A 223,545-nucleotide genomic window follows, 5' to 3' on the forward strand; every position below is an offset into this window, starting at 1 on the left:
CGCACGACGGCGGAGCTCAAGCGGGTAACGGGAAGGTCGTGCCATGACTCGATCCTTTCATGAAATCGAGTCTCCATTCGACACGGGGCGGTTCAGAGCGCCTTGACGGCCCGGCTGGTCCCCGTGTCAGGCATTGTCTGCGTGGTGGAGACTTCCCCAGCCTTCTTCTTGTCCTTCTTCCAGAACTTGATCCTCGGCGTGAAGGTGTCGCCCTTCTTGATGATGGTGACGTTGCACAGAGTCGCTACCTGCGGACGGTCGTCGAGGACGAAGTCGGTGACCATCCGGCTGGCGCGGGTGTCGTAGAGGTAGTGGAACGCGTTGTTGTCCTGCGACCCGCGGATCTCTAGGTCGGTGAAGTCCCTGCGGGTGACATCGAACTCGGTGGTGGAGAAGGAGAGTCGGAGTCCTCGAACGGTAGGGGTGGCGGGCGCTGCGGCTTGGGTCCGCCAATCCGGCGGGATGTTGGGTAGCGGTCGGATGTCGCCTTCGACCACGAGCTCCTGGACGTCGATGCGCCTGAGCTGGATGAGCACGGACTGCAGCGTCCGCCAGACCACCTCCTTCACCTCCGAGGTGCAGGTGGGCAGAAGCTCGCGCTCCACCGTCAGGACCGCCTCATAGGTGGCATCGGTCCAGTTGTCACCAGGTATGGGATTGAAGAAGCCGCCGTCACGGCGGAGCGTCAGGACCGCGGTGCGCAGCAGGTCGCGTGCGGACTCCTCGCCAGCGCAGTCCAAGAGGCTGAAGGTCTGGCCCAGGACCAGGTCGAGCTTGCCTGTGTCCTCATCCTCCAGCGGCAGCGGGACCAATGGGCCGCTAGACGGAACTCGTACCGGCGTATACAGAGGGCGGCCCGAGAGGAACTCGTACGGACGCAGACCCCACCCGTCCGGCCCCAGAAGCAGGTTCAGTTCCTCGACGTGCTTTATAGCTTCGCCGGAGTCGGCCGCCACTTCGGGATGCACCATCCGTGCCAGAAAGGTGAGCAGCACCTTGTCCGGACCGTGAGAGAGCTCCAGGCGGGGGTCCTCGAAGATCCAGTCGTCGGGCAAGTCTTCGTTGTTGAACCGGTGCTGCTGCATATCGGCGCGGACAGTCGGAAGCTGGCTGTCGCCGGCTGGAGGTTGGTCCAGGTCGTAGAGGCCCTCCAGGAACGTGACCTCGTCCATTTTGCCCCACCAGGGGCGCGATATCCCGCGCAGGTACGTGAAGATGTCACGTCGTGTCACCGCTGTGATCGTCTGCGGCTCGTCGGCTCTGGCGGGATCGGTAGAAGTCATGCGTCCAGGATGAACGGTGAGGCAGTAGAGCGTCGGACAATCGAGACTTTCACCTCGTCGACCACGCCGCTACCCACACTCGCTCCAACGGCACCAGATGCTGGAGGCGATGTGCAGCCGTGGGGAAGAGCCGCCGAGCGGGCATCACGGCGCTGGTCATTATCGTGCTGGCAGTTGCCCGGTGTCGATGCTTTGGGCTAGCTGGATCGCGTACTTGGTGAGGACCTTTCGCAGGTCGGCGTAGTGAGGGGCGGCGTCGGGGCGGGTCAGATGGCACCACGTTGTGTTGCGCGTGAGCCCCCACTTGCGCTGGACGTCCGGTGTCTGAGCGGCCTCAATCGGCCTCGGGGCGAAGACGTGCTCGCCTTGGGTCACTTGAGCCCAGACGAAGACGGAGGCTACTTGTCGCTTGCGATCGTCGAACGCTGGGGGGTGCCAGCTGGCCGGGGTCGGCGTCAGCTGCTTGATGATGTCCTCCCAGGCATCCTGATCGAGCGCCCAACCTCGCAGGGCACCTCGGCGCCGGCGATAGTCGACCGGAGACGACATCGAAGAGAGCTCATCGGCGATGCCTTCAAGCCCCATATGGAACTCAAGAGGATCGACCCGACTTACGGCCACTCCTGTATGGAATTTTGCTCCATGGCTGTGAATTCCCAGGTATGCCGCAGAATCTCCCATGGAACCGCCGAGCACCCACTGCACTAGACGAACCGCCGCTGTCCTGCGTAAGAGCTTGGGGGATGTCTCAGGAACATGTGGGAGATGGCGTGTGAACCAGTCATTCTCCAAGAATGCAGGGATCTGCTCAGGTTGGTAGTCATTGCGTGTGGCCGAGCGGACGTTGGCGATGTCTCTGGTCATCCGAAACGATCGTGTCAGTGGTTCAATGGTGGCTCGGAATTCCTGAGAGCAAGTTTTTTCGTTCCTGGATACAAGCCCGTTCCAAGACGCCCGTCCGGCTTTGTCTTTGAATCCTTCGCGAATGATAGGGGTCAGGCTTTCGCGAAGATCGTCGACATCAAGGAGTGAATGAGCTGCCGACAAGAGTGCCGCGCTTGCAGCAGCGTCCCGGGGAAGCGCATCAATAATCTGGTATCTGCGGGTTCCGCCCCGGCCTGTTCGCCGGTAATCGGTCTGGCCTGACATGTAGAGGTCAACGCGGTCTCTGTAATCAGGTTCAATAAGGTCACTGCTTTCCGGCCATGACGCGTTGAGGGCGGCGACGGCGAGCCGTAGGTGGGTGAAGAAGGCTGCGGCATCGTCATGCGAGGTTGTGAGGGTGAGAGCCTCAATGATCTTCCGTTGCAATGAAAGATGAGAATCCGTCGGTTCTAGCTCGGGTCTCGCAGTGGCGGGTTTGTCGAGTGGGTAGCCGCATGCCCTGCTCATTCGCTTCTGGACTCCGGGAGACTCAACAGTCCATCGGCACTGCGCGGGACGCAGAGTATGGTCGTTCGGCCGCGGCATCAATATGGCGCTATCTTGTGCCGGCTCGTCGCAGCGCGGGCAACTATCACGCAGGAATATGTTGTGTTCCGTGCAAGAAAAAATAACGGGGAGGTGCCACTCCTTTTTCCATGATCCTCCGCAGAGGATGCGGTCCTTTGTGCTGTCACCAGCGAGGCACTGCGGACAGAATCGTGGAGCAACGAGGAACCAACTGTCCGGTCGGAGGGGCTGTCTAGGCCCAGGAAGGGAACGAAGGATGGGAGGATAGCGGTACTTCCATGCTGACAAAGTGAGTGAGGTGACCTCTTCTCGGTTGAGTCGTGTCGCCTGAACGAAGGCCGTGGTGGTGCCAGTGTCAAGCTCCATCAATGCATGGCGGCCCATCCGATTGCGCTGGCGATCAGAGTTGTGCAGGCCCGTCAGGGTCGCCAGATGTACTGGAGAAATCCCGAGACGATATGAGAGCCTCCGCAGGTAACTCCCCATTGATTCATTTTGGCTCGGGCTTAAGCTCCGGGGCAATGGATGCATAGCTTGTTTCAACTCCCCGTTGCGCCAGCAGGACCATGGTCGTCGAAAACGGTGTTCCGAGGCCGTTTCGACCGTGAGGTCGTCTTCTTTGTTCTGGCCGGTGGGTCGGCCGCGACCACTGGCTCGTCAGGCGACTGTTCGGGCTCGTCTCGGCGGAGCACGATCTCGTCCAGCAGGGTCTCGTCGATCAGTTCTTTCCCGGACTCCATGGCCTCGTAGGCGCCGTCCTCCAGTAGACGTCCTAGCAGACCGACGACGCCACCGGTGCGACGCATCAAATACTCTGGCATAGCACCGTTGGTGAGCATGCCCTCCTTGGCGTTCAACAGTCGCAGGTGCCGCTCAATCCCCTTCAAATGATCGACGAACGCCTGGATCTGCTTCGGGGTGATGTAGCGAAAACGATCGATCTCGATGAGTTCGAATCGGTGCTCTGTCTGAGTGATCTCCAGGCCGTGGATGCGGGTCGATTCCAGCTCCGGCATCTCCCATTGGCGGGTCCTCTTGTTCCACTTGGCCTCGCGTAGCAGCCCAATACCGGAGATGTTCACGCCGATCAGGATCAAGGTGACGTCCAGGCTCATGAAGGCCCGAATCAGGTCAAGCACGTCCTGATCATCGGCTCTGTGCATCCGCAACCGACTGATGTCGTCCAGAATCAGCACTTTGACGCCATGGTCGTGGAGGGAGTCGGCGACCTGCCGTACCAGTTCTGGCAATCCGGCTGCCTTGCGGATCGGGGCACGGAAGAAGCCCAGGATTGACGCGCAAAGACTCTTCGGGGTCGCTGTCACTGGGGTCGAGACGTACACGACCGGCGCGTGGAGATCACGCGTGCCTGTCAGGGCCCCGGGGTTGAGACTGCCGTGCAGTTTCAACCACTGGTCTTCGAAGACGGCCCCGGCGGCACAAACGGACGCGGTCTTGCCGTAGTTGCCCCAACCACCCACCATGACGCCGGCGCGCGTTGGGTCATCCTTTTTCCTTGTGTTGCCACTCAACCGACGCCGGATCAGTTTGCCAACCTTGTCGTGCATAGAAGTGACCTGTAGCGGCAGGTTCGCATTCGTCAGCTCGCGGTAGAGGTCGTAGTCGTACTGCCGGCTGGCGGGGATGCCTGACCACTGTTGCGGTGAGATCGCGGGAGCTGGGACAAGCAGGCCGCAGTGTTTGCGATAGTGCTGCCAGCCGACGTAGGTGTCGCGGGGCGGGTGGTTGCTCAGGATCAACTCGGCAATCCTGGCCCGTGAAGGCAGACCCTCCAGAAGATCCTCGTGAGAGGAGGCTAGGGTCACGCGTCTTCCTCCTGGACAGTCGTGTCGGCTTCCGATCCGTCAGGGGGCGGAAGCCGGAACATGGGCCGTCGGTTTAGCGCCTCGTGCAGCGTCGGCGGGGCAACGGGGCTGATTCCAGCGAGTGCTTCTTCGCGTCGCCGACGGCGGTCGGCGTCGACCGCGCGGTCGATCGTGCGAGCGTGCTCTGCCCAGGCCGCAGGCATCTCAGTTGGAACGTGCTCGTCTGCTGGGACTGACGTAGCAGCGACGGACGGGCGGTCGGCCGCCGCGGCTTGGGCGCGGGTCATCTCGCGGGCCTGGGCGGCGCGCTGCTTCTTCCCGGCCTTTTTCTTGGCCTGGCTGGGCCATTGGTCGACGGGAGTGACCGAGCCGAGGATCTCCAACAAGTGTTCCAAGAGCTCGCTCTCGGAGTGGATCCTGATCTTGTTCGCCCTCACGTGTGTCAGAAGGGCGTCGGCGGTCTTCTCGGAGAAGGCGGGGATCTCGCCCTCGGGCGGTAGCCCTCGCCACCGCAGGATGTGCCAGGTCTCGTGGTCGGCCGGGTCCTGGAAGAACACCTGTCGGCGGTCTCTCCGATCACTGCGGACCACCCACTGGCCTGCGCGCTTGCCGCCTCGGGCGGAGGGTTGCAGGAAGCGCGACTCATCAAGGACCGGGTGGTGATACCAAAGCCCGAGGATTTTCACCCCGCGTCGTGGATGGATCTTCACGTGGTGCTGTCGCAGAACCTTGTAGTAGAAGCTCGGTTCGGGGAAGTCCAGGTCGAATCCGCCCTGTTCCATCGCCGCAGCGAACAGAGTGTTGGGGCTGTGGTCCTCACCTGGTGCCCAGCTTGGGCCGTATTCTCCTAGTTTGCGGTTCTGCCAGATCTGGACGATCCAGGTCGCGATGACGTGCTCGGCCTGCGTGAGTGTGAGGCTCGCATCGCGTTCCGGGTCGGCCCCGCGGTCCGCGACGTCACCGCCGGTGAAGCCCAGTAGGTGCTCGAAGAGCATGGTCTGGATGGTGAGGAACTGCCGCTCGACTGCGAACTTATCGGTCTGCCGCAGGACGCGGGCTGGCAGAATTCGGCAGCCGATCTCCCGCTCGGCCTCCACTAGGTCGTGGTTCTTGTAGGGGCCGCCGTGATCGGTGGTGACCGTCTCCGGGGCGAAGAACGGCAGAGCGGCGACCTGGTGCCCGGCGAACTCGGCGATCACGTCGGCCGGGACCCCGGCGTAGGGCCACTCCATGTCCTCGCCCCAGCCATCCCGCATCGGAAGCGGCAGCATCACGTCCCGCAGCAGCATCGCGACGTCGACCGAAGTGTCGGACTGCAACGTGAGCCGGAAGGCCGGCAGCCCGTGCGTGTAGAGATCGAGCGCGAGGGTCAGCGTCGCAGTCACCGCGTCGCCGAACACGGTCTCGCGCAGCTTCACCGGCATCGGCGTTGAGTCCAGCACCAGCACCTGGCCGGGCCGGTGAACCACCATCCTGCCTGAGACTCCGGCCTCCGCGGCGGCCTCGGCCGTCCGTTCGTAGCGCTGCCGTGCGCCGCCGGGCCCGAACCACTCCTTCTAAACTGCCGCGAGCGTCCAGCGGGAAGGGATCTTCTCGGTCGGAAACGCCGGGAAACGCTCGCGGATGTACTGGTGCATCAATCGGTGCTTGGCGGCCAGGCTCAGACTGGAGCGTTCTTTGCACTCGCCCTTGACTGCGAAGATGGCCTCACGGACCTCCTCGGTGACGCTGCGGTGCCCACTACGTCGCCGTGTCCAGCGCCCGTCCGCGCAGGCCATAAGCAGGCTGTCGCCCGAGAGCCCCGACAGGCCTTCCAGGGTCCGGTAGCCGAGGTGTTGCAGACCGAGTCGGACTGCCTCCGGACGGGGCATCGCCTTTGTCTCCGCCACCTTCGCGTGGCGGCGCTGGGTCAGCGTCGTGCGGTCCGGGTCGTAGGCCGGCCGGGGTTCACCCGGCAGGGCTCGAGCTCGGTGGCCCTCCCGGAACCCCGTTTCGGCTTCCAGCACATGTGCGGCCTTGAGCCGGGCCCGTTCCCGCTGGTCCTCGGTCAGGTCAGCCAGGGTCCTCGGCTGCCGGGAGACCGGCGCAGGCCGCCCCGTCGCTTCGGCTTTCGGTAGGAGCCGCAGGTCGGCATGGTTGATGAGCCAACGGAACGAGCGGGTCTCCGTGCGGCCGTCGGTATCCACGAGGACGAGATGACCGAGCTGGCCGTGGACATTTTCGATAGTCCACTCGACGCCGTTGAGTGCAACCTGCCTGCCCGGCGCGATCTGTAAGAACCCCCTTGTCCCCATTACGCCTCCCAGATCAGCGAGCTGTCGCGCAAGGGGCTGCCCAGATCAACACCAAGCTCGCGGTGCCAGAGCAGCCGGACGATGTTCGCCCGGCCAACGGAAGGCACGCTGGTCGCGTTCGCCAACTCGGAGAACGTCATCACGCGGCCCTCCTGTCCGCCGATGACGTTCAGCAACTGGGTCCGCATGTCCAGAAGATCCCTCACCGGCCGCCGACGCGACGACAAGTGATCAAGAACGCTCCAGACATGCGGGCGCCAACCCGCGACCACGGAGTACCGCCAACCGCATGCGGTCGCCACCTCCCTGGCCGCCGCGAACTTCAGTGCGTCCTCTTCCTTGACCAGTTCCATGGGGCGGACGTCCAACAGCCACATCCCGCTCCCGACCATGGCCAGGAAGTCCGGGATATGCCAGGACTGCCCATGTACGTGCTCGAAGTCCAGCCGGAACGGCTGCGACAGCACCTCCGATGCGCGCATGAAGTCCAGCGCGACCAGTAGGCGCATCTCCTCCAACGATTCGAAGCCGTGCGTCCTGCCCGTTGCGGCCATCACCTCAAGTCCGGGGCGATGCCGCTGCTTCGCTCGCCATGTGAACCCTCGCATCGGCCGGGACGCCAGCACTGGCACGTGAGCCATATCCCGGATCGGCCAGGATGCCTCGCCGGCCCCCACCCGCCACGTCGAGCTCCACCGTCGCGGCCAGCTGTCTCCGAGTCGCAGACCGTCCCGTAGCCCGGCATCGCCCTTGTACTCCATGATCAGCTGATCCAGGTGACTTGAGTCCGACGGGATCTTCGCTCTCGCTGCCTCGTCCACTCGCCAACCACAGCACCCCACGGCCGGCCACGGGGCCAGACTTCGGAACTGATCGCAACGCAGCGTTATGGGATTAAGATCCGCAAACTATCTATCTCGTCCGCAAACTAAAATCCTCGGTCACATTGGGGGCGGGCCGGCGGCATAGGGCGCGTTGCATAAACCTGCGGTGATACGTATAGTCATGCCATCGAGGAGGAGGGTCCGATGGTGGTACGTGTAGCGGTGGCCGGAGCCAGTGGGTATGCGGGCGGTGAAGTCCTGCGCCTGCTGCTCTCGCACCCCGAGGTGGAGATCGGCGCGCTGACCGCGAACTCCAACGCCGGGCAGCTGCTCGGCGGCCTGCAGCCGCACCTCGTGCCGCTCGCGGGGCGCACCCTGGAGGCGACCACGCCCGAGGTCCTGGCCGGCCACGACGTCGTGTTCCTCGCGCTGCCGCACGGGCAGTCCGCCGCTGTCGCCGCACAGCTCGGCGAGGACGTCCTCGTCGTCGACATGGGCGCCGACCACCGGCTCAAGGACTCCGCGGACTGGGACAAGTTCTACGGCGCCCCGCACGCCGGGACCTGGCCGTACGGGCTCCCCGAGCTGCCGGGCGGCCGCGCCGCGCTGGCGGGGTCCAAGCGCATCGCCGTCCCCGGCTGCTACCCGACCGCCGTCACGCTGGCGCTCTTCCCGGCGTACGCCGCGCAGCTCGCCGAGCCCGACGCGGTCATCGTCGCCGCCACCGGCACCTCCGGCGCGGGCAAGGCGCTCAAGCCGCACCTGCTCGGCTCCGAGGTCATGGGCTCCATGAGCCCGTACGGGGTCGGCGGTGGACACCGGCACATTCCCGAGATGATCCAAAACCTCAGCCCCGCGGCCGGGCAGCGGGTGACGGTGTCGTTCACGCCGACCCTCGCCCCCATGCCCCGCGGCATCCTCGCCACCTGCTCCGCCAAGGCCCTCCCCGGTACCACCGCCGACGCGGTCCGCGCCGCGTACGAGAAGGCGTACGCGGACGAGCCCTTCGTGCACCTGCTGCCCGAGGGCCAGTGGCCGGCGACGGCGTCCGTCTACGGTTCCAACGCCGTTCAGATCCAGGTCGCGTACGACGAGGCCGCGCAGCGGATCATCGCGATCAGCGCCATCGACAACCTCACCAAGGGCACTGCCGGCGGCGCGGTGCAGAGCATGAACATCGCCCTCGGCCTCCACGAGGGCCTGGGTCTTTCCACGATCGGAGTCGCACCGTGAGCGTCACGGCAGCACAGGGATTCACGGCCGCGGGCATCGCGGCCGGGATCAAGGCGAACGGCAACCCGGACCTCGCCCTCGTCGTCAACAACGGCCCCCGACTCGCCGCCGCCGGCGTCTTCACCTCCAACCGCGTCAAGGCCGCGCCCGTGCACTGGTCCGAGCAGGTCCTGCGGGGCGGCACCGTCAGCGCGGTCGTCCTGAACTCGGGCGGCGCCAACGCCTGCACCGGCCCCAAGGGCTTCCAGGACACCCACGCCACCGCCGAGAAGGTCGCCGCCGCACTGGGCGCCGAGCACAACGCCGGTGAGGTCGCCGTCGCGTCGACCGGGCTGATCGGCGTCCTGCTGCCCATGGACAAGCTGCTGCCGGGCGTCGACACCGCGGTCGCCGCGCTGAGCGAGGACGGCGGCGAGGCCGCGGCCATCGCCATCAAGACCACCGACACCGTGCACAAGACGGCCACCGCATCGCGGGGAGGCTGGACCGTCGGCGGCATGGCCAAGGGCGCGGGCATGCTCGCCCCGGGCCTGGCCACCATGCTCGTCGTCCTCACCACCGACGCCGACGTGGACGCCGCCACCCTCGACAAGGCGCTGCGCGGCGCCACCCGCACCACCTTCGACCGGGTGGACTCCGACGGCTGCATGTCCACCAACGACACGGTGCTGCTGCTCGCCTCGGGCGCGTCCGGTCAGGTGCCGGCGTACGAGGAGTTCGCGGACGCCGTACGCACGGTCTGCGACGACCTCGCCCGCCAGCTGATCGGCGACGCCGAGGGCGCCAGCAAGGACATCCGCATCGAGGTCATCGGTGCGGCCAGCGAGGACGACGCGGTCGAGGTCGGCCGGTCCATCGCCCGCAACAACCTGCTCAAGTGCGCCATCCACGGCGAGGACCCGAACTGGGGCCGGGTGCTCTCGGCCATCGGCACCACCAAGGCGGCCTTCGACCCCGACCGGCTCAACGTCGCCATCAACGGCGTCTGGGTCTGCAAGAACGGCTCGGTCGGCGACGACCGGGACCTGGTCTCCATGAAGGACCGGGAGGTCCGCATCACCGCGGACCTGTCCACCGGCGGCGAATCGGCCGTGATCTGGGCCAACGACCTGACCGCCGAGTACGTCCACGAGAACAGCGCGTACAGCTCGTGAGTACGGCGAGGAAGCACACCGCGCTGCCGAAGGCCGAGATCCTCATCGAGGCCCTGCCCTGGCTCACCCGGCACAACGGCAAGATCGTCGTCATCAAGTTCGGCGGCAACGCCATGATCGACGAGGACCTCAAGGCCGCCTTCGCCCAGGACGTCGTCTTCCTGCGCCAGGCGGGCCTCAAGCCCGTCGTGGTGCACGGCGGCGGCCCCCAGATCAACGCCCAGCTCGACAAGCAGGGCCTGGTCAGCGAGTTCAAGGCGGGCCTGCGGGTCACCACCCCGGAGGCCATGGACGTCGTACGGATGGTCCTGGCGGGCCAGGTCCAGCGCGAGCTGGTCGGGCTGCTCAACCAGCACGGGCCCCTCGCGGTCGGCATGACCGGCGAGGACGCCCACACCATCACCGCCACCAAGCACACCCCGGAGATCGAGGGCGAGCTCGTCGACATCGGGCGGGTCGGCGAGATCACCGCCATCGACACGGGCGCGATCGAGGCGCTGCTGGCGGACGGCCGGATCCCGGTCATCTCCTCCATCGCGCGCAGCGCCGACGACCACCACGTGTACAACGTGAACGCCGACACGGCCGCCGCCGCACTCGCCGCCGCGCTCGGCGCCGAGACGCTGATGGTCCTCACGGACGTCGAGGGCCTCTACGCGGACTGGCCCAACAGCGACGAGGTCATCAGCCGGCTCACCGTCAGCGAGCTGGAGAAGCTGCTGCCCGAGCTGTCCAGCGGCATGGTGCCCAAGATGGAGGGCTGCCTGCACGCCGTACGGGGCGGGGTGAGCACGGCCCGCGTGATCGACGGGCGGGTCCAGCACTCGATCCTGCTGGAGATCTTCACCGACGAGGGAATCGGCACGATGGTCGTGCCCGACGGACAGCAAGGGGGAGCACATTGAGCGAGTCGACAGGCAACCAGGGGTACGCCGCCCGCTGGCAGAACGCGCTGGCCAACAACTACGGCACCCCCGCGACGGCCCTGGTGCGCGGCGAGGGCGCCCAGGTCTGGGACGCGGACGGCAAGCAGTACACCGACTTCGTCGGCGGCATCGCGGTCAACGCCCTCGGCCACGCCCACCCGGCGATCGTCGAGGCGGTCTCCGCGCAGGTGCGGACCCTCGGACACGTCTCCAACCTCTACGCCTCCGAGCCGGTCGTCGCGCTCGGCGAGCGGCTGCTCCAGCTCTTCGGCCGCCCCGGCAAGGTTTTCTTCTGCAACTCCGGCGCCGAGGCCATCGAGGCCGCCTTCAAGATCGGCCGGCTGACCGGGCGGACCCGCATGGTGTCCACCGCCGGCGGTTTCCACGGCCGGACCATGGGCGCCCTCGCGCTCACCGGGCAGCCCGCGAAGCAGGGCCCCTTCCTGCCGCTGCCCGGCGACGTCACACACGTTCCGTACGGCGACGTCGAAGCGCTGCGGGCCGCCGTCACCGAGGAGACTGCCTTCGTCGTCATCGAGCCGATCCAGGGCGAGAACGGCGTGGTCGTCCCGCCGGCCGGCTACCTGACGGCCGCCCGGGAGATCACCCGCGCGACCGGCACCCTGCTCGTCCTCGACGAGGTGCAGACCGGCATCGGGCGCTGCGGCCAGTGGTTCGAGCACCAGGCGCACGAGGGTGTCGAGCCCGACCTGGTCGCACTCGCGAAGGGTCTGGGCGGCGGACTGCCGATCGGCGCCGTCGCCGCCTTCGGCCCGGCCGCGGACCTGCTCCAGCCCGGCCAGCACGGCACGACCTTCGGCGGCAATCCGGTCGCCTGCGCCGCAGGCCTCGCCGTGATCGACACCATCGCCGCCGAGGGCCTCCTTGAGCAGGTCAAGGCACGTGGCGAGCGGCTGCGGGCCGGAATCGAAGGTTCCGGGCATGCGCTCGTCTCCCATGTCCGTGGTGAGGGCCTTCTGCTGGGTATCGTGCTGACCGAGTCGCTCGCACCGCTGGTGCAGAAGGCCGCTCAGGACGCCGGCTTCCTGGTCAACGCGCCCGCCCCCGCCGTCGTACGGCTCATGCCCCCGTACGTGATTTCCGAGGCCGAGGTGGACGCGTTCCTCCAGGCGCTGCCCGGCATCCTCGACGCGGCCGGCGACGCAGCCCACGGGGACGGATCCGGAGAATGAGACGACGATGAGTCAGGCGCAGGACAACGAGCACGGCGGCCAGGCCGTCCCGCAGACCCGCACCGCCCGCCACCGCCGGATCGTGGACATCCTCAACCGGCAGCCGGTCCGCTCCCAGAGCCAGCTGGCCAAACTGCTCGCCGACGACGGGCTGAGCGTCACCCAGGCGACGCTCTCCCGCGACCTCGACGAGCTGGGCGCGGTGAAGATCCGCAACACCGGCGGCGAGCTGATCTACGCGGTCCCGAGCGAGGGCGGTTTCCGCACCCCGCAGGCACCGCTGGGCGAGTCGGCGAAGGAGGAGCGCATGCGGCGCCTCTCCGGCGAACTGCTGATCTCGGCGGAGGCCTCCGCGAACCTCGTCGTCCTGCGCACCCCGCCGGGCGCGGCCCAGTTCCTCGCCTCGGCGATCGACCAGGCCGAGCTCCAGGCCATCCTCGGGACGATCGCGGGCGACGACACGCTGATGCTGATCAGCCGCGACCCGGCGGGCGGCCAGGCCCTCGCCGACCACCTCCTGCGCCTGGCGCAGAAGGAAGGCTGAGGGCGGAAGGACAGCTGAGGGCGGAAGGAAGACTGGGCGGGGACCGCTCCTAGTAGCGGGTCACCGCAAGGGCCCCGGACTCGGTGCCGACCGCGATGTGCGGGCGGCGCCGGGGGTTCGCCCAGCGCAGGATCGCCCGCATGGCCCGCTCCGGGACCGAGACGCAGCCGGCCGTCGCGCCCCTGCCGTTCACGTGCAGGAAGATGCCCGCGCCCCGGCCGCGCACCGGGCGGTCGTAGTTGAAGCCGATGACCAGCGCGTGCGCGTACTGCTTCTCGTACGAGACCAGGTGCTCGGCCTCGCCCGGCGCGCAGTCCGCGGGCAGCGGCTCCACCCAGCGGTTGTAACTGCCCGAGGCGTTGTCCTGGCACCACCACGACGCGGGGCCCACCCGCCGGTAGCGGACCTCCGTCCCGGCAGGGGCGCGCGCGATGCCGAACGCGTACGGGAGGTCGTACAGGCCGGTCGGTGTGGTGTTCGTGCCCTGCGTGCGGGTCGCGCCCTCGGTCAGGCCGTTCGCACCGAAGCGGGCCGGCGCGCTGCCGGCCTCGAACCAGTGCCCCGCCCGCCGGTCCCACCAGGTCACCCGCCCGGTCGTGGACCCGGGTGCCGGGGCGACGGCCGTGATCAGCTGGCTGCCGCCGCCGGTGTCGGCGAGGCGGTCGGGCAGCGGCGAAGGGCCGTGGGGGAAGAGGCCGGTGACGACCAGTGAGCCGGCGAGCAGAGCGGTACGCAGCACCCGTCAGACGGTACGCGGCGGCAGGGGCAGCGGCAGCGCAGGCAGGCCGTCGATGCTCGTTTCGATGAATTCCTTCTTCTCGCAGTACGCCGCGAACTCCTCGTCCGTCTTGCGGCCGAAGTACTCCGCGTGGAGCGTGCGCTCGCCCTGGTACTCCATGAAGGGGACGGCGTAACCGCACACGTCCGTGATCCGGCGGGCGCGCACCACGATCACGGCCCGCGCGGAGGGTCCGTCGGCATCCCCGAACAGGGCGACCAGTTCACCCCAGCGAGGGTCGTCGCGGAAGACGGCCTCGCCCTCGCCGTGGACGCGCACGATGTTCGGCGGGCCGCTGAAGGCGCACCACATGAGCGTGATCCGGCCGTTCTCCCGGACGTGCGCGATGGTCTCGGCGCCGCTGCCGCCGAAGTCGAGGTAGGCGAGGGTCTGTTCGTCGATGACGACGAGCGTCCCGGCGCGGCCCTTGGGGGAGAGGTTGATGTGGCCGTCGCCGGCGAGCGGGGCGGTCGCGGTGAAGAACATCGGCTGCGCCTCGATGAACTCGCGCAGCCGGCCGTCTATGCGGTCGTGGAGTTTTCCCATGGTGATCAGTATCCGTCCGCCGTGGACGGCCCGGCGGGCAGCCCCAGCCTTGAGCGCATCTGCCGTATGACCCAGTCGCTGAACAGCCCCGTGCAGCGGTCCAGCAGGGCGCCGACCTCCGGGTCCCGCACCGGCAGGGCGAGCGGCCGGTACGGGGACCACAGGCTCTGGACGTGCTGTGCGGCGGTGCGCCGCAGGGTCGGGTCATCGTCCGCCAGCAGCTCCACCGCGGCGCGCAATCCGGCCACACCGCCCTGTTCGTGCAGCAGCCGGTACGCGGCCCGTCGGGTGTGCACCGGCCGGCCGGGCTCCATGCGGGCCCGCAGCCAGTCGGCGGGCAGCTGCCCGGCCGAGGCGCGCAGGCTCAGGGAGGCCTCGCGGGCCACGGCCGCCGACGGGTCGTCCAGCAGCGGGCGCAGCAGCGCGATGTCGGTGGTGTCCAGCAGCCGCAGCCCGCCCACGGCGGCGGCCCGCACCGCGTTGTCGGGGTGCGCCAGCAGCCCGCGCAGCAGCGGCGCGTCCCCGCGGCCGGCGCACTCGGCGAAGCCCGTCACGGCGTACGGGGTGATGCGGCCCGGGTCCTCGACCAGCTCGCGGTAGCGGCCGTACGGGTCGCCGCCGTCCTGGCGGACCGCCCACCGGGCGCAGGCCCGGACCAGCCCGGAGCGGTCGGTGAGGTGCTCCGCGGCCCGGGCGGCCCACCCGGCCCGGCGCAGGGCGGTGACCCCGGCGGCGCGGACCGCCGGGCTGTGGGAGCCGAGAAGGGAGGCGAAGGCCTCGTCGTCCGGCCCGTCGGCCGCCATGGACGCGAGCGCGGCGTCCGCCCACAGCTGGCCGGTCTGCGGATCCAGCTCGGCGGCGGCCAGCCGGGCGAGCTCCCGTACGCCGAACCGGCCGGTCTCCAGCGACAGCCGCGCGGCGTACCGCCGGGTCGGCAGGTCCGCGCTCGCGCGCAGCTCGGCCTGCACCTGCGTGCCGCGCAGCGCCAGGGGCAGCAGCTCCAGGACCCAGGCGCCGTGCTCGCGCCGGGCCAGCCGCAGGAGGAGCGGGGTCAGCCGGCGCAGGGTGCCCGCGGGGTCGGCGGCCATCGCCCCGAGCAGCACGCGCCGGGCCTGTTCGCGTACGGCCGGAACCCAGTCGGTGCAGCGGATCGCGAGGAGTTCGGGCACCGGATCCGCCCCCCGGAGCGCATCCTCGCGGACATGGCCGTCGGGGTGGCACAGCGCGACCACCGGATGGCCGTCGGGGGCGGTCCCGTGGTGCCGGCGTTGGATCTCGCGCACTGCCTGGTCGAAGGCGATCCACGTGTGCACCGAGCCCTCCGGGAGCGGCTCCGGCGTGTGACCGGATTCCCCGCCGTGCATCAGCCGCGACGCGCTCTCGCGCCCCGCCAGTACCGCCCGTTCCCGCCTCGCGCCCATGCGGCCTCCCCGCCCGTTGTCCTTGACCGCTGAGCGTAGGCAACCGGTCGGCCGTCGCGCCTCCGATATTCCCGCTGGTCAGGAGGCACGACAGGGCGGATTGACGAAACATACGGAGCAGTGCATAGTTATGCCTGTCGTTGAATGCACCGTAAGGAGAAACCCGTGGCCGAGCGCGTCGTACTCGCCTATTCGGGCGGCCTGGACACCTCCGTCGCCATCGGCTGGATCGCCGAGGAGACGGGCGCCGAGGTCATCGCCGTTGCCGTGGACGTCGGCCAGGGCGGCGAGGACCTGGACGTCATCCGCAAGCGCGCTCTCGCATGCGGTGCCGTCGAGGCCGAGGTCGCCGACGCCAAGGACGAGTTCGCCGACGAGTACTGCCTTCCGGCGATCAAGGCGAACGCCCTCTACATGGACCGCTACCCGCTTGTCTCGGCGCTCTCCCGGCCCACGATCGTCAAGCACCTGGTCGCCGCCGCCGCGAAGCACGGCGCCTCGACCGTCGCCCACGGCTGCACCGGCAAGGGCAACGACCAGGTCCGCTTCGAGGCCGGCATCGCCGCCCTCGGCCCCGACCTCAAGTGCATCGCCCCGGTCCGCGACTACGCGATGACCCGGGACAAGGCCATCGCCTTCGCCGAGAAGGCCGACCTCCCGATCGCGACCACCAAGAAGTCCCCGTACTCCATCGACCAGAACGTCTTCGGGCGTGCCGTCGAGACGGGCTTCCTGGAGGACATCTGGAACGCCCCGATCGAGGACATCTACGAGTACACCTCCAACCCGGCGCTCCCTCGCGAGGCCGACGAGGTCGTCATCTCCTTCGAGGCCGGCGTCCCGGTCGCCATCGACGGCAGGCCCGTCACCGTCCTGCAGGCCATCCAGCAGCTCAATGAGCGCGCCGGAGCCCAGGGCATCGGCCGGATCGACATCGTCGAGGACCGCCTGGTCGGCATCAAGTCCCGCGAGGTGTACGAGGCCCCGGGCGCGATCGCGCTGATCACCGCCCACCAGGAGCTGGAGAACGTCACCGTCGAGCGCGAGCTGGCCCGCTACAAGCGGCAGGTCGAGCAGCGCTGGGGCGAGATGGTCTACGACGGCCTGTGGTTCTCCCCGCTCAAGCGGGCGCTGGACGGCTTCATCAACGAGGCCAACCAGCACGTCACCGGTGACATCCGGATGACGCTGCACGGCGGCCGCGCCGTCGTCACCGGCCGCAGGTCCGAGGAGTCGCTCTACGACTTCAACCTGGCGACCTACGACTCGGGCGACACCTTCGACCAGTCCAAGGCCCAGGGGTTCATCGAGATCTTCGGCCTCTCCTCGAAGATCGCGGCCCGCCGCGACCTCGCCTGAGCCGTCGCCCGGCACGAAACACGCAGTACGCAGTACCAGGGCGGCCTCCCCGTTACCTCCGCGGCGGGGAGGCCGTTGCACACCCGAAGCCATGCAGTCTTGAGGAGCAGTAGCTGTGAGCAGCAACAACGGTGACGTCCGGCTCTGGGGCGGGCGCTTCGCCGACGGCCCCGCCGAGGCCCTCGCGAAGCTGTCCGCGTCGGTCCACTTCGACTGGCGCCTCGCGCCGTACGACATCGCCGGCTCGCGCGCCCACGCCCGCGTGCTCCACAAGGCGGGCCTGCTCACGGCCGAGGAACTGGACCGCATGATCGCGGGCCTGGACCAGCTGGAGACCGACGTAGCGAGCGGCTCCTTCGTCGGCACCATCGCCGACGAGGACGTGCACACGGCCCTGGAGCGGGGCCTCCTGGAGCGGCTCGGCGCCGACCTCGGCGGCAAGCTGCGGGCCGGCCGGTCCCGCAACGACCAGGTGGCCACCCTCTTCCGGATGTACCTGCGCGACCACGCCCGCACCATCGGCGGCCTGGTCGCCGAGCTCCAGGACGCGCTGGTCGGGCTGGCCGAGGCGCACGCCGACGTGGCCATGCCGGGCCGCACGCACCTCCAGCACGCACAGCCGGTGCTCTTCGCCCACCACGTACTGGCCCACGTGCAGTCCCTGTCCCGGGACGCGGAGCGGCTGCGGCAGTGGGACACCCGGACCGCGGTCTCCCCGTACGGCTCGGGCGCGCTGGCCGGCTCCTCGCTGGGCCTGGACCCGGAGGCGGTCGCTGCCGACCTGGGCTTCGAGCGCGGCTCGGTCGGCAACTCCATCGACGGGACGGCCTCGCGCGACTTCGTCGCCGAGTTCGCCTTCATCACCGCGATGATCGGGATCAACCTGTCCCGGATCGCGGAGGAGATCATCATCTGGAACACGAAGGAGTTCTCCTTCGTGACGCTGCACGACGCCTTCTCGACCGGGTCGTCGATCATGCCGCAGAAGAAGAACCCGGACATCGCCGAGCTGGCGCGCGGCAAGTCGGGCCGCCTCATCGGCAACCTGACCGGGCTCCTGGCCACGCTGAAGGCGCTGCCGCTCGCGTACAACCGCGACCTGCAGGAGGACAAGGAGCCGGTCTTCGACTCCTGCGACACCCTCGAAGTGCTGCTGCCGGCCTTCACCGGGATGATGGCGACCCTCACGGTCAACCGGGAGCGGATGGAGGAGCTGGCTCCGGCGGGCTTCTCGCTCGCCACCGACATCGCGGAGTGGCTGGTCAAGCAGGGCGTCCCGTTCCGGGTGGCGCACGAGGTCGCGGGCGAGTGCGTCAAGGAGTGCGAGGGGCTCGGCATCGAGCTCGACGAGCTCACGGACGAGCAGTTCGCGAAGATCTCGGAGCACCTGACCCCCGAGGTCCGCACCGTCCTCAACGTGCCCGGCGCGCTGGCCTCCCGCAACGGCCGCGGCGGAACCGCCCCGTCGGCGGTCGCGGTCCAGCTCACCGAGCTGAAGGCCGACCTGGTCATCCAGCACGCCTGGGCGACCCACAAGCAGTAGCAGCAGTCACGCCGGAAGGGGTGGTGCGGGCCGTGCGGCCCGCACCACCCCTTCCGCGTGTCCGGGCCCCGGGATCAGGCCGTCGTGCGGGCGGCCCATGCGGCCAGGGTGTCGAAGTCCTCGCGGAGCAGGCCGATCTGCTCGTCGATGCGCAGCAGCAGCGAGTGCGCCGGGTGGTGCTGGTCGACGTACTCGTGGTCCATGGCCGTGATGTCGTCGTCGATCCACGCGAAGGGGCGCGCCCCCGCGTACTCCAGGACGTACTGGGTCTTCCAGAACGTCCCGCGCGGTGCCCGGCCGTGCATCACCGGCCAGTCGATGTACGGCAGTCGCGGCAGCCCCAGGTGCGGGCCTATCCAGTCGTTGGCCTCGTCCTTCCAGGTGGTCGCCCACACCAGCTCGTACGAGTCCGCCAGCGCGAGCAGCTCCGCACCGTGGCCGTGGTTGAGCCAGACCCGCAGCGGACGGGGGCTCTCGGCCTCGGTCCAGCCCGTCGGGCGCATCCGGTGGGTGCTGTAGCCCTCGGGCCGGCGCTGGGGCTTGGCCGCGTACGGATTCAGCGGCCCGTCGACGTCGATCAGCAGCAGGGGCTTGGTGGCGGGCTTCATCTCGGCAGGATTCCTTCCGTGCTGCCTGTTCGCAGCTCAATTTTTGATCGAATGAGACGTGGACGTCTCATTCGGGGTATGGTTGTCTCATGGCCATGGATCGTGACCGGGTGCTCCGCGACGCGGCAGCCCTGTTCTCCCGCAAATCGACCGCCACGATGGACGAGGTCGCACGCGCCGCCGGAATCGGCCGCGCGACGCTCCACCGGCACTTCGCCGGGCGCGACGCCCTCGTACGGGCCCTCGAAGAACTCGGCATCCGGGAGTTCGAGGTGGCGTTCGACAACGCCCGCCTCCACGAGGGGACGGCGATCGACGCGCTCAGGCGGCTCGTGGCCGAGGCGGAGCCGAACGCCGAGCTCCTGGCCTTCCTCGTCACCGAGAACCAGCTCTTCGAGGGCGACCAGGTCAACGAGGGATGGGCCCGGCTCGACGCCCGCGTCGGAGCGCTCTTCCGGCGCGGCCAGGACGAGGGCGACATCCGCATCGACCTGAGCCCCGCCTGGCTCACCGAGGCCCTCTACGGCCTCATCGGCACCTGCGCCTGGGCCGTGATGGACGGCCGGGTCGCCGCCAAGGACTTTCAGTACATGATCATCGAGTTGCTGCTCGGTGGCGCAAGACGGAGTGTGGAGAAATGAGCCGTACCGTACAGCTGAGCCGGCAGAAGGGGGCGGAGGGGAAGAGCCCCGGGCGCTGGCTGGCGCTCTCCGTGCTCGTCCTGGCCGTCCTGCTGGTCGCGGTCGACGCCACCGTACTCGGTCTCGCCACCCCCTCCCTCAGCGAGGACCTCAAGCCGTCGGGCACCCAGCTCCTGTGGATCGGCGACATCTACTCCTTCGTCATCGCCGGCCTGCTCGTCTCCATGGGCTCCCTCGGCGACCGCATAGGCCGCAAGAAGCTGCTCCTGGTCGGCGCCACCGCCTTCGGCGCCGTCTCGGTCCTCAACGCCTACGCCACCACCCCCGAGATGATGATCGCCGCCCGGGCGCTGCTCGGCGTGGCCGGTGCGACCCTGATGCCGTCCACCCTGGCGCTGATCCGCAACATCTTCCACGACGCCAAGGAGCGCAGCCTCGCCATCGGCATCTGGGGTGCCACCGCCTCGGCCGGCGCGGCCGTCGGACCGGTCGTCGGCGGAGCCCTGCTCCAGCACTTCTGGTGGGGCTCGGTCTTCCTCATCAACCTCCCCGTGATGATCGCCCTGGTCCTCGTCGGCATCAAGCTGCTGCCCGAGTCCAAGAACCCGGTCGCCGGCCCCTGGGACCTGCTCAGCGTCGGGCTGTCCCTCGTCGGCGTCATCGGCGTCGTCTACGCCGTCAAGGAAGTCGCCACCCACGGCCCGACCTGGGGAGTCTGGGCCGCCGCCGTCCTCGGCGCGGGATGCCTGTACGCCTTCGTCCGCCGCCAGTTCTCGCTGCCGTCCCCGCTGCTCGACATGCGGCTCTTCAAGCACCGCGGCTTCTCCGGCGCGGTCCTCGCCGACCTGCTCACCGTCTTCGGACTGTCCGGACTGGTCTTCTTCCTCTCCCAGTTCCTCCAGCTGGTCCAGGGCCGCGACCCGCTGGAGGCCGGGCTCGCCGAGCTGCCCGCCGCCATCGGTGCGGTGGCCACCGGCCTCGTCGCCGGCAAGTACGCCCGCAAGTACTCGGTACGGTCCATCGTGACCGGCGGTCTCGCCGCCATCGGTCTGGCCCTGGCCGCGCTCACCGTGATCCACAAGGAGAGCGGCTACCCGCTGCTCGGTGCGGCTCTGCTCGTCGTCGGCCTCGGTGCGGGCTTCTCCTTCACCGTCACCGCCGACGTGATCCTCTCCAGCGTCCCCAAGGAGCAGGCCGGCTCGGCCTCCGCCGTCTCCGAGACGGCGTACGAACTCGGCGCCGCCCTCGGCATCGCCCTGCTCGGCTCCGTAGTCACCGGCGTCTACCAGGGCTTCAACGCCCCTGCCTCGGTCACCGGCCCGGTCGCCGACGCCGCGCACGAATCCCTCGGCGGCGCCGTCGAAGCGGCCAGGTCGCTGGACCCGCAGACCGCCCAGCAGATGGTCGGCGCGGCCCAGGAGGCCTTCGTGGACGGGCTCCGGCTGGCCTCGGGCGTCGGCGCGGCCGTGCTGCTGGCCACCGCCGCGGCCGCCTGGTTCCTGCTGAAGGGCCAGGAGCTCCAGGACGGCATCGAGCACTGACGCCACGCCAGCGGGCGGTGTCCCGCGCGGAGTTGACAGCCCGTCGGCCCGCGGGACACCATCCCGGCGATGGAGATCAACGACCTGACCCCGGCGGAGCGCCGCATATGGGACGCCTTCCCGCGCGGGGACGGCGTCGACTTCCGGGAGGACCCCGACGAGGACGCGGCCGACGGCGCCTCCTGGGGACCGGAGCGCACCGTACGCGCCGAAGTGCTCATGGCGCTCCTGCTGAGCGGCCCCAGCGTGGCCGGCCAAGTCCCCGGACTCAAGATCAAGGGCGCCAAGGTCACCGGGAAACTGGACCTCAAGTACGCCGCGATCGACGTCCCGATGCGGATGCGTGGCTGCTGGTTCGAGCGCAAACCGGGGCTCTACGGGGCACGGCTGCGCGCACTCGTCCTCACGGACTCGTCCCTGCCGGGCCTCACCGCGTCCACCGTCCGCGTCGAGGTCGTGCTGAGGCTGTCCTGCTGCCGGATCCGCGGCCCGGTGCGCCTCGCGGGGGCCCAGATCGAGGGCGGCCTCTTCCTCCAGGACGCCGTGATCGGCCCGGTCGAGGGCGACCTCGCCGGCGAAGCGGCGCTCCAGCTCAACCACGCCGCCATCGGCACCGACATCATCGCCTTCGGGCTGACCGTACACGGCCAGACGCGCGTCAACGGCGCGGTCGTCGGGGGCCAGATCAACCTCGACGACGCCCGTCTCCACGAGCCCGGCGGCACGGCCCTGCACGCGGAGACCGTGACCGTCGGCACCGACCTGCGGGCGATGCGCGCGCAGCTGCTGGGCCGGGTCAACCTCACCGGCTCCCGGATACCGGGCCAGCTCAACTTCGCGCACGCCCGGTTCGTCAATCCCGGCGGCGTGGCCCTGCGGGCGAGCAGCTGCACCGTCGGCGAGGTCTGGCTACGGGACTGCGGCACCATCCAGGGCTCGGTCAACCTGCGCCGTTCCCAGTTCGACCTGCTGCACGTGGAGCCCGAGACCTGGCCGGGTACGGTGCGCCTGGCCGGGCTCGGCTACAGGGCGATGAGCCCGCACCTGCCCGCCGAGCAGCGGCTGCCCGTCCTGGAGCGCGAGGAGTCGGGCTACCTGCCGTACATCTACGAACAGCTCGCCGCGGCCTACCGCACGGCGGGCGACGAGGCAGGCGCCCGGACCGTCCAGCTCGCCAAGCTGCGCAGGCACCGCCGCACCCTGCCCCGGCCCGCCCGGCTGTGGGGGCAGCTCCAGGACGTCACCGTCGGGTACGGATTCCGGCCGCTGCGGCCGGTGGGCTGGCTGCTGGCCCTGCTGCTGACCGGAGCGGTCGCATACGGGATCACTCCGCCGCGGCCCCTGAAGGCGGGCGAGGCTCCGGACTTCAACGCGGTGTTCTACACGATCGACCTGCTGGTGCCGATCATCAGCTTCGGGCAGGAGGCCGCCTACGCGCCGAGCGGCTGGCTCCAGTGGCTGTCCTACCTGCTGATCGTGACCGGGTGGATCCTCGCCACCACCACGGCGGCGGGCGTCAGCCGGTCACTGCAGAGGCAGTAGGGTCACGCGGCCTTCGCCTTGGTCGCGTACATGTCCACGTACTCCTGGCCCGAGAGCCGCATGACCTCGGCCATCACGGAGTCGGTGACGGCGCGCAGTACGTAGCGGTCGCGGTCCATGCCCTCGTAGCGGGAGAACTCCATCGGCTCGCCGAACCGGACGGTGACCCGGCCCGGGCGCGGCATGCCGGCGCCGCCGGGCTGGAGCTTGTCGGTGCCGATCATCGCGAACGGGACCACGGGGGCGCCGGTCATCAGGGTCAGGCGGGCGATCCCGGTGCGGCCGCGGTAGAGGCGCCCGTCGGGGGAGCGGGTGCCCTCGGGGTAGATGCCGAAGATCTTGCCCTCGTCGAGGATCCTGCGACCGGTCATCAAGGCCGCGACGCCGCCGTTGGCCCCGTCACGGTCGACGGGGATCATTCCGGCGCCGGTGAAGAACCACGCCATCAGGCGGCCCTTGATCCCCTTGCCCGTCACGTACTCGTCCTTGCCGATGAAGTGGACCGTGCGGTCGCACACCAGCGGAAGGATCATGGAGTCGATGAAGGTGAGGTGGTTGCCCGCCAGGATCACAGGTCCGGAGCCCGGGATGTTCTCGATGCCCTCCACGCGGGTGCGGAACATCATGCGCATGACCGGTCCGACAGTGGCTTTGATGAGCGCAGTACGGAACAACGTGGGCCCTCCGGCATCGAAAAGCGATTCGGCACTCGCCGTACGGCAGCAGTGCAGGTGAGGACGATACTCGCGGGTCAGCTCTGATCGCACATCGGGTTCACGAGGTGGATACGCAGTGTTGACGCACGTTTCCGCCATGTTCCCCGCAGTCCCACCTTCTCGCCATCGGCGTTTGCCTACCATCGGCGGGCCGATCCGGGCCGAGAAGAGGGAGCATTCATGACGCAGGGTGGGGCAGCGCGGCGCACGGTCCTGGGGGCGGCCGTCCTGGCAGCGGGCGGCAGTCTGGCCGGTCTCTCGGCGGGTCCCGCATCGGCGGCGGGCGCCGGCCACGGTGGCGGATACCGCGACCTCCCCGTCCCGACGGTCATCGGCCACCGGGGAGCCAGCGGCTACCGGCCCGAGCACACGATCGGCTCCTACCAGCTCGCCCTCGACCTCGGCGCCGACGTCGTCGAGCAGGACCTCGTCCCCACCCGGGACGGCCATCTCGTATGCCGGCACGAGAACGAGATCGGCGGCACCACCGACGTCGCCGACCACCCCGAGTTCGCGTCCCGGCGCACCACGAAGTCGATCGACGGGGTCTCCCTGACCGGCTGGTTCACCGAGGACTTCACCCTCGCCGAGCTGAAGACCCTGCGGGCGAAGGAACGTATCCCCGCCGTCCGGCAGCGCAACACCCCCTACGACGGCCGGTGGGCGGTGCCCACCTTCGAAGAGGTGCTCCGCTGGGCCGACCGCGAGGGCAAGCGGCGCGGCAAGCGGGTCTGGCTGCACGTCGAGACGAAGCACCCCAGCTACTTCCGCTCGCTCGGCCTCGGCCTGGAGGAGCCGCTCGCCAAGCTGCTGCGCCGCTACGGCCGCGACGGCCGGGGCGCGCCCCTCTTCCTCCAGTCCTTCGAGCCGTCCAGCATCCAGCGGCTCTCCCGGCTGGTCTCCGCGCCGCGCGTGGTCCTGCTCTCCGCCGCCGCCACCCGCCCGTGGGACTTCGAGCTGGCCAAGGACCCCCGTACGGTCGCGGACCTGGTCAAGCCCGAGGGCCTGAAGTGGATCGCCGGATTCGCCCAGGGCATCGGCCCGACCATGGACCTGATCCTGCCGCGCGACGCGGCCGGCAAGCTCACCTCCCCGACCACCCTGGTCAAGGACGCCCACGCGCAGGGGCTGATCCTGCACCCCTACACGGCGCGCAACGAGAACGCCTTCCTGCCCGCCGACTTCCGCAAGGGCACCGACCCGAACGCCTACGGCGACGCCTTCGCCGCCTTCCGGAAGTACTTCGATCAGGGCATCGACGGCATCTTCACCGACAACCCGGACACCGGGCTGCTCGCGGCGGAGGACTTCCGCCCTGGCCGGGGCGTCAACCGGTAGCCGGGGCTTCTCGTACGAGTGGGCCGAGCGCGGCGGGGAAACCGCCGGGCACGGCCTTCGCGTCCCGCCCGGCATGGACCTGCTGAAGGCTGACCTCTTTGAGAAGCTCGGCCCGCTGCTCTCCGCCGAGGCGGCCGCCGAGGCCGCGGGCACCGGAGTGGACGCGGCCGACCTGGAACAAGCCGTCTGGGTCAGGCTGCTCGAACGCGACCCGGGCCAGCGCACCCTCGCCGAGCCGGCGCGCTGGCTGCGCCGGGCGGTACGGGGCGAGGCGCGCCGGGCGCGCCGCCGGGCGCGGCGCGAAGTGCCGTACGGCCACCGCCGTCACCACGTGGACGGGGGACCCCTTACCAGTGCGGCCGCAGAACCGGAAGACGCCCTTCTGAACGGCGAGGAGAACCGGGCCCTCCGATCGGCGGTCGCCCGATTGCCCGGACGGTGTCCGGAGCTGATGGGAGCACTTCTTTCGCCCAGGGACCTCACCTACCGTGAAATCGCAGGAGAGTTGGGTATCTCACAAGGAAGTTTGGGGCCTGTCCGTTCCCGTTGCCTGGGATGTCTGCGCAGAATGCTGGCTGCAGAGGTTGCGGCTCCTGGCCTGCGGGGAAAGGAGCGGTAGACCAACGGGCCACCAGGTGAGCGGGAGGCATGCGCACATGGGCATGAGCGTGACCATTTCGGCAGCAACTGCCGAGGACGCCGAGCAGATCATCAAACTCCAGTACCTGGCGTTCCAGAGCGAGGCGGAGCTGTACGGCAACTACCGCATCCAGCCCCTCACCCAGTCCCTGGACTCCCTGAAGGCGGAGCTGGCGACGGACACCGTACTGGTGGCCCGGCTCGGCGACGAGATCGTCGGCGCCGTGCGCGGCAACGTCGACGAAGAGGGCACCGGCAAGATCCACAAGCTCTGCGTGCACCCGCGGCTCCAGGGCCACGGGCTCGGCGCCCGGCTGCTGCGCGCCGTCGAGGAGGCCCTCGCGGGCCACGACGGGACCGCCCGCTACCGGCTGCACACCGGACACAAGAGCGAGGGCAACCTGCGCCTCTACCGCAAGGCCGGCTACACCCAGGTCGGCGGCCGCACCGCCTCCGACGGCGTGCGGCTGGTGATCCTGGAGAAGGAGGCCAAGGAGGCCTCGGACTTCGCGGTCAGCGCCTGATCCAGCGCCTGAATTCAGCGCTTGCGCAGCCAGAGCATCCCGGTGATCGGCAGGATCACCGGGATGAACAGGTAGCCCATCCCGAAGTCCGACCACACGGTCGCGTCGGGGAAGGCCTCCGGGCGCGCCAGCGTCCAGGCGCCCACCGTCAGTACGCCGACCAGCTCGGCGGCGCAGCACAGCAGCGCCGCCTTGCGGGCGCGCTCCCCGCCGCGCACCAGCGAGTACGTGATGAAGGCGTAGACCAGCGCCGCCGCCGCGGACAGCGAGTACGCCAGCGGCGCCCGGTCGAACTCGGTGGAGATCTGGTACGCCGACCGCGAGACGGCGCCCACCACCATCACCCCGTACAGCCAGACCAGCAGCAGCCCCGGTCCGGAGACCAGCCGCCTGCGCGCGGCGGGAGTGTCAGTCGTCGTGTCAGGCACCGGTGGATCCCCAGATGTCGTAGAGCCGTACTTCGAGGACGGCGAGGACGACCGCGCCCGCGGCCACCGTCACCGAGCCCCACTTGGACCGCTCGGTCAGCGAGAGCAGCGCGGCGGCCGGAACGGCCGCGAGCGCGCCCAGCAGGTACGACACGAACAGCACCGTGCCCTGGCCCGGCTCCTCGCCGCGGGCGAGCTGGACCAGGCCGACCACCAGCTGGGCGAGGACCAGGACGGTCACCACGGCCATGCCGATGAAGTGCCAGTCCTTGGTCGGCTGGTCCCGCCAGGCGGCGAAACCGCACCAGGCGGCGAGGGCGAGTGCGGCCACGCCGATGGCGACCGTCAGGGCGTCGAGCATGCAGCGAGCGTATTACGGGCCGAAAGACCCAGTGCGCGCACCCCTGCTCCGGGGCTTTGCTGGAAGACATGAACCTGCATGCCGAAGCCCTGCTGTTCGACAACGACGGCACGCTCGTCTCCTCCATGGACTCCGTGCACCGCTGCTGGACCCGCTGGGCCCGCGAGCACGGGATCGCCGAGGAGGATTTCGCCCGGGTCGAGCTGCACGGCCGCCCCGCGGCGGAGATCATCGCCGAGCTGCTCCCCGCCGGAGCGCGGGCCGGGGCCCTGGCCCGCATCGAGGCCCTGGAGATCGACGACGTACCGGGCGGGGTCGTGCTGCTGCCCGGCACCAAGGAACTGCTGTCCGCGCTGCCGGCCGGCCGCTGGGCGGTGGTCACCTCCGCCACCCGGCCGCTGGCCGAGGCCCGGCTGCGCGAGGCGGGCATCGACTTCCCCGAGCTGGTCGCCGCCGAGGACATCACCCGGGGCAAGCCCGACCCCGAGCCCTTCCTGCTGGCGGCCGCCCGGCTCGGCGTGGACCCGGCCCGCTGCGCGGTCTTCGAGGACGCGCCGGCGGGGCTGGCGGCCGGCCGCGCGGCCGGGATGCGGACCGTGGCCTTGACCACAACGCACACCGCCGCGGAACTCGACGCGGACGTGGTCGTACGGGACCTTTCGGCGGTATCCGTGCAGGTCAGTGCCGCTGGTGTGGTGATCGGGACGGACCCCCGGCCGTGACCGGTGTTGTCCGCTATGCGGCCAGAATCCGTCCGCTATGCGGACATCATTGATCGGTCAAGGGATACGTCTGGTTTACTGGGGCCCATGACCACGACGAGCAGCCGCACCCTTGCGACCGAGGCGACGATGACGCCCGGTGCTCGTTGTATGTGTCGAATGTGCGCCTTCTGAGGGCCCCTTCCTGCAGTCTCGCGCCCCGAAGCGAGGCCGGCCGAGCCCGTCCGACACCACCGTGTGACCCCGGACCGCTACTGCCCCACGCACGCGTCACCACCAGCGTTTTCTGGCGGTTCGACCCGTATCGCGTCCCCAGATGTTTGCCCCGTGCCCGGCACCCCGCTGCGCCGTGCACTCGACAGCGACGGAAATCCTGTGATCACCACATCGGGCCTCACGAAGGTCTACCAGTCCCGTGGCCGTGAGGTCACAGCCCTGGACGGCGTCGATCTGCACGTCCGCGAGGGCGAGGTCTACGGAGTCATCGGCCAGAGCGGCGCCGGCAAGTCCTCCCTCATCCGCTGCGTGAACCTGCTGGAGCGCCCCACCACCGGCACCGTGACCGTGGACGGAGTCGACCTCACGGCGCTCGCCGGCCGCGGCCGGCGGGCCGGCAAGGAGCTCCGCGAGGCCCGCAGCCGCATCGGCATGGTCTTCCAGCACTTCAACCTGCTGTCCTCGCGCACGGTTCAGGGCAACATCGAGCTGCCCCTGGAGATCCTCGGCGTATCCGGCCGCGAGCGCTCCCGCAAGGCCGCCGAGCTCCTCGACCTCGTGGGCCTCGCCGACAAGGCCAAGGCCTACCCCGGCCAGCTCTCCGGCGGCCAGAAGCAGCGCGTCGGCATCGCCCGCGCCCTGGCCGGCGACCCCAAGGTGCTGCTGTCCGACGAGGCCACCAGCGCCCTGGACCCCGAGACCACCCGCTCGATCCTCCAGCTGCTGCGCGACCTCAACCGGCAGCTCGGCCTGACGGTCCTGCTCATCACGCACGAGATGGACGTGGTCAAGTCCGTCTGCGACTCGGCCGCGCTGATGAAGCAGGGGCGGGTCGTCGAGTCCGGCACCGTCTCCGAGCTGCTGGCCACCCCCGGCTCCCAGCTCGCCCACGAACTCTTCCCGCTGACCGGCTCGGCGACCACCATCGAGCACACGGTCATCGACGTCACCTTCCACGGAGAGACCGCCACCCAGCCGGTCATCTCCCAGCTGGCCCGCACCTACAACATCGACATATCGATCCTCGGTGCGGCCATGGACACCGTCGGCGGCAGGCAGATCGGCCGGATGCGCATCGAGCTCCCCGGCCGCTACGACGACAACGTCGTACCCATCGGCTTCCTGCGCGAGCAGGGCCTCCAGGTCGACGTCGTGGACGCCGACACCGAATTCGCCGAGCTGGTCAAGGACGGTGCCAAGTGACCTGGTCCGAGATGGAGCCCCTGCTCACCCAGGGCACCTTCGACACCCTCTACATGGTCCTGTGGTCCACCCTGGTGACCGTCCTCGGCGGACTGCCCATCGGCATCCTCCTCGTCCTCACCGACAAGGGCGGCCTCCTGCAGAACCGGCCGCTCAACAAGGTCCTCGGCGTGATCGTGAACATCGGCCGCTCGCTGCCGTTCATCATCCTGCTGATCTTCCTGATCCCGGTCACCACGGCCATCGTCGGCACCTTCATCGGCCCCACCGCCATGATCGTCCCGCTCGCCATCGGCGCCATCCCCTTCTTCGCCCGGCTCGTCGAGACCGCCGTCCGCGAGGTGGACCACGGCCTGGTCGAGGCCGTCGAATCCATGGGCGGCGGCATCCCCACCCTGGTCGGCAAGGTGCTCCTCCCGCAGGCACTGCCCTCCCTGGTCGCCGGCATCACCACCACCGTGATCACCCTGGTCGGCTACTCCGCCATGGCCGGCGCGGTCGGCGGCGAAGGACTCGGCTCCAAGGCCATCACCTACGGCTTCCAGCGCTTCGAGACCGGCTTCATGGTCGCCACCGTCGTGGTCCTGATCGCCATCGTCACGGTGATCCAGCTGCTCGGCGACGGCGTGGTACGCCTCCTGGCCCGCCGCGGCCGGACAGCCTGAGCGCACCCGCGCCGACAAGACTTCTTCCCCCGCAGAGCCCGCACTTGTCGTGCTTGGGCCACCACCCTGAAAAAGCAAGAAAGGCACTCTTCGTGCGTAAGAACATCAAGCTCACCGCCCTCGCCGCCACCGCGACCGCCCTCGCCCTGAGCCTCACCGCCTGCGGCAGCTCCTCGGACCCGTCCTCCACCAAGGCCGACGGCGGCAAGGTCGACGAGAGCAAGCCGCTCGTCATCGCGGCCTCCCCGAGCCCGCACGCCGACATCCTGAACTTCGTCAAGGACAAGCTCGCGGCGAAGGACGGCCTCAAGCTGGAGGTCAAGGAGTTCACGGACTACGTCCTGCCGAACACCGCCACCGAGCAGGGCCAGGTCGACGGCAACTTCTTCCAGCACAAGCCGTACCTCGACGACTTCAACAAGAAGAACGGCACGCACGTCGTGCCCGTCGTGAACGTGCACCTGGAGCCCCTCGGCCTCTACTCCAAGAAGGTCAAGGCCCTCAGCGACATCAAGGCCGGCCAGACCATCGCCGTCCCCAACGACACCACCAACGAGGGCCGCGCGCTCCAGCTGCTCGCCGCGAACAACCTGATCACCCTCAAGGAGGGTGTCGGCACCACCGCCAAGCTGTCCGACATCACCGACAAGAAGGGCCTGCAGTTCAAGGAGCTGGAGGCCGCCACGGTCCCGCGCGCCCTGAACGACGTGGACGCCGCCGTCATCAACGGCAACTACGCCATCGAGGCCAAGCTGAGCCCCGCCAAGGACGCGCTGGCCCTGGAGAAGGCCGAGGGCAACCCGTACGCCAACTTCCTGGCGGTCAAGGACGGCAACCAGAACGACCCGCGGATCCAGAAGCTCGCCAAGCTCCTGAACTCCGACGAGGTCAAGAAGTTCATCGAGGAGAAGTACCAGGGCTCGGTCATCCCGGCCTTCGGCGCCCCGAAGTCCTGACCCCGCAGCCAGGTCGCACGGCCCCGTACGCCCGGCGGCGTACGGGGCCGGCCGCTGCCCGCTTCCGGGCAACCCGGCCATGCACATCGCCGGGCCGATGCTGCATGCTGTGGCCTACGACCCGCACAAACGGTCCCGCACAACGGTCGCACCACGGTCTCAGGCATGGAGCTGCGCATGACTACCACCTTCCCGGACGTCACCATCAGCACGGACCGGCTGGTGCTGCGCCCCTTCGAGGAGGAGGACGTCACCGCGCTCGCCGAGATGATGAACGACGAGCCCGTCACCGCCTGGACCTCGGTCCCGCACCCCTACACCCACGCCGACGCGGTCGCCTGGGCCACCCGGGTCTCCCACGCCGAGCGCACCGAGGGCCGCGGCATCGTCTTCGCCGTCACCGAGTTCCTCACCCACCGCCTCGTCGGCATCGTCCACCTCCAGAACACCGACTGGCGCACCCGCGCCACGGAGGTCGGATACGTCACCGCCCCGTGGGCCAGGGGCGAGGGCTACGCCAGCGAGTCCGTGCTCGCCGTCGCCCGGTGGCTCTTCCGCGACCAGGCCTTCGAACGCCTCGAACTGCGCACCGCCGCCGACAACACCGCCTCCCAGCAGGTGGCCCAGAAGATCGGCTGCATCAGCGAAGGCGTCCTGCGCAACGCGTGGATAGTGCGCACCCAGACGGCCGACGGCACCTGGACCGACAGCCGCACCGACCTCATCGTCTGGAGCCTGCTCCCCGAGGACCTCGACGACGGCGACGGCTATGCGGACGGCTACGCGGACGGTTACTCCGACGGATACGACGTCGACCACCGGGCCGACGCGAACGGCCGCGCCGTCGGCGCCGACTGGAACTGACCGGATGACCGGGTAGTCTCACCGTGCCCGACCCCCCAGACGAAGTTTCGCCTGCCCCCACGACAGGAGACCGACGACGATGGCCGACCGGGTCACCGTGATCGGCTGGGACGGCTCGCCCCTGACCGCGGCCGCCCGGTCAGCGCTCTCCGCCGCCACCCTGGTGGCCGGCGCCGCCCACCACCTCGCGCTCCCCGAAGTCCCGCCCGGGGCCGAGCGCATCCGCCTCGGCAGCCTCGGGCTCGCCGCCCGCCGGATCGCCGGCCACCGCGGCACCGCCGTGGTCTTCGCCGACGGCGACCCCGGCTTCTTCGGCGCCGTACGCACCCTGCGCGCCCCCGAGCACGGCCTCGAAGTCGAGGTGGTCCCCGCGGTCTCCGCGGTCGCCGCCGCCTTCGCCCGCGCCGGGATGCCCTGGGACGACGCCCAGGTCGTCGTCGCACACCCCCGCACCCTGCGCCGCGCCGTCAACGTCTGCCGCGCCCACGCCAAGGTCGCCGTCCTCACCTCGCCCGGAGCCGGCCCCGCCGAACTCGCTTTGCTGCTCGACGGGGTCCACCGCACCTTCGTCATCTGCGAGGAACTCGGCACCGACAAGGAGCAGGTCACCGTCCTGACCTCCGACAAGGTCGCCGACCACAGCTGGCGGGACCCCAACGTCGTCATCGTCATCGGCGGCGGCGGACAGGCCCTCGGCTCCGACCCGGCGTGGCTGCTCGGCCAGAGCCCCGCCCGGACCACCGGCCGGGGCTGGGCCGGGCCGCGGCCCGACTTCGAGGAAGGCGGGGAAGGGGAGTCGGCGCACCTGCGCGCGATGCAGCTCGCCCGGCTCGGCCCGCGCACCGGCGACCTCGTCTGGGACATCGGCGCCGGCTCCGGAGCCCTCGCCGTGGACGCGGCCGCCCTCGGCGCGGCCGTCATCGCGGTCGACGCCGACCCGCACAACGGCGAACGCGCGACCGCCGCGGCCCGTGCGCGCGGAGTCCAGCTCCACGTCGTCACCGGACGCGCCCCCCACGTACTGGAAGACCTCCCCGAGCCGGACGTCGTACGCGTCGGAGGCGGCGGGGCGGAGGTCGTCGCGGCCGTCGCCGACCGGCGCCCCGAACGGATCGTCAGCCACGCCTCCACCCGCGACGAGGCCGAGGCCATCGGCCGCGCCCTCACCGAGGGCGGGTACGAAGTCGAGTGCGCGCTGCTCCAGTCCGTGGGCCTGGACACCCGTACTTGGACCGAACAGCAGCGCTCAGTCGTCTTCCTCCTGGCCGCACAGCGCCCCGTGAACCGCTGACGCAGCCCCCGGGGTAGGCTGGCCGATCGTCGTACCGCCCAGGACGATTCGGGCACTACGACACCGGAGGACGCGCGACGTGGCGCAGTCCACAGCGGACCCTGGCGGTTATGGCCGCCAGGCCCGCCGACGGGCGCGACAATGCTTACTGGTTGCCGTGAGGGCGTACGCGAGACGGACGCGCCGTACGGCGGACCCGCACCGCAACTCCGCTCGGCGGCCTCGTGGGCGACCGGGCGATCGAAGAGGCAACACCGATGGGCGAGGGGTACGCATGACTGACACCGGCCAGGTCCCGGGCGAGGGTCACCCGGACAACGCGGGCATGGTGGATCAGCCGGGCGTCCCCGCCCCGGTTCCCATGCCCGCCCCCCTGAGCGGCGGCTACGCCTTCCAGGACCTCGTGGACAACCCGGCCGAGCCGGAGGACGAGGAACTGCTGCTGATGCCGAGCGGCCAAGGCGCGTGGAGCGACCCGCAGGTGGTGCCGCCGATGCCGTCCTTCCCCGAGCCCGCCCTGTACTCGGACGCGCCCTACGCCGAGTACCAGCAGCCGGCCCCCGTCGCCGACGTGTCCGCCGCGTACGCGCAGCCCGCGCCGGTGGGCTACCCCGAACCCGGGTACCCGGAACAGCCGTTCCCCGACTCCTCCTACAGTGCGGGCGCGCACGAGGCCGGCGGCCGCGACTCCGGCGCGCTCGACCTCGGCGGCCTGGTGGCCCCGCAGGCCCCCCGGATGCAGGCGCCGGCGCAGAGCCCGGCCCCGGTCGCCCCGGTGCGGCGGCCGCTGCACATGGGTCCGCCCGTCCCCGAGGCCACCGGCGGAGTCGTACGGTCGCTCGCGGACCGCGGTCCGGCCGCGGCGCCGGCACCGGTTCCGGCGTTCCAGCCCGCCCCGGTCGTCGCCACGGGCCCCGAGTACCTGGACATCCCGCGCGCCGAGCCCGTCCCGCCGCAGTCGGCCGAGATCCCGCCGCAGGCCGGTACGCCGTGGGCGGCGGAGCCCGTCGCGGTGACGGCCGCCGCCGAGCCGCAGCCCCAGCCGGAGCCGCTGCCGCAGCCGCTGCCGCAGCCGCTGCCCGAGCCGGTGGTGGCCGAGACCGCCCCGGAGCCTGCGCCCGAGCCGCTGCCCGCCCCGGAGCCGGCCGTCGCCCCCGAGCCGGTCGTCGCGGTGGAGCCCGTACCCGTGCAGCCCGTACCCGTGCAGCCCGTACCCGTGCAGCCCGCGCCCGTGGAGCTCGCGCCCGTGGTGGCCGAGGCCGCGCCCGAGGTCGCGCCGGAGCCCGCCCCCGAGCCGCAGCCCCTGGTGGAGGCCGCTCCCGAGCCGGTGGCCGCCGAGGCGGTCGTCGCCCCGGCCGCGACCCCGGAGCCGGAGCCGCAGCCCGAGCCGCAGCCCGTCGAGGCGGTGGCCCCGGCCGCCGAACCCCAGCCCGCGCCGGCCACCGCCGAGCAGCCGCTCCCCGTAGCGGCCGAACCGGCGCCGCAGCCGGCGGCCGAGGCCGAGACCCCGGCGGAGCCCGCCCCGGCAGAGCCCGAGGCCGAAGCCGCGGCCGTCGAGCAGCCCGTACCGGCCGAGCCCGCCGCGGGCGACCCGGCGCCCGCGTACGACGACGCCGAGCGCGAGGCCGTCCTGCGCGTCATGCGCGAGCGCCGCGACATCCGCAAGGGCTTCCGTACCGACCCCATCCCGCACGAGGTGCTGCTGCGCGTCCTGGAGGCGGCCCACACCGCCCCCAGCGTCGGCCACTCCCAGCCCTGGGACTTCGTCGTCATCCGCTCCGCCGAGACCCGCCGGACGATGCACGAGCTCGCCCAGCGCCAGCGCGAGGCCTACGCGAACTCGCTGCCCAAGGCCCGGGCCAAGCAGTTCAAGGAACTCAAGATCGAGGCCATCCTCGACACCCCGGTGAACATCGTCGTCACCGCCGACCCCACCCGCGGCGGCCGCCACACCCTCGGCCGGCACACCCAGCCGCAGATGGCCCCGTACTCCTCGGCCCTCGCCGTCGAGAACCTCTGGCTCGCCGCGCGCGCCGAAGGCCTCGGCGTCGGCTGGGTCAGCTTCTTCGACGAGCGCGAGATGGTCCGCGAGCTCGGCCTGCCGGAGCACCTGGAGGTCGTCGCGTACCTGTGCGTCGGCTACGTCGACGAGTTCCCCGACGAGCCCGAGCTCGCCCAGGCCGGCTGGTCCCAGCGACGGCCGCTGTCCTGGGTCGTGCACGAGGAGACGTACGGGCGCCGCGCGCTGCCCGGCGAGGAGCCGCACGACCTGCTCACGGAGACGGTCGCCAGCATCCGCCCGCTCGACGCCAAGGCGCTGGGCGAGGCCTGGGAGCGGCAGAAGCGCATGACCAAGCCCGCCGGGGCCCTGGGCATGCTGGAGATCATCTCCGCCCAGCTGGCCGGCCTCTCGCGGGTCTGCCCGCCGCCGATCCCGGAGCCCGCGGCCGTCGCGATCTTCGCGGGCGACCACGGGGTGCACGCCCAGGGAGTCACCCCCTGGCCCCAGGAGGTCACCACCCAGATGGTGGCCAACTTCCTGGGCGGCGGCGCCGTCTGCAACGCCTTCGCCAACCAGGTGGGCGCCGAGGTCTGCGTGATCGACGTCGGCGTGGCCGGGGACCTCCCCGCCACCCCGGGCCTGCTCCCGCGCAAGGTCCGCCCGGGCACCGCCGACCTGTCCGTCGGCCCCGCGATGACCCGCGAGGAGGCCGTGGCGGCCATCGAGGTGGGCATCGAGACGGCCCGCGACCTGGTCGCGGCGGGCAACAAGGCCCTACTCACGGGCGAGATGGGCATCGCGAACACCACGGTCTCCGCAGCTCTCATCTCGGTCTTCACCGGGGTGGACCCGGCGGAGGTCACCGGCCGCGGCACGGGCATCAACGACGAGACGCACGCCCGCAAGGTCGAGGTCGTACGCCGCGCCCTGGAGCTCCACCAGCCCGACCCGGCGGACCCGCTCGGCGTCCTCACGGCCATCGGCGGCCTGGAGCACGCGGCGATCGTCGGCCTGATCCTCGGCGGTGCCTCGCTGCGCACGCCGGTCATCCTGGACGGCGTCAGCGCCGGCGCGGCCGCCCTGGTCGCGCGCGCCATCGCCCCGGAGGCCCTCTCGGCGTGCATCGCGGGCCACCGCAGTGCCGAGCCGGGCCACGTGGCGGCGCTGAACAAGCTCGGCCTGCGCCCGCTGGTGGACCTGGACCTCCGCCTCGGCGAGGGCACGGGCGCACTGCTCGCCCTCCCGCTGGTCCAGAGCGCGGCCCGCGCGATGCACGAGGTCGCCACCTTCGACTCCGCGGGCGTGACGGAGAAGTAGCCCGGCTGAAATTGCGCTCCGCGCAATCAGCCGGGGGAGTTCGCGGAGCGGGGTCCGGGGCGGAGCCCCGGTTTCGGGAAGGGGCGGGGTGGGGAAAGCCGCCCGCAGGGCCCGCCCCGCGCCACCGCTCCGGCCGGGCCGTATCGTGGACCCGCACGAGAAAACCGCACGTCAGCAAATCGCCGCTCCAACGCCGCAGCGGCACGCAAGAGACCGCCGCCACAGGAGCCGCACCGCCATGGCCGAACACCCCGCGTACCCCGTCGGTCTCCGACTCGCCGGCCGCCGCGTCGTCGTCATCGGCGGCGGCCAGGTCGCCCAGCGCCGCCTCCCCGCGCTCATCGCGTCCGGCGCCGACATCCTCCTGATCTCCCCCTCCGCCACCCCCTCCGTGGACGCCATGGCCGAGACCGGCGAGATCCGCTGGGAGCGCCGCCGCTACGAGGACGGCGACCTCGCCGGGGCCTGGTACGCCCTCATCGCCACCCGGGACCGCGCCGCCAACGACGCCGCCTCCGCCGAAGCCGAGCGCGAGCGGGTCTGGTGCGTGCGCGCCGACGACGCCGCGGCCGCCACCGCCTGGACCCCGGCCACCGGCCGCGTCGAAGGCGTCACCGTCGCCGTGCTGAGCGGCAACGACCCCCGCCGCTCCGCCGCCGTCCGCGACGCGGTCGTCGAGGGACTGCGCGACGGCTCCCTCACCGCGGCCCGCCCGCACACCCCCGGCGTCTCCCTCGTCGGCGGCGGCCCCGGCGACCCCGACCTGATCACCGTCCGCGGCCGCCGGCTGCTCGCCGAGGCCGACGTGGTCATCGCCGACCGGCTCGGCCCCCGCGACCTCCTCGACGAGCTCCCGCCGCACGTCGAGGTCATCGACGCCGCGAAGATCCCGTACGGCCGGTTCATGGCCCAGGAGGCCATCAACAACGCCCTGATCGAGCACGCCAAGGCCGGCAAGGCCGTGGTCCGGCTCAAGGGCGGGGACCCGTACGTCTTCGGCCGCGGCATGGAGGAGCTCCAGGCCCTCGCCGAGGCCGGCATCCAGTGCACCGTCGTGCCCGGCATCTCCAGCTCCATCTCGGTGCCGGGTGCGGCCGGCATCCCGGTCACCCACCGCGGCGTCGCCCACGAGTTCACGGTGGTCAGCGGCCACGTCGGCCCCGACGACCCGCGCTCGCTGGTGGACTGGGCCTCCCTCGCCAAGCTGACCGGCACCCTCGTCGTCCTCATGGGCGTCGACAAGATCGGCCTGATCGCCGAGGCGCTGGTCCGCGGTGGCCGTCCCGCCGACACCGCGGTCGCCGTCATCCAGGAAGGCACCACCGCCACCCAGCGGCGCGTGGACGCCACCCTCGCCACGGTCGGCGAGACCGTGCGCGCCGAGGGCGTGCGACCCCCCGCCGTCATCGTCATCGGCGACGTCGTGACGGTCAACACCCCGCCGCTGTCGTAGGACGACAGGACAACCGCACAACCGTGCCGAGCCGTTGGCACCGCACCCAGGACAAGGCAGTATCACCCTGTGGCTGATCTCATCACCGTCGAAGACCCCGACGACCCGCGTCTGCGCGACTACACGGGTCTGACCGACGTCGAACTCCGGCGTCGGCGCGAGCCCGCCGAAGGCCTCTTCATCGCCGAGGGCGAGAAGGTGATCAGACGGGCCAAGGACGCCGGGTACGAGATGCGCTCGATGCTGCTCTCGGCCAAGTGGGTCGACGTCATGCGCGACGTCATCGACGAACTCCCGGCACCGGTCTACGCCGTCAGCCCCGAGCTCGCCGAACGCGTCACGGGCTACCACGTGCACCGCGGGGCCCTGGCCTCCATGCAGCGCAAGCCGCTGCCCACGGCCGACGAGCTGCTGACGGGCGACGCGCCGGGCGGACCGGGACAGCGCATCGCGATCTTCGAGGGCTTCGTCGACCACGCCAACCTGGGCGCCGCGTTCCGCAGTGCCGCCGCGCTCGGCATCAGCGCGATACTCCTGTCCCCGGACTGCGCGGACCCCCTGTACCGGCGGGCCATCAAGGTCTCGATGGGGTCCGTCTTCTCCGTGCCGTACGCGCGCCTCGACAAGTGGCCCGCCGACCTGGAGAAGGTCCGGGAGGCCGGCTACCGGATCCTCGCCATGACGCCGAGCGAGAAGGCCACCTCCCTGGACCAGGTCCCGCCCGAGCGCTTCGCCCGGTCCGCGATCATGCTCGGCTCCGAGGGCCACGGCCTGTCCACCTACGCCCTGCGCGCCGCCGACGAGTGGGTCCGCATCCCCATGGCCGAGGGGATCGACTCCCTCAACGTGGCCGCGGCCTCGGCGGTGGCCTTCTACGCCACCCGCCCCCCGTCGCCGCAGGAGTCCTAGATCTTCTGCGCCGCCGCGATGCCCAGCGCGACGATCAGCGTCACCACGACGAACACGATCAGCCGCTGGCGCATCAGCTTCGGGTCCGGGCGCGAGGGGCGGCGGCCGGCTCCCGTCGTACGGGGACCCGGGCGGCCGCCCGTACGTCCAGGGGTCGGGCGGGAGGACGGGTTCCCGCCACCGCCCTGGCCGCCCGGGTTCCGGGAGGACGACGGCCGCGAGTGCGGTCCGCTGTGCGAGCCCTGGCCCTGGCCCTGACCTTGCCCCTGGCTCCGGGGGAGGGGCGTACCACCGGTGCTGCGCTCCGTGTGCAGTTCCGTGTGGCTGTCCGCCCGTTCGGCGAGGCGCCCCGCCGGCCGGTCGGTCCGGGCCCGCTGCGCCGGCGGGCGACCGTCCGACATCCCGTGCGCCTCACGGGCCGCGATCTCCTTGAGCCGCATCGACAGCTGGAGCGTGCTGGGCCGCTCCTCGGGGTCCTTGGCCAGACAGGCCCGTACGAGCGGCGCGAGCGCGTCCGGCACCCCTTGCAGGTGCGGCTCCTCGTGCACCACCCGGTACAGCATGACCTCGGAACTGCCGTGCCCGAAGGGGGAGTCCGCGGTAGCGGCGTACGCGAGCGTGGCGCCGAGCGCGAAGACGTCCGTGGCGGGCGTGACCGCGGCCCCGCGCACCTGCTCGGGCGCGAGGAAGCCGGGGGAGCCGACGGCGGTGCCGACGTGGGTGAGGGTGCTCGCGCCGGTGGCCCAGGCGATCCCGAAGTCGATGATGCGCGGGCCCTTGGGCGACAGCAGGATGTTCGAGGGCTTGAGGTCCCGGTGGACGACCCCCGCCTCGTGCACGGCGACCAGCCCCTCGGACAGCGCCGCGCCGATGGCGGCGATCTGCGCGGCCGTGAGCGAGCCCTCCTCGGCCACCTTGTCGTGCAGGGAGGGGCCGGGCACGTACTGGGTGGCGAACCAGGGCCGCTCGGCCTCCAGGTCCGCGGCCACCAGACGGGCGGTGCAGCCCCCGCGGATCCGCCGTGCGGCGGACACCTCGCGGGCGAAGCGCGAGCGGAACTCCTGGTCCTCGGCCAGATCCGGCCGGATGACCTTGAGCGCGACGCGCTGGCCGCGCCGGTCCGAGCCCAGGTAGACCACGCCCATGCCGCCGGCGCCGAGCCGTCGGTGCAGTCTGAACGAGCCGACGACACGCGGGTCCTCGCGCCGGAGCCGCATCATCGCCATGTCCACCCCGCTGACCGGTCGTCCTGTTGACGTGGCACAGCTTACGGACGTTCCGTCATGTCCGCTCAGAGGCCGCGCCCTCTCCGCGGTATTCGATTGTCAGTGCGCCGCAGTCCACTTGAGGGATGCTCAGGCGCGCGACCGCATGTACGTACGGGAGTTGTCGGTACGGCCAAACGGCCCTGGACCCAAGGGGATTGGCCGGTGGGGCGGCAGGGAGCGCGGCGGGGGCGCACCGCCCGCGCGGAGCGGACCGGGTGATTCCCGGGCAGACTCCGCGGCCGGACACGCGTGTGCAGGGAGTGACGGAAGTGAGGGAAGTCACTACCCTCCGGTCATCCCCTCCGGGAAGACCCCCAGAACGGGGGAGCCGTCTCCACCCAGGGGAGTAGGCGCGGGCAGCCTCCTCATCCTCCTGGAGGCCCGCCAATGGGTACGAGGGCATGAGGACCGGGCCCTTCCCCGCGCCTAGTGTTGAAGACAAGCGGCGGGTGGAGCACTCGTCCCCCGAGGTCACAAACCCGCCGCTGCCAAACGACAGGGAGAGGACCATGGCGGACATCGCACGGCAGGGACGCAAGGCTTTCGCGTTCAACAGCCATGAGTCCGGCCGACGCCATCCACTGGTGGCCGCGGCCATGGTGCTCCCCCTGGCCGCCCTCCTGCTCTTCGTCTTCGGAGGCTTCGATCAGGTGGCGGCGCAGGCGTCGTCCGTAGGCGTGATGCTGGGGCGCTGAGCGGCGCCCCGGGTCCGGGAGAGCGGCCCGGACCAGGACATCATCTCGTCGCACCCCGTGGGGACGGGGGCGCGACGACGGACGGCAGTGAAGGGTGTTGCCCGTACGGCTGGGGAGCCGGACGGGCAGCACCCTTTTCGACCTCCCCCTCCGCCCCGCCGGGCCCCCGCGTACCCTGCTCCCGACCGAAGGAACGGGGGCGCGGAACATGGCGATCCAGAACGGCACCGGGTCCGAGGGCGGGGCGGCGTGGTTCCGGTGGAGCGACGAGCCGTTCGAAGAGCCGGACGGCGAAACGGGGCGGGGTTGAGCGCCGGGGGAGGGCCCGGGGGGCCGTCGCTGCCCGCCGCGCTCGCCGCGTACGCGGGTGCCGGGCGCGGCGCGGCGCCGTACTCCCTCCTCGCCGAGCGGGACGACGGGACCGTCGTGCGCTGCGGGGAGGTCGTGGCCAAGGCGCACGCGGGGGACAGCGACCCCGACGGCCTGGCCGTGCGCATGCGGATCGCCGCGCACCCGGCGCTGGCGGGGGTGCTGCTGGCTCCGCTGCGGGCCGAGGCCGGGCGGCTGCGGGGGCGGCCCGTCTCCCTGTGGCCCTACGGTGCTCCGGTCGACCCGGAGCGCCCCGAGGACGCCCCCTGGGAGGCGGCCGCGGAACTGCTGGCGGCCCTCCACCGGGTCCCGCCGCACCACCTGCCGGGACCCGTCCCGCCCATGCGCGGCCCGGCCAAGGTGGCCCGCGCCCTGCACCGCCTGGCCGCGGCGACCGCGGCCCCCGCACCGGCCGGCCCCGCCGACGCCGTACGGGCCGCCGCCCGGACCCTGCCCGCGTGGGCCCGGGGTGCGGCTCCGGCCCCGGCCGGCGGCGCGCTCTGCCACGGGGACCTGCACCTCGGGCAGCTGGTCAGGGCCCCCGCCCCGGACGGGCCCTGGCGGCTCATCGACATCGACGACCTCGGCCTCGGCACCCCCGCCTGGGACCTCGCCCGGCCCGCGGCCTGGTACGCCGCCGGGGTGCTCGATCCCGGGACCTGGCTGCGCTTCCTCGACGCCTACCGCGCCGCCGGCGGCCCGGCGGCGGGTCCGCCCGGCTCGGACCCCTGGCCGGAACTCGACCTCGCCGCCCGCGCGCTCACCGTACAGACCGCGGCCCTGGCCCTGGCCAAATCCGCACAGGAGGGACGCCGACTCGACGACGTGGAGCGGCTGATGGCGGATTCCTGTGTCCGAATAGCTGCCCTCCCGCCCGACTTGGAGCCCGAGCCTCCGTCGTAGGGTGAGCCTCACGCCACCGGGCACGGGTCCGGTGTCGAGGTAAACGGCGAGGAGTTGACCCGGTCATGCAGTGTCCGAAGTGTCACGCGATGATGCACACCTACAACCGCAACGGTGTCCAGATCGAGCAGTGCAGCGGCTGCCGCGGCATCTTCCTCGACTACGGCGAGCTCGAAGCGCTGACCCGCCTCGAGTCCCAGTACACCGCCCAGTACGGCCAGGTCCCGCCGCCCGCCGCGCCGCCGGCCCCGTACCCGGTCCAGCACGCGGCCCCCGCCCCGGCCTGGGGCGCCCCGCACCACGGCGGCCACGGCCACCACGGCCACGGTCACCACAAGGGCGGCTTCGGGCGGATGCTCTTCTCCTCCTGACGCCGGGAGGAACGCGAAAGCCCCGGCCGTCGAGACGGCCGGGGCTTGTCGGACTGTGCGCGATACTGGGATTGAACCAGTGACCTCTTCCGTGTCAGGGAAGCGCTCTCCCGCTGAGCTAATCGCGCGGGACCACGGTGCGAAACCGCAGGTGAAGCAGGTAATGCCAGGTGCTGCGTGCGCGATACTGGGATTGAACCAGTGACCTCTTCCGTGTCAGGGAAGCGCTCTCCCGCTGAGCTAATCGCGCGGGGATCCTTGCGGATCAGTGGACGATACTGGGATTGAACCAGTGACCTCTTCCGTGTCAGGGAAGCGCTCTCCCGCTGAGCTAATCGTCCTTGGAGGTGGAGACGGGATTTGAACCCGTGTAGACGGCTTTGCAGGCCGTTGCCTCGCCTCTCGGCCACTCCACCATGGAGCAAGAGCAGGGTTTCTCGGGAAGATCCCCCACCTCAGAGCGGACGACGAGACTCGAACTCGCGACATCCACCTTGGCAAGGTGGTGCTCTACCAACTGAGCTACGTCCGCAGGTCACCGTGTTCGCTCCGGGGTTTTTCCCCTTCGCTCCCTGGCGACGTGTTGAACTCTAGCGGATTCCCGGGCCAGCTCAAAAACGCGTTTCCGCAGCGTGCTGCCGCTCGATCACCACCGGTCACCCGACCGTCACCTCACCGGCGCCGTCGCGTCACCGGTCATAGACTCGCAGCCGTGCACGACCTGCTTCCTCTGGCCCGCTTCGGCGGCCTTCTCGCGACCGACCTCCGAGACGTCACAAGCGACCCGGCGGCGCTGGACTCCTCCGGCTTCTGGGCGGTGACCGCCGACTTCGAAGGCCGGATGGTCTGCGCGCGCTTCGGGGACATACGCCCCGACCCGGTGCCCGCCCCCGTCCCCGGTGCCTGGCGCGGCCCCGACGCCGACCAGTGGACCTCCTCCCTCGACCGGGCCGCGTACGTCGCCGGCGTACGGCGCATCCGCGAGCACATCGCGGCCGGCGAGGTCTACCAGGCCAACCTCTGCCGCGTGATGTCCGCGCCGCTGCCGGATCCCGCCGGAGCCGATGTCGACGCCCTCAGCGCGCTGCTGGCGCGGGGCAACCCGGCCCCGTATGCAGGAACGATTCGGCTTCCGGCCCACGGCGTCGAGGTCGCCTCCGCCTCCCCGGAGCTGTACCTGCGCCGCTCCGGCAGCCGCGTCGAGTCCGGCCCCATCAAGGGCACCGGCCGCACCGTGGCCGACCTCCTGCCCAAGGACCACGCCGAGAACGTCATGATCGTGGACCTGGTGCGCAACGACCTCGGCCGGGTCTGCGCCACCGGCTCCGTCACCGTCCCCGAACTGTGCGCCGTCGAGGAGCACCCGGGTCTGGTCCACCTCGTCTCCACCGTCAGCGGGGAACTCGCCGACGGCGTCGGCTGGCCCGAGCTCTTCTCCGCGACCTTCCCGCCCGGCTCCGTCACCGGTGCCCCCAAGAGCTCCGCGCTGCGGATCATCGAGGCCCTGGAGACGGTCCCGCGCGGCCCGTACTGCGGCGGCATCGGCTGGGTGGACGCCGACCGGGGCACCGCCGAGCTCGCCGTCGGCATCCGCACCTTCTGGATCGACCGGACGGCCCCCGGCGGCCCCCGGCTGCTCTTCGGCACCGGCGCCGGGATCACCTGGGGCTCCGACCCGGACCGCGAGTGGGCGGAGACCGAGTTGAAGGCCGCCCGGCTGCTGCGGGTAGCGTCTGGCGCGGCAGAGGCCCATGAGGTGAACGGGAGGACCGTACGGTGAGGATCTGGCTCGACGGAGCGCTGCGGGACGCCGACGACGCGAAGGTGTCCGTGTTCGACCACGGGCTGACCGTGGGCGACGGGGTCTTCGAGACGCTCAAGGCCGAAGGCGGCACGACCTTCGCACTCACCCGCCACTTGGAGCGGCTGACGCGCTCGGCCCGCGGGCTCGGCCTGCCGGATCCCGACCTGGACGAGGTGCGGCGCGCCTGCGCGGCCGTCCTGGAGGCCAACCCGATACCGCTCGGCCGGCTCCGGGTGACCTACACCGGCGGAGTCTCCCCGCTCGGCTCCGACCGCGGCGACGCCGGCCCGACGCTGATCGTCGCCCTCGCCGGCGCCGTCCGCCGCCCGGACACCACCGCCGTCGTCACCGTCCCCTGGGTGCGCAACGAGCGCTCCGGCGTGACGGGCCTGAAGACCACCTCGTACGCCGAGAACGTCGTAGCCCTCGCCGCCGCCCACCGCGCGGGTGCCTCCGAGGCGCTGTTCGCCAACACCGTCGGACGGCTCTGCGAGGGCACCGGCTCCAACGTGTTCGTCGTCCTCGACGGGGAGCTGCACACCCCGCCCGTCGCCTCCGGCTGCCTCGACGGCATCACCCGCACCCTCGTCGCGGAGTGGACCGGGGCCAAGGAGACCGACCTGCCCTTCGAGGTGCTGGAACAGGCCGAGGAGGTCTTCCTGACCTCCTCACTGCGCGATGTGCAGGCCGTCCACCGGATCGACGGCCGCGAGCTCGCCGCCGCCCCCGGACCGGTCACGGCCGAGGCGATGAGGGTCTTCGAGGCCCGCTCCGCCGCCGACCGCGACCCCCAGGCCTGACACACCCTGTCAAAACGGCCGCGGGGCGGGTAGAACTCGACTGATGACCACCACCCTGCGGCCGGCCGGGCCGCTCCAGCAGAACGCCGACGGGGCACGCTCGCGCCCGTACGAGATCCGCGTCAACAGCAGGCGCGTCGGAGCCCTGCTGCTGGCCTCCGACACCCCCTTCGGGCCCACGGTCGGCGAGATCCGCGACCTGTCCGTCGAGGAGCCCGACCGCGGGCGCGGGCGCGCCACGGTCGCCGCGCTCGCCGCCGAGGAGGTGCTGCGCGGCTGGGGCTGCCGCCGGATCCGCGTCTCGGTACCGGCCGACTCGCCCGGCGGCCTGCGCCTGGCCGCGGCCCTCGGGTACGAGGAGTACAGCCGCAACATGGCCAAGGAGCTCCCGGCCGAGCCGCCCGCGCTCTCCGCCGGGGTCACCGGCCGCCCTATGACCCCCGCCGAGTACGAGGTCTGGGTCGCCCGGGCGCGCGAGGCGTACGCCGGTGTCTGGACCGCCCGCGGCATGTCCCCGGAGGCCGCACGGGCGAAGTCCGCTGCCGATCACGCCACCCGGCTGCCGCAGGGGCTGAACAGTCCCGGGGTCACCTTCGCCGTGCTGGAGGCGGCCGGCGAGAGCGTCGGCCACCTGTGGCTGGCGCCGCTCGACGAGGGCTCGTACGTCCTCGACGTCCTCGTCGCCGAGGGGCACCGCGGCCGCGGGTACGGGCGCGACCTGATGCTCCTCGCGGAGCGCACCGCCCTGGCCGAGGGCCATCGGACCCTCGGGCTCCACGTCTTCGCCGACAACACCCCGGCGCTGCGGCTCTACGAATCCCTCGGCTACCGGCCGACCAACTCCAACCAGGCCAAGGACCTGATCTGACCTAGGCCTCGCCGCCGGCCAGCAGCCGGTCCGCGATCTCCTCGATCCGGGCGCGCAGGCCCTCCTGGCTCTTGCCGCCGTCCAGCCGCTCGCCGTCGATCACGTAGGTCGGGGTGCCGGTGACGCCGATCGCCTTGCCCTCGGCCTGGTCGGCGTCCACGATCAGGATGTGCCGGCCGTCGATCAGCGCGGTGTCGAACTCCTCCGCGTCCAGGCCCAGTTCGCGTGCCACGTCCAGCAGGACCGGCTCGCCGCGCTCACCGAGCTCCGCGGTACGGGCGAGCACGGCCTCCACGTACGGCCACGCCTGTCCCTGCTCCAGGGCCTCCTCGGCGGCCTGCGCCGCGGCGAAGGCGTGCTTGTGCTTCTCCAGCGGGAAGTGGCGCAGCCGGATGTCCAGCCGGTCGCCGTAGCGGGCGCGCAGGGCCCGTACGTCGTCCAGGGCGCTGTGGCAGTCCGGGCACTGGAGTTCGCACCAGACGTCGAGGATCACGGAATCGGTCATACGGACAGTCTCCCAGCCCCCGCGCCCCCGCACCGACCGGGACCTGGGGATGAGGGCGGACCCCGAGATCTCCCGGAGATCGGCGCCGGGGCCGCCCGGGGCGTGGCCGGTACGGCGCCGTCCGGTGCAGGATGGAAGGGACAGACCGCCCGACCCCGAACAGCCGGAGGACCGCATGCTTGCCGAGACCATCTGCTCCGCGGTGTCCGCGGCGGGCCTGGGCATCGCCGCGCTGACCGCCTACCGCAAGCGCTTCCTCGCCGCCACCCGGATCACGGCGTACGCGCTGGTCCCCGTCGGCCTGGTGATGACCGGGGTCGTGAAGTGGCTGTCCGGGATCGTCTTCAAGCCGACCGTCTGGGTCGGCTTCGGGGTGCTCGCGCTGGCCTGGCTGCTCTTCATGACCACCCGCGCCGTCGAACGCCGGGGCCTGGGCAGGTCCGAGAAGGGCGACGGGGCGGACAAGCCGGTGCGGGCCGCCAAGGGCGGCGCAGGCCGCGAGGCCGTGGCCCCGACCGCCTCGGCCCCCTCGCTGGGCGCCGGCTCCCGCCCGCAGCCCGCCGCCCGGCAGAACGCCCCGGCGGCGCCGGCGGAGGACTTCTCCGACATCGAGGCGATTCTGAAGAAGCACGGCATCTGAAGAGAAGCACGGCATCCGAATCTCACGGAAACTGACGAAGTACCGCTCGGATCTTGGCGTGTTGAAGGGCGAACCGGGGTGCGCTGCGCCATCATCGCCCCGACATGCTCGAGACATCGCAGGGTGAGCCGACCGTTCCCGTGCCGGCCCCCGTCCCCGTCGCGCAGGAGCCGCGAGGCTGCCTCTTCGCGCTTTCCCAGCCGCCCCTGATGATCTTCCTAGGGGTGATCGGCACCCTGTTGCTGCTGGCCGCCGTGCACGACCTCTTCGTGCTCTGACTCGGCCTCCTTGCGACGGGCCCGGTACGCCGCCACGTGCAGCCGGTTCCCGCAGGTGCGGCTGTCGCAGTAGCGCCGCGAGCGGTTGCGGGACAGGTCGACGAAGGCGCGCCGGCAGTCGGGGGCCTCGCAGCGGCGCAGCCGCTCCTGCTCCCCGGAGACCACGATGAAGGCCAGCGCCATGCCGCCGTCGGCCGCCAGGTGGTCGCCCACCGAGGCGCCGGGCGCGAAGTAGTGCACGTGCCAGTCGTAGCCGTCGTGGTCGGTCAGCTGCGGCGTGGTGCCGGCCGTGGCGACCAGCTCGTTGATCAGTACGGCCGCCGCACGCGGATTGGGCGAGGCGAACACCTGGGCGAACTTCCCGCGCACCGTCCGCACGCCGGCGAGATCGCGGGCGCCGAGGTCGCCGACGTCGCTGATCGAGAACTCCTGGACGAAGCCGCGCAGCGCGCTCACGTCCGCCAGCTGGTCGGGCTGGTCCGTCTCGGCCGCGGTGTTCACCAGCGCGACGACGACGTCGAGCGCGCGACGGGTGTCGTGGGGGATCTGCACGGGGTCTCCCTCAGAGGCCGGGCCTGCGGCGACTGCCTGCTGCCGCCGCTGGGGGCCGACTCTAGCGGGTCCCTCCCCGGGGGGCCCGCGGCAAAGCGCACCGGCGCCGTCCCCGCGGGTGGCTTCCGCGGGAACAGCGCCGGCACTCGTATGTGGTTGTCCGTCCCGCACCGTCGCCCCGAGTCGGACGGTGTCGAGCGGCTGTGGGCCTGGCTCAGCTTTCGGCCAGGATGTGTGAGAGCTCCTTGTCGAGGTCGAAGTGCCGGTGTTCGGTCCCGGGTGGGACCGCGGCGTCCGTCCGCTTGAGGAACGACTCGAGTGCTCGGGCGGGTGCTTCGAGCAGTGCTTCTCCCTCCGGTGAGCTCAGGGCGATGCAGACGACGCCCTGACCGTGGCTGCGGGACGGCCAGACGCGGACGTCGCCGGTACCGGTGGGCCGGTGGAGGCCCTCAGCGAGGAGGTCGCGGGCGAATACCCACTCGACCGTCTCCTCGGCGCCGGTGTGGAAGGTGGCGTGCACGGCGTAGGGGTCGGCCGTGTCATACCGCAGGCCCGCGGGAACAGGCAGTGAGGACTCGCTCGACACAACGAGGCGCAGGTGCAGCTCGCAGCTGACCGTGGTGTTCATAAGCGCCAGGGCCTTTCGCTCAGTGTGCGCTCGGGGATTCGCACGTCGGCGAAATCGACATGCCACCTACGGTGCCGTTGTAAACCCCTCTGACCGTTTTGCGGACCTCTGGGTCCCTCGGACGGCGGATCCAAACGCCCATTCACGTGTGCTTCCGGCTCGGGTAGATTCGGGCTCATGAACACGGGGAGTGACCGCGAGACCAACGAGTCCGCGACCGAGGAGTCCACCGCGCAGACCGCCGGCGAGCAGCCGGCGCCGGAGGCTCAGCACGTATCGAAGGCGCCCGCCTTCATCCAGGCCCGCCGCACCCTGCACCTGAGCTGGCAGGTCGGCGTCTTCATCGTCGGCCTCGTCGTCATCGGCGCCGGCGTGGCCATGCTGGTCCTGCCGGGCCCGGGCTGGGTCGCGATCTTCGCGGGTCTGGCGATCTGGGCCACCGAGTTCGCCTGGGCGCACCTCGTGCTGCGCTGGACCAAGCGCAAGGTCACCGAGGCGGCGCAGAAGGCGCTCGACCCGAAGGTCCGTCGCCGCAACATCATCCTGACCAGCGTCGGACTCGTCATCGCGGGCGCGCTGATCGGCTTCTACCTGTGGAAGTACGGGCTCGTGCTGCCCTGGAACCTCAAGGACCAGTGACCGGCAGGTGGTCAAGGAGCACCGCTGACATGGGGTAATGTTTGCGGTGCGTCCGGGCGATTAGCTCAGCGGGAGAGCACTTCGTTCACACCGAAGGGGTCACTGGTTCGAACCCAGTATCGCCCACCCGGATCAAAGGCCCGGAGACTCGAAATCGAGTCTCCGGGCCTTTTCCGTTCCTCAGCCGAGCCGCCCCAGCGCCTCCCGCATCCGGCGGGCGTCGCGCAGCCGCTTCTCGTACGTCGCCCCCACCGCCAGCAGCAGCAGGCCCGCCAGCGCCGGCGGGAGCCAGCGGGGGAGGGCGTCGACCACCTGGACCACGTACGGGGTCAGCTCGTGCACGGCCACGGCCGCCAGCGTCGCGCCGCCCAGCACCAGCGGGGCCTGCAGCCGGCGCCGGGCGCCCTCCAGGGTCACCGCCAGCGCGGCCAGCCCCAGCAGCAGCGGGCGCGGCCAGTACGGGTCGCCCCACACCGCGAGCAGGCTCGGCAGCGCCGTCGCCGCCAGACCCGGGCCGTACGCCGTCCACGACGAGGCCGCGGCATCCTTGCGGCGCCGTACGAAGCCCACCGCCAGCGCCGCCGCGGTGACGGGCAGCGAGTACGCCTCCGGCACCCCGACCCCGGACGCGGCCAGCCGCACCCAGGTCGCCGCGAGGAACAGGACCCCGGCCGCCCAGCCCGCCGAGCGGCGCTCCGGCCGCACCGCCGCGCCCGCGCAGACCACCCCGGCCAGTGCCAGGACCAGCGCCAGCACCGGGGCGTCCGTGGCCGCCAGGGCCAGGGCGAGGCCCCCGGCCGCGGCCGCCGAGGCCTCCGCAGGGACCCGTACCGCACCCAGCCGGGGCCCCAGCGCCGCCACCGCGGCCGGAACCGCGAGGAGCGGCGGGGCCCACCACGCCACCGGCCACCCGAGCACCGCGCCCAGCGCCACCAGGAGCCCCGCCGCGCAGGCGACGGCGAGCGCCGCGGCGCCGGACCTGGCCCACGCCGCGCCGCGCCCGTACGCCGCTCCGGCGGCGGAGGCGGCCCCCAGGGACCCGAGCACCGCGAAGGTGGCCAGACGGCCGTCCAGGGCCGCCACGGACACGCTCACGGCCCCCAGCAGGGCGCACGCCCCCGCCACGATCCCCGCGGCCCGGCCCGCCGCCCCGGACCGCAGCGCGAGCGCCCCCGCCGCCACCGTCACCGCGAGCTGCGCCGCGAACGCCGCGCCCGCCGGGGCCCCGAGCAGCAGCGGGGCCGGGAACAGCCCCGCCCAGCCCAGGGCCACCGCCGCAGCACCCGGCTCCGGGCGCCCCGGCAGCACGCGGACCAGCGACCAGGCCGCCGCGGCCGTCAGCAGCAGCGCCACCGACGCCGCCGCCCCGAGCCGGTACGGGGCCGCGAACGGGGTCGTCGCCGCCCACACCTGCTCCAGCACCCGCAGCCGGGCCACCAGCACCGTCGCCACCCAGGCCAGGGCCCACACCGCCACCGGCACGGTCGCCCCCGCACCCGCCCGGGCCAGGCCGCGCCGCACCGCCTCCGGGAGCGCGGACGCCCGTACGGCCCCCAGCACCGCCAGCGCCACCAGCAGGTGCGCCACCACCGTCCAGCCCGTGTCCAGCGCGGGCCGCGCCAGGCCGCCCAGCGCAGCCACCGCCGCCAGACCGCCCGCCGTCGCGGCCGGCCAGGCCCCCGGGATCCGCCACGCCACCGCAACCCCGAGCGCGGCCACCGCGCCCAGCAGTGCCGAAGGGGCCAGGGCGTGCCCGGCGGAGGTCGCGATCACCGACTCCGAGAGCCCGACCAGGGCCGCACCCGAGCCGAGCACCGCCGCGGCCGCCCACGCCAGGCGCGCCCACGCCCGGCCTCCGGCGGCCAGAGCCGCATCCAGCGCGGCCGTCGCCAGCAGCGCCCAGCCGACCCACACCGGCCCCGCCGCCCCGGCCAGTACGGCCAGCGGGATCGGGAGCTGCGCCGTCAGCAGCGCCGCGGGCACCGGCAGCCGCAGCCCGGGCAGCGCCCGCCCGTACCCGGCCCACGCCGCGGCGAGCACGGCCGCCGCACCCGCCGCGTACGCCGTGCCGTCGGCGCCGGGCATGCCGACCGCGTACAGCGCGTACGCGTCCAGCACGGTCAGCAGCAGCCCGACGGCCGCCACCGCCTCGGCGGTCGAACGCAGCGTGCGGCGCAGCAGGAGCACCGGCGCGCCCAGCGCCGCCCCCGTCACCGCAGCGAGCACGGCCGAGCGCCCGGCGATGCCCATGGAGCCCCAGCTGACCAGCGTGAACGCCAGCGCGGCGACGGCCAGCAGCACCGCGCCCAGGGCCAGCAGCACGTTCTGCGCACTCGGCGCCGAGGCCTCCTTGGCCGGCCCGGGAGCGCCCGGGGGAGCCCAGAGCGGAGCGGGCCCGCTCAGCAGCCACTGCCGACGGCCGAGCAAATAGATCCGGCGGGCATCGAGTTGAGCCAGTTCGCGGTCGATGAGCGCCAGCTCCTCGGCCGGCGGCAGGGGCGTTTCCATGGTTCGGAGTGTGGCGCCCATCACGCCGTCGGAACATGGGTGCGCGTACTCATCTCGCGTACTCAGCCCGCGCTGAGTACCGCCGGGAAAAGGGGAGTCGGGGGTGCGCGGCCGCCCCGCGCGGCAGACTGGAGCCATGGACCGGACCCCCTGGGACCGCTGGACCCGCTACCGCTTCCGCAGCGTGTGGGACCTCGACGCCCCGGCGGCCCGGGTCTACGCCGTGCTGGAGCGCCCCGAGGAGTACCCCCGCTGGTGGCCCCAGATCCGCGGGGTGCTGCCCCCGTCCGCCGGCCGCGACGGCCCGGCGGATCCGGGCAGCGGCAGCGCGCTCATCCGCTCCGCCCTCCCCATCACCCTGCACGTGACGGCCACCGAGCTGCTGCGCGACCCCGCCCGGGGAGTCCTGGAAGTGGCCCTGCACGGGGATCTCGACGGCTGGGCGCGCTGGACCGTACGGCCGCGCGCCGGGCGCGCGGGGGCCGCCGCCTGGCCGCGCACGCGCGCGCTCTACGAGCAGGAGGTCGAGGTGCGCAGGCCCCTGATGCGGTGGCTCGCGCTGCCGGGGCGGCCGGTGTTCCGGCTCAACCACGCCCTGATGATGCGGGCCGGGCGGCGCGGACTCGCGGCCCGTCTGGGGGCCGGGCCGCAAGCGGTTTGAACGAGCACCGAGCCTTCTGTATTGTTCAGTCCGTTCCCGGGCGATTAGCTCAGCGGGAGAGCACTTCGTTCACACCGAAGGGGTCACTGGTTCGATCCCAGTATCGCCCACCGGGACAGGCCGGTCCGTCTGCTGACGGACCGGCCTTCCGCATTTCACGCCCCTCATGCAGTTCGCGCCGTTTCACGCCGCCGCCGTCAGCCCCGGCCGCAGCGGCCAGTGCGGATCCACCGGCTCCGGCGTGCCCTGCCGCGCGAACCAGGCCTGGAGCCCGCGCGCCTGGGCCGCGTGCCACACCGCCTGCAACGTGTGCAGCTCCCCGGGCGTCAGCCGCTCCAGCCGCGCCGCGAACCGCCGCCCCACCGCCCGTACCAGCTCCAGCGAGGCCAGCGCGTCCGCCGCGGCGTCGTGCGCGGCCTCCAGCTCTATCCCGTAGTGCGCGCACAGGTCCGTCAGCGTCCGGCGGCCCTTGCGGTACCGGTCCAGGTGCTTGTCGAGCACCCGCGGATCCAGCACCGTCAGCGGCCGGTTGTCCAGGTACCGGGCCAGCGACGACGCCCGGTGGCGGCGCAACTCCCGGTCCAGCAGGGTCAGGTCGAACGGCGCGTTCATCACCACCACCGGCCGGCCCGCGACCTGCTGCTCGCCGAGCGCGCGGGCTATCTCCTCCACCACCGGCGCGGGCCAACGCCCGTTGCGCTGGAGGTGCTCATCGGTCAGGCCGTGCACCTCGGTGGCCCCCGGGGGCACCGGGATGCCGGGATTGACCAGCCAGCGCGTGGCGCGGACCCGGCCGCCCGCGCACTCCTGCACGATGAGCGCGGCGGACACGATCCGGTCCTCCTCCACGTCCACCCCGGTCGTCTCCGTGTCGAATGCGGCCAGCGGGCCCTCGTACCAGCGTGTCATGGCGAACTCCTCGTCCCCGGTCGGCAGATGGGTGCACCCGGGCGCCGCCGCCTCGGAACGTGCCGCCCTGCCCGAATCCGTGATACCCGGGCTGTTTGCCCCGTACGCCGTTTGCGGGCACCCGGGTGCGGAGACAACTTCCCTGGGGGGCCGTACACATGACCGGTCATCACCCCGCCCACCACCCACGGCAGAGCCCGGAAGGCATGGGGAGCCGGCCATGGCGCTCGCGCAGCCCGAACCGGGCGGGGTGCCGGCGTTGCAGATCGATCCGCGGACCGCCGCGCGGACCGGACCGCTGCGCGGCACACTCGCCACCACCGCTTGCATGGAGACCCTCCAGGTGGGATACCTGCACGCCGTCGCGGCCGCGGCCGGCTGCTCGCTGTCCCAGCCCTTTCCGGACAACGGCATCGACTGGCACGTCAGCCACGGTGCGCCCGAGCACCTCGTCGACGACGAGGTGACCATCAAGGTGCAGCTGAAGGCGACCTACCAGGTACCGCCCAGACCGGCCGGGGCCACCTTCGGCTTCACCCTCGACAACGAGCACCTGGTGAAGCTGGCCCGCACGCCGGTCGCAGTCCACAAGATCCTCGTCGTGATGCTCGTACCGCGGGAGCGCGAACAGTGGATCGGCGCCGGGCACGACCGGCTCGACCTGCGGCACTGCTGCTACTGGACCAATCTCGCCGGGCACCCCGTGACCGGCCGGCGCCGGACCACCGTTCGGATACCCACCGCGCGGATCTTCGACGACCGGGCGCTGTGCGAGATCATGACCCGGGTCGGGTCGGGAGGGACACCTTGATGAACTGGCACTCACCGCACCTGGAGCCGCTGTCGTCCCCGGAGTTCACCTCGGGGACGCCCGATCCCGCGCAGGTCGACCCGGCGGTGCTGGGCGCACTGCTGCGCCGGCACGGATGGCTGCGGCGCGGCGGGGCCGCCGGGCGGTACGGGCGCTGGACCCCGCCCGCCACCCATCCGGCCGGGAGCGGCGCCACCAGCCTGCTCGTCCCCGAGAGCCGCACCTTCCCCGACTGCGCCGACCTGCTGGAGGAGGCCCTGACCGCACTCTCGCGCAGCGCGCTGCCGTCCGCGCGGGAGGTGCTGTACGGGCTGAGCGTGCCGAGCGACGAGGTCCGCTGGGAGCGGCAGATCCCCGAAGGGGCGTACGGGCTCCGGGGCGAGGCCGACTGGACGGTGCAGGAACAGCTGCGCTCGGCCGCCCGGCAACTGCTCCTGGCGGGGGCACTCGCGGACCGGGCCCGGGCCGGGTACTACGGGGCGCGCCACCGCGGGCAGGCCGAGCGCGCGCTGGACGGGGTCCTGGTGGGACCCGCTCCGGGCGGGCGGCGGCTGAGCGCGTACGTGCCGGTGGACGGAGGGCGGGGGACCGTGACCCGGCTGCACCACGCGCTGCACGCCGCCCGTGAGGCGGTGGACTACCAGCGGGCCACGGGCGGCATGGAGGCCTTCGACGCGGCGGTGGAGGCCGGGGTCAGCCGGGAGCTGGCCGACGCGCTGATCGCACTGGTCCGGGGCTCGGAGGGGGCCCGGGTCGCCCTGGCCTGGGCACCGGCGGCCGGGGTTCCGGCGGGATGCGCGGCCCGCCCCGAGCCGGTGGAGTTCTCCCCCGGGGACCTGCCGGTGCTGCGGGAGGCCGCCGCCCGGTACACGCGGGCCGAGCCGGCGGTGGCGGTGCGCGTGGCGGGGGCGGTGGTCCGGATGCGGCGGTCCGCGCCGGGCGGCGGGGGCACGGTCCGGCTGCGGGTGCTGGCCGGCGCGGAGATCCCGTACGTCCGGGCGGTGCTCGACGAGGAGGCGTACCGGGTGGCCGGGCACGCGCACCTGGTGGGGCTGCCGATCCGGGTCAGCGGCCGGCTCCAGCGGCGGGGCGGGTTCCGCCGCCTGACCGACGCCACCGGCGTGACCCCGGTGCCGCTGGACGAGGTCGAGCGGGACCGGCTGATGAAGTCGCTGGACGACGCGTTCGATCCGGCGGACGTGCTGCCGTCCGACGACTAGGGGCTGCGTCAGCCCCGGATGGCGAAGGAGGCCATCCGCAGACCCGGAACGGGGAAGAGGTCCGCGCCGCGGGTGAATCCGAGGCCTTCGTAGAGGGTCACCGCGGGGGAGTTGTCCGCCCCCGTAGTGACCGTCACGCGGCGGTCCGGGAAGGTCTCGGACAGCAGGTGGCGCATCAGCAGCGAGCCGACGCCCCGGCGGAACCAGGCCGGGTCCACGCAGAGCCGGTCGACGGACACGGAGCCGTCGGCCACCGCCTCCCAGGCGAGGAACCCGGCGATCTCGCCCCCGGCCGACACGGCCCCCAGCCACGCCAGCGGCCGCTCCCGCATCTGCGCGAGGGTCTCGCGCTGCGCCGGTATCCCGAAGCCGATCAGCTCCGCCTCCACCGCGTACGCGGCCCGGCCGATCCGGTGCACGGCCGCGGCGGCGGCATCGTCGGCCAGGTCCAGCGGTCGGACGAGAACGCTCGGCACGGGAGCCTCCGGAAGCAGGGGTCGAAACGTCCACGCTACCCGCGCCCGGGGCCTCCCGGACGGTCCGGCCGGCCGGGGCGGTAACCGTTTCGCGGCGCGGCCACTCCGCTCGGTACGATTCAGGCGCGCGGCGTTCGCCCGCGCACCCCCTGAGTCAGGAGAGACCGGTGTCAGACGTCCGTGTGATCATCCAACGCGATTCCGAGCGGGACGAGCGCGTGGTGGCCACGGGCACTACGGCTGCGGAGCTCTTCGCCGGCGAGCGCACCGTCGTCGCCGCGCGCATCGCGGGTGAGCTGAAGGACCTCGCGTACGAGGTGAAGGACGGCGAGACCGTCGAGCCGGTGGAGATCTCCTCCGAGGACGGCCTGAACATCCTGCGCCACTCGACCGCGCACGTCATGGCGCAGGCCGTGCAGGAGCTCTTCCCCGAGGCCAAGCTGGGCATCGGCCCGCCGGTCCGGGACGGCTTCTACTACGACTTCGACGTCGCGAAGCCCTTCACCCCCGAGGACCTCAAGGTCATCGAGAAGAAGATGCAGGAGATCCAGAAGCGCGGGCAGAAGTTCGCCCGCCGCGTGGTCTCCGACGAGGCGGCCCGCGAGGAGCTCGCCGACGAGCCGTACAAGCTGGAGCTCATCGGCATCAAGGGCTCCGCGTCGACCGACGACGGCGCGAACGTCGAGGTGGGCGGCGGCGAGCTGACCATCTACGACAACCTGGACGCCAAGACCGGCGACCTGTGCTGGAAGGACCTCTGCCGAGGCCCCCACCTGCCCAGCACCCGCAACATCCCGGCGTTCAAGCTGATGCGCAACGCCGCCGCCTACTGGCGCGGCAGCGAGAAGAACCCGATGCTCCAGCGCATCTACGGCACCGCTTGGCCGTCGAAGGAGGAGCTGAAGGCCCACCTCGACTTCCTCGCCGAGGCCGAGAAGCGCGACCACCGCAAGCTCGGCAACGAGCTCGACCTCTTCTCCGTCCCGGACGAGATCGGCTCCGGCCTCGCCGTCTTCCACCCGCGCGGCGGCATCATCCGCCGGACCATGGAGGACTACTCGCGCCGCCGGCACGAGGAGGAGGGCTACGAGTTCGTATACTCCCCGCACGCCACCAAGGGCGCCCTCTTCGAGAAGAGCGGTCACCTGGACTGGTACGCGGAGGGCATGTACCCCCCCATGCAGCTCGACGGTGGTACCGACTACTACCTCAAGCCCATGAACTGCCCGATGCACAACCTGATCTTCGACGCGCGCGGCCGCTCCTACCGCGAACTGCCGCTGCGCCTCTTCGAGTTCGGCACCGTGTACCGGTACGAGAAGTCCGGCGTCGTGCACGGCCTGACCCGCGCCCGGGGCTTCACCCAGGACGACGCGCACATCTACTGCACCCGTGAGCAGATGGCGGAGGAGCTCGACCGCACGCTCACCTTCGTGCTGAACCTGCTGCGCGACTACGGTCTGACCGACTTCTACCTGGAGCTGTCCACCAAGGACCCGGAGAAGTTCGTCGGCTCGGACGAGGTCTGGGAGGAGGCCACCGCCGTCCTCCAGCAGGTCGCCGAGAAGCAGGGCCTCCCGCTGACCCCCGACCCGGGCGGCGCGGCCTTCTACGGCCCGAAGATCTCGGTGCAGGCGCGGGACGCCATCGGCCGTACCTGGCAGATGTCGACCGTGCAGCTCGACTTCAACCTGCCGGAGCGCTTCAACCTGGAGTACACCGCGCCGGACGGCTCGCGGCAGCGGCCGGTCATGATCCACCGCGCGCTGTTCGGCTCGATCGAGCGGTTCTTCGCCGTACTGCTGGAGCACTACGCGGGTGCCATGCCGCCGTGGCTGGCCCCGGTCCAGGCGGTCGGCATCCCGATCGGCGACGGGCACGTCGAGTACCTCCAGGAGTTCGCCGCCGAGGCGAAGAAGCAGGGCCTGCGGGTCGAGGTGGACGCCTCCTCCGACCGCATGCAGAAGAAGATCCGCAACCACCAGAAGCTCAAGGTCCCGTTCATGATCATCGTCGGTGACGAGGACATGGCCGCGGGCACCGTCTCCTTCCGCTACCGCGACGGTTCGCAGGAGAACGGCATCCCCAAGGGCGAGGCGCTGGCGAAGCTGGCCAAGGTCGTCGCGGACCGCGTCCAGGTCTGATCCGTACGGTGTGGGCCCCCGGAAGTGATCACTTTCCGGGGGCCTTCCTCGTTCGTCCGGGCGAGGTCATATGCTGCATGGCATGACGATTGAGCCGGAGCGGCAGAACGGTGTGGGCACGCACGACGGGTTCCAACGGCTGTGGACCCCTCATCGGATGGCCTACATCCAGGGCGAGAACAAGCCGACCGGCCCGGAGGCCGGCGACGGCTGTCCCTTCTGCGGGATTCCGGAGATGTCCGACCAGGACGGGCTGATCGTGGCCCGGGGCAAGCACGTGTTCGCCGTGCTGAACCTCTACCCGTACAACGGCGGCCACCTGATGGTCGTCCCGTACCGGCACGTCGCCGACTACACCGAGCTGGACGGGCTGGAGACGGCCGAGCTCGCGGACCTCACCAAGCGGGCCATGGTCGCGCTGCGCAAGGCGTCCGGGGCGCACGGATTCAACATCGGCATGAACCAGGGCAGCGCCGCCGGTGCCGGCATCGCCGCGCACCTGCACCAGCACATCGTCCCCCGCTGGGGCGGCGACACGAACTTCATGCCGGTCGTCGGGCACACCAAGGTGCTGCCGCAACTGCTCGCGGACACCCGCCAGATGCTGGCCGACTCCTGGCCCGTCGGCTGAGGCCCGTGACCCGAAGGACCGCCCCCGGCGCACTGCGCCGGGGGCGGTCCCTTTCCGTCACTGCGCGCGGTGCTCGCGCCAGGTCCGCAGCTCGTCCTCCACGTCGAACTCGGTGAGGTTCAGCGGCGGTCCCGGCGGCGGCATGCGCAGGGCCGCGCGGATCTTCTCGTTGACCTCGGTGAGGATCTCCCGCACCTGGCGCTCGGAACGCGCCGCGCGGGCCGCCTCCAGGGCGTCCTCGGCCTCCTTGCGCAGGGCGAGCGCCGGAGGGAGCGAGGAGAAGCCCTCCCGGTGCATCTTCCCCTTGATCCACCACATCTCGTCGTAGGGGGCGTCGAGGGAGGCCAGCGGCTTGCCGAAGCCCGGCAGGCTCTCGAACTCGCCGCGGTCCGCGGACTCCCTGATCTGCCGGTCCACCCAGGACTCGACGTCGACCCCGGGCGGTTTGCGCTCGGTCATGTTCCCTCCTCGGGGCTCACCGGCCTCACTTCAGCCTACCCAGGCGCCCTGACTACGCGTCGTACACGTCGGCCTTGCGCGGACCCGGCTCCTGTATGAGGCCGCTCATGATCGAGGAGCGGTTGGTGAAGCGCTCGGTGTCGACGCCGTTGTCCTCCAGCACCTTGAAGGTGGCGGCGTGCACCGCCCGCAGGACCGGGGCCACGGTGCGCAGGGCGTCGTCCGCCATGAACCGGTGGCGCCACATCGAACCGGCCCACACGTGCCGCAGGCCGAAGGGCTCGGGCAGGACCAGCTTGCCGCCGAAGAAGTCGAGGATCGGCGGGAACCAGGTCAGCGGGGCCCGCACCGCGAGGCGCACGACCTCGCCGGTGTCCACCAGCGGCAGCGGCCGCTCCACGGTCTCCCAGAAGCGGACGCTCTTGGGCACCTCCACCACCGGCGCCTTGGACTTCGTCGTGAACAGGCCGTGTACGGGGCCCAGGGCGTGCGCGGTGACGTCCACCCGCAGCGTCTTGTAGAGCACGGTGACCGTGACCAGCATGTTGATGACGAGCTGGCCGTCCCAGAGCGGGTACTGGATGCCGAGGTAGTGCCGGTTGCCGGCGCTGAACTGCTGCTCGTTGCAGATCCGGGTGATCTCGTGCGGCTTGATCAGGAAGTTGTCGGTGTTCTCGCCCGTGGGGCGGGCCACCTCGGCGGCGCCCTCGCCGACCGGGGTGACGATCCAGTGCTGGATGCCGGCCGTCGGGAAGCCGCCCGTGTGCAGCGGGCCGCGCTCCAGCTGGCGCAGCTGGGTGTCGATCGCGCGTATGACGTCCCAGCTGCGGAAGGGGTGGATCTCGGCGCCGTCGGTCTTGGGCGCGAGCTCCTCGGCCATCTGCCAGCTGCCCCAGCGGGTGCCCATGCCCAGGATGCCCTTGGGGCCGGCGTAGAAGACGTGGTTGCTGCGGTCCTCCGCGGTCAGCTTGGCGAGCTGGTGGCGCAGGTCCTCGCGGGCCTTCTCGTCGGGGTTGCCGGGTACCGCGTCGGGGATCTTGGCGGCGACCCCGTTGCCCGCGAGCAGCCCGTCCCAGCGCGAACGCAGGTCCTCGGCCGTCCTCTCGCAGAGCCGCCGGGCCAGCGCCCAGCCGACGGCCGGGGCGATGATCATGGCGCGCACGTAGATGCCGAGGAAGCCGGTCAGGGGCAGCCGGAACATCAGGACGGCCACCACGACGGCGACCCCGACCAGGACCAGGGTGCCGATCCAGGAGGCGCGCTTGCCCTCGCCGGAGGACAGCGTCTTGCGGAGCTGGAACAGGCCGAGCCACAGCAGCAGGCCGGGCAGGAAGAGCACTCCGCAGACCAGCATGATCAGCCGGAGCCTGCTGTCGCGCTCCTTGCGGATGCGGGAGGCGGCCAGGCAGTGCTCGACGACGGTCTGCGGGTCGGCGCCGAAGGACTGGATGAGCGGCTTGCGGCCCGGGCCGAGCGTGCGGGCCTCGACGGCGCGGCAGAAGGCCTCGCCGAGGCTGGGCTCGAAGAGGGATATCTTGCCCGCCTTGATCGAGGCGGGGTGGTTCTCACTGTTGGCGCCGAGGATCTCTTTCAGCTTGGTGTCCCCGCCGCCGTCGCGGTACGCGGCCGACGCCAGGGCATTGGTCGCCGCGGTCTGGCCGCCGCCGCCCTGGAGCGGAATCTGCGCCCCGGGACTGAAGTCGAATCCGTCGTCCGCCACCGCTGCCCCCATCGCTGTGCGTTCGTGCTCTTTGTCGCGCCGACGAGCCTATCGGCGGATCTCCCCCCATGGTCATGGGACAGGGAAATGCCGCCCACCGCAAGCGGGTTGGGTGGGCGGCCAACGTGATGCTATGTCAGTTGTCTTCCCTTCTCTTCCTGTTCGCGCACCTTGTCCGCGATCTGCGGTGGCATCGGTTCGTGGCGGGCGTACGCCCGGCTGAACAGGCCCGTGCCGTGCGACACCGAGCGCAGCTCGACCGCGTACCGGCCGATCTCGATCTCGGGGATCTCGGCGCGCACCCGGGTGCGGCCGGGGCCGGCCGGGTCGGAGCCCACGACCCGGCCGCGGCGGCCGGCCAGGTCGCTCATGACGGGGCCGACGTACTCGTCGGGTACGAGGACGGACAGCTCGGCGACCGGTTCGAGGAGGTGGATGGCCGCCTCGGCAGCGGCTTCCCGCAGCGCGAGGGCCCCGGCGGTCTGGAAGGCGGCGTCGGAGGAGTCCACCGAGTGCGCCTTCCCGTCGCGCAGGGTGATGCGCACGTCGACCAGGGGGTAGCCGGCGGCGACCCCGCGGGCGGCCTGGGTGCGTACGCCCTTCTCCACGGACGGGATGAACTGGCGCGGGACGGCTCCGCCGACGACCTTGTCGACGAACTCGATGCCGCTGCCGGGCGGCAGTGGTTCGACCTCGATCTCGCAGATGGCGAACTGGCCGTGGCCGCCGGACTGCTTGACGTGCCGGCCGCGCCCGGTGGCCTTGGCGCCGAAGGTCTCGCGCAGGCTCACCTTGTGCGGGACGGCGTCGACCTGGACCCCGTAGCGGGTGCGCAGCCGTTCGAGGGCGAGGTCCTGGTGGGCTTCGCCCAGGCACCACAGGACGACCTGGTGGGTGTGCGGGTTCTGTTCGAGGCGCATCGTGGGGTCTTCGGCGACGAGGCGGGCCAGGCCCTGGGAGAGCTTGTCCTCGTCGGCCTTGCTGTGCGCCTCGATGGCGAGGGGGAGCAGCGGGTCGGGCATGGACCAGGCTTCCATGAGGAGGGGCCGGTCCTTGGCGGAGAGGGTGTCGCCGGTCTCGGCGCGGGTGAGTTTGGCCACGCAGGCCAGGTCGCCGGCGATGCACCGGTCGAGGGCGCGCTGCTGTTTGCCGAAGGGGGAGGTGAGGGTGCCGATGCGCTCGTCGACATCATGGTCCTCGTGCCCACGGTCGGCGAGGCCGTGCCCGCTGACGTGGACGGTCTCGTCGGGGCGCAGGGTCCCGGAGAAGACGCGGACGAGGGAGACGCGGCCGACGTAGGGGTCGGAGGAGGTCTTGACGACCTCGGCGACGAGGGGGCCGTCCGGATCGCAGGTGACGGCGGGACGTTCGGCGCCGTCCGGGGTGGTGACGGCGACGGCGGCGCGCTCCAGGGGGGTGGGGAAGCCTCCGGTGATCAGTTCCAGGAGCTCTACGGTGCCCAGGCCCTGGCGGGCGCCGTCGGCGGCGGGGGCGGCCATCAGGACGGGGTGGAAGGTGCCGCGGGCGACGGCCCGCTCCAGGTCGTCGACGAGCGTCTTGAGGTCGATGTCCTCGCCGCCGAGGTAGCGGTCCATGAGGGTCTCGTCCTCGCTCTCGGCGATGATCCCCTCGATCAGGCGGGCACGGGCCTCGGTGATCAGGACCAGCTCGGCCGGGTCCGGGTCGCGTTCCATGCGGTCGCCGGAGGTGTAGTCGTAGACGCGCCGGGAGAGCAGGCCGAGAAGGCCGGCGACCGGTGCGTGCCCGTCCGGGCCGGTGGGGCCGTGCAGGGGGAGGTAGAGCGGCAGGACGGCGTCGGGGTCGTCGGCGCCGAAGGACTGGCTGCAGACGCCGGCCATCTGGGCGTAGTCGGCGCGGGCGGCCTCCAGGTGGGTGACGACGATGGCGCGGGGCATGCCGACGGCGGCGCATTCGTCCCAGACCATGCGGGTGGCGCCGGAGAGCCCGTCGCCGTCCTCGGCGGCGGAGATGACGAAGAGGGCCGCGTCCGCGGCGCGCAGACCGGCTCTGAGGTCTCCGACGAAGTCGGCGTATCCGGGGGTGTCCAGGATGTTGATCTTGATTCCGGCCCATTCGACCGGTACGAGGGAGAGCTGTACGGAGCGCTGGCGCCGCTGCTCGATCTCGTCGTAGTCGGAGACGGTCGCGCCGTCCTCGACGCGCCCGGCGCGGTTGACGGCGCCGGAGGTCAGGGCCAGGGCCTCGACCAGGGTGGTTTTGCCGGAACCGCTGTGGCCGACCAGCACGACGTTGCGTACGGACGAGGGGCGGTCGGCCGTCAGTGCCCTGCCGGCGGCCCCGGCTTGGTGCGATGTGGCTCCCATGATGTTCGTGCCTCCCGGTCGTGACGGTGAGGAGGGAAGAAAAGGGGCTCTTCGAGCTTTGCACTGCCGTCACACTGCGTCCATACGTCGTACCCGGGGCGGTCCGGCGGACCGCTTCCGGCGGGCCCCGGTGTGAAGAACCGCTTACGTGGCGCGAACCGGTGGGTGCGGGGCGCTGACGGGCCGGGGCGCTGGCTACGATGGGCCAGCCGGTGGCCGTGGTGGCCGTGCGGCCCAGCGACCCTCCGGGAAGGCCATGCTGAACAAGTACGCGCGTGCATTCTTCACGCGTGTTCTCACGCCATTCGCCGCTTTTCTGCTCCGGCGGGGGGTGAGTCCGGACGCGGTCACGCTGATCGGCACGGCCGGAGTGGTGGCGGGAGCACTGGTCTTCTTCCCCAGAGGAGAGTTCTTCTGGGGCACGATCACCATCACCCTCTTCGTCTTCTCCGACCTGGTGGACGGGAACATGGCCCGCCAGGCCGGCGTCTCCAGCCGGTGGGGCGCCTTCCTCGACTCCACCCTCGACCGGGTGGCGGACGCGGCGATCTTCGGCGGGCTCGCGCTCTGGTACGCGGGCTCCGGGAACGACAACGTCCTGTGCGCGGTGGCGATCTTCTGCCTGGCCAGCGGCCAGGTGGTCTCGTACACGAAGGCGCGCGGCGAGTCGATCGGCCTGCCGGTGGCCGTCAACGGCCTCATCGAGCGCGCCGAGCGGCTGGTCATCTCGCTGGTCGCGGCCGGTCTGTCCGGGCTGGAGACCTTCGGGGTCCCCTCCTGGATCGGGGTCCTGCTGCCGATCGCCCTGTGGATCGTGGCGGCGGGCTCGCTCGTCACCCTGATCCAGCGGGTGGTCACCGTGCGCCGCGAGGCGGCGGAGGCCGACGCGGCGACCGCCTCGGAAGCGGCCGGGGCCGAGGCCCCCGCCGAGGGCGGCGCGGCCTGATGGGCAAGGTGCAGGACAAGCTGGTCGACGGGCTGTACGGGCTCGGCTGGGCCGGGGTCAAGAAGCTGCCCGAGTCCACGGCCGTGGCCCTGGGGCAGCGGATCGCCGACTACGCGTGGAAGCGCCGCGGCAAGAGCGTGCTCCGGCTGGAGTCCAACCTGGCCCGGGTCGTGCCGCAGGCCGGGCCGGAGCGGCTGCGCGAGCTGTCCCGGGCGGGCATGCGCTCGTACATGCGGTACTGGATGGAGTCCTTCCGGCTCCCGACGATGGCCAAGGAACGTTTCGGCGTCGACGTCGAGATAAAGGACGAGCACATCCTGCGCGAGGCCCTCGCCTCCGGGCGCGGTGTCGTCGTCGCCCTGCCGCACCTGGCCAACTGGGACCTCGCCGGGGCCTGGGCCACCGCCCACATCGGCGTCCCGTTCACCACGGTCGCCGAGCGGCTCAAGCCCGAGTCCCTCTACGACCGCTTCGTCGCCTACCGGGAGAGCCTGGGCATGGAGGTGCTGCCGCACAGCGGCGGCGCCGCCTTCGGCACCCTCGCGCGGCGGCTGCGCTCGGGCGGCCTGGTCTGCCTGGTCGCCGACCGCGACCTGTCGGCCTCCGGCGTCGAAGTGGACTTCTTCGGCTCGGCCGCGAGGATGCCGGCCGGTCCGGCGCTGCTGGCCCAGCAGACCGGCGCCGTGGTGCTGCCGGTCACGCTCTACTACGGCGGCACCCCGAAGATGTACGGCCGGATCCACCCCGAGGTGGAGGTCCCGAAGACGGGTACCCGGGTCGAGAAGACGGCCGTCATGACGCAGGCCGTGGCCGACGCCTTCGCCTCGGGCATCGCCGAGCACCCGGAGGACTGGCACATGCTGCAGCGGCTGTGGCTGGACGATCTGACCGACCAGGGGGAGCGCCCGTAGTGAAGATCGGCATCGTGTGCCCGTACTCGTGGGACGTTCCGGGCGGCGTCCAGTTCCACATCCGTGACCTGGCGGAACACCTGATCCGCCAGGGCCACGAGGTGTCGGTGCTGGCCCCGGCGGACGACGAGACCCCGCTGCCGCCGTACGTGGTCTCGGCGGGACGGGCGGTGCCGGTGCCGTACAACGGGTCGGTGGCCCGGCTGAACTTCGGCTTCCTGTCGGCGGCCCGGGTGCGGCGGTGGCTGCACGACGGGGTCTTCGACGTGATCCACATCCACGAGCCGGCCTCGCCCTCGCTCGGGCTGCTGTCCTGCTGGGCGGCGCAGGGGCCGATCGTGGCGACGTTCCACACCTCGAACCCGCGCTCCCGGGCGATGATCGCGGCGTACCCGATCCTCCAGCCGGCGCTGGAGAAGATCAGCGCGCGGATCGCGGTGAGCGAGTACGCCCGGCGCACGCTGGTGGAGCACCTCGGCGGCGACGCGGTGGTCATCCCCAACGGCGTCGACGTGGACTTCTTCGCCGAGGCCGAGCCCCGGCCCGAGTGGGGCGGGCAGACCCTCGGCTTCATCGGCCGCATCGACGAGCCCCGCAAGGGCCTGCCCGTGCTGATGGCGGCCTTCCCGAAGATCGTGGAGGCCTGCCCGGACGTACGCCTGCTGGTCGCCGGCCGCGGCGACGAGGAGGAGGCCGTGGCCTCCCTGCCCGCGGAGCTCCGTTCACGGGTCGAGTTCCTCGGCATGGTCTCGGACGAGGACAAGGCGCGGCTGCTGCGCAGCGTGGACGTCTACGTGGCCCCCAACACCGGCGGCGAGAGCTTCGGGATCATCCTGGTCGAGGCCCTGTCGGCGGGGGCGGCCGTGCTCGCCTCCGACCTCGACGCCTTCGCGCAGGTCCTGGACCAGGGCGCGGCCGGCGAGCTGTTCGCGAACGAGGACGCCGAATCCCTGGCCGCGGCCGCCGTGGCCCTGCTGCGCGACCCGGCCCGGCGCGCGGAGCTCAGTGAGCGCGGGTCGGCGCACGTGCGCCGCTTCGACTGGTCGACCGTCGGCGCGGACATCCTGGCGGTGTACGAGACGGTGACGGACGGCGCGGCCGCAGTGGCCGCCGACGAACGCGTCCCGCTCCGCACCCGCCTGGGCTTCTCGAAGGACGCCCCGGCCTCCTGACCGGTCCTCCACCGCCCGAGCACACGGCCCGGGCGGCACCAGGGGCGGTGGGGACCGGGGCCCCGTGGAGCGGTAGGGTCGCGCAGCGTGATCGAAAACCTTGTCTGGATCGGCGTCGCGCTGGCCGTGGTCGGCGTCTACCTCAGCTGGACCGCCGGGCGGCTGGACCGGCTGCACTCGCGGATGGACGCCGCCCGCGCCGCGCTCGACGCACAGCTCGTCCGGCGGGCCTCCGTGGTGCTGGAGGTGGCCACCTCCGGGGTGCTGGACCCGGCGTCCTCGATCGTGCTGTACGAGGCCGCCCACGCGGCCCGGCAGGCCGAGGAGGAGCACCGGGAGGTCGCCGAGAGCGAGCTCAGCCAGGCCCTGCGCGCGGTGTTCGCCGACGCCGACCAGGTGGAGGTGCTCAAGGCCGCCCCCGGCGGGGCGGAGGCCAGCGAGGAGCTGGCCGCGGCCGTGCGCCGGGTGCCCATGGCGCGCAGGTTCCACAACGACGCCGTACGGGCCGCCAGGGCCCTGCGCAGGCACCGCAAGGTGCGCTGGTTCCGGCTGGCCGGCCATGCCCCGTTCCCGCTGGCCTTCGAAATGGACGATGAGCCTCCGGCGGATCTGGCGGACCGCCCGGTCTGAGCCGTACAGACCACTCCTCGAACCCGAAGGAGCCACCGGCTCTCCATTGGCCCTTGCTGTGGACTGGTCGGTGAGGTTTCCTCGGCCGAGTAGTACCCGTCTTCCTTTCGAGTGAGGTCAACCAGTGAGCACGCTTCCCACCTCCCCCCAGTCCGCTGAGTCGGCCATCGGCACCTCCCGCGTCAAGCGCGGCATGGCCGAGCAGCTCAAGGGCGGCGTGATCATGGACGTGGTCAACGCCGAGCAGGCGAAGATCGCCGAGGACGCGGGCGCCGTGGCCGTCATGGCCCTGGAGCGGGTGCCCGCCGACATTCGCAAGGACGGCGGCGTCGCCCGCATGTCCGACCCGAACATGATCGAAGAGATCATCGAGGCCGTCTCGATCCCGGTCATGGCCAAGTCCCGCATCGGCCACTTCGTCGAGGCCCAGGTCCTGCAGTCCCTCGGTGTCGACTACATCGACGAGTCCGAGGTCCTGACCCCGGCCGACGAGGTCAACCACTCCGACAAGTGGGCGTTCACCACCCCCTTCGTCTGTGGCGCCACCAACCTGGGCGAGGCCCTGCGCCGCATCGCCGAGGGCGCGGCCATGATCCGCTCCAAGGGCGAGGCCGGCACCGGCAACGTCGTCGAGGCCGTCCGCCACCTGCGCCAGATCAAGAACGAGATCGCCCGCCTGCGCGGCTACGACAACAACGAGCTGTTCGCCGCCGCCAAGGAGCTGCGCGCCCCGTACGAGCTGGTCAAGGAAGTCGCCGAGCTCGGCAAGCTCCCGGTCGTGCTGTTCTCCGCCGGTGGCGTCGCCACCCCGGCCGACGCCGCGCTGATGCGCCAGCTCGGCGCCGAGGGCGTCTTCGTCGGCTCCGGCATCTTCAAGTCGGGCGACCCGGCCAAGCGCGCCGCCGCCATCGTGAAGGCCACCACCTTCTACGACGACCCGAAGATCATCGCGGACGCCTCCCGCAACCTGGGCGAGGCCATGGTCGGCATCAACTGCGACACCCTCCCCGAGTCCGAGCGCTACGCCAACCGCGGCTGGTAGTCGGTCATGAACGACACCCCCGTGAGCCCCGTCATCGGGGTACTCGCCCTCCAGGGCGACGTACGGGAGCACCTGATCGCCCTGGCCGCGGCGGACGCCGTGGCCAGGCCGGTCCGGCGTCCCGAGGAGCTCGCCGAGATCGACGCCCTGGTGATCCCGGGCGGCGAGTCCACGACCATGTCGAAGCTCGCCGTGCTGTTCGGCATGCTGGAGCCGCTGCGCGAGCGCGTACGGGCCGGGATGCCGGTCTACGGCACCTGCGCCGGCATGATCATGCTCGCCGACAAGCTCCTGGACGGGCGTGAGGACCAGGAGACGCTCGGCGGGATCGACATGATCGTCCGCCGCAACGCCTTCGGCCGCCAGAACGAATCCTTCGAAGCGAAGATCGACTTCGCGGGCATAGAAGGCGGCCCCGTCGAGGGCGTCTTCATCCGCGCCCCGTGGGTCGAGTCGGTCGGCGCCGCCGCCGAGGTGCTCGCCACGTACGACGGCCACACGGTCGCCGTGCGCCAGGGCAACGTCCTCGCCACCTCGTTCCACCCCGAGCTGACGGGTGACGATCGGGTCCACGCGTACTTCGTCGACATGGTGCGCGCGGGGCTGTAACGCCGTCCCGGTAGGATCTGAGGCGAACATTGTTGGTGACGCGAAGGAGACAGGCAGATGTCCGGCCACTCTAAATGGGCTACGACGAAGCACAAGAAGGCCGTGGTTGACGCCAAGCGCGGCAAGCTCTTCGCGAAGCTGATCAAGAACATCGAGGTCGCGGCCCGGATGGGCGGCGCCGACGTCGATGGCAACCCGACGCTCTTCGACGCCATCCAGAAGGCCAAGAAGAGCTCGGTCCCGAACAAGAACATCGACTCCGCGGTCAAGCGCGGCGGCGGCCTGGAGGCCGGCGGCGCCGACTACGAGACGATCATGTACGAAGGCTACGGTCCGAACGGCGTCGCGGTGCTCATCGAGTGCCTCACCGACAACCGCAACCGCGCCGCGTCCGACGTGCGCGTCGCCATGACCCGCAACGGCGGTTCGATGGCGGACCCGGGCTCGGTCTCGTACCTGTTCAACCGCAAGGGCGTCGTGCTCCTGCCCAAGGGCGAGCTCTCCGAGGACGACGTCCTGGAGACCGTGCTGGAGGCGGGCGCCGAAGAGGTCAACGACCTCGGCGAGAGCTTCGAGATCATCAGCGAGGCCACCGACATGGTCGCGGTCCGCACCGCGCTCCAGGAGGCGGGCATCGACTACGACTCCGCCGACTCCAACTTCCTGCCGACCATGCAGGTCGAGCTGGACGAAGAGGGCGCACGTAAGATCTTCAAGCTGATCGACGCGCTGGAGGACAGCGACGACGTGCAGAACGTCTTCGCCAACTTCGACGTCTCGGACGAGGTCATGGAGAAGGTCGACGCCTGATAGGGGCGCTGATTTCGACGGGCCGGCAGGGACACACCCTGCCGGCCCGTCGCTTTGTCAGTGGCGCCGGATAGCCTGCACCGGACCGGACCGGACAGGCGAGCGAGGGACCAGGGGTGGAGCGTGCGCGTTCTCGGTGTTGACCCGGGACTGACCCGATGCGGTGTCGGTGTCGTCGAAGGTGTCGCCGGCCGCCCCCTGACCATGCTCGGGGTGGGTGTCGTACGCACGCCCGCCGATGCGGAGTTGGGCCACCGGCTCGTCGCCATCGAGCAGGGCATCGAGGAATGGCTCGACGCGCACCGGCCCGAAGTCGTCGCCGTGGAGCGGGTCTTCAGCCAGCACAACGTCAGCACCGTGATGGGCACGGCCCAGGCCAGTGCCGTCGCCATGCTGTGCGCCGCCAGGCGCGGGATACCGGTCGCCCTGCACACCCCCAGTGAGGTCAAGGCCGCCGTCACCGGCAGCGGCCGGGCCGACAAGGCGCAGGTCGGGGCGATGATCACCCGGCTGCTGCGGCTCGACGCCCCGCCGAAGCCCGCCGACGCGGCCGACGCCCTCGCGCTCGCCATCTGCCACATCTGGCGGGCCCCCGCCCAGAACCGCCTCCAGCAGGCGGTGGCCCTGCACGCCTCGAAAGGCCGTACCCGATGATCGCCTTCGTCAGCGGCCCAGTCGCCGCACTCGCCCCCACCCTGGCCGTGATCGAGGTCGGGGGAGTGGGCATGGCCGTGCACTGCACGCCGAACACGATCGCCGGCCTGCGGATCGGGCAGGACGCCAAGCTCGCGACCTCGCTCGTCGTACGGGAGGACTCGCTGACGCTGTACGGCTTCGCGGACGACGACGAGCGGCAGGTCTTCGAGCTCCTCCAGACGGCCAGCGGGGTCGGGCCGAGGCTGGCCCAGGCCATGCTCGGGGTGCACAGCCCGGACGCGCTGCGGCTCGCCGTCTCGACCGGGGACGAGAAGTCCCTCACCGCCGTCCCCGGCATCGGCAAGAAGGGCGCACAGAAGCTCCTGCTGGAGCTCAAGGACAAGCTGGGGGCTCCGCTGGGCTCCAGCGGCCTGGTGGGGGCGCAGCGCGGCTCCACGGCCCCCGGTCCGGCGCCGTGGACCGAGCAGCTGGCCGCCGCGCTGATCGGCCTGGGCTACGCGTCGCGCGAAGCGGAGGAGGCCGTCTCGGCCGTGACCCCGCAGGCCGAGGCCGCCATCGCCGCCGGCGGCGCCGCCCCGGTCCCGCAGCTCCTGCGAGCCGCCCTCCAGTCCCTGAACCGGTCCCGCTGACCGTAGGCGACACACCACCGCACCACACCGAGAAGGCAGACTGACACCGTGAACTGGGACGACGAGACCACCGACGTCGAGGCCGAGCGGCTCGTAGCGGCCGCCGCCGACGGCGAGGACACCGCCGTCGAGGCGGCCCTGCGCCCCAAGGACCTCGGCGAGTTCGTCGGCCAGGAGAAGGTGCGCCAGCAGCTGGACCTCGTCCTCAAGGCGGCCCGCCAGCGCGGCGCCACCGCCGACCACGTCCTGCTCTCCGGAGCCCCCGGCCTCGGCAAGACCACCCTGTCCATGATCATCGCCGCCGAGATGGACGCCCCGATCCGGATCACCTCCGGCCCCGCCATCCAGCACGCGGGCGACCTCGCGGCCATCCTCTCCTCGCTCCAGGAGGGCGAGGTCCTCTTCCTCGACGAGATCCACCGCATGTCCCGGCCCGCCGAGGAGATGCTCTACATGGCCATGGAGGACTTCCGGGTCGACGTGATCGTCGGCAAGGGCCCCGGCGCCACCGCGATCCCGCTGGAGCTCCCGCCCTTCACCCTGGTCGGTGCGACGACCCGGGCCGGCCTCCTGCCCCCGCCGCTGCGCGACCGCTTCGGCTTCACCGGGCACATGGAGTTCTACGCCCCCGAGGAGCTGGAACGCGTCGTACACCGCTCCGCCCGCCTCCTCGACGTCGAGATCGACACCGCCGGCGCCGCCGAGATCGCCGGACGCTCCCGCGGCACCCCGCGCATCGCCAACCGCCTGCTGCGCCGCGTCCGCGACTACGCCCAGGTGCGGGCCGACGGGGTGATCACCCGCGAGGTCGCCGAAACCGCCCTGCAGGTCTACGAGGTGGACGCCCGCGGCCTCGACCGGCTGGACCGGGCCGTGCTGGAGGCGCTGCTCAAGCTCTTCGGCGGCGGACCCGTCGGCCTGTCGACCCTCGCCGTCGCCGTCGGCGAGGAGCGCGAGACCGTGGAGGAGGTGGCCGAGCCGTTCCTCGTACGGGAGGGACTGCTGGCCCGTACCCCCCGCGGGCGGGTCGCGACCCCCGCCGCATGGGCTCACCTGGGACTTGTCCCGCCGCAGCACTCCGGGGGCGGTTCCGGGGGGCAACAGGGCTTGTTCGGGGGTTGACGGCGCGGAGGTTCGCTCCGTCAGGAACTGCGATGACATGCTGGGCGTTGTTCCATCGGTGCGGACTCGCCTAGACTCCGCCGATGCCGACCCTTCGGGTCGGCGTGCCCACCCCCGTAGAAAAAGGCCGTCTCCAGTGCGGTCGTGCGAAGGATCTCCGTCCCGTGGATATTGTGACGCTCCTCCCGTTCATCGTGCTCATCGGGGCGATGTTCCTGATGACCCGTTCCGCGAAGAAGAAGCAGCAGGCGGCCGCGCAGATGCGCGACCACATGACGCCCGGCACCGGCGTCCGCACCATCGGCGGCATGTACGCCACGGTGAAGGAGATCGGTGAGGACACGGTCACCCTTGAGGTGGCTCCCGGCGTCCACGCGATGTTCGCGAAGAACGCCATCGGCGCCGTCCTCGAGGACGAGGAGTACAACCGCATCGTCCACGGCACGACCGATGATCTGACGATCGACACGCCGGTCGTCCCCGACGACGCGTCCTCCCTGACCGAGGCCCCGAAGACGGACCTGACGAAGGACGAGGACGAGGCTCCCAAGCTCGACCTGGGCAAGAAGGACGAGGGTGACAGCCCCGAGGCCGAGAAGCCGGGCGACGGCAAGGCAGACGGCGAGCCCGGCGCGAAGTAGCGCCCGGCAGGGGATCGCGGAGGCGCCGGACCGGCGGCCACCGCGGTCCCCGGATGTGACACTTCTGCGGGGGGCAGGGGTCCCCACCACACATTTCGTGGCCGTCCGCGCGCTGACCCGGCGCGGGACGGTTGGACAGGGAGATACGACAAGGTGGCAGCACCGAAGAAGGGCCGGCGGCCCACGGGGGCTCAGGGGAGGCCGGGGCGCGCCCTGGCATTGATCCTGATCGCGATGGTGGCGCTCACCGCGGGGATGTTCCTCACTGGTCAGACGACCCCCCGGCTCGGCATCGACCTCGCGGGCGGTACGAGCATCACGCTCAAGGCCAAGAGCGAGCCCGGCAAAGAGAGCGCCGTCAACGAGACCAACATGAACACGGCGGTCGGCATCATCGAGCGCCGCGTCAACGGTCTCGGCGTGTCGGAGGCCGAGGTTCAGACCCAGGGCCGCGATCACATCATCGTGAACATTCCCAAGGGAATGAACGAGCAGCAGGCGCGCCAGCAGGTCGGTACCACCGCCCAGCTGTACTTCCGCCCGGTCCTCGCCGTGGCGGACGGCGCCCCGATCGCCCCCGAGGCCACGCCGAGCGGCTCCCCGAGCCCCTCCGCGAGCGGTTCCGGCACCCCGAAGGCGGAGGACGGCAAGTCCAGCCCGCCGGCCACCCCGTCGTCCAGCGCCACTTCCCAGGGCCGTGTGCTCAGCGAGGCCCTCAAGGCCCCGAGCACCCCCACTCCCACGCCTTCGGCGAGCGAGTCGAAGAAGGCAGACGACAGCAAGGCTCCGACCCCGTCCGCGCCCCCGGCCAACCCCGAGACGGCCGCCGCCGACCTGCAGGCGAAGTTCGCCGCGCTGGACTGCAGCAACGAGACCCAGCGCAGCGCCGTCAGCAAGAACGTCAAGCCCGAGGACCCGACGCTCGCCTGTGGCAAGCGCGGCAACGCCTGGGCGAAGTGGGTCCTCGGCCCGGCCTCGGTCAACGGCCAGGACGTGAAGGACGCCAAGGGCGTCATCGACCCGCAGCGTGGCATGTGGATCGTCACGATGCAGTTCACCGACAAGGGCGCCGACAAGTTCGCCAAGATCACCGGTGAGCTCGCGGCCAAGCAGTCCCCGCAGAACCAGTTCGCGATCGTCCTCGACGGCGAGGTCATCTCCGACCCGTCCGTCAGCCAGGCGCTGACCGGCGGCAACGCGGAGATCTCCGGCGGCTTCAACCAGCAGTCCGCGCAGGACCTGGGCAACATGCTGTCGTACGGCGCGCTGCCGCTGTCCTTCCAGGAGGACAGCGTCACCACCGTCACCGCCGCGCTCGGCGGCGAGCAGCTGAAGGCCGGCCTGATCGCCGGTGCGATCGGCCTCGCGCTGGTCGTGATCTACCTGCTGGTCTACTACCGGGGCCTGGCGTTCATCGCCATCGTCAGCCTCCTGGTGTCCGCGATCCTCACGTACACGCTCATGGCGCTGCTCGGAAAGGGCATCGGCTTCGCGCTGAACCTGCCCGCCGTCTGCGGCGCGATCGTGGCGATCGGCATCACCGCCGACTCGTTCATCGTGTACTTCGAGCGCATCCGCGACGAGATCCGCGAGGGCCGCACCCTGCGTCCGGCCGTCGAGCGTGCCTGGCCGCGTGCCCGGCGCACCATCCTGGTCTCCGACTTCGTGTCGTTCCTGGCGGCCGCGGTGCTCTTCATCGTCACCGTCGGCAAGGTGCAGGGCTTCGCCTTCACCCTGGGTCTGACCACCCTGCTCGACGTGGTCGTGGTGTTCCTCTTCACCAAGCCGGTCATGACGCTGCTGGCCCGCACGAAGTTCTTCTCCAGCGGTCACCCGTGGTCCGGTCTGGACCCGAAGCGACTGGGCGCCCAGCCGCCGCTGCGACGCTCGCGTCGTACCGGCTCCGGCGCGGCCGCCGCGACCATCGAAGCTCCCGTCGACGCAAAGGAGGCGTGAGGGATGTCGAAGCTCGGAGATCTCGGCGCCAAGCTGTACCGAGGTGAGGTCGGTTACGACTTCGTCGGCAAGCGTTTCGTCTGGTACGGCGTTTCCATACTGATCACCATCACGGCGATCGTGGCCCTGGCCGTTCAGGGCCTCAACATGGGCATCGAGTTCAAGGGCGGTGCCGTCTTCACCACCCCGAAGACGGCCGTCTCCGTCGCCAAGGCGACCGAGGCCGCGGAAGAGGCCTCCGGCCACGACGCGATCGTCCAGGAGCTCGGCACGGGCGGTCTGCGCATCCAGATCTCGGAACTGGACACCGCCGCCGCGGCCGATGTGAAGGCCAAGCTCGCCACCGACCTCAAGGTCGAGGCGGGTCAGATCAACGCGGACCTGGTCGGCCCGAGCTGGGGCGAGCAGATCGCGAACAAGGCCTGGACCGGCCTCGGCGTGTTCATGGTCCTCGTGGTGATCTACCTCGCGATCGCCTTCGAGTGGCGGATGGCCATCGCGGCGCTCATCGCGCTGATCCACGACCTCACGATCACGGTCGGCGTGTACGCGCTGGTCGGCTTCGAGGTCACCCCGGGTACGGTCATCGGTCTGCTGACGATCCTCGGTTACTCCCTCTACGACACCGTCGTCGTCTTCGACGGTCTCAAGGAGGGCTCGAAGGACATCACCAAGCAGACCCGCTGGACGTTCAGCGAGATCGCCAACCGCAGCATCAACGCGACGCTGGTCCGCTCGATCAACACCACCGTCGTGGCGCTGCTCCCGGTCGCGGCCCTGCTCTTCATCGGCGGCGGCTTCCTGGGCGCCGGCATGCTGAACGACATCTCCCTGTCGCTGTTCGTCGGCCTCGCCGCCGGTGCGTACTCCTCGATCTTCATCGCGACCCCGCTGGTCGTGGACCTCAAGGAGCGCGAGCCGGCCATGAAGGCGCTGAAGAAGCGGGTGCTCGCGAAGCGGGCGTCCGCCTCGGCGAAGGGCGAGTCCGCGCAGGACGGCCCCGCCGATGACGCGCCGCAGGTCGTCGCGCAGGGCCGGCCGGGGCGGCGCCGATGACGGCGCCGCTGTCCACCGAGGCGCGCGAGCTGCTGCTCAGCCGGATCAAGGACGTACCGGACTACCCGAAGCCGGGGGTGATGTTCAAGGACATCACCCCGCTGCTGGCCGACCCGAAGGCGTTCGCCGCGCTGACGGACGCGCTGGTGGAGCTGGCCGGACGGTACGGGGCGACGAAGATCGTCGGCCTGGAGGCGCGGGGGTTCATCCTGGCGGCTCCGGTGGCCGTGCAGGCGGGCATCGGCTTCGTACCGGTCCGCAAGGCCGGCAAGCTGCCCGGCGCCACGCTCGCCCAGTCCTACGACCTGGAGTACGGGTCCGCGGAGATCGAGGTCCACGCGGAGGACCTGGCGGCCGGTGACAAGGTCATGGTCATCGACGACGTCCTGGCCACCGGCGGTACCGCCGGCGCCTCGCTGGAGCTGATCCGGCGGGCCGGGGCCGAGGTCGCCGGGGTCGCGGTCCTGATGGAGCTGTCGTTCCTGCCGGGCCGTGAACGGCTGGACGGCGCCCTTGCGGGCGCCCCGCTGGACGCGCTGATCGTGGTCTGAGCACCGTATCGCCGAAGCGGCGGCACCCGGGACGTCCCGGGTGCCGCCGCTTCCGCGTTCGGCGGGCGTTCCTGCGGCGTCTCGGCGGGTGGGCGGCGGGGAACGGGGTGACGGAACCCTCGCTACCATTGGATATCCGGACCTGACCGGGGCACCGGATCCTCCTGAGGAGTGCTCTTGCCAGACGAGGTCCAGCCAATCTCCGCCGCGCAGCCCGACCCGCAGGCCGAGCAGGCCGCGGCGGCTGCCGCCACGCCCCCGCCGGCTCCGCCGGTCAAGCCCGTGCCCGCGAAGTCGGCCGGGTCCTCCAACCGGGTGCGCGCCCGGCTGGCCCGCCTCGGTGCGCAGCGCTCCAACCCGTACAACCCGGTACTGGAGCCCCTGCTCCGTATAGTCCGCAGCAACGACCCGAAGATCGAGACGGCGACCCTGCGCCAGATCGAGCAGGCGTACCAGGTCGCGGAGCGCTGGCACCGCGGTCAGAAGCGCAAGAGCGGCGACCCGTACATCACCCATCCGCTCGCGGTGACGACGATCCTCGCCGAGCTGGGCATGGACCCCGCCACCCTGATGGCCGGCCTGCTGCACGACACCGTCGAGGACACCGAGTACGGGCTGGAGGACCTGCGGCGCGACTTCGGTGACGCGGTCGCCCTGCTCGTCGACGGCGTCACCAAGCTCGACCGGGTCAAGTTCGGCGAGGCCGCCCAGGCCGAGACCGTCCGCAAGATGGTCGTGGCCATGGCCAAGGACCCCAGGGTCCTGGTCATCAAGCTCGCCGACCGCCTGCACAACATGCGCACCATGCGCTACCTCAAGCGGGAGAAGCAGGAGAAGAAGGCCCGCGAGACGCTTGAGATCTATGCCCCGCTGGCGCACCGCCTGGGCATGAACACCATCAAGTGGGAGCTGGAGGACCTCGCCTTCGCGATCCTCTACCCCAAGATGTACGACGAGATCGTCCGACTGGTGGCCGAGCGCGCCCCCAAGCGGGACGAGTACCTCACCGTCGTCACGGACGAGGTGCAGACCGACCTCAGAGCCGCCCGCATCAAGGCCACCGTCACCGGCCGGCCCAAGCACTACTACAGCGTCTACCAGAAGATGATCGTCCGCGGCCGCGACTTCGCGGAGATCTACGACCTGGTGGGCATCCGAGTCCTCGTCGACACCGTGCGGGACTGCTACGCGGCCCTCGGCACGGTGCACGCGCGGTGGAATCCGGTCCCCGGCCGGTTCAAGGACTACATCGCGATGCCCAAGTTCAACATGTACCAGTCGCTCCACACGACGGTCATCGGGCCCAGCGGCAAGCCGGTCGAACTCCAGATCCGCACCTTCGACATGCACCGCCGCGCCGAGTACGGCATCGCCGCGCACTGGAAGTACAAGCAGCAGACCGTCGCCGGCGCCTCCAAGGTCCGCACGGACGTCCCGCAGGCCGCCAAGGGCAGCGCGGGCCAGGACACGGTCAACGACATGGCCTGGCTGCGCCAGTTGCTCGACTGGCAGAAGGAGACCGAGGACCCGGGCGAGTTCCTCGACTCGCTGCGCTTCGACCTCTCCCAGAACGAGGTCTTCGTCTTCACCCCCAAGGGTGACGTCATAGCGCTGCCCGCCGGGGCCACCCCCGTCGACTTCGCGTACGCCGTCCACACCGAGGTCGGCCACCGCACCATAGGGGCGCGGGTCAACGGGCGGCTCGTACCGCTCGAATCGACCCTCGACAACGGCGACCTGGTCGAGGTCTTCACCTCCAAGGCCGAGGGCGCCGGACCCTCCCGCGACTGGCTCGGCTTCGTCAAGTCCCCGCGGGCCCGCAACAAGATCCGCGCCTGGTTCTCCAAGGAGCGCCGCGACGAGGCCATCGAGCACGGCAAGGACGCCATCGCGCGGGCCATGCGCAAGCAGAACCTGCCGATCCAGCGCATCCTGACCGGCGACTCGCTCGTCACCCTGGCGCACGAGATGCGCTACCCGGACATCTCCTCGCTCTACGCGGCGATCGGCGAGGGCCACGTGGCCGCGCAGGGCGTCGTACAGAAGCTGGTGCAGGCGCTCGGCGGCGAGGAAGCGGCCAACGAGGACATCGAGGAGAGCATCCCGCCGGTCCGCGGCCGCAGCAAGCGCCGCAACAACGCCGACCCGGGCGTGGTCGTCAAGGGCGTGGACGACGTGTGGGTCAAGCTGGCCCGCTGCTGCACGCCGGTGCCCGGCGACCCGATCATCGGGTTCGTCACGCGGGGCAGTGGCGTATCGGTTCACCGCGCGGACTGCGTGAACGTCGACTCGCTCTCCCAGCAGCCCGAGCGGATGCTGGAGGTCGAGTGGGCCCCGACCCAGTCGTCCGTCTTCCTGGTCGCCATCCAGGTCGAGGCGCTGGACCGGTCCCGCCTGCTGTCGGACGTCACCCGCGTCCTGTCGGACCAGCACGTGAACATCCTGTCGGCCGCCGTGCAGACCTCCCGCGACCGGGTGGCCACCTCCCGGTTCACCTTCGAGATGGGCGACCCGAAGCACCTGGGGCACGTCCTGAAGGCCGTACGGGGCGTCGAGGGCGTCTACGACGTGTACCGGGTGACCTCGGCCCGCCGGCCGTAGTCCCGGAGCCGCACACGACTGTGGGCGCCACCCCCTCGGGGGTGGCGCCCACAGTCGTACGGTCAGGTGGCGACCGGCGGGATCAGGGGCAGCCCCACCAGACGAAGTTGAGGTTGCCGCCGAACAGGGCGGACACGAGCGTCGCGGATCCGATGATCCAGATCACCGTGCTCTTCCGGGCCCGGGCGAGGGCCAGCGCGAAGGGGAAGAGCAGTGGGAAGGCCAGCATCAGGAAGCGCATCTTCGAGAAGTAGAAGCCGGCGCCGCCCAGGGCGATCAGGACGCACATCGCGGTGTAGATCCACACGACCATCGGGGGCCGGCGTCTGCGCGTCATCAGGACGAACAGGACCACCGCCGTGCAGACCGTGAGCGAGACCGTCACGTGGTTGAGGGTGGTGTGCACCTCGGTGAATGTCTTCTTCAGGTTGCGGGCGGTGTCCCACCCGCCGTCGAAGACCGAACCCCACCGGCGCTGGAGCTCGAAGTACCCGTCCCAGCGGCCGAAGTGGTACCCGACGTAGCCGACGTACCCGAACCAGCCCAGCGGGGCGATGGCGACGGCCGTCAGCATCCGGCCCACCGGAGGCCGCTTCTTGCGCTTCTTGCGGCGCCACTGGATGTACTCGAACAGCGCCGTCAGCACCACCGCCGCGACGATCGCCGATCCCGACGGCCGCGTGGCACCCGCCAGGAACGCCAGCACACCGGCCGTCAGCCAGGCCCGCGACAGCACCGCGTACATCGCCCACGCGCTCAGGGCGAGGAAGAGCGGCTCCGTGTACGCCATGGACTGGACGAGCGCGGCGGGCACGATCGCGAACAGGGCGCAGGTGAAGAGCGCGACGCGCTTGCCGTAGATCTTGTCCGTGACCGCGAAGATGCCCCACGCCGCGATGACCGAGGCGAACAGCGCGAGCCCCATCGCCACCCAGTTCATGGGCAGTCCGGTGACGTACGACGTGTACCGGATCAGCATGGGGTAGACGGGGAAGAACGCCATCTGGCAGCCTGGCCCGGCGGACGCGCAGGGCGACGGCGACGACATCGGGGTGGTCAGGCCGCTCTCGGCGATGTGCAGGTAGTAGACCGCGTCCCAGCGCCCGCCGAGGATCTCCAGGGGCCGCACATCCTTGCGCTCCGACCAGACAGCCATGGTGAGCAGTCCGGTGGCCCGCAGCGCGATGTGGAGCAGCAGCGCCTTCTTGGCCCGCTCCAGGTTGGCGAGCAGGCTCCGTCCCATGCCGCGCAGACCGGAGTCGCGTTTGGTGACGACGGGAGGGGGTACGGAAAGCGTGTCTGGGACACCCGCGCGTATTTGGGTATGCGTCACATTCAATCCTGGTAGTCGCCCTGAACGATCAGCCGCCACCTGCGGCACCGTACAACGGTACACAGGTGCAAGGTGCTCCCAGTGCGCAGCCTGTGTTGAAAGCGGGTAACAAATCGAGTGGGCATCACCCGATCCTCCGGTGATGCCCACTCGGTCGAGCGCACGAGGCGTCAGCCGCCGAACTCCTCCAGGCCCTTAAGCGCCTGGTCCAGCAGGGCCTGGCGGCCTTCGAGCTCGCGGGCCAGCTTGTCGGCCTTCGCGTTGTTGCCCGCGGCGCGCGCGGCGTCGATCTGCTCGCGCAGCTTGTCGACCGCCGCCTGCAGCTGACCCGTCAGACCGGCCGCACGGGCCCGCGCCTCCGGGTTGGTGCGGCGCCACTCGCCTTCCTCGGCCTCCTGGATCGCCCGCTCCACGGAGTGCATCCGGCCCTCGACCCTGGGACGCGCGTCCCGCGGTACGTGACCGATGGCCTCCCAGCGCTCGTTGAGGGAGCGGAAGGCGGCGCGCGCCGTCTTCAGGTCGGTGATCGGGACGAGCTTCTCGGCCTCGTCGGCCAGCTCCTCCTTCAGCTTCAGGTTCTCGACCTGCTCCGCGTCGCGCTCGGCGAAGACCTCGCCGCGGGCCGCGAAGAACACGTCCTGCGCACCGCGGAAACGGTTCCACAGGTCGTCCTCGGACTCGCGCTGCGCGCGGCCCGCCGCCTTCCAGTCCGTCATCAGCTCGCGGTAGCGGGCCGCCGTCGGACCCCAGTCCGTCGACTTCGACAGCGACTCGGCCTCCGCGACCAGCTTCTCCTTCACCTTGCGCGCGTCCTCGCGCTGCGCGTCGAGCGAGGCGAAGTGCGCCTTGCGGCGCTTGGAGAAGGCGGAGCGGGCGTGCGAGAAGCGGTGCCACAGCTCGTCGTCCGACTTGCGGTCGAGGCGCGGCAGACCCTTCCAGATGTCCACCAGCGCACGCAGCCGCTCACCGGCGCTGCGCCACTGGTCGCTCTGCGCCAGCTGCTCGGCCTCGACGACCAGGGCGTCCTTGGCCGCGCGGGCCTCGTCCGTCTGCTTGGCCTTCTGGACCTTGCGCTCCTCGCGCCGCGAGTCGACGGTCGTCACCAGCTTGTCCAGCCGGACGCGCAGGGCGTCGAGGTCGCCGACGGCGTGGTGCTCGTCCACCTGCGTGCGCAGGTGGTCGATCGCCGTCGACGCGTCCTTGGCCGAAAGGTCGGTCGTCCGCACCCGTCGTTCGAGGAGGCCGATTTCGACCACAATGCCCTCGTACTTGCGCTCGAAGTAGGCCAGGGCCTCCTCCGGCGTGCCGGCCTGCCACGAACCGACGACCTTCTCGCCATCGGCAGTACGCACGTACACGGTGCCGGTCTCGTCGACTCGGCCCCACGGGTCGCTGCTCACAGCGCCTCCTCCACCTGATGCCTGCGAGGGGGTTCGCCCCCCTGGGCATCGTCCACAGTTTCCTGGGGCGGGCAGCGCCCGCCCTGCACAACGCAAACATAGGCGACCGCCGGGCCGGCTGTCCGCATCCCGCACGACGCAATATCGCCGTACGGGCGGGACGCCGGCCGGTGCGGGCCGCCGCGTCCGTCAGTTCTTGGTGACGGTGCCCTGCTCGATGGTGACCGGGGTCTTGGGGGCCCCGTCCTGGCCGCCGTCGGCCGTGCCGGCCTTGGCGACCTCCTCGAGGATCTTCAGACCGGCCGCGTCGATCTTGCCGAACGGCGTGTACGACGGGGCCAGCGGGCTGTCCTTGTAGACGAGGAAGAACTGGCTGCCGCCCGAGCCGGGCTGGCCGGTGTTCGCCATCGCCACGGTGCCCGCCGGGTAGATCACCTGACCCTGGTCGTTCGGCTTGCCCAGGGAGTCGAGGTTCTCGTCGGCGATGGTGTAGCCCGGGCCTCCCATGCCGGTGCCCTCGGGGTCGCCGCACTGGAGCACGAAGATGCCGGAGGTGGTCAGGCGGTGGCACTTGGTGTTGTCGAAGAACTTCTTGTCGGCGAGCGACTTGAAGGAATTGACCGTCTGCGGGGTCTTCGCCGCGTCCATCTCGAACTTGACGTCGCCCGCGCTGGTCTTCAGCGCGAAGGTGTACTTCGCCTTGTCGTCGATCGCCATCGCGGGCGAGGGCGACTGCTTGGGCGTCGGCTGCGCCGACGGGTTCGCGGCCGGGTCGGCCGCCTTGTCCTTCTTGTCCTTGTCGAACACTCCGCCGACCACGAGGCCGACCAGCGTCGCGACCACGACGGCCACCGCGGCGCCGATCACGGCCATGCGCCGGCGCGTCTTCTGACGGGCCTCGGCCCGGCGCTTCTGCTGGCGCTCGTACTTTTCCCTGGCGAGCTGTCGCCGCCGCTGATCGCTCGTGACCACCGGGTCGTCTCCTTGTGCGTCTCTGGTACCGCTGTCCGGGCTGGGCTAGGGCGTACCGTATATGGGTTCGCTGTGTAATGAGCGGCGCCGGTAGGCTCTGAGCAGCAGCATTCCGATCCAGGGCCGCTGCCGAGGCTCCCGCCGGACGACGATTGAGGACGAACGTGCTGATTGCCGGGTTCCCCGCCGGGGCTTGGGGGACCAACTGCTATGTGGTCGCCCCCGCCGCCGGTGAGGAGTGCGTCATCATCGACCCGGGCCACCAGGCCGCCCAGGGTGTCGAGGAGACGCTGAAGAAGCATCGGCTCAAGCCCGTCGCGGTCGTCCTCACCCACGGTCACATCGATCATGTGGCCTCCGTGGTCCCGGTGTGCGGAGCACACGACGTACCGGCCTGGATCCACCCCGAGGACCGCTACATGATGAGCGACCCGGAGAAGGCCCTCGGCCGCTCCATCGGGATGCCGCTCATGGGAGAGCTGACCGTGGGCGAGCCGGACGACGTCCGGGAGCTCACCGACGGCGCCGCCCTGAAACTGGCGGGCATGGACTTCTCGGTGGCGCACGCGCCCGGGCATACGAAGGGGTCGGTGACCTTCCGGATGCCCGAGCTGGCAGACATCCCGCCGGTCTTCTTCTCGGGCGACCTGCTCTTCGCCGGCTCCATCGGACGCACCGACCTGCCCGGCGGCTCCCACGCCGAGATCCTCCAGTCGCTGGCCCGCGTGTGCCTGCCGCTCGACGACTCGACCGTGGTGCTGTCCGGCCACGGTCCCCAGACCACCATCGGCCGCGAACGCGTGACCAACCCGTACCTTCGGGAAGTCGCCGCGGGCCTGGGAGCGAACCCCAGTGGTGCCGCGCCCGCTCCACGACGAGGAATGTGACGAGAGTTTCGTGAGTACTTTTCAGGCCCCCAAGGGCACGTACGACCTGCTGCCGCCCCGCTCCGCCACCTTCCTGGCGGTGCGCGAGGCGATCTCGGCGCCCCTGAAGAACTCCGGCTACGGGTACGTCGAGACCCCCGGCTTCGAGAACGTCGAGCTGTTCTCCCGCGGTGTCGGCGAGTCCACCGACATCGTCAGCAAGGAGATGTACACCCTCACGACCAAGGGCGGCGACCAGCTGGCGCTGCGCCCCGAGGGCACCGCCTCCGTGCTCCGCGCGGCGCTCCAGGGCAACCTGCACAAGCTCGGCGGCCTGCCCGTCAAGCTCTGGTACTCCGGCTCGTACTACCGCTACGAGCGGGCGCAGGCGGGCCGTTACCGCCACTTCTCGCAGGTCGGTGCCGAGGCCATCGGTGCCGAGGATCCGGCGCTGGACGCCGAGCTGATCATCCTGGCCGACCAGGCGTACCGCACGCTCGGCCTGCGCAACTTCCGCATCCTGCTGAACTCGCTCGGCGACAAGGAGTGCCGGCCGGTGTACCGGGAGGCCCTCCAGGCCTTCCTGTGCGGGCTGGACCTGGACGAGGACACCGTCCGCCGGGCCGAGATCAACCCGCTGCGCGTCCTCGACGACAAGCGGGAGTCCGTCCAGAAGCAGCTGGTCGGCGCACCCATGCTGCGCGACTACCTGTGCGACGCGTGCAAGGCGTACCACGAGGAGGTGCGGGCGCTGGTGACGGCGGCCGGCGTCGCCTTCGAGGACGACGAGAAGCTCGTGCGCGGCCTCGACTACTACACCCGGACCACCTTCGAGTTCGTCCACGACGGTCTGGGCTCGCAGTCGGCGGTCGGCGGCGGCGGCCGCTACGACGGCCTCTCCGAGATGATCGGCGGCCCGGCGCTGCCCTCCGTGGGCTGGGCGCTGGGCGTGGACCGCACGGTGCTCGCACTGGAGGCGGAGGGCGTCGCGCTGGACATCCCGGCGGCCACGTCCGTGTTCGCGGTGGCGCTGGGCGGGGCGAAGCCGACCCTGTTCGGTCTGGTGACGGAGCTCCGGCGGGCCGGTGTCGCGGCGGACATCTCGTACGGCGGCAAGGGCCTCAAGGGTGCGATGAAGGACGCGAACCGCAGCGGGGCCCGGTTCGCCGTGGTCGCGGGCGACCGCGATCTGGCCGAGGGCGTGGTCCAGCTCAAGGACATGGAGTCCGGGGAGCAGACCTCCGTGCCCGTCGCCGAACTGGTCGCCACGGTCCGGGCCCGCCTGGCCTGACGCCGGCCGATCCGAGGGCGGGGCCCGGGGCGCGAGCCCCGGGCCCCGCCTCCTTTATCTCCACCGAACGGTGGGCGGTCGGCCCCGTACGGCACAATGGCCCCTGCTTGTTGACCTTGCAGATGTGGAGCGGGCGGTATGACGACACGAGGCACTGACGCAGACACCGCCGCACCGCGGACCGTCGGCGGCAGCCGGGCCCTGGCCCTGCTGCTCGTGATCACGGGAGCCGCGGGCCTGCTCGCCGCCTGGGTGATCACGATCGACAAGTTCAAGCTGCTGGAGGACCCGAACTTCACGCCGGGCTGCAGCCTGAACCCGATCGTCTCCTGCGGCAACATCATGAAGAGCGACCAGGCGTCCGCCTTCGGCTTCCCGAACCCGATGCTGGGACTGGTCGCCTACGGGATCGTGATCTGCGTCGGCATGAGCCTGCTGTCCGGGGCCCGGTTCCGCCGCTGGTACTGGCTGACCCTGAACGCGGGCACCCTCTTCGGCGTCGTCTTCTGCGCCTGGCTGATGTACCAGTCGCTGTACAACATCAACTCGCTGTGCCTGTGGTGCTGCCTGGCCTGGGTCGCCACCATCGTCATGTTCTGGTACGTGACCTCCCACAACGTGCGCAACGGGCTGCTGCCCGCGCCGGGCTGGCTGCGGGGCTTCTTCGACGAGTTCGCGTGGGTGCTGCCCGTCCTGCACATCGGGATCATCGGGATGCTCATCCTGACCCGCTGGTGGGACTTCTGGACCTCCTGACCGGCCCGGGCGGGACTGTCGGTGGGCTCGCATAGGCTTCCCGTGTGGAACCAGACCTCTTCACCGCCGCCGCCGAAGACCGCCAGGAGAAGGACCCCTCGACTTCCCCCCTCGCCGTCCGGATGCGCCCGCGCACCCTCGACGAGGTCGTCGGCCAGCAGCACCTGCTGAAGCCGGGCTCGCCGCTGCGGCGGCTGGTGGGCGAGGGCTCCGGGGGTCCGGCGGGCGCCTCGTCGGTGATCCTGTGGGGGCCGCCGGGCATCGGCAAGACCACCCTCGCGTATGTGGTGAGCCAGGCGACGCAGAAGCGGTTCGTGGAACTGTCCGCGATCACCGCGGGCGTCAAGGAGGTACGGGCCGTCATCGAGGGCGCCCGGCGCGCGGCCGGCGGGTACGGCAAGGAGACCGTCCTCTTCCTCGACGAGATCCACCGCTTCAGCAAGGCGCAGCAGGACTCGCTGCTCCCGGCGGTCGAGAACCGCTGGGTGACGCTGATCGCGGCGACCACGGAGAACCCGTACTTCTCGATCATCTCCCCGCTGCTGTCGCGCTCGCTGCTGCTGACGCTGGAACCGCTGACGGACGGGGACCTGAGCGCGCTCATGCGGCGGGCGCTGACGGAGGAGCGGGGGCTGGGCGGGGCCGTGTCCCTGCCCGCCGATGCCGAGGCGCACCTGCTGCGGATCGCCGGCGGCGACGCGCGGCGGGCGCTGACGGCGCTGGAGGCGGGCGCCGGGTCCGCGATCGCCAAGGGCGAGGACGAGATCACCCTCCAGACGGTGGAGGAGGCCGTCGACCGGGCGGCGGTCAAGTACGACCGGGACGGCGACCAGCACTACGACGTGGCGAGCGCGCTCATCAAGTCGATCCGCGGCTCGGACGTGGACGCGGCGCTGCACTACCTCGCGCGGATGATCGAGGCGGGGGAGGACCCGCGGTTCATCGCGCGCCGCCTGATGATCTCGGCGAGCGAGGACATCGGCCTGGCCGACCCCACCGCCCTGCCGATCGCCGTGGCGGCGGCGCAGGCGGTGGCGATGATCGGCTTCCCGGAGGCCGCCCTGACCCTGTCGCACGCCACCATCGCGCTGGCGCTGGCCCCGAAGTCGAACACCGCCACGACCGCGATCGGCGCGGCGCTGGCCGACGTCAGGGCGGGGCTGGCGGGTTCCGTGCCGGCGCACCTGCGGGACGGGCACTACAAGGGGGCGGCGAAGCTGGGGCACGCCGTCGGGTACGTGTACCCGCACGACGTGCCGGGCGGCATCGCCGCGCAGCAGTACGCACCGGACGAGATCCACGGCAAGCGGTACTACGAGCCGACGCGGTACGGCGCCGAAGCCCGCTACGCGGACGTGGTGGAGAAGGTCCGGGAACGCCTGCGCGGCGGCGCCTGACCGGGGAGTCGTGTCGGCGGGCCGCGGCGGGGGGCGGAGCCTAGGCTCCTGGCATGGGAATGCGTGCTGCCTCCGCCGGAGCCGTCGCGGCCGTGCTGCTGCTCGGGGGGTGTCATCACGGTGACCCCGGGGCGGCCCGGGCCAGCGCCGCGGCCCTGGTGGCGCAGGTGCCGCTCACCGGGCCGGGGTTTCCGCCGGACGCGCGCACGGCCGGGGCCCGGCTGGCGGGGCTGAAGGTCGAGTGGGGCAAGAACTGGGAGACCTACAAGCGCGAGAACTTCGGCAGGTACTGGTCCGACGAGACCGACGCCGTCGGCGGGCGCAACGGGTGCGACACCCGGGACGACGTACTGCGCCGGGACCTCAGGGAACTGCGCGAGGGCGACCGCAACCCCTGCGTGGTGATCTCCGGAGTGCTGCACGATCCGTACACGGGCAAGGAACTGCCCTACTACTACCGGCGGGCCTCGCAGATCCAGACCGACCACGTCGTCGCCCTCGGCGCGGCCTGGCGCGGCGGCGCGTACTCCTGGACGCCGCAGCGGCGGCTGGAGTACGCCAACGACCTCGACGTCCTGCTCGCCGTGGACAAGCAGACCAACTACGACAAGAGCAGCAAGACCGCGGACAAGTGGAAGCCGCCGCTCAAGTCGTTCTGGTGCGAGTACGCACGGCGCTACACCGGGATCAAGGCCAAGTACGCGCTGTCGGTGACCCCTCCCGAGAAGGAAGCGCTCCAGCAGATGCTGGCGACCTGCCCGCCCGGACGCCCGCCCGGACCGACGGCCTAGTAGGAGGCCGCGGAGAAGAGGGTGTGCATCGCGCGGCGCAGTCCGCAGATGTCCGTCACCGGCTCCGGGAAGTCGAAGCGGGCGTCGAAGGCGCCGGCCGCGCCGCCGGTGAAGCGCACGCGCAGCCCGAGGCGGTCCAGGGCGAGCGGAACGGCGGTCATGCCGGCGGCCTCCCGGGAGCCCAGCAGGCCGCACAGCTCGCCGAGGCGGTCGCTGTGGGCGGTGTGCAGGTGCTGGAGCAGCTCGCTCTCGTGCGCCACCATCGGGTCCGGTTCCGCGGCGGCCAGGTCCTCCGGGTCCACGTGCTCGGCGCCCCACAGGTCGTCCACCGAGATCTCGCCGACCTCCAGACGGAGCAGCGTCCAGGCCGGGCGGCCCTCGTACGGATCGCCGTACGGGACGTCGAGGGGCTCGGCCATGCCCAGCAGTTCGCCCACCGGGTGCCGCTCCGCGAGCAGGGCGGCGCAGGCCGCGCGGTCGTCGCCGCGCACCGGGGTCAGCCACCCGGCCAGCCATGCGCGGCCTCGGATACGATGGGGCACGGACACCGGCGCCACATCCGTGATCTCGATCACGGCGGTGAGGTCGTCGTCCTGGGCGTGAGCGGCTGCCCTGGCAGCCGCGGATTCCCCTGACACCAGGAGAATCACGTCCCCGTCCGGGGTGACGGTCCGCGCGGCCGGCATCCCTGTCCCGAACTCTCCCTGGTCAAGAGACTGCACCTGGTCACGAGCACCCGGCAGCGTGAGGGATACTGAGGCGTTGGACTCTACGAGGGTTCGTACGCGTTCGGCTCCGGTGAGCTGCCGAACGCCTTCCCTGGGACGCGGCTGACCTTGCCTATCGTCGTCGAAAGCAGATCCTGTTTCGTTTGGATCTGAACTCCGATGCGCACTGGGCAGGGGGATCCCATGTGGTCGAGACATTACGTCCTCCTCGCTAAGGTAAGCCTCACCTAACTTACATGGAGGTAGGTTCCCCGTGAACCAGAAGCGACCCAAGGTCAAGAAGTCGCGTGCCCTCGGCATTGCGCTGACCCCGAAGGCCGTCAAGTACTTCGAGGCCCGCCCCTACCCGCCGGGCGAGCACGGCCGTGGCCGCAAGCAGAACTCGGACTACAAGGTTCGTCTGCTGGAGAAGCAGCGTCTGCGCGCTCAGTACGACATCTCTGAGCGTCAGATGGCCCGCGCGTACGACCGCGCCAAGAAGGCCGAAGGCAAGACGGGCGAGGCGCTGGTCGTCGAGCTCGAGCGTCGCCTCGACGCCCTGGTCCTGCGTTCGGGCATCGCCCGCACCATCTACCAGGCCCGCCAGATGGTCGTTCACGGCCACATCGAGGTCAACGGCGACAAGGTCGACAAGCCGTCGTTCCGTGTCCGTCCGGACGACGTCATCACCGTGCGCGAGCGCAGCCGCGAGAAGGTTCCGTTCCAGGTTGCCCGTGAGGGTGGCTACGCAGGCGAGGGCGAGACCCCCCGTTACCTGCAGGTCAACCTGAAGGCCCTGGCCTTCCGCCTGGACCGCGACCCGAACCGCAAGGAAATCCCGGTCATCTGCGACGAGCAGCTCGTCGTCGAGTACTACGCCCGCTGATTCTTCCGCGGACGTAGCCTCACAGGCTGGTCAGCCCGTCGGTTCCCCCTTGGGGGAGCCGGCGGGTTTCCTGTTTCCCGGGTGCCCCGCGGCAGGCACGGGCCCCGGCGTCGATGTCGGGGTCGGGGTCGGTGTCGTCCGGGGCCTCGGCAGCGGGGCCGGCGCGGGCACCGGTTCCGGCTCCCGCACCGCCCGCTCCACCAGCTCGTCCACCGACAGGGAACGCCCGTGCCGGGCGCAGGACGCGTACCGCTCGGCGCCCAGCAGCTCGCCCGCCCGCTCCTGGCACATCAGCCGCGGCGCGTTGAAGTAGCCCGAGCCGAACAGCTGCATCCCCACCCCGTCCCACATCGGCTCCGCCGCTCCCTGGAGCACCGCGGCCTCCGCCGGACGGCCCTCCGTGACGTTGACCAGCGCCAACAGCTCCACCGCCAGCACCAGGCCCACCAGGTCCCGGAAGGTGTGGTTCACGGCCACGCACTCCGCCAGCAGCCGCCGGGCCTCGGCCACGGCGCCCGAGTCGAGCGCCGCGTACGCGAGGACGTACAGGGCGTACGCCTTCGTCCAGCGCTCCCCGCGCTCCTCGCAGATGTCCCGGACCTCCTCGCTCAGCGCGAGCGCGCCCGGCAGGTCCCCCTGGAACGCCAGTGCCATCGCCAGCTCCACCTGGCACATCAGCACGTTGCTGTTCAGCTCCCCGGCCGCCCGGTACCGGTCCAGCGCCGAACGCAGCAGCTCGGCGGCGCGCGCCATGTCGTCGGAGATCAGGGCCAGGCAGCCGAGCCGGTGCACGGAGTAGGCCGCCGCCACCGCGTTCCCGGTCCGCTCCGCCCCGTCCCGGCACTCGTACAGGGCGCTCATCGAGGCCACCGCGTCCCCCTGCAGGGCCGCCACGTAGCCGAGCACCCACAGCGCCTTGAGCCGCGAGCCCTCGTACTCCGGCTCCGTCAGGCCCCGGCCGCCCTCCAGGGTGCGCTCCAGCCAGTGCCGGCCCTCGGTGAGCCGGCCGCAGCCCGCCCAGTAGAACCACAGGGTGCCCGCCAGGTACCGGCCCAGGTGGACTTCCTCCGGCTCGTCCAGGCAGCACTCCAGCGCGAGCCGCAGGTTCGGCAGCTCCGCCTCCACCAGCGCGGCCACCTCCTGCTGCCGGGGGCTGAACCAGTCCAGCTCGCACCAGGTCGCCAGGCCCATGTACCAGTCCCGGTGCCGCCGCCGCAGCCGCCCGGCGTCGCCCAGCGACTCCAGCCAGCCCGCGCCGTAGATCCGTACGGTCTCCAGCATCCGGTAGCGCATGCCCGTCGGGGTCTCCTCCCCGACCAGGAGGGACTGCGCGAGCAGTTCGCCGACCAGGTCCAGTACCGACTCCACCGGCAGGTCCGGGCCCGCGCACACGTACTCGGCGGCGTCGAGGTCGAACTGCCCGCCGAACACCGAGAGCCGCGCCCACAGCAGCCGCTCCTCGGCCGTGCACAGCTCGTGGCTCCAGCCGATCGCGGTACGCAGCGCCCGGTGCCGGGGGAGCACCCCGCGCGCCCCGCCCGTCAGCAGCGCGAAGCGGTCCTCCAGCCGGGTCAGCACCTGCGCGGCGGACAGCGCCCGCAGCCGGCCCGCCGCCAGCTCCAGCGCCAGCGGGAGTCCGTCCAGCCGGGCGCACAGCTCGCCCAGCGCGGCGCGGTTCGCGTCGTTCACCGCGAAGCCGGGGTCGGCGGCCGAGGCGCGCGCGGCCAGCAGCTCCAGGGCCTCGGCCGGCTCCAGCGGGGCCAGCGGGAAGGCGAGCTCCCCGTCCAGGGCCAGGGCCCGCCGGCCCGCGGCCAGCACCCGCAGGCCGGGGGAGCGGCGGAGCAGCTCCCGGACCAGCTCGGCGGTCTCCTCGACCAGCTGCTCGAACCCGTCGAGGACCAGCAGCAGCCGCCGCCCGGCCAGGTGCTCGGCCAGCACCGTCCGCGGCGGCCGCGTGGTGTGGTCGGTCAGCCCGAGGGCCTCGGCGAGGGTGAGCTCCAGCAGCGCCGGATCCCGTACGCCGGACAGCTCGGCCAGCCAGACGCCGTCGCAGTAGCGTTCCTGCGCGTCACCGGCCCCGTCCGCCGACGCCCCGTCCGCCTGCTCGCGGGCCGCGGCGAGTGCCAGCCGGGACTTGCCCACCCCGCCCACGCCGGTCACCGTGACCAGCCGCGAGGACCCCAGCAGTCGCCCCAGCTCCGCGAGTTCGCCACCCCGGCCGACGAAGCCGCCCAGCTCCGAGGGAAGATTGCCGTACGTCCTCTGTCGCATGGGACACGGAGGGTACTGGTCCGGATGCGCTGCGTACAAGGCGAGCCCGTCGGACCCGGAATTCCGGTACGGCCGGGGATCTCCGGCGCGATAGGGTCGGAGGACGACTTTTTCCGTGGATTTTCCAGGTGCAGGGAGCGGTGCAACGTGTCCGGTGGAGAGGTGGCCGGGATCCTCGTGGCCGTCTTCTGGGCCATCCTGGTCTCCTTCCTCGCCGTGGTGCTGGTGAGGCTGGCCCAGGTGCTCAAGGCGACCACCAAGCTGGTGGCCGAGGTGACCGAACAGGCTGTCCCGCTGCTCGCGGACGCCTCCACGACCGTTCGCTCCGCGCGCACCCAGCTCGACCGGGTCGACGCCATCGCGAGCGACGTCCAGGAGGTCACCTCCAACGCCTCCGCCCTGTCCTCCACCGTGGCCTCGACCTTCGGCGGCCCGCTGGTCAAGGTCGCCGCCTTCGGCTACGGCGTCCGCAAGGCGCTGGGCCGTACGGACGAGGTGCCACCCAAGACATCCCGACGTAACGTGATCGTCGGCCGTACGGTGCCGGCCGCCAGGCGCCGGAAGCAGAAGGGCTGAGACCTCCGATGTTCCGCCGAGCCTTCTGGTTCACCGCAGGCGCAGCCGCCGGCGTGTGGGCCACCACCAAGGTCAACCGGCAGCTGAAGAAGCTGACGCCGGAGAGCCTCGCCGCCCAGGCCGCCGACAAGGCCGTGGAGGCGGGCCACCGTCTCAAGGACTTCGCCCTCGACGTCAAGGCGGGAATGACGCAGCGCGAGGACGAGCTGAACGACGCACTGGGACTGCACCACGATCCCGACCGGCCCGACAACGTCACGGCCCTCCCGGGACCGCGGCGGCTGCGGGCCATCGAGCACGACAAGCACGACAAGACCACCCACCGACCGAACCACTCGGCGGTTACGTACAACCGGAATGAGGACCACTGATGGAGTCGGCTGAAATCCGCCGCCGCTGGCTGAGCTTCTTCGAGGAGCGCGGTCACACCGTTGTCCCTTCGGCGTCGCTCATCGCGGACGACCCGACTCTGCTGCTGGTCAACGCGGGCATGGTCCCGTTCAAGCCGTACTTCCTCGGCGAGACCAAGCCCCCGGCCCCCCGCGCCACCAGCGTGCAGAAGTGCGTCCGTACGCCGGACATCGAAGAGGTCGGCAAGACCACCCGCCACGGCACGTTCTTCCAGATGTGCGGCAACTTCTCCTTCGGCGACTACTTCAAGGAAGGCGCCATCAAGTACGCCTGGGAGCTGCTCACCAGCTCCGTGGCGGACGGCGGCTACGGCCTCGAGCCCGAGAAGCTCTGGATCACCGTCTACCTCGACGACGACGAGGCCGAGCAGATCTGGCGCGAGAAGATCGGCGTCCCGGCCGAGCGCATCCAGCGCCTGGGCAAGAAGGACAACTTCTGGTCCATGGGCGTCCCGGGCCCGTGCGGTCCGTGCTCCGAGATCAACTACGACCGCGGCCCGGAGTTCGGCGTAGAGGGCGGCCCGGCCGTCAACGACGAGCGCTACGTGGAGATCTGGAACCTGGTCTTCATGCAGTACGAGCGCGGCGCCGGCGACGGGAAGGAAGACTTCCCGATCCTCGGCGACCTGCCGTCGAAGAACATCGACACCGGTCTCGGCCTCGAACGCCTCGCGATGATCCTGCAGGGCGTGCAGAACATGTACGAGACCGACACCCTGCGCGTGGTCATGGACAAGGCCACCGAGCTGACCGGCGTGCAGTACGGCGCCGCCCAGGGCACCGACGTGTCGATGCGCGTGGTCGCCGACCACATCCGCACCTCCGTCATGCTCATCGGCGACGGCGTCACCCCCGGCAACGAGGGCCGCGGTTACGTGCTGCGCCGCATCATGCGCCGCGCCATCCGCAACATGCGCCTCATGGGCGCCACCGGCCCGGTCGTCCAGGACCTCGTCGACGTCGTGATCAACACGATGGGGCAGCAGTACCCCGAGCTCGTCACCGACCGCAAGCGCATCGAGACCGTCGCGCTCGCCGAAGAGGCCGCCTTCCTCAAGGCCGTCAAGGGCGGCACGAACATCCTCGACACCGCCGTGACCGAGACCAAGGCCGCCGGCGGCACGGTCCTCTCCGGCGACAAGGCGTTCCTGCTCCACGACACCTGGGGCTTCCCGATCGACCTCACCCTGGAGATGGCCGCCGAGCAGGGCCTCTCCGTGGACGAGCCCGGCTTCCGCCGCCTGATGCAGGAGCAGCGCGACCGCGCCAAGGCCGACGCCAAGGCCAAGAAGACCGGCCACGCGGACATGTCCGCCTACCGGGAGATCGCCGACGGCTCCGGCGCCACCGAGTTCACCGGCTACGCCACCACCCAGGGCGAGTCCACCATCGTCGGCCTGCTGGTCAACGGCGTCTCCGCGCCCGCCGCCTCCGAGGGCGACGAGGTCGAGGTCGTCCTCGACCGCACCCCGTTCTACGCGGAGGGCGGCGGCCAGCTCGCCGACCAGGGCCGGATCAAGCTCGACACCGGCGCCGTCATCGAGGTACGCGACGTCCAGCAGCCGGTCCCGGGCGTCTCCGTCCACAAGGGATCCGTCCAGGTCGGCGAGGTGACGGTCGGCGCCTCCGCGTACGCCGCCATCGACGTCAGGCGCCGCCGGGCCATCGCCCGCGCCCACTCGGCCACGCACCTGACCCACCAGGCGCTGCGCGACGCGCTGGGCCCGACGGCCGCCCAGGCCGGTTCGGAGAACAGCCCCGGCCGCTTCCGCTTCGACTTCGGCTCCCCGAACGCCGTCCCCGGTTCGGTCCTCACCGACGTCGAGCAGAAGATCAACGACGTGCTCTCGCGCGAGCTCGAAGTGACCGCCGAGATCATGAGCATCGACGAGGCGAAGAAGCAGGGCGCCATCGCCGAGTTCGGCGAGAAGTACGGCGAGCGGGTCCGCGTCGTGACCATCGGCGACTTCTCCAAGGAGCTGTGCGGCGGCACGCACGTCGGCAACACCGCCCAGCTGGGCCTGGTGAAGCTGCTCGGCGAGTCCTCCATCGGCTCCGGCGTGCGCCGCGTCGAGGCCCTCGTCGGCGTGGACGCGTACAACTTCCTCGCCAAGGAGCACACGGTCGTCGCCCAGCTCCAGGAGCTGGTCAAGGGCCGTCCGGAGGAGCTGCCGGAGAAGATCGCCTCCATGCTCGGCAAGCTGAAGGACGCCGAGAAGGAGATCGAGAAGTTCCGCGCGGAGAAGGTCCTCCAGGCCGCCGCCGGGCTCGCCCAGAACGCCCAGGACATCAAGGGCGTCGCCCTCGTCGTCGGCCAGGTGGCGGACGGCATCGGCGCCGACGACCTGCGCAAGCTGGTCCTCGACGTCCGCAGCCGCATCCAGGGCGACCGCCCGGCCGTCGTGGCCCTGTTCACCGTGGCGAACGACCGCCCGCTGACCGTCATCGCCACCAACGAGGCCGCCCGTGAGCGCGGCCTCAAGGCCGGCGACCTGGTCCGTACGGCCGCCAAGACCCTCGGTGGCGGCGGTGGCGGCAAGCCGGACGTCGCCCAGGGTGGCGGCCAGAACCCGGGTGCCGTCCCGGAGGCCATCAGCGCCGTCGAGCGCCTCGTCGTCGAGACGGTCTGACGATGACTCTGCGCCGCGGCCGCCGGCTCGCCATCGATGTCGGGGACGCCCGGATCGGGGTCGCCTCGTGCGACCCCGATGGGGTGTTGGCCACACCGGTGGAGACCGTTCCGGGACGGGACATCCCCTTCGCCCACCGGCGGCTGCGGCAGCTCGTCGAGGAGTACGAGCCCCTCGAAGTCGTGGTCGGCCTCCCCCGCTCGCTCAGCGGGCGGGAGGGGCCGGCCGCGGTCAAGGTCCGCGCCTTCGCGAACGAACTGGCGAAGGGCATCAAGCCGGTGACGGTACGTCTGGTGGACGAGCGGATGACGACCGTCACCGCGGCCCAGGGGCTGCGGGCCTCGGGGAGGAACGCGAAGAAGGGCCGGTCGGTCATCGACCAGGCGGCCGCGGTGGTGATCCTCCAGAACGCGCTTGAGACCGAACGGGTATCAGGCAATCCGCCCGGCGAGTGCGTCGAAGTGGTTGTCTGATCGCAATACGGTAACGTTCCGCGCGACGTGACGGCATTCGAACAGCCGTCGCCCACCACCAAAGAGGCGGTACCGGGTGTCGCGGCAGACGGAGCCGCGGCCTTCGTCTCGCGGCTCTAGGGGATCGATGACTGAGTATGGCCGGGGCCCTGGCCCCGAACCGTGGCACCCTGAGGACCCGCAGTACGGGGACCAGGGGTGGATCGGGCACGAGACCCAGCAGGGGCAGATGCCCTACGGCGGCACGCAGCAGCAGTATCCGCAGGAGCCGCAGTACCAGCAGGAGCCGCAGTACCAGCAGCAGTACGCGCAGCAGCCGGTCCAGTACCAGCAGCCGCAGCAGTACCAGCAGCACCCGCAGCAGGCCCAGCACCCGCAGCACCACCAGCCCCAGCACCACCAGAACCCGCAGCAGCCGATGTACGGGGACCAGGGCTGGGACACCGGCCAGGGCCAGTACGCGGGCGTCCCGCAGGCCGTGGACCCGTACGCGGGCCTCGACCCGTACGCCCAGCAGCAGCCCGTCGCCGGCTACCCCGGCGAGGCCCCCGACCTCTACGGCACGGCCGAGGCCTACCCGCCGCCGCAGCCCCCGGGCCGGCGCCACCTGGCCACGGAGCCCGAGGAGCAGTGGGAGGCCGACGAGGACGAGTCCTCGCTCCCGGCCGGCGGCGGAGGCGACGACGGCGACGAGCCCCCCGGCAGCGGCCGCCGTTCCGGCCGCTCGAAGGACCAGCCGAAGAAGCGCAGCGGCATGGCCTGCCTCATCGCGGCCGTCGTCATCATCGGTGTGGTCGGCGGTGGCGGCTACTACGGCTACACCTACCTGAAGTCCAAGTTCGGCGCCGCCGAGGACTATGCGGGAGAGGGCACCGGCTCCGTCTCCATCGACATCCCCAAGGGCACCGGCCTCGGCGAGATGGGCCGCATCCTCAAGGCGCACGGCGTCGTCGCGAGCGCACAGGCCTTCGTCACCGCCGCCAACGCGCACCCCAAGGGCGGGGCCATCCAGGCCGGCTCGTACGTGATGAAGGAGCACATGTCGGCCAAGGCCGCCGTAGAGCTCATGGCCAACGGCGCCGGCGTCAACGCCCTCGACGTCATCCCGGGCTGGCGCAACGTCCAGGTCTACGAGGCGATCGACAAGCGGCTCAAGCTCCAGGACGGCACGACGCGCGACATCGCCACCAAGGAGTTCAAGACCCTCGGGCTGCCCGACTGGGCGAACAGCAACCCGAAGATAAAGGATCCGCTGGAGGGCTTCCTCTACCCGGCGCGGTACGACCTGAAGAAGGACGCGACCCCGCAGAGCCTGCTCAAGGACATGGTGGCCAAGGCCAACCAGGCCTACGGGAACGCCGACCTCAAGGGCCAGGCCACGAAGCTCGGCCTGCAGAACCCGCTCCAGCTCGTCACCGTCGCGAGCCTCGTCCAGGCCGAGGGCCGCTACCAGCACGACTTCGACAAGATCTCCCGAGTCGTCTACAACCGCCTCAAGCCGGGCAACACCGAGACGTACGGCCTGCTCGACTTCGACTCCACCGTCAACTACATGAAGGGCCAGAGCACCCTCGACATCGGTTCCGTCGACGAGCTCCGCAAGATCGACGACCCGTACAACACGTACAAGATCAAGGGCCTGCCGGCCGGTCCGATCGGCAACCCGGGTCCGGACGCGCTGAAGTCGGCGCTCAACCCGGAACCCGGCCCGTGGTACTACTTCGTGTCGGTCAACGAGAACGAGACGCTGTTCGCCGTGACCAACGCCGAGCACAACCGCAACCGCGAGCGGTACGAGCAGGAACGGAAGAAGACCGGACAGTGATACGCCGCGCAGCAGTGCTGGGTTCGCCCATCGAGCATTCCCTCTCCCCGGTGCTGCACCGCGCCGCTTACCAGGAGCTCGGCCTCGACGACTGGTCCTACGACCGCTTCGAGATCGACGAGGCCGCGCTCCCGCAGTTCGTCGAAGGACTCGGCCCCGAGTGGGCCGGGCTGTCCCTGACGATGCCGCTGAAGCGGGCGGTCATCCCGCTGCTCGACGGCATCAGCGACACGGCCGCCTCCGTGGAGGCGGTCAACACCGTCGTCCTCACCGGGGACGGCCGCCGGGTCGGTGACAACACCGACATCCCCGGCCTGATCTCCGCGCTGCGCGAACGGGGCGTGGAGAAGGTGGAGTCCGCCGCCGTCCTCGGCGCGGGCGCCACCGCCTCCTCGGCCCTCGCCGCGCTCTCGCGGATCTGTTCCGGCGAGGTCACCGCGTACGTACGCTCCTCGGCCCGGGCCGCGGAGATGCGCCAGTGGGGCGAGCGGCTCGGCGTGGCCGTACGTACGGCCGACTGGTCGGACGCGGCCCGGGCGCTGACCGCGCCGCTGGTGATCGCGACCACCCCGGCCGGTGCCACGGACGAGCTGGCCGCCGCCGTGCCCGCGACCCCGGGCACCCTGTTCGACGTGCTGTACGACCCCTGGCCCACCGCGCTCGCGGCCGCCTGGACGCAGCGGGGCGGGAACCTCCTCGGCGGCCTGGACCTCCTGGTCCACCAGGCCGTCCTCCAGGTCGAGCAGATGACGGGCCGCACCCCCGGTCCGCTCGCCGCCATGCGGGCCGCCGGTGAGGCGGCCCTGCGCGGCCGCCACATGTAGGGAGCGGATAGTCCCGCCCGTCACCGTGCGTGGGTGCGTCGTCGTCCGACAGTTGGACCGGGGGCGGCGCACCGGCCCGGACATGGGAGGATCGGGTAAGGCGGGCCGGGCCGCGCACCCGATCGCGCCGTCGCTGTACCAGGCGCGAGCATGAGGAGCATCGTTGAGCAGGTTGCGTTGGCTGACCGCCGGGGAATCGCACGGACCGGCACTGGTCGCGACGCTGGAGGGGCTTCCCGCCGGCGTCCCGGTCACCACCGAGCTGGTGGCCGATCACCTCGCCCGGCGCCGGCTCGGCTACGGGCGCGGTGCCCGGATGAAGTTCGAGCAGGACGAGGTGACCTTCCTCGGCGGTGTCCGCCACGGTCTGTCGCTCGGTTCGCCGGTCGCCGTGATGGTCGGCAACAGCGAGTGGCCCAAGTGGGAGACGGTCATGTCGGCCGACCCCGTCGACCCCTCGCTGCTGAAGGACACCGGCCGCAACGCGCCGCTGACCCGGCCGCGGCCCGGCCACGCCGACCTCGCCGGCATGCAGAAGTACGGCTTCGACGAGGCCCGGCCGATCCTGGAGCGCGCCAGCGCCCGTGAGACCGCCGCCCGCGTCGCCCTCGGCGCCATCGCCCGCTCCTTCATCAAGGAGGTCGCGGGCATCGAGATCGTCTCGCACGTGGTCGAACTGGCCGCCGCCAAGGCCCCGTACGGCGTCTACCCGACCCCCGCCGACGTCGAGAAGCTCGACGCCGACCCGGTCCGCTGCCTCGACGCCGACGCGTCGAAGGCGATGGTCGCGGAGATCGACCAGGCCCACAAGGACGGCGACACCCTCGGCGGCGTCGTCGAGGTCCTCGCGTACGGGGTACCGGTCGGACTCGGCTCGCACGTCCACTGGGACCGCCGCCTCGACGCACGCCTCGCGGGCGCGCTCATGGGCATCCAGGCCATCAAGGGCGTCGAGGTCGGCGACGGCTTCGACCTCGCCCGCGTGCCCGGTTCGCAGGCGCACGACGAGATCGTCTCCACCCCCGAGGGCCTCAAGCGCACCTCCGGCCGCTCAGGCGGCACCGAGGGCGGCCTGACCACCGGCGAACTGCTGCGCGTACGGGCCGCTATGAAGCCCATCGCGACCGTGCCGAAGGCCCTCGCGACCGTGGACGTCGCCACCGGCGAGGTCGCGGTCGCCCACCACCAGCGCTCCGACGTCTGCGCCGTGCCCGCCGCGGGCATCGTCGCCGAGGCCATGGTCGCGCTGGTGCTGGCCGACGCGGTCGTCGAGAAGTTCGGCGGGGACTCGGTGCCCGAGACCCGGCGCAACGTCCGGGCGTACCTCGACAACCTGCAGATCCGGTGACGGGCGGACCGCTGGTCGTCCTGATCGGCCCCATGGGGTCCGGCAAGTCCACGGTGGGGGAGCTGCTCGCCGAGCGGCTCGGCGCGGCCTACCGCGACACCGACGCGGACATCGTCGCGGCCCAGGGCCGCGAGATCTCGGACATCTTCGTCGACGAGGGCGAGCCGCACTTCCGTGAGCTGGAGCGGCAGGCGGTCGCGGCCGCCGTCGCCGAGCACACCGGGGTCCTCGCCCTCGGCGGCGGCGCAGTCCTCGACGCGGGGACGCGCGCGCTGCTGGCCGGGCTGCCCGTCGCCTACCTGTCGATGGACGTCGAGGAAGCCGTACGGCGCGTGGGCCTCGGCACCGCGCGCCCGCTGCTCGCCGTCAACCCGCGCCGCCAGTGGCGCGAGCTGATGGAGGCCCGGCGCCCCCTGTACACCGAAGTCGCGAGAGTCGTGGTGGCCACCGACGACCGCACCCCCGAAGAGGTCGCCCAGGCGGTCCTCGACGCTCTGGAGTTGAAGGACGTATGACAGACCAGGTGACGCGGATCCACATCGGCGCGAGCGCCGGAAACGACGCGTACGACGTGCTGGTCGGGCACCAGCTGCTCGGCGAGCTGGGCGGCCTGATCGGCAGCAGGGCCCAGCGGGTCGCCGTGATCCACCCCGAGGCGCTCGCCTCCACCGGTGAGGCGCTGCGCGACGACCTCGCCGAGCAGGGCTACGAGGCCGTCGCCATCCAGGTGCCGAACGCCGAGGAGGCCAAGACGGCCGAGGTCGCGGCGTACTGCTGGAAGGCGCTCGGCCAGTCCGGCTTCACCCGCAGCGACGTCATCGTCGGCGTCGGCGGCGGCGCCACCACCGACCTCGCGGGCTTCGTCGCGGCCACCTGGCTGCGCGGGGTGCGCTGGATCGCCGTGCCGACCACCATCCTGGCCATGGTGGACGCGGCGGTCGGCGGCAAGACCGGCATCAACACCGCCGAGGGCAAGAACCTCGTCGGCTGCTTCCACCCGCCGGCGGGCGTCCTGTGCGATCTCGCAGCGCTGGAGTCGCTGCCGGTCAACGACTACGTCAGCGGCCTCGCCGAGATCATCAAGGCCGGTTTCATCGCCGACCCGGTGATCCTCGACCTGGTCGAGGCGGACCCGGAGGCGGCACGTACGCCCGCCGGACCGCACACGGCCGAGCTGATCGTGCGCTCCATCCAGGTCAAGGCCGACGTGGTCTCCAGCGACCTCAAGGAGTCGGGGCTGCGCGAGATCCTCAACTACGGCCACACCCTCGCGCACGCCATCGAGAAGAACGAGCGCTACAAGTGGCGCCACGGCGCCGCCGTATCGGTCGGCATGGTCTTCGCCGCCGAGCTCGGCCGGCTCGCGGGCCGCCTCGACGACGCGACGGCCGACCGGCACAAGGCGGTCCTCGCATCGGTGGGGCTGCCGCTGACCTACCGCGGCGACCAGTGGCCCAAGCTGCTGGAGACCATGAAGGTCGACAAGAAGTCGCGCGGTGACCTGCTGCGCTTCATCGTCCTCGACGGGCTGGCCAAGCCGACCGTCCTGGAGGGTCCCGACCCGGCCGTTCTGATGGCGGCGTTCGGCGAGGTCGCGGCCTGACCCCCGCCGATGACCGGCGGGCGTGAACCGCCGGACATCTGCAGTCGTATAACGTTCTCGCATCAGTCGCGCGGGAACGAGACGGAGTGGCACCGGATGCAGCATGGAGTGGGTGGCGGGGGTTGGGAGCCGTCGGGTCAGCACCCGGCGGCGCCCCCGCAGCCGCCGATACCCCCTGCGCAGGGCTGGCCGGTGCCTCCCGTGCCGGCGTCCGCGCCACCCGTACAGCACGCGCCGATGGCGCCCGCCGCGATGGCCGCGCCGACCCCCGACGGGGCCACCGGGCACATCCCGCTGCCGCCCGCGGTCCCGGGGACCGGCGGGGCCACGCTGGCCGTCCTGCTCATCGGCCCCGCCGGGGCGGGCAAGACCACGGTGGCCCGGCACTGGGCCGGCACCCGCCCCGTCCCCACCGCGCACGTCAGCCTGGACGACGTACGTGAATGGGTGTGCTCGGGCTTCGCCGACCCGCAGGCGGGCTGGAACGACCACTCCGAGGCCCAGTACCGCCTCGCCCGCCGCACCTGCGGCTTCGCCGCCCGCAACTTCCTCGCGAACGGCATCTCCTGCATCCTCGACGACGCCGTCTTCCCCGACCGGCCGGTGGTCGGTCTCGGCGGCTGGAAGCGCCACGTGGGCCCCGCCCTGCTCCCCGTGGTGCTGCTGCCGGGCCTGGAGATCGTCCTGGAGCGCAACGCGGCCCGCTCCGGCAACCGCAGGCTCTCCGACGAGGAGGTCGCGCGGATCCACGGCCGCATGGCGGGCTGGTACGGCTCCGGGCTGCCGATCATCGACAACTCGCACCTCGACGTCGAAGGCACCGCCCGCGCCCTCGACGAGGCCCTGGCCAGGGCCATCACGGCGCCCCCGCCCTGGTGATGCCGGGACGACGGCCGCCGAGGGTCCCGCCCGGCGCCCGCCCCGCCCCGTCCGGACGCGCTCACCAGGCCGGATGCGCCGTGCGCTCGTAGGCTCGAAAACATGTCAGACGTGTACGCGGCCCGCCGGGGCCTGCTTCGCGACCGCTGTGCCGCCGCGGGGAACGCCGCCGCACTGATCACGCGTCCGGCGAACGTCCGCTACCTCTCCGGGGCGTCACCGCTGGGCGCCGTACTGCTGGTCGGACCGGGCGGCGAGGACATGCTGTTCTGCGCCGGCCCGCCCACCGGGGAGGCCGACGAAGGACGCCTCGACGAGCGGCTGCGGCTCTCCGTGCTGGCGGCCCCCGGCGGCGATCCGGCCGTCGCGGCCGCCGACATGGCGGCCTCCGCGCGGGCCGATTCCCTCGCCGTCGAGGAGCACCACCTCACCGTCGGACGCCACCGCGCCCTGGGGTCCGTCGCGCCCAGGCTGCGCCTCACGGACCTCGGTACGGCCGTCGAGCAGCAGCGCCTCGTCAAGGACGAGGAGGAGATCGCCTGCCTGCGGATCGCCGCGGAGATCGCCGACCAGGCCCTGGGAGAGCTCCTGGAGTCGATCCTCGTGGGCCGCACCGAGCGGCACCTGGCCCTGGAGCTGGAGCGCCGCCTCGTCGACCACGGGGCCGACGGCCCCGCGTTCCCGACCTCCGTCGGCACCGGGCCGCACTCGGGCCGCTCCCGCCACCGGCCCTCCGACCGGCGGGTGGAGGAGGGCGACTTCCTCTCCGTCTGCCTGGGGGCGAACTACCGCGGCTACCGGTGTGAGATCGGACGTACCTTCGTGATCGGCACCACCCCCGCCGACTGGCAGATCGAGCTGTACGACCTGGTCTTCGCCGCCCAGCGGGCCGGCCGGGAAGCCCTGCTGCCCGGCGCCGCCTACCGCGATGTGGACCATGCCGCGCGTTCCGTACTCGACTCGGCGGGTCACGGGGAGGCCCTCGCTCCGTGGACCGGACACGGCGTCGGCCTCGAAATCGACGAGGACCCGCAGCTTGCACCTACGGCAATGGGTAAACTGGACGCTTGCGTGCCGGTCACCGTCGAACCGGGGGTTCACCTCCCGGGCCGGGGAGGTGTCCGGATCGATGACACGCTCGTCGTACGCCCCGAGGCGGACGGCGGTCCCGAGCTACTCACCATTACGACCAAGGAGCTGCTCGCGCTCTAGTCCGCCGTGGCGGACTGTGCGCGCACCCGTGGTCTTCCAGTGCAGGAGATTCCGCAACCGTGGCTTCCACGAACGACCTCAAGAACGGCATGGTGCTGAAGCTCGACGGGGGCCAGCTCTGGTCCGTCGTCGAGTTCCAGCACGTCAAGCCCGGCAAGGGCCCGGCCTTCGTGCGCACCAAGCTGAAGAGCGTGATGTCCGGCAAGGTCGTCGACAAGACGTTCAACGCCGGCACGAAGGTCGAGACGGCCACCATCGACCGCCGCGACATGCAGTTCTCGTACATGGACGGCGAGTACTTCGTCTTCATGGACATGGAGACCTACGACCAGCTCATGGTCGACAAGAAGGCCGTCGGCGACGCCGCCAACTTCCTGATCGAGGGCTTCACCGCCTCCGTGGCCCGCCACGAGGGCGAGGTGCTCTACATCGAGCTCCCGGCCGCCGTCGAGCTCGTCATCGAGCACACCGACCCGGGCGTCCAGGGCGACCGCTCCACCGGCGGCACCAAGCCGGCGCGCCTGGAGACCGGCCACGAGATCCAGGTCCCGCTCTTCGTCAACACGGGCGAGAAGGTCAAGGTCGACACCCGCACCAGCGACTACCTCGGCCGGGTGAACAGCTAACCGTGGCTGCCCGGAGCAACGCGCGCAAGCGCGCTTTCCAGATCCTGTTCGAGGCCGACCAGCGCGGGGTGTCCGTGCGCGAGGTCCTCGCGGACTGGATCCGCCACGCGAGGTCGGACGACCGGCAGCCGCCGGTCAGCGCCTTCACGATGGATCTCGTCGAGGGGTACGCCGACAAGGTGGACCGCATCGACGACCTGATCATCACCTACGCCGTGGACTGGGACCTCGACCGCATGCCGGTCGCGGACCGGAACATCGTGCGCCTCGGTGCGTACGAGCTGATCTGGGTGGACGACACCCCGGACGCCGTGGCCATCGACGAGGCCGTCCAGCTGGCCAAGGAGTTCTCGACGGACGAGTCGCCCTCGTTCGTGAACGGACTGCTCGGCCGGTTCAAGGACCTGAAGCCGAACCTGCGCCGCAGCGAGAGCTGACGCGCGCACCGCTTCACGCTTCATACGGAAGGGCCCGCAGCGCACGCGCACGCGCTGCGGGCCCTTCCGTCATGCGCGGCCGTGCGGCGGGAGAGCGCGGGTACGAAAAAACCGGCGGGCACCGGGAGCCTCTCGGCTCTCCCGGCACCCACCGGTAACGTTTCTGCTGGTCCAGGGCCCAGGGACTAGATGTCCTCGTGCGCCACGGCGCGACGGGCATCGGCGTCCAGGACTCCCCAGCTGATGAGCTGCTCGGTCAGGACCGAGGGGGACTGGTCGTAAATGACGGCGAGGGTGCGCAGGTCGTCCTGGCGGATCGACAGCACCTTGCCGTTGTAGTCGCCGCGCTGGCTCTGGATCGTCGCGGCGTAACGCTGCAGCGGTCCGGCCTTCTCGGCGGGTACGTGGGCCAGGCGCTCCAGGTCGAGGCGCAGCTTCGGCGGCGGCTCGGCAGCCCCGCCGGGAGTCGTCCCCGGCAGCAGTTCCTGAACCGGCACCCCGTAGAAGTCCGCCAGCTCGGCAAGGCGCTGGACGGTCACGGCGCGGTCCCCGCGCTCGTAAGAACCGACCACTACGGCCTTCCACCGGCCCTGGGACTTCTCCTCGACACCGTGGAGGGAAAGGCCCTGCTGGGTGCGGATGGCGCGGAGCTTGGCCCCGAGCTGTTTGGCGTATTCGCTGGACATAAGGCTCCCGGACGCTGTGACGACGAGCGGCTCCGCCGCGCGGCTGGTAACTCACTGTGAGGTTACGCAGCGTTACTTGGGTGCGTCAAGCCGAATGGTCACCAACCCCCTCTTAGAGGGGCTCCGGCCAGCCCCGATGCAGTTTCGCCGGATTCTCCCTGGTACCGTGGAACGCGTACATCAGACGTCCTTTAAGGTCCGTCCCGTGAGGCGGAGAAGGAGGTCCTTTTCATGGACACTCAGAACGCTGCCCAGAGCTCTGGGCTCTCCGATGCCGTGCGTCCCGTACTCGACGCACAGGACATCGCCCGGGTCCTGACCCGCATCGCCCACGAGATCGTCGAACGCGCCAAGGGCGCCGACGACGTGGTGCTCCTCGGCATTCCCACCCGCGGTGTGTACCTGGCCCGCCGGCTGGCCGCCAAGCTCGAAGAGATCACCGGTACGAAGATCCCGGTCGGCTCCCTCGACATCACCATGTACCGCGACGACCTGCGGATGAAGCCCGCCCGCGCGATCGGCCGCACCGAGATCCCCGGCGACGACATCGACGGCCGCCTCGTGGTCCTCGTCGACGACGTGCTCTTCTCCGGGCGCACCATCCGCGCCGCCCTCGACGCCCTCGGCGACATCGGCCGCCCCCGCGCCGTGCAGCTCGCCGTCCTCGTCGACCGCGGCCACCGCGAGCTGCCGATCCGCGCCGACTACGTCGGCAAGAACCTCCCCACGTCGTTGCGGGAGACCGTCAAGGTCCTGCTCCAGGAGGAGGACGGCCGGGACGCCGTACTGCTCGGCCAGCGGACCGACCGGGCAGCCGGGCTCTAGCCCGCACGCGCCACGGGCCCCCGGGTCCGCGCCGCAGCCTGCCCTGCCCGTACCTCCAGCCAGCCCGGCTCTCTGCCCTCCCCGACTTACGGAGCACCCAGATGAAGCGCCACCTCATCTCGGCCGCCGATCTCACGCGCGACGACGCCGTCCTCATCCTCGACACCGCCGAGGAGATGGCACGCGTCGCGGACCGGCCGATAAAGAAGCTGCCGACCCTGCGCGGCCGCACGATCTGCAACCTCTTCTTCGAGGACTCCACCCGCACCCGGATCTCCTTCGAAGCCGCCGAGAAGCGCCTGTCCGCCGATGTGATCAACTTCGCGGCGAAGGGCTCCAGCGTCTCCAAGGGCGAGTCCCTCAAGGACACCGCCCAGACCCTGGAGGCCATGGGCGTCGACGCGGTCGTCATCAGGCACCACGCCTCCGGCGCCCCCTACCGGCTCGCGACCTCCGGCTGGATCGACGCCCCGGTCATCAACGCCGGTGACGGGACCCACGAGCACCCCACCCAGGCCCTGCTCGACGCCTTCACCATGCGCCGCCGCCTGGTCGGCAAGGACGCCGGGCTCGGCAAGGACCTGGACGGCCGCCGCATCACCATCGTCGGCGACGTCCTGCACAGCCGGGTCGCCCGCTCCAACGTCCAGCTGCTGCACACCCTCGGCGCCGAGGTGACCCTGGTGGCACCGCCCACCCTGGTACCGGTCGGCGTCGAGACCTGGCCGTGCGAGATCTCGTACAGCCTCGACGACGCACTGCCGAAGTCCGACGCGGTCATGATGCTGCGCGTCCAGCGCGAGCGCATGAACGCGGCCTTCTTCCCGACCGAGCGCGAGTACTCCCGCCGCTACGGCCTGGACGGCGCCCGCATGGCGCGGATGCCGGAGCACGCCATCGTCATGCACCCCGGCCCGATGGTCCGCGGCATGGAGATCACCGCCGAGGTCGCCGACTCCGACCGCTGCACGGTCGTCGAGCAGGTCGCCAACGGCGTCTCCATCCGGATGGCCGTCCTGTACCTGCTGCTCGGGGGATCCGAGCCCGCCGTCACCACCACCAGCACGCCCCGCACCGAGGAGAGCAAGTAAAGATGAGCAAGATCCTTATCCGTGGCGCGAAGGTACTCGGTGGCGACGTCCAGGACGTCCTGATCGACGGCGAGACCATCGCCGCCGTGGGCGCGAACCTGGACGCCGGCGACGCGACCGTCATCGAGGCCGGGGGCCAGATCCTCCTCCCGGGCCTCGTCGACCTGCACACCCACCTGCGCGAGCCGGGCCGCGAGGACTCCGAGACCGTCCTCACCGGCACCCGCGCCGCCGCCTCCGGCGGCTACACCGCCGTCTTCGCCATGGCGAACACCTTCCCCGTCGCCGACACCGCCGGCGTCGTCGAGCAGGTCTGGCGCCTGGGCAAGGAGTCCGGCTACTGCGACGTGCAGCCGATCGGCGCCGTCACCGTGGGCCTGGAGGGCAAGCAGCTCTCCGAGCTGGGCGCCATGCACGAGTCCGCCGCCCGCGTCACCGTCTTCTCCGACGACGGCAAGTGCGTCGACGACGCGGTGATCATGCGCCGCGCCCTGGAGTACGTGAAGGCCTTCGGCGGCGTCGTCGCCCAGCACGCCCAGGAGCCCCGCCTGACCGAGGGCGCCCAGATGAACGAGGGCATCGTCTCGGCCGAGCTGGGCCTCGGCGGCTGGCCGGCCGTCGCCGAGGAGTCGATCATCGCCCGCGACGTCCTGCTCGCCGAGCACGTCGGCTCCCGCGTGCACATCTGCCACCTGTCCACCGCGGGCTCCGTCGAGATCGTCCGCTGGGCCAAGTCCCGCGGCATCGACGTGACCGCCGAGGTCACCCCGCACCACCTGCTCCTCACCGACGAGCTGGTCCGCTCGTACAACCCGGTCTACAAGGTCAACCCGCCGCTGCGCACCGAGCGCGACGTCATGGCCCTGCGCGAGGCGCTCGCCGACGGCACGATCGACATCGTCGCCACCGACCACGCCCCGCACCCGCACGAGGACAAGGACTGCGAGTGGGCCGCCGCCGCCATGGGCATGGTGGGCCTGGAGACCGCGCTGTCCGTCGTCCAGCAGACGATGGTGGAGACCGGACTGCTCGACTGGGCGGGCGTCGCGGAGCGCATGTCCCACGCTCCGGCGCGCATCGGCAGCCTGGAGAACCACGGCCGGCCCGTCTCGGCAGGTGAACCCGCGAACCTGACCTTGGTCGATACCTCGTACCGTGGACCCGTGGACCCCGCACACTTCGCCTCCCGCAGCCGCAACACGCCTTACGAGGGCCGTGAGCTGCCGGGTCGCGTCACTCACACCTTCCTGCGGGGCCGGGCAACGGTCGTGGACGGGAAGCTGGCGTGACACCTGCAGTAATCCAACTGGCCGCCGAGGCCGCCGAACGACAGTCGGCGGAGGTGACGGACTGGGGTGCCCGCATCGCGTGGGTGATCGGTCTGCTCGCCTTCATCGCCTTCGTGTACTGGCTGATGCGGCAGGGCTGGAAATGGCGCGGCACCCTGCAGAGCGATCTGCCGGAGCTGCCCGTCGCCCCCGGCGGTCTCCCCGCGCACCGGCTGGCGCTGACCGGCCGGTACCACGGGTCCACCACCGCAGGGCAGTGGCTCGACCGGATCGTCGCCCATGGTCTGGGCGTCCGCAGCCGGGTCGAGCTCACGCTCACCGACGCGGGCCTCGACGTGGTCCGTCCGGGTGCCACCGACTTCTTCGTACCGGCCGCGCAACTGCGCGGCGCCCGCCTCGACAAGGGAATCGCGGGCAAGGTACTCACCGAGGGCGGTCTGCTCGTCGTCACATGGGCGCACGGCGACAGGCTGATCGACTCCGGATTCCGCTCCGACCGCGCGGCCGAACACGCCGCCTGGGTTCGAAGCATCGACACGCTAGTAACACAGAACTCATCCATCACGACGGAAGGCGCCGAACGATGACGACCTCCACCAGGGGAGCAGCCAAAGCTCCCGCCGTACTCGTCCTGGAGGACGGTCGGATCTTCCGCGGCCGCGCCTACGGCGCTGTGGGGGAGACCTTCGGCGAGGCCGTGTTCTCCACCGGCATGACCGGCTACCAGGAGACCCTCACCGACCCGTCGTACCACCGGCAGGTCGTCGTGATGACCGCCCCGCACGTGGGCAACACCGGCGTCAACGACGAGGACCCCGAGTCCTCCCGCATCTGGGTGGCCGGGTACGTCGTACGCGACCCCGCCCGCGTCCCGTCCAACTGGCGCTCGCAGCGCTCGCTGGACGAGGAACTGGTCAAGCAGGGCGTCGTCGGCATCTCCGGCATCGACACCCGCGCCCTGACCCGCCACCTGCGCGAGCGCGGCGCCATGCGCGTCGGCATCTTCTCCGGCGAGAGCCTCGCCGACGACGCGGCGCTGCTGGCCCGTGTCCTGGAAGCCCCGCAGATGAAGGGCGCCGACCTCTCCGCCGAGGTCGCCACCAAGGAGACGTACGTCGTCCCCGCCATCGGCGAGAAGAAGTTCACCGTGGCCGCCGTGGACCTCGGCATCAAGGGCATGACCCCGCACCGGATGGCCGAGCGCGGCATCGAGGTGCACGTGCTCCCCGCCACCGCCACCGTCGAGGACGTCTACGCGGTCAACCCCGACGGCGTGTTCTTCTCCAACGGCCCGGGCGACCCGGCCACCGCCGACGGCCCCGTCGCCGTCATGCAGGGCGTCCTGGAGCGCAGGACCCCGCTCTTCGGCATCTGCTTCGGCAACCAGATCCTGGGCCGCGCGCTCGGCTTCGGCACGTACAAGCTGAAGTACGGGCACCGCGGCATCAACCAGCCGGTCCAGGACCGCACCACCGGCAAGGTCGAGGTCACCGCGCACAACCACGGCTTCGCCGTGGACGCGCCCCTCGACAAGGTCTCCGAGACCGCCTACGGCCGCGCCGAGGTCTCCCACGTCTGCCTCAACGACAACGTGGTGGAAGGCCTCCAGCTGCTCGACCAGCCGGCCTTCAGCGTCCAGTACCACCCCGAAGCGGCAGCCGGCCCCCACGACGCCGCCTACCTCTTCGACCGTTTCGTATCCCTGATGGAGGCCGAGCGTGCCTAAGCGCACCGATATCCAGTCCGTCCTGGTCATCGGCTCCGGCCCGATCGTCATCGGCCAGGCCGCCGAGTTCGACTACTCCGGCACCCAGGCCTGCCGCATCCTCAAGGCCGAGGGCCTGCGGGTCATCCTGGTGAACTCCAACCCCGCGACGATCATGACCGACCCGGAGATCGCCGACGCCACGTACGTCGAGCCGATCACCCCCGAGTTCGTCGAGAAGATCATCGCGAAGGAGCGCCCCGACGCGCTGCTCCCGACCCTCGGCGGCCAGACCGCGCTGAACACCGCCATCTCCATGCACGAGCAGGGTGTGCTGGAGAAGTACGGCGTCGAGCTCATCGGCGCCAACGTCGAGGCCATCAACAAGGGCGAGGACCGCGACCTCTTCAAGGGCGTCGTCGAGGCCGTCAAGGCCAAGATCGGCTACGGCGAGTCCGCCCGCTCGGTCATCTGCCACTCGATGGACGACGTCATCAAGGGCGTCGACACCCTCGGCGGCTACCCCGTCGTCGTGCGCCCCTCCTTCACCATGGGCGGCGCCGGCTCCGGCTTCGCCCACGACGAGGAAGAGCTGCGCCGCATCGCCGGCCAGGGCCTGACGCTCTCCCCGACCACCGAGGTGCTCCTGGAGGAGTCCATCCTCGGCTGGAAGGAGTACGAGCTGGAGCTGATGCGCGACACCAAGGACAACGTGGTCGTCGTCTGCTCCATCGAGAACTTCGACCCGATGGGCGTGCACACCGGTGACTCGATCACCGTCGCCCCGGCGATGACGCTCACCGACCGCGAGTACCAGCGGCTGCGCGACATCGGCATCGCGATCATCCGCGAGGTCGGCGTCGACACCGGCGGCTGCAACATCCAGTTCGCGATCGACCCGGTCGACGGCCGCGTCATCGTCATCGAGATGAACCCCCGCGTCTCGCGCTCCTCGGCGCTCGCGTCGAAGGCCACCGGCTTCCCGATCGCCAAGATCGCCGCCAAGCTGGCCATCGGCTACACGCTCGACGAGGTCCCCAACGACATCACCGAGAAGACCCCGGCCTCCTTCGAGCCGACCCTCGACTACGTCGTCGTCAAGGCCCCGCGCTTCGCCTTCGAGAAGTTCCCGCTCGCCGACTCCACCCTCACCACCACCATGAAGTCGGTGGGCGAGGCCATGGCCATCGGCCGCAACTTCACCGAGGCCCTCCAGAAGGCCCTGCGCTCCCTGGAGAAGAAGGGCTCGCAGTTCACCTTCGTCGGCCCGGTCGGCGACAAGGCCGAGCTCCTCGCCACCGCGGTCCGCCCGACCGACGGCCGCATCAACACCGTCATGCAGGCCATCCGCGCCGGCGCCACCCAGGAAGAGGTCTTCGAGTCCACGAAGATCGACCCCTGGTTCGTCGACCAGCTCTTCCTGATCAAGGAGATCGCCGACGAGCTGGCCGCCGCCGAGAAGCTCCACCCCGAGCTCCTCGCCGAGGCCAAGCGCCACGGCTTCTCCGACGCCCAGATCGCCGAGATCCGCGGTCTGCGCGAGGACGTCGTCCGCGAGGTCCGCCACGCGCTCGGCGTCCGCCCGGTCTACAAGACGGTCGACACCTGCGCCGCCGAGTTCGCCGCGAAGACCCCGTACTTCTACTCCTCGTACGACGAGGAGTCCGAGGTCGCCCCGCGCACCAAGCCCGCGGTCATCATCCTGGGCTCCGGCCCGAACCGCATCGGCCAGGGCATCGAGTTCGACTACTCCTGCGTCCACGCCTCCTTCGCGCTCAGCGACGCCGGCTACGAGACCGTGATGGTCAACTGCAACCCGGAGACCGTCTCCACCGACTACGACACCTCCGACCGCCTGTACTTCGAGCCGCTCACGCTCGAAGACGTGCTGGAGATCGTCCACGCCGAGTCCCTCGCCGGCCCGATCGCCGGTGTCGTCGTCCAGCTCGGCGGCCAGACCCCCCTCGGTCTCGCCCAGGCGCTCAAGGACAACGGCGTCCCCGTCGTCGGCACCTCCCCGGAGGCCATCCACGCCGCCGAGGACCGCGGCGCCTTCGGCCAGGTCCTCGCCGAGGCCGGCCTGCCGGCCCCCAAGCACGGCACGGCCACCACCTTCACCGGTGCCAAGGCCATCGCCGACGAGATCGGCTACCCCGTCCTCGTCCGTCCGTCGTACGTGCTCGGCGGCCGCGGCATGGAGATCGTCTACGACGAGGCGCGGCTGGAGTCGTACATCGCCGAGTCCACCGAGATCTCCCCGACCCGCCCCGTGCTGGTCGACCGCTTCCTCGACGACGCGATCGAGATCGACGTAGACGCCCTCTACGACGGCACCGAGCTCTACCTCGGCGGCGTCATGGAGCACATCGAGGAAGCCGGCATCCACTCCGGCGACTCGGCCTGCGCCCTGCCCCCGATCACCCTCGGCGGCTACGACATCAAGCGCCTGCGCGCCTCCACCGAGGCCATCGCCAAGGGCGTCGGCGTCCGCGGCCTGATCAACATCCAGTTCGCGATGGCGGGTGACATCCTCTACGTGCTGGAGGCCAACCCGCGCGCCTCCCGGACCGTCCCCTTCACCTCGAAGGCGACCGCCGTCCCGCTCGCGAAGGCCGCCGCCCGCATCTCGCTCGGCACCACCATCGCCGAGCTGCGCGCCGAGGGCATGCTGCCCAGGACCGGCGACGGCGGCACCCTGCCGCTCGACGCGCCGATCTCCGTCAAGGAGGCCGTCATGCCGTGGTCGCGCTTCCGCGACATCCACGGCCGCGGCGTGGACACCGTCCTCGGCCCGGAGATGCGCTCCACCGGCGAGGTCATGGGCATCGACTCCGTCTTCGGCACGGCGTACGCCAAGTCGCAGGCCGGCGCCTACGGCCCGCTGCCCACCAAGGGCCGCGCCTTCATCTCCGTCGCCAACCGCGACAAGCGCTCGATGATCTTCCCGGCGCGCGAGCTCGTCGCCCACGGCTTCGAGCTGCTCGCGACCTCCGGCACCGCCGAGGTGCTGCGCCGCAACGGCATCAACGCCACCGTGGTGCGCAAGCTCAGCGAGGGCGAGGGCCCGGACGGCGAGAAGACCATCGTCCAGCTGATCCACGACGGCCAGGTCGACCTGATCGTCAACACCCCGTACGGCACCGGCGGCCGCCTCGACGGCTACGAGATCCGCACGGCGGCCGTGGCGCGCAGCGTCCCGTGCCTGACGACGGTCCAGGCGCTCGCCGCGGCCGTCCAGGGCATCGACGCGCTCAACCGCGGCGACGTCGGGGTCCGCTCGCTCCAGGAGCACGCGGAGCACCTGACCGCGGCCCGCGACTAGCAGCCCTTACAGCCCGGACACGGGGAGGGGGACACCGGATTCGCTGATGCGACGGGTGTCCCCCTCTTCATGAGCGCACGAGGATTCGACTGACGATGTACAAACTCTTCTTCAACCTGGTCTTCAAGCGGATGGACCCGGAGCAGGCCCACTACATGGCCTTCCGCTGGATCCGCCTCGCGGCCCGCACGCCCGTGCTGCGCACCTTCGTGGCGGCCGCCCTGGCCCCGCGCCACGCGTCCCTGCGCACCGAGGCGCTCGGCCTGCGGATGCACGGCCCCTTCGGCCTCGCGGCGGGCTTCGACAAGAACGCCGTCGCCATCGACGGCATGTCGATGCTCGGCTTCGACCACATCGAGATCGGCACGGTCACCGCCCAGGCGCAGCCGGGCAACCCGAAGAAGCGCCTCTTCCGGCTGGTGCCGGACCGCGCGCTGATCAACCGCATGGGCTTCAACAACGAGGGCTCGGCCGCCGTCGCCGAGCGCCTGGCCACCCGTACGCCGGTCTTCAAGACGGTCGTCGGCGTCAACATCGGCAAGACGAAGGTCGTCCCGGAGGAGGAAGCCGCCGCGGACTACGTCGCCTCGACCGAGCGCCTCGCCCGCCACGCCGACTACCTCGTCGTGAACGTCTCCTCCCCGAACACCCCCGGCCTGCGCAACCTCCAGGCCACCGAGTCCCTGCGCCCGCTGCTGACCGCCGTACGCGAGGCCGCGGACCGAGTGGTCACGGACCGCCGGGTCCCGCTGCTCGTCAAGATCGCGCCGGACCTCGCCGACGAGGACGTCGACGCGGTCGCCGACCTCGCGCTGGAGCTGGGCCTGGACGGCATCATCGCCACCAACACGACGATCGCGCGCGAGGGCCTGGGCCTGCGCTCCGAGCCTTCCCTGGTGAAGGAGACGGGCGGCCTGTCCGGCGCCCCGGTCAAGGAGCGCTCGCTGGAGGTCCTGAGGCGCCTCTACGGCCGCGTGGGGGACCGGCTGGTACTGGTGGGAGTCGGAGGCATCGAGAACGCCGAGGACGCCTGGCAGCGGATCCTGGCCGGCGCGACCCTGATCCAGGGCTACAGCGCCTTCATCTACGAGGGCCCGTTCTACGCCCGCGCCATCCACAAGGGGCTGGCCGCACGGCTGGCCGCCAGCCCGTACGAGACGCTCGCCGACGCGGTGGGCGCCGAGACCCGAAAGGCCGCGCAGTGACCGTGAGCGCCGTGACCCCGTTCGGCACCCGCCTCCGCGAGGCGATGGACACCCGAGGCCCGCTGTGCGTGGGCATCGACCCGCACGCCGCCCTGCTGGCCTCCTGGGGCCTGGAGGACGACATCGCGGGCCTGGAGCGCTTCTCCCGCACCGTCGTGGAGGCGCTGGCCGACTCGGTGGCGGTCTTCAAGCCGCAGGCCGCCTTCTTCGAGCGGTTCGGGTCGAAGGGCGTCGCGGTCCTGGAGCAGACCGTCGCGGACGCGCGGGCCGCGGGGGCCCTGGTCGTGATGGACGCCAAGCGGGGCGACATCGGCTCGACGATGGCCGCCTACGCCGCCGCCTTCCTGGACCCGTCCTCGCCGCTGTTCTCGGACGCGCTGACGGTCTCCCCGTACCTGGGCTACGGCTCGCTGAAGCCGGCCGTGGACCTGGCGCGCGAGTCGGGGGCGGGGCTGTTCGTGCTGGCCCTCACCTCCAACCCGGAGGGCGCGGAGGTCCAGCGGGCGGTGCGGACCGACGGCCTGTCGATCGGCGCGACGATGCTGGCGCACCTGGCGGCGGAGAACGCCGACGCCTCCCCGATGGGCTCCTTCGGGGCCGTGGTGGGCGCCACGCTCGGCGATCTGTCCTCCTTCGACCTGGACATCAACGGGCCGCTGCTGGCCCCGGGCATCGGTGCACAGGGCGCGACGGCGGCCGACCTCCCGGCGGTCTTCGGCGCGGCCGTGCGCAACGTCGTGCCCAACGTGTCGCGCGGCGTCCTGAAGCACGGCCCGGACGCGGCCGCGCTGCGCGCCTCGGCGAAGCAGTTCGCGGACGAGATCCGCGCGGCCGTCGCGGCGTAGTCGCGCGGTTTCGGGTCTTTCCGGGAAGCCGTCGGGCGGGCTCATCGCATCACCTGACGAAATTCGAACGTCTTTCCTCGGACAAAACCAGGGTGGTTTGTCCGTGATGTACGGTTCAGTGGAGGCTGACCAGGACTTTTCGTCCGTTCTCGCTGACTGGAGCGGTCATGGCCGCTAGTCTCCGACCAGAGCGAACGAACAACGATCGAGCACAACCGTTGTTCGGGCACTCGCCTGGTGTGGTGCCTTCGGGCTCCCCACTGGTCCGTATCCGACAGTTCGACATCCGAGGTGACGTAGGCGTGGCTCTTCCGCCCCTTACCCCTGAACAGCGCGCAGCCGCGCTCGAAAAGGCCGCCGCGGCTCGCCGGGAGCGGGCCGAGGTGAAGAATCGACTCAAGCATTCCGGCGCCTCGCTCCAAGAGGTCATCAAGACGGGCCAGGAGAACGACGTCATCGGAAAGATGAAGGTCTCCGCCCTGCTGGAGTCCCTGCCTGGCGTGGGCAAGGTGCGCGCCAAGCAGATCATGGAGCGCCTCGGCATCTCCGAGTCCCGGCGTGTTCGAGGTCTCGGCTCCAACCAGATCGCCTCTCTGGAGCGTGAGTTCGGCACTCCTGCCGGCTGACGCGCCACCTGAAGGGCTCCCGGCGTTCTCAGGCAGTCCCGAGAAGCTGGATAATCGCTCTATGGCAGCAGAGGTTCGTCCGCGGCTGACCGTGCTCTCCGGCCCTTCGGGGGTCGGCAAGAGCACGGTCGTCGCGCATATGCGCAAGGTTCACCCCGAGGTCTGGCTCTCGGTGTCGGCCACCACCCGCAAGCCGCGGCCCGGTGAGCGACACGGAGTCCAGTACTTCTTCGTCAACGACGACGAGTTCGACAAGCTGATCGCCAATGGCGAGCTGCTGGAGTGGGCCGAGTTCGCGGGCAACCGCTACGGCACACCGCGCGGCGCAGTGCTGGAACGCCTGGAGAACGGCGAACCGGTCCTGCTGGAGATCGACCTCCAGGGCGCCCGGCTCGTCCGCGAGTCGATGCCCGAGGCACAGCTGGTCTTCCTGGCCCCACCGAGCTGGGACGAACTGGTCCGCCGGCTCACCGGCCGGGGTACCGAATCGGCGGAGGTGATCGCGCGACGGCTCGACACCGCCAAGATCGAACTCGCTGCCGAGTCCGAGTTCGACACCACCCTGGTCAACACCTCCGTCGAGGACGTGGCGCGCGAGCTGCTAGCCTTGATGGAAGTTGTCTGATCGTTGATCGATTCTTGAATCGGTCGATTCCAGGGCGGCCCAATCTTTCACCCATCTTCGGAAGGTAGAGCGTGTCCTCTTCCATCACTGCGCCCGAGGGCATCATCAACCCGCCGATCGACGAGCTGCTCGAGGCTACTGACTCGAAGTACAGCCTCGTGATCTACGCGGCCAAGCGCGCGCGTCAGATCAACGCGTACTACTCGCAGCTCGGTGAGGGCCTGCTCGAGTACGTCGGCCCGCTGGTGGACACCCACGTCCACGAGAAGCCGCTTTCGATCGCGCTGCGCGAGATCAACGCGGGTCTGCTGACCTCCGAGGCCATCGAGGCCCCGGCTCAGTAAGGCACAGGAATTCCTTTCACCACAGGCCCGGCAGTACATCTGCCGGGCCTGTGGTGTGTCATAGGCCCCATAGGTGTCACAGTGAGATGGATCCTGAAGGGGAGTGCCCGGTGGGTAAGCCGAAGGTCGTGCTGGGAGTCAGCGGCGGGATCGCCGCCTACAAGGCGTGCGAGCTGCTGCGCCGGCTGACCGAGTCCGGTCACGAGGTGAGGGTGGTGCCGACGGCCTCGTCCCTGAACTTCGTCGGCGAGGCCACCTGGGCCGCACTCTCCGGGAACCCGGCCTCCACCGAGGTCTGGGAGACCGTCCACGAGGTGCCGCACGTGCGCATCGGCCAGTCCGCCGACCTCGTCGTCGTCGCCCCGGCCACCGCCGACATGCTCGCCAAGGCCGCCCACGGCCTCGCCGACGACCTCCTGACCAACACGCTGCTCACCGCGCGCTGTCCCGTGGTCTTCGCCCCCGCCATGCACACCGAGATGTGGGAGCACCCCGCCACCCAGGAGAACGTGGCCACCCTGCGCCGCCGCGGAGCCGTCGTCATCGAGCCCGCCGTCGGACGGCTCACCGGCAAGGACACCGGCAAGGGGCGGCTGCCCGACCCCGAGGAGATCTTCGAGGTGTGCCGCGGGGTCCTGGCGCGCGGGACGGCCGAGCCCGACCTCGCCGGACGCCACGTGGTGATCAGCGCCGGCGGGACGCGTGAACCCCTCGACCCGGTCCGCTTCCTCGGCAACCGCTCCTCCGGCAAGCAGGGCTACGCACTCGCCCGCACCGCCGTCGCGCGCGGCGCCCGGGTCACGCTCGTCGCGGCCAACACCGCGCTCGCCGACCCGGCCGGGGTGGACGTCGTACGGGTCGGCACGGCCGTTCAGCTGCGGGAGGCCGTGCTCAAGGCGGCCGCGGACGCCGACGCCGTCGTGATGGCCGCGGCCGTGGCCGACTTCCGGCCGGCCGAATACGCCGGCGGCAAGATCAAGAAGAAGGACGGGGAGGACCCCGCCCCGGTCGCGCTCGTACGCAACCCCGACGTGCTCGCCGAAATCTCCGCCGACCGGGCCCGCGAGGGCCAGATCGTGGTCGGCTTCGCCGCCGAGACGGACGACGTGCTCGCCAATGGGCGCGCCAAACTCCTGCGCAAGGGATGTGACCTTCTCGTCGTCAATGAGGTGGGTGAATCCAAGACCTTCGGTTCCGAGGAGAACGAGGCGGTCATCCTCGCCTCCGACGGGGCCGAGACTCCGGTTCCCTATGGTCCGAAGGAAGCTTTGGCCGCGGTGATTTGGGACCAGGTCGCGGACAGGCTCACATTCCGACGCGCCTGAGTGGCACTCTTTCCGCGGACAAATCCTTGCGCAAGAATGGAGTGCCGCAGGTCACACGGCTCCCAAAGAGCGAGACGGGTGGTCCGGCGTACGGTGGCGACCGATAAACTGCATCCGGAACGTGATCGGGCGCAGCCCCCGATGAAGTTCCGCCAATGATCAGCCAGCAGCCGCTGCAACCCCAGGGAGCGTTGTGTCCCGTCGCCTTTTCACCTCGGAGTCCGTCACCGAGGGTCACCCCGACAAAATCGCTGACCAGATCAGCGACACGATCCTCGATGCGCTCCTCGCCGAGGACCCGACCTCGCGCGTCGCCGTGGAGACCCTCATCACCACCGGTCTCGTCCACATCGCGGGCGAGGTGACGACCAAGGCCTACGCGCCGATCGCCCAGCTCGTACGCGACAAGATCCTCGAGATCGGCTACGACTCCTCGAAGAAGGGCTTCGACGGCGCCTCCTGCGGCGTCTCGGTGTCCATCGGCGCACAGTCCCCCGACATCGCGCAGGGTGTCGACACCGCGTACGAGAAGCGCGTCGAGGGCGACGAGGACGAGCTCGACAAGCAGGGCGCCGGCGACCAGGGCCTGATGTTCGGCTACGCCTGCGACGAGACCCCCGAGCTCATGCCGCTCCCGATCCACATCGCGCACCGCCTCTCCAAGCGGCTGTCCGAGGTCCGCAAGAACGGGACCATCCCGTACCTGCGCCCCGACGGCAAGACCCAGGTCACCATCGAGTACGACGGTGACAAGGCCGTCCGCCTCGACACCGTCGTCGTGTCCTCGCAGCACGCCGCGGACATCGACCTGGACTCGCTGCTCGCACCCGACATCCGCGAGTTCGTCGTCGAGCACGTGCTGGCCCAGCTCATCGAGGACGGCATCAAGCTCGACACCGAGGGCTACCGCCTGCTGGTCAACCCGACCGGCCGCTTCGAGATCGGCGGCCCGATGGGCGACGCCGGCCTCACCGGCCGCAAGATCATCATCGACACCTACGGCGGCATGGCCCGCCACGGTGGCGGCGCCTTCTCCGGCAAGGACCCGTCCAAGGTCGACCGCTCCGCCGCGTACGCGATGCGCTGGGTCGCCAAGAACGTCGTCGCCGCCGGGCTCGCCTCGCGCTGCGAGGTCCAGGTCGCGTACGCCATCGGCAAGGCCGAGCCGGTCGGTCTCTTCGTCGAGACCTTCGGCACCGCCAAGGTCGACGTCCAGAAGATCGAGGAAGCCATCGCCCAGGTCTTCGACCTGCGCCCGGCCGCGATCATCCGCGACCTCGACCTGCTGCGCCCGATCTACGCCCAGACCGCCGCCTACGGCCACTTCGGCCGTGAGCTGCCGGACTTCACCTGGGAGCGCACCGACCGCGTCGACGCCCTGCGCACCGCCGCCGGTCTGTAGCCGAGCCCAGCACCGAGAAGTACCGAACGGCCCCGGACCTTCTGGTCCGGGGCCGTTCGCATGCCTTCGCTGTCAGCGGGGTTTGGTAAGAATGCTGGTGTGAGCAGCGCGAACGATTCCCCGCCGGAGCAGCTGGCGCTGATCCGGGAGATGGTCGCCGAGGCGAAGGCCAAGGCGCCCAAGGCCAAGCCCCGCACCTGGCGCGGGGCCGCCGTCGCCGAGGAACTTCCCGTTGCCCGCGTCCTCGTGAACAAGGGCGTGCTCCACCTCGACCGGCTCTTCGACTACGCCGTTCCCGCCGAGCTCTCCGAGTCCGCCCAGCCCGGCGTCCGCGTCCGGGTCCGCTTCGGCGCCGGCTCCCACCGGGTGCACGGCGGCCGCCGCGAGGGCGGCGGGCTCATCGACGGCTTCATCGTCGAGCGGCGGGCCGAGTCCGACTACAACGGAGCCCTCGCCGCCCTCGCCCAGGTCGTCTCGCCCGAGGTGGTGCTCGGCCCCCGCATGCTGGCCCTGGCGCGGGCCGTCGCCGACCGCTACGCCGGCAGCCTGGCCGACGTGCTCCAGCTCGCCCTGCCCGCGCGCAGCGCCCGCGCCGAGGCCAAGCCCTCGCCCGAGCCGCTGCCGCCGCCCGCCGCCCCCGAGCCCGGCGGCTGGGAGCGCTACGGCGCCGGCCCGGGCTTCCTGCGCGCCCTGGCCACCGGCGGGACGCCCCGCGCCGTGTGGACCGCCCTGCCCGGCCCCGGCTGGGCCGACGAGCTGGCCCGCGCCATGGCCGCCACCCTCGCCTCCGGGCGCGGCGCCCTGGCCGTCGTACCCGACGGCCGCGCCGCCGGCCGCGTCGACGCCGCGCTCACCGCCCTGCTCGGTGAGGGGCGGCACGCGCTGCTCACCGCGGAGTCGGGCCCCGAGAAGCGCTACCGCCAGTGGCTCGCAGTCAGCCGGGGCTCGGTGCGCGCCGTCGTCGGCACCCGGGCCGCGATGTTCGCTCCCGTACAGGACCTCGGGCTGGTCGCCGTCTGGGACGACGGGGACTCCAGCCACAGCGACGACCGAGCCCCCTTCCCGCACGTCCGCGAGGTGCTGGAACTGCGCGCGGTCACCGACGGCTGCGGCTTCCTCGCGGGGAGCACGAGCTGCACCGTCGAGGCCGCCCAGCTCGTGGAGTCCGGCTGGGCGCGGCCGCTGGTGGCGAGCCGCGAGACTGTCCGCGCGTACGCGCCGCGGATCCGGACGGTCGGCGACGAGCTGCTGGCCCGCGACGGCGCCGCCCGGGCCGCGCGGCTGCCGAGCCTGGCGTGGGAGACCGTACGGGAGGGGCTGAAGACCGGGCCCGTACTGGTCCAGGTGCCCCGGCGCGGCTACGTGCCGCGGCTCGCCTGCGAGCGGTGCCGGACACCCGCGCGCTGCACGGTCTGCGCGGGGCCGCTGGAGGCACCCGACGAGCGGGACCTGCACTGCGGATGGTGCGGGCGGGCCGAGCCGGCGTGGCACTGCGAGGAGTGCGGGTCGTTCCGGCTGCGGGCCCAGGTGGTCGGGGCCCGGCGGACCGCCGAGGAGCTGGGGCGGGCGTTTCCGGCGGTGCCGGTACGGACCTCGGGGCGCGACCACGTGCTCGACGAGGTGCCGGACCGGCCCGCGCTGGTGGTGTCCACCCCCGGCGCCGAGCCGGTCGCGGCGGGCGCCGGGTATGCGGCGGCACTGCTGCTGGACGGCTGGGCGATGCTGACCCGGCCGGACCTGCGGGCCGGGGAGGACGCGCTGCGGAGGTGGATCTCCGCGGCTTCGCTGGTACGGGGGGACGGGCAGGTCGTCGTGGTCGCCGAGCCGACGCTGCGGCCGGTGCAGGCGCTGGTGCGGTGGGACCCCGTCGGGCATGCGGTGCGGGAGCTCGCGGAGCGGGCCCAGCTCGGCTTCCCGCCGGTGTCCCGCATGGCGGCGGTGGCCGGCCGCGGGGAGGCGGTGGAGGCCTTCCTGGCCGGCGCCGGGCTCCCCGCCGATGCGGAGATCCTCGGCCCGGTGCCGATGCCGGGGCGGCGCGGTGAGCCTTCGGCGGGGGAGCGGGCGCTGGTGCGGGTCCCGCCGGGCAGCGGCGCCGCGCTGGCCGCGGCCCTGAAGTCGGCCCAGGCGGCCCGGCTGGCGCGGGGCGTTCCGGCGGCGGAAGCGGTCCGGGTCCGCATCGACCCCCTGGACATCGGCTGAGCCCCGCCGCCACTCGGGCGGAGCCGGCCGGGCGGCGCACCGGGCTCCGCCCGGACCCGGTCCTCAAACGCCGGACGGGCTGGATCTGCCTTGCGGTCGCGGGTACGCGCAACGCCGACGGGCTGGATCTGCCCTGCGGCGGCGGGTACGCGGAACGCCCCCGGTGGGGCGGCCGGGGGGTCGCTCCGCCGGGGGCGGGGTGGTGCGGGGCCGTCGGGGGTCGGCGTCCCGGCGGCGGGGTGGGTCAGCCGTTGCGGGGGCCCGGGAAGGCCGAGGAGCGGGACGCGCCCGCGGCCGCGGGCTGGGATTCCTCGCGCATCGGCTGCGGCGGGACCGAGCGGGCCGCAGGGACCGTGGGCAGGGGGCCCAGCGGCCGGGTCGTCGTACCCTCGGCAAGCTGCTCGCGCTCGGCGGACTCGGCGCTCTGCGCGCGCCGGGCACCGTAGCGCCGGTGCACGGCCTGCTTGGTGACCCCGAGCGCCGAGCCGACCGCGTCCCACGAGAAGCCGAGCGAGCGGTCGAAGTCCACCGCGGCGGTGACCAGCGTCTCGACGCTGTCCCGCAGCTCCTGCGCGAGGCGGACGGTGGGCGCGGGCGCCCGGCCGTAGACGACGAAGCCCGTGGAGGGACCTGAGCGGCGCGGGCGGTACACGTTGCCGAGCTGGGCGGTGAGCGTACGCAGAGCATCCACCTGTCGGCGGACCCGCTCGATGTCCCGCACCAGGAGGTGCAGGCTGGCCCGTGCTTGGGCGTCGTGGGTGGCGTGGTCGGCCATGAAGAAGCCTCTCGAACCGGTGCTGAAGAGCGGATCGGGCCGCAGACACCGTTCAAACGCGGCCCGTTTCGGTCAATCTCTCTTGACCAACGCGCCACCCGGCGCCCAGGTCACGCTGTGGGGGCGTGTCGGCATATGCGAGAGGCGCGCGTGTGTGCGTACGCCCCCTCGCGGCCCGGCCGGCGCCCGGCCGCGGACGCGGCATGACCGCAGGTGGGCCGCCCACCTGACAGCCCATAGACTGGTGCGCTGCTGACAGCCGAGATAGCGAGGTAGACACCGGTGAAGCTCGTCTTCGCAGGCACCCCCGAGGTCGCCGTACCTGCCCTGGACGCCCTGATCGCCTCCGGGCGCCACGAGGTCGCCGCCGTCGTCACCCGTCCGGACGCACCGGCCGGCCGCGGCCGCCGCCTCGTCGCCAGCCCCGTCGCCGAGCGCGCCGAGGAGGCCGGGATCGAGGTCCTCAAGCCCGTCCGCCCGCGCGACCCCGAGTTCCAGGCCCGGCTGCGCGAGATCGGCCCCGACTGCTGCCCCGTCGTCGCGTACGGGGCGCTGATCCCCAAGAGCGCCATCGAGATCCCCCGCCACGGGTGGGTCAACCTGCACTTCTCGCTGCTGCCCGCGTGGCGCGGGGCCGCGCCCGTGCAGCACTCGATCATGGCGGGCGACCAGGTCACCGGGGCCTCCACCTTCCAGATCGAGGAGGGCCTCGACTCCGGACCGGTCTACGGGATCCTGACCGAGGAGGTCAGGCCCACGGACACCAGCGGCGACCTGCTGACCCGGCTCGCCTTCGCGGGCTCCGGTCTGCTGACCGCCACCATGGACGGCATCGAGGACGGCACCCTGCACGCCGTCCCGCAGCCCGCCGAGGGGCTCTCGCTCGCGCCGAAGATCACCGTCGAGGACGCCCGGATCGACTGGAACGCCCCGGCGATGCGCGCGGACCGCGTGGTGCGCGGCTGCACGCCCGCGCCCGGCGCCTGGACCGTCTTCCGCGGCGAGCGGCTCAAGCTGATCTCGCTGGCACTGGTGACCGACCGCACGGACCTGGCGCCCGGCGTGCTGGCCCCCGCCAAGAACAACCTCTACGCCGGCACCGGATCGCACGCCGTGGAGCTGCTCTGGGTGCAGCCGCAGGGCAAGAAGCCGATGAAGGGCGCCGACTGGGCCCGCGGGGTGCGCATCGCGCCCGGCGAGCGGCTCGGCGGGGCCGACGTAGGCTGAACCGAGCCGTACCTTCCGTTTTCACTTCTGAGCACCTCGTAACCCCGGAGCACCTTTCACGTGAGCGAACAGCCTCGTCAGCCCCGTCGCCGACCCGCCGCAGGCGGGGGCGGCAAGCCGTCCGGCAAGCAGGCCAAGCCGTACCGGCGCCCGCAGAAGGACCCCGTCCGGATGCTGGCCTTCGAGGCGCTGCGGGCCGTGGGGGAGCGCGACGCGTACGCGAACCTCGTCCTGCCGCCGCTGCTGCGCAAGGCCCGCCAGGACGAGAACTTCCAGGCGCGGGACGCGGCACTGGCCACCGAGCTGGTGTACGGGACGCTGCGCCGCCAGGGGACGTACGACGCGGTCATCAAGGCCTGCATCGACCGGCCGCTGCGCGAGGTCGACCCGCCGGTGCTGGACGTGCTCTCGCTCGGCGCGCACCAGCTCCTGGGCACCCGGATCCCCACCCACGCGGCGGTCTCCGCGAGCGTGGAGCTGGCCCGCGTGGTGCTCGGCGACGGACGCGCCAAGTTCGTGAACGCCGTCCTGCGCAAGATCGCCGCGCACGACCTGGACGGGTGGCTGGAGCGGGTGGCCCCGCCCTACGAGGACGACGCCGAGGAACACCTCGCGATCTACCACTCCCACCCCCGCTGGGTGGTCAGCGCCCTGTGGGACTCCCTCGGCGGCGGGCGCGCCGGCATCGAGGACCTGCTGGAGGCCGACAACGAGCGGCCCGAGGTCACGCTGGTGGCGCGGCCGGGCCGGTCCACCGCGCAGGAGCTGCTCGAAGCCGTGGGCGAGGACTCGGCGCTGCCGGGCCGCTGGTCCCCGTACGCCGTGCGGATGTCCGAGGGCGGCGAACCGGGCGCGCTGGAGGCCGTGCGCGAAGGCCGCGCCGGCGTCCAGGACGAGGGCAGCCAGCTGGTGGCCATGGCCCTGGCGGCGGTACCGGTCGAGGGCCGCGACGGGCGCTGGCTCGACGGGTGCGCGGGCCCGGGCGGCAAGGCGGCGCTGCTCGCGGCGCTGGCCGCGCAGCGCGGGGCGTTCCTGCTGGCCTCCGAGAAGCAGCCGCACCGGGCGCGCCTCGTCGAGCGGGCGCTCGCCGGCAACCCGGGGCCGTACCAGGTCATCACGGCCGACGGCACCCGCCCGCCGTGGCTGCCGGGCTCCTTCGACCGGGTGCTGATGGACGTCCCGTGCTCCGGCCTGGGCGCGCTGCGCCGTCGGCCGGAGGCGCGCTGGCGGCGCCGCCCGGAGGACCTGGAGGGCTTCGCGCCGCTCCAGCGGGCGCTGCTGCGGGAGGCCCTGTCGGCGGTCCGGGTGGGCGGCGTCGTGGGCTACGCGACGTGTTCGCCGCACCTGGCGGAGACCCGTGTGGTGGTGGACGACGTCCTCAAGGGCCGGGGCGCGGGCGCGGCCGCCGTCTCCGCTGAGCTGATCGACGCCCGTCCGTACATGAGCGGCGTACCGGCCCTGGGCGACGGCCCGGACGTCCAGCTGTGGCCGCACCTGCACGGCACGGACGCGATGTACCTGGCGCTGATCCGCCGCACGGGGTAACGCCCGGGGCCGGTGCGGGGGGCCCGGCTCAGAACATGGTGTTGCCGTTCTCGGAGGTGGGCGGGACGACCTGGAGGACGTCCCAGTGCTCGACGATCTTCCCGCCCGCGTCGAAGCGGAAGATGTCGATGCCCGCGTACTCCTCGTCGGGCCAGACCTGGCGGCAGTGCAGTACGACGTGGTCGCCGTCGGCGAAGGCGCGCCGGTACTCGACGCGCTTGCCGGGGTACTCGGCGGCCATGCGCTCGAAGTAGTCGATGAACGCCTGCTTGCCGTCGCCGACGTGAGGGTTGTGCTGGATGTAGGTGTCGCCGACGTACTGGTCGACGGCTTCGGCGGGGAGGCACTGGTTGAACATCAGGTCGTAGAAGGCCTTGGCCGTGGCCTTGTTCCGTTCCGGGTCGCTCATGGCGCCACCGTAGGTCCGCCGGCCCGGCCCCGCAGGGGGGACAGGGCCAGTGACGACGGCGGCGTTGGCGCGCAGGAGGCCGTCCCGGTCGCCGCGGCCGATCAGCGCGGGCAGCACGCTCTGGGAGCCGATGTCGGAGAACACGGTCGCGCAGCCGCCCAGCAGGACCACGGCGTAGAGCTGGGCGAGGGTGAGCGCGTCCAGCCACCGGGCGAGGGGGAGCGAGGCGAAGACGGCGGCGCGGGCGAGGTCCGCGGCGATCAGGACCCGGCGGGTGCGCAGGCGGTCCACCCAGGCTCCGGCGGGCAGGCCTATCAGGAGGAAGGCGGAGGTGGCCAGCGCGGCCAGGGCGCCGACCTGGGCGGGGCTCGCGTCGAGGGCGGTGAGGGCGAGCAGGGGGACGGCCACGTGGCCGGTGTTGGTGGCGAGCTGGTTGAGGGTGGTGGCGGTGAACAGGGTGCGGAAGTCCCGGCTGTGCCAGGGGCCGCGGGCGGGGGTGGAGGGGACGGCCGTGGTGGCCTGGGTCATGCGGGCTCGCTCCTCGGTGCGGTGGATCCCGGCCGCTCGGACGTCCGGGGGCTGGGCCTTACCGTGCAGGACCGCGATCTCGAAGGACAAGTGAAAGGATCTCCATGATCACTTAAGCAACGCTACGCGTACGGCGACTTCCGGGGTCGTGGCCGGAACCCGCCGACGGCATGGCACGCTTGGGGCATGGCCGTTCAGATCAATCCCAGCATCCTGTCCGCCGACTTCGCCCGACTCGCCGAGGAGGCGAAGGCCGTCGAGGGGGCCGACTGGCTGCATGTCGACGTCATGGACAACCATTTCGTCCCGAATCTCACCCTCGGTGTGCCGATCGTCGAGTCGCTGAGCCGTGCGACGGACATTCCGCTGGATCTGCACCTGATGATCGCGGACCCCGACCGGTGGGCTCCCCAGTACGTCGAGGCCGGTGCGGGCTCCGTCACCTTCCACGCCGAAGCCGCGGCCGCGCCCGTGCGCCTCGCGCGGGAGATCCGGGCCAAGGGGGCCAGGGCGTCCATGGCGCTCAAGCCCGCGACCCCCATCGAGCAGTACGAGGACATCCTTCCCGAGCTCGACATGGTGCTGATCATGACGGTCGAGCCCGGCTTCGGCGGCCAGCCCTTTCTCGACATCATGCTGCCCAAGATCCGCCGCACGCGTGAGCTGATCGCCAAGCACGGCCTTGAGGTGTGGCTCCAGGTCGACGGCGGGGTCTCGGCCTCGACCATCGAACGCTGTGCCGAGGCCGGCGCCGACGTGTTCGTCGCCGGCAGCGCGGTATACGGAGCGGTCGACCCGTCGGCAGCCGTACGTACGCTCCGCGAACAGGCGGGCGTGGCCGTCGCCGCGGCGCCCTGGGCTTGCGACCACTGAACCAAGGGTTGGTGAACAGCTCGGTGAACGGAAGCTGTCCAGGCTGATCAACAGTCGTTGGATCTGACAGGATGAACGGCGAGTCGAGAGTGTGAACAGCAGTGAGGAGAACGCGGTGTCTGCAATGTCGGCGGGACGGTCAGCCCTGCGGATGGGACCCGCGGAGCTGGTGCAGGCGGCGGCCATGGCGCGCCGCTTCTACCTGGAGGGGAAGTCCAAGATCCAGATCGCCGAGGAGTTCGGCGTGAGCCGCTTCAAGGTGGCGCGGGTCCTGGAGACCGCCCTGGAGCGCGACCTCGTACGGATCGAGATCCGGGTGCCGGCCGATCTGGACGCGGAGCGCTCCGACGCGCTCCGCGCCCGCTACGGGCTGCGGCACGCGGTGGTGGTCGAGTCCCCGGCCGACGCCACGGAGGACGCGCCGGACCCGGAGAACCTGGGTGCGGTCGCCGCCGACCTCCTCGGCGAGCTGGTCAACGAGGGCGACGTGCTCGGGCTGGCGTGGGGCCGGTCGACCATCCACATGGCCGCCTCCCTGCACCGCCTGCCCCCCTGTACCGTCGTCCAGCTGACCGGGGTGTACGACGCGGGCACCGCCGAGCGCGGGTCCGTGGAGGCCGTACGCAGGGCCGCCCAGGTCTCGGGCGGCGACGCGCACCCGATCTACGCGCCGATGCTGCTGCCCGACCCGGCCACCGCGGCCGCGCTGCGCAGCCAGACGGGGATCGCGCGGGCCTTCGAGTACTTCGACAAGGTCACGGTCGCGGCGGTGTCGATCGGCTCCTGGGAGCCGGGCATCTCCACAGTCCACGACATGCTGACCGACGAGGAGCGGGCGCACTACGCCTCGCTCGGTGTCGCGGCCGAAATGTCCGCCCACCTGTTCGACGCGGAGGGTCGCCGGGTGGGCCGGGACCTCGGCGAGCGGTGCATCACCGTGGAGGCGGACCGGCTGCGGCGCATCCCCGAGGTGGTGGCCATCGCCGGCGGGCTGCGCAAGGCGTCCGCGATCGGGGCCGTGCTGCGGTCGGGGCTGGTCACCAGCCTGGTCACGGACACGGCCGTCGCGGACTACCTGCTGACCGAATCGGCGCCCGGGCTGCGTCCGGCTCTGGAGCGCGCCGACCCCGACGAGTGATTGTTCGGATTGTTCGGACGAATGGCGCCCAAACACGGCTCCGCGGTGTTCGCCGATGCGGATGGTGCCGCAATTGAGATCCGAACGGCGGACCGTGCGGGGGCCTCTGGGGCGCATACTGGTTCCAATGACAAAGTCAGCAGTACCTCGCCGCCATTTGCCGTCCAGCCCGTTCAAGGCTCCCGTGGAACCGCCGGTACGGCAGTTCAGCGTGGGTGACCGGGTTACTCACGACGAACACGGTCTCGGCCGTGTCGTCGGTATTGAGGAGGGGATCGCTGTCCTCGTTGACTTCGGTTCGGTCCAGAAACGCGTCCTGAGCCCCTACACCAAGATGGCTGCTCTCTGAGGCTTCGGCCGGTGCGGGCATTACGCGATTCGCGAGCGAATCGGATATTTGGCACGATCGGTGCATGATCTTTCGGAACGTGCCCCGATCGTTGCTGCGCTTGCTGGGGGCCGTGTTCCTCTGCGCGGCGCTGGTCGGTGCGGTGGGATGCGGCGGGAAGAATCCCGCGCCCGCCGCCAGTGCCGCCTCCGCGGGTGCCGTCGCGCCCTCGTCGTCGGCGCCGACGCCCGGCTGGGCGAAGGGCATGGCGACCGTACGGGCTGCCGCGCTGCCGCAGCAGGCCCAGGAAGTGCTCGCGCTGATCGACAAGGGCGGGCCGTACGCCTACCGGCAGGACGGGACGGTCTTCGGGAACTTCGAGAAGGTCCTGCCCAAGCAGAAGCGCGGCTACTACCACGAGTTCACGGTGAAGACGCCGGGGGAGCGGGACCGCGGGGCACGGCGGATCGTGACCGGTGAGGGTGGGGAGTTCTACTACACGGACGACCACTACAAGACCTTCAAGGCGGTTCTCCGATGACTCTGGACCCGCAGCCGCTGGACCCTGCTCTCGCCGCCGCCGAGGAGGCCGGCTGGACGACGCTGCGCCTGGACCTGGACGGCGTACGGAGCAAGGCCGGGCTGATGCGGCGGTGCGGGGACGCGCTGCGGGTGCCGGAGTACTTCGGGGGGAACTGGGACGCGCTGGCGGATGCGCTGCGGGACCTGTCGTGGCTGGGGGACGCGGAGCCGCCGGGGCGGCTGTTGGCCGTGACCTCGTGGCGGGGGTTTGCCGCTGCGCGGCCGGATGACTGGGACACGCTGCGGGAGGTTCTGGAGCAGGCCGTGGACTACTGGCGCGAGGGCGAGGGCGAGGGCGAGGGCGAGGGCGAAGGCGGTGGGGCCGGGCTGACCGTGCTGGTCGCCGAGGCGCCGAGGCGCGGGCCGACCGCCGGACGCTGAGGCGCGGGTGGTGTGCGGGGCTCCGCCCCGGACCCCGCGCCTCAAACGCCGGCGGGGCTGGATTTTCACCCCGTGGCGCCGAAAGCGGCCGGCGGGGCTGGATGTCACCCCGTGACGCCGAAAGCGGCCGGCGGGGCTGGATCTGTCAGCCCTTCGGGATCCAGGGCGGGGTCTGGCCCCAGGACCAGACGGGGATCTCGGCCGCGTCGACCGGCGGCGGGTTGGGGCCCGAGTAGATCAGGGCCATGCGGGTGCCCCACTCGATGTAGTACGCGAACACCGCGCGGAACTCCGGGTCCGTCGGCAGACCGACCTCGTCGGCCGTGTCCATCAGCAGGTCCACCCAGCGGCGGCGTTGCGTCTCGGTGATGCCGCGGCCAAGGTGTTTGGTGGCCATGTGCTGGTGGCCGCCGTGCAGGGCCGTGTACTGCTTCGGGCCGCCGAAGACCTCCGACAGCCAGACCGCGACGTGCTGGGGGTGCTCCGAGTCCATGCCCGCGAAGACCGGGGCCAGGATCTCGTCCCGCAGGGCGTGGGCGTAGAAGGCGTCCGTGAGGCGGTCCATCGCCTCGGCCCCGCCCATCCACTCGTAGATGGTCGGAGTGGTGCCGGGTGTGGTGCTGCTGCTCATGACTGTTCGGCGGCCTTTCCCGGACCGGCCACCGCGGTGACGAGGTAGTGCTGCATCTCCTCGATGGCCGTCACGTACGGACGGATCGCGCTGAAGAACGCCGGGAAGTGCTCGCCCTTGCGGAATCCGTTGAGGTGGGCGTCGACGGAGGTCCAGCGGATGCGCAGGATGTAGCGCTCCTTCTCCTCCTCGCAGCGGGCGAGTTCGTAGTCGATGCACTCGGGTGAGGCGGCCAGGGCCTCGGCCGCCTTCCGGTACGACTCCTCGAAGGCGGGCTGGTCGTCCAATGCGATCCGGTAGCGGATGTATTCGACGGTCGTGGTCATGGTGCGTGCCTCTCCCTGGGACCGGGTACGGGTCGCCGCCAACCCTTTCGGGATCATGCGCGGGTGTGGGGCGCTTTCCTCCTTATGACGCAGACTTCCTGGAGTCTGTGACATCGGGGCCCTGCGCGCGGACCTGCTGCACCTTGGCCAGGGAGTCCCGCAGCTCCGTGAGCCACTCGTCCGTGTTGCTCCCCACGAGGCGGACGCACCAGGCCAGCGCGTCGGCGCGGCTGCGCGCCACGCCGCCGGCGACCAGGGTGTCGAGGACCTGGCGTTCGGGCTGGCGCAGGCGGGTCATCACCGGGACCGCGAGGTGGGTGAAGACGGTCCGCTCGTCGCCCGACTGCACGGCCCACGCGACCTTGCGGCGGTAGAGGCCCTCCGCCTCCCGCGCGACCTCGATGCGCTGTTCCCGCGTGCGCTCGCGGAACTCCTTGACCGACTCGTTCGCCGGGAGGGTGCCGACGACCGTGATCTCCTCGCGGTCGACGGCGACCTCGGTCAGGGACTCGTAGACGTCCACCGGCAGGCGGTCCGCGAACCACTTGCGAAGCTGCTCGCCCTGCTGCTCGTTCAGCTCGGATGTAATCATGTAATCAACGTTGCATCCGCTGTGGGCTTGATCGCAAGCGGTTCGCGTCCGCGTTCGCTCTCAGCCCATCGAGCGGTACCGGTGGATCAGCGACACCGCCATCGCGCCCTCGCCCACGCCCGAGGCGACCCGCTTGACCGAGTGGGCGCGGACGTCGCCCGCCGCGAAGACGCCGGGGACGCTGGTCTCCAGGGGGTAGGGAGCCCGCTCCAGGCTCCATTCCTCCGGGAGCTCGCCGCCGTTGGAGATCAGGTCGGAGCCGGTGAGCACGAATCCGTACTGGTCGCGCTCCACGACGCCCGACAGCCAGTCGGTGTGCGGGCGGGCGCCGATGAAGGTGAACATGAAGCGCGCCGGGATCTCCTTGTCCTGGCCCGTGCGCGAGTCGTGCAGGGTGATGCGCTCCAGGTGTTCGTCCCCGTCCAGGGCGACCACCGTCGTGTGGACCCGTACCTCGATGTTGGGGGTGCGCTCGATCTCGTCGATCAGGTAGCGGGACATGCTGGCGTCCAGGGACTGCGCGCGGACGAGGATCGTGACCCGGGCCGCGTACTTGGCGAAGTGCACCGCCGCCTGGCCGGCCGAGTTGGCGCCGCCCACGATGAACACGTGCTGCGAGATGCACGCCGAACTCTCCGTGGTGGCCGCCCCGTAGTACAGGCCGGCGCCCTCGAAGCGGTCCGCGCCCGGGGCCTGGAGGCGGTTGTACGAGACGCCCGTGGCCAGGAGCACCGTCTCGGCGCTGATCTCCGTGCCGTCCGCCAGGGTCAGGATCTTCGCCGGGTCGTCGCGGGTCAGCGAGACGACCTCCACCGGGTGCAGGATCTCGGCGCCGAACCGGGATGCCTGGATGGTGGCGCGCCGGGTCAGGTCCCCGCCGGAGAGGCCCGAGGGGAAGCCGAGGTAGTTCTCGATCAGGCTGGACGTGCCCGCCTGGCCGCCCGGGGCGCGGGAGTCCAGCATGAGGGTGGACAGGCCCTCGGAGGCCGCGTAGACGCCCGCGGCCAGGCCCGCGGGGCCCGCGCCGACGATGACGCACTCGTAGTGCGGGCGCGAGGCGGTGGTGGCCAGCCCCAGGCGCTGGGCGAGCTCGGTGTCGGTGGGCGCCGAGAGCACCGAACCGTCCGGGAAGCGCACCAGCGGCAGCGCCGCGTCGGCCCGGGCGGCGGCGATCACGGTCAGCGCCTCGGGGTCGCGCTCGACGTTCAGGAAGCGGAACGGCTGGCCGTTGCGGGTGAAGAAGTCCCGGACGGCGTGGGTGCCGGGGGAGACCAGGTGGCCCGCGACGATGATCCCGTCGTACGCCGGCCGGTAGGTGGCGAGCCAGTCGGAGAGCAGGTCGTCGAGCACGGGGAAGAGCCGCTCGTGCGGCGGGTCCCAGGGCTTGAGCAGGTAGTAGTCCAGGCGCACGCGGTTGATGGCGGTGATCGCCGCGTCCGTCTCCGCGTACGCCGTCAGCAGCACGCGGCGGGCGTCCGGGAAGCGGCTGACGGCTTCGAGGAGGAACTCGACCCCGGTGACGTCGGGCATCCGCTGGTCCACGAGGAACAGGGCCGGGTCGTGGCCGCGTTCGTCGAGGGAGTCCAGGATCTTCAGGGCGTCGGCGGCCGAGGAGGCGCCGAGCACCCGGTAGCGGTCGCCGTAGGCGCTGCGCAGGTCCCGGCGGACCGCGCGCAGCACCTGCGGGTCGTCGTCCACGGCCAGGATGACGGGCTTCCTGCTCTCCGCGTGCGCGGTCGCGGCCGCCGGGGCGTCCGTCCGGGCGTCCGTCCGGGGCGCGCTCTCCGGGGCGGCGCTCATGCCGGGTCCAGCATCAGCTTGTCGGCGTAGCACCAGGCCCATTCCTCGCCGGGCTCGTGCGAGGCGGCGATGGGGTGCTCCGTGGTGCCGTAGTGCCGGGTGGCGTGACGGTTCTTCGAGGAGTCGCAGCATCCGACGTGCCCGCAGCTCAGGCACATCCGCAGGTGTACCCAGCTGTCGCCGGAGGCGAGGCACTCCTCGCAGCCCTCGGTACCGGGCTTCACCGGACGTATCTGATCGGTGTGTCGGCACAACAGGTCCATCGTCATCGTCCCCGTCCCTCTCCTCGTGCGCGTTCACCAACGCAGCCCTCGCGCCCGTGATTCACGGCGCGTCCAGACCATAGGACGGGCCCTCGGTAATGGTTCAGCGATTCGGACGAAGTCAGGTAGTCCTGGAGCTACTTCATGACGTCGGTGCGCGACTTCCTGAGGTGCCCCCACGACCTGGGCCGCTACCTCACCAAGTCGCACACCGGCGCTTTGACGCAGGCCCCGGGCCCGGCCAGTGTGGGGGACGCCAACGACAACAGGCGGCGCCTGGAGGAATCCGTGAGCAGAAAGATTCTGGTCATTGTCTCCGAACACGGTTACTGGGCCGAGGAACTGATAGGCCCCGTGTCCAAGTTCGACGAACAGGGCTATGAAGTCGTATTCGCCACGCCGACCGGAAAGCGTGCGCACGCTCTTCCGCCGAGCCTCGACGCTAACTACATCGATCCTCCACTGGGGCGCTCGGTCACCACCGAGGAGAACGCCCGGCTGGGGCGCGAGTTCGAGCAGTCGAGCCGGCTCGACTCGCCCCTCGACATCGAGGCGTGGGCGCCCGAGCGTCCCTACACCAGCGACCCGGCCTACCTGCCCAAGCTGGAGCAGTACCACCGCGATCTGGACAAGCTGCAGGCCGACATCGCCGGCTACGACGCGATCCTCGTGGTCGGCGGCAGCGGCCCGATCGCCGACCTCGCCAACAACGAGCGCGTGCACGCCCTCATCCTGGCCTTCAAGAACGCCGGCAAGGTGGTGGCCGCCGAGTGCTACGGGGTCGCCTGCCTGGCCTTCGCCCGGGACTGGGGCGACCGCAGGAGCATCATCTGGGGCAAGCACGTGACCGGCCACTGCAAGGAGTACGACTACAAGGACGGCACCGGATTCCTCGGCACCGATTTCAACATGGGGCCGCCGCCGTACCCGCTGGAGTACATCCTGCGCGATGCCACCGGGCCGCGCGGGGCGTACCACGGGAATTTCGGGCACCCGCTGTCGGTGATCGTCGACTTCCCGTTCGTGACCGGCCGTTCCACCCCCGACTCGTATCTCACGGGGCAGAAGATCGTGGAAGTCCTGGAGAACGGTCTCACCCGGTACGGCTGGTAATTCCGGAGCGTCCCGGAAACACGCGGGCAAGGAGGGGGAGTTCGATGAGTTCCGAAGCCACTCCCGGACGGGAAAGGCTGATCGAGCAGTTCAAGGCCGACGGTCTGAATGTGATGTTCGGAAATCCGGGGACGGTGGAACAGGGATTCCTCGACGCGGTGGACGCGGCGGAGGACTTCACCTACATCCTCGCCCTACAGGAGACCGTGGCAGCCGGCATCGCCGATGGCTACGCCCGGGCCACCGGCGGCGCGGCCCTGCTCCAGCTCCACTCCGGGGTCGGGCTGGGCAACGGCATCGGGATGCTCTACCAGTCGCTGCGCGGCCACACCCCGCTGGTCGTGGTCGCCGGTGACGCCGGGGTCCGCTACGACGCCATGGACGCGCAGATGGCGTGCGACCTGGTGGCGATGGCGAAGCCGGTGACCAAGTACGCCACCCGCGTCACCGACCGGAACTCGGTGCTCCGCACCATCCGCCGGGCGGTCAAGATCGCCCTGACCCCGCCGCGGGGCCCGGTGTTCGTGGCGCTGCCGATGGACGTGCTGGACGAGCTCAACTCCGAGCCCGTGCTGCCCGCCACGACGGTGCTCACGGACGTGGCGCCCTCGCCCGCCTCGGTGGGGCGGGCGGCCGGGCTGCTCGCCGCCGCCGAGCGGCCGGTCGTCCTGGTCGGCGACGGGGTCTCGCTCTCCGGCGCGCAGAAGGAGCTCGCCGCCGTCGCCGAGCTGCTCGGCGCCGACGTGTACGAGGTGGACTCCTCCGAGGTGAACATCGCGGCCTCGCACCCGCTGCGCCGCGGCCAGACGGGCCACATGTTCGGCCCGCACAGCAAGGAGCTGATCGGGGACGCGGACGGGGTGCTGATCGTCGGCACCTACGTCTTCCCCGAGGTGTTCCCCGAGCTGGAGAGCCCCTTCCGGCCGGGCGCGAAGGTCGTGCACATCGACCTCAACGCGTACGAGATCGCCAAGAACCACCCCGTCGACCTCGGGATCGCCGCCGACCCCGGGCAGGCGCTGCGCGCGCTGGCCGGCGTACTGGAGCAGGTGCGGACCCCGCGGCAGCGGGCGGCGGCCTCGGCCCGGCTGGACACGCGCACCAGGGAGCGGGCCCGGGCCGTCCTGCCGGCCGGGGACGGATCCGGGGACGGGGGCAGGGCCGACGGCTCGCCGATGGCGGTCTTCCTGCGGACGCTCGCCGAGCGCACCGCCGGCGACCTGATCGTCTTCGACGAGGCACTGACCACCTCCCCGCTGGTGACGAAGTACCTGCCGCCCGAACGGCCGGGCGACTACCACCTGACCAGGGGCGGCTCGCTCGGCGTGGGCTTCCCGGGCGCGGTCGGCGCCAAGCTCGCCCACCCGGACCGGCTCGTCGTCGGCTTCGCGGGCGACGGCGGGTCGATGTACACGTACCAGGCGCTGTGGACCGCGGCCCGGCACGGCATCGAAGCCAAGTTCGTGGTCTGCAACAACCGCAAGTACCGCCTGCTGGACGACAACATCACCCAGTACTGGCGGGAGCGGGAGATACCCGAGCACGGCTTCCCGGGCTCCTTCGACCTCTCGCACCCCGAGATCGACTTCGCCGCACTGGCCAGGTCGCTCGGCGCCGGCGGGATGCGGGTGGAGAAGCCGGACGAGGCGATCGCCGCCGTGGGCCGGATGCTGTCCCACTCCGGGCCGTTCCTCGTCGACATCCAGATCTGACACCTAGAAAAGGAGGGACCGCATGCCCGCCGAGCGGCTGACCGAGGACGCGATCCGCGCTTTCGCCGACAAGTGGTACGTGGCCCTGGACCAGCACCTCCCGCCGGAGCAGGTGCTGGCCCTCATCACCGAGGACCTGGAGTTCAAGGTCCCGGAGGACACCTTCCTCGGGTACGAGGGCTTCGGCCGCTGGTACGCGGCCGTCACCAACCGGTTCTTCGACGAGGTGCACACGGTCACGAAGGTCGAGCCCGTCATCGAGGGCGAGCGGGCCGTCGTCCGGGTCCTCGTGAACTGGCAGGCCAAGATCTGGGACCCGCCGGCCGCCCGCAGCCAGTGGCTCGGCTTCGACGCCGACCAGACCTGGACGGTGGTGGCCGGCCCCGACGGACTGCTGATCAAGCAGTACACCGTCAACGACCTGGCGCCGATGCCCGGTTCCGGCTCGCTCTGAACCGCCGGCGAAGGAGGAGCGACGATGACCGAAGTGACACGGGAGCGGGTCGAGGCGGCGTACGCGGCCCTCGGCTCGGGCGACCGGGCGCGCATCCTGGAGTACTACTCCGAGGACCTGCGCTGGCTGGTGCCGGGCAACCACCCGCTCGCCGGCTGGTACGAGAGCCTGGACGCCTTCCTGGAGCTGATGGGCCAGACCCACAAGCTGACGGGCGGCACCTTCCGGATGGACCTGGAGGCGGTCCTCGTGGGCGAGGACTGCTCCGCGGACGTGTGCCGCAACGTCGCCCTGCGCGGCGGAGCGGCCGAGGGGTCCCGGTCCCCGTACGAGCGGATGGACTACCCGGTCTTCCACTTCATGCGCTGGCGGGGCGGCCGGATCGTCGAGGGCCGCGACGGGCTCTTCGGCGACTCGGCGACCGCCTTCAGCCAGTTCTGGGCGCCGTTCGCGCCGGACGGAACCCGTAGGGACCGATAGGGGGATGTGCGCGATGGATGCACGCGAGACCAATACCGAAGTCCTGCGCAAGTACTACGAGTACGCCAACGCCGGGGACTGGGACCGCTGGTGCGACCTGTTCGCCGACGACCAGGTCATGGACGAGCAACTGGCCGGCCACATCGAGGGCCTGGAGGTCCTGCGCTCGATGATGAAGGGCATGGGGACGATGTACCGCGTCTTCCGCAACGAGCCCGTGCACTTCGTCGTCGACGGGCAGGGCGAGAAGGCCGCGGCCGTCTCCCACCTGACCGCGGTCAGCGCCTCGGGCGAGGCCATCGAGGCCGAGGTCATGAACTTCTTCCGGATCGTGGACGGAAAGATCGCCTACATGGCGAACTACCACGACACGGTTCCCTTCCAGGTGCTGAGCCAGGGCTGAGGGGGTCTCCATCGTGGCCATCACCGAAGCGGACGAGTACGACTACGTGATCGTGGGCTCCGGCACCGCCGGCAGCGTCCTGGCCAACCGGCTCTCCGAGGACCCCGACGTCTCCGTCCTGGTCCTGGAGGCGGGCGGCTCCCGCATCCCGCCCGAGGTGGACGACCCGTCCTCCTGGTACAAGCTGCTCGGCGGTCCCGTCGACTGGGGCTACACCAGCGTCCCGCAGCCCGGCCTCGACGGCCGCCGCACCTACGAGCCGCGCGGCAAGGCCCCCGGAGGCAGCAGCAACCTCTACATCATGATGCACATCCGGGGCCACGCCTCGGACTTCGACAACTGGGCCTACCAGGGCGCGGCCGGCTGGGCGTACGAGGACGTGCTCCCGTACTTCGCGCTCCTGGAGGGCCAGGAGGACGTCACCGCCGCCACCACCGGAACCCGCGGCCCGCAGCGGATCACCAACGCCGGGCAGCACGGCCCCAACCCGGTCTCCCGCGCCTTCATCGACGCCGCCGTCGAGCTCGGCCACGAGGAGATCGCCGACTTCAACACCGACGGACCCCGGCGCGGGCTCTTCGGCACCGGCTGGCACCACATCGACGTGGCCGACGGCCGCCGCCAGGGCGTCCTCGCCGCCTACCTGGAGCCGGCGCTGGAGCGCCCCAACCTGACCCTGCGCACCAGCGCGCAGAGCACCCGGCTGCTCTTCGACGGTGACACCTGCACGGGCGTCGAGTACGTCCAGCTCGCGCCGCCCGCCGAGTTCCCGGGGCGGACCGTCCGCGACGGCCACAGCGGCACCCCGGCGCCCGGACCGCACACCGTACGGGCCCGCCGGGAGGTGCTCGTGGCGGCCGGGGCGATCGAGTCCCCGAAGCTGCTGCTGCTCTCCGGCATCGGCCACCCCGAGCAGCTGCGCGAGCACGGCATCGCGCTCACGACGGCCCTGCCCGGGGTCGGCGAGAACTTCCACAACCACGTGCTGACCGGGCTGATGGCCGAGGTCACCCAGGAGCTCCCGCCGCCGGCGCAGAACCTGTCGGAGAGCGCGCTGTTCCTCTCCTCACGGCCCGGACTGCCCGCCCCGGACCTGCAGATCGCCTTCGTCCACGTGCCCTTCGACGTGATCGTCGGCCAGGACCACCCCAACACGGTGTCCATCCTGCCCGGCGTCGTACGCCCGGTCTCGCGCGGCTGGATCAGGCTGGCGAGCGCCGATCCGCTGGCGCACCCGCTCATCCATCCGAACTACCTGGGCGACCGCTGGGACCTGGAGCGCATGGTGCAGGGCGTCAAGACCGCCCGCGACATCTTCGCGACCTCGGCCTTCTCGCCCTGGTACAAGCAGGAGCTCCAGCCGGGGCCCGGCCACATCTCCGACGCGGACCTGCGCACCTTCGTGAAGCAGAAGTCGGAGAGCTACCACCACCAGGCCGGCTCCTGCCGCATGGGCATCGACGACCTCTCCGTCGTCGACCCCGAGCTGCGGGTGCACGGCGTGCGCAACCTGCGCGTCGTCGACGCCGGCGTGATGCCCGCGGTCCCGTCGGGCAACTGCCACACCGCCATCGCGATGATCGCCGAGCGCGCGGCGGACTTCCTCCGCGCTTCGAACAGGGGGGTTCCCCGTGCCTGACGCCGTGCTGCGCGAGGGAGCGCTGTCCGGGACCAGGATCGCGGTCCTGGTCGAGAGCGACTTCTACGAGCCCGAGATCTTCTACTACCAGCACCGCTTCGCCGAGGAGGGCGCCGAGGTCGACTTCCTGACCCGGCTGTGGGGCAACGACTCCATCACCTTCACCGGCCACGAGTACCGGGCGCCGTTCACCGCGAGCCGGTCCCTGGAGGGACTGGGCGACGAGGAGCTGCGCCGGTACGCGGCGCTCATCGTGCCCTCGGGCATGGTGGCCGACCGGCTGCGCTACACCGAGGACGTGGAGGTCCTCGCGCCCGCGACCCGGCTGCTGCTCCGGGCCTTCGAGGAGCCGACGGTCCTCAAGGGGATCATCTGCCACGGCATGTGGCTGGCCTCCTCGATCCCGGACAAGGTGCGCGGCCGCAAGGTGGTCTGCCACAACAACCTCATCGGTGACGTCCGCAACATGGGCGCCGAGTACGTCGACGAGGACGTGGTGGTCGACGGAGACCTGGTCACCGGCCGCACCGGCGCCCACCACCACCTGTTCGCCCGCCGGATCATCGACCTGATCGCGGCCGGGCGGGGTGCGCGGGGGGCCGGCTGATGGCCGGGCTGCGGTGGTCGCACGTGGGCCTGAACTGCACGGACCAGAAGACCACCGAGGAGTTCTACACCCGGTACTTCGGCTTCACCCGGGCCCGGGTGGTCGACCTGGGGGAGGCCCGGATCGTGTTCCTGCGCCAGGGGGACGCGTACCTGGAGCTCTTCGCGGCCGGCAGCGAACCGGCCCGCGAGGCGCACGACGACGGGCCGCAGGCCCCGGGGCGGATGCGCCACCTGGCCTTCCAGACCGACGACGTGGACGCGTTCCTGGCATCGCTCGGCGACGCGGCCGAAGTGACCCTGGGGCCGCTGGACTTCGACGACTTCATCTGCGGCTGGCGGACCGTGTGGGTCCGCGACCCCGACGGGGTGATCGTCGAAGTCAGTCAGGGATTCGAGGACGACCGCTCCCACGACCGCTCTCACGAGGGCTCTCACGACAAGGACGGTGCATGACCATGGCGGACGCCGTGAGCTTCTCCTTCTCCGACACCATCGCGGGCTACGTCGGCCGCTTCGACTCCGGGACCAGGCTGCTGCGGCTGAAGACCTCGGACGGCCGCGAGTTCGACGTATCGCTGGCCGGCGACCCGAGCGCCGAGCTGGTCCGCAACCTCGACGAGCCCTACATCGACGCTTCCGGGCACATCGACGAGATGCTCTCGCCGGGCCGCTTCCTCTTCGTCTACGGGGTCCACTACCCCGAGCACGGCGGCCGCTTCGACGCCAAGCGCCTGGTGTTCCTGGGCCGCGGCGCCGAGGACTTCCGCTTCGAGGAGCCCAGCTGGTGGGTCAAGCAGATCGAGTCGCTGGCCGACTTCTACAAGCGGGCGCAGTTCGGCGACGGGCCGGTGGACTTCACCGAGTACCGCACCGAGATCCGGCTCGGCGGCGACAAGACCGCCAGCCACGTCCAGGAGACCGACACGATCTCCCGCCTGGTCTACGGCATGGCCTCGGCCTACCTGCTGACCGGCAAGGACGAGTACCTGGAGGTCGCCGAGCGCGGCACGGAGTATCTGCGCAAGCACATGCGGGTCGTGGACGGCGAGGAGGACGTGGTCTTCTGGTACCACGGCATCAGCGTCGACGGGGACACCGAACGCAAGCTGTTCACCTCGGAGTTCTCCGACGACTACGACGCGATCCCGATGTACGAGCAGATCTACGCGCTGGCCGGGCCCATCCAGACGTACCGGGTCACCGGTGACATCCGGATCAAGAACGACGCGGACGCCACCATCCGGCTGTTCGACAAGTTCTTCTTCGACCCGGAGCAGGGCGGCTACTACTCGCACATCGACCCGATCCTCTTCAGCGCGGACCACGAGTCCCTGGGCGAGAACGCCGAGCGCAAGAACTGGAACTCGGTCGGCGACCACGCGCCCGCCTACCTGATCAACCTGTACCTGGCGACCGGCGAGCAGAAGTACGCCGACTTCCTGGAGTACACCTTCGACACCATCGCGGACAAGTTCCCGGACTACAAGAACAGCCCCTTCGTCCAGGAGCGCTTCAACCGCGACTGGTCCCACGACAAGGCGCACAGCTGGCAGCAGGACCGCGCGGTCGTCGGCCACAACCTGAAGATCGCCTGGAACCTGATGCGGATGAACTCGCTGAAGGCCAAGCCGGCGTACGAGGAGCTCGCCCGCAAGATCGGCGAGATCATGCCGGCGGTCGGCAGCGACGTCCAGCGCGGCGGCTGGTACGACGTCGTGGAGCGGGTGAAGCGGGGGGACCAGGAGACGTATCGTTTCGCCTGGCACGACCGCAAGGCCTGGTGGCAGCAGGAACAGGCGATCCTCGCCTACCTCATCCTGGGCGGCACGGTCGGCGGCGACGCGTTCCTGCGCGAGGCCCGGCAGGCGCAGTCCTTCTACAACACCTTCTTCCTCGACCACGACGAGGGAGCCGTCTACTTCAACGTGCTCGCCAGCGGTACGCCGTACCTGCTCGGCACCGAGCGGCTCAAGGGCAGCCACTCGATGTCCATGTACCACTCGGCGGAGCTCTGCTACCTCTCCGCCGTCTACAACAACCTGCTCATCAACGGCCGGGAGATGGACTTCCACTTCCAGCCCGACCCGACCAACCTGCCCGACCGCGTGCTGCGCGTCTCGCCCGACCTGCTGCCCGCGGGCTCGGTGCGGATCGCCTCCGTGGAGATCGACGAGAAGCCGTACGAGGAGTTCGACGCGGACGGGCTCACCGTCCGCCTCCCCGACGTACAGGGCCGGGTCAAGGTCAAGGTCCGGCTGCGGCAGGTGACTTCATAGCGCTCAACGGGGGGCGCCCCAACATGAGGGGAAAGCAATGACACTGAACGTGAAGGAACGCCGCAACAAGACGGGCACCGTGCTCGTCGCCACCGGCGAGATCAACAGCGAGACGTCCGGAGCACTGCTCCAGTCCCTGCTGCCGCTCGTCCGCGAGGGCCGGCCGCTGCGCATCGACCTCACGGCCGTCACCTACGTCTCCAGCGCCGGGCTGCGCACCCTGCTCGTCGTCTACCGGGAGGCCCAGCACGCCGGGGTCGCGGTGACCCTCTACGGGGTCAGCGAGGAAGTCCGGTTCGTCATGTCGGCCACCGGCTTCCTCGACTTCTTCTCGACCGGCGAGGCCGAGGCCGCGAACGCCAAGGCCGCCGCCGGCGCCAAGGCACGGGCCGCGCGATGACCGAGTCCCAGGCCGAACAGGTCCTGCGGGTGGACGCGTACCCGACCCACGAGGTGGGCGGGTACCGCGTCCGCGCCGGCAAACCGTTCCCCTTCGGGGCCAACGTGGTCCCCGGCGGGGTCAGCTTCTCCGTCTTCTCCGACCAGGCCACCTCCATGACCCTGGTCATCTTCAAGCGCGGAGAGCCCGAGCCGATGGCCGAGCTGGAGTTCCCCGAGGAGTTCCGCACCGGCAGCGTCTTCGCCATGACGGTCTTCGGCCTCGACCACGAGAACATCGAGTACGGCTACCGGGCCGACGGCCCGTACGACCCGGTCACCGGCCACCGCTTCGACGCCCGGCAGATCCTCTCCGACCCGTACGCCCGGCTGATCGCCGGCCGCGACGTGTGGGGCGTGGAGCCGGACTACAGCCGCGGCTACCAGTACCGCTCCCGGGTCTGCCTCCAGGACTTCGACTGGGGCGACGACACCCCGCTGCGGACCCCCGCCGAGGACCTCGTCGTCTACGAGACGCACGTGCGCGGCTTCACCCGGCACCCCTCCTCGGGGGTCACCGCCCCCGGCACCTTCGCGGGGCTGCGGGAGAAGATCCCGTACCTGAAGGAGCTCGGGGTCAACTGCATCGAACTGCTCCCGGTGTTCGAGTTCGACGAGAGCGACAACCCGCGCACCAACCCGGAGACGGGCGAGCGGCTCTACGACTACTGGGGCTACAACACGATCTCGTTCTTCGCCCCCAAGGCCGGCTACGCGGCCACCGGACGCTACGGGATGCAGGGCGACGAGTTCCGCACCCTGATCAAGGACCTGCACGCGGCCGGCATCGAGGTCATCCTCGACGTCGTCTTCAACCACACCGCCGAGGGCAACGAGCAGGGCCCGACGATCTCCTTCAAGGGCCTCGACAACGCCACGTACTACATGCTCACGCCCGAGGGGTACTACTTCAACTTCAGCGGCACGGGCAACACGGTCAACTGCAACCACCCCGTGGTGCGCAACTACGTGCTCGACTGCCTGCGCCACTGGGTCGCCGACTACCACATCGACGGCTTCCGCTTCGACCTCGCGGCCATCCTCGGCCGGTCCCTGGACGGCACTCCGCTGCCCAACCCGCCGCTGCTGGAACTGCTCGCCTACGACCCGGTCCTGCGGCACACCAAGCTCATCGCCGAGGCCTGGGACGCCGGCGGCCTCTACGAGGTCGGCAACTTCCCGGCGTACGGCCGCTGGGCCGAGTGGAACGGGAAGTACCGCGACACCGTGCGCAGCTTCCTCAAGGGCGACCCCGGGCTCACCGGGGAGCTCGCCACCCGCATCGCCGGTTCGCCGGACCTCTACTCCGGCCGCGGGACCTCGGCGTCGGTCAACTTCCTGACGGCGCACGACGGTTTCACGCTCGCGGACCTGGTCTCGTACAACGACAAGCACAACGAGGCCAACGGCGAGGGCAACAACGACGGCGGCAACGACAACGCCAGCTGGAACTGCGGGGCCGAGGGGCCGACCGACGACCCCGAGGTGGCCGCGCTGCGGCTGCGCCAGATGAAGAACGCCCTCGCGATCCTCTTCACCAGCCAGGGCATCCCGATGCTGCTGTCCGGGGACGAGGTCGCGCGCACCCAGCAGGGCAACAACAACACGTACTGCCAGGACAACGAGCTGTCCTGGTTCGACTGGGACCAGGTCGACGACAATGCCGAACTGCTCCGGTTCACACGGGAGATGATCGCCTTCCGCAAGCACCACCGCGAGCTGCGCTCCACCGCCCACCCCACCGGTCAGCTGCGGGACAGCCTCGGGCTGCCCGACATCAGCTGGCACGGGGAGCGGGCCTGGCAGCCCGACTGGTCGGCGCAGAGCCGGCTGCTGGCCGTGGCCCGCTGCGGCACCGGGGACGACGACGTGGTGTACGTGGCCATGAACTCGCACTGGGAACCGCACGACCTGGAACTGCCCGCCCTGCCCGGCGGCCGCAGCTGGCACCTCTTCGCGGACACCGGGTCCGCGGCCCCGCACGACATCCGCAGCCCCGGCGCCGAGCTCGAACTGGAGAACGCCGGCAAGTACCTGATCGGTCCGCGCTCCGTCGTGATCCTGGTCGGCCGCACGCCGGACACCACCTAGCCCCCGCACCGAAGGAGACCTGACATGCCGCTTTCCGTGTCCCTGAGCATCGAGGGCGACACCACCGTGATCGAACTGGCGGGAGAGCTGGACGCCAAGACCGCGCCGGACTTCCACCAGACCATCGAGAAGGCCGCCGGGCACGGCACCAACACCGTCGAGATCAGGATGGCGGGCGTCGGCTACATGGCCAGCGCCGGGCTGCGCTCCCTGGTCTTCGCCCAGCAGAAGGTGGCGAACCACGTCACCATCAAGGTGGTCGGCGCCATCGAGCCCGTCTCCCGGACCATCCGGACGGCCGGGCTGGACCGCAGCATCGTCCTCTCGGACGAGTGAGTCCGCTCCCATGGCCGACATGGTCGAACTGGCGAGGACGCCCGCCGAAATGGAGGTGCCCGCCACCCTCGGGGCACTGGGCGACATCGCCGCGTTCGTGGTGCGGCTGGCCGCCCGGGCGGGACTGGACAAGGGCGCCGCGTACCGGATCCGGCTGGCCGTGGACGAGCTGGCCACGAACATCGTGATGCACGGCTACCGGGGCGGCGACGGGCGGATCACCGTCCGCGGCCGCTCCGGTGCCGGCCGGGTGCAGGTCGTCATCGAGGACGCGGCGCCCCCCTTCGACCCCGTCCAGGGACGCCTCCCGCCCGACCCCGGGGTTCCCCCGGAGCGCAGGCGGATCGGCGGCCTCGGCATCCACCTGGCGCTGACCAGCGTGGACGAGTTCGCCTATGTCCACAGGGACGGCCGCAACATCAGCACGCTGACCGTGAAGGCCGAGGGGACGGACCGATGCCCTCCACGACCGTGATCATCCTCGACGAGTACCCGCCTCCTCCGCTCGAACTGCTCGACGCACTGCGCGAGATGGACGCGGAACTCATCCCGCGCACCCTCGCCGAACTGCTGTCGGGACCGCAGGAGGAGCTGCCCGTCGCGGACGTGCTGCTCTCCCCGGCACTGGCCGACGGGGACTCCGTACGGACGGCCGTGCGCCGGCTGCGCCGCTGGGCCGGAGCCCCCATCGTGGTCGTGTGGACCGTCACCGAGTTCGCCGCCCTGGAGGAACACGTCCGGCTCGGCCACGACTACCTCGTGCCGCCCTTCCTGCCCACCCTGGTCGGGGCCCGGCTGCACAGCTGCTCGGAGCGCGCCGGACTCGGCCGCACCCTGCGCGAGGCCGATGCCCGGGCCGAACTCATGGGATACGAGAAGGAGTTGGAGATCGGCCGGGAAATCCAGGCCGGCTTCCTGCCGGAATCGCTGCCGGTCCCCGAGGGCTGGGAGATCGACGTGCGGTTCCGGCCCGCCCGGCAGGTCGCCGGGGACTTCTACGACGTCTTCGAGATCTCCCGCGGCCGACGGCTCGCCTTCGTCGTGGCCGACGTCTGCGACAAGGGCGTGGGCGCCGCGCTGTTCATGGCGCTCATCCGCTCCCTGCTGCGGCACACCGCCGAGAACAGCGGCCTCCAGCACCTGGTGGCCGCCGGCCGGGCGGGCGGCAGCCGGCGGATCCCGGTCGTCGGCGCGACGCCGCTGCTCAACGCGGTAACCGCCACCAACGGCTACCTGACCCGCAACCACCTGCGGCAGGGCTACTTCGCCACCCTGTTCTTCGGGGTGCTGGACCCCCTCACCGGCAGCCTCGTCTACATCAACGGCGGTCACAACCCGCCCCTGCTGCTGTCCGCCGACGGCAGCGGACCGCGCGCGCTGGACGTCACGGGACCGGCCGTCGGGGTGCTCCCCGACTGCGTGTACACACTCGGCTACGCCCAGTTGAACCCCGGCGACACCCTCTTCGTGTTCACCGACGGAGTGCCCGAGGCGCGCTGCCCCAGCGGCAGCTTCCTCGGCGACGACCGGATGCTGGAGCTGCTCGCCGGACCTCCGGCGAGCGGCAGGGAGGTGGTCGACCGGATGGACACGGCCGTACGTGAACACACCGGCACAGCCGAACAGCACGACGACGTCACCATGCTGGCCCTGCACCGGCCACGTGCGGCGCGGGGGCCGCACGCGGACCGGCCGGCGGTGGCCTGATGACCAGGACCGTCGTGGTGCACTCGCACCGCGGCGGTACCGGAAAGTCCTCGGTACTGGCGAACCTCGCCCTGCTCATCGCGGGCGAGGGGCGCCGGGTGGGGGTGGTCGACACGGACATCCAGTCGCCCACCCTGGACCTGCTCTTCCGGCTCGGCCCGGGTCCCGCCCTGGCCGACTACCTGCTCGGACGCTGCGAGATCGAGGCCACGGCCCAGCAGGTGGGCGCCGATCCCGGCCTGGGTCTGTACGTCGTCCCGGCCCGGACCGGCACGGCCGCCCTGCGGGAGATCATGACCACCGGCTACGACGTGGGGCTGCTGCCGGAGGGCTTCGACCGACTGGCCGAGTACTACGCCCTCGACGTGCTGCTGCTCGACACCCACGCCGGACTCAACAACGAGTCGGTGACCGCGATGGCGAGCGCCGACGTGCTGATGATCATGGCCCGGGCGGACCGGATCGACCTCCAGGGGGTCGAGGAGACCATCGCCCTGACCGGGCGGCTGTCCTGCCGGCGGGCCCTGGTGATGAGCATGGCCCCCGAGGGCATCGACCGCGAGGCGGCCCGCCGGCGCGCGGAGGAGGTCTACTGCGCACCCCTCGCCGGAATCCTTCCCTATGTACCGGAAATGGCCGCCCTCTACGGTGAACGCATATTCGCCGAAGCTCACCCCGACCACCCCCTGGTCGGTGAATTCCGCACCATCATCTCGGCGTTGGACGCACGTGACGAAGTATCGCGGGCCTGACGTCACCCCCTTACGCCCCTAGCGGGGGGCGTGTTGAATCGGCAGCGAATCCGGCACATCCAGAACAGGAGAAGAGTCATGAAGATTCTCGTCGTCATGACGGCCAAGGCCACGCTCCATCTGCTGGACGGGGAACAGCACCCCTCGGGATTCTGGGCCGAGGAATTCGTCGTGCCCTATAACCTCTTCAAGGCGGCCGGCCACACCGTGGACGTGGCGACGATCGGCGGCTCGGCCCCCACGGTCGACCAGACCAGCATCGACCCCCAGTTCCTCCAGTGGGTCCGCCCGCAGGGCTCGCCGGACGAGGACGCGGCCAACGCCGCCGAGTACGTCCGGGTCATCGAGAACACCCCGCAGCTGAGAGCCCCCATCGCCCTGGAGGGCCTCGGCGAGAAGGACGTCGCGGACTACGACGGCATCTACATCAGCGGCGGCCACGGCGCCATCGGCGACCTCCCCAAGTCCGACGAGCTCGCCCAGATCCTGCGCTGGGCCATCGCCCAGGACAAGCCGCTCGCCACCGTCTGCCACGGCCACACCTCGCTGCTCGCGCTGCGCGACGGCGAGGGCCGCTGGCCCTTCGAGGGCTACCGGATGACGGCCTTCTCGCACAGCGAGGAACTGGTCACGAACATGGCCGGCCGCCTCCCGCTGATCCTGGAGGCCGAGCTCACCCGGCTCGGCGCGCGGTACGAGAAGGCCGAGGCGATCTGGGACTCCCACGTCGTCGTGGACCGCAAGCTCACGACCGGACAGAACCCGTACTCCTCCAAGGCCCTTGCCGAGACGTTCTTACGGCAGCTCGCGCAGGGCTAGGCCCCGCACCCCGACACCGGAAGGCAGCCATGACCAAGCGCGCGCTCAGCGACCAGCCCTTGGCCAACCCCGGGAAACTGTTCATCGGCGGCACCTGGGTCCCGTCCCGGGACGGCCGTACCGAGCCGGACATCAGCCCCGTGGACGGACAGGAGATCGTTCCGGTGGCCCAGGCCACCGCCGCCGACGCGGACGCGGCCGTGGCCGCCGCCCGCAAGGCGTACGAGGAAGGTCCCTGGAGCAGACTCTCCGCCCAGGAGCGCGCGCTGCGGCTGAACCGGGTCGGTGAGCTCATCGAGCGGGACCTGGAGGAGATCGCCCTCCTGGAGACGGTGGACATGGGCAAGCCCTTCGCCTTCTCCAGCACCGTCGACGCCCCCATGGCCGCCCAGCTCATGCACTACTACGCCGGCGCGGTGACCCGGGTGGACGGCTCCTCGCGGGCCCCGGCCGGCGGGCAGCTCGCGTACACCCTGCGCGAGCCGCTGGGCGTGGTCTGCGCCATCACCCCGTTCAACTTCCCGCTGCTGCTGTCGATGACCAAGATCGCCCCGGCCCTCGCGGCCGGGAACACGGTGGTCCACAAGCCCTCCCCGGCCACCCCGCTCACCGCCCTGAAGATCGCCGAGCTCTTCCAGGAGGCGGAGATCCCGGACGGGGTGCTGAACGTCATCACCGGTCCCGGCGTGGAACTGGGGGAGACCCTCACCGACCACCCGGACATCGACAAGATCGCGTTCACGGGCTCCACCTCCGTCGGCCAGTCCATCATCCGCAAGGCGGCCGGCACGCTGAAGAAGGTGACGATGGAGCTCGGCGGCAAGTCCGCCAACATCGTCTTCGCCGACGCCGACCTCGACGCCGCCGAGGAACTGGCCTTCTTCGGCATCTACTACAACAAGGGCGAGATCTGCACCGCCGGCTCCCGGCTGCTGCTGCACCGCCCCATCCACGACGAGATGGTCGAACGCCTCGTCCGCAGGGCCGCCGCCCTCAAGCCCGGCGACCCGCGCGACCCGGCCACCCTCTTCGGGCCGCTCGCCCACCGGGGCCAGTTCGACAAGGTCAGCTCCTACATCGAGATCGGCGAGAAGGAAGGCGCGGTCCTGCGCACCGGCGGCACCGGATGGACCCCCGAGGGCGCCTCCGGCGAGCTCTCGGCCGGCCTGTACTTCCTGCCGACCGTCTTCACCGGCGTCGACAACGGCATGCGGATCGCCCAGGAGGAGATCTTCGGGCCGGTCCTGTCGATCATCCCCTTCGACACCGAGGAGGACGCCGTACGCATCGCGAACGACAGCGCGTACGGCCTCGCCGCCGGGGTCCACACCAAGGACCTCCGCCGCGCCCACCGCGTCGCCTCGCAGATCAAGGCGGGCACGGTCTGGGTGAATTGCTACAACCAGTACGACCCCTCCGTGCCCTACGGCGGCTACAAGGCCTCCGGCTACGGCCGCGAGTGCGGCCCCGAGTCGCTGGAGAGCTACACCCAGACCAAGTCGGTCTGGATCGGCATGGACTGACACCCCGACCCGTTCACGACAGGCCCGAGGAGCGTCAATGCGGACAGGCATCATCGGCACCGGCAGGATCGGCTCGACCCTCGCGCGGATCCTGGTGGCCGCGGGCCACGAGGTCGTGCTCGCCAACGCCCGCGGCCCCCGGAGCCTGGCGGCCCTGGTCGCCGAACTCGGGCCCGCGGCCTCGGCGGCGCACCCCGCCGAGGCCGCGGACCGGGCCGGACTGCTGGTGCTGATGGTGCCGTTCGACAGCGTCCGCGGGCTGCTGCCGCAGGACGCCGTACGCGACACCGTGCTGGTCGACGCCACCAACGCGTTCGCCGGCGCCGGAAATCCCCGGGACCTGGCCGGGCGCGGCTCCAGCGAACTCGTCGCCGAGTGGTATCCCGGCGCACGGGTTGTGAAATCCCTGAACACCATGCACTTCGAGACCCTCGCCGTCGCCGGCACGACGCGGGGCGAACGCCTGGCCCATTTCACGGCGGGCGACGACGGGAAAGCGAAAGAAATCGTCGCGGGAATCATCACGGATCTGGGATTCGCCCCCGTCGACACCGGTCCGCTGCACTCCGGAGGAATTCTCCAACAGCCCGGCGGACCCCTCTTCAACCGGCCGCTCACGGAAGCGCAGGCGCTGGCATGGATCTCTCACTGAACGTGAACGGAAGACCCGAGCAGTTCGCGGCCCGGCCGAACGAACTGCTCGTGGAACGGCTCCGCGACGGCCTGGGACTGACCGGCACCAAGGTCGGCTGCGACACCGGCCAGTGCGGCTCCTGCGTCGTGCGGCTCGACGGCCGGTCCGTCAAGAGCTGCCTGGTCCTCACCGCCTCGGCCGCCGGCTCCGCGGTGACCACCATCGAGGGCGTCACCACCCCGGGCGGGGAGCTCACCGGGCTCCAGGAAGCCCTGCGCCAGGAGCACGGCACCCAGTGCGGCTTCTGCACCCCCGGGATGGTCATGGCCCTCGGCGAACTCGTCGAGACCGCCCTCGCCGACAGCACCGCGGACCGCGAGGCCCCCACCGAGTCCGAGATCCGCGAGTGGCTCACCGGGAACCTGTGCCGCTGCACCGGCTACCACAGCGTCGTGCGCGGAGTGCAGCGCGCCTGCTCCGCCGCCCGGGCCGAAGCGCCCGCCGGCGCCGCCGCATCCCCGGCGTCCACCCCCGGACAGGAGGTGTGAGGGAGATGACCGCAGTGACGGGGGAAGCCGCCACCACGGCAAGCGGCCCGCTGGGCCGGCCGCTGGACAGCCGCGAGGATCCGGGGCTGCTGCGCGGCGAGGCCACGTACGTGGCCGACATCAACCTGCCGGGCACCGCCCACATGGCCATCCTCGGCAGTCCGGTGGCCCACGCGAAGATCCTCTCCATCGAGACCAAGGCGGCCGAACAGCTCCCCGGCGTACTGAAAGTGGCCACCGCCGCCGACTTCGCCGACGTCATGCCGCTGCCCTGCATCTGGGTACCCGGCGGGGTCGAGAGCCACTTCCCGCCCCACCCCTACGGACTTCCCGGCTCCCGCCCGGTCCTCAGCGGCGACACCGTCCGCCACGTCGGCGACGCCATCGCCGCGGTCGTCGCCGAGACCCCGCGCGAGGCCGCCGCGGCGCTCGCCGCCATCACCGTCGAGTACGAGCCGCTGCCCGTGGTCACCCGGGCCGACGCCGCGCTCGCCGACGGCGCGCCCCAGCTGCACGAGGCGGTGCCGGGCAACCTGAACGCGTACTGGACCTGCGGCGACAAGGACCGCACCGACGCGGCCATCGCCGGGGCCGAGGTCACCGTCGAGCTGGACCTGGTCAACCAGCGCACGGTCAACAGCCCCATCGAGCCGCGCGGCGCGGTCGGCGACCACAACGCCGCCACCGGCGAGTACACGCTGTACGCCTCCACCCAGGGCCCGCACAACCACCGCTTCCTGCTCTCCGCGCTGGTCCTCGGGATCCCCTTCAACAAGCTCCGCGTGATCGCCCCGACCGTCGGCGGCAGCTTCGGCACCAAGGGCTACCTCTACCCCGACATGGCGCTGGTCCTGCTGCTCTCCAAGGAGCTCGGCCGACCCGTGAAGTGGGTCGACACCCGCACCGGCCTCATGAACTCCACCGTCCAGGGCCGCGACCACCGCCAGCACGTCACCCTCGCCGGCACCCGCGACGGCCGCATCACCGGCCTGCGCTGCACCAGCTACGCCAACCTCGGCGCCTACCCCTCCACCATCGGCCCCGGTGTCGCCACCGCCCTGATGGGCCGCTCCATCAGCGGGATGTACGACATCCCCGCCGCCTTCTGCGAGGTCTACGCCGCCTTCACCAACACCGTCCCGCTCGGCGCCCAGCGCGGCAGCGGGCGGGCCGAGGCCGCCTTCCTGATGGAGCGCCTGGTCGACCGGTACGCCTCCGAGATCGGCATGGACCCGGCGGCGGTACGCCGCAAGAACCTGGTCCCGAAGGAGAAGTTCCCGTACGACAACGGCCTCGGCTGGACCTACGACTCCGGGAACTACCGGCTGAACTTCGACCGGGCGATCGAGCTGTCGGGCTACGCCGACATGCCCGCCCGCAAGGCCGAGGCCCGCACCCGCGGCAAGCGGCTCGGCGTCGGCATCGCCACCTACGTCGCCATCTGCGGGGTCGGCCCCTCCACCCGGATGTCCCAGGAGGGCATGCTCGGCGGCACCTGGGAGAGCGCGAACATCCGCGTCCACCCGACCGGCGAGGTCACCGTCACCGTCGGCTCCGCCTCCACCGGCCAGAGCCACGGCACCGTCTTCGCGCAGGTCGCCGCCGACGAGCTAGGCATCGACCCCGCCCAGGTCCAGGTGTACGAGGGAGACACGCTCAAGGCCCCGTACGGGCAGGGCACCTACGGCTCGCGCTCCTACAGCATGGCCGCCCCCGCCGTCGCCCTCACCGCCCGGAAGATCCGGAGCAAGCTGGTCAGGGCCGGGGCCGTCTTCCTCGGGATCCCCGAGGACAAGGCGGTCTACGCGGGCGGCAGGGTCCACGAAGAGGGCAACGAGGCGAACGGCAAGACCTTCGCCGAGCTGGCGATGGCCATGTGGTACGGCTGGGGGCTGCCCCCGGACATCGAGCCCGCCCTCGACGAGACCACCCACTTCGACCCGCCGGACTTCAACTACCCCTTCGGGACGCACGTCGCGGTCGTCGAGATCGACGAACTGACCGGCGGGACCGAGGTGGTGGCCTACACCGCCGTCGACGACGCCGGCAACATCGGCAACCCCAAGGTGGTCCTCGGCCAGATCGAGGGCAGCATCGTGCACGGCCTCGGCCAGGCGCTGATGGAGGCCGCCGAGTACGACGAGAACGGGCTGCTGGTCACCGCCGACCTCACCACCTACGCCCTGCCGCGCGCGGCCGACGTGCCGTTCTTCGCCCTCGACAAGACCGTCACGCCGTCCCCGCACAACCCGCTCGGCGCCAAGGGCGCGGGCGAGATCGCCACCGTGCCGCCCGCCGCCGCCGTCGTCAACGCGGTCGTCGACGCCCTCGGGGACCTGGGCGTGCAGCACATCGACATGCCCCTGACCCCCGAGAAGGTCTGGCGCGCGATGCAGGGAGGCAACCGGTGATCCTCGCCGAGTTCGACTACGTACGGCCCGACGGCCTCGACGAGGCGCTGACCCTGCTGTCCGGCACCCGGGGCGCCCGGGTGCTGGCCGGGGGCCAGAGCCTGCTGCCCGACCTGCGCACCGGGGCCGACCGGGCCCGCCTGCTGGTCGACGTGACGCACCTGGAGGAGCTGCGGGGCATCCGGCGGACCCCCGAGGGGCTGCGCATCGGGGCCCTGACGAGGCTCGGCGAACTCGCCGCGCACCCGCTGGTGCTCGACGCGGCCCCCGAGCTGGCCGCCGCGGCCCGCGCCAACGGCGACCCGCAGGTCCGCAACCTCGGCACCGTCGGCGGCAACCTCGCCGCCACCGGGCGGGCCACCGACCTGCCGGTCGCGGCCATCGCCGCCGACGCGCTGGTCGAGCTGGCCGGCCCCGGCGGCCGCTCGGCGGTGCGGGCCGAGGAGTTCGCCGCCACCGGAGCGCCCGCCGGCGCCGTGGTCACCGCCCTGCTCGTGCCCGGCTCGGGGCGGGGCGGAGCCTTCGAGAAGACCGCCGACCGGGCCACCCGCTACCCGGTGTGCGCCACCGCGGTACGGATCACCCCCGACGGGCCGCGCATCGCCGTCACCGGGGCCACCGCCCGCGCACTGCGGCTGCGCGGGGTCGAAGACCGGCTGCGCGGGGGCCCGTACACGACGGAGGCCGTGCTCGCGGCCTTCCGCGCCGAGCCCCGGGAGCTCTTCGTCCCCGGGCGCGGCACCTCGGCCGAGTACCTGGGCCACCTCGCGGGGGTGCTGACCGCCCGCGCGCTGGCGAGGGCGCAGGACCGGGCCCTCGCCTGACCTCACCCACGGGGAGTTGAGTGAAGCAGTGGAACCGTCCGAGACGACCACGAGGAGCACGAAGTTGCACCCTCCCGTCCCAGGCACCCCCGCGACCCGCGCCACCCACCGGGCCGGCGGGCCGAGGGGCTCCGGATTCTGGCTGGTGGGCGCGGTGCTCGTGCTGCTGATGCTCTCCTCCTCCGTCCCCTCCGCCCTGTACGTCCTCTACCAGGAGAAGTGGGGACTCTCCTCCGGCATGATCACGGTGGTCTTCGCCCTGTACGCCGTCACCGTGCTCGCCGGCCTGCTGCTGTTCGGATCCCTGTCGGACACCCTCGGCCGGCGCCCCGTCCTGGGCGCCGGACTGGTCCTCGCGATCGTCTCCATGGCCCTGTTCGCCGGGGCCCAGGGGCTCGGCCTGCTCCTCGCCGCCCGAGCCGTGCAGGGGCTCGCGGTCGGCCTGGCCACCGGGGCGATGGGCGCCGCGCTGCTGGAACTCGCCCCCCGCTCGCGGCCCGCGCTCGGCGCCCAGGTCAACAGCGCGGGGCCGACCATCGGGATCGGCCTCGGCGGGATCGGGGCCGGGCTGCTCGTCCAGTACGCGCCCGCCCCGACCGTACTGACGTACCTGCTGCTGATCGGTGCCTTCACCGGCGTGCTGGCCGGTGTGGTGCGGATGGCGGAGAGCGCCCCCGGATCCGGCGGCCGGCCGCGCATCGCCCCGCACCGGATCCGGATCCCGGCCGCCGTGCGCGGCCGGTTCGCCGTACTCGTCCTGACCATCGTCGCCGTCTGGTCGGTCGGCGGCTTCTACCTCTCGCTCGGCCCGCACCTGGCCCTCTCGCTCCTCGAATCCACCAACTACCTCGTCGGCGGGGCCACCGTGGCCCTGCTCGCGGGCGCCGCCACCGCGGCCCAACTGCTGCTGGGCCGCACCGAGGCGCTGCGCACGGCGGTGCTCGGACTGTGCGGGCTGCTCGCCGGGCTCGGCCTGGTCCTGCTGGCGCTGGGCCTCGGCTCGGCCGCCGTGTTCCTCGCCGGCACCGCCGTGCTCGGCAGCGGCTGGGGCGCGGCGTTCCTCGGCTCCTTCCGCGCCCTGAGCACCCTCGCCGAGCCCGCGCACCGGGGCGAACTGACGGCCGCCGTCTACGTGTTCGCGTACCTGGCGATGAGCGTGCCCGCGGTGCTCGCCGGGATGCTCACCAACGTCCACGGCCTGCAGCGCACGTCGGTCGGCTTCATGGCGGCCGTCGCCGCGGTGTGCGCGCTGGCCCTGCTGGTGACCCTGCGGCTGGCCGCCCGTACCGACGCGGAGGGGAGCCGGGCATGAATCCCGAGGTGCTGCGCTCGGCCCTGCGCGGGCTGGAGATCTTCGAAGGCCTCACGGAGGACCAGCTGGACTGGCTGGTCTCGGTGTCCGAGCCCCGGGTGCTGGCCGACGGGGAGATCCTCTTCCGCGACGGCGAGGAGGCCGCCGGCTTCCACGTCCTGCTCTCGGGCGGGCTGGTGGTGACCAAGGTGGTCGACGGCCGCGAGGAGGTGCTCACCCGGCATTCGACCGAGGAGGAGGGCGCGGCTGCCGAGGAGCACGACGGGAAGCCCGCCGCGGCCCACCGGTTCACCGGGGAGCTGCCGTTGCTGACCGACGGCGCCTACGTGGCCACCGCGGCCGCGAGCGGTCCGGCCACCACCGTGGTGGCGTACGCGAAGCCGGTGTTCTTCGAGATGCTGACCCGCTGCCACGGGGTGGCGGCCGTACTGATCCCCGTGCTGGCCTGGCGGATCAAGTCCTCCGAGGTCCAGGCGCGCAAACGGGCCACCGTCGAGGCGCTCGGCACCCTCGCCGCGGGGCTCGCGCACGAGCTGAACAACCCCGCGGCGGCCGTCGCCCGCGCCGCGCAGGAGCTGGTGCCCGCCCTGGACGGGCTCACCCGCACCGCCCAGGCCTGGGGGGCGGCCGCGACGGGCGCGGAGCGCTCCGTACTCGACCGGCTGGCCGACGAGCTCGACAAGGTGCCGCCGCCCGTGGTGAGCGATCCGCTGGCCCAGGCCGACGCCGAGGAGGAGATCGCCGACTGGGCCGAGGAGGCGGGCGCCGAGCGTCCCGGACTGCTCGGCTCCGGCGTCGCGGACCTCGGGCTGGAGCTGGGCTGGCTGCTGGAGCGGCTGGAGGGGGTCGGCGAGCCGGCCCTGCCCGCCGCGCTGGACCACCTCGCGGCGCTCCTGGAGATCCGGTCGCTGGCGGCCGAGCTCCGCGCGGCCGGGCCGCGGATCTCCCAACTGGTCTCCGCCACCCGGGATTACGCCAATCTCGACCGCGCGCCCGAGCAGCGCTTCGCGGTGACCGACGGGCTGGAGAACACGCTGGTCGTGCTGCGTTCCAAGCTCACAGGTATCAGCGTTGTACGGGAGTACCATCCCGACCTGCCCGAACTAACGGGCTACCCGAGCGAGTTGAACCAGGTGTGGACCAACCTGGTCGACAACTCGGCCGAGGCCATGGAGGGCTCCGGCACGCTCACCCTGCGCGTCCGGGTCGAGGGCGTCTGCATGGTCGTCGAGATCGCCGACAGCGGCCGGGGCATCCCGGAGGAATCCCTGCCACGGATCTTCGAACCCTTCTACACCACCAAGGACGTGGGCAAGGGCACGGGGCTCGGCCTGCACCTCAGCTACCGCATCGTGACCCAGCGCCACCACGGGTCGATCACCGCCCGGTCGCGCCCGGGGGAGACCCGGATGCTCGTCCGGCTGCCCCTGTCGGGGACGGATCCCGCCTGCGCGAGTCCCGCCACCACGAGTCCCGCCACCACGAGTCCCACCACCGCCAGTTGAGAGAATGGAGTCGGCATGACCAAGTACGACATCGCCAAGCTGCACCCGGTGTTCGTCCGCCAGATGGAGGCGCTGGCCGCGCTGGACATCGAGGCGGTCATGAAGAACTACACCGACGACGCCGTGCTGTTGCGCTTCGAGGGCGTCTCGGTGGGGATCGAGGCGGTGCGCGAGACCTTCACCGGATACCTCACCGTGAAGCCCACCCTGGTGGAGCTCCAGGAGTACATCGAGACCGAGGACACGATCTTCTACCGGGCGGTCATGAACCTGAACGGCGAACCGGAGCACGCGTTCGGGACACTCGTCGTCCGCGATGGCCGGATCTGGCGGCAGACCGCCGGCTTCGGCGGCTGACCCCCGAGATCTGGGTAGCGTGAGCGGGGAGGGCCGGGCAGCGCCCTCCCCGTCCACGCGTGAAGGTTGCGAGCGCAAGGGTGAAGGGGAGGCCATGGAACAGGAAACGAACCGGGTCGAGGCGTTCAGCGACGGCGTATTCGCCATCGTGATCACGATCCTGGTGCTGGAGTTAAAGGTTCCGGAAGGCCGGGGCGACGAGCTCTGGCACGGGCTGCGGGAACAATGGCCGCACTACGCGGCGTACGTCGTGAGTTTCCTGATCATCGGCGTCATGTGGGTCAATCACCACACGATCTTCAGTCACCTCAAGCGCGTGGACCGACCGCTGTTGTTCCTGAATCTCATGGTGCTGATGGTGGTATCGGTGATCCCCTACACCACCAATGTCCTCGCCGAACACCTGGTGAACGACGATTCGGCCAACGTGGCCGCCATCCTCTACAGTTCCTGGACCGTCGTCTACGCCCTCGCATTCCTCGCCTTCTGGTGGTACGTCACCCAGGTCGGCCACCTTTTCCACGAAACCGTGGACAAGGACGGGGCCCGCGCCACGCGGCTGCGATTCGGACTGGGCGCCATCGCCTACCCCTTGACCGTCGTCCTGTCCTTCTTCTCCGCTCCGCTCACTCTCGTCGCACACTTCCTGATTGCCCTGTACTACGCGGCGAACCAGATCCCCATCCCGCTCGTGATAGGGGAGGAGCGGCTCGAAACTGCCAGCGACCTCAGGAAGTAGCCGCCCGGGCCTACGGCCGTTCTCCGCGGTCAAGTAGGGTCATGGATCTAGCTGGTCGCGGGGGAGGCCGAGATGGCTCGCGTAGTTCTGCCGGAGGAATCCGCCAAGGAAATCTCCGAATTGATCGACGTACTGATCTCACTTTTCTTCGAGTCCTTACCCCGGCGGGACCAGCGAAACTGGGCCCGCGTATATCTGAACGGCCTCGTGCGGACCTCCGGTAAGAAAACAATCCGTAACATCGCCGGAACAGGGGCCAGTTCCGTCGAACAGAGCCTTCAGCAGTTCATCAGCAAGTCCCCCTGGGACTGGACTCCCGTACGCCGCTCACTCGCCCAGCACCTGGAACGCACCGCGCAGCGCCCGCTCGCCTGGGTGGTCCAGCCCATGGTCATCGAGAAGGCCGGCGACCGCTCCGTCGGCGTCGGCCGGCAGTTCGTCCCCCAGCTCGGCCGCACCGCCAACTGCCAGCAGGCCAGCGGGATCTGGCTCGCCTCCAGCGAGGCCGGCTTCCCCGTCGAATGGACCCTGACCCTCCCCGGTCCGTGGACCAACGAGCTCCTGCGCCGCCGTCGGGCCGGCATACCCGACACCGCCCGCTCCCTCACCCCCGCCCAGGACGCCGTACACGCCGTCCAGCGGATGGCTGCCACCTGGCAACTCCAGCGCCGGCCCGTGGTGATGGAGGTCTCCAATACCGAACTCCCGCAGTGCGCCGAATCCTTCGCCCTCCAGGACATCCCCTTCGTCTTCAAGGTGGACGGCTCGCTGCCCGTTTCCTTCGGGGGCGCCGCCCGCCACAAACCCGGACCGCACACCGCCCCCGCCCGCGAGCTCATCGACTCCCTGCGCTCCCAGCGGCGGGTCGTCGAATGGACCCGGCACGGCCGCGCCGAGGGAGCCGTGACCCTGCTGACCTCGGCCCCGGTCCTCGCCGCACCCGGCGAGGACCGGCCCGCGCCCGTCACCCCCACCCCGTTGCTGCTGGTGGGCGCGTGGACCGAAGCGGCCCTGCTGCCCTCCGAGTTCTGGATCACCAACATCGGCGACCGGCCGCTGGCGCAGCTCTTCCTGCTGGCCAAGCTCACCGACCGGGTCGCGCTCGACTTCGCCGACGTCTGCGAACCCGTCGGCATCCGCGACTTCGAAGGCCGTTCCTTCCGGGGCTGGCACCACCACGCCACCCTCGCCAGCGTCGCCCACGCCGCGACGCTGCTCGGCGCCCGCGGACGGCTGCCCGAGCCCTACCCGGGCCCGGCCAGGTCCGCCGCCACCCACGCGGCCGGCCGCACCACCACGCCCCCGGTCCTGCCGCCGCGACCGCTCATCCCCGGCCAGACCGCGCGCCGCGAGTACATCCGCTGATGCTGGACATCGCCGCGGAACTACGCGCGTGGTGTGCTGCCGGGCAGGACTTCGCGCTCGCCACCGTGGTCACCGTCACCGGCAGCGCCCCGCGCGGACCCGGGGCCTCGCTCGCCGTGGACGCCGGCGGCACCGCGCTCGGCTCCCTCTCCGGCGGCTGCGTGGAATCGGCCGTGCACGAGCTCTGCCTGGAGGCCGTCGAGTCCGGCCGGGGCGGCCTGCAGCGCTTCGGCCACAGCGACGACGACGCCTTCGCCGTGGGGCTGACCTGCGGCGGAGTCCTGGACGTGCTCGTCACCCCGGTGCGCGGGCGCGACCCGGTACGCCCCGTCATCGGCTCGGTGCTCGACGCCGCGTGCGGCGGGGCGCGGGCCGCGCTGGCCCGGGTGGTGTCCGGCCCGGCGCGGCAGCTGGGCCGGGCCCTGGCCGTGCACCCCGACGGCCGCTACGAGGGCTGCCTGGGCGGGGGCGCGGAGCTGGACCGCGCCGCCGCCGGGCAGGCGCGGGCGCTGCTGGTGGCCGGGCGCACGGGCACCGCCGAGCTCGGCACGGCCGGCGGGCTGTGCGGGGAGCCTCTCACCCTGCTGGTCGAGTCGGCCGCCGAACCGCCCCGGCTGATCGTGTACGGGGCCATCGACTTCGCCTCCGCCCTCGCGCGGATCGGAGTCTTCCTCGGGTACCGGGTCACCGTCTGTGACGCCCGGTCCGTCTTCGCGACGCGGGCCCGCTTCCCCGGCGCCGACGAGGTCGTCGTGGACTGGCCCCACCGGCACCTCGCCGCGGAATCGGCCGCCGGCCGCCTGGATGGACGTACCGCGGTGTGCGTACTCACCCACGACGCCAAATTCGACGTACCGCTGCTCTCGCTCGCCCTGGGACTGCCCCTGGGGTACGTGGGAGCCATGGGATCGCGGCGCACCCATGCCGAGCGCGCCGAGCGGCTCCGCGAGGAGGGCGTGGGGCCGGCCGCCCTGGCCCGGCTGCACTCGCCGATCGGCCTGGACCTGGGCGGGGGCACCCCCGAGGAGACCGCCCTGGCCATCGCCGCCGAGTTCACGGCGGTCCGGCACGGCGGAACGTTCCTCCCGCTGGGGCGGCGCACCGGCCCGGTGCACCGGCGGAGCGCGGTCCGGACCCCCGGAAGGACCAAGGTCCCGTAGGAAACGACCACACGGCCCGGTATGTCCTGGACGATCAGCCCGGGCGGTGTAAACCCCAGGACATGGGAGAATGAAGTACGTGCGTTTTCCTCGGCTGCCCTGTCGAGGCACCTCCGATCGACTGGGATGTTCAGCACGTGCGTTTCCTCAATGACCTGAAGCCGCCGTACGACCTGACGTACGACGATGTGTTCATGGTGCCGAGCCGCTCCGCGGTCGGCTCCCGCCAGGGCGTCGACCTGTCCTCGCCCGACGGCACCGGCACCACCATTCCCCTGGTCGTGGCGAACATGACCGCCATCGCCGGCCGCCGGATGGCCGAGACCGTCGCCCGCCGCGGCGGCATCGTCGTCATCCCGCAGGACATCCCGATCGAGGTCGTCACCGACGTCATCTCCTGGGTGAAGACCCGCCACCACGTGCTCGACACCCCGATCACGCTGGCGCCCACCCAGACGGTCGCCGACGCGCTGTCCCTGCTGCCCAAGCGCGCCCACGGCGCCGGCGTCGTCGTCGACGACGAGGGCCGCCCCGTCGGCGTCGTCACCGATCACGACCTGACCGGCGTGGACCGCTTCACCCAGCTCTCCGAGGTCATGTCGAAGGAGCTCCTGCTCATCGACGCCGACATCGACCCCCGCGAGGCCTTCAACAAGCTCGACGCCGGCCACCGCAAGCTGGCCCCGGCCGTCGACAAGGACGGCAAGCTCGTCGGCATCCTCACCCGCAAGGGTGCGCTGCGCGCGACGCTCTACACCCCGGCCACCGACGCCAACGGCAAGCTGCGCATCGCGGCGGCCGTCGGCATCAACGGCGACTTCGTGGCCAAGGCCAAGCAGCTGCTCGACGCGGGCGTGGACACCATCGTCATCGACACCGCGCACGGCCACCAGGAATCGATGATCAACGCGATCAAGGCCGTCCGCGCCCTTGACCCGCAGGTCCCGATCGTGGCCGGCAACATCGTCGCCGCCGAGGGCGTCAAGGACCTCATCGACGCCGGCGCCGACATCATCAAGGTCGGTGTGGGCCCCGGCGCCATGTGCACCACCCGCATGATGACCGGCGTGGGCCGCCCGCAGTTCTCCGCGGTGCTGGAGTGCGCGGCCGAGGCGAAGAAGTACGGCAAGCACGTCTGGGCCGACGGCGGCGTCCGCCACCCGCGCGACGTGGCGATGGCGCTGGCCGCCGGTGCGTCCAACGTCATGATCGGCTCCTGGTTCGCCGGTACGTACGAGTCCCCGGGCGACCTGCAGCAGGCCGCCGACGGCCGCCTGTACAAGGAGTCCTTCGGCATGGCGTCCGCGCGTGCCGTGCGCAACCGCACCTCGGAGGAGTCGGCCTACGACCGCGCCCGCAAGGCGCTGTTCGAGGAGGGCATCTCCACCTCGCGCATGTTCCTGGACCCGGCCCGTCCGGGCGTCGAGGACCTGATCGACTCGATCATCGCGGGCGTCCGCTCCTCCTGCACCTACGCCGGTGCGGGCTCCCTCGCGGAGTTCGAGGAGAAGGCCGTGGTCGGCATCCAGTCCGCCGCCGGCTACGCCGAGGGCAAGCCGCTGCACGCCAGCTGGAGCTAGTCCCCCCCGCTCTTCCGGTGGCCCCGGCCGTCCCCTCGTGGACGGCCGGGGCCACCGGCGTTCCGGGCGGGGGCGCCGGACCCGCGGACCCGCAGATCCGGGGGTCAGCGCCGCGGGGGCCGCTCTCCGGGCAGCGAACTGTGCACTCCCGCCCGGTACTTGGGAATCCGTACGGTGATCTTCATGCCCGCGCCGACTCCGGTTTCGATGACGAGCCCCGAGTCGTCCCCGTACACCTGGCGCATCCGCTCGTCCACATTGGGCAGGCCGATCCCGGAGGCGGACCCCGTCCGTTCCCCCGCCAGGATCCGGCGCAGCAGGGCGGGGTCCATCCCGACGCCGTTGTCCTCGATGGTGATCAGCGCCTCCGCGCCCGCGTCCCGGGCCGCGATCGTGATCCTGCACTCCTCGGTGGAGTCCTCCAGCCCGTGCTTGACGGCGTTCTCCACCAGCGGCTGGAGGCACAGGAACGGCAGCGCCACCGGCAGCACCTCCGGCGCCACTTGCAACGTCACCTTCAGCCGGTCCCCGAACCGGGCCCCGGCCAGCGCCAGGTACTGCTCGATGGAGCGCAACTCCTCGGCCAGCGTGGTGAAGTCCCCGTGCCGCCGGAACGAGTAGCGGGTGAAGTCCGCGAACTCCAGCAGCAGGTCCCGCGCCCGCTCCGGGTCCGTGCGCACGAACGAGGCGATGGCCGCGAGGGAGTTGAAGATGAAGTGCGGGGAGATCTGCGCCCGCAGCGCCTTGATCTCGGCCTCCATCAGCCTGGTCCGGGAGCGGTCCAGCTCGGAGAGCTCCAACTGGACGGAGACCCACCGCGCCAGCTCGGTGGCGGCCCGCGCCAGCACCGCGGACTCCCGGGAGCCGTAGGCCACCAGCGCGCCCAGCACCCCGTCCTCGCCGGTCAGCGGGGCGACCACCGCCCACTTCAGCGGGCAGTCCGGCCGCTCGCACTCGATCCGTACGCTCTGACTGCGCCCGGACTCCAGCATCAACGCCACCCGGGCCATCGCCCGCCGCTCGTGGTGGTCGGCGCCCGGCCCGTCCCAGGCCAGCACCCCCTCCCGGTCGGTGAGGCACAGCGCCTCGGTGCCGAGCAGCGAGCGCAGCCGCCTGACGGCCTTGCGCGCGGCGTCCTCGGTGAGGCCGGCGCGCAGCGGGGGCGCGGCGAGGGAGGCGGTGTGCAGGGTGTGGAAGGTGGCCCGCTCCACCGGGGTGCCGAGGTCGAGGCCCACGGCCCGTTCGCCGCGCCGGGCGTGCCGGCGGCCGCCCGCCCAGCCGAGGCCCAGCAGCAGGGCCGCAGCCGCCGCAACCAGCACCGAGAGCACCGCTCCGGTCATGGAGCACCGCCCGCGCCCGGCCCCGCGGCCTGCCCCGCGCCCGGCCCCGCGCCCGCGCCCGCCGTCACGTCCTCCGGCAGGTGCAGCCGGGCCAGCGTCGCCGCCGTCCCGGCCGGTACCCGCGCCCGGGTGGCCAGTGACACCAGCACCATCGTCAGGAAGCCCAGCGGCACGGACCACACGGCCGGCCACGCCAGCAGCGTGTTGCCCCACCCCGCCGGCACCAGCCCGGCCCGCGTCGCCAGCACCGCGCTCAGCGCCGCCCCGCCACCGGTCACCAGCCCCGCCACCGCCCCGGGCGGCGTCAGCCCGCGCCACCAGATCCCCAGCACCAGCAGCGGGCAGAACGACGACGCCGACACCGCGAAGGCCAGCCCCACCGCGTCCGCCACCGGCACATCGGTCGCCGCGACACTGCCCGCCAGCGGAACCAGGATCGCCACCAGCACCGCGACCCGGAAACTCCGCACCCCGCGCGCCCGCAGCACGTCCTGGTGCAGCACCCCGGCCACCGCCATGGTCAGCCCCGAGGCCGTCGACAGGAACGCCGCGAAGGCGCCCCCGGCCAGCAGCGCCCCCAGCAGCTCCCCGGGCACCCCGCCCACCAGCCGCGCCGGCAGCACCAGCACGGCCGCGTCGGCGTCCCCGGTCAGGGCCAGCTCGGGGGCGTAGATCCGGCCCAGCGCCCCGTACACCGGCGGCAGCAGGTAGAAGACGCCGACCAGTCCGAGCACCACCAGCGTGGTGCGCCGCGCGGCCCGCCCGTTGGGGCTCGTGTAGAAGCGCACCGCCACGTGCGGCAGCCCCATGGTGCCGAGGAAGGTGGCCAGGATCAGCCCGTACGTCGCGTACAACCGCAGCTCGGGCCGGTCCCCGGACAGCGACTCCGACCAGCTGGACCCGCCCGGCCCGCCCCGCGCCGGGGTGTCGGGCACCGGCGTGCCGGGGGCGAACTCCAGCCGCGCGTCGGCCTGTACGGAATGCTGCCCGGCCCCCAGGGTCAGCGGCGCGGCCTCGTACGTGCGCCCGTCCACGCGGCCGGTCACCGTCACCGTCAGCGGGGCGTCCAGCGCGAGCCGTACGTCCTCGGCGAAGGTGACGGCGGTGTGCTCGCGGAAGACGGCCGGGGCGTCGAAGGAGGCGCGCGGCGCCCCGTCCCCGGCCCAGGCCGCCAGCAGAAAGAACGCCGGGACCAGCAGGGCCGTGAGCTTCAGCCAGTACTGGAAGGCCTGCACGAAGGTGATGCTGCGCATCCCGCCCGCCGCGACCGCGGTCGTCACCACCACGGCGACGACCACCCCGCCCACCCAGTGCGGGGCCCCGGTCAGGATCTCCAGGGTCAGCCCCGCGCCCTGCAACTGCGGCAGCAGGTAGAGCCAGCCGACCCCGAGCACGAACAGCACCGCGATGCGCCGCACGGCCTGCGACTCCAGCCTGGCCTCGGCGAAGTCGGGCAGCGTGTACGCCCCCGAGCGCCGCAGCGGGGCCGCCACCAGCACCAGCAGGACCAGGTAGCCCGCGGTGTAGCCGACCGGGTACCAGAGCATCTCGGGCCCCTGGAGCAGCACCAGGCCCGCGACTCCGAGGAAGGAGGCGGCCGAGAGGTACTCCCCGCTGATGGCCGCCGCGTTGAGGCGCGGCCCGACCGTCCGCGAAGCGACGTAGAAATCGGAGGTGGTCCGGGATATCCGCAGCCCCAGCGCCCCGACCAGCACCGTGACCAGCACGACCACGGTGACCGCGGTCAGCGCGTACGTCTGGTTCACCGGTCGGTCCTTCGGCTGGGGGCGGGGTGACCGGAGTCTACGCACGGCCTCTGACCGGGCAACAGGCCTGATCCGGCGCGATCCCGGGACCGCCACCGGCCACACGGGAGCCCCACGGGAAGCCATGGGGAAGCCGCGCGGGGGAGGTCAGCGCGCCGGGTCCCGGTGCTCCTCGCAGTCGCGCAGGGCGATCTCCAGCTCCACGTACGACTGCTCCGCCCGCCGGAAGGCCAGCGTCAGCGCCGCCTGCGCCCGGGGCGGCAGCTGCTGCGTGACCCCGTAGTTGGCCTCGCCCAGTACGTCGGCCCAGCGCGCGGCCGCGCTGCGCAGCCGGGCCAGCAGTGCCTCGGCCTCGGCGGGCCCGGCCGGCCGGGTGCGGGGCAGTCCGGTCAGGGCGTCGAGCAGCGCCTGGATCTCGGACATCTGGGCCCCGCCTCCTCCCGTGCCGGAAGATCCACGATACGCGGGGGCACCCACGCCGGAGGATCGCTGCACCACCGCTGCGGCCGACGGCCCCGCCGGATCGCCGTACGCCCCTCCCGGTGCGGTGAACGGCTCGCCGGCACGCCGGACGGTCAGCCCATCGCCCTGCGCATCAGCAGGTCCCGCAACTCCCGCGAGTGCCTGCGGCTCACCTGGAGTTCAGCCGAGCCGACTCGCACACTGGTGGTGCCCGCGTCCAGGCGCAGCTCGTCGATCCGGCCGAGCGCGACCAGGTGACGGCGGTGGATCCGGACGAACCCGCGCGCCGCCCAGCGCTCTTCGAGCGTGGACAGGGGTATCCGGACCAGGTGGCTGCCCTCGTCGGTGTGCAGCCGGGCGTAGTCGCCCTGGGCCTCGACGTACGCGATGTCGGCGACGGCCACGAACCGGGTGACCCCGCCCAGCTCGACGGCGATCTGGTCCGGCACCTCGGGCGACGCCGGCCGGTCGGGAACGGCCGGTGCGGTACGCGGGCCCGCGCCGCCCGGCAGCGTCGAAGCATCCCCGGCGGCCCGGCCCAGCTGCGCGCAGACCCGCCGGACCGCCTCGGCCAGCCGCTCGGGGCGGACGGGCTTGAGGACGTAGTCCACGGCCTTGAGGTCGAAGGCCTGCACCGCGAAGCCCTCGTGGGCGGTGACGAACACGATCAGCGGCGGCCGCGCGAACCCGGCCAGCAGCCGGGCGATGTCCAGCCCGGTGAGCCCGGCCATGTGGATGTCGAGGAAGACGACGTCGATGCCGTCGGCCCCGTCCGGGCCGGCCTCCAGGGCCCGGGTGATCCGGCGCAGAGCCTCGGTGGCGTCCGAGGCGCCCCCGGCGCTCAGCACCCGGGGGTCGGAGCGCAGCAGGTAGAGGAGCTCCTCCAGGAGCGGCTTCTCGTCGTCGACGGCCAGTACGCGCAGCATACGACGGAGTCTAGGTTCCGCCCCGGCGGGGGGAAACGGTGCGCGGCCCCCGCCCCGGGGGAGGTGGGGCGAGGGCCGCGCGGCCGGATGGTCTGGTGGTGGCGCCCCGCACTCGGGTGTTCGAGTGCTCGGGCCGGACTACTTGACGGTGATGAGCCCCCCGTCGGGGGCCACGGCGTACCACGTGCCGCCGACGCCCTGGCCGTTGGTGTCGCCCGCCTTCTTGTCGCCGGTGAACGTGTAGACCGGCCAGCAGTTCACGGTCTGCTGCTTCTTGCCGTCCGGGCGGTCCAGGACCAGGTAGTTCTTCTCGATGATCCCCTTGGCGTTGGCCCGGTCCACCGGCGGCACCACCGGCCACTTGGCCACGCAGTCGCCCTCGCACTTGGACACCATGGGCCAGGCGGTGTCCGGCTTGAACCGGTACACGGTCATGCCGTTGCCGTCGACGATGTGGTCACCGAGCTTGGGGTCCTTGGCCACGGTGAGCGCGCCCGACGCCTGCCCGCCGCCCGCCGGGGCGGGGGCGGCCGCCTTCGCGGCCTTCTTGCCGTCCGGCGCGGCCGCGAACCAGGTGCCGCCGACGCCCTGGCCGTTGGTGTCGCCCGCCTTGGTGTCCTTGGCGAACCGGTACATCGGCCAGCCCGCCACGGTCAGCTGCTTGCTGCCGTCGCTGCGGACCACCTCGCCCAGCAGGCTCGGGTCCGTCCCGGCGGCCGCGGTCACGTCGCCCGCGGCGACCACCGGCCAGGTCTTCGCGCAGTCCCCGTCGCAGTTCGACTTCGGGGGCTTGGCGGTGTCCTTGTCGAAGCGGTAGAGGGTGCGCCCGGCGCTGTCGGTGAGCAGGGTGCCGATCTGGCCGTTCTGGGAGACGGCCAACTGCCCGGCGGGCTCGGCACCCGGGGCGGAGTCACCCGCGCCGGAGCCGCCGGAGCCGTAGCCGTCGTCCGCCGCGGGGGCCTGGGAGGCGGCGCCGGCCGGCTTGACCGAGTCGGCCGACCCGGCGTCGTCCCCGCCGCAGGCCGTTGCCGTGAGGGCGACGACGACTGCCACGGCTGCCAGGGTGGTTCCGCGCTTGATGCCCATCTTGATCTCTCCCACGTGTCTGTCCGGCGGTGCCCGCCGCCCCGGCTGCGGAGCGGCGGCAACTGTGTGCAGGACACGCCTCGTGGAGCCCGGTCTGTTCAAGACGGGCGCTGTGGGGTGTTTCACTCACCCCGCGGTGAACCCGGCCCGCCGCAGGGCCGTGACCACAGCGAGGCCGAGCGCAAGGTGTCCGGAGTCGTTCGGGTGCAGCCCGTCCGCCAGTTGCCCGGGACCCAGCACGTCCCGGCCCGGGAGCAGGGCGAGCCGGTCGTCCCCGGCGGCGATCCGGTCCCTGGCGGCGCGCTCCATCGCATCGCGCAGGGCCCCCAGCGTGGCGCCGAGCCGGTTCGGGGTGCGCTCCGCGTCGGGCCGCAGCACGGGGGAGACCAGCAGCACCGGTGTCCGGGGGTGGCCCTGCCGGACCAGTTCGAGGAACACGCGCGTGGTCTCGTACAGGAGGGGGACCGAGAACGGCACGCGCGACCAGCAGTTGGTGCCGAAGGCGAGCGTGAGGACGTCGGCGGGGAGGTCCGCGAGCTGCTCGGCGGTGGCGAGTTCGCCCCGCGCGGCGCCCGCGTAGCCGAGGTTGACGGTGTCCCAGCCGAGGGCGCGGCCGGCGACCGCGGGCCAGCCGTGCGCGGGGCGGGTGGACCACCAGCCCTCGGTGATGGAGTCGCCGTGCACCACCCACCGCGGGGCGGGCGGCGCCGGGGCCACGGGACCGCCGATCCCGCGCAGCCCGAGGATCAGCGGGGACTGGGTCTCGGGCGGGTGGACGGTGAACGGCCCGCGGCCGCCGGGCAGTTCGATGCGTACGACGGCCTCCGCGGCCGGCTCGGTGAACACCTCGGAGACCACGCCGTGGCGGTCCCAGAGCGAGAACCCGTGCGCCAGGTCGCGCAGCGCGTCGGTGGGACCGGGCACGGTCGCCCGGTAGCGGATCTCCACCGCCCGCGCGCCCTGCGCGGTGAACTCCAGCCGCACGCCTATCGGCAGGGTGGCCCGCTCGCCCGTGTCCCAGGGCAGCCGCATGGTGTCCGCCGGGTCGGCGCGCACGGGGCGGCCGTCGTCCAGCCAGGCGACGCCGCGCAGGAAGGAGCCGGGGTCGAGCCACGGCCCGTCGGGGCTCTGCGGTCTCACTCTTCGCCTCCGATCGTCGGGTACGGGAACTTCACGCCGACCCCGCCGTCCACCACCAGCGTCTGCCCCGTCACGTACGAGGACTGCGGCGAGGCGAGGAAGTACAGGGCTGCCGCGATGTCCGCGGTCTCGGCGACGCGGCCCAGCGGGGCGTTGCGCGCGTTGCGCCGCCGGCCCTCCCCGCCCAGCAGTGCGGCGACCCGCGGGGTCCAGACCACCCCCGGGGCCACCGCGTTGACCCGTACCCCGCGCGGGCCCAGTTCGACCGCCGCGGAGCGCACCAGGGACATCAGCCCGGCCTTGGCGGCCCCGTACGCGGCGTGCAGCGGGGCGGCCGTGAGCCCCGAGACGGAGGCGACGAAGACCAGAGGGCCGCCGCCGCCCGCCGCGACGGCCTCGCCGCCGTACTGGACGGCGAGCCAGGCGTGCCGGAGCACCAGGTCGAAGTGCCAGTCCCAGCCGGCGTCGTCGAGCTCGGGCAGGGCGGCGTACCGGGCCATGCCGACGATGTCCACCACCCCGCCGACCGGGCGCCCGCCGAGCAGCCGCGGGGCCTCGGCGAAGAGGGCCCGTACAGCCTCGCGGCGCGTGGCGTCGACGGCGTACGGGACTCCGGCGACCTCGGCGGCGACGGCGCGGGCGCGCTCCGCGTCGACGTCCGCGCACAGCACGCGGGCGCCGCCGGCAGCCAGGGCGTGGGCGGTCTGGCGGCCGATGCCGTTGCCGGCGCCGAGGAGGACGAAGCCGCGGCCGTCGAGCCGGTGCAGGGCGGGGTAGTCGGGGACGGGGGAGGTGTCGAGGGGCTCGGTGTGCGTGAGGGGCTCCGGGTTCATGCGCGCGGGCGGGGTCGCGTCCTCGGCCGGGGTCGCGTCCTCGGCCGGGGTCACGGGGCGGCCGTCCGCGGGCGGTAGCGGGCCAGCTCCGGGATGACTTCCTTGCCCAGGACCTCCAGGGTCCGCAGGATCTCCCGGTGCTCCAGGTACCCCCACTGGACGTAGCAGATGAGCTGGTCCACGCCGAGGTCCGCGTACCGCTTGGCCTTGGCGACGATCGTCTCGGCGTCCCCGATGAGGATCATGTCCCCGTCGCTGAACTCCCGTACGGGGACGTTCCCTTCGAGGATCGGCGTGAGCAGCGGGAAGGTCCGCTCGCGCTCCTCGGGGGTCAGGTGCGGCAGCTCCCAGTCGAGGGTGAACCGGGCCAGGTTGGAGTACCACCAGGCCACGGAGTCCCACACGCGGGCGCCCGGCTCGGTGCGCGGCGCCGTCGCGTGGACCAGGGTGTAGGCGCTGACCCGGTTCGTCGTGACGTCGGTGAGCGGCCGCGGGTCGCGGGCGGCGGCCCGGTACGCGGCCACCTGGCGGGCCATCGCGTCCAGCGGCTGCATGATCGAGAAGGAGAGCAGCCCGAGGCCGTTCTCCCCGGCGACCTCGGCCGAGCCGGCGGAGGTCGCCGCCATCCAGGCGGGCGGGTGCGGGTCCTGCACGGGCTTGGGCGTGACCATGCGGCGCGGGAAGCGGAAGCGTTCGGAGGCGTACTCGAAGTATTCCTCGCGCCACATCCCGGTCACGATCCCGATGGCCTCGCGCCAGTCGTCGCGGGACTTCTCCCGGTCCACGCCGAAGGCGGCCTGCTCCATGGGCGTGGAGCGCCCGGTGCCCCACTCCACGCGGCCTCCGGACAGCACGTCGACGGTGGCCACCTTCTCGGCGATCCGCTGCGGCGGGGTGAAGCCGAAGGGGGTCAGGGTCACCCCGAAGCCGAGCCGGATGCGTTCCGTGAGCCCGGCGAGGTGCCCGAGGAGCACCTCGGGGGCCGGGCAGTGCGAGCGCCCCTCGCGGAAGTGGTGCTCGACCGCCCAGACGGTGCGGAAGCCCATCCGGTCGGCGAGCCGGATCTGCTCGACGGCCTCCCGGTAGGCGCGCTGCTCGGCGGCGCGCTGTCCGTGCGGATGGGCTCCGTGCCAGGGCCTCGGCACGTCTATCTCGTAGAGCACGTCCAGATCCATGGCGGCACGCTGCGGCAGATCTGACGAAGTGTCAAGAACGGCGGAATGGGCGGGCCGTGCACTGATCGATCATCCGCACGCAACAAAGGACCATCCCGGACAGATCCGCGCAACGATCGTGCGCCAATGTGCAAGGATGGTGCATTACGGGCGGTATCACTCAGCTCGTAGGCTCACTCGCTGTACGTGGAGTGGCGCGGACCGCCTGCTCGGCGGTCCCCCATGCCCAGACAGGCCCTGCCCTGCCTGCGGACTGCTCCGGACCGCTGCGGTCGACGCCGAACAATCCCACCCGCAGTGAAGAAGGAGTCCCCTCGTGCTCGATCACGGCCAGGCGCCACCGCTCACGTCCGAGCCCCGCAAGCCCGCGCACCCGCTGCTGCGCCGCAAGCCCGTGGAGCAGCTGGTCGCCGAGGGCGGCCAGGGCGAGGGCGGCTCCCTGCGCCGCTCGCTCACGATGTGGCAGCTGACGATGATCAGCATCGGCGCCACCCTCGGCACCGGCATCTTCGTCGTCCTCGGCGAGGCCGCACCCAAGGCCGGCCCGGCCGTCACGATCTCCTTCATCATCGCGGGCCTGACCGCGCTCTTCTCCGCCTTCTCCTACGCGGAGCTCGCCGGATCCGTCCCGGTCTCCGGGTCCTCGTACTCGTACACCTACGCCACCATGGGTGAGCTCATCGCCTGGATCTGCGGCTGGTGCCTGGTCCTGGAGTACGCGGTGTCGGTCTCGGCCGTGGCCGTCGGCTGGGGCCAGTACCTCAACGAGCTGCTCGACGGGACCATAGGCATCACGCTCCCCGAGAAGCTCTCCGCCGCCCCGCTGGGCGACGGCGGCTGGATCAACCTGCCCTCGCTGGTCGTCGTCCTGCTCGCCATGGTCTTCCTGATGCGCGGCGCCAAGGAGAGCGCCCGCATCAACACGATCATGGTCGTCGTCAAGATCGTCACCCTGGTGCTCTTCATCGGCATCGGCGTCATGGGCATCAAGGCCGGCAACTACGCCCCGCTCGCCCCGCTCGGCATCACCGGCATCAGCGCCGCCGCCTCCACCCTCTTCTTCTCCTACATCGGCTTCGACGCCGCCTCCACCGCCGGTGAGGAAGCCAAGAACCCGAAGAAGGACCTGCCCCGCGCGATCATGCTCTCGCTGGGCATCGTCACCGTCCTGTACGTCCTCGTCGCCTTCGTCGCCGTCGGCGCCATGCCGTGGCAGGACTTCGAGGGCACCGAGGCCGCGCTCGCCCAGATCATGACCGACGTCACCGGCACCAGCATCTGGGGCGTCGTCCTCGCCGCGGGCGCCGTCGTCGCCATCGCCTCCGTCGTCTTCGCCGTCCTCTACGGTCAGACCCGCATCCTCTTCGCGATGTCCCGCGACGGCCTCGTCCCCAAGGCCTTCGCCAAGGTCGACGCGAAGACCGGCGCCCCCCGCGTCAACGTGGTGATCGTCTCCCTCTTCTGCGGCGCCCTCGCGGCCTTCATCCCGCTCGGCGAGCTCGCCAACGCGACCAGCATCGGCACGCTCTTCGCCTTCGCCCTCGTCAACGTCGCCGTCATGATCCTGCGCCACACCAAGCCCGACATGCCGCGCACCTTCAAGGTGGCCCTCTTCCCGGTCACGCCGATCCTCGGATTCATCGCCTGCGCGTGGATGATGTACAGCCTGCCGGTCGCCACGTGGATCGCGTTCGGTGTCTGGATGGCCGTCGGCCTCGTGGTCTACTTCCTGTACGGCATCCGCCGCTCAGCATTGGCCACAGCAGAGAAGTGATCCACCCGCAGTGCGACTGAACGATCTCGACGAACGCATCGTGCACGCCCTCGCCGAGGACGCCCGCCGTTCCTACGCGGACATCGGCTCCGAGGTCGGGCTCTCCGCCCCCGCCGTCAAGCGGCGCGTGGACCGGCTGCGGGCGGAGGGGGCCATCACCGGCTTCACCGTCCGGGTCGACCCCGCCGCGATGGGCTGGGAGACCGAGGGCTTCATCGAGATCTACTGTCGCCACAACACCTCGCCGGACGACATCCGACGGGGGTTGGAGCGGTACCCCGAGGTGGTGTCCGCGTCGACCGTCACCGGCGACGCGGACGCCCTCGTCCAGGTCTTCGCCTCCGACATGCGGCACTTCGAGCGGGTCCTGGAGCGCATCGCGGGGGAGCCCTTCGTGGAGCGCACCAAGTCCGTACTGGTCCTCTCCCCGCTCCTGCGCCGCTTCACCTCGGGCGCCCCTGCCTGACCGGCGCGGCCCGGGAGCCGAGGAGCGCGCGGCGTTCCTCCTCCGTCAGGCCGCCCCAGACGCCGAAGGGCTCCCGGGTGCGCAGGGCGTGCGCCAGGCAGGCCGTACGGACCGGGCAGGGCGCGCACACCCGCTTGGCCGCCGCGTCGCGGTCCTCGCGCTCCTCGCCCCGCTCGCCGGCGGGGTGGAAGAAGCCGGCCGGGCCCAGGTCCCGGCAGGCCGCGCGGGACTGCCACTGCCAGTGGTGCCGTACGGAGCCGGGCAGGCGGGAGACGTCGGTCATGGCAGTTCTTTCCGGGGGTCGTACTGCGCGTGTGGCCGCGCAGCGCGCCGCGAAACGTGCCGTGAGCGAAGTGGGACGCCGGGCCGCGTCCTCCAAGTCCCGCCCGGCCGCCGGGACCTGGCGCGCACGCACCGCCCGGGTGCGCCGGGCCCGCCCCTCCGCCGGTAGCTGCCGTTCCCGGCCCTGTCCTGCGCCGGGAACGGCATCGCCCCCTCGCCCGTCTCCGCCCTCGGGCGCGGGGCCTGCCCGGAGCGCTGCGGCCCAGGTGGTCAGCGCCAGCGCGACGGCGGGTGAGGTCCCGGCGACCCCGGGGCGAGGTTCTGGTCGGCGAACCAGTGGCGCGCGTAGCCGAGTCGCTCCGGCTGCCGCGCAGCGCACCGGCGGCGGTGGAGCCGGAGGACGGCGGATCAGGGGCGACGGAGGGTGGCGGCCACCCGCAGGAGGCCGACGCGGGCCAGGGAGCGCAGCGGCCCCCGCCGCACCGGCCGGCCCGGGCGCAGGGCCCGGCGCGGGGCCGGACAGTCCTCGTGAGGTCCTGCCCGGTCCGCGCCCGGCACCGGGGCGGCAGGGCGGTGGGCGCTTCCCGTCTGCACGGTCACGTCCGCTTCCTCCCCGTCCCCGGTGTTCATCGCCCGGCCCGTTCGGACGCTGTGCGAGGCAGCAGACCGACTGCAATGCCCTGTGTGTTAAGTCGTGTTGACCAGTGTTAAGGCTTCTTTTCGGGGGTGCGAAGCCCGATGAACAGCGGCTCCCGGCGCCGGGTGAAGCCCATCGCCTCGTAGAGCCGTATCGCCGGGGCGTTGTCCGCGGCGGCGTGCAGGAAGGGGCTGTCCCCGCGCTCACGGGCGGCGGCGGCGACCGCGCGGACCAGCCGGTCGGCCAGCCCCCGGCCGCGGTGTTCGGGATGCGTGCACACCGCGCTGATCTCCGACCAGCCCGGCGGGCGCATCCGCTCGCCCGCCATCGCGACGAGCCGGCCCTCGTGCCGGATCCCGAGGTACGTACCCAGCTCGACGGTGCGGTCGAAGAACGGTCCGGGCCTGGTCAACGCGACCAGCTCCAGCATCTCCGGTACGTCGGCGGGGCCCAGCCGGACCGCGCCGGGGTCGGCCTCGCCCCGTACCGCCCGCCCGTCGAGCTGTATGCCCGGAATGGAGGCGACCGTGTCCCACCCGGCCGGCGGGGTCAGCAGCCCGGTGACCCAGACCCCCTGCCCGGGGCCGCTCAGCTCGGCGAGATCGGCCCAGGCCTGCGGGTCCTGCGGGTCGGCGAGCGCCGCGAACGGCGAGGCGTCGGCGGTGTAGCGGGCGGAGAGGCCCCGCGGCCCGATCTCGGCGAAGCCGCGGTGCGGGCCGGTCAGCGCCGCCCAGACGGGGTTGTCGAGGACCGCGTCGGTCCGGGTCTCACGGGACATGGCTGGGGGTTTCCTTCCGTCGGCCACCGCGTGGTACGCCGAAGTCGGCGGTGACCGCCTTCTTGACGGTCCCCGGCGCCGCCACGAGACTGCGGGAGACGGCCACGAAGGACACACGTGCCCGCCCCGGAAAGCCTAACCATCCGGGTCGGGGCACCGAGCGCGGGACGGGGACGGCACCGGTGGAGCAGGCCTGGACGGCGGACGCGGGGGCAGAGACCCTCCGCCGCTGGTGGCTGACCCGGCGCCTGCACATCGACCTCCTGCGCGTGTGCAGCGCATTCGCCGCGCGCGGCTGATCTCCTTCTCCACCGCTCCGCATCCGCGGACCCAGGAGATCCCCGCGCCGCCGCCCGCGCCGCCGCCGCCACAGGAGAGCCATGTCCCAGACCACCGTGTCCCCGTCCGCCCTCCCGCAACCCGCCACGGCTCCCGAGTCCGCCCCACCCCCGCCGCGCCCCGGCGCGTTCCCGTCCGTCCCGTCGCAGCCCGGCGTGACCCCGTCCGTCCCGTCGCAGCCCGGCGTGACCCCGTCCGGCCCGTCGCAGCCCGGCGTGCCCCCGTCCGGCCTGCCGCAGGCTGCGCCGGCGCCGGCCGTCCTGCCGGCGCCGGCCGTCCTGCCGGCCCCGGCCGTCCTGCCGGCCCCGGCCGTCCTGCCGGCGCCGGCCGGGGCCGAGGTCGCGCCGGGCTCGGGGTCCGCCGGGGTCGCGGCCCCGGCCCCGGTCGGGCACGCGTTGCGCGGGCGGATCGGGACCGGGTTCTCGCCGGTGCCGCACCGCTACCGGCTGTACCTGTCCGCCGGGTGTCCGCTCTCCCTCCGCGTCACCCGCGCCCTCACCCTCCTCGGCCTGGAGCGCTCCGTCGCCACCACCCTCCTCGGCGCGGACCCCGCCACCGAAGGGCACGCCGCGCTGCGCCGCGCGTACGAGGCCGCCGGCCACCACTACGCGGGCACGCTGACCGTCCCCGCCCTGTGCGACACCTGGAGCGGCCGCGTCGTCTCCAACCACACCCCCGACATCCTCGACGACCTGTGCCGGCTGAGCGCGGACCCGGCCTTCCGCGAGGCCTCGTAGACTCCCCGCGAGCCCCGCAGCAGGGGTGACGGGGTCACCGACGGGCAACCCCGGGGGGTCCCGCGCAACGAATCGCCGCTCAGGGCCGAGAACACGCAACGATTCGATGCGCGGAGCGCAACGGTCACGGCTTGTCGCGGTCGAACGCGCGAACGTACCGTTTGATGACCCCCACCCCTCCTGCCACAGAGGTACGCCCATGCCCCCGCTGCGCACCGCCCTCCTCCAGAGCTCCGGCCGGCTCGGCGACACCGCCGAGAACCTCAAGGCGCTCGACGAGGCCGCGGCGCGCGCCGCACAGGGCGGGGCCGGGCTCCTCGTGACCTCGGAGATGTTCCTGACCGGCTACGCGCTGGACGTCCAGGACATCGCCCGCCTCGCCGAACCGGCCGACGGCATGTCCGCCCGCGCCATCGGCGAGATCGCCCGCCGCCACGGACTGGCCGTCCTGTACGGCTACCCGGAGCGGTCGGGGGACGCGGTCTACAACGCGGCCCAGCTCATCGGCCCCGACGGCACCGCGCTCGCGAACTACCGCAAGACCCACCTCTTCGGCTGCTTCGAGCAGGAAGCCTTCACCCCCGGCGACACCACCGTCGTCCAGGCGGACCTGAACGGCCTCCGCATCGGCCTCATGATCTGCTACGACGTCGAGTTCCCCGAGAACGTACGGGCGCACGCACTGGCCGGCACCGACCTCCTCCTGGTGCCGACCGCGCAGATGCACCCGTTCCAGTTCGTCGCCGAACAGCTCGTCCCCGTACGGGCCTTCGAGAACCAGATGTACATCGCATACGTCAACCGCACCGGCCCGGAAGGCGAGTTCGAGTTCGTCGGACTCAGCTGCCTGGCCAGCCCCGACGGGGTCACCCGGACCCGGGCCGGCCGCGGTGAGGAGCTGGTGTTCGGCGAGGCCGACCCCGAGCTGCTGAGTGCCTCGCGCGAGAACAACCCGTACCTGCGCGACCGGCGCCCGGGGCTGTACGCCTCCCTCGTCTGACCCCTCCCCCCTGCCCGACCCCGCAAGGAGCCGTACCCCATGACGTCCACGGTGCCCACCACCGCCGTCCCGCACAGCGACGGACAGCCGCCGATCACCATGTTCGGCCCGGACTTCCCGTACGCGTACGACGACTTCCTCGCCCACCCGGCCGGCCTCGGCCAGATACCGGCGACGGAGCACGGCACCGAGGTCGCCGTCATCGGCGGCGGGCTGTCCGGCATCATCTCCGCGTACGAGCTGATGAAGATGGGCCTCAAGCCCGTCGTGTACGAGGCCGACCAGATCGGCGGCCGACTGCGCACCGTCGGCTTCGAGGGCGCCGGCACCGAGGGACTGACCGCGGAGATGGGCGCCATGCGCTTCCCGCCGTCCTCCACCGCGCTCCAGCACTACATCGACCTCGTCGGCCTGGTCACCGAGCCCTTCCCGAACCCGCTGGCCGAGGCCACCCCCTCGACCGTCGTGGACCTCAAGGGCGAGACCCACTACGCCGAGACCATCGCCGACCTCCCGCAGGTCTACCGCGACGTGTCCGCCGCGTGGAACGCCTGCCTCGACGAGGGCGCCGACTTCTCCGACATGAACACCGCGATGCGCGAGCGGGACGTCCCGCGCATTCGCGAGATCTGGGCGAAGCTGGTCGAGAAGCTCGACGACGAGACCTTCTACGGGTTCCTCTGCAAGTCCGAGGCCTTCAAGTCCTTCCGCAAGCGCGAGATCTTCGGCCAGGTCGGCTTCGGCACGGGCGGCTGGGACACCGACTTCCCGAACTCCATCCTGGAGATCCTGCGCGTCGTCTACACCGAGGCCGACGACCACCACCGCGGCATCGTGGGCGGCTCGCAGCAGCTGCCGCTGCGCATGTGGGAGCGCGAGCCCGAGAAGATCGTCCACTGGGCCCAGGGCACGTCGCTGTCCTCCCTCCACGACGGCACCCCGCGCCCGGCGGTCACCCGCCTGCACCGCACGGCGGGCAACCGCATCACGGTGACGGACGCGTCCGGCGACATCCGCACGTACCGCGCCGCGATCTTCACGGCCCAGTCCTGGATGCTCCTGTCCAAGATCGCGTGCGACGACTCGCTGTTCCCGATCGACCACTGGACGGCGATCGAGCGCACCCACTACATGGAGTCGTCGAAGCTCTTCATCCCGGTCGATCGCCCCTTCTGGCTCGACAAGGCCGTCGACGACGAGGGGAACCCGACCGGCCGCGACGTCATGTCGATGACGCTCACGGACCGCATGACCCGAGGCACCTACCTGCTGGACAACGGCCCGGACCAGCCCGCCGTCATCTGCCTCTCGTACACGTGGTGCGACGACAGCCTCAAGTGGCTGCCGCTGTCCGCGAACGAGCGGATGGAGGTCATGCTGAAGTCCCTCGGCGAGATCTACCCGAAGGTCGACATCCGCGGCCACATCATCGGCAACCCGGTGACGGTGTCCTGGGAGAACGAGCCCTACTTCATGGGCGCGTTCAAGGCCAACCTCCCGGGCCACTACCGCTACCAGCGCCGCCTGTTCACCCACTTCATGCAGGACCGCCTCCCCGAGGACAAGCGCGGCATCTTCCTCGCGGGCGACGACATCTCCTGGACGGCGGGCTGGGCCGAGGGCGCGGTCCAGACGGCCCTCAACGCGGTCTGGGGCGTGATGCACCACCTCGGCGGCTCCACCGACGCCACCAACCCGGGCCCGGGCGACCTCTACGACGAGATCTCCCCGGTCGAGCTGCCGGAGGACTGACCCCTCCCGGACCCCCGTGACCACGGGCCGCCCCCGCGCACGAACGCGGCGGCGGCCCGTTTTCATGCCCCGGGCCGCTGCGCTCCGACGGCTCGGCGGCCCGGCGGCCGGCGGCTACGCGGGCGACTTCATCCGTACCGGGGTCAGCAGGCAGCGGCCCACCAGGCCGACTCCCGCGTCGAGGGACTCGGTGAACTCCTCCGCCAGGTCGGGGGAGCGGCGCAGGGTCCACAGGAGGCGGGCCGCCGCCCACGCGCCGGAGCGGGCGCGGTCCAGGCTCCACGAGCCCAGCAGATGGGTCAGCGGGTCGGCGACCTCCAGCAGGTCCGGGCCCGGCATCAGGTCCTCGCGGATGCGCTCCTCCAGGGCGACCAGGGTGTCGCCGACCCGGTCGAAGTCCGCTTCCAGGGCGCGGGGCTCGCAGTCCAGGGTCCGGCAGGTGGAGATCACCGCGAGCGCGAGGTCGTGCCCGATGTGCGCGTTGATCCCCGCCAGCGCGTACTGCAGCGGCCGGACGCCCGGGTGGCGGCGGTACTGGAGCAGCGGGCGCCAGCACGCCGGCGCCCGCTCGGCCTCCACCGCCGCCAGGTAGCGCTCGGCGAACCGTACGCTCAGCACCGCCGCCCTCCGGGGCGCGGGGAAACCCCCGTGGGAGATACGTTCGTGCAGGGCCTGCGTCACCGTCAGGTACACCCGGTTGAAGACGGCCACACCGTCCTGCTCCGGCAGCCGCTCGTCCAGGGCGCGCATCCGCGCGAGCACCGCTTCCATGGGTGGCAGCGTCCCAGGCGCCGGCGCCGATCCGGGGAACTTGGCCGTACGCTTCGCCGGTTCGGGCGAAACTGCGTCAACCCCGCTTGTCCCGGTCCGCGTCGGGCTCGTCGTACGCGGACGTCCCCGCGTCCAGCAGCGGCTCCTGCTGCTTCAGGTGCGCGGGGGCGAAGTACCGCAGCGCGTGGTAGCCGGTGATCACCACGATGGTGCCGAGCGCGATGCCGCCGAGCTCGAAGCTGTCGGTGACGTGCAGCTTGACCCCGCCGACGCCGATGATGATGCCCGCCGCGGCCGGCACCAGGTTCAGCGGGTTGCGCAGGTCCACCCGGCCGTTGATCCAGATCTGGGCGCCGAGCAGGCCGATCATGCCGTACAGGATGACGGTGATCCCGCCCAGCACCCCGCCCGGGATCGCGGCGACGACCGCACCGAACTTGGGGCACAGCCCGAAGAGCAGCGCGAAGCCCGCCGCCGCCCAGTACGCGGCCGTCGAGTAGACGCGGGTGGCGGCCATGACGCCGATGTTCTCGGAGTACGTGGTGTTCGGCGGCCCGCCCACCGCCGTGGACAGCATGGACGCGGCGCCGTCGGCCGCGATGGCCGTGCCGAGCTTGTCGTCGAGCGGATCGCCGGTCATCTCGCCGACGGCCTTGATGTGCCCGGCGTTCTCGGCGATCAGCGCGATCACCACGGGCAGCGCGATCAGGATCGCCGACCACTCGAAGGCGGGCGCGTGGAAGGTCGGCAGCCCGATCCAGTCGGCCTTGCCGACCCCGGAGAGGTCGAGCCGCCAGTGCTCCACGGCCTCCGGCCCGCCGGTCGTGGAGTGGATCTTCCCGAAGACGAGGTCGAAGACCCAGGAGATGCCGTACCCGAAGATCAGGCCGAGGAAGATCGCGATGCGCGACCAGAAGCCGCGCAGGCAGACCACGGCCAGCCCGGTGAACAGCATCGTCAGCAGCGCCGTCCACTGGTCCTGCGGCCAGTACGTCGAGGCCGTCACCGGAGCCAGGTTGAAGCCGATCAGCATTACGACCGCGCCCGTCACCACCGGCGGCATCGCCGCGTGGATGATCCGCGCGCCGAACCGCTGGACCGCGAGCCCCGCCAGGAACAGCGCCGCGCCGACGACGAACACCGCGCCGGTGACCACCGCGCTGTCCCCGCCGCTCGCCCGGATCGCCGCGGCGACACCCACGAAGGAGAGCGAGCAGCCCAGGTACGAGGGCACCCGGCCGCGCGTCGCGAGCAGGAAGACGACCGTCGCGATGCCCGACATCATGATGGCCAGGTTCGGATCCAGGCCCATCAGCACCGGCGCGACGAAACTCGCCCCGAACATCGCCACGACGTGCTGGGCACCCAGCCCGGCGGTGCGCGGCCACGACAGCCGCTCGTCCGGCCGGACCACCGCGCCGGGGGCGGGGGTCCGCCCGTCTCCGTGCAGCGTCCAGCGCACGCCGAGGCCCATGTTCCACCACTTCCGTTGTTGTCCGGCGTTCGCCGGCGACCAGTCGAGCTTCCGGGCCGCCCTGCGGCCAGGCGCCATATTACGGCTGGATACCGGCAGTTTCGTCCCGATTGGCAGCGGCGGCCGCGCCCACCGCCGGCCGCTGCCGCAGTACGGCGGCCCCCGCGATCAGCGCGAACGCCAGCAGCGTGACCAGCCCGAACGACACCACCAGCGAGGTCGCGTCGGCCACCGCACCGATCGCCGACGGGGCGATCAGCCCCGAGGTGTACGTGATCGTCGCGACACCGGCGATGGCCTGCGCCGGTTCCGGCCCGCTGCGCGCCGCGGCCGCGAAGGCCAGCGGGACCACCACCGCGATGCCGAGCCCGATCAGCGCGAACCCGGCCATGGCCGCGGCCGGCTCCCGTACCGCGACCACGAGGAGCCCGCCCGCGGTGGCCAGCGCGCCGCCCGCGCGGACCGTGCGTACGGCGCCGAACCGGTCCACCACCTTGTCCCCGGCGAGCCGGGCGACCGTCATCGTCAGCGCGAAGGCCGTGGTGGAGGCGGCGGCGAGCCCCGCCTCCGTGTGCAGGACGTCCCGCAGGTACACGGCGGACCAGTCCATGCTCGCGCCCTCCGCGAAGACCGCGCAGAAGCCGATCGCCCCGATGAACAGCGCGGACTTCGGGGGCAGCGCGAAGTGCGGCGGCGCCTGCCCGTCCTGGCCGGGCCGCAGGTCCAGCACACCCCGTGCGGCGACCAGCCCGACCACCGTCAGTGCGAGCGCGGCGGCCAGGTGGTGCAGCCGCGCGTCGGCGCCGGCGTGCGCGGCGGCCGCGCCCGCGGCCGAGCCGATCAGTGCGCCCGCGCTCCACATGCCGTGCAGCGAGGACATGATCGAGCGGCCGAGCCGGTTCTCGGTCTCCACGCCGAGCGCGTTCATCGCCACGTCCGCCATGCCGGCAGTGGCCCCGAAGACGAAGAGCGCCGAGCACAGCGTCACCAGGTTCGGGGCGAGGCTGGGGAGGGTGAGCGACAGGGTCCACATCGCCAGCAGGCCCTGCAGGGCGGTCCGGGCCCCGAACCGGTGGTTGAGCCGCCCCGCCAGCGGCATCGCGAGCGCCGCGCCGAGCGCGGGGAAGGCGAGGGCGAGGCCCAGGGTGCCCGCGCTGAGCTGGGCGTGGTCCTGGATCCAGGGGATACGGGTGGCGAAGGAGCCGGTGACCGCGCCGTGGGCGCAGAAGACGGCGGCTATTGCGAGGCGGGCATGGCGCAGTCGCGCCGGGCTGAGGTCGGTTTCCCCGGTCATGGCAATAAACTATCAGGGACCCTGCCTGATAGTTAGGCCCCGAGGCTCCTTAGGATGGGCGCCGTGACTCCTGCCGAGGCCCTGACCCCCGCCGCTCCCGCTCCTTCGCCCGCTTCCCCCAGCACGGCCCGGGCCATCAACGACCGCCTCGCCCTGCGGCTCCTCCAGGACGAAGGCGCCCTGACGGCCACCCAGCTCAAGAAGCTGACCGGCCTCTCCCGCCCCTCCGTCGCCGACCTCGTGGAGCGGCTCACCGAAGCCGGGCTCATCGAGGTCGTGGGGGAGTCCGGCGAACAGCGCCGCGGACCCAACGCCCGGCTGTACGGGATCGTCGCCCGGCGGGCCCACCTCGCCGCCCTGGACGTACGCACCGACAGCGCCACCGCGATCGTCACGGACCTGCTCGGCAACCCCGTGGCCGAGGGCCGGCTCCCGGTCGACGCGGTCGAGGAAGCCGTGGACCGCCTCGTGGAACTGGCCCGCACGGCCGGCGCGGACCCCCTGCACACGGTGGTGGTCGGAGCCCCGGGCCTGGTGGCCCCGGCCAGCGGCGAACTCGGCGACACCGTCGGCCTTCCGGCCTGGCACCGGGACCTGGTGGCGGCCCTGCAACGGCGGCTGCCCGCCAAGGTCGTGGTGGAGAACGAGACCAACCTGGCGGCCCTCGCCGAACAGCGCGTGGGCGCGGCCCGGGACGTCGAATCGTTCGTGCTGCTCTGGCTCGGCGCGGGCGTCGGCGCGGCGGTGGTCCTGGACGGCCGGCTGCGCCGGGGCGCCTCCGGCGGGGCGGGGGAGATCGGCTTCCTCCCGGTCCCCGGCACCGACGCCCTGCCCTCGGCCACCGACTGCGGCGGCGGCTTCCACGCCCTGGCCGCCCGCGCGTCCGTCACCGCCCTCGCGGCGGAGCACGGCTTCCACGGACCGGTGGAGGAAGCCGTCGCGGGCGCCGCCGGGGAGGCCTTCCTCGACGCCCTCGCCGAGCGGCTCTCCCTCGCCGCCGCGGCCGTGGCGGCCATCCTCGACCCCGGCTGCGTGGTCCTCGGCGGCGAACTCGGCCGCGCCGGAGGGCCCGCCCTCGCCGCGCGGGTCGCGCGCCGGCTGGCCACCCTGAGCCCGCTGACCACCGAGGTCCGCGCCACCGCCCTCGGCGGCCCGGCGGTCCTGACGGGCGCCCGCCTCGCCGCCCGCGAGGCGGCCCAGGCGGTGCTGTTCGGCTGAGCCCGGGCCCGCCGCGGTCGGGGTAGCCCCACCCCGGACCGGGTGGGCCGCCGGATGTCCCCGCCCCACTGCCGCCCCCGATCCTGGGCGCAGTCAAGGAAGTTCGGCGAGCAGGGACGGCACGATGACCGCAGCACACCACAACACCGCAGCACGCGAGGGCACCGGAGCGCGCACGCGCACCGGCGCGGGCAGGCACCGGCGCACGGCCGCCACCGCCCTGCTCCTCTCCCTGGCGGCCACGGCCACCGCCGTCGGCCCGGCCACGGCCGCCGCCGGGGCCAAGCCCGCGAGCCCCGTCGGCATCTGGCAGCTCGACGGCTACGGCACCGTGCTGCGCGTGGAGTCCGGCCGGCTCCAGCAGTACCAGCTCACCGGAGTCAGCTGCCTGCCCGGCGAGAGCGCCCGACGCCTCCCCGGCAACGGCCCCGCCCGCTACGCCACCGCCGACGACGACGAGATCCTCACCGTGCGCCCCGGTTCCGTGCACTTCGACGGCTCCGTCGGCGACCGCGTCACCCGCCGCCTCGCCGCCCTTCCCGACCTGTGCCGCAACGCCCCGGCCCCCGACCCGGACGCGGACCCGGTCACCACCTTCGACGTGTTCTGGCAGACCTTCGTGGAGAACTACCCCTTCTTCGCGGCCAAGGGCATCGACTGGAACGCCGTACGCGACCAGCACCGCCCCCGCGTGCACGCCGGCACCACCGACCCCGAACTCTTCGCCGTCCTGAAGGACATGCTCGCCCCCCTCCACGACGCCCACGTCTCCCTCCGGGGCAGCGGCATGTCCTTCGCCGAGGCCCGCCCGGGCACCACCGTTCCCGGCCCGACACTCGACGCGCGCGTCAAGGCGTACGTCCAGGAGGTCGACCTCGCCGGACGTACGCCGCAGGAGTTCGCCCGGGGCCGGATCTCCTACGCCGACCTCCCCGACGGCCGCGGCTACCTGCGGCTCTCCGGCTTCTCCGGCTACACCGACGGAGACTTCGCCTCCGAGAGCGCCGAGCTGGACCGCGCCCTGGACACCGTGTTCACCGCCGAGCGCACCGCCCGCCTGCGCGGCCTGGTCATCGACCTGCGGATCAACGGCGGCGGCCACGACGCACTCGGCCTGCAACTGGCGGCGCGGCTCACGGACCACCCGTACTTCGCCTACGCCAAGCGCGTCCGCAACGACCCCGCCGATGCCACGCGCTTCACCCGGCCGCAGCCCCTGTACGTCCAGCCCGCGCGGGCCCCCCGGTACACCGGCCCGATCGCCGTGCTGACCGGCGGATCCACCATGAGCGCGGGCGAGACCTTCACCCAGGCCCTCCTCGACCGCCCCGGCCGGACGGTCCGCATCGGACAGCCGACCCAGGGCGTCTTCTCCGACGTCCTGGGCCGCACCCTGCCCAACGGCTGGCAACTGGGCCTGCCCAACGAGCAGTTCCTGACCCGTACCGGGAAGACCTTCGACGGCCCCGGCATCCCGGTCGACCACACCACCCCGGTCTTCACCGAGGAGGAGTTCGACCGGCGCCGCGACTCCGCCTTCGCCGCCGCCCTCGACCGCCTGCCCCACCACGGGGCCGGGGCTCCGTCTCAGTCCCCGGAGGTCCGCTTGGGGTGAGCACGTGCGAGGACCCGGTGGCCGCCGGGCCACCGGGTCCTCGCGTACCGCTCACCCGAAGGGGATGTCAGCAGGCGCCCTGGTCCTTCCAGACGCCCCATTCACCGGTGGTGCCGGGCTCTTCGTTCTGCGTCCACCACTGGGCCTTCCAGTTGCGGCCCTTGTGCGAGACGACGGTGCCGCCGGTGGTGATCTGGCCCGCGACGTACGCCGGGTTGGTGCAGGTCCCGCCCGGGGGCGTGGTCGGCGGGGTGGTCGGGGGAGTGGTCGGCGGGGTGGTGGTGCCGGGCTGGACCACCGTCACGCCGCGCGCCAGGTCACCGGCGAGCGCGTACGTCGTACCGGATATGTTCACGGTCCAGTTGGAGGGCGTGGACACCGGCAGGTAGTAGTTGAAGGCCAGGTCGACCGAGGCGCCCGGGGCGAGCGTCTGCCACGCCGGGAGCTTCAGCGAGACCCGGTGGAAGTCGCCCTTCAGACCGCCGACGTTGCTGCCGGTGTGGTCACTCTTGATGACCTTGGTACCGAAGCCCGACTGGTCGGACGCGTTGGCCGGGGCCGCGGTGGAGTAGTCGAACTGGAACTCCGTGCCGCCGGGCAGCGTCGTGTTCGTGTTGTTGATGATCTTGAGCTTCGGGGTGATCGGGTAGTTCGAGTCGCCCAGCTTGAACTCGTTGAACTCGGTCTTGATGTCGACGGCCTGCGCGGGCAGCGCGGTGTTGGTCTTCTTCGCGCCGTACGGGGAGGCCGACTTGAACTTGTCGTACATCAGGGAGGTCAGCGTGTCGCCGATCTCGTACTGGCCCTTCGCGGCGTTCCAGGCGTAGTCGCCGGCCATCTCCCAGACCATGGTGCCGCCGATGCCGCGGTCGACCACGTAGTCGGCCTTGGCCGCCACCGACTGCTCGTCCTCCGTGGAGAGGAACACCTTCTTCTGCGCGTTCCACAGCCACGGCGCGACCAGGTTGGCGTCGTACTTGCGGGCGTAGGTGCCGGTCAGGGTGGTGTTGGCGGGGAAGCCGTACTTGGTGACGTAGTCGCCGACGATCCCCTTCTCCAGGTTCTTGGCGTGCCACATCGGGTTGGAACCGGCCGGGGACTCGACCCCGTTGGTGTCCTTGTCGTGCCACAGGTTGTCGATGCCGACCGCGCCGTCACCGCACTTGGTCAGGCCCGCGCCGGCCGGGCAGGTGGTCGCGGCCGCCTTGCCCCACAGGCCGTCGGTGCCGCCCTGGACGTTCTTGAAGCCGCGGGTGTAGTAGGGCAGGCCGATGTTGATGCGGCCGGCCGGCATGGAGCCGCGGAAGTAGTGGTAGGCCCAGTCGGTGTTGAGGTAACCGATGTTGCCGTACTGCGAGCTGCCGTAGACGTTGGCGGCGGCCAGCTCGGCGTCCTTGCCGTCGTCGAAGAGCGAGGCGTTGGGGCCGACGTACTCGTTCCAGGCGCCGTGCAGGTCGTAGGACATGATGTTGACGTAGTCCAGATACTTCTGCATCTGGAAGGTCTCCATGCCGCGCAGCAGGTAGCCGGAGGAGGGGGCGGCGACGGTCAGCAGGTAGTGCTTGCCGTCGGCGGCGCCCGCCTTGTCGAGCTTCTCGCGCAGGGACTTCATCAGGACGTCGTAGCCCTTGACCAGCCCGGCGCGGCGGGCGTTGGACAGCTGCCAGTCCAGCGGGTTGCCCGCGTCCTTCATGGTGGTCGGGTACTCGTAGTCGATGTCGACGCCGTTGAACCCGTACTTGCGGATGAACTCGACCGACGAGTCCGCGAAGGTGTCGATGCCGGCCTGGTTGACCGAGCCGTCGGCGTTGGTGGCCATCGAGTAGAAGCCGCCGGAGGCGACGCGGTTGCCGTCGTCGCCGAAGTAGCCGCCGGTCTCGGCCCAGCCGCCGACCGAGATCAGCGTCTTGACGTTCGGGTACTGCTTCTTGAACTTGTTGAGCAGGTTGAAGTTGCCCTTGTAGGGCAGGGCCGGGTCCATCTCGGCGCCCGCGACGCCGGGCCAGGTCATCCCGGTGGCGGAGTTGTTCGCGTTGTCCGCGCCGACCGAGATCTTGTTGTCGCCGCCCACGTGGGCGAAGGCGTAGTTCAGGTGGGTGACCTTGGACCACGGGATGTTGTGGGGCAGATACGCGGGCGTGCCGTCCTTGCCCGTGCGCCAGCCGGTGAAGTAGCCGATGACGCGCCGCTGGTGGTCGGCGCCCATCTTCTCGCGGCCTTCGGTGTCGTAGACCGAGCAGTACGGGACGTCGACCCCGGCCGTCCTGTACAGGCCGTCGGGGCGACAGGACTCGTTGTCGGCGGCGTGCGAGACGCCCGCCGAGAGGCCCGCCACCAACAATCCGGCGATTGCGGCGCCGGATGCCAGGAGCATCGCTCTCGTGCGTGTGGGGGACAGCATGGTGCCTCCTGGGGAGGGGAGGATGGCAGGACACAACATGGAGCAACAAGGCGAAAGCCGGAGCTGGTTGGCCCGTGACGTGCGCACATCTGACGGGCTGTCTCCCGGGGAAGATGAAGGGAACGTTAAGAGGACTAGACCAACCCGTCAATAGGTCTGGACCAAAGCGAGGCCCTGCTCGACCTGGAATCGGGTCGGAATCGGTCCGGAATCGGGTCGGAGCCGGTCCGGAACCGCGCTCGGGTCGGCCCGTGGCCGGAAGTCGCTCGGGCGGGGCTCGGGCAGCGCTCGGATGGCGCGATCCGGTCGCTCAAGAGTGACCGTTCTGTGACCCAGGCCACATTGACTCACCCGCATGGCCGCGGATCACCCGTGGCACACTGGCCCTAGTACCAGTAGCAGCGCACTCCGGGGTCGGTGTAATTCCGAACCGGCGGTTATAGTCCGCGACCCGTCCGCAGCCAGCGGCCGGTTGACCAGGTGAAATTCCTGGACCGACGGTTAAAGTCCGGATGGGAGGCAGTGCGCGGCGGGCCAGTCACCGGTACGCCGCCGTCGGCGGTCCCCACGGCGCACCCTTCGGGATGCGCGAGTGAGAGGACCGTATTTTCGGCCTCGGCGTCCCCGCGTGTGCTACCCGCTTCATCTGTCGTATCCCGACAGGCCCCGGAGTCCGTGCCCGATGAGGCAGGAGGACCCGGTGGCGACACACGCCGACGCGCACGACAGCGACGCATCCGCCCGCGACGCGGACGCATTCGCCATGGGCCGGGCCATCGAGCTCGCGGCCCGCGGCCTCGGCTCCACCAGTCCCAACCCCGTGGTCGGCTGCGTGATCACCGACGCCTCGGGCACCGTCGTCGGCGAGGGCTGGCACGAGCGGGCCGGCGGCCCGCACGCCGAGGTCCACGCACTGGCCGCGGCAGGCGCCGCCGCCCGCGGCGGCACCGCCTACGTCACCCTCGAACCCTGCAACCACACCGGCCGTACGGGACCCTGCGCCACCGCCCTCGCCGAGGCTGGCATCACCCGTGTGGTCTACGCCGTCCCCGACCCGAACCCGCAGGCCAGCGGCGGTGCCGCGACCCTGCGCGCCGCCGGGATCGCCACGGAGCCCGGGCTGCTCGGAGCCGAGGCCGAGGAGGGCAACGCCGCCTGGCTGACCTCCGTACGCCTCGGCCGCCCCTACGTCCTGTGGAAGTACGCCGCCACCCTCGACGGCCGCGTCGCCGCCGCCGACGGCACCAGCCGCTGGATCAGCTCCCCGGAGTCCCGCGCCGACGTACACCGCCTGCGCGCCGAGGCCGACGCCGTCGTCGTCGGCTCCGGCACCCTGCGCGCCGACGACCCGCACCTCGCCGTCCGCGGGGCCGCCGGCCCCACCGCGGCCGACCAGCCCCTGCGGGTCGTCCTCGACACCCACGCCACCATCCGGCCCACCGCCCGCGTCCTGGACGACGTCGCACCCACGCTGATCGCCGTGGCCGAGCACCTCGACGACGCGGCCACCCGCCACCTCGCCGGAGTGGAGGTGGTCCGCCTCCCGTCCGACAAGCGCGGGATCTCCGTGGACGCCCTGCTCGGCGAGCTGCACCGGCGCGGCGTCCGCTCCGTACTTCTCGAAGGCGGCCCCACCCTGGCCGGCGCCTTCGTCGCCGCGGGCGCCGTCGACAAGGTCGTCGGCTACCTCGCCCCGGTCCTCCTCGGAGCGGGCCCGAACACCCTCGCCGACGCCGGCATCGGCACCCTCACCGAAGCGCTCCGGCTGCGGATCACCGAGACGGTCCGCATCGGCACAGACATCCGCATCACCGCAGTACCCGCTGCGCCCTCCGTCCCCACTGCCCCCAAGGAGCACTGAGTGTTCACCGGAATCGTCGAAGAACTGGGCGAGGTCACCGCCGTCGAGGAGCTCGCCGAAGCCTCCCGCTTCCGCCTGCGCGGCCCCGTGGTCACCGAGGGCGCCAAGCACGGCGACTCCATCGCCGTCAACGGCGTCTGCCTCACGGTCGTCGAGACCGCGGACGGCGAGTTCACCGCGGACGTCATGCAGGAAACCCTCAACCGCTCCAGCCTCGGCGCCCTGACCAAGGGCTCCCGGGTCAACCTGGAGCGCCCGATGGCCCTCGGCGGACGCCTCGGCGGCCACCTGGTCCAGGGCCACGTGGACGGCACCGGCGAGATCCTCTCCCGCACCCCCTCCGAGCACTGGGAACTCGTCAAGGTCGCGCTCCCCGCGAACCTCTCGCGCTACGTCGTCGAGAAGGGCTCCATCACGGTCGACGGCGTCAGCCTCACCGTGGTCGAGGCCGCCGCCGACTGGTTCACCATCAGCCTCATCCCCACCACCCTCGCGCTGACCACGCTCGGCATCAAGCAGCCCGGCGACCCGGTCAACCTCGAAGTGGACGTCCTCGCCAAGTACGTCGAGCGCCTGCTCGCCGCCGGCGTCGACCCGCTGCACACGGACGGAGCCGACCGGTGAGCGCCCTGACCTGGCTCAACACGGAGGCCTTCGAGGTCTTCGGCCAGAAGGTCATCTGGTCCGACATGATCGGCAACCTGATGGGCCTCGCCGCCCTCGCCCTCGGCTGGCGCCGCTCCATATGGACCTGGCCCGCCCAGCTCCTCTCCGGCGCGATCCTGGTCGCCGCCTACGCCTCCGCCCACCTCGCCGGCGGCGTCGGCAAGCAGCTCCTCGTCATCTCCGTGGCGGTCTGGGGCTGGCGCGCCTGGCAGCTCGGCAGCCAGAAGGCCCAGGACGGCTCCATCGCCGTGCGCACCGCCACCTGGAAGGAGCGCGGACTGCTCCTGGCGGGCGCGGCGCTCGGCACCCTCGCCGTCGGCAGCCTGTTCACGCTCTACCCGAACCTGTCGTGGAGCCCGTGGGCCGACGCGTACATCTTCGTCGGCACCATCGTCGCGATGGTCGCCCAGGCCCGCGGCCTGGTCGAGTTCTGGGTCGCCTGGCTCCTCGTCGACGTGGTCGGCGTCCCCCTCGCCTTCAACAGCGGACTGGCCTTCTCCGGCCTCGTCTACGTCGTGTACTTCGCCCTCGTCGTGTGGGGCGCCTACGACTGGTACCAGCGCTCGCGCACCACCCCCGCCCCGGCCCTGGAAGGAGCAACGGCATGACCCTCAACCCCCTCCTCAAGCCCGTGCCCGACGCCGCGACCGACGAGACCTTCCGTCTCGACCCCGTCGAGCAGGCCATCCGCGACATCGCGGCCGGCCGCCCGGTCGTCGTGGTGGACGACGAGGACCGCGAGAACGAGGGCGACCTCGTCATCGCCGCCGAGAAGGCCACCCCCGAGATCATCGCGTTCATGATGAGCGAGTGCCGCGGCCTGATCTGCGCCCCCATGGAGGGCCCCGAGCTGGACCGGCTCGAACTCCCGCAGATGGTCCAGCACAACACCGAGTCGATGCAGACAGCCTTCACCGTCTCCGTCGATGCGAGCGGCGCCCACGGCGTCACCACCGGCATCTCGGCCGCAGACCGCGCCACCACCCTGCGCCTGCTGGCCGACGGCGTCAGCGGTCCGGGCGACTTCGTCCGCCCCGGCCACATCTTCCCGCTGCGCGCCAAGCCCGGCGGCGTCCTGGTCCGCAACGGCCACACCGAGGCCGCCGTCGACCTCGCCCGCCTCGCGGGCCTGCGCCCGGCCGGCGCCATCGTGGAGATCGCCGGCGAGGACGGCGTCATGCTGCGCCTGCCCGAGCTGATCCCCTTCGCCCGCAAGCACGGCCTGACGATCATCTCCATCGAGGACCTGATCGCCTACCGCCGCTCCGCCGAGCCGACCGTCCGCCGCGAGGCCCGGGTCAGCCTGCCGACCGCCTTCGGCGAGTTCACGGCGTACGGCTACCGCTCCACCGTCGACGGGGTCGAGCACGTCGCCCTGGTCCACGGCGACATCGCCGCCGCCGGCGGCGAGGACGTCCTGGTCCGCATCCACTCCGAGTGCCTGACCGGCGACATCTTCCAGTCCCAGCGCTGCGACTGCGGCCCCCAGCTGCACGCAGCCATGGAGCGGATCACCGCCGAGGGCCGCGGCGCCGTCGTCTACCTGCGCGGCCACGAGGGCCGCGGCATCGGACTGCTGTCCAAGATGCGCGCGTACGAGCTCCAGGAGCGCGGCCGCGACACCCTCGACGCCAACCTGGAGCTGGGCCTGCCCGCCGACGCCCGCGACTACGCGGCCGGCGCGCAGATCCTCGCCGACCTCGGCGTCCACAGCGTCCGGCTGCTGACCAACAACCCCGACAAGTCGGCGGCCCTCGTACGCAACGGCATCCAGGTCTCCGACCGGGAGTCGATGCCCATAGAGGCGGGCGAGCACAACCTGCGCTACCTGCGCACCAAGCGGGACCGCATGGGCCACGACCTGCCCTGGCTGGACGCGGCCGTGACCACGTCGGCCTGCGGCAACCAGTAGACGTACCGAACCACCCCACACACCCGAACACCACGAAGCACCGAGGAGCAGAGCTGTGAGCGGCAAGGGCGCACCCGAACTGAGCGTGAAGAACTGCGGAGACCTCCGAGTCGCCGTCATCGCGGCCCAGTGGCACGAAAAGGTCATGGACGGCCTGGTGGACGGCGCCCTGCGCGCCCTGCACGAGCTGGGCATCGACGAGCCCACCCTGCTGCGCGTCCCGGGCAGCTTCGAGCTCCCGGTCGTGGCGAAGGTACTCGCCGGTCGCGGTTACGATGCCATCGTCGCCCTCGGAGTGGTCATCCGCGGCGGCACCCCGCACTTCGACTACGTCTGCCAGGGCGTCACCCAAGGCCTGGTCCAGGTGTCGATCGACACCGGAGTCCCCGTCGGCTTCGGGGTACTGACCTGCGACAACGACGAGCAGGCGCTGGACCGCGCCGGACTCGAAGGGTCGAACGAGGACAAGGGGCACGAAGCGGTCACCGCCGCCGTCTCCACCGCCATGACCCTGCGCACCGTCAGCGAACCCTGGCGCTGAGTGGCAGGGGCCCACCCCGTATTCTGAGGACCATCATGGCGAACACACCCACCAAGAGTTTTGAAGAGCTCTTCACGGAGCTTCAGCTCAAGGCCGCCAACGGCGACCCCAGCACCTCCCGCACGGCCGAGCTCGTCGCCAAGGGCGTCCATGCCATCGGCAAGAAGGTCGTCGAGGAGGCCGCCGAGGTCTGGATGGCCGCCGAATACGAGGGCAAGGAAGCGGCCGCCGAGGAAATCTCCCAGCTGCTCTACCACGTTCAGGTGATGATGGTGGCGCGCGGGATCTCCCTCGACGACGTCTACGCGCACCTCTAGGCCGAAGCTCGTGCGCTGCTCCCCGGCGACCCGCGCCGGGGTGCCCGCGCGCCCGTAACAGCACACCCTTTCGCACCTACGCACCCGAGGAAGCACCCATGCTGCGCATCGCCGTCCCCAACAAGGGCTCACTCTCCGGACCGGCGGCCGCGATGCTCCATGAGGCCGGCTACCGGATGCGCAAGGAGTCCAAGGAACTCGTGGTCGTCGACCCCGAGAACGAGGTGGAGTTCTTCTACCTCCGCCCCAAGGACATCGCGATCTACGTGTCCTCCGGCAAGCTCGACATCGGCATCACCGGCCGCGACCTGCTGCTCGACTCCGGCGCCAGCGCCGAGGAGATCCTGCCGCTGAACTTCGGCCGGTCCACCTTCCGCTACGCCACCATCCCCGGCACCGCGAAGGGCCCCGAGGACTTCCACGGGATGACCATCGCGACCTCCTACGAGGGGATCGTCGCCAAGCACCTCGCCGAGCAGGGCATCGACGCCTCCGTCGTCCACCTCGACGGCGCGGTCGAGACCGCCATCCAGCTCGGCGTCGCCCAGGTCATCGCCGACGTCGTCGAGACCGGCACCAGCCTGCGCAACGCCGGCCTGGAGGTCATCGGCGAGCCGATCCTCACCTCCGAGGCCGTGGTCATCCGGGGCAACAACACCGACCCCGACGACCCGACGGCCCAGCAGTTCCTGCGCCGCCTCCAGGGCGTCCTGGTGGCCCGCAGCTACGTGATGATGGACTACGACTGCCGCGCCGAGCACCTGGAGCGCGCGGTCGCCCTCACCCCGGGCCTGGAGTCGCCGACCGTCTCCCCGCTGCACAACGAAGGCTGGGTCGCCGTCCGCGCGATGGTCCCGGCCAAGGAAGCCCAGCGGATCATGGACGACCTGTACGCGCTCGGCGCGCGCGCGATCCTCACCACCTCGATCCACGCCTGCCGGCTCTGATCCGTACACAGTCTCCACCCGTACGCCGACCCCAGAAGGCACACCGCACCATGGCCGAGCCCGCCGCCCAGCACGTACCGCCCACCCTGCCGGTCACCTTCCGGCCGACCCGCACCAGGGTCGTTCTGCTGGGCGTCGGCGCAGCCATGTTCCTCACCATCACGGCCATCGCGCTGGTCCTCGACACCCTCCACCCGGGGGAGCGGATCAGCTTCGTCTTCACCGCCGTGCTGCTGACCTCCGTCCTCGTCCTGCTCAGCCGCCCCAAGGTGGTCGCCGACGAGGACGGGGTCACCGTGGTCAACCTCACCAGCACCCGCCGCCTGGCCTGGGCGCAGATCCTGCGGGTCAACCTCCGCCCGGGCGATCCCTGGGTGTTCCTCGACCTCAGCGACGGCACGAGCCTGCCCGTACTGGGCATCCAGCCGGGCGTCGCCAAGCAGCAGGCCATCGGTGACGCGAGGGCCCTGCGCGCCCTCGCGGAATCCCGCGGAACCGGCGCAAACCACCACTGACCCCGCCGAGCATCGTCGATGCGTCCCATTGCGGCGGCGATCTCAGTGACTACCCTGGTGGCGGGGCGCGGACGTGCGCCCTCCCACCGGCCCCCGGAACCCCGGGGACCAAGGGCACCTGCGACTTGAGGAGTGACTCCCTCCAGCAATGGACGGATCGTCCGGTAGTACCCGCGCCGCCCTCCCCACGGAGGCGGCGGCATGACCATCCCGCTACTCCTTCTCGTGGCGGCCTTCGTTCTGATCCTCGCCAACGGATTCTTCGTGGCAGCCGAATTCGGCCTCGTCACCGTGGAGAGACCCGAGGCCGAACGAGCCGCAGCCGACGGAGACCGCCGTGCCCGTACGGTGGTCAAGGCCCTGCGGGAGCTGTCCTTCCAGCTCTCCGGCACCCAGCTCGGCATCACCATCACCTCCCTCGTGGTCGGCATGCTCGCCGAGCCGGCCCTCGCGGCCCTGCTGGCCGGGCCGCTCGCCGCGACCGGCCTCCCCGAGGGAGCCGTCCCCGGCGTCGCCGTCGTCATCGGCATGCTGCTCGCCTCCGCCGTCCAGATGGTCGTCGGCGAGCTTGTCCCGAAGAACTGGGCGGTCTCCCGGCCGCTCCAGGTGGCACGCTTCGTCGCCGGCCCCCAGAACGCCTTCTCCCGCGCCTTCCGCCCGGTCATCGCCGGCCTCAACGCCGTCGCCAACCGGCTCGTACGCGCGCTGGGCGTGGAGCCCACCGACGAGATGGCCTCCGCCCGCACCCCCGGCGAACTGGTCTCCCTCGTCCGTCACTCGGCCCAGGCCGGCGCCCTCGAACAGGACACCGCCGACCTCTTCGTACGGACCCTCTCGCTGGGCGAACTCACCGCCCAGCACGTCATGACCCCCCGGGTCCGGGTCAGCGCGCTCCAGCACACGGCCACCGCGGCCGACGTCCTCAACCTGACCCGCGCCACCGGTCTTTCCCGCTTCCCGGTCTACCGGGAACGCATCGACGAGATCACCGGCGTCGTCCACCTCAAGGACGCGCTCGCCGTCCCCGAGGCCGAGCGCGGCCGCACCACCGTCAGCCGCATCTGCGTCGCCCCGCTGCTGGTGCCCGGCTCCCTGCCGGTGCAGCCGCTGCTGGAACGGCTGCGCAGCGAACAGCCGATGGCCGTCGTCGTCGACGAATACGGCGGCACCGCCGGAGTCGTCACCCTGGAGGACATCGTGGAGGAACTCGTCGGCGAGGTCCGCGACGAGCACGACCTCGCGGAGGACGAGGGCCCCGAACTGGCCGCCGTACCCGCCGAGGACGGCCGCCCCTCCTGGGAGGCCGACGGCAGCTGCCGCGTCCAGACCCTGCGCCGGATAGGCCTGGAGGTCCCCGAGGGCCCCTACGAGACCGTCGCCGGCCTCGTCGCCGACCTGCTCGGCCGCATCCCCGCCCCCGGGGACCGCGCCGAACTCCCCGGCTGGAAGCTCTCCGTCCGCCAGGTCGGCCGCTACCGGGCCGAACGGGTCCGGCTGGTGCGCACCGCACCGCCCGGCACCGGCGCGGCGCCCTCGGCAGCCGCCCCCGCCGAGCTGGAACCGGTGGGTGGCCCGCGGTGAACGTGCTCCAGCTCCTCTTCGCCCTGCTCCTCGTCCTGGCCAACGGCTTCTTCGTCGGCGCCGAGTTCGCGCTCGTCTCCGTACGCCGCAGCCAGATCGAGCCCCTCGCGGCCGGCTCCAAGCGGGCCCGCCAGGTGCTCCACGGCCTGGAGAACCTGCCGCGCATGATGGCCGCCGCGCAGTTCGGCATCACCATGTGCTCGCTCACCCTCGGCGCGGTCGCCGAACCCACCGTCGCCCGGCTCCTGGAGCCCGTCTTCCACGCGGCACGGGTGCCCGAGGGCCTGATCCATCCCCTCGGGTACGCCCTGGCGCTCGCCGCGGTGATCTTCCTGCACCTGGTCATCGGCGAGATGGTCCCCAAGAACCTCGCCATGGCCGCCCCCGAGAAGACCGCCCTGTGGTTCAGCCCCGGCCTGGTCGCCTTCGCCCGGCTCTGCGGGCCGGTGACCACCGCCCTCGGAGCCTGCGCCAAGGTCGTCCTGCGGCTCTTCAAGGTCGAGCCCAAGGACGAGGTCGAGGCCGTCTACACCTCTGCGCAGCTCGGCCGGCTGCTCAAGGACTCCCGGCAGGCCGGGCTCCTGGAGCCGGTCGAGCAGGAGCGCCTGGAGGACGCCCTGGAGCTCGGCAGCCGCCCGGTCACCGACGTCCTCCTCGCCCCGGGCCGGCTGGTCACCGTCGGCCCCTCGGCCACCCCGCGCCAGATCGAGCAGCTGACGGTCCGCACCGGGTACTCCCGCTTCCCCGTCCGGTCCGACGACGGCGCCTTCATGGGTTACCTGCACGTGAAGGACGTACTGGACCTGGAGGAGCGGGAGCGGGCCGTACCCCAGCGGGTCTGGCGCCGGATGACCACCCTGTGCTCGACCCTGCCGCTGGACGACGCGCTCAGCGTCATGCGCCGGGACGCCACCCACCTCGCCCAGGTCGCCGACCCGGCCGGGCGGGTCCTCGGCCTGGTCGCCATGGAGGACGTCCTGGAGATGCTGGTCGGCGAGGTCCGTGACCCCGCGCACCGCACGGCACCGCCCGCCCGCAGGCCCGAGCGCCGCCCGGAGGGCGCGCTCACCGCCTGACGCCGCCGCCGGACCCGTCGCACGACGGGTCCGGCGCGGCCACGGCCGGGCTCACAGCGCCGGCGGATCCGGCCGCTCCTGCGGCCCCCGGCCCGACAGGACCTCCCCGTACGCCTGCATCAGGTCGGGCAGCCGCAGCGTCGCCAGGTCGTCCCGCGACGGATCGCCCGCGAAGCCCGCCAGCCGCAGGTCCCGGTACGCGCAGCTCTTCTCGTACAGCGTGCGCAGGAACCGGCCGTTGCCCAGCTCGTCGATCCAGCCCTGCTCCACCACGTGCCCGCTGATGCTGCGCAGCTCCTCCAGCGCCTCCTCGTCCCAGCGGTCGCCGTTCCCGTCGGCCAACACCCCGCCGATCGCGGTCAGCTCCGGCGGCCGGTAGCTGGGGAAGTCCACCCGGGTGGTGAACCGCGAGGACAGCCCAGGATTGGTCGCCAGCAGCCGGTCCATCCCGGCCGGATAGCCCGCCAGGATCACCACCAGATGGTCGCGGTTGTCCTCCGCCCGCTTCAGCAGCACCTGGAGGGCCTCGTCCCCGTACGCGTCGCCCTTGCTGTAGCCGGAGTTGGAGAGGCTGTACGCCTCGTCCACGAACAGCACCCCACCGATCGCCGAATCGATCAGCTCGTTGGCCTTCACGGCCGTCTGCCCGAGGAACTCGCCGACCAGGTCCGCCCGCTGGGCCTCCACCAGGTGGTCGCCGCCGAGCAGGCCCAGGGCGTAGAACACCCGGCCCAGGATCCGCGCCACCGTCGTCTTGCCCGTACCGGACGGCCCGGAGAAGACGAAGTGCCGCTTGGGCGGCTGAACCGGCAGACCCTGGCCGGCCCGCAGCCGGGCCATGTGCAACTGCGCGGACAGTGCCTTCACCTGCCGCTTCACCGGCTCCAGGCCCACCATCCGCTCCAGCTCCGCGAGCGCCTCGGCGAGCGCCGCCGGATCGGCAGGACCGGTCGGCAGCCCCGTCGGCGTCGACTGCGGCGGCACCGACACCTTGCGCCGTACGCCCTCCAGCCGGCCCGTACCGGGACCCGCACCGGGCGGCTGGGGCGGCACTCCCGGGCCGTGGCGCGGCTCCGGCGGATCGGGGGCCGACAGCGGATCCTGCTCCACCTGCCCGTCCGCGGCGATGTCCTGCACGGGACCGCCGCCGAGCGCGACGGCCGCGAAGTTCCCGCCGCCCTGGGCCTGGCCGTGGCCGCCGTACCGGATGTCCCCCGGATAGCCGTCGTACCCGTCGATGGAGTCGCTGTCCTCGATGGCCGTCAGCCGGGCCGCCGTGTCCATGAACGCCGGATCCACCCGGTGCACCGCCCGGTACAGCGGCAGGGCCGCCGCGCTGCGGCCGGTGCCCTCGTGCGCCCGCGCCAGCCAGTACCTCAGCTCCTTGCGCTGGGGCTGCTCGCTGCGGCAGCGCATCAGGGCCGCCGACAGCATGGGCTCGGCCTGCCCGTACATCTCCAGCCGGACCCGGGCCATCCCGCCGAACAGCCCCGCCTCGATCCCGAGCAGCGGATCGTCCACCAGTGGCTCGGTCTGCCGGACCAGCTGCTCCCAGTCCTTGACCAGGTAGGCCCGGCAGGCGTGCAGGAACCGCACCTGCGGATCGGCGTCCACCGGGGGCAGCGAGGCGAGGGCCTGGTCCAGCTCGGGCACGTGGCGCCCGTCCAGCCAGTGCGAGGCGTGCGCCAGCAGCAGGTCCCGGCGGCTCTCCAGTACCGGCTGAACCCACCAGCCCAGCCAGTACCAGGAGTTCAGGGTCCGCCGGTGCCGGGCCCGCTGCTCGCCGAAGCGGTCCCGGTGCGCGTACATGCGCAATAACGCGTTCGTGGTGTCGACCCGGAGCGCATGCAGGCCCAGCCAGGCGTCGGCCATCGCGGGATCCAGTCGTACGGCCGCCCGGAACTCCTCCTCGGCCTGCGGATAGGCGCCCATGGTGCAGGCGTCCACCCCTCGCAGCCAGGCGAGTTCGGCCGGGGCGTGGGTGCTGCCCGGCGTGCCGAAATCCATCACATCCCCCACAAGCCGCCCCCGTGGTGCGCGGCAACCCCCGCGTGGTGCACGCGAGTTGTCAAGCGCCGATGAAATCAGGGCTGCATCGTACCTGCGGTTACGCACCTTACGTAGGGTGCGGTGGGCATGCGTCGGTGGCGCACCCGGGGCCGCCGCGGTAACGCAGGGTGAAGAAGCGGAGGCGATTCCACCCGCGTGACACCGGTGCGGAGGGGTGATCGGGGCAGAACGAAGCCCCCGATCACGGGGGAACAATCGGGGGCTTCGTATCCGCGGCAGCCTTGAAAGACCGCGCATTGAGAACGTAAGGCCGTCGCGGGGGTGCGGTCAAGCGGCCCGGTGGAGCCTCGCGGGAGTGGATTTCCGGAGCCGCTCAGGCCCGGGGGAGTTCGTTACCATCGGTGACGTAAGCAGCCGGTCCCGGGGTCGCAGCAGCCCCGGAAGTCCACTCGTATCCCGTACCGCTCTGGCGTACCAGGGTGTCCGCGAAGGGGCGCGAAGGATCGTCCGAGAAGTGCGCGAGCTCCGCGCGCTCCCATCCGTCCCAGAAGTCGGAGAGTTCGCGCCCGTCCCGGTTTCGCCCGCGCCCCCACGAGGTCGTGCGCGGCGTCTCCATCCACAGCAGCCGTGCCAGGTGCGGGCGCAGCGCCCGCCGTCCGGCGCCGACACCCTCGACGAGCAGCACGGCCGCCGGCTCCAGCACCCGCTCCGGGCCGAACCGCCGCTCCACCCAGTCGTACGGGGCCCAGTGCGCGGCCCGGCCGGCCGCGAGCGGCTCCAGCACCTGCGCGCGCAGCCGCTCCGGCCAGCCGAACAGCTCCTGGTGGGTGGCCACGTCGTCCAGGTGCAGTACGGGTACGCCGCCCAGGGCCTCCGCGAGCCGCGTCGCGAAGGTGCTCTTCCCGGACCCGGCGTGCCCGTCGATGCCGATCAGCCGCACCGGTCCGAGGGAGGGCGGCAGCGCGGCGAGCTCGCTCGCGAGCGAATCGAGCGAATCGAGAGACTCAGGACCGGGTGACTGCTGTGGCTCCACCCGGCCAGCGTAGGCCCCGTCCGGGTGTCAGCCCCGACACGGGCCCGTGGCTTCGGCGTCCGGCCACCGGGAACTGGAAGGGTGGCGGGGTGGAGAAGCCGAACCGCCGCACCGACCCCTGGGGGCCACGCCGATGACCGCACCCACGCCACGCAGGGCCGTGCTGGCCGTCGCCCTCGCTGCCGCCACCGCCGCCACCCTGCCCGGGGGTCGCGCCTCGGCCGCCTCCGGCGCGCCCCGGACCCCGGCCCCCGCCTCCGGAGCGGCCTCCGGGAAGAGCGTGGACAACCGGTTCTGGTACGCGCACGCCCACTGGCGCGCCGGCTTCCACCAGGGCACCACCGCCATCGGCGGCGCCCGCCCCGGCCTGGAGATCAAGACCCCGGCCGGCCGCACGGAGTACGCCGACCCGCACACCGGTAGGAAGAGCACCTGGGAGTACGCCACCTGGACCTCCCCCGTGCACGCCTCCACCGTGCCCGCCACCGAGGCCATCGCCTCCTGGAACGCACGCACCCCCGCCGGCACCTGGATCCAGACCGAGCTGCGGGGCACCTACACCGACGGCACCGCCACCCCCTGGTACGTCATGGGCCGCTGGGCCTCCGGCGAGGGCGACATCCGGCGCACCTCCGTGGACGGCCAGACCGACGGCAGGTCCACCGTCTGGACCGACACCCTGGCCCTGGACGCACCGGCGGCGGCCACCGGCCTGCGGATCAAGGACTGGCGGCTGCGCCTGACCCTGTACCGCAAGCCGGGCGCCCTGCGCGGCCCCACCGTGTGGCTGGCCGGGGCCATGGCCTCCGACGTCCCGGACCGGTTCACCGTCCCCGCCTCCCCGCCCTCCGGCGTCGCGCACGAGCTGAAGGTGCCGCGCTACTCGCAGGAGACCCACGCCGGCCAGTACCCGGAGTACGACAACGGCGGCGAGGCCTGGTGCAGCCCCACGTCCTCGCAGATGATCATCGAGTTCTGGGGCCGCAAACCCGCCGCGAAGTCCCTGGCCTGGGTCAAGAAGGAGTACGCCGACCCGCAGGTCTGCCATGCCGCCCGGTCCACCTACGACGCCGCCTACAAGGGCTGCGGCAACTGGCCCTTCAACGCCGCCTACGCCGCCACCTACCGCCAGCTCGCCGGGGTCGTCACCCGGCTCGGCTCGCTGGCCGACCTGGAGACCCTGGTCCGGGCCGGCATCCCCGCCATCACCTCCCAGTCCTTCCGGCCCGAGGAGCTCACCGGCGCGGGCTACGGCACCGCCGGCCACCTGATGACAGTCATCGGGTTCACCGCGGCCGGCGACGTGATCGCCAACGACCCCAACTCGCCCTCGAACCCGGCCGTGCGCCGCGTCTACCGGCGCCGCGAATTCGAGAACAACTGGCTGCGCACCAAGCGGTACAACGCCACCGGCAAAGTCGTCTCTGGCACCGGGGGAGTCTGCTACCTCTACGGCCCGATCCGCCCGAACGCCGCTCAGATCCAGGCGCTGCGGACCGTCGGAGTCCTGTGAAAATGCATGCTGGTCAGAAGGGCTGAACAGGCGGAATATGGGCATAAAGGGCACATAAGGCTTCTCGTAGGAGGCAGCCCACCATGACCACCCATCCGAACATCGAACATCACCCGGACCTTGCCGAAATGCGGACTCGGTTCGAGCGGGTGACCACCACTCCCAGCGCGCAGGCCGTGGAGGCGCTGGCCCTGATCACGGGCCTGTACCTGGCGGCTTCGCCATGGATCGCCGGGTTCAGCGTGCTCGGCCCGCTGGCCATCAACAACCTCATCGCCGGCCTGGCGTTCTGTCTGTGCATGGGCGGCCTGGGGTCGGCCTACGAGCGCACCCACGCGATGGCCTGGACGGCGGTAGCGATCGGCGCCTGGACGATCGTCGCCCCCTGGGTCATGGCCGGTGAGATGGACACGACCCGCAGTGTCACGAGCAATGTCATCACCGGCGCCGTCGCCGTGTGCCTCGGCCTGGCCATGGCGGCCATGGCAGGAGGCAGGCGCGACACCGCCGCCTGAGCGGACGCCGGTCGGAGCGGACGTTTCCGCCGCCGGGCCCCGGCCGTCACGGCCGGGGCCCGGCGGCGTGACGCTCGCCACCAGTGACCATCGTCTCTACCGCGAAAGCGGCGAACGCTGGCACATTGGACGGCATGACGACTTCCAGCGCCACCCCCGCCGCCCCTGCCCGCAACCTCGTGGGCACCGGTGGCCCCAAGGAGGACTCCTCCTGGCTGGAGCACGTGCTCGGCTGGACCCTCGTGGTCGTCGTCGCCATGTTCGTCACCCAGGTCGGCTGGTTCTAACCCCTGACCCCGGTCCTGGTCCCGGTCCTGGTCCGGGCCCCGGCTTCGCCTCCTCCGGCTCGACCAGCCAGTGCCCGTCCGGAACCCCCACCAGCCCGTACAGCCTCCTGACCGGTGAGCGCGCGGGCAGCAGCACCGCCCCGGCCGCCGCGGCGAACAGCCCGAGACCGAGCCACCACCCCAGCAGCCGTACGAGGACGCTCGCGCCCAGCGCCCCCGCGAACGGCAGCACGTACACCCCCGCCCCGGCGATCACCACCGCCAGCAGGCGGGGCACCTTGAGGTCCGCCGCCGCCCCGGGCAGCCGCCAGCCCTCCACCAGCCAGCCGATCTCGGCCAGCAGCATCGTGCCGATCACGGCCGTGCCGAAGACCAGCAGGGCCAGGAAGGTCCCCGAGGTCGCGAAACCCAGCACGCCGTTGACCGCGCCGTCCGCGGACCAGCCGGCGTAGGCCCGCGGATCGGCGCTCAGCAGCCGCCGGTACCCGCTGCCGTCCCACCCGTGGATCAGGGTGAAGAACAGCAGGAAGTACCCGGCCACCGCCTGCAGATACCCCCAGTACCCGGCTCCGACCAGCACGAACAGCCGCGCCGCGAGGAAGCCGAGCAGGGCGCCCACCACCACCGAGCCGACGTGGAAGAGGGCGAAGCCGGCCCACACCCCGTCGTGGTCGCGCGCCACCTGCATCGTCGCCCAGGCCGGGTTCTGCCACAGCAGGTACACCCCGGTCGGGGCCAGGAGCAGCGCCGCGTGGAGCACGGTGAGCGCCAGGTACGGATTGGCCGCGCGGCTCCTCGTACGGACTCCCTCGCCCCGGACCGACCGCTCCCACCACTGGAGCTGGCGCCCGGCCGCCACTGCGAAGCTGGCGCCGATGCCGTAGGCCCACAGCGGCGCCGCCTGCACGGGGATCACGAGGCCTCCAGCCGCAGTCCGTCGGTGACGATCACGTCGGAGGTGACCAGCGCCTGCTCCGCGCTGACCCGGGTCATGAAGACGAACGGCGGGATGACCGGGGGAGCCGGCAGCCCGTCCGGGCTGAAGGTCACGCACAGCAGCCCTTCAATGCACCCGCTGAACCTGGTGAGGTAGAGGGTCACGTCCCCGCGCAGGTCCAGGGACTTCGCCGCCAGCCCGTACTCGTCACGGCCGTCACGGGTGCGCAGCCGGTAGTCGCGGAGCGAGGCCGCGTGCATCCGCAGCACCAGCACCTTCAGCGGCCCGTCGGCCGTGGACACCTCCGTGATCCCCGCGAAGGCGAACCCCTGCGGAGCGAAGAGCGAGGTCGTCACGGTCGGCGGGGTCCGGGCCGCCACCGGCGCCCGCAGCGGGCTCTGCGCGGCCTGCGCCCGAGCCGGCGGCGCGCCCGCCGCCAGTCCCGCGAGCAGGACCACCGGCAGTACGGCGGCCAGCGTGCGCGGCCCGCTGCCGTCCAGGCGCGGGATGTACGGCCCCTCCTCGCCCGCCTCCTCGTCGGGCAGCGGGGTCCAGCCGAAGGCCAGGGCGCTGCCCGCGATGCCCAGCAGCATCCCGACCAGGAAGCCGCCGAGGTTGGTCGCCACGAAGGACAGCACCGACAGCAGCAGCGCGTGGACGGAGACGTACGCCCGGGTCTGCGGCAGGAACCACAGGAACAGGCCCGCGGCGATCAGCGCGATGCCGATCCCGATGGCCGCGATCCCGCCGAGGCCCAGGCTGACCAGCACGGTCAGCGGGGAGAGCGGGACCAGCAGCAGTTCGGTCCCGCCCAGCACGACCAGCAGCCCGCCCCAGAACGGGCGGGTCCGGCGCCAGGTGCGCAGCCGCCGCCGGGGCTCCGGCAGCGGCAGCCGCCGCTCCAGCCAGTCGCCGGCCCGGGCCGCTAGAAGCACTTCCTGCCGTCCAGGCTGACGTTCAGCTTCATGCCCTTGAGACGGAAGTTCCCGCCGGTCGCGGACCAGGCGTGCGACTTGACGTCCACCACCTCGATGTTCCCGGCCTGCAGCCCGAACTTGCCCGGCTCGCCCGCGACCCCGGGCACCGCGTCGAGGGTCGAGGCGTCCCGGCCGATCTGGGCCGTGCCGAAGGTGGCGTCGCCGTCGAGGTCCTCGCCGTCGATGACGAGGTTGCTGGCGGTGACCTGTCCGGCCGCCCCGCCGGCGGTCAGCTTGAAGACCACCTTCCCCAGCGGGGTGTCCACCTCGGCCGCCTGGCAGATGTCGCTGAGGGTGGCCTCGCCGATGCCCAGCAGCGCCACCGGATGCCCCTTGCCGTCGACGGAGCGGTCCGTCTGCACGTAGGAGGCCAGGCCCTTGCTGCTCAGCTTGGATGAGGAGACCTGGAAACTGGTCCCCGAGACGGCGAAGGAAGCGGCGAGCGCGCCCTGCGCCATGACCATGGCCATCGCCCCGACCGCGACGACCGCGGGCATCGCGACGGCGGCCGTCTTCTTCCAGTTGACCCGGCCCTCTGCGGGGGGTCTCGTGCCCTTGCCCATGAGGTGTTCCTCCCGTACGTCGTCCAGTGCGCAGGGGAAGTGCTGGGGGGTGCCATACTGCGGACATCCTGTGGCAGTTCGAGGCTAGGGCTGAATTTGAATAATAGTCAACAGCGTGGAACGACCGGGCGTTCGCAGGTTCGTCGAGCCGAACTCATGGCGATCGGACGCAAGTTGTTCGCCGACACCTCGTACGACGCGCTCTCCATGGACGACATCGCCAAGCACGCGGGCATCGCCAAGGGGCTCATCTACTACTACTTCAAGAGCAAACGCGGCTATTACCTGGCCATCGTCGAGGAGTCGGTCGCCGAGCTCGTCGCCCGCGCCGCCGGGGAGACCGACCTGCCCAACGCCGAGCGGGTGCGCCGCACCATCGACGGCTACCTGCACTACGCCGAGCACCACCAGGCCGCCTACCGCACCATCGTCACCGGCGGCGTCGGCTCCGACTCCGAGGTCCTCGCCATCCGCGAAACCGTCCGCGAGGAACTGGTCGCCACCATCGCCGAAGGCGCCTACGGGCGCCGCTCGGTCCCGCCCCTCGCCCGTCTCGCCCTGGTCGGCTGGCTCTCGGGAGTCGAGGGAATCACGCTGGAGTGGATCGGCGCCCTCGCCGCGGGGGCCCCCGACCAGCCCGACCGCACGGAACTCGGGGCCCTGCTGGTGCGCCAGCTGCGGGCCACTCTGACGGTGATCGCGGAGTTCGTCCCGGAGTGCCCGGCCCCGCCCGCTCCGGACGACGATCTCGAACCCGTGACGGGAAGCTCCTGATCAGGCATACTCAACCGCCGCAGCCACTGAACAGCCCCTTCCGCGATCCGGGAGGGCAGTATCGGCTGTGAGAGCACCGAGACCCGGCGTCGCGTCACAACCCTCACGCGTCGCCCCGTGCCCACGAGTGAGGAGAGCGCCGCCATGACCGACCGCGCCCCGCAGCCGGTTGACCGTCAGCTGCCGACCGAGGAGTCCCGCGACCTTCTGGCGCTCGTACGGGAGATCGCCCAGCGCGAGATCCGCCCCCGGGCCGCCGAGGAGGAGGACGCCGGGCGGTTCCCGCGCGAGGTCTTCACCCTGCTGTCCGAGGCCGGCCTGCTGGGACTCCCGTACGACGGCGAGTTCGGCGGCGGCGAGCAGCCGTACGAGGTCTACCTCCAGGTCCTGGAGGAGCTGGCCGCGGCCCGCCTCACGGTCGGGCTCGGCGTCAGCGTGCACTCCCTGGCCTGCCACGGCCTGGCCGGCTACGGCACCAAGGAGCAGCAGGGCGCCCACCTGCCCGACATGCTCGGCGGCGGCCTGCTGGGCGCGTACTGCCTCTCCGAGCCCGCTTCGGGCTCCGACGCGGCCTCGCTGACCACCAAGGCGGTGCGGGACGGCGACGACTGGATCATCACCGGCACCAAGGCCTGGATCACCCACGGCGGGGTCGCCGACTTCTACACCGTGCTGGCCCGCACCGGCGCCGAGGGCCCCAAGGGCATCACGGCCTTCCTGGTCCCCGGCGACGCGGCGGGCCTGACGGCGGCCGTCCCGGAGAAGAAGATGGGCATGAAGGGCTCGCCCACCGCCCAGCTGCACTTCGACGGCGTACGGGTGGCCGACAGCCGGCGCATCGGCGAGGAGGGCCAGGGCTTCACCATCGCGCTGGCCGCCCTGGACGCCGGCCGCCTCGGCATCGCCGCCTGCGCCATCGGCGTCGCCCAGGCCGCCCTGGACGAGGCCCTCTCCTACGCCCTGGACCGCAAGCAGTTCGGCCACCCGATCGCGGACTTCCAGGGGCTGCGCTTCATGCTGGCCGACATGGCGACGAAGATCGAGGCGGGCCGGGCCCTGTACCTGGCGGCGGCGCGGCTGCGGGACGAGGGCAAGCCGTTCTCCCGGCAGGCGGCCATGGCCAAGCTCTTCTGCACCGACGCGGCGATGGCCGTCACCACGGACGCGGTCCAGGTCCTCGGCGGCTACGGCTACACGGCGGACTTCCCCGTCGAGCGGCTGATGCGCGAGGCGAAGGTGCTGCAGATCGTGGAGGGCACCAACCAGATCCAGCGCATGGTCATCGCCCGGCACCTGGCGGGCCCGGAATCCCGCTGACGGCCGGCCGCCTCCCCGGACGACCGGGCCGCCGCTGAGGCGGACCCGGCCTCCGGGGCGGCCCTCGCGGTGCGCCCCCGGCAGGCCGGTCTCGGCCGTCGGGGTGGACCCGAGCGCGTTGTGCCGTGTCGCCGAGAGCCGCACGGGCTCCCCGGAGAAGATCATGGACGGTGATCCGTCCCAGACGCTCCGCGCTGCTCTTGCTGCACGTGCTTCTGCTGGTTCTGTTCGCCATACCCGTGGGAGGGGCACAGGCCCGCGCGCCCGGGGCGCCGGCGGTGGACCCCTGTCGAGCGGACCAGCTGGGCAGGGCGAAGTTCACGGCATCGGCGGAGTTCGATCACCGCGGCCGGGACTACAGCCTGCTGACCACCACGACGGAGGTCAAGGTACCGGCGGGCTGGGCACTGGCCCCGGACCTGCTCCTGGACCCCCGCTCGCCGCTCTACCGCTCGGCGCTGCGCTGCCTGCTCGGCAAGGTCTCGCCGGATGACTTCTACGACTACGAGTGGCGGCTCGAACCGCTCACGGTGAAGGCCGACGGCACATGGACCACCGTTCACTACAGGGCCGTCGCGTGGGTCACGGAGCTGACCAAGTATCACGTCGGGCCCTGGCAGCTCGACGCGGGCAAGGACGAGTGGAACCTCCTGTTGCAGCCTCCGCCGAATCTCGCGGGGGCCCACTGGGACGACGTGCATGTCCGGCTGGGCGGTCCCGGCGCCATGACCGCCAGCCCTGCGCCGACCTTCGCCGAAGGGGGCACCGAGCTGAAGTGGCAGCACCGGAAACCCGTGGAGACCTTCCAGGTCTCGTTCCGCCCGCCCGCAGCACAGCACTGGAGCGCCGTCACCTCCTCGGAGGGGCAGTTCTGGGAGACCTTCGGCCTCGACAGCGCCTCGGGCGCCTTCTGGTACCTGGAGGCAAGCACGCTGCTGCTCCTCTGTACCCGGAGACTCCGACGGAGCCTGGGGAGCGACCCGGCGCCCGTGGAGAAGCAGTCGCTCAAGGTGATGAAGACCTGGGCGTTCTGGCAGGGGCTGCTCGTCCTCGCGGTCTACCAGATGCGCTTCGCCTCGGTGGCGTTCTTCCTGGCGCAGCTCCTGGCGCTCGCCACGATCTGGCGGACGCTGCGCGAAGGGGGCCCTCTGGTGCCTCCTCCGTCCAAGTAGCTGAGGTCAGCCCCCGAACAGGGGGCCGGTCGGCCAGATCGGGGAGGAGGCGATCCGGGACCACTCCGGGTCGCGGCGCCCGGGCACGGTGCGGCCGTCCTCGGTCCAGCGGGCCAGCAGTGCGAGGTAGATGGGCGGATCGGGGTGCCGCGGCGGCGCCTGCCGAACCGATTCTTCGTACCCGTCGGAAGCCGGCCGCCGCCGACGTCCCACCCGCGGTGTGGAGGTGTCCATCGTGGTCATACCGGGCCAACGCGGCACCGCACCCGCGCGTAACCCCTCCCCGGCGCCGCCCATCCGTTCGACCCCTCCCACTGCCCGGGGCGCTGCGCCCGCGCGCGAGCCCGCGCCCGGCGGGACGGTTCGTGAGCCCCCGCCCCGCGGAGCGCGGCGGCGTGATGTGCCGCCCTGTCAGGGAGTGCCAGAAGTATGGCCCCCGGCTCGGTTCCTGACGTACCGTCATATCCGCCGGAGCCGCTGCCGCTCCCCACCTGCCCAGGAGGTCCGCCATGCCCGCCGACCGGCCCGTCTCGCTCGACGAATACCCCATCCACCAGGCGCCGTTGTCGATGAAGCATCTCGTCAGCGGCGACCGGAACGCCTACGACCGCTGCATCTTCCACGTCTTCGACCACGCCGGGCGCGCCGTCCTGATCCTCGGCCTGGGCGTCTACCCCAACGCCGGCGTCATAGACGCCTACGCCACCCTGCGCATCGGCGACGAACTCCTCGCCGTCCGCGCCTCCGACGCCCTCACCGACGACCGCATGAAACTCTCCGTCGGCCCCCTGCGCATCATCGTCGACACCCCCCTCAAGCAGATCACCCTCCAGTGCGACGCCGACCCCGAGGACCCGCAGGGGCTCTCGTACGACATCACCTGGACCGCCGAGTTCCCCGCCGTCTGGGAACCCCACCACGTCCAGCGCCGCGGCGACCGCCTCATGCTCGAAGGCCGCCGCTTCGTCCAGGCGGGCAACGCCACCGGCACCATCCGCGCCAGGGGCGAGGACTTCACCCTCACCCCGGGGGAGTGGACCGGCACCCGCGACCGCAGCTGGGGCGTGCGCCCGATCCCCGGCGAGGACGGCGGCCGCGCCGCCGAGGAACACCGCCCCGAGGGCTTCCACTGGCTCTGGATCCCCGTCCGCTTCGAGGACCGCTTCCTCATGGTCATCGCCCAGGAGGACGCCGACGGCCACCGCACCCTCAGCGAGGCCGTCCAGGTCTTCCCCGAGGACAGCGGCCGCCACGACGTCCAACTCGGCTGGCCGCACACCGACATCCGCTACCGCCCCGGCAGCCGCCACCCCGAGAGCGCCGTCGTCCACCTCACCGACCCGGCCCGCAAACCCCTCGAACTCGGCGTGGAGATCCTCAACTCCTCCCCGCTCGCCGTCGGCGCCGGCTACCCGCCCGCCGCCGACTGGCAACACGGCAGCTGGCAGGGGCGCGGCTGGACCGACCGCCGCGTCTACGACCTCTCCGACCCCTCGGCCCACCCCATGGCCGCCTTCGGCGTCACCGACCACTCGGCCCGCTTCACCCTCGACGGGCAGACCGGCCACGGCATCTTCGAGCACGGCAGCTTCGGCCGCCACGATCCGAGCGGCTTCGCCGACTACTCCTCCGTCGCGCAGTAGAGAAAGGGGCTCACCCATGGCAACGGCACCGCGTCCCCGCACCTCCACCCGCGAACCCGAGGAACTCGCCCGCCGCCTCGCGGCCTGGCTCGACACCCGGCTCCCCGGAGCGAAGATCACGGGCACCTCCGTCCCCGGCTCCAACGGCATGTCCAGCGAGACCCTGCTCTTCGACATCGAGCACCCCGACACCCCGATCGGCGCCTGCGCACTGCGCCTCGCCGCCGACCCGGCCGCCTACACCGTCTTCCCCACCTACGACATGGCCCGCCAGCACCGCGTCATGAGCCTGGTCGCCGCCCACACCGACCTGCCCGTCCCGCGCGTGCAGTGGCTGGAGGAGGACCCCGGGCCGCTCGGGGCGCCGTTCTTCGTCATGGCCCGCGCCGAGGGCCGCGTACCGCCCGACGTCATGCCCTACACGTACGAGGGCAACTGGCTGCACGCCGCGACCGACGCCGAACGCGCCACCCTCCAGGAAGCCAGCGTCGCGCTGCTGGCGCGCCTGCACGACCAGTTCCCGGCGAAGGAAGCGGAGTTCCTCCTCCTGCCGGGCGAAGGCAGCCCGCTGCGCCGGCACGTCGATGCCCAACGCGCGTACTACGCATGGGTGGTGGACGGCCTGGCCCCCTCGCCGCTACTGGAGCGGGCCTTCGACCGGCTGGAGGAACTCTGGCCCGCCGACGAGGGCGAGGCCGTCCTGAACTGGGGCGACGCCCGCATCGGCAATGTGATCTACCAGCCCGACGGCTTCGAACCGGTCGCCGTCCTGGACTGGGAGATGGCCGCCTGCGCCCCGCGCGAGGTCGACCTGGGCTGGACCGTCTACCTCCACCGGTTCTTCCAGGACCTGACCGTCGGCTTCGGCCAGCCCGGCCTGCCGGACTTCCTGCGCCGCGAGGACATCGAGCGCCGGTACGCCGAACTCACCGGGCACACCCCGCGGGACATGGAGTTCCACACCCTGTACGCCGCCCTGCGGCACGGGATCGTCATGCTGCGCATCGCCTACCGGCAGGCGCACTTCGGCGAGGTGGAGATCCCCGCGGAACCCGACGGCCTGATCCTGCACCACGCCAGCCTGGCCGCCATGGTGCAGGGCACGTACTGGTAACCCGCCGTCGGGCGGTCAGGCGGCCTGCGCGTGCTGCCGCATCCGGGGCAGCACCGCGGGCGCCGGCATCCGCACCGGACGCGAGCCCGGGCCGCCGACGTGCGAGAACGGCTGCGTCCGCCAGTCCAGCCCGAGCGGCAGCGTCAGGTGCACGACCGGCTCCAGCTCGGTGGCCTCGTCCGCGCCGAAACCGACCTCGGGCAGCGCGTCGGCGGCGGGCCGACCGGTGCCCGCGCACACCGTGAGCCCGAACGGGTTCCACGGGGTCAGGCACAGCGCGTGCTGCGGCAGGAACTCCTCGTCCGCGACGAGGGCGATCGCCTGGCCGCAGTCGGGGCAGCTCGCGTGGCGGATCTCGAACCCCTCGGACTCGTCGAGGTACTCGGCGTACCCGTTCTCGGCGTACGGGCCGTCCGCGGATTCGAGCGGTTCCAGGGGCTCCGGTTCGATGCGACCGGCGCGCTTGGTGTTCTGCATGGATGTACTCCCCCTTGGGTGGGCCGGGCGGGCAGTTTCTACGGCCTCGGCCACACCAAGCACTTCCCGTCGCGCGGCACGAGTAACCACAACAGCACGGCGTACGCCTGCATACCCCTGTGGCCTTGGTCACATGCCCGGCGCAGGTGCCACTCGGTCCGTGGACAACGCTGGGCCTGAAGCGCTCTTGGCCGTAGGTTGGGCGGCTATGAGCGCAATGGAGGAGCTGGACCGCCAGATCGTGGATCTGCTCGTGCGGGACGGGCGGATGAGCTACACGGACCTGGGCAAGGCCACGGGACTGTCCACGTCGGCAGTCCATCAGCGAGTACGCCGCCTGGAGCAGCGCGGAGTGATCCGCGGCTACGCGGCCGTGGTGGACCCGGAGGCGGTGGGCCTGCCCCTGACGGCCTTCATCTCGGTCAAGCCGTTCGACCCGAGCGCCCCCGACGACATCGCCGAGCGGCTGGCCGGAGTCCCCGAGATCGAGGCCTGCCACAGCGTCGCGGGCGACGAGAACTACATCCTCAAGGTCCGCGTCGCCACCCCGCTGGAGCTGGAGGACCTGCTGGGCCGCCTGCGCGCCCTGGCCCACGTCTCGACCCGCACCACGGTGGTCCTCTCCACCCCCTACGAATCCCGCCCCCCGCGCGTGTGACCTCCTGACGCGCCCGGCCCGCGCCCCCGCGGGACCGGCGGCGCGTCCGGCGGGGGGTCGCGGTCCGGCGCGGGAGCCCGACCCGCGAGACTGGTCCGCATGACAGACCGCACCGCCGACTCCGCCGACTCCGCCGACGCAGCCGGAGCACCCGGGTCCGCACGCACCGTCCTCCTGCGCGGGGGAGAGGTCCACAGCCCCGCCGACCCCTTCGCCACCGCGATGGTGGTCGAGCGCGGCCACATCGCCTGGGTCGGCTCCGAGGGTGCCGCCGACGCCTTCGCCCAGGGCGTGGACGAGGTCGTCGAGCTCGGCGGCGCGCTCGTCACCCCCGCGTTCACCGATGCCCACGTCCACACCACCTCCGCCGGCCTCGCCCTCACCGGCCTGGACCTGTCCGGAGCCCGTACGCTCGCCGACGCCCTCGACCTCGTGCGCGCGTACGCCCGGAGCCGGCCCACCGACCGGGTGCTCCTCGGCCACGGCTGGGACGCCGCCCGCTGGCCCGAGCGCCGCGCGCCCCGCACGGCGGAACTCGACCTGGCCACCGGCGGCCGCCCGCTCTACCTCAGCCGCATCGACGCCCACTCGGCCGTGGTCACCACCGCCCTGCTGGAGCTCGTCCCCGGGGTCGTCGACGAGGGAGCCCCGCTCACCCGCGACGCCCACCACGCCGTACGCAGGGCCGCCCTCGGGGCCCTCACCCCCGCCCAGCGCGCCGAAGCCCAGCGGGCCGCCCTCGACCGGGCCGCCTCCCTCGGCATCGGCTCCGTCCACGAGTGCGGCGGACCCGACATCTCCTCGGCCGAGGACTTCACCGCCCTGCTGGAGCTGGCCCGCACCCACCCGGGCCCGCGCGTCTTCGGCTACTGGGCCGACCGCGACCTCGGCCTGGCCAAGTCGCTCGGGGCCGTCGGAGCCGCCGGGGACCTGTTCGTCGACGGCGCCCTCGGCTCGCACACCGCCTGCCTGCACGCCCCGTACGCCGACGAGACCCACACCGGCACCGGCTACCTCGACGCGGCCGCCGTGGCCGAACACGTCGCCGCCTGCACCGAGGCGGGCCTCCAGGCCGGCTTCCACGCCATCGGGGACGCCGCGATCACCGCCGTCGTCGAGGGCGTGCGCGCGGCCGCCGAGAAGGTCGGACTCGCCCGCGTCCGCGCCGCCCGCCACCGGGTCGAGCACGCCGAGATGATGACCCCGGCCACCATCGCCGCCTTCGCGGAGCTCGGCCTCACCGCCTCCGTCCAGCCCGCCTTCGACGCGTTCTGGGGCGGCGAGGACGGCATGTACGCCGACCGGCTCGGCGCGGAGCGGGCCCGCACCCTGAACCCGTACGCCGCGATGCTCAAGGCGGGCGTCCCGCTCGCCTTCGGCTCAGACGCCCCCGTCACCCCGCTCGACCCCTGGGGCACCGTCCGCGCGGCCGCCTTCCACCGGACCCCCGAGCACCGGATCTCCGTACGGGCCGCCTTCACCGCCCACACCCGCGGCGGCTGGCGGGCCCTGGGACGCGACGACGCGGGCGTCCTCGTACCCGGCGCCCCGGCCGACTACGCCGTCTGGCAGACCGCCGAACTGATCGTCCAGGCGCCCGACGACCGCGTCGCCCGCTGGTCCACGGACCCCCGCTCCGGGACCCCCGGACTGCCGGACCTGACCCCTGGCGCAGATCTGCCCGTGTGCCTGGCCACAGTGGTCGGCGGCCGGGAGGTATTCGTACGGCCACAGGGGTGATGAGGCCGGTCGCGGTTCGGTAAGGGCGGTCGGATCCGGATAAGTTCGGCCGGGTCCACCTCAGGACGTCCGTACCGGACGGATCCGTCCGCCCAGCCGCGCCCGCGCCTCGGGGGCGAGGGAAGGTTTCGCCGGATGGGGGTGTCCCCCCTGCTCCAAGGGGCTTGGGGGAGGGTGGCCCCGGGTCGGGGCCCGGCGGTCCAGTAGACAACGGCCACGGCCACCCGCAGCCAGCGGGAGCCGGGTCGGCCCGAAGGACCGCGGGCCCCGATCGCTGTTCTAAAATCATCCCCTGTGACAAGACGTACAGGACGTACGAGAACGCAAAAGGGGACCCAGTGAGCGACGGCGGACAGCGGGGCTACGGCCCGCTCGGCACGGCCTTGGTGATCATTCCGACCTACAACGAGGCGGAGAACATCGGGCTGATCGTCGGCCGCGTCCGCGCGGCTGTACCCGAGGCCCACATCCTGGTCGCGGACGACAACAGCCCGGACGGCACCGGCAAGCTCGCCGACGAGCTGGCGGCCGGCGACGACCACGTGCACGTCCTGCACCGCAAGGGCAAGGAAGGCCTCGGTGCCGCCTACCTCGCGGGCTTCGCCTGGGGCCTGGACAACGGCTACGGGGTCCTCGTCGAGATGGACGCCGACGGCTCCCACCAGCCCGAGGAGCTGCCCCGCCTGCTGACCGCCCTGGAGGGCGCCGACCTCGTGCTGGGCTCCCGCTGGGTGCCGGGCGGCCGGGTGGTCAACTGGCCCAAGAGCCGCGAGATCCTCTCCCGCGGCGGTTCCACCTACTCGCGCCTCATGCTGGGCGTCCCGATCCGCGACGTCACCGGCGGCTACCGCGCCTTCCGCCGCGAGACCCTCGAAGGCCTGGGCCTGGACGAGGTGGCCTCCGCGGGCTACTGCTTCCAGGTGGACCTGGCCCGCCGGGCCGTGGCCAAGGGCTTCCGCGTCGTCGAGGTGCCCATCACGTTCGTCGAGCGCGAGTTCGGCGACAGCAAGATGAGCAAGGACATCGTGCGCGAGGCCCTGTGGCGGGTCACCCAGTGGGGCATCCAGGCCCGCACGGAGAAGCTGACGGGCAAGGCCAGGAAGGCCTGACGTGCGCCCGCCGGACGTCCCTTAGGGGATGTCCGGTACCTCCGGCTGAGCCCGCTCTTACGCCGTGCCAGGCACACTGGAGAGCATGACGACCGGCGTTTCCCCTTCGACGGCCCCCCGGCGGCGCTCGCCCGCCCGTACGATCCTCCCCCTGGCAATCGCCGCCTGGCTGATCCTGGAGATCTGGCTGCTCAGCCTGGTCGCGGGCGCGGCCGGCGGCGCCGTGACCGTCGCCGCGCTGCTCGCGGGCGGGCTGGTGCTCGGCGTGGTGGTCATCAAGCGGGCCGGACGGCGTGCCTTCAAGAACCTGACGGACACCTTCCAGCAGGCCCAGGCGGGCGGCCGGCCCGCTCCGCAGCAGCCCGGCACCGGCAACGGCCTGACGATGCTGGCCGGCCTGCTCCTGATCATGCCCGGCCTGATCTCCGACGCGGCGGGACTGCTCCTGCTGCTCCCGCCCGTCCGGGCGCTGGTCGGCCGCCGCTTCGCCCGCTCCCTGGAGCGCAAGATGGCCACGGCGCCCGCCGGGACCTTCGGCGACGCCTTCCAGCAGGCACGGATCCACTACCCCGACGGCAAGGTCGTCCAGGGCGAGGTCATCCGAGAGGACGGCTCGCCGGCGTCCGGCCCGCGACGCCCGGGCCAGGACGACGGCCACCGCCCGCCGCTCGCCCCGTAGCGGGGCTCCCTGCGGGGGCGCTCCCGCGCTGCTCCCGGAGGGAAAAACGCAAAGCTGAGGGGCCCCGCCACACTGTGTGGCGGGGCCCCTCAGCTTTTCCCGTGCTCAGCGCCCGCGGGTTACGCGGACTTGCGGCTGTCCCGCGGATGCACGGCAATGTTCATGGCGCCGGAACGAAGGACCGCCAGCCTTTCGGCGAGCACTTCCTCCAGCTCCTCGCGGGTGCGTCGCTCCATGAGCATGTCCCAGTGCGTTCGCGCAGGCTTGCCCTTCTTCTCTTCGGGCCCGTCCCCGTCCACCAGGAGTGCCATGGCGCCGCACGCCTTGCACTCCCACTCCGGCGGAATTTCTGCCTCAACCGAGAACGGCATCTCAAATCGATGTCCGTTCTGGCATGCGTACTCCACCGCCTGGCGCGGGGCCAGATCGATGCCGCGGTCCGTCTCGTAGCTGGTAACCACGAGCCGCGTACCGCGGAGAGCTCGCTCACTCATGAATCGTGCCTCCCGGGCTTGTCGCCCACAGGACAGGTGTCGCTGTCGTCGTCATCCGGTCAACGTCCGGTCGGCGGTATAGATTCCCGCTCCGGGTCACGCGTCGCCCGTCGTGCCGCCCCTTGTTGTACCCACCAATGCCCGTTTTGTCACATCTGGCAGCAGATGTCACCCAACGTCTTCACTTCTTCAGCACGCAGTAACGGTCCGCCTGGCAGGCCAAAGGCGTACACTACCGGCCCTTCGCTTCAACGTCGAAATCCGTTCGGAATTCGCTCGTGGATCCGGTTCGGGCCGACCGCCGCGCGAGCCTGGATCCGGTCTCAGATCCGCTCGGGTACAGGATTGCCCGCCGCCTCCACGGCGCGCCGCACCGGCACCCTGGCGAGCAGCACGAAACCCAGTGCGAAGAAGACCACCAACGAGATGATCGAGTCCCGGTAGCTGCCCGTCAGCTGGTACGTGAGGCCGAAGACCAGCGGCCCCACCCAGCTCAGCCCGCGGTCGCTCATCTCGTACGCGGAGAAGTACTCGGCCTCCTTGCCCGCCGGCACCAGGTGCGAGAACAGCGAGCGCGACAGAGCCTGGCTGCCTCCCAGCACCAGTCCGATCATCGCGGCCAGTGCGAAGAACCACACCGGGGTCCGCGCCGGCAGGAAGTAGCCGGCGGCCAGGGTCAGGGCCCACGCCGCCAGCGAGCCGAGGATCGTCCGCTTCGCGCCGTACACGGCGGCCAGCCGGCCCATCCCCAGCGCGCCCACCACGGCCAGGACCTGCACCAGCAGCACGGCCACGATCAGCGTGGACTGCTCCAGCTCCAGCTCCTCCGAGCCGTAGATCGAGGCCTGGGAGATCACGGTCTGCACGCCGTCGTTGTAGATCAGGTACGCGAGCAGGAACGACAGGGTCAGCGGGTAGCGCCGCATGTCCTTCAACGTGGCGATCAGCTGCCGCCACCCGCTCACCGCGGCCGCGCCGGGATCCCGTACGACCGCCCGGTCGCGCAGCCGGCGCAGCGGGACGATCGCGAACGCACCCCACCACAGCCCGGCCGAGGCCAGGCAGATGCGGATCGCCGCGCCCTCGGACAGGCCGAAGGAGTCGTGGCCCTGGAAGAGCACCAGGTTCAACACCAGCACGAGGGCGCCCGAGGCGTAGCCGAAGGCCCAGCCGCGGGACGAGACGGTGTCACGCTCGTCCGGGGTGGCGATCTGCGGCAGGAAGGCGTTGTAGAGCACCATCGAGACCGCGAGCGAGGCGTTCGCGACGATCAGCAGCAGCCCGCCCAGCAGGTAGCGCTCGCCGCCCAGGAAGAACATGCCCGCCGTCGCCGTCGCGCCCGTGTACGCCGCGGCCGCCAGCAGCGCCTTCTTGCGGCCGGTGCGGTCGGCGAGCGCGCCCACCAGCGGCATGATCAGGATGGCCACGATCACCGAGGCCGACACCGCGTACGCGAAGTAGGAACCCGCCCGGACCGGGATGCCCAGCGGATGCACGTACCCCTCGGCGTCCGCGGCGGCCTTGGCCACCGAGGTCAGGTACGGCCCGAGGAACACCGTCAGCACGCTCGTCGAGTAGACCGAGCAGGCGAAGTCGTAGAAATACCAGCCGTGCTGTTCGCGCTTGCGGGCCGCCGCCGCGGCCCCGGCTCTGCCGTCCTCCGTGCCCGGTTCCGCTTCTTCTGTCGTCCGCGCACTCATGAGCGCCCCCTCGCTGGTCCCCGTACCGCAGCGGCCGCTTCACCGGGCACGGCGGCCGAAGGGCTCGTCAGGCCCAGGCCCCGCGCCGGTCCAGCACCGTGCGCAAGATGTCGATCCGGTCGGTCATGATGCCATCGACACCCAGGTCAAGCAGCGCTTCCATACGTTCCGGTTCGTTCACGGTCCAGACGTGTACCTGGAGTCCCCGTTCGTGCGCGGTGCGTACGAACCGCCGGTCGACCACGCGGATGCCCGCCTGGGTCTCCGGCACCTGCGCCGCCACCGCGCCCGCGCGCAGCGCCGCGGGGATGGACAGCGAGCGCAGCCGCAGGCCCAGCACCCCGCGCACCCCGTACGAGGTGGCCAGCCGTGGCCCGGCGATCTTCTGGGCCCGCGCCACCCGGCTCTCCGAGAACGAGCCCACGCAGACCCGGTCCCAGACCCCGGCCCGCGCGACCAGGTTGACCAGCGGATGCAGCGCCGACTCGTCCTTGATGTCGACGTTCCAACGGGCGTCCGGGAACTCCTCCAGCAGGTCCTCGAAGAGCGCCAGCGGCTCGGTCCCGCCCACCCGGGCCTCGCGGATGCGGCTCCAGGGCAGCTCGCGGATGCGGCCCTGCCCGTCCGTCACCCGGTCCAGGGTCGCGTCGTGGAAGGCCACCAGCTTCCCGTCGGCCGCTGCGTGCACATCGGTCTCGAAGTACCGGTATCCCGCGGCGGCGGCCCGGCGGAAGGCGGCGGCGGTGTTCTCCAGTCCGTCCGCGGCCCCGCCCCGGTGTGCGAAGGGGATGGGAGTCGGGTGGTCCAGATACGGGTGGCGAAGGCGTACGTGCGTCACCGCCGCAGTATGCCCCGGGGCGGCGCCGGCCGGACGGCCGGGCGGTGAACGGCTCCACCGCAACGGCGCCCGCTGGTCCGAATGGACCCCCGCATGCCACTCTGTGAGGGCAGAACCAATCCAATACCGGCCCCTCCCGCGCCCGGTCGGGGCCAATTCGACGAAGGTGGACCGGACAGCATGGCTCAGTGGACCTCGGCGGTCGGTGCCGCACAGCTCGCCCGGCTCATCACCTCCCAGCAGGAACGGCCCGCCGTGCCCGGCGCCCGCAAGCTGCCCGCGTACCGCACCCTGGCCGACGGGATCCGCCTCCTCGTCCTGGAGGGCCGGGTCCCCGTCGCCGCCCGGCTGCCCGCCGAGCGGGAGCTCGCCGTCGCGCTCTCCCTCAGCCGCACCACCGTCGCCGCCGCCTACGAAGCCCTGCGCGGCGAGGGGTTCCTGGAGTCCCGCCGCGGCGCCGGCAGCTGGACCTCCGTACCGGCCGGCAACCCGCTGCCCGCCCGCGGCCTGGAACCGCTGCCCCCCGAGTCCCTCGGCTCGATGATCGACCTCGGCTGCGCCGCCCTCCCCGCCCCCGAGCCCTGGCTCACCAAGGCCGTCCAGGGCGCCCTGGAGGAACTCCCGCCCTACGCCCACACCCACGGCGACTACCCCGCCGGGCTGCCCGCGCTGCGCCGGATGCTCGCCGACCGCTACACCGAGCGCGGCATCCCGACCATGCCCGAGCAGATCATGGTCACCACCGGGGCCATGGGCGCCATCGACGCCATCTGCAGCCTCTTCGCGGGCCGAGGCGAGCGGATCGCCGTCGAATCCCCCTCCTACGCCAACATCCTCCAACTCATGCGAGCCGCCGGGGTCCGCCTCGTACCGGTCGCCATGGCGGAAGGGCTCACCGGCTGGGACATGGACGTGTGGCGCCAGGTGCTGAGGGACTCCGCCCCGCGCCTCGCCTACGTCGTCGCCGACTTCCACAACCCGACCGGCGCCCTGGCCACCGACGAACAGCGCCGCGCCATGGTCGAGGCCGCCCGCTCCGCCGGCACCGTCCTCATCGCCGACGAGACCATGGCCGAACTCCAGCTGGAACCGGACCTCGACATGCCGCGCCCGGTCTGCTCCTTCGACCCGGCCGGCTCCACCGTCATCACCGTCGGCTCCGCCAGCAAGGCCTTCTGGGCCGGGATGCGGATCGGCTGGGTCCGCGCGGCCCCCGACGTCATCCGCAGCCTCGTCGCGGCCCGCGCGTACGCCGACCTCGGCACCCCGGTGCTGGAGCAGCTCGCGGTGAGCTGGCTGATGCGCACCGGCGGCTGGGAGGAGGCCGTGGAGATCCGCCGCGACCAGGCCCGGGAGAACCGCGACGCGCTCGTCGCCGCCGTGCGCCGGGAGCTGCCCGACTGGGAGTTCCGGGTCCCGCGCGGCGGGCTGACCCTGTGGGCCCGCGCCGGCGGGCTGTCCGGCTCCCGGCTCGCCGAGGTGGGGGAGCGGGTCGGCGTACGGGTCCCCTCGGGCCCGCGGTTCGGCGTCGACGGCGCCTTCGAGGGCTACGTCCGGCTGCCGTTCACCGTGGGCGGGCCGGTGGCCGAGGAGGCCGCCGCCCGCCTGGCCGCGGCGGCCCGCCTGGTCGGCACCGGCGCGGGCGGCAGCGGCGCGGAGCCGCCGCGCACGTTCGTGGCGTAGCCGCAGGAGGGGGGCCTACGGCGCGTCCGCCGACACCTCGGGGATCTCCGAGGCGTCGATCGCCGGAGCCTGCGCCTGGGCCGGGGGCTGCGCCTGCAACGGCTTGGTCAGGGTGACGTGGCCGACCCGGTCCGGAGCCGCGGCGGCCCCCGCCTGCTGGCGCCCGGGCAGGAGCTCCAGCACGGCCTGGCGGTGCGCCGGGTGCGTGGAGTCGTCGTACGGGTCCGGCGTCGCGGGCACCTGGAGGCGGTGCACGGGACCGGTGCCGAGCCGCGCGTACCCGCGCCCCGGCGGCACCCGGGCCGGCGGCGTGGTGTGCGGCGGCAGCCCCAGGACGTCGGCGATCTGCTGGACCGGAGCCGGCCCCAGCACCACGCGGGCCCGGGTGTGCTGCCAGACGGCGTCGTTCAGCAGCTCCAGGTGGTCGTGCTGCTCGGCCACCACCACCGTCACGTTCGCGGCGCGCCCGTGCCGCAGCGGCACCTGGAGCTGCGCGAGCGGGTCCGGGGCGCCCTCCGCGGCAGCCAGGTGGGCCAGCACGGTCGGCTGGTCCAGCAGGATCCACAGCGGCCGCCGGGTGTCCTGCGGCGCGGGCCGTCCGGCCTCGCGGGCCCGGTGGGTGGCGATCAGCCGCCGCTCGGTCTCCTGCGCGGCCCACTCCAGGACGGCCAGGGCGCCGGCGGGCCCGCACTCCACGGCCAGGACGCCGGTGCGGCCGGACAGGCAGGCGTACTCGCCGCTGCCGCCGCCCTCGACGACCAGTACGTCGCCGCCGTGCTGGAGGGCCTGCAGGGCGATGGAGCGCAGCAGGGTCGAGGTGCCGCTGCCGGGCTGGCCGACGGCCAGCAGGTGCGGCTCGGAGGAGCGGGGGCCGGTGCGCCAGATCACCGGCGGCACGTCCCGGGGCTCGTCGCCCTCCAGCACGGGCAGGGTGCGCTGCACGCTGCCGGCGTCGGTGAACCCGAGCACGGTCTCACCGGGCGACGTCACGAACGGCTGGGCGGCGATACCCGTCGGCAGCGCCGCCAGCACGCTCAGGTCGAGCTGGTTGCCCTCCTCGTCCCAGTCGAAGAGGTACTCCCGTCCGCGCCCGGACTTGGCGTGCAGCAGTGCCTCGATCCGGGCCCGCGAGGCGGCCTCGCCATCGGTGAAGTAGGCCGGGTAGCGGATGTGGAGCCGGGTGACGCGGCCCGCCTCGTCGAACTCATAGCCGCTGAAGGCCTTGTCCCACTCCCCGCCGTGGGCGAAGAGCGGATTGGGGTCCTCCGGGATGGAGAAGTACGGCACGAGGGCTTCGTAGAGGGAGCCGAGCCGTTCGGTCTCGGCATCGCTGGGCCCGGACTTCGCCGGGGTGCGGTCGCGTCCCTGCCAGGCCGCCGCCGCCATGAGCGTGATCAGGGCGGTGAGGGGGCCGTAGGGGACGAGCGCGACCACGAGGACGCAGGCTGCGCCCAGGAACAGCGCGGGACCACGCTTGTCCTTGGGCGTCCCGGACCATTTGCGCCGCCCGGCCGAGGCCAGGATGCGCAGGCCGCGTCCGATGGTGAGGAGCGGATGGAGGACGTCCGTGGCGCTGTCGGCGGCCGTGCGAGCGAGGTCGCGGCCCCGGGCCAGCGACGAGGTGCCGTTGCTGAGGATGCGGGGAAGTGGGCGCCGGGCCACGGGCGTCTCCTGGAGTTGTGGGTGGAGCGGGACGGTGCGGTCGGGCGGCGCTAGAGCTTGATCCCGCCGAGCAGGCTCGCCAGGCTCGCGGTGCTCGCCGTGATGCTGGGGGCGATGGCCGAGCCGGCGAGGAAGAAGCCGAAGAGCGCGCAGACGAACGCGTGCGTCAGCTTCATTCCGTCCTTCTTGAAGAACAGGAAGCAGATGATGCCGAGCAGTACGACACCTGAGATGGACAGGACCATGAGAGGTTCTCCTGGTGGGTGGGGACAGTCACCATCAGTTCTTCCAGGCTCACAGCAAGTATCAATGCGACAAAAGGTGCATATGGGTGAATCGCGCCGTTTTTCACTTGACCGGCCCTCCCCGGCTGGCGCGTCGGCCCTGAAGGGGTTGCACGGTGATCCTTGCCTCGGCCCCGGCCGCTCATGTGCAGGTCCGGGCGCTACCCTGGCGATTCACCCGTACGGACGCAGCGCCGTACGCACCCCTGCCCGCACGGCCTGGGGAGACTCCTTGCCACCAGCGAGTGAAAGGCGGTACGACCGATGAGCGAGCACAAGCCCGAGCACGAGCCCACCGCGGACGGTTCCCAGGACGCCCCCGACGAGGACGTCATCGAACTGGCCACCAAGATCTTCGACCTCGCCCGCAACGGCCGGACCGAGGAGCTCGCCGCCTACCTCGACGCCGGAGTCCCCGCGAACCTCACCAACGACCGCGGCGACACCCTCGTCATGCTCGCCGCCTACCACGGCCACGCCGACGCCGTCACGGCCCTGCTGGCCCGCGGCGCCGAAGCCGACCGCGCCAACGACCGCGGCCAGACCCCGCTCGCCGGAGCCGTCTTCAAGGGCGAGGAGGCCGTCATCCGCGCACTGCTCGCCGGCGGCGCCGATCCGAACGCCGGAACCCCCTCCGCCGTGGACACGGCCCGCATGTTCGCAAAGGCCGACCTGCTGGAACTCTTCGGAGCCAAGTAGTCCGCTTTTGGGCGGGGGATGACCGCCGACTGACCACCGCGCACCTCACAGGTTGGTCACGGCAGCCGGAAATGTGGTCGCGGTGCACAAAGCGGCTGGGTCATCATGGCGTCGGATTCGATTCGCGGACATGACGGACGGGCAGGAGCGGACTGGACACAACGGGTGTCCACAGCCACCCCTGCCACACCGGCCGGCACGGTCGCGAAGCACCGACGAGAGTGAGAAGGCAATGGTCTACATCGAGCGGAACATGACGGCGGACGTCCTCACATGCTGTTACGCGGCCCTGTGAATCCCGATTCCCGGTTGCGTCCCCAGCTTGATTTGAGGCCATTCCCATGTTCGAACCAGTCATAGCGCCAAGCGGCACCCTGCTCGGGCTCCTCCAGCGCGGTCGCGGCGACGGCACCCTGCACGCCCTCGCGGCACCCCGGGCGGAGGCCCTCGCGGCCCTCAACCAGTGCGTGCTCCGCGACCCGCGCCAGGACTGGCAGGTCGAGAACCGCTCGCTGTACTACGCCCGCCTGTACTTGGACCTCGACGGCCCCCTCGGCGAGATCGAGACCCACCTCTTCAGTGCGGAAGACCTCTTCGACGAGGAGGACCACCGCACCGGCCTCGCCCTGTCCGTACTCGGCCACCTCGCCTCGTACGGACGCGACGACGCGCTGATGCTGCTGCGCCGGTACGCCGCCTCCGGCTCGAACTGGGCCTGGGCCCTCGACGAGCTCGCCCTGCGCGACGACGACGAAGGCCTGCGCGGCCTCGCCGCACCCGTCCTCGCCCGCTTCCCCGACACCGCGGAGGGTGGGGCGCGGCTTGCCGCCGCCGTCCGCGACGCGTACGAACCCAGGCCCTGGTGCCTGTGGGAAGAGTCACCCGAGTACGGAGAGCGGCTGCGCGCCGCCCGGCAGCAGGGCTCCTTCGACCGCTGGCAGCGCCAGCTGACCCCCAACGGCCCCCGGCCCGGCTGGGGCGTCCAGGCCGTCTTCGACTGGGCCGCCGACGGCCTGCGCCGAGGCACCCCGCTGCACGTGCCCGCCGCGCGATGCCTCGCCGCCGTCGCCGCGCCCGAGGACCGCCCCGCCATCCTGGCGGCCGCCGCCGGAGCCTCCGGCGAGGCCGCCCGCGCCACCGCCCTGCACCACCTGGTCCTCGCCGAACCGGACAACCCGGCCGTCCTGGACCTCATCGAAGCCGCCGGCGACGAGCCCGCCGTAGCCGCCTACGAGCGCATGTGCGGCCCCGCCGCCGTCGAACGGGCCCGACGCTGGGTCCACCGCCCCGACGCCCTGGGAGCAGCCGCCGCGGCCCTCCTGGCCGCCTGCGGCGGAGCCGAGGACGCCAAGCTCGTCCTGGGAGCCCTGCGCTCCACCGTCCGCGGCTCCGGCCCCGACACCCGGCGCCTGTTCGCCCTGGTCGACGGAGCGGGCCGACTGGCGATCGGCTGCGCGGCCCCGGTGCTGCGCCACATCTACCGCGAGACGGCCTCGTCCCACCTCCGCGGCCGCGCCGCCCGGGCGCTGGCGAACACGGACCCGTCCTTCGCCGCCGGCTTCGCCGTCGAATGCCTCTGGGACTGTGAGGAGACCACCCGCGAGGTGGCGGCCCGCAACGCGGAGACGGCGGACGCCCGCGTGGCCCCGCGCCTGCGCCGCCTGGCGACGGACCCGGCGGAGGAAGAGGACGTCCAGTCGGCGGTCCGGAGCCGGATCGCTCCGGAGTCGGCGGTGTAGGAGCGGTACGGGGGTGCTCGGCCTGTCGGCCGGGTGGGGTGCGTTGACGGGGCTCGGGGGTGGGGTGATGTCCGGTGCCTCGCCTGCTCGGTGGCGTTGACGGGGTCCGGGGGCTTCCCGTCAGTCCACTGTCCTTCCGGGCCGGGCCGGTCCCTCAAGGGCGCTCCCTGCGGTCGCGTCGCTTCGCGATGGCCTTCGGCCACCCTTGAC

General features: G+C 71.7%; 213 protein-coding genes, 7 tRNA genes, 1 pseudogene and 1 riboswitch. Of the genes and pseudogenes, 152 read left to right on the plus strand and 69 right to left on the minus strand.

What is annotated here, in order from left to right; all coding sequences use genetic code 11:
* Positions 1 to 92: 92 nt before the first annotated feature.
* The 7 genes and pseudogenes from AB0M99_RS08890 to AB0M99_RS08920 all read right to left on the minus strand — a co-directional run bounded on the left by AB0M99_RS08890 (position 93) and on the right by AB0M99_RS08920 (position 7,496).
* Positions 93 to 1,283, minus strand: a complete 1,191-nt coding sequence (locus AB0M99_RS08890; protein ID WP_365918123.1) for a hypothetical protein — start codon at positions 1,281 to 1,283, stop codon at positions 93 to 95.
* A 159-nt stretch (positions 1,284 to 1,442) separates the two neighbouring features.
* Positions 1,443 to 2,594: a hypothetical protein gene (locus AB0M99_RS08895; RefSeq protein WP_365918510.1), complete on the minus strand. Its 1,152-nt coding sequence runs from the start codon at positions 2,592 to 2,594 to the stop codon at positions 1,443 to 1,445.
* 222 nt (positions 2,595 to 2,816) lie between these two features.
* Positions 2,817 to 3,266 (minus strand): annotated as a pseudogene (locus tag AB0M99_RS08900) (TniQ family protein); the annotation flags it as partial.
* 8 nt (positions 3,267 to 3,274) lie between these two features.
* The gene (locus AB0M99_RS08905) at positions 3,275 to 4,561 is read right to left on the minus strand and encodes a TniB family NTP-binding protein (RefSeq protein ID WP_365918125.1); all 1,287 of its coding nucleotides are present in this window, start codon (positions 4,559 to 4,561) and stop codon (positions 3,275 to 3,277) included.
* Positions 4,558 to 6,033 (minus strand): hypothetical protein, encoded by a 1,476-nt coding sequence (locus AB0M99_RS08910; protein ID WP_365918127.1) that lies wholly within the window; start codon positions 6,031 to 6,033, stop codon positions 4,558 to 4,560. The genes AB0M99_RS08905 and AB0M99_RS08910 overlap by 4 nt, the downstream gene beginning before the upstream one ends.
* A gap of 84 nt (positions 6,034 to 6,117) precedes the next feature.
* Positions 6,118 to 6,855 carry a hypothetical protein gene (locus AB0M99_RS08915; RefSeq protein WP_365918129.1) on the minus strand — a complete coding sequence of 246 codons (738 nt, stop codon included), beginning with the start codon at positions 6,853 to 6,855 and terminating at the stop codon, positions 6,118 to 6,120.
* A complete protein-coding gene (locus AB0M99_RS08920) occupies positions 6,855 to 7,496 on the minus strand; it encodes a TnsA-like heteromeric transposase endonuclease subunit (protein WP_365918490.1) in 642 nt (213 codons plus the stop codon). Before AB0M99_RS08920 ends, AB0M99_RS08915 begins: the two co-directional genes overlap by 1 nt.
* A gap of 387 nt (positions 7,497 to 7,883) precedes the next feature.
* Here AB0M99_RS08920 and argC point away from each other — a divergent pair, with 387 nt between their 5' ends.
* From argC to AB0M99_RS08945, 5 genes are read left to right on the plus strand one after another with little or no spacing between them, the layout of a single operon-like run.
* Complete coding sequence (gene argC / locus AB0M99_RS08925) at positions 7,884 to 8,912, plus strand: N-acetyl-gamma-glutamyl-phosphate reductase (protein ID WP_365918131.1); 1,029 nt, start codon at positions 7,884 to 7,886, stop codon at positions 8,910 to 8,912.
* Positions 8,909 to 10,066: a bifunctional glutamate N-acetyltransferase/amino-acid acetyltransferase ArgJ gene (argJ, locus tag AB0M99_RS08930; RefSeq protein WP_365918132.1), complete on the plus strand. Its 1,158-nt coding sequence runs from the start codon at positions 8,909 to 8,911 to the stop codon at positions 10,064 to 10,066. The genes argC and argJ overlap by 4 nt, the downstream gene beginning before the upstream one ends.
* A complete protein-coding gene (gene argB / locus AB0M99_RS08935) occupies positions 10,063 to 10,971 on the plus strand; it encodes an acetylglutamate kinase (protein ID WP_365918134.1) in 909 nt (302 codons plus the stop codon). Before argJ ends, argB begins: the two co-directional genes overlap by 4 nt.
* Positions 10,968 to 12,185 (plus strand): acetylornithine transaminase, encoded by a 1,218-nt coding sequence (locus AB0M99_RS08940; RefSeq protein ID WP_365918136.1) that lies wholly within the window; start codon positions 10,968 to 10,970, stop codon positions 12,183 to 12,185. Before argB ends, AB0M99_RS08940 begins: the two co-directional genes overlap by 4 nt.
* Before the next feature lie 7 nt (positions 12,186 to 12,192).
* Positions 12,193 to 12,729, plus strand: a complete 537-nt coding sequence (locus tag AB0M99_RS08945) for an arginine repressor (protein ID WP_266937803.1) — start codon at positions 12,193 to 12,195, stop codon at positions 12,727 to 12,729.
* Positions 12,730 to 12,778: 49 nt separating this feature from the next.
* On the opposite strand, the gene AB0M99_RS08950 is transcribed toward AB0M99_RS08945, so the two are convergent.
* The 3 genes from AB0M99_RS08950 to AB0M99_RS08960 are packed head-to-tail and all read right to left on the minus strand — an operon-like array spanning position 12,779 to position 15,474.
* Complete coding sequence (locus tag AB0M99_RS08950) at positions 12,779 to 13,453, minus strand: L,D-transpeptidase family protein (RefSeq protein ID WP_365918492.1); 675 nt, start codon at positions 13,451 to 13,453, stop codon at positions 12,779 to 12,781.
* Between the two features lie 18 nt (positions 13,454 to 13,471).
* Positions 13,472 to 14,053 (minus strand): pyridoxamine 5'-phosphate oxidase family protein, encoded by a 582-nt coding sequence (locus AB0M99_RS08955; protein WP_365918138.1) that lies wholly within the window; start codon positions 14,051 to 14,053, stop codon positions 13,472 to 13,474.
* 5 nt (positions 14,054 to 14,058) lie between these two features.
* Positions 14,059 to 15,474: a hypothetical protein gene (locus AB0M99_RS08960; RefSeq protein ID WP_365918140.1), complete on the minus strand. Its 1,416-nt coding sequence runs from the start codon at positions 15,472 to 15,474 to the stop codon at positions 14,059 to 14,061.
* Between the two features lie 165 nt (positions 15,475 to 15,639).
* Between AB0M99_RS08960 and AB0M99_RS08965 the strand changes: the two genes are divergently transcribed.
* Both AB0M99_RS08965 and argH read left to right on the plus strand, forming a co-directional pair.
* Positions 15,640 to 16,833, plus strand: coding sequence for an argininosuccinate synthase (locus AB0M99_RS08965; protein ID WP_365918142.1), 1,194 nt, complete (start codon positions 15,640 to 15,642; stop codon positions 16,831 to 16,833).
* A 115-nt stretch (positions 16,834 to 16,948) separates the two neighbouring features.
* Positions 16,949 to 18,376, plus strand: coding sequence for an argininosuccinate lyase (argH, locus tag AB0M99_RS08970; RefSeq protein ID WP_365918144.1), 1,428 nt, complete (start codon positions 16,949 to 16,951; stop codon positions 18,374 to 18,376).
* 74 nt (positions 18,377 to 18,450) lie between these two features.
* Here the strand turns inward: argH and AB0M99_RS08975 are convergent, their stop codons facing one another.
* Complete coding sequence (locus AB0M99_RS08975) at positions 18,451 to 18,984, minus strand: HAD domain-containing protein (RefSeq protein WP_365918146.1); 534 nt, start codon at positions 18,982 to 18,984, stop codon at positions 18,451 to 18,453.
* 89 nt (positions 18,985 to 19,073) lie between these two features.
* Between AB0M99_RS08975 and AB0M99_RS08980 the strand changes: the two genes are divergently transcribed.
* The 3 genes from AB0M99_RS08980 (at position 19,074) to AB0M99_RS08990 (ending at position 22,708) form a co-directional block, all read left to right on the plus strand.
* Positions 19,074 to 19,625, plus strand: a complete 552-nt coding sequence (locus AB0M99_RS08980; RefSeq protein ID WP_365918148.1) for a helix-turn-helix domain-containing protein — start codon at positions 19,074 to 19,076, stop codon at positions 19,623 to 19,625.
* A complete protein-coding gene (locus AB0M99_RS08985) occupies positions 19,622 to 21,166 on the plus strand; it encodes an MFS transporter (RefSeq protein WP_365918149.1) in 1,545 nt (514 codons plus the stop codon). The genes AB0M99_RS08980 and AB0M99_RS08985 overlap by 4 nt, the downstream gene beginning before the upstream one ends.
* A gap of 69 nt (positions 21,167 to 21,235) precedes the next feature.
* Positions 21,236 to 22,708, plus strand: a complete 1,473-nt coding sequence (locus tag AB0M99_RS08990; protein WP_365918151.1) for a membrane-associated oxidoreductase — start codon at positions 21,236 to 21,238, stop codon at positions 22,706 to 22,708.
* Positions 22,709 to 22,710: 2 nt separating this feature from the next.
* On the opposite strand, the gene AB0M99_RS08995 is transcribed toward AB0M99_RS08990, so the two are convergent.
* Entirely contained in the window at positions 22,711 to 23,340 is a 630-nt protein-coding gene (locus tag AB0M99_RS08995; RefSeq protein WP_365918153.1) for a lysophospholipid acyltransferase family protein, read from the minus strand.
* 264 nt (positions 23,341 to 23,604) lie between these two features.
* Between AB0M99_RS08995 and AB0M99_RS09000 the strand changes: the two genes are divergently transcribed.
* From AB0M99_RS09000 to AB0M99_RS09010, 3 genes are all read left to right on the plus strand, one after another.
* Positions 23,605 to 24,762: a glycerophosphodiester phosphodiesterase gene (locus AB0M99_RS09000; protein ID WP_365918155.1), complete on the plus strand. Its 1,158-nt coding sequence runs from the start codon at positions 23,605 to 23,607 to the stop codon at positions 24,760 to 24,762.
* 73 nt (positions 24,763 to 24,835) lie between these two features.
* Complete coding sequence (locus tag AB0M99_RS09005; protein WP_365918157.1) at positions 24,836 to 25,381, plus strand: sigma-70 family RNA polymerase sigma factor; 546 nt, start codon at positions 24,836 to 24,838, stop codon at positions 25,379 to 25,381.
* A 37-nt stretch (positions 25,382 to 25,418) separates the two neighbouring features.
* Positions 25,419 to 25,925 carry a GNAT family N-acetyltransferase gene (locus AB0M99_RS09010; protein ID WP_365918159.1) on the plus strand — a complete coding sequence of 169 codons (507 nt, stop codon included), beginning with the start codon at positions 25,419 to 25,421 and terminating at the stop codon, positions 25,923 to 25,925.
* Between the two features lie 14 nt (positions 25,926 to 25,939).
* Here the strand turns inward: AB0M99_RS09010 and AB0M99_RS09015 are convergent, their stop codons facing one another.
* The gene (locus AB0M99_RS09015) at positions 25,940 to 26,353 is read right to left on the minus strand and encodes a hypothetical protein (protein ID WP_365918161.1); all 414 of its coding nucleotides are present in this window, start codon (positions 26,351 to 26,353) and stop codon (positions 25,940 to 25,942) included.
* Positions 26,346 to 26,714 (minus strand): hypothetical protein, encoded by a 369-nt coding sequence (locus AB0M99_RS09020; RefSeq protein ID WP_365918163.1) that lies wholly within the window; start codon positions 26,712 to 26,714, stop codon positions 26,346 to 26,348. Before AB0M99_RS09020 ends, AB0M99_RS09015 begins: the two co-directional genes overlap by 8 nt.
* Positions 26,715 to 26,782: 68 nt before the next feature.
* Between AB0M99_RS09020 and AB0M99_RS09025 the strand changes: the two genes are divergently transcribed.
* The 9 genes from AB0M99_RS09025 (at position 26,783) to AB0M99_RS09065 (ending at position 38,312) form a co-directional block, all read left to right on the plus strand.
* Positions 26,783 to 27,436, plus strand: a complete 654-nt coding sequence (locus AB0M99_RS09025) for an HAD-IA family hydrolase (RefSeq protein WP_365918164.1) — start codon at positions 26,783 to 26,785, stop codon at positions 27,434 to 27,436.
* Positions 27,437 to 27,811: 375 nt separating this feature from the next.
* Positions 27,812 to 28,855 carry an ATP-binding cassette domain-containing protein gene (locus AB0M99_RS09030; RefSeq protein WP_365918494.1) on the plus strand — a complete coding sequence of 348 codons (1,044 nt, stop codon included), beginning with the start codon at positions 27,812 to 27,814 and terminating at the stop codon, positions 28,853 to 28,855.
* Positions 28,852 to 29,520: a methionine ABC transporter permease gene (locus tag AB0M99_RS09035; protein ID WP_365918166.1), complete on the plus strand. Its 669-nt coding sequence runs from the start codon at positions 28,852 to 28,854 to the stop codon at positions 29,518 to 29,520. Before AB0M99_RS09030 ends, AB0M99_RS09035 begins: the two co-directional genes overlap by 4 nt.
* 92 nt (positions 29,521 to 29,612) lie before the next feature.
* Positions 29,613 to 30,476 (plus strand): MetQ/NlpA family ABC transporter substrate-binding protein, encoded by an 864-nt coding sequence (locus tag AB0M99_RS09040; RefSeq protein WP_365918168.1) that lies wholly within the window; start codon positions 29,613 to 29,615, stop codon positions 30,474 to 30,476.
* A gap of 177 nt (positions 30,477 to 30,653) precedes the next feature.
* Positions 30,654 to 31,340 (plus strand): GNAT family N-acetyltransferase, encoded by a 687-nt coding sequence (locus AB0M99_RS09045; RefSeq protein WP_365918169.1) that lies wholly within the window; start codon positions 30,654 to 30,656, stop codon positions 31,338 to 31,340.
* A 79-nt stretch (positions 31,341 to 31,419) separates the two neighbouring features.
* Positions 31,420 to 32,631, plus strand: coding sequence for a precorrin-6y C5,15-methyltransferase (decarboxylating) subunit CbiE (cbiE, locus tag AB0M99_RS09050; protein ID WP_365918170.1), 1,212 nt, complete (start codon positions 31,420 to 31,422; stop codon positions 32,629 to 32,631).
* 274 nt (positions 32,632 to 32,905) lie between these two features.
* Positions 32,906 to 35,950, plus strand: coding sequence for a nicotinate-nucleotide--dimethylbenzimidazole phosphoribosyltransferase (cobT, locus tag AB0M99_RS09055; protein ID WP_365918171.1), 3,045 nt, complete (start codon positions 32,906 to 32,908; stop codon positions 35,948 to 35,950).
* A gap of 238 nt (positions 35,951 to 36,188) precedes the next feature.
* A complete protein-coding gene (gene cobA / locus AB0M99_RS09060) occupies positions 36,189 to 37,403 on the plus strand; it encodes a uroporphyrinogen-III C-methyltransferase (RefSeq protein ID WP_365918173.1) in 1,215 nt (404 codons plus the stop codon).
* Between the two features lie 69 nt (positions 37,404 to 37,472).
* Complete coding sequence (locus tag AB0M99_RS09065; protein ID WP_365918175.1) at positions 37,473 to 38,312, plus strand: RNA methyltransferase; 840 nt, start codon at positions 37,473 to 37,475, stop codon at positions 38,310 to 38,312.
* On the opposite strand, the gene AB0M99_RS09070 is transcribed toward AB0M99_RS09065, so the two are convergent.
* On the minus strand, positions 38,309 to 39,538 hold the full coding sequence (locus AB0M99_RS09070) for a serine/threonine-protein kinase (protein WP_365918177.1): 1,230 nt from the start codon (positions 39,536 to 39,538) through the stop codon (positions 38,309 to 38,311). The genes AB0M99_RS09065 and AB0M99_RS09070 overlap by 4 nt on opposite strands.
* A gap of 551 nt (positions 39,539 to 40,089) precedes the next feature.
* On the opposite strand from AB0M99_RS09070, the gene AB0M99_RS09075 reads away from it, so the two are divergent.
* The 3 genes from AB0M99_RS09075 to AB0M99_RS09085 all read left to right on the plus strand — a co-directional run bounded on the left by AB0M99_RS09075 (position 40,090) and on the right by AB0M99_RS09085 (position 41,918).
* Entirely contained in the window at positions 40,090 to 40,275 is a 186-nt protein-coding gene (locus AB0M99_RS09075; RefSeq protein ID WP_365918179.1) for a hypothetical protein, read from the plus strand.
* A gap of 339 nt (positions 40,276 to 40,614) precedes the next feature.
* Complete coding sequence (locus AB0M99_RS09080; RefSeq protein ID WP_365918496.1) at positions 40,615 to 41,547, plus strand: phosphotransferase; 933 nt, start codon at positions 40,615 to 40,617, stop codon at positions 41,545 to 41,547.
* A 65-nt stretch (positions 41,548 to 41,612) separates the two neighbouring features.
* Positions 41,613 to 41,918: a zf-TFIIB domain-containing protein gene (locus AB0M99_RS09085; RefSeq protein WP_365918181.1), complete on the plus strand. Its 306-nt coding sequence runs from the start codon at positions 41,613 to 41,615 to the stop codon at positions 41,916 to 41,918.
* 56 nt (positions 41,919 to 41,974) lie between these two features.
* Here AB0M99_RS09085 and AB0M99_RS09090 read toward each other — a convergent pair.
* The 5 genes from AB0M99_RS09090 to AB0M99_RS09110 form a co-directional block, all read right to left on the minus strand.
* Positions 41,975 to 42,046 (minus strand) — tRNA-Val (locus AB0M99_RS09090).
* Between the two features lie 50 nt (positions 42,047 to 42,096).
* Positions 42,097 to 42,168, minus strand: a tRNA-Val gene (locus tag AB0M99_RS09095).
* Positions 42,169 to 42,187: 19 nt separating this feature from the next.
* Positions 42,188 to 42,259: transfer RNA gene (locus AB0M99_RS09100), tRNA-Val, on the minus strand.
* A 1-nt stretch (position 42,260) separates the two neighbouring features.
* A tRNA-Cys gene (locus AB0M99_RS09105) sits at positions 42,261 to 42,334 on the minus strand.
* A gap of 43 nt (positions 42,335 to 42,377) precedes the next feature.
* Positions 42,378 to 42,450, minus strand: a tRNA-Gly gene (locus AB0M99_RS09110).
* Positions 42,451 to 42,630: 180 nt separating this feature from the next.
* Between AB0M99_RS09110 and AB0M99_RS09115 the strand changes: the two genes are divergently transcribed.
* From AB0M99_RS09115 to AB0M99_RS09125, 3 genes are read left to right on the plus strand one after another with little or no spacing between them, the layout of a single operon-like run.
* Positions 42,631 to 43,698, plus strand: a complete 1,068-nt coding sequence (locus tag AB0M99_RS09115; RefSeq protein WP_365918183.1) for a chorismate-binding protein — start codon at positions 42,631 to 42,633, stop codon at positions 43,696 to 43,698.
* Positions 43,695 to 44,522 carry an aminodeoxychorismate lyase gene (locus tag AB0M99_RS09120; protein WP_365918185.1) on the plus strand — a complete coding sequence of 276 codons (828 nt, stop codon included), beginning with the start codon at positions 43,695 to 43,697 and terminating at the stop codon, positions 44,520 to 44,522. Before AB0M99_RS09115 ends, AB0M99_RS09120 begins: the two co-directional genes overlap by 4 nt.
* A 43-nt stretch (positions 44,523 to 44,565) precedes the next feature.
* Complete coding sequence (locus AB0M99_RS09125) at positions 44,566 to 45,390, plus strand: GNAT family N-acetyltransferase (protein WP_365918187.1); 825 nt, start codon at positions 44,566 to 44,568, stop codon at positions 45,388 to 45,390.
* A gap of 1 nt (position 45,391) precedes the next feature.
* Here the strand turns inward: AB0M99_RS09125 and AB0M99_RS09130 are convergent, their stop codons facing one another.
* Positions 45,392 to 45,895: a DsbA family protein gene (locus AB0M99_RS09130; RefSeq protein ID WP_365918189.1), complete on the minus strand. Its 504-nt coding sequence runs from the start codon at positions 45,893 to 45,895 to the stop codon at positions 45,392 to 45,394.
* A gap of 175 nt (positions 45,896 to 46,070) precedes the next feature.
* Between AB0M99_RS09130 and AB0M99_RS09135 the strand changes: the two genes are divergently transcribed.
* Positions 46,071 to 46,535: a hypothetical protein gene (locus AB0M99_RS09135; protein WP_365918191.1), complete on the plus strand. Its 465-nt coding sequence runs from the start codon at positions 46,071 to 46,073 to the stop codon at positions 46,533 to 46,535.
* A gap of 218 nt (positions 46,536 to 46,753) precedes the next feature.
* On the opposite strand, the gene AB0M99_RS09140 is transcribed toward AB0M99_RS09135, so the two are convergent.
* Entirely contained in the window at positions 46,754 to 47,365 is a 612-nt protein-coding gene (locus AB0M99_RS09140) for a CGNR zinc finger domain-containing protein (RefSeq protein ID WP_365918193.1), read from the minus strand.
* 214 nt (positions 47,366 to 47,579) lie between these two features.
* Positions 47,580 to 47,993: an SsgA family sporulation/cell division regulator gene (locus tag AB0M99_RS09145; RefSeq protein WP_030011909.1), complete on the minus strand. Its 414-nt coding sequence runs from the start codon at positions 47,991 to 47,993 to the stop codon at positions 47,580 to 47,582.
* Between the two features lie 177 nt (positions 47,994 to 48,170).
* Between AB0M99_RS09145 and AB0M99_RS09150 the strand changes: the two genes are divergently transcribed.
* Entirely contained in the window at positions 48,171 to 48,632 is a 462-nt protein-coding gene (locus tag AB0M99_RS09150) for a TIGR02611 family protein (protein WP_365918195.1), read from the plus strand.
* A 54-nt stretch (positions 48,633 to 48,686) separates the two neighbouring features.
* A tRNA-Val gene (locus tag AB0M99_RS09155) sits at positions 48,687 to 48,758 on the plus strand.
* A gap of 54 nt (positions 48,759 to 48,812) precedes the next feature.
* On the opposite strand, the gene AB0M99_RS09160 is transcribed toward AB0M99_RS09155, so the two are convergent.
* Positions 48,813 to 51,140: a hypothetical protein gene (locus AB0M99_RS09160; RefSeq protein ID WP_365918197.1), complete on the minus strand. Its 2,328-nt coding sequence runs from the start codon at positions 51,138 to 51,140 to the stop codon at positions 48,813 to 48,815.
* A gap of 136 nt (positions 51,141 to 51,276) precedes the next feature.
* Between AB0M99_RS09160 and AB0M99_RS09165 the strand changes: the two genes are divergently transcribed.
* Both AB0M99_RS09165 and AB0M99_RS09170 read left to right on the plus strand, forming a co-directional pair.
* On the plus strand, positions 51,277 to 51,801 hold the full coding sequence (locus AB0M99_RS09165) for an SRPBCC family protein (protein ID WP_365918199.1): 525 nt from the start codon (positions 51,277 to 51,279) through the stop codon (positions 51,799 to 51,801).
* Positions 51,802 to 51,839: 38 nt separating this feature from the next.
* Positions 51,840 to 51,911: transfer RNA gene (locus AB0M99_RS09170), tRNA-Val, on the plus strand.
* A gap of 73 nt (positions 51,912 to 51,984) precedes the next feature.
* Here AB0M99_RS09170 and AB0M99_RS09175 read toward each other — a convergent pair.
* Positions 51,985 to 52,710, minus strand: a complete 726-nt coding sequence (locus AB0M99_RS09175) for a 3'-5' exonuclease (protein WP_365918201.1) — start codon at positions 52,708 to 52,710, stop codon at positions 51,985 to 51,987.
* 220 nt (positions 52,711 to 52,930) lie between these two features.
* Here AB0M99_RS09175 and AB0M99_RS09180 point away from each other — a divergent pair, with 220 nt between their 5' ends.
* Both AB0M99_RS09180 and AB0M99_RS09185 read left to right on the plus strand, forming a co-directional pair.
* Complete coding sequence (locus AB0M99_RS09180; protein WP_365918203.1) at positions 52,931 to 53,521, plus strand: DUF4365 domain-containing protein; 591 nt, start codon at positions 52,931 to 52,933, stop codon at positions 53,519 to 53,521.
* Complete coding sequence (locus tag AB0M99_RS09185) at positions 53,521 to 54,741, plus strand: hypothetical protein (protein WP_365918205.1); 1,221 nt, start codon at positions 53,521 to 53,523, stop codon at positions 54,739 to 54,741. The genes AB0M99_RS09180 and AB0M99_RS09185 overlap by 1 nt, the downstream gene beginning before the upstream one ends.
* An 8-nt stretch (positions 54,742 to 54,749) precedes the next feature.
* Here the strand turns inward: AB0M99_RS09185 and AB0M99_RS09190 are convergent, their stop codons facing one another.
* Complete coding sequence (locus AB0M99_RS09190; RefSeq protein WP_365918207.1) at positions 54,750 to 55,217, minus strand: GNAT family N-acetyltransferase; 468 nt, start codon at positions 55,215 to 55,217, stop codon at positions 54,750 to 54,752.
* A 167-nt stretch (positions 55,218 to 55,384) separates the two neighbouring features.
* On the opposite strand from AB0M99_RS09190, the gene thrS reads away from it, so the two are divergent.
* Together thrS and AB0M99_RS09200 are read left to right on the plus strand one after the other, a co-directional pair.
* On the plus strand, positions 55,385 to 57,361 hold the full coding sequence (gene thrS, locus AB0M99_RS09195; RefSeq protein WP_365918209.1) for a threonine--tRNA ligase: 1,977 nt from the start codon (positions 55,385 to 55,387) through the stop codon (positions 57,359 to 57,361).
* 70 nt (positions 57,362 to 57,431) lie between these two features.
* On the plus strand, positions 57,432 to 57,992 hold the full coding sequence (locus AB0M99_RS09200; RefSeq protein WP_365918210.1) for an HIT domain-containing protein: 561 nt from the start codon (positions 57,432 to 57,434) through the stop codon (positions 57,990 to 57,992).
* Between the two features lie 57 nt (positions 57,993 to 58,049).
* On the opposite strand, the gene AB0M99_RS09205 is transcribed toward AB0M99_RS09200, so the two are convergent.
* The 3 genes from AB0M99_RS09205 to AB0M99_RS09215 form a co-directional block, all read right to left on the minus strand.
* Positions 58,050 to 58,451 carry a DUF1992 domain-containing protein gene (locus AB0M99_RS09205; RefSeq protein WP_365918212.1) on the minus strand — a complete coding sequence of 134 codons (402 nt, stop codon included), beginning with the start codon at positions 58,449 to 58,451 and terminating at the stop codon, positions 58,050 to 58,052.
* A 52-nt stretch (positions 58,452 to 58,503) separates the two neighbouring features.
* Positions 58,504 to 60,171 (minus strand): hypothetical protein, encoded by a 1,668-nt coding sequence (locus tag AB0M99_RS09210; protein WP_365918214.1) that lies wholly within the window; start codon positions 60,169 to 60,171, stop codon positions 58,504 to 58,506.
* A 131-nt stretch (positions 60,172 to 60,302) separates the two neighbouring features.
* The gene (locus AB0M99_RS09215; RefSeq protein ID WP_365918216.1) at positions 60,303 to 62,516 is read right to left on the minus strand and encodes an elongation factor G-like protein EF-G2; all 2,214 of its coding nucleotides are present in this window, start codon (positions 62,514 to 62,516) and stop codon (positions 60,303 to 60,305) included.
* A 256-nt stretch (positions 62,517 to 62,772) separates the two neighbouring features.
* On the opposite strand from AB0M99_RS09215, the gene pgsA reads away from it, so the two are divergent.
* The 15 genes from pgsA (at position 62,773) to AB0M99_RS09290 (ending at position 77,849) form a co-directional block, all read left to right on the plus strand.
* Positions 62,773 to 63,462, plus strand: coding sequence for a phosphatidylinositol phosphate synthase (pgsA, locus tag AB0M99_RS09220; protein WP_365918219.1), 690 nt, complete (start codon positions 62,773 to 62,775; stop codon positions 63,460 to 63,462).
* A complete protein-coding gene (locus AB0M99_RS09225; RefSeq protein ID WP_365918220.1) occupies positions 63,462 to 64,373 on the plus strand; it encodes a phosphatidylinositol mannoside acyltransferase in 912 nt (303 codons plus the stop codon). The genes pgsA and AB0M99_RS09225 overlap by 1 nt, the downstream gene beginning before the upstream one ends.
* Positions 64,373 to 65,545, plus strand: coding sequence for a glycosyltransferase family 4 protein (locus AB0M99_RS09230; RefSeq protein WP_365918222.1), 1,173 nt, complete (start codon positions 64,373 to 64,375; stop codon positions 65,543 to 65,545). Before AB0M99_RS09225 ends, AB0M99_RS09230 begins: the two co-directional genes overlap by 1 nt.
* Before the next feature lie 87 nt (positions 65,546 to 65,632).
* Positions 65,633 to 66,175, plus strand: a complete 543-nt coding sequence (locus tag AB0M99_RS09235) for a hypothetical protein (protein WP_365918224.1) — start codon at positions 65,633 to 65,635, stop codon at positions 66,173 to 66,175.
* Between the two features lie 124 nt (positions 66,176 to 66,299).
* On the plus strand, positions 66,300 to 67,217 hold the full coding sequence (gene pdxS, locus AB0M99_RS09240; RefSeq protein WP_030010552.1) for a pyridoxal 5'-phosphate synthase lyase subunit PdxS: 918 nt from the start codon (positions 66,300 to 66,302) through the stop codon (positions 67,215 to 67,217).
* Between the two features lie 6 nt (positions 67,218 to 67,223).
* Positions 67,224 to 67,826, plus strand: a complete 603-nt coding sequence (gene pdxT / locus AB0M99_RS09245) for a pyridoxal 5'-phosphate synthase glutaminase subunit PdxT (RefSeq protein ID WP_365918226.1) — start codon at positions 67,224 to 67,226, stop codon at positions 67,824 to 67,826.
* Positions 67,827 to 67,883: 57 nt separating this feature from the next.
* On the plus strand, positions 67,884 to 68,636 hold the full coding sequence (locus tag AB0M99_RS09250) for a YebC/PmpR family DNA-binding transcriptional regulator (RefSeq protein ID WP_361765845.1): 753 nt from the start codon (positions 67,884 to 67,886) through the stop codon (positions 68,634 to 68,636).
* A 123-nt stretch (positions 68,637 to 68,759) separates the two neighbouring features.
* The gene (ruvC, locus tag AB0M99_RS09255) at positions 68,760 to 69,290 is read left to right on the plus strand and encodes a crossover junction endodeoxyribonuclease RuvC (RefSeq protein WP_365918228.1); all 531 of its coding nucleotides are present in this window, start codon (positions 68,760 to 68,762) and stop codon (positions 69,288 to 69,290) included.
* The gene (gene ruvA / locus AB0M99_RS09260) at positions 69,287 to 69,922 is read left to right on the plus strand and encodes a Holliday junction branch migration protein RuvA (protein WP_365918230.1); all 636 of its coding nucleotides are present in this window, start codon (positions 69,287 to 69,289) and stop codon (positions 69,920 to 69,922) included. Before ruvC ends, ruvA begins: the two co-directional genes overlap by 4 nt.
* A 48-nt stretch (positions 69,923 to 69,970) precedes the next feature.
* Positions 69,971 to 71,044 (plus strand): Holliday junction branch migration DNA helicase RuvB, encoded by a 1,074-nt coding sequence (ruvB, locus tag AB0M99_RS09265; RefSeq protein WP_365918232.1) that lies wholly within the window; start codon positions 69,971 to 69,973, stop codon positions 71,042 to 71,044.
* Between the two features lie 164 nt (positions 71,045 to 71,208).
* The gene (gene yajC, locus AB0M99_RS09270; protein WP_365918234.1) at positions 71,209 to 71,685 is read left to right on the plus strand and encodes a preprotein translocase subunit YajC; all 477 of its coding nucleotides are present in this window, start codon (positions 71,209 to 71,211) and stop codon (positions 71,683 to 71,685) included.
* A gap of 153 nt (positions 71,686 to 71,838) precedes the next feature.
* Positions 71,839 to 73,641, plus strand: coding sequence for a protein translocase subunit SecD (secD, locus tag AB0M99_RS09275; protein ID WP_365918236.1), 1,803 nt, complete (start codon positions 71,839 to 71,841; stop codon positions 73,639 to 73,641).
* A gap of 3 nt (positions 73,642 to 73,644) precedes the next feature.
* A complete protein-coding gene (gene secF / locus AB0M99_RS09280) occupies positions 73,645 to 74,697 on the plus strand; it encodes a protein translocase subunit SecF (RefSeq protein WP_365918237.1) in 1,053 nt (350 codons plus the stop codon).
* On the plus strand, positions 74,694 to 75,248 hold the full coding sequence (locus AB0M99_RS09285) for an adenine phosphoribosyltransferase (protein ID WP_365918239.1): 555 nt from the start codon (positions 74,694 to 74,696) through the stop codon (positions 75,246 to 75,248). Before secF ends, AB0M99_RS09285 begins: the two co-directional genes overlap by 4 nt.
* Before the next feature lie 177 nt (positions 75,249 to 75,425).
* Positions 75,426 to 77,849 (plus strand): bifunctional (p)ppGpp synthetase/guanosine-3',5'-bis(diphosphate) 3'-pyrophosphohydrolase, encoded by a 2,424-nt coding sequence (locus tag AB0M99_RS09290; protein WP_365918241.1) that lies wholly within the window; start codon positions 75,426 to 75,428, stop codon positions 77,847 to 77,849.
* 82 nt (positions 77,850 to 77,931) lie between these two features.
* On the opposite strand, the gene AB0M99_RS09295 is transcribed toward AB0M99_RS09290, so the two are convergent.
* The 3 genes from AB0M99_RS09295 to AB0M99_RS09305 form a co-directional block, all read right to left on the minus strand.
* Positions 77,932 to 79,092, minus strand: coding sequence for a glycosyltransferase family 39 protein (locus AB0M99_RS09295; RefSeq protein WP_365918243.1), 1,161 nt, complete (start codon positions 79,090 to 79,092; stop codon positions 77,932 to 77,934).
* A gap of 260 nt (positions 79,093 to 79,352) precedes the next feature.
* Entirely contained in the window at positions 79,353 to 80,582 is a 1,230-nt protein-coding gene (locus AB0M99_RS09300) for a DUF349 domain-containing protein (RefSeq protein ID WP_365918245.1), read from the minus strand.
* A 189-nt stretch (positions 80,583 to 80,771) separates the two neighbouring features.
* Positions 80,772 to 81,554, minus strand: a complete 783-nt coding sequence (locus AB0M99_RS09305) for a peptidylprolyl isomerase (RefSeq protein ID WP_365918246.1) — start codon at positions 81,552 to 81,554, stop codon at positions 80,772 to 80,774.
* A gap of 164 nt (positions 81,555 to 81,718) precedes the next feature.
* On the opposite strand from AB0M99_RS09305, the gene AB0M99_RS09310 reads away from it, so the two are divergent.
* The 5 genes from AB0M99_RS09310 to AB0M99_RS09330 all read left to right on the plus strand — a co-directional run bounded on the left by AB0M99_RS09310 (position 81,719) and on the right by AB0M99_RS09330 (position 86,655).
* Positions 81,719 to 82,441: an MBL fold metallo-hydrolase gene (locus AB0M99_RS09310; protein ID WP_365918248.1), complete on the plus strand. Its 723-nt coding sequence runs from the start codon at positions 81,719 to 81,721 to the stop codon at positions 82,439 to 82,441.
* A gap of 10 nt (positions 82,442 to 82,451) precedes the next feature.
* Entirely contained in the window at positions 82,452 to 83,711 is a 1,260-nt protein-coding gene (hisS, locus tag AB0M99_RS09315) for a histidine--tRNA ligase (protein WP_365918249.1), read from the plus strand.
* Between the two features lie 138 nt (positions 83,712 to 83,849).
* Complete coding sequence (locus AB0M99_RS09320; protein ID WP_365918251.1) at positions 83,850 to 84,467, plus strand: vitamin K epoxide reductase family protein; 618 nt, start codon at positions 83,850 to 83,852, stop codon at positions 84,465 to 84,467.
* A 44-nt stretch (positions 84,468 to 84,511) separates the two neighbouring features.
* Positions 84,512 to 85,864: a replication-associated recombination protein A gene (locus tag AB0M99_RS09325; RefSeq protein WP_365918253.1), complete on the plus strand. Its 1,353-nt coding sequence runs from the start codon at positions 84,512 to 84,514 to the stop codon at positions 85,862 to 85,864.
* Positions 85,865 to 85,917: 53 nt separating this feature from the next.
* A complete protein-coding gene (locus AB0M99_RS09330; RefSeq protein ID WP_365918255.1) occupies positions 85,918 to 86,655 on the plus strand; it encodes an HNH endonuclease family protein in 738 nt (245 codons plus the stop codon).
* On the opposite strand, the gene AB0M99_RS09335 is transcribed toward AB0M99_RS09330, so the two are convergent.
* Positions 86,652 to 87,341: a DUF2470 domain-containing protein gene (locus AB0M99_RS09335; RefSeq protein ID WP_365918257.1), complete on the minus strand. Its 690-nt coding sequence runs from the start codon at positions 87,339 to 87,341 to the stop codon at positions 86,652 to 86,654. The two genes, AB0M99_RS09330 and AB0M99_RS09335, sit on opposite strands and share 4 nt — an antisense overlap.
* Before the next feature lie 295 nt (positions 87,342 to 87,636).
* On the opposite strand from AB0M99_RS09335, the gene rpsD reads away from it, so the two are divergent.
* Positions 87,637 to 88,248, plus strand: a complete 612-nt coding sequence (rpsD, locus tag AB0M99_RS09340) for a 30S ribosomal protein S4 (RefSeq protein ID WP_008740451.1) — start codon at positions 87,637 to 87,639, stop codon at positions 88,246 to 88,248.
* Positions 88,249 to 88,278: 30 nt separating this feature from the next.
* On the opposite strand, the gene AB0M99_RS09345 is transcribed toward rpsD, so the two are convergent.
* Positions 88,279 to 90,519: an AAA family ATPase gene (locus AB0M99_RS09345; RefSeq protein WP_365918259.1), complete on the minus strand. Its 2,241-nt coding sequence runs from the start codon at positions 90,517 to 90,519 to the stop codon at positions 88,279 to 88,281.
* 147 nt (positions 90,520 to 90,666) lie between these two features.
* Here AB0M99_RS09345 and AB0M99_RS09350 point away from each other — a divergent pair, with 147 nt between their 5' ends.
* From AB0M99_RS09350 to nusB, 13 genes are all read left to right on the plus strand, one after another.
* Positions 90,667 to 91,095 carry a DUF948 domain-containing protein gene (locus AB0M99_RS09350; RefSeq protein ID WP_365918261.1) on the plus strand — a complete coding sequence of 143 codons (429 nt, stop codon included), beginning with the start codon at positions 90,667 to 90,669 and terminating at the stop codon, positions 91,093 to 91,095.
* An 8-nt stretch (positions 91,096 to 91,103) separates the two neighbouring features.
* Complete coding sequence (locus AB0M99_RS09355; RefSeq protein WP_365918263.1) at positions 91,104 to 91,466, plus strand: DUF6167 family protein; 363 nt, start codon at positions 91,104 to 91,106, stop codon at positions 91,464 to 91,466.
* On the plus strand, positions 91,466 to 94,135 hold the full coding sequence (gene alaS / locus AB0M99_RS09360; RefSeq protein WP_365918265.1) for an alanine--tRNA ligase: 2,670 nt from the start codon (positions 91,466 to 91,468) through the stop codon (positions 94,133 to 94,135). Before AB0M99_RS09355 ends, alaS begins: the two co-directional genes overlap by 1 nt.
* A 2-nt stretch (positions 94,136 to 94,137) precedes the next feature.
* Positions 94,138 to 94,608, plus strand: a complete 471-nt coding sequence (ruvX, locus tag AB0M99_RS09365; RefSeq protein WP_215018880.1) for a Holliday junction resolvase RuvX — start codon at positions 94,138 to 94,140, stop codon at positions 94,606 to 94,608.
* Between the two features lie 127 nt (positions 94,609 to 94,735).
* Positions 94,736 to 96,433, plus strand: coding sequence for an endolytic transglycosylase MltG (mltG, locus tag AB0M99_RS09370; protein ID WP_365918268.1), 1,698 nt, complete (start codon positions 94,736 to 94,738; stop codon positions 96,431 to 96,433).
* On the plus strand, positions 96,430 to 97,257 hold the full coding sequence (locus AB0M99_RS09375; protein WP_365918270.1) for a shikimate dehydrogenase: 828 nt from the start codon (positions 96,430 to 96,432) through the stop codon (positions 97,255 to 97,257). Before mltG ends, AB0M99_RS09375 begins: the two co-directional genes overlap by 4 nt.
* A gap of 163 nt (positions 97,258 to 97,420) precedes the next feature.
* Entirely contained in the window at positions 97,421 to 98,605 is a 1,185-nt protein-coding gene (gene aroC / locus AB0M99_RS09380) for a chorismate synthase (protein WP_365918272.1), read from the plus strand.
* A complete protein-coding gene (locus tag AB0M99_RS09385) occupies positions 98,602 to 99,120 on the plus strand; it encodes a shikimate kinase (RefSeq protein WP_365918273.1) in 519 nt (172 codons plus the stop codon). Before aroC ends, AB0M99_RS09385 begins: the two co-directional genes overlap by 4 nt.
* A complete protein-coding gene (gene aroB, locus AB0M99_RS09390; RefSeq protein WP_365918275.1) occupies positions 99,117 to 100,208 on the plus strand; it encodes a 3-dehydroquinate synthase in 1,092 nt (363 codons plus the stop codon). The genes AB0M99_RS09385 and aroB overlap by 4 nt, the downstream gene beginning before the upstream one ends.
* A 96-nt stretch (positions 100,209 to 100,304) precedes the next feature.
* The gene (locus tag AB0M99_RS09395; protein WP_365918277.1) at positions 100,305 to 101,087 is read left to right on the plus strand and encodes an AAA family ATPase; all 783 of its coding nucleotides are present in this window, start codon (positions 100,305 to 100,307) and stop codon (positions 101,085 to 101,087) included.
* Between the two features lie 102 nt (positions 101,088 to 101,189).
* Positions 101,190 to 102,299 carry an aminopeptidase P family protein gene (locus tag AB0M99_RS09400; protein ID WP_365918279.1) on the plus strand — a complete coding sequence of 370 codons (1,110 nt, stop codon included), beginning with the start codon at positions 101,190 to 101,192 and terminating at the stop codon, positions 102,297 to 102,299.
* Between the two features lie 59 nt (positions 102,300 to 102,358).
* Positions 102,359 to 102,925, plus strand: coding sequence for an elongation factor P (gene efp / locus AB0M99_RS09405; RefSeq protein ID WP_365918281.1), 567 nt, complete (start codon positions 102,359 to 102,361; stop codon positions 102,923 to 102,925).
* A gap of 2 nt (positions 102,926 to 102,927) precedes the next feature.
* Positions 102,928 to 103,362, plus strand: a complete 435-nt coding sequence (gene nusB, locus AB0M99_RS09410) for a transcription antitermination factor NusB (protein WP_365918283.1) — start codon at positions 102,928 to 102,930, stop codon at positions 103,360 to 103,362.
* A 185-nt stretch (positions 103,363 to 103,547) separates the two neighbouring features.
* Here the strand turns inward: nusB and bldD are convergent, their stop codons facing one another.
* Positions 103,548 to 104,048 carry a transcriptional regulator BldD gene (gene bldD / locus AB0M99_RS09415; RefSeq protein ID WP_069929708.1) on the minus strand — a complete coding sequence of 167 codons (501 nt, stop codon included), beginning with the start codon at positions 104,046 to 104,048 and terminating at the stop codon, positions 103,548 to 103,550.
* A gap of 231 nt (positions 104,049 to 104,279) precedes the next feature.
* On the opposite strand from bldD, the gene pyrR reads away from it, so the two are divergent.
* From pyrR to AB0M99_RS09485, 14 genes are all read left to right on the plus strand, one after another.
* Positions 104,280 to 104,873, plus strand: coding sequence for a bifunctional pyr operon transcriptional regulator/uracil phosphoribosyltransferase PyrR (gene pyrR / locus AB0M99_RS09420; protein ID WP_365918286.1), 594 nt, complete (start codon positions 104,280 to 104,282; stop codon positions 104,871 to 104,873).
* Between the two features lie 101 nt (positions 104,874 to 104,974).
* Positions 104,975 to 105,964, plus strand: a complete 990-nt coding sequence (locus tag AB0M99_RS09425) for an aspartate carbamoyltransferase catalytic subunit (RefSeq protein ID WP_365918288.1) — start codon at positions 104,975 to 104,977, stop codon at positions 105,962 to 105,964.
* 2 nt (positions 105,965 to 105,966) lie between these two features.
* Positions 105,967 to 107,253, plus strand: coding sequence for a dihydroorotase (locus AB0M99_RS09430; RefSeq protein ID WP_365918290.1), 1,287 nt, complete (start codon positions 105,967 to 105,969; stop codon positions 107,251 to 107,253).
* On the plus strand, positions 107,250 to 107,840 hold the full coding sequence (locus AB0M99_RS09435) for a hypothetical protein (RefSeq protein ID WP_365918292.1): 591 nt from the start codon (positions 107,250 to 107,252) through the stop codon (positions 107,838 to 107,840). The genes AB0M99_RS09430 and AB0M99_RS09435 overlap by 4 nt, the downstream gene beginning before the upstream one ends.
* The gene (gene carA, locus AB0M99_RS09440; protein WP_365918294.1) at positions 107,837 to 108,979 is read left to right on the plus strand and encodes a glutamine-hydrolyzing carbamoyl-phosphate synthase small subunit; all 1,143 of its coding nucleotides are present in this window, start codon (positions 107,837 to 107,839) and stop codon (positions 108,977 to 108,979) included. Before AB0M99_RS09435 ends, carA begins: the two co-directional genes overlap by 4 nt.
* Positions 108,972 to 112,280 (plus strand): carbamoyl-phosphate synthase large subunit, encoded by a 3,309-nt coding sequence (gene carB, locus AB0M99_RS09445; protein ID WP_365918296.1) that lies wholly within the window; start codon positions 108,972 to 108,974, stop codon positions 112,278 to 112,280. Before carA ends, carB begins: the two co-directional genes overlap by 8 nt.
* A 95-nt stretch (positions 112,281 to 112,375) precedes the next feature.
* Complete coding sequence (locus AB0M99_RS09450) at positions 112,376 to 113,485, plus strand: quinone-dependent dihydroorotate dehydrogenase (protein WP_365918298.1); 1,110 nt, start codon at positions 112,376 to 112,378, stop codon at positions 113,483 to 113,485.
* Between the two features lie 2 nt (positions 113,486 to 113,487).
* Positions 113,488 to 114,330 (plus strand): orotidine-5'-phosphate decarboxylase, encoded by an 843-nt coding sequence (gene pyrF / locus AB0M99_RS09455; RefSeq protein WP_365918300.1) that lies wholly within the window; start codon positions 113,488 to 113,490, stop codon positions 114,328 to 114,330.
* Between the two features lie 302 nt (positions 114,331 to 114,632).
* Complete coding sequence (locus AB0M99_RS09460; protein ID WP_008740406.1) at positions 114,633 to 114,956, plus strand: integration host factor; 324 nt, start codon at positions 114,633 to 114,635, stop codon at positions 114,954 to 114,956.
* Positions 114,957 to 115,017: 61 nt separating this feature from the next.
* Positions 115,018 to 115,581 carry a guanylate kinase gene (gmk, locus tag AB0M99_RS09465; RefSeq protein ID WP_365918302.1) on the plus strand — a complete coding sequence of 188 codons (564 nt, stop codon included), beginning with the start codon at positions 115,018 to 115,020 and terminating at the stop codon, positions 115,579 to 115,581.
* A 71-nt stretch (positions 115,582 to 115,652) separates the two neighbouring features.
* Positions 115,653 to 115,925: a DNA-directed RNA polymerase subunit omega gene (gene rpoZ / locus AB0M99_RS09470; RefSeq protein ID WP_004948662.1), complete on the plus strand. Its 273-nt coding sequence runs from the start codon at positions 115,653 to 115,655 to the stop codon at positions 115,923 to 115,925.
* A 110-nt stretch (positions 115,926 to 116,035) separates the two neighbouring features.
* A complete protein-coding gene (gene coaBC, locus AB0M99_RS09475) occupies positions 116,036 to 117,250 on the plus strand; it encodes a bifunctional phosphopantothenoylcysteine decarboxylase/phosphopantothenate--cysteine ligase CoaBC (RefSeq protein ID WP_365918304.1) in 1,215 nt (404 codons plus the stop codon).
* A 193-nt stretch (positions 117,251 to 117,443) separates the two neighbouring features.
* Positions 117,444 to 118,652, plus strand: a complete 1,209-nt coding sequence (gene metK / locus AB0M99_RS09480; protein ID WP_365918306.1) for a methionine adenosyltransferase — start codon at positions 117,444 to 117,446, stop codon at positions 118,650 to 118,652.
* A 60-nt stretch (positions 118,653 to 118,712) separates the two neighbouring features.
* Complete coding sequence (locus AB0M99_RS09485; RefSeq protein WP_365918308.1) at positions 118,713 to 120,851, plus strand: primosomal protein N'; 2,139 nt, start codon at positions 118,713 to 118,715, stop codon at positions 120,849 to 120,851.
* Between the two features lie 244 nt (positions 120,852 to 121,095).
* Here AB0M99_RS09485 and AB0M99_RS09490 read toward each other — a convergent pair whose 3' ends face one another.
* The gene (locus AB0M99_RS09490; protein WP_365918310.1) at positions 121,096 to 121,626 is read right to left on the minus strand and encodes a hypothetical protein; all 531 of its coding nucleotides are present in this window, start codon (positions 121,624 to 121,626) and stop codon (positions 121,096 to 121,098) included.
* A gap of 282 nt (positions 121,627 to 121,908) precedes the next feature.
* Here AB0M99_RS09490 and fmt point away from each other — a divergent pair, with 282 nt between their 5' ends.
* Together fmt and AB0M99_RS09500 are read left to right on the plus strand one after the other, a co-directional pair.
* Positions 121,909 to 122,853 carry a methionyl-tRNA formyltransferase gene (gene fmt, locus AB0M99_RS09495; RefSeq protein ID WP_365918312.1) on the plus strand — a complete coding sequence of 315 codons (945 nt, stop codon included), beginning with the start codon at positions 121,909 to 121,911 and terminating at the stop codon, positions 122,851 to 122,853.
* A 60-nt stretch (positions 122,854 to 122,913) separates the two neighbouring features.
* Positions 122,914 to 124,398: a transcription antitermination factor NusB gene (locus AB0M99_RS09500; protein ID WP_365918314.1), complete on the plus strand. Its 1,485-nt coding sequence runs from the start codon at positions 122,914 to 122,916 to the stop codon at positions 124,396 to 124,398.
* 28 nt (positions 124,399 to 124,426) lie between these two features.
* On the opposite strand, the gene AB0M99_RS09505 is transcribed toward AB0M99_RS09500, so the two are convergent.
* Complete coding sequence (locus AB0M99_RS09505; protein ID WP_365918316.1) at positions 124,427 to 125,425, minus strand: nuclear transport factor 2 family protein; 999 nt, start codon at positions 125,423 to 125,425, stop codon at positions 124,427 to 124,429.
* 96 nt (positions 125,426 to 125,521) lie between these two features.
* Here AB0M99_RS09505 and rpe point away from each other — a divergent pair, with 96 nt between their 5' ends.
* From rpe to AB0M99_RS09530, 5 genes are all read left to right on the plus strand, one after another.
* On the plus strand, positions 125,522 to 126,208 hold the full coding sequence (gene rpe / locus AB0M99_RS09510) for a ribulose-phosphate 3-epimerase (protein WP_365918318.1): 687 nt from the start codon (positions 125,522 to 125,524) through the stop codon (positions 126,206 to 126,208).
* A gap of 124 nt (positions 126,209 to 126,332) precedes the next feature.
* Complete coding sequence (locus AB0M99_RS09515; protein WP_365918498.1) at positions 126,333 to 127,346, plus strand: sugar-binding domain-containing protein; 1,014 nt, start codon at positions 126,333 to 126,335, stop codon at positions 127,344 to 127,346.
* A 127-nt stretch (positions 127,347 to 127,473) separates the two neighbouring features.
* Complete coding sequence (locus AB0M99_RS09520) at positions 127,474 to 127,695, plus strand: CarD family transcriptional regulator (RefSeq protein ID WP_365918320.1); 222 nt, start codon at positions 127,474 to 127,476, stop codon at positions 127,693 to 127,695.
* A 64-nt stretch (positions 127,696 to 127,759) separates the two neighbouring features.
* Entirely contained in the window at positions 127,760 to 128,215 is a 456-nt protein-coding gene (locus tag AB0M99_RS09525; protein WP_365918323.1) for a ribonuclease domain-containing protein, read from the plus strand.
* Positions 128,212 to 128,637, plus strand: a complete 426-nt coding sequence (locus tag AB0M99_RS09530) for a barstar family protein (RefSeq protein ID WP_365918325.1) — start codon at positions 128,212 to 128,214, stop codon at positions 128,635 to 128,637. The genes AB0M99_RS09525 and AB0M99_RS09530 overlap by 4 nt, the downstream gene beginning before the upstream one ends.
* A gap of 145 nt (positions 128,638 to 128,782) precedes the next feature.
* Here the strand turns inward: AB0M99_RS09530 and AB0M99_RS09535 are convergent, their stop codons facing one another.
* The 5 genes from AB0M99_RS09535 to AB0M99_RS09555 all read right to left on the minus strand — a co-directional run bounded on the left by AB0M99_RS09535 (position 128,783) and on the right by AB0M99_RS09555 (position 132,255).
* The gene (locus tag AB0M99_RS09535; RefSeq protein ID WP_365918327.1) at positions 128,783 to 129,268 is read right to left on the minus strand and encodes a group II truncated hemoglobin; all 486 of its coding nucleotides are present in this window, start codon (positions 129,266 to 129,268) and stop codon (positions 128,783 to 128,785) included.
* A complete protein-coding gene (locus AB0M99_RS09540; RefSeq protein WP_365918329.1) occupies positions 129,265 to 129,594 on the minus strand; it encodes an antibiotic biosynthesis monooxygenase family protein in 330 nt (109 codons plus the stop codon). Before AB0M99_RS09540 ends, AB0M99_RS09535 begins: the two co-directional genes overlap by 4 nt.
* Positions 129,595 to 129,676: 82 nt before the next feature.
* The gene (locus tag AB0M99_RS09545) at positions 129,677 to 130,186 is read right to left on the minus strand and encodes a hypothetical protein (protein ID WP_365918331.1); all 510 of its coding nucleotides are present in this window, start codon (positions 130,184 to 130,186) and stop codon (positions 129,677 to 129,679) included.
* Positions 130,187 to 130,246: 60 nt separating this feature from the next.
* Positions 130,247 to 131,986 (minus strand): FAD-dependent oxidoreductase, encoded by a 1,740-nt coding sequence (locus AB0M99_RS09550; RefSeq protein WP_365918333.1) that lies wholly within the window; start codon positions 131,984 to 131,986, stop codon positions 130,247 to 130,249.
* Positions 131,983 to 132,255: a UBP-type zinc finger domain-containing protein gene (locus AB0M99_RS09555; protein ID WP_365918335.1), complete on the minus strand. Its 273-nt coding sequence runs from the start codon at positions 132,253 to 132,255 to the stop codon at positions 131,983 to 131,985. Before AB0M99_RS09555 ends, AB0M99_RS09550 begins: the two co-directional genes overlap by 4 nt.
* Before the next feature lie 282 nt (positions 132,256 to 132,537).
* Here AB0M99_RS09555 and AB0M99_RS09560 point away from each other — a divergent pair, with 282 nt between their 5' ends.
* The 28 genes from AB0M99_RS09560 (at position 132,538) to AB0M99_RS09695 (ending at position 161,036) form a co-directional block, all read left to right on the plus strand.
* The gene (locus AB0M99_RS09560) at positions 132,538 to 133,362 is read left to right on the plus strand and encodes a type 1 glutamine amidotransferase domain-containing protein (RefSeq protein WP_365918500.1); all 825 of its coding nucleotides are present in this window, start codon (positions 132,538 to 132,540) and stop codon (positions 133,360 to 133,362) included.
* Positions 133,363 to 133,406: 44 nt separating this feature from the next.
* A complete protein-coding gene (locus AB0M99_RS09565) occupies positions 133,407 to 135,074 on the plus strand; it encodes a thiamine pyrophosphate-binding protein (protein ID WP_365918337.1) in 1,668 nt (555 codons plus the stop codon).
* Between the two features lie 22 nt (positions 135,075 to 135,096).
* Entirely contained in the window at positions 135,097 to 135,528 is a 432-nt protein-coding gene (locus AB0M99_RS09570; protein WP_365918339.1) for a nuclear transport factor 2 family protein, read from the plus strand.
* Between the two features lie 24 nt (positions 135,529 to 135,552).
* Positions 135,553 to 136,008 (plus strand): nuclear transport factor 2 family protein, encoded by a 456-nt coding sequence (locus tag AB0M99_RS09575; protein WP_365918341.1) that lies wholly within the window; start codon positions 135,553 to 135,555, stop codon positions 136,006 to 136,008.
* Positions 136,009 to 136,021: 13 nt separating this feature from the next.
* Positions 136,022 to 136,411, plus strand: coding sequence for a nuclear transport factor 2 family protein (locus tag AB0M99_RS09580; RefSeq protein WP_365918343.1), 390 nt, complete (start codon positions 136,022 to 136,024; stop codon positions 136,409 to 136,411).
* 13 nt (positions 136,412 to 136,424) lie between these two features.
* Positions 136,425 to 138,050 (plus strand): GMC oxidoreductase, encoded by a 1,626-nt coding sequence (locus AB0M99_RS09585; protein WP_365918345.1) that lies wholly within the window; start codon positions 136,425 to 136,427, stop codon positions 138,048 to 138,050.
* Complete coding sequence (locus AB0M99_RS09590) at positions 138,043 to 138,657, plus strand: DJ-1/PfpI family protein (protein ID WP_365918347.1); 615 nt, start codon at positions 138,043 to 138,045, stop codon at positions 138,655 to 138,657. The genes AB0M99_RS09585 and AB0M99_RS09590 overlap by 8 nt, the downstream gene beginning before the upstream one ends.
* Positions 138,657 to 139,112, plus strand: a complete 456-nt coding sequence (locus tag AB0M99_RS09595; RefSeq protein ID WP_365918349.1) for a VOC family protein — start codon at positions 138,657 to 138,659, stop codon at positions 139,110 to 139,112. Before AB0M99_RS09590 ends, AB0M99_RS09595 begins: the two co-directional genes overlap by 1 nt.
* Positions 139,109 to 140,935 carry an AGE family epimerase/isomerase gene (locus tag AB0M99_RS09600; RefSeq protein ID WP_365918351.1) on the plus strand — a complete coding sequence of 609 codons (1,827 nt, stop codon included), beginning with the start codon at positions 139,109 to 139,111 and terminating at the stop codon, positions 140,933 to 140,935. The genes AB0M99_RS09595 and AB0M99_RS09600 overlap by 4 nt, the downstream gene beginning before the upstream one ends.
* A gap of 37 nt (positions 140,936 to 140,972) precedes the next feature.
* On the plus strand, positions 140,973 to 141,335 hold the full coding sequence (locus AB0M99_RS09605; protein ID WP_365918353.1) for an STAS domain-containing protein: 363 nt from the start codon (positions 140,973 to 140,975) through the stop codon (positions 141,333 to 141,335).
* Positions 141,332 to 143,464, plus strand: coding sequence for a glycogen debranching protein GlgX (gene glgX / locus AB0M99_RS09610; RefSeq protein ID WP_365918355.1), 2,133 nt, complete (start codon positions 141,332 to 141,334; stop codon positions 143,462 to 143,464). Before AB0M99_RS09605 ends, glgX begins: the two co-directional genes overlap by 4 nt.
* A 24-nt stretch (positions 143,465 to 143,488) precedes the next feature.
* Positions 143,489 to 143,800, plus strand: a complete 312-nt coding sequence (locus tag AB0M99_RS09615; RefSeq protein ID WP_365918357.1) for an STAS domain-containing protein — start codon at positions 143,489 to 143,491, stop codon at positions 143,798 to 143,800.
* Between the two features lie 10 nt (positions 143,801 to 143,810).
* Entirely contained in the window at positions 143,811 to 144,275 is a 465-nt protein-coding gene (locus tag AB0M99_RS09620; protein ID WP_365918359.1) for an ATP-binding protein, read from the plus strand.
* Entirely contained in the window at positions 144,257 to 145,507 is a 1,251-nt protein-coding gene (locus tag AB0M99_RS09625) for a PP2C family protein-serine/threonine phosphatase (protein ID WP_365918361.1), read from the plus strand. Before AB0M99_RS09620 ends, AB0M99_RS09625 begins: the two co-directional genes overlap by 19 nt.
* Positions 145,507 to 146,259: a MinD/ParA family protein gene (locus AB0M99_RS09630; RefSeq protein WP_365918363.1), complete on the plus strand. Its 753-nt coding sequence runs from the start codon at positions 145,507 to 145,509 to the stop codon at positions 146,257 to 146,259. Before AB0M99_RS09625 ends, AB0M99_RS09630 begins: the two co-directional genes overlap by 1 nt.
* A gap of 78 nt (positions 146,260 to 146,337) precedes the next feature.
* Positions 146,338 to 147,078 carry a type 1 glutamine amidotransferase domain-containing protein gene (locus AB0M99_RS09635; protein WP_365918365.1) on the plus strand — a complete coding sequence of 247 codons (741 nt, stop codon included), beginning with the start codon at positions 146,338 to 146,340 and terminating at the stop codon, positions 147,076 to 147,078.
* Positions 147,079 to 147,107: 29 nt separating this feature from the next.
* Positions 147,108 to 148,601, plus strand: a complete 1,494-nt coding sequence (locus AB0M99_RS09640; RefSeq protein WP_365918367.1) for an aldehyde dehydrogenase family protein — start codon at positions 147,108 to 147,110, stop codon at positions 148,599 to 148,601.
* A gap of 37 nt (positions 148,602 to 148,638) precedes the next feature.
* Positions 148,639 to 149,253, plus strand: a complete 615-nt coding sequence (locus AB0M99_RS09645) for an NAD(P)-binding domain-containing protein (RefSeq protein WP_365918369.1) — start codon at positions 148,639 to 148,641, stop codon at positions 149,251 to 149,253.
* Positions 149,238 to 149,783 (plus strand): (2Fe-2S)-binding protein, encoded by a 546-nt coding sequence (locus AB0M99_RS09650; RefSeq protein ID WP_365918371.1) that lies wholly within the window; start codon positions 149,238 to 149,240, stop codon positions 149,781 to 149,783. The genes AB0M99_RS09645 and AB0M99_RS09650 overlap by 16 nt, the downstream gene beginning before the upstream one ends.
* A 5-nt stretch (positions 149,784 to 149,788) precedes the next feature.
* Complete coding sequence (locus AB0M99_RS09655; RefSeq protein WP_365918373.1) at positions 149,789 to 152,194, plus strand: xanthine dehydrogenase family protein molybdopterin-binding subunit; 2,406 nt, start codon at positions 149,789 to 149,791, stop codon at positions 152,192 to 152,194.
* A complete protein-coding gene (locus AB0M99_RS09660; protein WP_365918375.1) occupies positions 152,191 to 153,018 on the plus strand; it encodes an FAD binding domain-containing protein in 828 nt (275 codons plus the stop codon). Before AB0M99_RS09655 ends, AB0M99_RS09660 begins: the two co-directional genes overlap by 4 nt.
* Before the next feature lie 64 nt (positions 153,019 to 153,082).
* The gene (locus tag AB0M99_RS09665) at positions 153,083 to 154,330 is read left to right on the plus strand and encodes an MFS transporter (RefSeq protein ID WP_365918377.1); all 1,248 of its coding nucleotides are present in this window, start codon (positions 153,083 to 153,085) and stop codon (positions 154,328 to 154,330) included.
* Positions 154,327 to 155,835 (plus strand): ATP-binding protein, encoded by a 1,509-nt coding sequence (locus AB0M99_RS09670; protein WP_365918378.1) that lies wholly within the window; start codon positions 154,327 to 154,329, stop codon positions 155,833 to 155,835. Before AB0M99_RS09665 ends, AB0M99_RS09670 begins: the two co-directional genes overlap by 4 nt.
* A gap of 15 nt (positions 155,836 to 155,850) precedes the next feature.
* Positions 155,851 to 156,192 carry a nuclear transport factor 2 family protein gene (locus AB0M99_RS09675; protein ID WP_365918379.1) on the plus strand — a complete coding sequence of 114 codons (342 nt, stop codon included), beginning with the start codon at positions 155,851 to 155,853 and terminating at the stop codon, positions 156,190 to 156,192.
* Between the two features lie 94 nt (positions 156,193 to 156,286).
* Complete coding sequence (locus tag AB0M99_RS09680) at positions 156,287 to 156,931, plus strand: TMEM175 family protein (RefSeq protein WP_365918381.1); 645 nt, start codon at positions 156,287 to 156,289, stop codon at positions 156,929 to 156,931.
* Positions 156,932 to 157,003: 72 nt separating this feature from the next.
* Positions 157,004 to 158,296, plus strand: a complete 1,293-nt coding sequence (locus AB0M99_RS09685; protein ID WP_365918382.1) for a transposase — start codon at positions 157,004 to 157,006, stop codon at positions 158,294 to 158,296.
* On the plus strand, positions 158,296 to 159,456 hold the full coding sequence (locus AB0M99_RS09690; RefSeq protein ID WP_365918384.1) for an XdhC family protein: 1,161 nt from the start codon (positions 158,296 to 158,298) through the stop codon (positions 159,454 to 159,456). Before AB0M99_RS09685 ends, AB0M99_RS09690 begins: the two co-directional genes overlap by 1 nt.
* A 137-nt stretch (positions 159,457 to 159,593) precedes the next feature.
* Positions 159,594 to 161,036, plus strand: a complete 1,443-nt coding sequence (locus tag AB0M99_RS09695) for a GuaB1 family IMP dehydrogenase-related protein (protein WP_365918386.1) — start codon at positions 159,594 to 159,596, stop codon at positions 161,034 to 161,036.
* A gap of 104 nt (positions 161,037 to 161,140) precedes the next feature.
* Here the strand turns inward: AB0M99_RS09695 and AB0M99_RS09700 are convergent, their stop codons facing one another.
* The 8 genes from AB0M99_RS09700 to AB0M99_RS09735 all read right to left on the minus strand — a co-directional run bounded on the left by AB0M99_RS09700 (position 161,141) and on the right by AB0M99_RS09735 (position 169,764).
* On the minus strand, positions 161,141 to 162,376 hold the full coding sequence (locus AB0M99_RS09700; RefSeq protein ID WP_365918388.1) for a histidine kinase: 1,236 nt from the start codon (positions 162,374 to 162,376) through the stop codon (positions 161,141 to 161,143).
* Positions 162,373 to 164,142 carry a cation acetate symporter gene (locus AB0M99_RS09705; protein WP_365918390.1) on the minus strand — a complete coding sequence of 590 codons (1,770 nt, stop codon included), beginning with the start codon at positions 164,140 to 164,142 and terminating at the stop codon, positions 162,373 to 162,375. Before AB0M99_RS09705 ends, AB0M99_RS09700 begins: the two co-directional genes overlap by 4 nt.
* A gap of 147 nt (positions 164,143 to 164,289) precedes the next feature.
* A complete protein-coding gene (locus tag AB0M99_RS09710) occupies positions 164,290 to 164,565 on the minus strand; it encodes a hypothetical protein (protein ID WP_365918392.1) in 276 nt (91 codons plus the stop codon).
* Positions 164,566 to 164,717: 152 nt separating this feature from the next.
* Complete coding sequence (locus AB0M99_RS09715; RefSeq protein WP_365918394.1) at positions 164,718 to 165,530, minus strand: LytTR family DNA-binding domain-containing protein; 813 nt, start codon at positions 165,528 to 165,530, stop codon at positions 164,718 to 164,720.
* 138 nt (positions 165,531 to 165,668) lie between these two features.
* Positions 165,669 to 166,616 (minus strand): SCO0930 family lipoprotein, encoded by a 948-nt coding sequence (locus AB0M99_RS09720; RefSeq protein WP_365918502.1) that lies wholly within the window; start codon positions 166,614 to 166,616, stop codon positions 165,669 to 165,671.
* A gap of 126 nt (positions 166,617 to 166,742) precedes the next feature.
* Entirely contained in the window at positions 166,743 to 167,756 is a 1,014-nt protein-coding gene (locus tag AB0M99_RS09725; RefSeq protein ID WP_365918396.1) for a GDSL-type esterase/lipase family protein, read from the minus strand.
* Entirely contained in the window at positions 167,753 to 168,643 is an 891-nt protein-coding gene (locus tag AB0M99_RS09730; protein ID WP_365918398.1) for an SDR family oxidoreductase, read from the minus strand. The genes AB0M99_RS09725 and AB0M99_RS09730 overlap by 4 nt, the downstream gene beginning before the upstream one ends.
* Positions 168,640 to 169,764: an LLM class flavin-dependent oxidoreductase gene (locus tag AB0M99_RS09735; protein WP_365918400.1), complete on the minus strand. Its 1,125-nt coding sequence runs from the start codon at positions 169,762 to 169,764 to the stop codon at positions 168,640 to 168,642. Before AB0M99_RS09735 ends, AB0M99_RS09730 begins: the two co-directional genes overlap by 4 nt.
* 316 nt (positions 169,765 to 170,080) lie before the next feature.
* On the opposite strand from AB0M99_RS09735, the gene AB0M99_RS09740 reads away from it, so the two are divergent.
* Together AB0M99_RS09740 and AB0M99_RS09745 are read left to right on the plus strand one after the other, a co-directional pair.
* Positions 170,081 to 171,538: an amino acid permease gene (locus AB0M99_RS09740; RefSeq protein WP_365918402.1), complete on the plus strand. Its 1,458-nt coding sequence runs from the start codon at positions 170,081 to 170,083 to the stop codon at positions 171,536 to 171,538.
* 10 nt (positions 171,539 to 171,548) lie between these two features.
* Positions 171,549 to 172,004 carry an Lrp/AsnC family transcriptional regulator gene (locus AB0M99_RS09745; RefSeq protein WP_007262967.1) on the plus strand — a complete coding sequence of 152 codons (456 nt, stop codon included), beginning with the start codon at positions 171,549 to 171,551 and terminating at the stop codon, positions 172,002 to 172,004.
* Here the strand turns inward: AB0M99_RS09745 and AB0M99_RS09750 are convergent.
* The 3 genes from AB0M99_RS09750 to AB0M99_RS09760 all read right to left on the minus strand — a co-directional run bounded on the left by AB0M99_RS09750 (position 171,982) and on the right by AB0M99_RS09760 (position 173,701).
* Entirely contained in the window at positions 171,982 to 172,287 is a 306-nt protein-coding gene (locus AB0M99_RS09750; protein WP_365918405.1) for a WhiB family transcriptional regulator, read from the minus strand. The genes AB0M99_RS09745 and AB0M99_RS09750 overlap by 23 nt on opposite strands.
* Before the next feature lie 407 nt (positions 172,288 to 172,694).
* Positions 172,695 to 172,886 carry a hypothetical protein gene (locus tag AB0M99_RS09755; RefSeq protein WP_365918407.1) on the minus strand — a complete coding sequence of 64 codons (192 nt, stop codon included), beginning with the start codon at positions 172,884 to 172,886 and terminating at the stop codon, positions 172,695 to 172,697.
* A gap of 107 nt (positions 172,887 to 172,993) precedes the next feature.
* Entirely contained in the window at positions 172,994 to 173,701 is a 708-nt protein-coding gene (locus AB0M99_RS09760) for a GNAT family N-acetyltransferase (RefSeq protein ID WP_365918409.1), read from the minus strand.
* A 380-nt stretch (positions 173,702 to 174,081) separates the two neighbouring features.
* On the opposite strand from AB0M99_RS09760, the gene AB0M99_RS09765 reads away from it, so the two are divergent.
* The 3 genes from AB0M99_RS09765 to AB0M99_RS09775 all read left to right on the plus strand — a co-directional run bounded on the left by AB0M99_RS09765 (position 174,082) and on the right by AB0M99_RS09775 (position 177,529).
* On the plus strand, positions 174,082 to 174,777 hold the full coding sequence (locus AB0M99_RS09765; RefSeq protein ID WP_365918411.1) for a hypothetical protein: 696 nt from the start codon (positions 174,082 to 174,084) through the stop codon (positions 174,775 to 174,777).
* A 199-nt stretch (positions 174,778 to 174,976) separates the two neighbouring features.
* Entirely contained in the window at positions 174,977 to 175,777 is an 801-nt protein-coding gene (locus tag AB0M99_RS09770) for a carbon-nitrogen hydrolase family protein (RefSeq protein WP_365918413.1), read from the plus strand.
* A 39-nt stretch (positions 175,778 to 175,816) separates the two neighbouring features.
* Positions 175,817 to 177,529 carry an NAD(P)/FAD-dependent oxidoreductase gene (locus tag AB0M99_RS09775; protein WP_365918415.1) on the plus strand — a complete coding sequence of 571 codons (1,713 nt, stop codon included), beginning with the start codon at positions 175,817 to 175,819 and terminating at the stop codon, positions 177,527 to 177,529.
* A 114-nt stretch (positions 177,530 to 177,643) separates the two neighbouring features.
* Here AB0M99_RS09775 and AB0M99_RS09780 read toward each other — a convergent pair whose 3' ends face one another.
* The 3 genes from AB0M99_RS09780 to AB0M99_RS09790 all read right to left on the minus strand — a co-directional run bounded on the left by AB0M99_RS09780 (position 177,644) and on the right by AB0M99_RS09790 (position 181,068).
* A complete protein-coding gene (locus AB0M99_RS09780) occupies positions 177,644 to 178,300 on the minus strand; it encodes a DUF5995 family protein (protein WP_365918417.1) in 657 nt (218 codons plus the stop codon).
* Between the two features lie 76 nt (positions 178,301 to 178,376).
* A complete protein-coding gene (locus AB0M99_RS09785) occupies positions 178,377 to 179,774 on the minus strand; it encodes a solute carrier family 23 protein (RefSeq protein ID WP_365918504.1) in 1,398 nt (465 codons plus the stop codon).
* Positions 179,775 to 179,853: 79 nt separating this feature from the next.
* Complete coding sequence (locus AB0M99_RS09790; protein WP_365918419.1) at positions 179,854 to 181,068, minus strand: MFS transporter; 1,215 nt, start codon at positions 181,066 to 181,068, stop codon at positions 179,854 to 179,856.
* Between the two features lie 54 nt (positions 181,069 to 181,122).
* On the opposite strand from AB0M99_RS09790, the gene AB0M99_RS09795 reads away from it, so the two are divergent.
* Together AB0M99_RS09795 and AB0M99_RS09800 are read left to right on the plus strand one after the other, a co-directional pair.
* Entirely contained in the window at positions 181,123 to 182,286 is a 1,164-nt protein-coding gene (locus AB0M99_RS09795; protein WP_365918421.1) for an ROK family transcriptional regulator, read from the plus strand.
* A gap of 124 nt (positions 182,287 to 182,410) precedes the next feature.
* Complete coding sequence (locus AB0M99_RS09800; RefSeq protein ID WP_365918423.1) at positions 182,411 to 183,901, plus strand: S41 family peptidase; 1,491 nt, start codon at positions 182,411 to 182,413, stop codon at positions 183,899 to 183,901.
* A gap of 67 nt (positions 183,902 to 183,968) precedes the next feature.
* On the opposite strand, the gene AB0M99_RS09805 is transcribed toward AB0M99_RS09800, so the two are convergent.
* A complete protein-coding gene (locus AB0M99_RS09805; protein ID WP_365918425.1) occupies positions 183,969 to 186,302 on the minus strand; it encodes a chitinase C-terminal domain-containing protein in 2,334 nt (777 codons plus the stop codon).
* Positions 186,303 to 186,701: 399 nt separating this feature from the next.
* A riboswitch (FMN riboswitch) is annotated at positions 186,702 to 186,832 on the plus strand.
* A 233-nt stretch (positions 186,833 to 187,065) separates the two neighbouring features.
* Between AB0M99_RS09805 and ribD the strand changes: the two genes are divergently transcribed.
* The 10 genes from ribD to AB0M99_RS09855 all read left to right on the plus strand — a co-directional run bounded on the left by ribD (position 187,066) and on the right by AB0M99_RS09855 (position 195,718).
* On the plus strand, positions 187,066 to 188,163 hold the full coding sequence (gene ribD / locus AB0M99_RS09810; RefSeq protein WP_365918506.1) for a bifunctional diaminohydroxyphosphoribosylaminopyrimidine deaminase/5-amino-6-(5-phosphoribosylamino)uracil reductase RibD: 1,098 nt from the start codon (positions 187,066 to 187,068) through the stop codon (positions 188,161 to 188,163).
* Complete coding sequence (locus AB0M99_RS09815) at positions 188,164 to 188,787, plus strand: riboflavin synthase (RefSeq protein WP_365918427.1); 624 nt, start codon at positions 188,164 to 188,166, stop codon at positions 188,785 to 188,787.
* Positions 188,784 to 189,437 carry a nicotinamide mononucleotide transporter family protein gene (locus AB0M99_RS09820; RefSeq protein ID WP_365918429.1) on the plus strand — a complete coding sequence of 218 codons (654 nt, stop codon included), beginning with the start codon at positions 188,784 to 188,786 and terminating at the stop codon, positions 189,435 to 189,437. Before AB0M99_RS09815 ends, AB0M99_RS09820 begins: the two co-directional genes overlap by 4 nt.
* Entirely contained in the window at positions 189,434 to 190,741 is a 1,308-nt protein-coding gene (locus AB0M99_RS09825; protein WP_365918431.1) for a bifunctional 3,4-dihydroxy-2-butanone-4-phosphate synthase/GTP cyclohydrolase II, read from the plus strand. Before AB0M99_RS09820 ends, AB0M99_RS09825 begins: the two co-directional genes overlap by 4 nt.
* A gap of 55 nt (positions 190,742 to 190,796) precedes the next feature.
* Complete coding sequence (gene ribH, locus AB0M99_RS09830; RefSeq protein ID WP_007262951.1) at positions 190,797 to 191,282, plus strand: 6,7-dimethyl-8-ribityllumazine synthase; 486 nt, start codon at positions 190,797 to 190,799, stop codon at positions 191,280 to 191,282.
* Positions 191,283 to 191,317: 35 nt separating this feature from the next.
* A complete protein-coding gene (locus AB0M99_RS09835; RefSeq protein WP_365918433.1) occupies positions 191,318 to 191,599 on the plus strand; it encodes a phosphoribosyl-ATP diphosphatase in 282 nt (93 codons plus the stop codon).
* 98 nt (positions 191,600 to 191,697) lie between these two features.
* The gene (gene hisG / locus AB0M99_RS09840; protein WP_365918435.1) at positions 191,698 to 192,546 is read left to right on the plus strand and encodes an ATP phosphoribosyltransferase; all 849 of its coding nucleotides are present in this window, start codon (positions 191,698 to 191,700) and stop codon (positions 192,544 to 192,546) included.
* Between the two features lie 50 nt (positions 192,547 to 192,596).
* The gene (locus tag AB0M99_RS09845) at positions 192,597 to 193,061 is read left to right on the plus strand and encodes a PH domain-containing protein (RefSeq protein WP_365918437.1); all 465 of its coding nucleotides are present in this window, start codon (positions 192,597 to 192,599) and stop codon (positions 193,059 to 193,061) included.
* 201 nt (positions 193,062 to 193,262) lie between these two features.
* The gene (locus tag AB0M99_RS09850; RefSeq protein ID WP_365918439.1) at positions 193,263 to 194,642 is read left to right on the plus strand and encodes a hemolysin family protein; all 1,380 of its coding nucleotides are present in this window, start codon (positions 193,263 to 193,265) and stop codon (positions 194,640 to 194,642) included.
* Positions 194,639 to 195,718, plus strand: a complete 1,080-nt coding sequence (locus AB0M99_RS09855) for a hemolysin family protein (protein WP_365918441.1) — start codon at positions 194,639 to 194,641, stop codon at positions 195,716 to 195,718. The genes AB0M99_RS09850 and AB0M99_RS09855 overlap by 4 nt, the downstream gene beginning before the upstream one ends.
* A 51-nt stretch (positions 195,719 to 195,769) precedes the next feature.
* Here the strand turns inward: AB0M99_RS09855 and AB0M99_RS09860 are convergent, their stop codons facing one another.
* Positions 195,770 to 197,725 carry an AAA family ATPase gene (locus AB0M99_RS09860; RefSeq protein WP_365918443.1) on the minus strand — a complete coding sequence of 652 codons (1,956 nt, stop codon included), beginning with the start codon at positions 197,723 to 197,725 and terminating at the stop codon, positions 195,770 to 195,772.
* 376 nt (positions 197,726 to 198,101) lie between these two features.
* Entirely contained in the window at positions 198,102 to 198,761 is a 660-nt protein-coding gene (locus tag AB0M99_RS09865) for a hypothetical protein (protein WP_365918445.1), read from the minus strand.
* 133 nt (positions 198,762 to 198,894) lie between these two features.
* Between AB0M99_RS09865 and AB0M99_RS09870 the strand changes: the two genes are divergently transcribed.
* The 3 genes from AB0M99_RS09870 to AB0M99_RS09880 all read left to right on the plus strand — a co-directional run bounded on the left by AB0M99_RS09870 (position 198,895) and on the right by AB0M99_RS09880 (position 201,076).
* Positions 198,895 to 200,274 (plus strand): C39 family peptidase, encoded by a 1,380-nt coding sequence (locus AB0M99_RS09870; RefSeq protein WP_365918447.1) that lies wholly within the window; start codon positions 198,895 to 198,897, stop codon positions 200,272 to 200,274.
* Positions 200,275 to 200,357: 83 nt separating this feature from the next.
* Positions 200,358 to 200,789 carry an SPW repeat protein gene (locus AB0M99_RS09875; RefSeq protein ID WP_365918448.1) on the plus strand — a complete coding sequence of 144 codons (432 nt, stop codon included), beginning with the start codon at positions 200,358 to 200,360 and terminating at the stop codon, positions 200,787 to 200,789.
* Positions 200,790 to 200,923: 134 nt separating this feature from the next.
* A complete protein-coding gene (locus tag AB0M99_RS09880) occupies positions 200,924 to 201,076 on the plus strand; it encodes an SCO1431 family membrane protein (protein WP_365918450.1) in 153 nt (50 codons plus the stop codon).
* Here the strand turns inward: AB0M99_RS09880 and AB0M99_RS09885 are convergent.
* Genes AB0M99_RS09885 through AB0M99_RS09895 form a run of 3 tightly spaced genes read right to left on the minus strand, consistent with a single transcriptional unit; the run spans position 201,054 to position 203,553 of the window.
* Positions 201,054 to 201,992: a hypothetical protein gene (locus AB0M99_RS09885; RefSeq protein WP_365918452.1), complete on the minus strand. Its 939-nt coding sequence runs from the start codon at positions 201,990 to 201,992 to the stop codon at positions 201,054 to 201,056. The two genes, AB0M99_RS09880 and AB0M99_RS09885, sit on opposite strands and share 23 nt — an antisense overlap.
* Entirely contained in the window at positions 201,989 to 202,948 is a 960-nt protein-coding gene (locus tag AB0M99_RS09890; RefSeq protein ID WP_365918454.1) for a DUF6114 domain-containing protein, read from the minus strand. The genes AB0M99_RS09885 and AB0M99_RS09890 overlap by 4 nt, the downstream gene beginning before the upstream one ends.
* A complete protein-coding gene (locus tag AB0M99_RS09895) occupies positions 202,939 to 203,553 on the minus strand; it encodes a DUF6230 family protein (protein WP_365918456.1) in 615 nt (204 codons plus the stop codon). The genes AB0M99_RS09890 and AB0M99_RS09895 overlap by 10 nt, the downstream gene beginning before the upstream one ends.
* 156 nt (positions 203,554 to 203,709) lie before the next feature.
* Between AB0M99_RS09895 and AB0M99_RS09900 the strand changes: the two genes are divergently transcribed.
* The 3 genes from AB0M99_RS09900 (at position 203,710) to AB0M99_RS09910 (ending at position 206,816) form a co-directional block, all read left to right on the plus strand.
* Positions 203,710 to 204,327, plus strand: coding sequence for a TetR/AcrR family transcriptional regulator (locus tag AB0M99_RS09900; protein ID WP_365918458.1), 618 nt, complete (start codon positions 203,710 to 203,712; stop codon positions 204,325 to 204,327).
* A gap of 144 nt (positions 204,328 to 204,471) precedes the next feature.
* Entirely contained in the window at positions 204,472 to 205,644 is a 1,173-nt protein-coding gene (locus tag AB0M99_RS09905; protein ID WP_365918460.1) for an acyl-CoA dehydrogenase family protein, read from the plus strand.
* 278 nt (positions 205,645 to 205,922) lie between these two features.
* The gene (locus AB0M99_RS09910; protein WP_365918462.1) at positions 205,923 to 206,816 is read left to right on the plus strand and encodes a DUF6185 family protein; all 894 of its coding nucleotides are present in this window, start codon (positions 205,923 to 205,925) and stop codon (positions 206,814 to 206,816) included.
* 6 nt (positions 206,817 to 206,822) lie between these two features.
* On the opposite strand, the gene AB0M99_RS09915 is transcribed toward AB0M99_RS09910, so the two are convergent.
* Positions 206,823 to 207,059, minus strand: coding sequence for a hypothetical protein (locus AB0M99_RS09915; protein WP_365918464.1), 237 nt, complete (start codon positions 207,057 to 207,059; stop codon positions 206,823 to 206,825).
* A 266-nt stretch (positions 207,060 to 207,325) separates the two neighbouring features.
* On the opposite strand from AB0M99_RS09915, the gene AB0M99_RS09920 reads away from it, so the two are divergent.
* Together AB0M99_RS09920 and AB0M99_RS09925 are read left to right on the plus strand one after the other, a co-directional pair.
* On the plus strand, positions 207,326 to 208,459 hold the full coding sequence (locus AB0M99_RS09920) for a hypothetical protein (RefSeq protein ID WP_365918466.1): 1,134 nt from the start codon (positions 207,326 to 207,328) through the stop codon (positions 208,457 to 208,459).
* Positions 208,460 to 208,475: 16 nt separating this feature from the next.
* Complete coding sequence (locus AB0M99_RS09925; RefSeq protein WP_365918468.1) at positions 208,476 to 209,573, plus strand: phosphotransferase family protein; 1,098 nt, start codon at positions 208,476 to 208,478, stop codon at positions 209,571 to 209,573.
* A gap of 15 nt (positions 209,574 to 209,588) precedes the next feature.
* Here AB0M99_RS09925 and AB0M99_RS09930 read toward each other — a convergent pair whose 3' ends face one another.
* On the minus strand, positions 209,589 to 210,050 hold the full coding sequence (locus AB0M99_RS09930) for a hypothetical protein (protein WP_365918470.1): 462 nt from the start codon (positions 210,048 to 210,050) through the stop codon (positions 209,589 to 209,591).
* 217 nt (positions 210,051 to 210,267) lie between these two features.
* Between AB0M99_RS09930 and AB0M99_RS09935 the strand changes: the two genes are divergently transcribed.
* The 4 genes from AB0M99_RS09935 (at position 210,268) to fxsA (ending at position 214,236) form a co-directional block, all read left to right on the plus strand.
* Complete coding sequence (locus tag AB0M99_RS09935) at positions 210,268 to 210,708, plus strand: Lrp/AsnC family transcriptional regulator (protein ID WP_365918508.1); 441 nt, start codon at positions 210,268 to 210,270, stop codon at positions 210,706 to 210,708.
* A 99-nt stretch (positions 210,709 to 210,807) separates the two neighbouring features.
* The gene (locus tag AB0M99_RS09940; protein ID WP_365918472.1) at positions 210,808 to 212,448 is read left to right on the plus strand and encodes an amidohydrolase; all 1,641 of its coding nucleotides are present in this window, start codon (positions 210,808 to 210,810) and stop codon (positions 212,446 to 212,448) included.
* 338 nt (positions 212,449 to 212,786) lie between these two features.
* On the plus strand, positions 212,787 to 213,557 hold the full coding sequence (locus AB0M99_RS09945; RefSeq protein WP_365918474.1) for a polyprenol monophosphomannose synthase: 771 nt from the start codon (positions 212,787 to 212,789) through the stop codon (positions 213,555 to 213,557).
* Between the two features lie 85 nt (positions 213,558 to 213,642).
* Complete coding sequence (fxsA, locus tag AB0M99_RS09950; protein WP_365918476.1) at positions 213,643 to 214,236, plus strand: FxsA family membrane protein; 594 nt, start codon at positions 213,643 to 213,645, stop codon at positions 214,234 to 214,236.
* A 119-nt stretch (positions 214,237 to 214,355) separates the two neighbouring features.
* Here fxsA and AB0M99_RS09955 read toward each other — a convergent pair whose 3' ends face one another.
* The 3 genes from AB0M99_RS09955 to AB0M99_RS09965 all read right to left on the minus strand — a co-directional run bounded on the left by AB0M99_RS09955 (position 214,356) and on the right by AB0M99_RS09965 (position 217,268).
* Positions 214,356 to 214,730, minus strand: a complete 375-nt coding sequence (locus AB0M99_RS09955) for an RNA polymerase-binding protein RbpA (protein ID WP_007262928.1) — start codon at positions 214,728 to 214,730, stop codon at positions 214,356 to 214,358.
* Positions 214,731 to 215,053: 323 nt separating this feature from the next.
* A complete protein-coding gene (locus AB0M99_RS09960) occupies positions 215,054 to 216,430 on the minus strand; it encodes an MFS transporter (protein WP_365918478.1) in 1,377 nt (458 codons plus the stop codon).
* 67 nt (positions 216,431 to 216,497) lie between these two features.
* Complete coding sequence (locus AB0M99_RS09965; protein WP_365918480.1) at positions 216,498 to 217,268, minus strand: glycerophosphodiester phosphodiesterase; 771 nt, start codon at positions 217,266 to 217,268, stop codon at positions 216,498 to 216,500.
* 180 nt (positions 217,269 to 217,448) lie between these two features.
* Between AB0M99_RS09965 and AB0M99_RS09970 the strand changes: the two genes are divergently transcribed.
* Positions 217,449 to 218,951: a PLP-dependent aminotransferase family protein gene (locus tag AB0M99_RS09970; protein ID WP_365918482.1), complete on the plus strand. Its 1,503-nt coding sequence runs from the start codon at positions 217,449 to 217,451 to the stop codon at positions 218,949 to 218,951.
* Between the two features lie 15 nt (positions 218,952 to 218,966).
* Here AB0M99_RS09970 and AB0M99_RS09975 read toward each other — a convergent pair whose 3' ends face one another.
* The gene (locus tag AB0M99_RS09975) at positions 218,967 to 220,613 is read right to left on the minus strand and encodes an ATP-binding protein (protein ID WP_365918483.1); all 1,647 of its coding nucleotides are present in this window, start codon (positions 220,611 to 220,613) and stop codon (positions 218,967 to 218,969) included.
* 50 nt (positions 220,614 to 220,663) lie between these two features.
* Positions 220,664 to 220,858 carry a hypothetical protein gene (locus AB0M99_RS09980; RefSeq protein WP_007262923.1) on the minus strand — a complete coding sequence of 65 codons (195 nt, stop codon included), beginning with the start codon at positions 220,856 to 220,858 and terminating at the stop codon, positions 220,664 to 220,666.
* 303 nt (positions 220,859 to 221,161) lie between these two features.
* Here AB0M99_RS09980 and AB0M99_RS09985 point away from each other — a divergent pair, with 303 nt between their 5' ends.
* A complete protein-coding gene (locus tag AB0M99_RS09985) occupies positions 221,162 to 221,596 on the plus strand; it encodes an ankyrin repeat domain-containing protein (protein WP_365918486.1) in 435 nt (144 codons plus the stop codon).
* A 341-nt stretch (positions 221,597 to 221,937) separates the two neighbouring features.
* Positions 221,938 to 223,335: a HEAT repeat domain-containing protein gene (locus AB0M99_RS09990; protein WP_365918488.1), complete on the plus strand. Its 1,398-nt coding sequence runs from the start codon at positions 221,938 to 221,940 to the stop codon at positions 223,333 to 223,335.
* Positions 223,336 to 223,545 lie beyond the last annotated feature (210 nt).

Origin of the sequence: Streptomyces sp. NPDC051183, assembly GCF_040682455.1 — a bacterium.
Taxonomy (GTDB): domain Bacteria; phylum Actinomycetota; class Actinomycetes; order Streptomycetales; family Streptomycetaceae; genus Streptomyces.

Bases quoted from the DNA above. Each gene is read 5' to 3' on its own strand.
- AB0M99_RS09555 (WP_365918335.1), bottom strand. From the start codon at position 132,255: ATGACGATGGACCTGTTGTGCCGACACACCGATCAGATACGTCCGGTG.
- AB0M99_RS09615 (WP_365918357.1), top strand. From the start codon at position 143,489: ATGCCGCTTTCCGTGTCCCTGAGCATCGAGGGCGACACCACCGTGATC.
- AB0M99_RS09135 (WP_365918191.1), top strand. From the start codon at position 46,071: ATGCTTGCCGAGACCATCTGCTCCGCGGTGTCCGCGGCGGGCCTGGGC.
- cbiE (WP_365918170.1), top strand. From the start codon at position 31,420: ATGGCCGACCGGGTCACCGTGATCGGCTGGGACGGCTCGCCCCTGACC.
- alaS (WP_365918265.1), top strand. From the start codon at position 91,466: ATGGAGTCGGCTGAAATCCGCCGCCGCTGGCTGAGCTTCTTCGAGGAG.
- hisG (WP_365918435.1), top strand. From the start codon at position 191,698: ATGCTGCGCATCGCCGTCCCCAACAAGGGCTCACTCTCCGGACCGGCG.
- AB0M99_RS09335 (WP_365918257.1), bottom strand. From the start codon at position 87,341: ATGCCGGCCGCGCGGACCGTCACCCCGGACGGGGACGTGATTCTCCTG.
- AB0M99_RS09200 (WP_365918210.1), top strand. From the start codon at position 57,432: ATGCTGCATGGCATGACGATTGAGCCGGAGCGGCAGAACGGTGTGGGC.
- AB0M99_RS09250 (WP_361765845.1), top strand. From the start codon at position 67,884: ATGTCCGGCCACTCTAAATGGGCTACGACGAAGCACAAGAAGGCCGTG.
- AB0M99_RS09530 (WP_365918325.1), top strand. From the start codon at position 128,212: ATGACTCTGGACCCGCAGCCGCTGGACCCTGCTCTCGCCGCCGCCGAG.
- AB0M99_RS09715 (WP_365918394.1), bottom strand. From the start codon at position 165,530: ATGCTGCGCGTACTGGCCGTCGACGACGAGAAGCCGCTCCTGGAGGAG.
- AB0M99_RS09185 (WP_365918205.1), top strand. From the start codon at position 53,521: ATGAACTGGCACTCACCGCACCTGGAGCCGCTGTCGTCCCCGGAGTTC.
- AB0M99_RS09485 (WP_365918308.1), top strand. From the start codon at position 118,713: ATGCCTTCGCTGTCAGCGGGGTTTGGTAAGAATGCTGGTGTGAGCAGC.
- AB0M99_RS08960 (WP_365918140.1), bottom strand. From the start codon at position 15,474: ATGGGCGCGAGGCGGGAACGGGCGGTACTGGCGGGGCGCGAGAGCGCG.
- AB0M99_RS09790 (WP_365918419.1), bottom strand. From the start codon at position 181,068: ATGACCGGGGAAACCGACCTCAGCCCGGCGCGACTGCGCCATGCCCGC.
- AB0M99_RS09330 (WP_365918255.1), top strand. From the start codon at position 85,918: ATGGGAATGCGTGCTGCCTCCGCCGGAGCCGTCGCGGCCGTGCTGCTG.
- AB0M99_RS09525 (WP_365918323.1), top strand. From the start codon at position 127,760: ATGATCTTTCGGAACGTGCCCCGATCGTTGCTGCGCTTGCTGGGGGCC.
- AB0M99_RS09770 (WP_365918413.1), top strand. From the start codon at position 174,977: ATGCCCCCGCTGCGCACCGCCCTCCTCCAGAGCTCCGGCCGGCTCGGC.
- AB0M99_RS09005 (WP_365918157.1), top strand. From the start codon at position 24,836: ATGGACCTGCTGAAGGCTGACCTCTTTGAGAAGCTCGGCCCGCTGCTC.
- AB0M99_RS09985 (WP_365918486.1), top strand. From the start codon at position 221,162: ATGAGCGAGCACAAGCCCGAGCACGAGCCCACCGCGGACGGTTCCCAG.
- AB0M99_RS09400 (WP_365918279.1), top strand. From the start codon at position 101,190: ATGTCAGACGTGTACGCGGCCCGCCGGGGCCTGCTTCGCGACCGCTGT.
- AB0M99_RS09320 (WP_365918251.1), top strand. From the start codon at position 83,850: ATGACGACACGAGGCACTGACGCAGACACCGCCGCACCGCGGACCGTC.
- secF (WP_365918237.1), top strand. From the start codon at position 73,645: ATGTCGAAGCTCGGAGATCTCGGCGCCAAGCTGTACCGAGGTGAGGTC.
- aroB (WP_365918275.1), top strand. From the start codon at position 99,117: ATGACAGACCAGGTGACGCGGATCCACATCGGCGCGAGCGCCGGAAAC.
- AB0M99_RS09915 (WP_365918464.1), bottom strand. From the start codon at position 207,059: ATGACCACGATGGACACCTCCACACCGCGGGTGGGACGTCGGCGGCGG.
- AB0M99_RS09150 (WP_365918195.1), top strand. From the start codon at position 48,171: ATGAACACGGGGAGTGACCGCGAGACCAACGAGTCCGCGACCGAGGAG.
- cobT (WP_365918171.1), top strand. From the start codon at position 32,906: ATGACTGACACCGGCCAGGTCCCGGGCGAGGGTCACCCGGACAACGCG.
- AB0M99_RS09785 (WP_365918504.1), bottom strand. From the start codon at position 179,774: ATGGGCCTCGGCGTGCGCTGGACGCTGCACGGAGACGGGCGGACCCCC.
- AB0M99_RS09905 (WP_365918460.1), top strand. From the start codon at position 204,472: ATGACCGACCGCGCCCCGCAGCCGGTTGACCGTCAGCTGCCGACCGAG.
- AB0M99_RS09580 (WP_365918343.1), top strand. From the start codon at position 136,022: ATGGATGCACGCGAGACCAATACCGAAGTCCTGCGCAAGTACTACGAG.
- AB0M99_RS09570 (WP_365918339.1), top strand. From the start codon at position 135,097: ATGCCCGCCGAGCGGCTGACCGAGGACGCGATCCGCGCTTTCGCCGAC.
- AB0M99_RS09920 (WP_365918466.1), top strand. From the start codon at position 207,326: ATGCCCGCCGACCGGCCCGTCTCGCTCGACGAATACCCCATCCACCAG.
- AB0M99_RS09545 (WP_365918331.1), bottom strand. From the start codon at position 130,186: ATGATTACATCCGAGCTGAACGAGCAGCAGGGCGAGCAGCTTCGCAAG.
- AB0M99_RS09960 (WP_365918478.1), bottom strand. From the start codon at position 216,430: ATGAGTGCGCGGACGACAGAAGAAGCGGAACCGGGCACGGAGGACGGC.
- AB0M99_RS09010 (WP_365918159.1), top strand. From the start codon at position 25,419: ATGGGCATGAGCGTGACCATTTCGGCAGCAACTGCCGAGGACGCCGAG.
- AB0M99_RS09145 (WP_030011909.1), bottom strand. From the start codon at position 47,993: ATGAACACCACGGTCAGCTGCGAGCTGCACCTGCGCCTCGTTGTGTCG.
- AB0M99_RS09650 (WP_365918371.1), top strand. From the start codon at position 149,238: ATGGATCTCTCACTGAACGTGAACGGAAGACCCGAGCAGTTCGCGGCC.
- AB0M99_RS09640 (WP_365918367.1), top strand. From the start codon at position 147,108: ATGACCAAGCGCGCGCTCAGCGACCAGCCCTTGGCCAACCCCGGGAAA.
- AB0M99_RS09430 (WP_365918290.1), top strand. From the start codon at position 105,967: ATGAGCAAGATCCTTATCCGTGGCGCGAAGGTACTCGGTGGCGACGTC.
- AB0M99_RS09825 (WP_365918431.1), top strand. From the start codon at position 189,434: ATGACCCTCAACCCCCTCCTCAAGCCCGTGCCCGACGCCGCGACCGAC.
- AB0M99_RS09720 (WP_365918502.1), bottom strand. From the start codon at position 166,616: ATGGGCATCAAGCGCGGAACCACCCTGGCAGCCGTGGCAGTCGTCGTC.
- AB0M99_RS09765 (WP_365918411.1), top strand. From the start codon at position 174,082: ATGTCCCAGACCACCGTGTCCCCGTCCGCCCTCCCGCAACCCGCCACG.
- AB0M99_RS09735 (WP_365918400.1), bottom strand. From the start codon at position 169,764: ATGGATCTGGACGTGCTCTACGAGATAGACGTGCCGAGGCCCTGGCAC.
- AB0M99_RS09675 (WP_365918379.1), top strand. From the start codon at position 155,851: ATGACCAAGTACGACATCGCCAAGCTGCACCCGGTGTTCGTCCGCCAG.
- cobA (WP_365918173.1), top strand. From the start codon at position 36,189: ATGGCCGAACACCCCGCGTACCCCGTCGGTCTCCGACTCGCCGGCCGC.
- AB0M99_RS09425 (WP_365918288.1), top strand. From the start codon at position 104,975: ATGAAGCGCCACCTCATCTCGGCCGCCGATCTCACGCGCGACGACGCC.
- pgsA (WP_365918219.1), top strand. From the start codon at position 62,773: ATGCTGAACAAGTACGCGCGTGCATTCTTCACGCGTGTTCTCACGCCA.
- AB0M99_RS09450 (WP_365918298.1), top strand. From the start codon at position 112,376: ATGTACAAACTCTTCTTCAACCTGGTCTTCAAGCGGATGGACCCGGAG.
- mltG (WP_365918268.1), top strand. From the start codon at position 94,736: ATGACTGAGTATGGCCGGGGCCCTGGCCCCGAACCGTGGCACCCTGAG.
- AB0M99_RS09205 (WP_365918212.1), bottom strand. From the start codon at position 58,451: ATGACCGAGCGCAAACCGCCCGGGGTCGACGTCGAGTCCTGGGTGGAC.
- AB0M99_RS09860 (WP_365918443.1), bottom strand. From the start codon at position 197,725: ATGGATTTCGGCACGCCGGGCAGCACCCACGCCCCGGCCGAACTCGCC.
- AB0M99_RS09020 (WP_365918163.1), bottom strand. From the start codon at position 26,714: ATGCTCGACGCCCTGACGGTCGCCATCGGCGTGGCCGCACTCGCCCTC.
- AB0M99_RS09355 (WP_365918263.1), top strand. From the start codon at position 91,104: ATGTTCCGCCGAGCCTTCTGGTTCACCGCAGGCGCAGCCGCCGGCGTG.
- AB0M99_RS09685 (WP_365918382.1), top strand. From the start codon at position 157,004: ATGGCTCGCGTAGTTCTGCCGGAGGAATCCGCCAAGGAAATCTCCGAA.
- AB0M99_RS09025 (WP_365918164.1), top strand. From the start codon at position 26,783: ATGAACCTGCATGCCGAAGCCCTGCTGTTCGACAACGACGGCACGCTC.
- AB0M99_RS09880 (WP_365918450.1), top strand. From the start codon at position 200,924: ATGACGACTTCCAGCGCCACCCCCGCCGCCCCTGCCCGCAACCTCGTG.
- carA (WP_365918294.1), top strand. From the start codon at position 107,837: ATGACGACCTCCACCAGGGGAGCAGCCAAAGCTCCCGCCGTACTCGTC.
- AB0M99_RS09875 (WP_365918448.1), top strand. From the start codon at position 200,358: ATGACCACCCATCCGAACATCGAACATCACCCGGACCTTGCCGAAATG.
- AB0M99_RS09690 (WP_365918384.1), top strand. From the start codon at position 158,296: ATGCTGGACATCGCCGCGGAACTACGCGCGTGGTGTGCTGCCGGGCAG.
- AB0M99_RS09635 (WP_365918365.1), top strand. From the start codon at position 146,338: ATGAAGATTCTCGTCGTCATGACGGCCAAGGCCACGCTCCATCTGCTG.
- AB0M99_RS08945 (WP_266937803.1), top strand. From the start codon at position 12,193: ATGAGTCAGGCGCAGGACAACGAGCACGGCGGCCAGGCCGTCCCGCAG.
- pdxT (WP_365918226.1), top strand. From the start codon at position 67,224: ATGAACGACACCCCCGTGAGCCCCGTCATCGGGGTACTCGCCCTCCAG.
- AB0M99_RS08975 (WP_365918146.1), bottom strand. From the start codon at position 18,984: ATGAAGCCCGCCACCAAGCCCCTGCTGCTGATCGACGTCGACGGGCCG.
- AB0M99_RS09775 (WP_365918415.1), top strand. From the start codon at position 175,817: ATGACGTCCACGGTGCCCACCACCGCCGTCCCGCACAGCGACGGACAG.
- AB0M99_RS09900 (WP_365918458.1), top strand. From the start codon at position 203,710: ATGGCGATCGGACGCAAGTTGTTCGCCGACACCTCGTACGACGCGCTC.
- AB0M99_RS09895 (WP_365918456.1), bottom strand. From the start codon at position 203,553: ATGGGCAAGGGCACGAGACCCCCCGCAGAGGGCCGGGTCAACTGGAAG.
- AB0M99_RS09680 (WP_365918381.1), top strand. From the start codon at position 156,287: ATGGAACAGGAAACGAACCGGGTCGAGGCGTTCAGCGACGGCGTATTC.
- AB0M99_RS09490 (WP_365918310.1), bottom strand. From the start codon at position 121,626: ATGGCCGACCACGCCACCCACGACGCCCAAGCACGGGCCAGCCTGCAC.
- ribD (WP_365918506.1), top strand. From the start codon at position 187,066: ATGGGCCGGGCCATCGAGCTCGCGGCCCGCGGCCTCGGCTCCACCAGT.
- AB0M99_RS09870 (WP_365918447.1), top strand. From the start codon at position 198,895: ATGACCGCACCCACGCCACGCAGGGCCGTGCTGGCCGTCGCCCTCGCT.
- AB0M99_RS09645 (WP_365918369.1), top strand. From the start codon at position 148,639: ATGCGGACAGGCATCATCGGCACCGGCAGGATCGGCTCGACCCTCGCG.
- AB0M99_RS09845 (WP_365918437.1), top strand. From the start codon at position 192,597: ATGGCCGAGCCCGCCGCCCAGCACGTACCGCCCACCCTGCCGGTCACC.
- AB0M99_RS09215 (WP_365918216.1), bottom strand. From the start codon at position 62,516: ATGGGAGCCACATCGCACCAAGCCGGGGCCGCCGGCAGGGCACTGACG.
- AB0M99_RS08995 (WP_365918153.1), bottom strand. From the start codon at position 23,340: ATGCGCATGATGTTCCGCACCCGCGTGGAGGGCATCGAGAACATCCCG.
- AB0M99_RS09980 (WP_007262923.1), bottom strand. From the start codon at position 220,858: ATGGTCCTGTCCATCTCAGGTGTCGTACTGCTCGGCATCATCTGCTTC.
- AB0M99_RS09175 (WP_365918201.1), bottom strand. From the start codon at position 52,710: ATGACACGCTGGTACGAGGGCCCGCTGGCCGCATTCGACACGGAGACG.
- glgX (WP_365918355.1), top strand. From the start codon at position 141,332: ATGACCGAGTCCCAGGCCGAACAGGTCCTGCGGGTGGACGCGTACCCG.
- AB0M99_RS09970 (WP_365918482.1), top strand. From the start codon at position 217,449: ATGGCTCAGTGGACCTCGGCGGTCGGTGCCGCACAGCTCGCCCGGCTC.
- AB0M99_RS09595 (WP_365918349.1), top strand. From the start codon at position 138,657: ATGGCCGGGCTGCGGTGGTCGCACGTGGGCCTGAACTGCACGGACCAG.
- rpe (WP_365918318.1), top strand. From the start codon at position 125,522: ATGGCCGTTCAGATCAATCCCAGCATCCTGTCCGCCGACTTCGCCCGA.
- AB0M99_RS09160 (WP_365918197.1), bottom strand. From the start codon at position 51,140: ATGGAAACGCCCCTGCCGCCGGCCGAGGAGCTGGCGCTCATCGACCGC.
- AB0M99_RS09520 (WP_365918320.1), top strand. From the start codon at position 127,474: ATGACAAAGTCAGCAGTACCTCGCCGCCATTTGCCGTCCAGCCCGTTC.
- AB0M99_RS09760 (WP_365918409.1), bottom strand. From the start codon at position 173,701: ATGTCCCGTGAGACCCGGACCGACGCGGTCCTCGACAACCCCGTCTGG.
- AB0M99_RS09620 (WP_365918359.1), top strand. From the start codon at position 143,811: ATGGCCGACATGGTCGAACTGGCGAGGACGCCCGCCGAAATGGAGGTG.
- AB0M99_RS09515 (WP_365918498.1), top strand. From the start codon at position 126,333: ATGTCGGCGGGACGGTCAGCCCTGCGGATGGGACCCGCGGAGCTGGTG.
- AB0M99_RS09990 (WP_365918488.1), top strand. From the start codon at position 221,938: ATGTTCGAACCAGTCATAGCGCCAAGCGGCACCCTGCTCGGGCTCCTC.
- AB0M99_RS08920 (WP_365918490.1), bottom strand. From the start codon at position 7,496: ATGGCTCACGTGCCAGTGCTGGCGTCCCGGCCGATGCGAGGGTTCACA.
- AB0M99_RS09605 (WP_365918353.1), top strand. From the start codon at position 140,973: ATGACACTGAACGTGAAGGAACGCCGCAACAAGACGGGCACCGTGCTC.
- AB0M99_RS09085 (WP_365918181.1), top strand. From the start codon at position 41,613: ATGCAGTGTCCGAAGTGTCACGCGATGATGCACACCTACAACCGCAAC.
- AB0M99_RS09045 (WP_365918169.1), top strand. From the start codon at position 30,654: ATGACTACCACCTTCCCGGACGTCACCATCAGCACGGACCGGCTGGTG.
- AB0M99_RS09535 (WP_365918327.1), bottom strand. From the start codon at position 129,268: ATGAGCAGCAGCACCACACCCGGCACCACTCCGACCATCTACGAGTGG.
- AB0M99_RS08910 (WP_365918127.1), bottom strand. From the start codon at position 6,033: ATGGTGGTTCACCGGCCCGGCCAGGTGCTGGTGCTGGACTCAACGCCG.
- AB0M99_RS09930 (WP_365918470.1), bottom strand. From the start codon at position 210,050: ATGCAGAACACCAAGCGCGCCGGTCGCATCGAACCGGAGCCCCTGGAA.
- AB0M99_RS09565 (WP_365918337.1), top strand. From the start codon at position 133,407: ATGAGTTCCGAAGCCACTCCCGGACGGGAAAGGCTGATCGAGCAGTTC.
- AB0M99_RS09295 (WP_365918243.1), bottom strand. From the start codon at position 79,092: ATGGGACGGAGCCTGCTCGCCAACCTGGAGCGGGCCAAGAAGGCGCTG.
- AB0M99_RS09805 (WP_365918425.1), bottom strand. From the start codon at position 186,302: ATGCTGTCCCCCACACGCACGAGAGCGATGCTCCTGGCATCCGGCGCC.
- AB0M99_RS09550 (WP_365918333.1), bottom strand. From the start codon at position 131,986: ATGAGCGCCGCCCCGGAGAGCGCGCCCCGGACGGACGCCCGGACGGAC.
- AB0M99_RS09795 (WP_365918421.1), top strand. From the start codon at position 181,123: ATGGGCGCCGTGACTCCTGCCGAGGCCCTGACCCCCGCCGCTCCCGCT.
- gmk (WP_365918302.1), top strand. From the start codon at position 115,018: ATGGCAGCAGAGGTTCGTCCGCGGCTGACCGTGCTCTCCGGCCCTTCG.
- AB0M99_RS09955 (WP_007262928.1), bottom strand. From the start codon at position 214,730: ATGAGTGAGCGAGCTCTCCGCGGTACGCGGCTCGTGGTTACCAGCTAC.
- AB0M99_RS08915 (WP_365918129.1), bottom strand. From the start codon at position 6,855: ATGGGGACAAGGGGGTTCTTACAGATCGCGCCGGGCAGGCAGGTTGCA.
- AB0M99_RS09800 (WP_365918423.1), top strand. From the start codon at position 182,411: ATGACCGCAGCACACCACAACACCGCAGCACGCGAGGGCACCGGAGCG.
- AB0M99_RS09540 (WP_365918329.1), bottom strand. From the start codon at position 129,594: ATGACCACGACCGTCGAATACATCCGCTACCGGATCGCATTGGACGAC.
- AB0M99_RS09600 (WP_365918351.1), top strand. From the start codon at position 139,109: ATGACCATGGCGGACGCCGTGAGCTTCTCCTTCTCCGACACCATCGCG.
- argC (WP_365918131.1), top strand. From the start codon at position 7,884: ATGGTGGTACGTGTAGCGGTGGCCGGAGCCAGTGGGTATGCGGGCGGT.
- AB0M99_RS09630 (WP_365918363.1), top strand. From the start codon at position 145,507: ATGACCAGGACCGTCGTGGTGCACTCGCACCGCGGCGGTACCGGAAAG.
- AB0M99_RS09625 (WP_365918361.1), top strand. From the start codon at position 144,257: ATGCCCTCCACGACCGTGATCATCCTCGACGAGTACCCGCCTCCTCCG.
- AB0M99_RS09655 (WP_365918373.1), top strand. From the start codon at position 149,789: ATGACCGCAGTGACGGGGGAAGCCGCCACCACGGCAAGCGGCCCGCTG.
- AB0M99_RS08980 (WP_365918148.1), top strand. From the start codon at position 19,074: ATGGCCATGGATCGTGACCGGGTGCTCCGCGACGCGGCAGCCCTGTTC.
- AB0M99_RS09125 (WP_365918187.1), top strand. From the start codon at position 44,566: ATGACCACCACCCTGCGGCCGGCCGGGCCGCTCCAGCAGAACGCCGAC.
- bldD (WP_069929708.1), bottom strand. From the start codon at position 104,048: ATGTCCAGCGAATACGCCAAACAGCTCGGGGCCAAGCTCCGCGCCATC.
- AB0M99_RS09180 (WP_365918203.1), top strand. From the start codon at position 52,931: ATGGCGCTCGCGCAGCCCGAACCGGGCGGGGTGCCGGCGTTGCAGATC.
- AB0M99_RS08890 (WP_365918123.1), bottom strand. From the start codon at position 1,283: ATGACTTCTACCGATCCCGCCAGAGCCGACGAGCCGCAGACGATCACA.
- AB0M99_RS09940 (WP_365918472.1), top strand. From the start codon at position 210,808: ATGACAGACCGCACCGCCGACTCCGCCGACTCCGCCGACGCAGCCGGA.
- AB0M99_RS09165 (WP_365918199.1), top strand. From the start codon at position 51,277: ATGGACCGGACCCCCTGGGACCGCTGGACCCGCTACCGCTTCCGCAGC.
- AB0M99_RS09780 (WP_365918417.1), bottom strand. From the start codon at position 178,300: ATGGAAGCGGTGCTCGCGCGGATGCGCGCCCTGGACGAGCGGCTGCCG.
- AB0M99_RS09070 (WP_365918177.1), bottom strand. From the start codon at position 39,538: ATGGCGATGATGCGGCTCCGGCGCGAGGACCCGCGTGTCGTCGGCTCG.
- fxsA (WP_365918476.1), top strand. From the start codon at position 213,643: ATGACGACCGGCGTTTCCCCTTCGACGGCCCCCCGGCGGCGCTCGCCC.
- AB0M99_RS09575 (WP_365918341.1), top strand. From the start codon at position 135,553: ATGACCGAAGTGACACGGGAGCGGGTCGAGGCGGCGTACGCGGCCCTC.
- AB0M99_RS09670 (WP_365918378.1), top strand. From the start codon at position 154,327: ATGAATCCCGAGGTGCTGCGCTCGGCCCTGCGCGGGCTGGAGATCTTC.
- AB0M99_RS09750 (WP_365918405.1), bottom strand. From the start codon at position 172,287: ATGACCGACGTCTCCCGCCTGCCCGGCTCCGTACGGCACCACTGGCAG.
- AB0M99_RS09395 (WP_365918277.1), top strand. From the start codon at position 100,305: ATGCAGCATGGAGTGGGTGGCGGGGGTTGGGAGCCGTCGGGTCAGCAC.
- AB0M99_RS09710 (WP_365918392.1), bottom strand. From the start codon at position 164,565: ATGTCCGAGATCCAGGCGCTGCTCGACGCCCTGACCGGACTGCCCCGC.
- AB0M99_RS09285 (WP_365918239.1), top strand. From the start codon at position 74,694: ATGACGGCGCCGCTGTCCACCGAGGCGCGCGAGCTGCTGCTCAGCCGG.
- AB0M99_RS09700 (WP_365918388.1), bottom strand. From the start codon at position 162,376: ATGACCGGAGCGGTGCTCTCGGTGCTGGTTGCGGCGGCTGCGGCCCTG.
- AB0M99_RS09850 (WP_365918439.1), top strand. From the start codon at position 193,263: ATGACCATCCCGCTACTCCTTCTCGTGGCGGCCTTCGTTCTGATCCTC.
- AB0M99_RS09075 (WP_365918179.1), top strand. From the start codon at position 40,090: ATGGCGGACATCGCACGGCAGGGACGCAAGGCTTTCGCGTTCAACAGC.
- AB0M99_RS08985 (WP_365918149.1), top strand. From the start codon at position 19,622: ATGAGCCGTACCGTACAGCTGAGCCGGCAGAAGGGGGCGGAGGGGAAG.
- ruvX (WP_215018880.1), top strand. From the start codon at position 94,138: ATGACTCTGCGCCGCGGCCGCCGGCTCGCCATCGATGTCGGGGACGCC.
- AB0M99_RS09835 (WP_365918433.1), top strand. From the start codon at position 191,318: ATGGCGAACACACCCACCAAGAGTTTTGAAGAGCTCTTCACGGAGCTT.
- AB0M99_RS09225 (WP_365918220.1), top strand. From the start codon at position 63,462: ATGGGCAAGGTGCAGGACAAGCTGGTCGACGGGCTGTACGGGCTCGGC.
- ruvA (WP_365918230.1), top strand. From the start codon at position 69,287: ATGATCGCCTTCGTCAGCGGCCCAGTCGCCGCACTCGCCCCCACCCTG.
- pyrR (WP_365918286.1), top strand. From the start codon at position 104,280: ATGGACACTCAGAACGCTGCCCAGAGCTCTGGGCTCTCCGATGCCGTG.
- AB0M99_RS09925 (WP_365918468.1), top strand. From the start codon at position 208,476: ATGGCAACGGCACCGCGTCCCCGCACCTCCACCCGCGAACCCGAGGAA.
- AB0M99_RS09130 (WP_365918189.1), bottom strand. From the start codon at position 45,895: ATGACCGATTCCGTGATCCTCGACGTCTGGTGCGAACTCCAGTGCCCG.
- AB0M99_RS09000 (WP_365918155.1), top strand. From the start codon at position 23,605: ATGACGCAGGGTGGGGCAGCGCGGCGCACGGTCCTGGGGGCGGCCGTC.
- AB0M99_RS08955 (WP_365918138.1), bottom strand. From the start codon at position 14,053: ATGGGAAAACTCCACGACCGCATAGACGGCCGGCTGCGCGAGTTCATC.
- AB0M99_RS08990 (WP_365918151.1), top strand. From the start codon at position 21,236: ATGGAGATCAACGACCTGACCCCGGCGGAGCGCCGCATATGGGACGCC.
- AB0M99_RS09935 (WP_365918508.1), top strand. From the start codon at position 210,268: ATGGAGGAGCTGGACCGCCAGATCGTGGATCTGCTCGTGCGGGACGGG.
- AB0M99_RS09345 (WP_365918259.1), bottom strand. From the start codon at position 90,519: ATGCGACAGAGGACGTACGGCAATCTTCCCTCGGAGCTGGGCGGCTTC.